Genomic DNA, 221,718 nt, shown 5'->3' on the forward strand with positions numbered 1-221,718 from the left:
CGCCGCGCAAAGCGCGGCGCCGGGCCCAAATTCCTAAAGTGGAATCGGCGCAGCCGATTCCATGTATCGGGTGCGGGAGTGTTCGCTCACCCGCAGTGCTTAGACCTGACGGACGGCCCCTTTTGCGGCACTTGTCGTCAATTTGGCATAGGCTTTTAGCGCGGTGGACACTTTACGCTTACGTGGTGCAACGGGCTGCCAGCCCTTCTCGTCCTGCTCTTCGCGCCGCGCGGCCAGGTCTTCGTCGGAGACCGCCAGATGGATGCTGCGGTTGGGAATGTCGATTTCGATCGTGTCGCCGGTTTTCACCAAACCGATCTCACCACCTTCCGCTGCTTCGGGCGAGACGTGGCCGATTGATAAGCCCGAGGTGCCACCCGAGAAACGACCGTCAGTCAGCAGCGCGCAGGCTTTGCCCAGTCCCTTGGATTTCAGATACGAAGTCGGATACAGCATTTCCTGCATTCCCGGCCCACCACGCGGGCCTTCGTAGCGGATCACCACCACGTCACCTTCCTTGACCTTGCCGGTCAGGATGTCATTGACAGCCTGGTCCTGGCTTTCGCAGACATAAGCTGAGCCTGTGAATTTCAGGATGTTCTCATCCACACCCGCAGTTTTCACGATACAGCCGTCGCGCGCGATATTGCCGAACAATACTGCCAGACCGCCATCCTGGCTGAATGCATGCTCTTTCGAACGGATCACGCCGCCTTCGCGGTCAGTGTCTAGCTCCTTGTAGCGGTTCGACTGGCTGAAGGCTTGTGTAGTACGCACGCCGCCGGGCGCCGCTTTGAACAGGTCCTGAGCCTTCGGGTTGTTGGCGACTTTGATGTCCCAGTTGGCAATCGCTTCGCCCATGGTGCCCGAATGCACTGTATGGCAATCCTCATGCAGCAAGCCTGCGCGGCTGAGTTCACCGAGGATCGAGAAGATGCCACCAGCGCGGTGGACGTCTTCCATGTGCACGTTTTCGATGTTGGGCGCGACTTTGCACAAACAGGGCACTTGGCGGCTCAGGCGGTCCATGTCGGACATGGTGAAATGCACTTCACCTTCGTGCGCGATGGCCAGCAAATGAAGCACCGTATTGGTCGATCCACCCATTGCGATATCCAAGCTCATGGCATTTTCGAACGCGTCGAACGTGGCGATTTCACGCGGCAGGAAGCCTTTCTCGTCCAGATCATAGTGGCGCTTGGTGATCTCGACGATGCGGCGACCAGCTTCCAAGAACAACTCTTTACGGTCGGCATGTGTGGCCAGGGTCGAGCCATTGCCCGGCAGCGCCAGACCCAGTGCTTCGGCCAAACAGTTCATCGAATTCGCGGTAAACATGCCCGAACACGACCCGCAGGTAGGGCAGGCGTTTTCCTCGATGTGTTGAACCTGTTCATCGGTGAACCGGTCGTCGGCCGCAGCAACCATCGCGTCGACAAGGTCGATCTTCTTGGCGTCCAGATCGGCGATGTCGATCTTGCCCGCTTCCATCGGTCCGCCCGAGACAAAGATCGCCGGGATGTTCAGACGCATGGCCGCCATCAACATGCCGGGCGTGATCTTGTCGCAGTTCGAGATACAGACCATAGCGTCCGCGCAGTGGGCGTTAACCATGTATTCAACAGAATCCGCAATCACCTCACGCGAGGGCAGCGAATACAGCATCCCGTCATGGCCCATGGCGATGCCATCATCGACCGCGATGGTGTTGAACTCTTTGGCGACACCGCCAGCGGCCTCAACCTCATGCGCAACCATCTGTCCCAGGTCCTTCAGGTGGACGTGACCGGGTACAAACTGGGTGAACGAGTTGACGATGGCGATGATCGGTTTGCCGAAATCGTCGTCTCCCATACCGGTGGCGCGCCACAGGCCGCGGGCACCGGCCATGTTACGGCCATGGGTGGAGGTTCTGGATCGGTACATTGGCATGATGCTGTATCCCTATTGCCCAAACTGCGATATTGGGTGTGTACGTTATAGCGCACGTATCATATGTACGTTATAACGCACAAGACAAATCGCAGGGCGCGGGTATGGAATCGGACGAACTAACGCTGAAACTAAGGGATGTGCGGGCGGCATCCGGGCTGAGCCTGTCAAAAGTCGCGGAACTCACCGGGGTCAGCAAAGCCATGCTGGGCCAGATCGAGCGTGGCGAATCAAGCCCGACCATCGCGACCCTGTGGAAGATCGCGAAGGGTTTCCAGCTCCCGCTGAGTGCATTGATTGGTACTGCTGCAATGCGTGACACGACAGATGCTGATGTGTTCAGTACCGTGAGATTTCCGGGAAGTATCGAAGTCAAGATTGTCTTTCCTTTTGATCCCGCATTGGGGGCCGAAACATTTCATGTCGAGTTGTCACCCAATCAAAGCCACGAATCTCCGGCCCATGCAGCAGGCGTAACCGAAGAGGTTTTTGTTCTGAGCGGAGCTTTGGACGTGCTGCGAAATGGAAACTGGGTTCCGCTGCAATCCGGTCAAGGATTGCGATTTTCTGCGGATGTGCCGCATGGATACCGCGCTGGTGATCAGGGAGCTGCTTTTCTAAATATGCACCACTATTCGCAACCAGCGGAAGTTTCAGAATAGGAAAGCCCCATACAATGACCGCACTACTGGACAGTTTGACCGTCGTCGATGCCATCGGCTCATTCGGGGCTTTGATCGTTGTTGCGGCATATTTTGCGACCCAGATGCGAGTGATGAACTCGGAGGATCTGGCCTTTCCGCTGGTGAATCTTATCGGTTCGGTGCTGATCGTGTTCTCACTGCTGCAGAACTTCAATCTGGCGTCGATGCTGATCGAAGGCTTCTGGATCATCATCAGCGTTATTGGGATCATCCAGTATTATCGCCTGCGTCGTTTGCGATAAATCCAGTGTGGTTGGGACGCTAGCGCTATCCAGCCTTGAACCTGCATCCTGCCAAGTATAGGGAAAACCCAAGCTCGCTTAGGGGAGGCATAGATGCAGGACGATCCAAAAACCCTCGTTTCTACCGAATGGCTTGCCGCACATCTCAAGGATCCGGATCTAAGGATTCTGGATGGGTCGTGGTACCTGCCGCAGCAAGCGCGAGACGCCAAGGCAGAGTATGACTCTGCCCACATCCCTGGTGCGCGGTTCTTTGATATTGATGAGATATCCGACCATCGTTCCGACTTGCCGCATATGGCACCTCCGGTCGAGAAGTTCATGTCGCGCCTGCGCGCGATGGGCGTTGGCGATGGCCATCAGGTCGTGGTCTATGACGGTGCGGGGCTGATGTCGGCGGCGCGGGTCTGGTGGTTGTTCCGTCTGATGGGACAGGACAATATTGCTGTTCTGGATGGTGGACTGCCAAAATGGCAGTCCGAAGGGCGCGAGATCGAAGACCTGCCCCCCATTATTCGCGACCGTCATATGACGGTGCGGGTTCAGAACCACCTTGTCCGCGATGTGACGCAAGTTTCATCAGCCGCGAAGCTTGCGGATCACGAGATCATCGATGCCCGCTCGGCGGCCCGTTTCTTCGGGACCGAAGCTGAACCGCGCGAGGGGTTGCGCTCGGGTCATATCCCAGGCTCGCGCAACGTGCCTTTTGGAATGATGTTGAACAAGAATGGCACGATGAAGTCGCCCGAAGACTGCCGCGCGGTTTTTGAAGATGCCGGCGTCGACTTATCGAAACCCGCGATCACATCCTGTGGCTCTGGTGTGACTGCCGCAATTCTCAGCCTTGCATTGGAACGCATGGGCAAGAAAGACCACGCGCTATATGACGGCTCCTGGGCTGAATGGGGTGCCTTCCCAACCCTGCCCGTCGCAACCGGAGAGAACTGATGTTCGAGAACCTTAAACCGCAGCCAGCAGACAAGATTCTGGCATTGATGCAGATGTACCGCGACGACCCACGTGATCACAAGATCGATCTGGGCGTTGGCGTCTACAAGAATGCCGAGGGGGTCACTCCGGTGATGCGCGCGGTGAAAGCAGCTGAAAAGCGTATTCTCGAAGAGCAGGAGAGCAAGGCTTATACCGGTCTGGCTGGTGATCCAGCCTTTGCGGACGCGATGATCGACTTGATCCTCGGAAATTCTGTCCCGCGTGGCAACATTGCAGCCGTAGCCACCCCCGGTGGTACCGGAGCCTGTCGTCAGGCGTTTGAGATGATCCGTATGGCCAACCCCACCGCGCGTGTTTTCGTGTCGAACCCCACATGGCCAAACCATTTGTCGATCCTGAACTATCTGGGGATCGAGACAGTCCAATACCGTTATTTCGACGGAGAATCGCGTGGCGTCGATTTCGACGGTATGATCGAGGACCTGAAAACTGCCAATGCAGGCGACGTGGTTCTTCTGCACGGCTGTTGCCACAACCCAACGGGTGCCAACTTAAATATGGTGCAATGGCAAGAGGTCGTGAACCTGATCAACGCGCGTGGCCTCGTCGCAATGATCGACATCGCCTATCAGGGCTTTGGCGACGGTCTGGAAGAAGATGCGCAGGCAACCCGTCTGGTCGCATCGTCAGTGAAGCGCTGCCTGATCGCGGCGTCTTGTTCGAAGAACTTCGGCGTCTACCGTGAACGCACCGGCCTGCTGATGGCGATCAGTGACGATCCGGCACAGACTGCACTGAACCAGTCTACGCTGGCATTTCTGAACCGCCAGAACTACTCATTCCCGCCTGATCACGGCGCGCGGGTGGTGACGACGATCCTGAATGACGATGCTCTGCGGGCAGATTGGGCGACCGAATTGGAAGATGTCCGCCTTTCCATGCTGGGCCTGCGTCAGCAACTGGCTGATGAGCTGCAGAGCCTTAGTGGATCGGATCGATTTGGATTTATCGCCCAGCATCGCGGCATGTTCTCGCGACTGGGGGCCGCGCCAGAACTGGTTGAAAAGCTGCGTGCCGATCACGGCATTTACATGGTCGGTGACAGCCGTCTGAACATCGCTGGTTTGAACGCCAATACTGTGCCCATTTTGGCGCAGGCGATTGTCGATGTCGGCGTCTGAGCGATATCTTTGAATGAAGGAAAACCCGGGCGCGAACGCCCGGGTTTTTTTGTTTTACTTGGTTGGCTATTAGCCCTTGGAGAATTCCGGATACGCTTCCATACCCAGTTCAGCCATGTCGAGGCCGTTGATCTCGTCCTCTTCGCTAACACGGATACCTACGGTGGCCTTCAGGATCGACCAAAGGATAAGAGCAGCACCAAAGGTGAAGACACCATAAGCAATGATCCCGGTCAGCTGAGTGATCAGGCTGGCTTCGCCATAGAAGATCACGGCGATGGTGCCCCAGATGCCAGCGAACAGGTGGACCGGGATGGCGCCGACTACGTCGTCGATCTTGAACTTGTCCAGCATCGGAACCGCGAAGACCACGATGATACCGCCCACAGCACCGATCCACAGAGCGCCGAACAGGGTTGGGGCCAGCGGCTCAGCAGTGATCGACACCAGTCCCGCCAGCGCGCCGTTCAGCACCATGGTCAGGTCGGGCTTTTTGTACAGCAGCTGTGTCATGATAAGGGCGGCAACGGCTCCGGATGCAGCAGCCATGTTAGTGTTGGCAAAGATGCGCGATACGTCCGAGACATCTCCTACAGTGCCCATCGCCAGCTGCGAACCACCGTTGAAGCCGAACCAACCCAGCCACAGGATAAAGGTACCCAGAGTGGCCAGAGCCAGGTTCGAACCAGGCATCGGGTGCACTTTACCGTCCTTGTACTTACCGATGCGCGGCCCAAGGATGAGGGCACCTGCCAGAGCCGCCCAGCCACCGACCGAGTGCACGATGGTCGAACCAGCGAAGTCCGAGAAGCCTGCTTCGGACAGCCAACCACCACCCCACTGCCACGAGCCCGAGATCGGGTACATGATGCCGGTTAGGACAACAACGAAGGCAAGGAAGGGCCACAATTTGATCCGTTCAGCCACCGCACCGGACACGATCGAGGCGGTCGCTGCGACAAAGACAAGTTGGAAGAAGAAATCCGAACCGATTGAGGCGTAGTCAAGCGCCGCAGCATCTGCACCGACACCCACTGGGTCAAGCACGGTGGTCGAGAAGAACGGGCCCAGCCAGCCAGAAATGGTCCAGCCATCACCGGGGTACATCAGGTTGAAGCCGATCAGCCAGTACATGATCGCGGCGATTGAAAACAGCGCGATGTTTTTGGTCATCTGCATCGCGACGTTCTTTGAGCGCACCAGCCCGCCTTCGAGCATGGCAAAGCCTGCAGCCATGAAGAACACCAGGAAACCGCCCATCAGGAACAGCAGCGTGGTGAAGATATATTGGGTGTGTTGCGCGGGCTCTCCGGTAGCGGCCTCTTGCGCAAGACCCATCTGCGGCAGTGCGACGATCGCAGCGGCAGGGATGAGAGATTTCATCAGGTTCATTGTTAGTCCTCGAGTGATTGTGAGTAAGCGCGCTTAAAGCGCCTCTTCGTTGGTTTCCCCGGTCCGCACGCGCAGGGCTTGCTCGACATCGAGGACGAAAATCTTGCCGTCACCGATCTTGCCGGTCTTGGCGGTTGTGGTGATGGTTTCGACGATCTGGTCGGCCATGGTGGCGGGCACCACGATCTCAAGCTTGATCTTGGGAACGAAATTCACGGCGTATTCGGCACCGCGATAAATCTCGGTGTGACCCGATTGCGAGCCAAACCCTTTGATCTCAGTCACCATCATGCCGCGCACGCCTGCATTGGTCAGTGCTTCGCGCACCTCCTCAAGCTTGAACGGTTTGATTGTCGCAATGATCAGTTTCACGTCTTTCCCCTCTACTACTCCGGGCGGCCCGGCATTTTGCACCTGCAGAAAAATGCGCGACAGAGGTTCAGATGGAACGTTTTCGGAGGGTAAATGAGGGTAAAAAATCAGCAATTATGCACAATTTTTGCACAAAACACGCTATTTGGTGAAAATATAGGCAAACTTGTGAGGGGAAATACGGGTATTTCACACCTCTACATGGCCGTTCCGGCGGGGTATGGTGCCCCAAAAGCATAACCGGGCAGAGTTTGAGCATGACTGAGTCCAACCGTCGCAAATCGCGCCTTGTCGCGGATAAAAGGTACCCGTCCAAAGGCCGAAAGCCTGCGGCGACCAAGCGGGCAGCAAAACCTGCTGGTAAGAAGTCGACGGCCCGAAAAGCCGCTCCGCGCAAAACGGCGCGGAAGAAAACGCGGCGCAGTTCTGGTGGGAAGGGCGGTGGCATTTTCCGCCGGCTGTTCCGCTGGCTCTGGCGCATAATTTGGGGGATCACTTGGAGGGTCGGCGCAGTGGCGGGGTTGCTGTTGGCGCTGGCGGTGGGTGTTGTTTACACCTCATTGCCGGATGTCGATGCCCTGCTTGATGGGCGGGCACGTGGTTCGGTGACCTTGCTGGATCGCGACGGCAAGGTCTTTGCCTGGCGCGGCGATCAGTTTGGCGGCGTGATTACGGCGGATACAGTTTCGCCGCATCTCAAGAACGCCGTGATTGCAACCGAGGATAAACGGTTCTACCGCCATTTCGGCGTCAGCCCGCGCGGTGTCGCCAGCGCGGTACGCATCAACCTGAGCGAAGGACGTGGACCGCTGTCTGGTCACGGTGGTTCAACGATCACCCAGCAAACCGCGAAACTTCTATGCCTGGGTGTGCCTTATGAGCCCAGCGAATGGGAGTCTGAGGCTGCATATGAAGCCGATTGCCGTCAGGGTTCGCTATGGCGCAAGGCGAAAGAGGCAGTTTATGCCATTGCGATGGAGGTCAAATACTCCAAGGATGAAATTCTGACGATCTATCTGAACCGCGCCTTCCTCGGTGCGGGAGCCCGCGGCTTCGAGGCCGCCAGCCAGCGGTATTTCGGTATTTCGGCAGCCGAAGTGTCTCCGGCCGAGGCGGCAATGCTGGCAGGTCTATTGGTGGCCCCGACACGCTATGCGCCAACGAACAACCTGCAACGTTCACAAGATCGGGCACGTTTGGTGGTTGGGCTAATGGAGACTCAGGGCTATCTGAGCAGCGCGCAGGCCAGCGAGGCCCGCAGCCGTCCGGCGCAGTTGTCCGAGGCCGCTGCCGCGCGTGCTGGTGGTTACTTTGCCGATTGGGTCATGGCCAGCGGGCCAGAGTTTTTCACACGTAATACAACCGAGGACGTGGTGATCCGAACCACGCTGGATCAGCGCATTCAAACGTCGGCAGAAGAGGCGCTTAAATTCATCTTCCAGGAGAAAGTGCGCGAAGGGTCCAAAGCGCAGGCCGCTATTGTGGTGATGTCAGCGGATGGAGCGGTTCGAGGTATGGTCGGTGGGCGCAAGACTCGTGTTTCGGGGGCGTTCAACCGGGCTACGCAGGCTCTGCGTCAAACGGGTTCGTCGTTCAAACCGTTTGTCTATGCGACGGCCTTGGAGTTGGGATATTCACCGCTGGACACGGTGATGGATGAACCAACGTGCTGGAACATCGCAGGTTCTGGTCAGTGGTGCCCGAAGAACTACACCAATAAGTTCTATGGCCGGGTGACATTAGCAGATGCGTTGAAGAACTCGTTGAATATTCCCGCAGTCAAAGTGGCTGATATCTCGGGGCTGGACAACGTGCGCACGGTTGCCAGTGGTTTCGGCCTTTCAAGTGATCTGGCCGAGGGACTCGCGCTGGCGCTCGGCGCATCGGAAAGCACGCTGATAGAGATGACGGGCGCTTACGCCGGTATCTTGAACGGCGGTTCAGCGGTGGAACCCTATGGTCTGACCGAGTTGAAGCTGCTTGGTGAGACCGATCCAGTTATGATCACGACAACCGGTATCGGTGAACGCGTCATCAACGACAAGGCCGCCAAACAACTGACCTGGATGATGGAGCGTGTGGTCTCTGAAGGTACAGGCGGACGGGCAAAGCTGCCGGGCTGGCAGGTGGCGGGCAAGACCGGCACGACCCAGGCCGCACGTGATGCGTGGTTTATCGGATTTACCGCGGACTACGTTACGGGCGTTTGGATGGGGTATGATGACAATACGCCGTTGTCAGGTGTCACGGGTGGAGGCTTGCCGGCGGAGATATGGAAAGAGACCATGCTGCGCGTGACAGAAGGGATGACGCCCACGCCGTTACCCATGCTGGCGCCGGACCCACCGGTCAGAACCGCGCAGCCGCAGCAACAGCGCCGTAAGAATCAAACCGGTTTGGACCGTGCGATCAACAACCTGCTGAACAACATCTTCGGAAACTGACCAACAAAAAAAGGCGGTGCGCTGGGCACCGCCTTTGATGTCTGAATGATCGTAAGATCAGACGCTTTCGTCTAGCGCTGCCAGAATTGCATCACCCATTTCGCTGGTCGAAACCGGCTCAACCCCTTCTTCAGCCAGCAGGTCAGCCGTGCGAACGCCGTCGGCCAGAACCTTCTCGATCGCGGTTTCCAGACGATCCGCTTCGTCGCCCTGGTCAAAGCTGTAGCGCAGTGCCATGGCGAAGCTGAGGATACACGCAATTGGGTTGGCCTTGCCTTGACCTGTAATGTCCGGGGCCGAGCCATGCACGGGTTCATACATGGCCTTGGGGCGGCCATTCGCCATCGGTGCGCCCAACGAGGCAGACGGCAGCATGCCCAAAGACCCGGTCAGCATCGCTGCGCAATCGGATAGTACATCGCCAAAGAGGTTGTCGGTGACGATCACGTCAAACTGTTTGGGCGCGCGCACAAGCTGCATCGCGCCGTTGTCTGCATACATGTGTGACAGCTCGACCTCGGGGTATTCCTGACCGACACGTGTCACGACCTCACGCCACAGGATGCCCGATTCCATCACATTGGCTTTTTCCATCGAGCACAGTTTCTTGTTCCGGCGCATCGCCAGCTCAAACGCGGAACGTGCTGCGCGTTCGATCTCGGATTCGGTGTACCGCTGGGTGTTGATGCCAACGCGCTCATTGCCTTCTTCAAAGATGCCGCGCGGCTCACCGAAGTAGACACCCGATGTCAGCTCGCGCACAATCATGATGTCGAGGCCAGCGACCACATCCTTCTTCAGCGAAGAGAAATCCGCCAGCGCGTCGAAGCACTGAGCTGGGCGCAGGTTGGAATACAGGTCCATTTCCTTGCGCAAACGCAGCAGTCCGCGTTCGGGTTTCAGGCTGAAATCCAGATCGTCATACTTAGGGCCGCCAACAGCCCCCAGCAGCACAGCGTCGACCTCTTGTGCCTTGGCCATGGTCTCATCCGATAGGGGCTTCCCGTGCGCATCATAGGCAGCGCCGCCGACCAGATCCTCGCTCACGTCAAATTGAAGACCGCGATTGGCGCCGAACCAATCGATGATTTTGCGCACTTCGGCCATAACTTCCGGGCCAATTCCGTCTCCGGGCAGGATGAGGAGCGAGGGTTTGGACATCGACAGTCTCCTTGCGTTTTGTCGCACAGGCCCTAGCGTTTGCGGCGCATCGGGTCAATGAGACGAACCCATCAAATCACGAGGAAACCACATGCTGACACCCGGAAATCCGGCCCCATCGCTAAAAATCGAAACAGTAAGCCATGGCACCTTTGATCTTGAGCGCGACACTGGCGAAAACGGAACGCTGGTGATTCAGTATCGCGGTCTGCATTGCCCGATCTGCGTTCGCCAAATGGGTGAGGTCGAGGCTGCGCTGGATGAATTCGCCGAGCTGGGGATTGAGGTGATCATGATCACCACGGATACCGACGAACGTGCGGCCGAGACGGTTGAGAAGGCCGGAGTGTCGAAGCTGCGCGTAGGATACGGCCTGTCCATGGCCGACGCGCGGGATGTCTGGGGCCTGAACATCTCGGTGGCTCGTGAAGGTAGTGCCGAGCCAGCGTTGTTCGCTGAGCCGGGACATTTCTATATCAAACCTGATCAGACCCTCTATTACGTCTGGCAGCAGACAACGCCTTTTGCGCGACCGCCAATGTCGGACATCGTCGGCGGTTTGAAATTCACCTTGGCCTATAACTATCCTGCGCGCGGCACCTATACCGGCGCGCTGTAGGCGGTTTTAAAGCCGGGCCTTCAACCCGTCGGCCAACAGATCCCAGACTCTGCGAATGCGCGGGGTCTGTCGCATCGCCTGAGGGGCAGCCAACCAGACCGGCAGCACCGGTATCTCGACATCAATATCTAGCACTTCGACCAGAGGATCGGACTGCGCGATGCTGAGTTGGCTGAAGCCCACCCCACACCCTGCGCGGATCAATTCCCAATAGGCAGTCTGGTTGTCGCATCGCGTGGCAAAGCTGTCCCGGCTGGCAGGCCAGCCCTTGTTCCGCATAGCGGTGATAATGTCTTCATTGGTGTCAAATCCCACAAGGTCGTGCTGCATCAGCTCTGTCGGCGTTGTTGGTCGCCCCGCACGATCCAGATAGCTTTGGGCGGCGCAGAAACATAACGGCACCTCGCCGATATGCTTTGCCACGATGTCGACCTGTTCGGGCCGATACATGCGCACGGCAATATCGGCCTCGCGGAACAGCAAGTTTTCGCTGGCATCCGAGGCGACCAGATCAAGCTGAATCGCCGGTTCTGCCTCACGGATTGCGGCAAGTATCGGCGGCAACAGGTGATGCGATACAAATACCGAAGCGGTGATCCTGACCGACCCTTCCAGCTGTTGCGCCTGACCCGCTGCCGTCAGCCCCAGGGCATTGACTGCGCTGTACATCTGCTGCGCCATTGGCAGCACTTGCTGCCCCACCTCGCTGAGCGTCAGTCCACGCGCGTGACGATCAAACAGCGAGACCCCCAATTCTTCTTCCAGCGCATGCACCTGACGACCAAGCGTCGGCTGGCTGCGACCCAGTTGCTTTGCGGCTGCGGACAGTGAGCCGGTTTCGGCAACCACCAGAAAGCTTTGAACTAAGGACCAGTCGGATAGTTGGAGTGTTTTAGCCATTCAAAAACGAATACATAATCTGCGATTTTTCGCAATTTCCAAAACATCGTGATTGAATAGATTGATCCGGAACGGAGGGATCAATGCCACAAACGGTACTTATTCTCGGGGCCACCGGTCGATTTGGACGCAACGCTGCAAGAGCTTTTTCGGATGCGGGATGGATTGTGCAAAAGTTTGATCGACGCAGGGAGGAATTGCGCACGGCGGTACATGGAGTAGACGTCATCGTGAACGCCTGGAACCCGCTTTACCCCGACTGGGCGGAGCAGGTGCCAGAGTTGCATCGTCAGGTAATCGCCGCTGCATCAGAGCGTGACTTGACGGTCATTGTCCCGGGGAACGTTTATGTTTTCGGTGCGGATACGCCCGGCCCCTGGTCGACCAGGACACCGCATCTTGCGCGAAATCCGTTGGGACGCATTCGGATCGAGATGGAAGAGGCTTATCGTGCCTCGTCGGTTCGGACCATCATGTTGCGGGCAGGTGATTTCATAGACACCACGGCCTCTGGCAATTGGTTCGATCAGATTCTCATCAAACACTTGCGGCGCGGGCGCTTTGTGTATCCCGGCAATCCGGATATCGAGCATGCTTGGGCCTATCTGCCCGATTTAACTCGCGCTGCTGTGGAGTTGGCAGAAATGCGCAGCCTGCTACCGCGTTTCTGCGATGTCCCCTATGCTGGATACACCTTGACCGGCAATGAAATGGCATTGGCGCTTTCGCAGGTTGCGGGGCGTGAACTCACCCTTAAACAGATGGCATGGTGGCCTTTGCATCTGGCCCGCCCGTTCTGGCGTATGGCGCCTCATTTGCTTGAGATGAGGTATCTATGGAATACTTCTCACCGGCTGGACACACGCCTCTTTGATGCTCTGCTCCCGGAATTCGCGCAGACCGACCTAAATGACGCGTTGAGGAACGCCGTGTCTGAACCTGTGCAATATGAATCCCGCCAGCGATTCGGCACAGTCATACGGTCATGATCGAAGCCTATTCGTCGAATAGATCGACCCAGACAAGCCGGTGACGGCTTGCGGCGACGGCCGCGTCACGGGATGTGGGTTCCGGCCAGTAAATGCCCGCATCGTGCACACGCCAATCCGCCGAAGGTAGGACATAATCCACTCTCATCTCGCCAACGCCCTTCCACAAAACTGTTGAAGTTGACCCCGCAGGGTCAACAGGCATCGGATCCTGCAGTTGCGGATTGGCCAGAAGATCACGGATTGCCGATTTGCGACCCTCGCCTTTGTAAGGATCCTGGTTCGCATCACCTGCGATGACAAAACGCCCCGTAGGTTTCTCACCCAGATCACCGTTCAGCAAAAGCGACCAGAGCCGAATTTCATCCCTGTTGCGCAGTCCGTTCCGATCTTCAGGTCCATCAAAGACAGGCGGGCTGGCGTGAAACGTCATCAGGTCTAGGCGACCACCCGGGGTGTCGACCGGAACGACCCAATGCGATGTAGAAGACAGCCGCTGAACAGCCTGCGCTTGTGGTGATGGGAAGGGCTCTCCATCCTCGGCTGGCAGCTGGGCATTCGGCAAATCGCGCCACCGCAACTGGGTGAATGACCGCACTTGATCGGTAGCGATAGGATAGCGGGACAGCACTGCCAGCCCATTCTGGCCGGTGAACCGCCCCCAGCCTTGTGCATCGCCCGGACCGCCCGTCTCGCCGTCCCCATCCAGATCCAACGCGGTTTCGATCCCGGAATTGGGTTGCTCGGCGTAACTGTATCGATAATCCAAGCCGTTGCTTTTCAGCGCCTCGACCAGCGCAGCAAGGGCAAGCCCGTCTAAATCCCAATCGATGCCTTGCAGCGCGACGATATCGGGACGGGTTGTCATCAGCACCTCGATCACCGCAGCGACCTGAGGGTCGTTCCGCCGAATATCACGCAGCAACAGGCCGGGACCTTCGCGACTGAGTTCTGTATTGAAACTTGCGATGCGCAATGTCTCTGCCTGTACCGTAAACGGCAACAGCAACAGAACCAGCAGTCGGATCATGCGATCTGAGTTGACTCGGAAGTTGAGTATGCGCGGCGCTTCTCAACGATCAGGCCGGCAATGCGTAGTGTCGCCATGCCTCGCATGATCATGCTGGCAGGCAGGAATGCCCATGCGCAAAGGGTCCAGATCAATGTCTGCGGATTGCTGAGCGCGATCGGCGTGATGAAAGCAGCCATCAGTTTGATCAGGGCGGGAATCAGGAAAGGCAGCAAAGCCCCAATTGCGATGTTGAGCCGCCCGTCACGCTGCAGACGGGTGACCACATCACCACCCTTGGTTGGGTCAAACAGCGGTAGATTGGTCCAGACGTTGAACGCGCCGTTGCCTGTTGGCCATCCCCGAAGCTTCACCGCATAGGCAAAGCTGGCGATGGTAACCAAGGCCGCGACATAAGCGACGCTGGCGGAGATACGCACCAAATCTACGAGGGGCTGGCTGGCATCGGCGGGCAGCATCAAAACCACAAGACGAACGGGGGAGTAGGGGAAATCCACCACATTCGCGACCATCAGGCCAACTGAATAAAACAGGCCAGTAAGTTCCGAGGGGGCATAGGCGTTTTTGCAGATCAGCGTCAGGAAGGTAACCATCGACATCAAACCGACAAAGCGCAGCCTGTTCACAGGTGGTGCGTCACGAAATTCGATAAAGCTTGGAAAGGCCGAGTTGTATTCCGAGAAAGTCAGGATAAACGCAAGGATCGCCAGAAAGACGACAATCTCAGTCCCATTCGACGTCGATGTAGGCAGGTACAACGCAGGGGTAAGCACCATAAGTGCTACCAATAATCCACGTATCGCCGCCCCCGTTGTGCGTGCAATCACAATCCGAACCCTTTTTCAAACCGGCGTAGTCGATTCTGTGCCGACTTATCGTCCAACTTGTGCTCACCGCTCGTTCGTTGGCGGCTACCTCATGGGTGCCAACTTTGCCGATAAGCGGTATTTCGCTCAAGCCAATGAGCAAATAACACGCAATTTCGGGCAAAATGATGGCGCAACTGGTGCGGGATTGCATCAATTTCGACGCAAATCCGACGTGTATCTCAAATTGATACCTACATGTTGTGGTGCACTGGGTTTTTGCCCCAAGAATGCGAACAGGGCCGCGCTTGCGACCCTGTTAGGTTGAGTATCAACAGATTCGTCCCCAGAATCATACCCAGGGGCGGGCCTGACTCGCATGATCTTCGAACTTGTCGATGTGATGGTCTTTTTCCATCGTCAGGCCAATATCGTCCAGACCGTTCAGCAGGCAGTGCTTGCGGTGTGGGTCAATGTCGAACTCGATGACCATGCCATCCGAAGTGGTAATCTGCTGATCTTCCAGATGTACGGTCATGCGGGCGTTTTCACCCTTGTGCGCGTCATCCATAAGAATCGCGTGATGCTCTTCTTCGACTACGATGGGCAGGATGCCGTTCTTGAAGCAGTTGTTGAAAAAGATGTCGGCGAAGCTGGTCGAGATCACCACCTTGATGCCGAAATCTTTGATCGCCCATGGCGCATGTTCCCGCGACGAGCCGCAACCGAAATTGTCGCCAGCCACCAGAATCTCGGTGTTGCGATAAGCGGGTTTGTTCAGAACGAAATCTTCGTTCTCGCCGCCATGATCGTGATAGCGCATCTCATCAAACAGCACGACACCCAGGCCAGAGCGTTTGATGGTTTTCAGGTGCACTTTGGGAATGATCATATCGGTGTCGATATTGATCAGTGGCATTGGGGCGGCCACCCCGTGGACTTTTTCGAACTTTTCCATGTCTACACTCCTGCGGGGTAGGGCCGCGCCCGTGCTCCGCGTTTAAGCTTCTTTCGCTTCTGTTGTTTCGTCCTTGGGTGCGTTCTTGACGAAGAACGCCATGAAGACCAATCCGAACCCGTTGAACAGCATCTCAATGCCCAGGAAGATCCCCAGTATACTCAGCAGAGCAGCCGGTTCCTTGCCCACATAGGTCCAGATGATGCCGGCGAGGATGATCGACAAGATGCCCGAGATCATCGTGGGCCAGAAAAACTGCGTTCCTTTCATCTGGAACGACAGAATGACCCGCGCGATGCCGCCTGCCATAAACAGGATCAGCATCACAGTTGCCAGCGTCAGCGTGCCCTGCAGCGGGTGATCCAGAAAGGACCAGCCCAGAAACAGCATGACCGCACCCATGATGAGTGACAGGATCTTGTTGCCAGTGCCTTCAACCGTGAAGCCACCAACGATCTGCATTCCGCCCGCAATCAATAGCAACACACCGGTTACTACTGTTACGGCAACGGACGCCACGACCGGTGCGCCCAATACGAACACCCCGAATGCTATGGACAAAAGTCCAAGCAGTAGCCATTTGACCCAATCACTCATGTTAGTCTCTCCATCAAATATCTAGATATGAGAGACTCTTACATCAATTCACGGACGTCTGTCAGCCGTCCTGTGATTGCCGCAGCGGCAGCCATTGCAGGGCTCAGCAGATGGGTACGCCCACCGCGACCCTGACGGCCTTCGAAGTTGCGGTTCGAAGTCGCGGCACAGCGCTCGCCCGGTTGCAGCTGGTCGGGGTTCATCGCCAGACACATTGAACAGCCCGCAAGACGCCACTCGAAACCGGCATCTTTGAAGATCTCGGCCAAACCTTCTTCTTCGGCCTGTGCACGCACCAAGCCCGAGCCTGGTACGACCATGGCGCGCATGCCGTCCTTGATCTTCTTGCCTTTCAGGATTTCCGCCGCAGCGCGCAGGTCTTCGATCCGACCGTTGGTGCAAGAGCCGATGAAAACAGTGTCGATTTCAACATCGCTCAGCTTTTGACCGGCTTCCAAGCCCATATACTCGATCGAACGGCGGGCCGCGTCGACTTTACCGCCTTCGAAATCTTCGGGATGCGGTACGGATGCGGTGATCGGCAGCACATCTTCGGGACTGGTGCCCCAAGTGACGACCGGCGCGATATCTTCACCACGCAGCGTGATGACTTTATCGAAATGCGCATCTTCGTCGGTGTAAAGCGTCTTCCACCAGTCCATCGCGGCTTCCCACTGCGCGCCTTTGGGGGCATGCGGGCGGCCTTTGACATATTCAAAGGTGGTCTCATCCGGCGCGATCAGGCCAGCGCGGGCACCGCCTTCGATGGCCATGTTACAGACGGTCATGCGCCCTTCCATCGAAAGATCGCGGATCGCTTCGCCGCAATACTCGATGACATAACCTGTGCCGCCAGCAGTACCGGTCTCGCCGATCACAGCCAGAGTGATATCTTTGGCGGTCACACCCGGCTGCAGTTTGCCGGTGATTTCGACCTTCATGTTCTTGGACTTCTTCTGGATCAGAGTCTGGGTGGCCAGAACGTGTTCAACCTCGGATGTGCCGATGCCGTGCGCCAGAGCGCCGAATGCACCATGAGTCGCCGTGTGGCTGTCGCCGCAAACAACGGTCATGCCGGGCAGGGTCCAGCCCTGTTCGGGGCCGACGATATGCACAATGCCCTGACGGACGTCGTGCACAGGGTAATAGTGAATGCCGAAATCTTTGGCGTTCTTGTCCAGTGCCTCGACCTGAATGCGTGATTCCGGGTTTTCGATACCATTCACACGGTCCGGCGTGGTCGGAACGTTGTGATCCGGCACGGCGATGGTTTTTTCTGGCGCGCGCACCTTGCGGCCCGCCATGCGCAGGCCTTCGAATGCCTGTGGGCTGGTCACTTCGTGCACCAGATGGCGGTCGATATACAGCAGGCAGGTGCCATCATCGGCCTCGTGGGCGACATGGGCATCCCAGATCTTGTCATAGAGTGTTTTGGGGGACATCGGTCCTCTCCCGTATGTAATGAGAAATAGCTGGCGAGTTGGCTTAGGCCGCCGATAGGCGGGCCAAGACCGTGCGGGCAGCCCCAAAGAACCGTTCACGCAGACGCGCGCGATCTTCCAGATTCTGTTCTTGGGCCACATTGAGTCTCATACGCACCAGATATAACGGGCATTCGTGTCAATCAAGGTTCAATCCCAACCGTTTCACTGCGGGCTTGCATCATCCAGCATCGCTGTCCAAGCTGACCTGCAGGAGAGGTGAATGAACCAGGATTTACTACCGGAGACGCTCTCGGAGCTTTACGCCAACATGACGGCGGCGTTTTCCTCGCAAATTGAAGGTCTGGTCGAGTTGATCGTCACCCCGGGATGGCGGCAGTATCAACTCATCATCATCTTGTTTCTCTGGGCAATTTCATTCTTGCTGAAACTGCTGACGCAGGGCCGATGGGAAACCTGGGCGAGGGCCCGGGTGGGATGGCCGAAATGGCGCTTGCGGATATTGATACAACTGATGCGCCGTCTGACGTTGGTCTATTTTGTGTTGCTGTCTGGTGGGCTTTATCTGGTGATGCAACAGGTCACATGGCCGTCGCGGAGCTACATACTTGGTGTCTTCGCAACGCTGGCTGTTGCATGGCTGGCCATCGCGTTGGTTTCGCGATTGGTGAGAAACCGAACGCTGCGACAAATATTTAAATGGTCTATGTGGGTCTATGCCACGTTGATTGCGTTGAACCTGACGGATGATGTAGCCGGTTTCCTTGATGGCGTCGCCATTTCTATCGGTGATCTTCATATCTCGGCGCTGGGCATCATCAAGGCTGTACTGCTGATTGGCGTCCTGCTGACTTTGGCGCGTGTCGGCACACGCGCGGCTGAGCGCGGCCTTACGAACAATCAAGACATAACACCATCGATGCAGGTTCTTCTGGCCAAGGGTATTCAGGTGCTGCTCTACGGGGCGGTGTTCATGGCGGCGATCCGCACCCTCGGGTTTGATCTGACTGGCATAGCGTTGCTGTCCGGGGCCATTGGCGTCGGGATCGGGTTTGGCCTGCAAAAAGTGGTTTCGAACCTGATCTCAGGCATTATCATCCTGATGGACCGGTCGATCAAACCGGGCGACGTGATTTCACTCGGGGACACATTTGGTTGGATTAACGCGCTGGGCGCGCGCTATGTCTCGGTGGTTACGCGGGATGGTCGGGAATATCTGATTCCAAACGAAGATCTGATTACCAATCAGGTTGTAAACTGGTCGCATTCCGACCGTTTCGTGCGGTTGGATCTTGATTTCGGCACCAGCTACGACGACGACCCGCACAAAGTCCGCGCGACAGCGATCCGTGCCGTCAAGACGGTTGGTCGAGTGCTGAGTGGAGGCAAACATGAACCTGTCTGCCATATCACTGGTTTCGGTGACAGCAGCGTGGACTATGTGTTGCGCTTCTGGATCAGTGATCCGAACAAGGGTCTGACAAACATTCGGGGCAATGTTTTCCTGGCGCTGTGGGATGCGTTCAAGGTCGAAGACATCTCGCTTCCGTTCCCGCAGCGTGAAATCCGCGTATTGGGCGGCCCGGAGGCCGACGCCGAGGTGCAACATCTCGCCAAAGAGTGACTGGATGTGGGGCGCAGCGTCGGCCCTTTCATTGAAATGTTGCAATCCCCTTGTTACCCTATTAGTACCCCGGCGCCGGGGTTTCACGGCGCGCAGCAAAGGAGGACTATGTCCTGTCTCTACATACACAGGCGGGTTTGCCCGCCGATGATGGGGCCGGTGTAATGGCCCACTCTCAGTCAATCAGCGACAAGCTGCTTGAACGTATCCTTTCCTCACTTTCCGATGACAAGGCCGAAGACGTCGTGCAGATCAACCTGCAAGGTAAGTCTTCTGTTGCGGATCACATGGTGATTGCCTCGGGTCGGTCGACCCGTCAGGTCTCGGCCATGGCGGAAAAGCTGACGGATCGCATCAAGCAGGAATTCGGTTTCACCTCGAAGGTCGAAGGCAAGGATGCCGGCGACTGGGTGCTGATCGATACGGGCGACGTGGTCGTTCATATCTTCCGCCCCGAAGTGCGTGAATTCTATCAGCTGGAAAAGATGTGGCTGCCTCAGGGCGGCAGCGCCTCGGCGAATTGAGGCGCTATCCCGGCCTGTATTGAGGGGTCGGAGGCGAGAGAGACATGCGTATCAGCATCGTTGCGGTCGGGCGATTGCGCGCCGGACCGGAGAAATCCCTGCTTGACGACTACCTGACCCGATTTGACAGGACCGGCCGCGCGCTGGGCCTTGGTCCTGCGAAGGTGATCGAGGTCGAAGACAAGAAAAACGCAGGCATGGGGGCCGAGGCGGCCCTGCTGCGCAAGGCGCTGCCCAAAGGTGTGGTGATCTGTACCCTAGATGAGCGCGGACGGGTGTTGTCCTCGCCTGATTTTGCAAAAAAGCTGGGTGGATGGCGCGACGCGGGCCGACAGGATCTGGCGCTGATAATCGGCGGAGCGGACGGAATAGACCCTAATCTGCGGGCGGAGGCTGATTTTTCCCTATCCTTTGGGTCAATGGTCTGGCCCCATATGTTGGTCCGTGTGATGCTGGCCGAGCAACTTTACCGGGCCGCGACCATCCTTTCAGGCGGCCCTTATCACCGGGTCTGACATGGCGCAGCTATTGATCGTCTACCACTCGCGCACCGGCGGCACCCGGCAAATGGCTGAAGCCGCAGCCGAAGCAGCGCGGGATGAAGCGAACACCATCCTGAAAACCGCCGATCAGGCCGGTCCGAACGACTTGCTGACCTCTGATGGCTATATCTTCTGCGCGCCCGAGAACCTGGCCGCGATCTCTGGGCTGATGAAAGAGTTCTTTGACCGCTGCTATTATCCGGTGCTGGGTCAGATCGAAGGTCGACCCTATGCGCAGATGGTCTGCGCCGGATCAGATGGCGAAAATGCCGCGCGCCAGATGGCTCGGATCGCAACGGGGTGGCGGTTGAAAGAGGTGCAACCGCCCCTGATCATCTGCACTCATGCGCAAACACCCAAAGCGATCTTGGCCGAAAAGATCATTCCTGAAGAACAACTTGAAAACTGTCGTGAGGTTGGAGCGGCCTTGGCCGCAGGTCTCAGCCTCGGGGTGTTCTGAGGGTCAGTTCAGATCGACCACGGTCGTGTCTTCGCTCCAACCACCGACATTGTCGCGCGCCTGAATTTGCACCTGCGTGGTCCCGTCCGGAATCACCACCCCGCCAAGTGACCGTGTAAAGGGCTGCTCATCGACATGAGGGTGATGCAGCACACGCATCCCCAGCTCGTTCCCCTGCATATCCAGAACACGCCAGCCATCGGCATAGTCATCCCATCCGGTGTCGGAGTGGCGGATCGTGACGTCGAACCGCCAGGTATCCCCATTTGATTGGGCTGAAACCTGTTCGACCGTCGGAGGGTCGGCGAATGCGGGGCTGGCCAGTAAGGCGCTGAGAATCAGATATCGCATGGGGTCAAACTATGCGCTCGCGCATCGCATTGCGATCACGACTCTGTGTTTGGTGGCGCAGTCATGATTACGGTGCGTGAATGCGAGGCGAATTCGCGACGATAGAGCACACCGAATGTGACGATTGAGCTTAGGATCAGGGCTACTGGTCCAAGTATCCATGCGATTGAAGCCAACGCAAAATATGTCGCCCGCAACGCGCGATTGAAACTACGAGCCGCCGTGATGCAGATATCAGCGGATTGTGTGGCGCGTGGATAGGCCTGTGGATCATCGGGATCATTTGGAACAGCGGCCATCAGGATTGCGCAATACCCAAACAGGCGATGCGACCAGACAAATTTCAGAAAAGCGTTCGACAGAAAAAGCAGAATAATCAGTATCTTGATTTCCCAAACCATGGCAGGCGCACGGCCGATGGCAAGATCTTCAGCAACCCCAGCAAGGCGTTCGGTATTGCCAAGCAATGCCAAGCCGCCGCCTATTGCAATCATGATAGTCGAAGCGAAGAACGTGCTGCCCTGACGCATGGCCGAGATCACTTGTGCATCGAACACACGCGGCTGGCGCGTCACCATTTCACGCATCCAGACCTTGCGGAAATCATCCATCATCAATGAAACCGACGGTTTCTGAGAGGACGGATTTTCGATCCTCCACCCAATCCCTAGCCATGTCGCGAACAACAGCAAAACGGCAGCATAGTCCAGCGAGGAAAACAGTAATGTGCGGTCGATCCAGGTCATGCCGCGACACTATTGTTGGATTCGGCAACTTGCCAGTCGATAAAATTGGTAATATAATTTTACCAAATGGAGGATCAGCGATGGAAATGCCCAAGCCAAATCCGGATGTCTTAGCACGCAAGCAGGCATTGGTTGCGCGACTACAGCAAGTGCTGCCGAAGGATGCTGTTATCCATGAAGAGGCCGAGACCAGGGTTTATGAATGTGATGCGCTGACCGCCTATAAATGCCCGCCAATGCTGGCTGTACTGCCTTCGACCACGCAGCAGGTTTCCGATGTCTTGCGTATTTGCCATGAACTGGGTGTGCCGGTTGTACCGCGCGGCGCGGGCACGTCATTGGCGGGTGGTGCCCTGCCGACGGCAGATTGTGTGATTCTAGGCGTTGCACGGATGAACGAAGTTCTGGAAATCGATTACGACAACAGATTTATCAAAGTGCAATCCGGCCGAACCAACCTGAGTGTAACCGGTGCCGTTGAAGAAGAGGATTTCTTTTACGCCCCCGATCCCTCATCTCAGCTTGCCTGCGCCATTGCAGGGAATATCGCGATGAATTCGGGCGGGGCGCATTGCCTGAAATACGGGGTGACGACCAACAATCTGATGGGTGTGACTATGGTCATGATGGATGGCAGCGTGGTCGAAATTGGAGGTGCCTATCTGGACGCTGGCGGGTTGGACCTGTTGGGTGTTATCTGCGGATCCGAAGGGCAATTGGGTGTCGTAACTGAAGCAATGTTGCGCATCCTGCGCAAACCTGAGGGCGCGCGTCCCGTTCTGATGGGCTTTGACGATAATGAAGTAGCCGGTCAATGCGTCTCTGACATAATCAAATCGGGCATATTGCCTGTCGCGATCGAGTTCATGGACCGCCTTTGTATTCGAGCCTGCGAGAATTTCGCCCAAGCGGGTTATCCTGATTGCGAGGCGTTGCTGATTGTCGAAGTTGAAGGATCAGAGGCAGAGATCGATAGCCAGTTGTCGAAGATTATCGAGATCGCCAAGCGGCATAATCCGGTTGAGCTGCGAGAAAGCCAATCGGCTGATGAAAGCGCCCGTATCTGGCTGGGGCGGAAATCGGCCTTCGGCGCGATGGGGCAAATCAACGATTATATGTGTCTGGATGGGACGATCCCGGTCTCATCGCTACCCTTCGTCCTGCGCCGGATCGGGGAGCTGAGCAAAGATTATGGCCTGCCAGTCGGCAATGTGTTCCATGCCGGTGACGGCAACATGCACCCCTTGATCCTGTTTGACGCCAACAAACCCGGCGATCTTGAGAAATGTGAAGCGTTCGGGGCGGACATCCTGAAGCTTTGCGTTGATGCGGGGGGCTGCCTGACTGGTGAGCATGGGGTCGGCATCGAAAAGCGTGATCTGATGACACACCAATATGAACCACAGGATCTTGAGGCGCAGATGGCGGTGAAAGATGTGTTTGACCCGCATTGGCTGTTGAACCCAGCCAAGGTGTTTCCGCTAAAGGCGTCTGCCACGCGCAGGATGGCCGCGGAATAGATGAGCCTTCCCCATCAATACCCAGAGTATTTGCGAAAAGATGAAGTGCCATGACACCTGAAACCGAGGCTGAACTTGCGGACATCGTTGCCGGCCTGGATGGCCCAGTGCGTATTGCCGGAGGCGGCACGCGCGGCCTTGATGGGCCCGAGCCTGTGCTGAACCTGTCGGGACTGCACGGAATTACACAGTATGAGCCGGGCGCATTGACTCTGGTCGCGCATGCCGGGACTCCAGTGACTGAGATCGAAGCGGCTTTGGAGGCCGAGGGTCAGCAACTGGCGTTCGAGCCGATGGATCATCGCGGTTTGCTGGGCACCACGGGGGAACCGACAATCGGCGGTGTTGTCGCGGCCAACATCTCGGGGCCGCGTCGAATTCAGGCGGGCGCGTGCCGGGATTTCCTGTTGGGCGTACGTTATATAGACGGGTTGGGGCAGGTGATCAAGAATGGCGGGCGGGTGATGAAGAACGTCACCGGTTACGATCTGGTCAAGCTCATGGCGGGTTCCTGGGGCACGCTAGGGGTGCTGTCCGAGGTCTCACTGAAAGTGCTGCCTAGACCTGAGGTCGAGACCACTCTGGCAGTCGGGGCCGCTGATGTAGGAACCGCAGTTGATCTCATGTCCACTGCCCTGAAATCCCCCTTCGAGGTGAGCAGCGCAGCCTATGATCCACAGGATGGGCAGGCCTTGTTGCGGATCGAAGGATTTGCCGACTCTGTTGCCTATCGGGTAGGTCGATTGCGCGAAATCCTTGGGGGCGAATGCACCGAGTTAGAGAATTCGAGGAACCGCTGGGTCGATCTGCGTGATCTGCGTGCATTTCAGGATCTGGAAGGTGATGTCTGGCGCTTATCGGTGAAACCCGGCGATGCAGCCAGCCTTGCAGAACGGATCGACGCGGATCGAACCCTATTTGACTGGGGCGGGGGCTTGATCTGGGTATTGGTACCAAAGGGCACCGATCTGCGTGCACGACTGGGTCACTTTGAAGGACATGCAACGCTGGTACGTGCAGAGGCTGACACCATCGTTGAATTTGGGCGGTTCCAACCGGAGAGCACGCAGATTCAGGTTCTAACAAAGGCAATTCGGAAGAGATTTGACCCTCGGAACGTGTTCAATCCGGGTCTGATGGGGTAGGCGATGCAGACGAAATTTACCGAAAAGCAGTTGCAAGACCCAGCGATTCAGCGATCCAACGAGATACTCCGAAATTGTGTTCACTGTGGTTTCTGTACAGCAACCTGCCCGACTTATCAGGTGCTAGGCGATGAGTTGGACAGCCCTCGCGGGCGCATCTATCTGATCAAGGACATGTTGGAGAATGAGCGTGTTCCGGACGAAAAGACTGTCAAGCATATCGATCGCTGCCTATCCTGCCTCGCCTGCATGACCACGTGCCCCTCGGGCGTGCATTACATGCACCTCGTGGACCACGCACGGGAATATATCGAAGACAACTACAAGCGCCCGTTCTCGGATCGGGCTCTGCGCTGGATATTGGCCAGAATCCTGCCTTATCCGACACGCTTTCGCTGGGCTCTAATCGGGGCAAAGCTGGGTCGTCCGTTCCGGTTTCTGATGCCGGATGCCCGGCTAAAGGCGATGCTGGACATGGCGCCGAGATATATTCCACCAGTCAGTCGCAATGATGACCCTCAGAGCTTTGCAGCAAAAGGCGCTAAGAAGAAACGCGTCGCTCTGATGACGGGCTGTGCGCAAAAAGCGCTGAACACCGACATCAACGACGCCACGATTCGCCTGCTGACCCGATTGGGCTGCGAGGTCGTTGTCGCCGAAGGTGCCAGCTGTTGTGGCGCATTAACCCATCACATGGGTAAAACCGGTGAAAGCCATGCGTCTGCTGCAGCCAATATCCGGGCCTGGACACGCGAAATGGATGGTGATGGTCTGGATGCGATCGTGATCAACACCTCGGGGTGTGGGACCACGGTTAAAGATTATGGGCACATGTTCCGCAGTGATCCGCTGGCGGCGGATGCGGGGCGTGTATCCGCCCTGGCGATGGATATCAGTGAGCTTTTGGTGCAGCTGGAGATGCCGGACAGCGACAAGAAAGAACTGGTTGTTGCCTACCACGCGGCGTGTTCATTGCAACATGGGCAAAAGGTTACCTCTTATCCCAAGAATCTGTTGAAATCTGCTGGATTCACAGTGTTAGAGCCTAAAGATAGTCATTTGTGCTGTGGCAGTGCAGGAACCTACAACCTGATGCAGCCTGAGATTTCGGGTCAGTTGAAACAACGAAAAGTGCGCACGCTTGAGGCTAGGAATCCTGATGTTATCGCGGCAGGTAACATCGGATGCATGATGCAAATCGGCTCTGGGACTGACACGCCCGTTGTCCACACAGTCGAGCTGCTGGACTGGGCCACCGGAGGGCCGGAACCGCGCGCATTGCGCGACGGCATGGCTGGGGTACCCCAACTGCGCTGATCGATTGCTGCACTCGCGCATCAGGTCCGGTTGAATTTCATCCAAGGGGCAATTGCCCTATTTTCGCCGCACCAACGGCATACGAATCTTGGTCGGACCTCATGACCGGAGACCCGCGTGCGCAACTGGATCACGGCTATTGTCTTCAGCTTGCTGCCCTTGGCAGGACAGGCGCAGGATACTGGGCTTAGGAGCCTGGAAACCACCGATGCTGGGCGCGAGTGGATGGCAGTTGGTCGGCTGGATATCGACGGCACCGGGTTTTGTACCGGATCGCTGATATCTCCGACTCTGGTACTGACGGCTGCGCATTGTCTGTACGACAAAACCACGAAACAGCGAATTAATCCGGCCCGGATCGAGTTTCTGGCCGGTTGGCGCCTCGGTTCCGCCTCGGCTTATCGCCCGGCGCGTCGAACAGTGGTTCACCCCGACTATGTGTATGAAGGCAGTGTTTCTGCAACGCGGGTGCGTCATGATATTGCGCTGATCGAGCTGTGGCAGCCGATCCGCAACACCTCGGTCATTCCTTTCGAAACCGGACGTCGTCCTGCCCGCGGTCAAGAGGTGGGGGTTGTCTCGTACGCGCATGACCGCGCCGAAGCGCCAGCACTGCAGGAAGTCTGTTCCGTCATTGGGAGACAGGCTGGAATTCTGGTTATGTCCTGCAACGTGGATTTCGGGGCATCCGGCGCGCCGATCTTTTCGTTTGACGGCGAGCGGCCACGCATTGTGTCGGTCGTTGCAGCGAAGGCCGAATTGCAGGGTCAACGCGTTGCGCTGGGCACCGCCTTGGATGAATCGCTGGAATTGTTGCGGGCCGAGCTTTCGCAGGGGCGGGGTATGAACGCCACATTGGACAACAACACCAAAAACCTCGGAGCAAAGTTCATTAAGCCATGATGCGTGTTTTTCTAAGTATCACCTTGCTTGTTTCTATTCTCGTAACTGCCGCACAGGCCCAGACCAGCGGCAAGCGCCGACTGACGGATCGCGATGATCTGTATGGGTGGGAGGCGGTCGGACGTCTGGATATCGGCGAACAGGGCTTTTGCACCGGTACTTTGATCGCAAAGGACATCGTGCTGACAGCGGCGCATTGCGCTGTGAGCAAGGCCACCGGAAAACCCTATGCCCCCGGTGAATTGACCTTTCGCGCCGGTTTGAGCGACGGTCAGGCGCTTGCGGATCGCAAGGTCATCCAGATTGCGACCCATCCCGATTTTGTTGCCAATGCGCCGGTATCGGCGTCACGTGTTCGAATTGATGTGGCTCTAATGCGGCTGGAAGAGCCGATTCCCTATTCGATTGCTGATCCGTTCGCTCTGCACAGCGGCCGCGTCAGCAACAGCGAAATCAGCGTCGCCTCGTATGGTCGCGGTCGGGCCGAGGCGATCACGCGCCAACGCTCTTGCCGCATCCTGCAACGCGGGCAGGGGCTGATCAGCTTTGATTGCGATATTACATTCGGTTCGTCGGGCTCCGCTATTTTAGCAAAAAAAGGCTCGCGTTGGCAGATCCTGTCGGTTGTTTCGGCGGGCGCATCGGATGGTCAACGCAAGATCGGCTACGGGATGGAGCTGTCGGGGATTGTCTCGGAACTCAAGGCGATATTGCGTCGTGACGCGCCCCGACCCACGGCAACAATCCGCAGATTGCAGCCGGGTTCAGCCAAGTCCAGTTCGGGTGCTAAATTCCTCAGCGCGGGCGGGTCTTGAACCCGGTCCTTTTACTTCCCATCTGAGTTTTACCGGATCGCCAAAGCTGGGGTCCGGCATAAATCACCGCCCGTCCATTTCGGAGGGCAATTTCGTGAATCGCTCAAAGATGAGGATACGACATGCGTACATTTGACTTCGCACCACTTCACCGCGCAACCATCGGTTTCGACCAGATTGCAGACATGATGGACCGGGTTTTGACCAATGACGTGGCTCAGCCCAGCTATCCCCCTTACAACATCGAAAAGACCGATGCTGATACCTACCGCATTTCGGTCGCTGTTGCAGGGTTTTCCGAGGCCGATCTGTCGGTTGAGGTAAAGGAAAATTCTCTGGTGGTTTCCGGCAAGAAAGCTTCGGACGAAAAAGAGCGCAGCTACCTGCACCGTGGCATCGCCACCCGCGCGTTCGAGCGCCGCTTTGCTCTGGCCGACCACGTTCGCGTCACCGGCGCGAGCCATGAGAACGGCATGCTGAACATCGATCTGAAGCGCGAAGTGCCAGAAGCCCTGAAGCCGCGCCGGATCGAAATTTCGTCTGGCAAGGCCATTGAAAAGGACGTGGTTGACGCCAAAGCCGTGAACTGAGGCCGTTGATCACTTAGCGACAGTCCCGCCTCTCTGGATTGTCGCACCACACGCCCCGCGTTCCTCCAGGCGCGGGGCGAAGTTGTATCCATCGCAACACGGACATGGTGGGCAACACGTTTTCACGAAAATCTGGCAATAGTTTAGGTCGTCAGGCTAGTCTCTTCTGGAACACTTCAATGAACTGAATTTTGTTCACTGCCTACAGAGGGAGACGAAATAGATGCGAATGAAATCCGTTTTTGCCGCTATAGTCTGTGCCGTTGTTGCATCGACCACACTGACCGCGACACCAACCCGTGCCAACGATACAGGAGCGCTTATCGCTGGGGTCGCGTTGGGTGTGCTGGGAGCGTCGATCGCCAAACACCATCACAAGCACGGATCAAAATACCAGAAGCACCCGCACGTTTCGCCCGAGGAGAATGCGATCGGGCTTTGTATGCATCGGACCCACACCGCCATGAGCAATCAAGGCTACTATGCCGTCGATTTTGAGCGGACGCTTTCCTATACGACGAATTCTGATGGCATCGATCTGATTGATTTGGAGGTCGCGCGCTCAAAGGACAGCAATGATGCGCGGAGCCACATAAAAGCCCATTGCGCTATTCAAGATGATGCTGTGGTTAATTTCCGCTACTCAAACTACTGAGCTTGCCCTTCGGCAACTTCAACTTAAGAAATCCAAGAGCTTCTATTTTCCCTTCTGAAAACCAGTAGGCAATGTGTCTCGGCCTTGTCTCTGCGTCTATCTTTTTAGCGTCGAGTTTGTCACAGTCTTGGTGATTTGGAGACCCAAGGGGATGTAAATTGCCATAACATTCCCTATGTCATTGGATGATAAGAAGAATAGGGATAGCAGATGTCGAACCAGCAATTCGAAGCATTGATTCAAGAGACGCAACAGAAAGTCCGCGAAAGCCAGTCGCAGATTGAAGGCTTGACCTCACGGATCGAAGCGGCGCGTGCCAAGATCGGAACCGCAGAGGCAGATATCGACATTGAAAATGCCACTTTGGAAGATGTGCACGCCCATACCGAGGTGATGAACGCCAACATCGCTGAGTTGATCATGGGGCTCGACGACGTGACCAACGCGTTTTCCAAGGATTTCGACGAAATGCGTTCGAAAACCGGGTGGGAGTCGTTCGTCGGCATCTTCGCCAAGGCCAAATCCGAGTCCATGCGGCAGGAACGCATGCGCACGGCCAATATCGACGACAAGCTTCAGGACCTGATCGCCAAATCCGACGTGATCGTGAAGCTGCTCGAAGGGCAGTTGGCGGTTCTGGAGGAGCAACGCGTGAAGGTTGAGGAAAACCTGACCGTCACGCTTGACGACCGTGAGGCGACCGTGGCCGAACTGGAAGCGCTGCGCGCTGAGATTCAGGGCATGGACCCGACAATCATCACGCTGGAAAACAAAATCTCCGTTGAACAGGACGCGGCCGCGCGCACCCAGCTGGAAACCGAACTTGCCGAGCTGAACAAGCAATACAACGCCAAGGTTCAGGAAGAGCAGGTCAAGCTGGCCAAGTCGCAGACGCTGGAGCGGTACATCGAAAAGGGCAAGACCTGGGTCGATTCATTGCAAAACCAGGCGGCGACGCAGATGGTGCTGATCAACAAGCTGCAGACAGACACCCAGCAGCGCGTGGTGCTGTATGACGCGCTGACCAAATCGCTGAAAACCGCGCAGCAGCAGGACGTGGCCCACCGCATCAACGAGATCGGTGTGCAGACCGACCAAGAGGCGCAGACGGCAATGGCCGCTATCGGCACCGCGACCAACCAGAAAATGGCTGACATGCTTGAGGCACATGAGGACCACATGGTCTTTGCCCGCGACGTGTTGGAGAAAAAGGCCAAGGCCGACGAACGCTTTGCCCGCCGGTTTGCCTCGATTGTCGAGAAGCATGATAAGAATTTGTATGGGGGTTGAGGAAAGGGTCGGGAGTTACCATGAAAACAACGACTCTTTTGCTTGCGACGGTCCTGTTTCTGACGGTGCTAACATGCCTGGTAATAGGTTCCGTGACTTATCAATCTGCAGGTTCCCCCAACTGGCAACTTGTTCAGATAGTTTCGGCTATTGGGTTGGGACTGCCGATATTCGCATGGCTTTGGGTTAGGATGTTCAACGTATTCTTCCCGCTACTTCTTTGGGTATCTTGGAAATACTTCTGCCTGATCGAATGGGCCTTCGGAATTCGAATTGGGGCTTGGTTCGGCAAGCAACTCATTGGCGATCCAATGATCCAAGGTAACGAAAGAGGATTCTGGCCTTTTTTGCATCGAGAAGTAGCGGGACCATTTGAGCCAAAAGAATCGCATGACTGACCCCACCCAAGACCATGTCGGCCTGACCGACACTTTCGCCTCACGCCGTTATTTCCGCAAATTCGAGGTGATCACCGTCCACCTTCTGCGCGTAGCCGCAACGATGGAGGCGGAGGGCGCGATCAGCAAGCAAGAGGTGCGGATCGTGTCGCGCTACCTTTCGGGGCTGCTCTACACCTTCCGCGCGCTATCCATGAAATACCTGCTGGTCGGGCGCGATACGGGGCGGTTCTTTGGCAGCCTCGCCATGGACAAGCGCGACAGCGGATTTCCGGTTGCGGCCGAGCTGTTGACGATGGCCAATGACGCGCAGCAGGCGCAGGTGCATCTGGCGAATATGCCCTCCGAGGATGATCTGAAAACCGACATGGTCCGCACGATCATCGGTGATCAGGAGATCCCGACCAAGCTGCAATTCGCGCTGTCCCAAAGGCTCTATTATGAGGAATTGCTGAATGGTCAGCTGTTCTGGGCCCGCAATGATCCCGAATGTCACTGGATCGGGAATGAGGGCGAACGGCGTAAGTTCATGATCCACTGGGCGGTCTATGACAGCCAGATCAACCTGCCGGTCATTTACCTGATGCAGTTGGAGGACAGCGGCAAGACGGCGTTGCCCAAAGACCAGCGTCGCTGGCCAGAAGTACAGGCGCATCTGATGGCGCAATCACTGGGCGGACTGAAACTGGTCACCATCGCCAAGGGGTTTGATCAGGATTTCGACGACCTGCACCCCAAGCACCTGCGCCGCATCCACGTGGGGCCGATGTATTCCTCGGCCTATACCGAACAATCCGGCCCGCTGCGCCAGGTGCTGGAGGATGCGCAATCTCCGCAAGGTCAGGACTGGGCGCTGGCCTGGACCACCGAGGAACTGGAAAGCGAAGACGTGATCGAACAGCGTGCCGGGTGGTTCTCGACCGTCGAACGCGAGGTTTTTGCCTTGGATCCGTTCGGTGGGCAGGGGGCCGAAACCGGGGCCACGCGCACCCAGCGGTCGATCATCGTGCCGCAACGTCCGTTTCAGGTGCTGGCTGAACGCAAGCCACCGGGCTTTGCCGATGTGCGCAAGTTTGTGGTCAGCAAGGCCGGTCAGGTGCTGAGATATTGAGACCAGAGGCGGGCTGAAACCCGCCCTACGTGATAAGAGTAGGCCGGGCTTCAGCCCGGCATTGCGAGGAAAAACATGAGTTTGACGTCAGATCAGATGGAATTGCGCGAAGACGACATTCGTAAGCACTATCCGGCAGCGACCGCTTTGCTGAGCGGTTTCGAGCACGCTCCGCGTATTGCCAAAGCGGTTGAAACGACTGTCGAACGATCCCCTGGTGTCTCTACCGGGCGGCGGTTTCGGTCGACGACGCCGGGTCTGGTGACACGCCGTACTGCCCGCAGGGACGGGGTGCATCTGGTCGAACGGATCGAAGCGTCAGATGACGGGGATACTCTGGTCTCGCCGCCACAGGCGACTTCGCAACAGGCGATACGACGTGCCATCGCAATCGCTCTGGCCGTGGCCGAGGCTTATGCGGAACAGACTCCGCTGGCGGATCTGAAGCGCGCGAATTTGGCCGGAGATCTAGCTGCCGCCCGCAAGACCGAATTCTCGGAACTGCTGACTGCCGAGGCTCTGATCACCTCGCACACCCTCGGCAATGCGCTGGCGTACTTGATGTCCTCGCATCTGGGAGAGACCACTGTCGATATCGGTGAGATCGAAGAGGTCCTGACCGACAACGGCCAACTCGCCTTGCACGGCGCGCTGTGGGAGTTGGACCAGACCCTTGCCAAACACGCCCCCGATGATGCCCACCTGATCGCGGCCACCAGCGCCTATGCCGAGCAACTGTTGGAAAAGGTCGCTCTACGCGCCCAGTCCGCAGGCCATCTGGCACCGTTCCAGAGTGCCGCCTGGCATATCGAGGCCGATGATCTGACGATCCGGGGGTTCGAGCCCGCCTCAAAAGCCAAATCCACCACTCTGACCATGACGTTCAAGAAGCCGAACGAGGTGGTCGGCAACCATATCGCCAAGTATCAGGCGATGAAGCTGGCCAAGATGGTGATGGCCTATGATTTCGACCGCCGCCTGAACCCGTTCGCGGAACTTGGCGGGTTCATCTTTACCTTCATGGGCGACGGCAAACCGGGCACCGGCAAGACCACTCTGATCCAGATGATGGCCGGGCTGATCAACGATTATTGCCAGAATGCGGGCTATCCGTTCCGCTATCAGAATCTGAGCACCGACAATATCGACAGCTATCAGGGCAAATCCGGCCAGAATGCCAAGGCCTTTATCAACATGATCATCGACCCCTCGGTCATCGGCTTCGGCACCATCGACGATATCGACCAACTGGCAGGCAAACGCGGCGACCGTCAGTCGTCAGCCGGTCAACTTGAAATCACCGCCGTGTTGATGGAGAGCTTTGCCGGCGCCAACACCGTCGTGCGCGGCAACTGCACCTTTGGCATGTTTTCGAACTACCCCGAAAACGTGGACGACGCCCTGCGCCAGCGGGCGGGTGCGCGGTTCCTGGTGGACGGGCCGCAGACGCGCGAGGATTACATCGACATCCTGCACCTGCTGATGGGCCGCAACCACGACATCCCGCTGGGTGAACACGAAGCCTATGCCGCGCAGGAAATCAAAAAGGCTGTCGCTGCCAGTTTCGAAAGCCACTCCCGCCCGCATGAGGACGCTTTGTTGCGGGTCTATGACCGGGTGTCCGGCGAGATTGGCCAGATGGACACGATCGCCAAACTGGGCACCTACCTCAAGGCGATCCAGCAGGCAGACGAGCGGTTCACCGGTCGAGCAATCAAGAACATCACCGATGCGGTCAAGGTCCGTGCGATGGATTTCGAACTGCCCGACGAATGGATGGAAACCCCCGACCTGTTCCTGTTCCGCGACTACGACACCAAAAAGGCGATGATAGAGGACCTGCGCCAGCCGATCACCGTGGAAATGGTGATGCAAGAGATCAACCGTTACGCCGACAGCGAGTTCCGCTATGCCGACAAGAGCGACGAGGTCGCCATTGAAAACGCCGTTCGCGAGATGGGCCGGATGGAAGAGGCCAAGCGGCGGTATCTGGAGGGGAAGGGGAAGTGAACGAAGCGCATTGGGCAACTGGACCTGCCGAAATTCTACGTCATGGCTTTTCACTTTTGGTGAATGATTCGGACACAAACCGTCGACTTGCCATGATCAATATCGACAACGCTGTGGAGCTTATGCTTCAGACTTTCATAACTTTGCCGAAGCGTATCTCTGGAATAGATATATCGAGGAAACAAAGAGACGAGTATTGCCAGAATTTTCCGGGGCTGCTTGATGGTGTTGAGAACCATGCAGCCGAAAAAATTGTTGGAATAGATTTAGGGGTCATCGAGTGGTTTCACAGGCTCCGCAACGAACTATACCATCAAGGAAACGGCCTAACTGTCGAACGCTCAAAGGTAGAGGCTTACGCGGAACTCGCAGAGAAGTTGTTTGAAAGCCTGTTCGACTATTCACCGAAACTGCCCAGCTCCAAATCTACAGAGCGTCTTGGACGGTTTCTACAAGCGTGGATACAGATCGAACGCTCGGTTGTCGGGCAAAATGCGCTTCGTAATGGGAATATCCTCGGACACGCAAGAGATATGCTGGCGCCCGAACCAGATGGGTCTCAGCTATTTTCGGAACTTATAGGTTTCCGTAAGCTAAGAAACATGTTGGTACATGGCGAAGAAGTTCAGGATACAGCATTATCAGAGGAGAACTTGGCTAAAATCGAAGCGATTGCCGCGACATTAGCTAGGTTGCGGGCAAATGATGAATAACCTGCTGCGAAGCATTCGCGACCCTTCAATTGAGGCCCTGGGCAAAGGGAGCCACCAATGATCCGCCTCATCGAAAAAGGCCTGATGTTTGGCAATCTCGTCCACATCTCCAGCCCGGCTCTGGTCGAGCGGTATAACCGCGCGCTGCAGCATCTGGCGGGTAAGACCACGGCTCTGACGGATTTCCATGTGGATATCTCGGGCTATTCGCCCGAGGTGGGGATTGAGCTGGAGGACGAGCTCTACCTCAACCCCAACGGGGTCAACCGACAGTTCATCCTGCTGACGAACGAGCAGAAACGCGCGCCTCTACTGAACGTCAAATTCTCGACCTCGCGCGATATCCTGCGCGACTTCATCGAGATGAACGAGGCGCAGCTGTTTGCCCTGACCGCCACCGATGCTGTGGCCGGAGAGCTGGTGAACTCGGTCATCAAACTCACCACTCCGCGCGACCTGATGAACCTGCGCAAGATCGAGATCGAGGCCGATACCGCAGGCGGCACCCTGCGCAAAGCCCAGCAACTGGCGGGCATGGTCGAACAGTTCAAAACCGAAGAGGACGCTTGGTTCGACGACGTTCTGATCGCCAAGATGATCGAAACTGCCAAGGAAACCGGCGACGTCACCCGCAACCCGGTTCGCCTGCGCCACACGGCCTTTGAGCAGCGCAATTTCTGGACGGCGCATTTCGGCGGGCTCTATTTGTTTCCCGATCTGGATCACCCGGCGGCGATCTGCATGGGCGCAAGGCCGGATGATCTGAAGATCAAATACACGTTTGATCCGTCGCAGCGAAACCAGATTGCCAAGTTCCTCGACTATAACGATCTGGTCGAGCCGATTGTAAAAGCGCGCGGCGTGGATGCCGCCGCGATCCTGCAGCAGAAGATGGATTTCCTAACAATTGACGCCGCTGCCGATGCGGATGTCGATCTGACCGGACTTGACCGCAGCGATATGCGCCGCCTCGCCCGCAATTACTCGGACCGTCTGCCCGAGGCCTATCACGGCCTTGCGCAGCTCTTGCGCTGGGCAACAGATGGCGGGCCGTGGCCACGCATTACCTCGGATCACCCGTCATATTTCTATACCCTACGCGCGGCGGACACGCCGAACCGCGAATTGGTGAACATGCTGCTGGCGGAACTGGCCCCCCTGGACCCGCGCCAGATGTTCATCTGTCATAAGGAGCTGTTCTACAGCACCTACAAAACCTGGCCCGAGAGCAAGAAAGCCTATGTTGCCGACTTCCTCGCGCGCGAGTATCAGGTGGATAAGGCCGGTGCCCGCGCGGCACTGTTCGGTCATGAGCCGGATATGAGCGGTGATGATCGGGTGAGCGAAGCAGTGATCGCTCGGGTTGGCCCTTGGGGCGCGGTCGGGAGGGATTGAGATGTTTGGAGCAATGCGCCTGTTTCTAATCCTGCTGGTTGTCCAAACGATTGCCTATTTTGCGCTGTCCCTATACTCGCGCGGTGTCAGGCGACGGAAGCTTGAGACGTGGTGGGACAGAAAGGGCAAAACCGGCAACAAGGACGCATTTGTCGCGCGCGGTCTGCATGTCTATGACAATTCGTTCCGGCGCAAACTGATTTTGGGTGTCTATATTGTACCTTGGGTGGCGATTGGCGCGCTGATCTACATCGTGAATTACATGTGAGGGTTAAGGCATGGCCTATGTGAAATGGGCGTTCATTATCATCTTCTGGGGCACGATCGCCGTGATCTTGCAGTATTCCCTACCGCAGCACGATGTGGTGCGGATCGTCAACACCTACGAGGAACGTCAGGACCTGACGGACTGGACGCGAATCTTCTGGTCCGAGCCTGAAGATCAATCCACCAGCCTGTCAAACCGCGATGTACAGTTCATTCAGGCCGTACGCGCCAACGGGAAGCCGATTGTCTATCGCAACGAAGACACCGGTTGGGGCTGGCCGCCTTATTTCAAGTTCGACACTGCGAACCTTTACACCGAGGCCAACGATGCCAAGTCGACCAAAGATAACCCCGATTGGGTGGTCGTAACGCACTACGGCTGGCGGAATGAATTCATGTCGATTTTTCCCAACGCAATTTTCATCCGGCATGTCGAGGGGCCGGATGTCCGCATCATCCCGTGGTTCAATATTGTCTTCCTGACTTTGTTTGCTGCGCTGGTTTGGGCCATCTGGGTTCGATGGCGGCGGTTTCGGCAAAAGAAGATCGATCCTGTTTTGGAGAACATGGAAGATGGTCTTTACGCCGCTGGTGATGCGATAGATGAAAAGCGCAAGGGCTTTCGCCGTTGGCTGGACAGTTGGAAATCCAAGTAAAACCGTACACCAAAAGGCGCACGCTGTGGTCTGACTGCTCATCTCACGATGAACTCAGCATGAAGCGCCCCGGCAGCCTTGATGGTTTTCAGGATGTCGATCATATCGCGTGGCGACACGCCCAAGGCGTTCAACCCGGCGACCACTTCGGACAAGGTGGTTGCCTCGGGGATTTCTGCAAGCCCCGTTCCTTCTTCCTCTTCGATCCCAGCGTAGGTGCGCGGAACAACGACTGTTTCGCCTCGCGCAAACGGATTTGGCTGAACAGCAATCGGGGCTTCCTCGACTGTGAGGGTCAAGTTGCCCTGCGATACCGCCACGCGTGAAATCCTGACGTCCCGACCCATGACAATTGTGCCCGATCTTTGATCCACCACGACGCGGGCTTTGCTTTCGGGTTCGACCAGAATGTTTTCAATTCGTCCAATGGCATGCGCGGTTGATACGGCCCGCGTCGCCTCAATGCTCAACTCCACAGTGCCGGAATCGCGCATGAGTGCGACCGCTCGGTTGAATTCCTTATTGATGGCGGCCTCTATGCGGCTTGCAGTCGTGAAATCCGGTTCTCTCAACGCCAGTCTGAACTGAGTCAAATTAGCAAGCTGAAAATCGATCTCGCGCTCCACACGCGCGCCCGAGGGTATGACGCCCGATGTCGGCACCCCGCTTACAACCGACGCTGCTTCGCCTTCAACTGCAGCGCCGCCGGCTAGCACTGTCCCTTGCGCCACGGCATAAATCTGACCATCTGCTGCATTCAGGGGTGTCATGATCAATGTCCCCCCAAGAAGTCCTTTGGAATCTCCAATGGCAGAGACGGTGACGTCAATCTGACCGCCGACGCGCGCGAAGGGTGGTAGGGTGGCGGTGACCAATACGGCGGCGACGTTCTTGGGGCGAAAATCTTCGCCATTCACGTTTACGCCCAGCCGTTCGAGAATGTTGGACATAATCTCTTCGGTGAACGGAGAATTGCGCAAGCCGTCGCCGGTGCCATTCAGGCCAACCACAAGGCCGTAGCCAACCAGATCATTGCCGCGGACACCGTCGAAATCCACCAGATCTTTCAGGCGTATGGCCCCCGCATTGGCAATGCACGGTAAGACTATCAAAAGGAATACGAGTATCTTCATCTTAAGAAATTCACCAGTGACAGGTTGGCGTTGCGAACGGTCACGGAATACAGACTCTCCAGTTGGAACTGCACGGTTTGCAACTGTGCCGCAGTCTCATAGGGATCTGCAGCGATCAACGCATTGCGCGCATGCTCAGCGCTGGTCTTTGCGGCGGCGTTGCGCGTTGCTGCTTGCTCCACACGCGCCTCAGCCGCGCCGACCTGGGCGCGTAAATTGACCGTCGCATCCTGAGTATTGGCCAACTCAACACCAAGCTGCGTGAACAATGCGGTTCGTAGATCAGGTGTCCATCCAAGCGCATCATCTGTGGCCAGAGCCGCAACCGCAACATCGCGCAAAGCGTCCTTGAGCGTGGGGTCTGTCGCAGTGATCGGAAGCGTGATCCGCTCGTTCTCGGAAATCTGCATCGGAGCCAAGGTGTCTGTGCCACCTTGATATATCACCGCATCAAATCCGGCGGGGTCGTTGAACCAATCCTCAGCGGCCTGTTGGATATCTTTTAGGGAGGTCAGCCCTATCAATTCGGCCTGCAGCGCTGTCAATAAGGTTTCAGCGGAGGGCAGAGGTGAGACGTCAGTCGATGTTCCAGAATACAGGCTGCGCCCTCCCGCCCGCGTATTCAGGGCTGAGATCATTGTGTCGAGCTCATTTCGTGCCTGAACCGATGCTTGTTCATGTGTCACGGTCTGGTTCGCCGTGCCAAATGATAGCAGCGACGCTGACATCTCGGCGACCGAGCCGCTTAGCGTTGTCAGGCTCAATTGCATTGCGTCCGTGAATAGCCGCGCCTCGGCGGTGGCGATGGAAAGCGCGTCCAACCGTTCCAGGTTGCGATCTAGATCCAGTAGGTGCGAGTAATCACCACCCAGACGACCCGAGATATCCTGCACCTTGCCGGTGGACATCTCATACGACAGTGTTTCGATTTGTGATTTGATCTCGGCGCTGCGAGTTCTGAGGGTAAGGCCGCGGGCCAGATCCCCGATCGAATTCAGTGTCATGTTCATAACCTCAACAGGGTATCCATCAGTTCATCCACGACAGCGACGATGCGTGCGTTTGCGGCATAGGCTTGCTCGATCTGCATCAAGCGCTGCAGTTCCGCGTCACTGTCAACACCTTGCTCCGCGACGACTTTTTGCATCTCCAGCTGCGCGTTTGCTGCAAAACTGCTGCGCTGGTCAGCTGTGTGTGCGTTTGCCCCGGCTTTGGAAAGCAACGCCTCGGCGATCTCCGCCGCGCGCATCGTGCCTGTCCCAAACCCCACGCTGGGGGCCGGGCGCGAGTCGGTCAGAACGGCCCCAAAAGCTTGCAACTGGCTGGCATCACCCGGCGCACCGGGGGTCAATGCCCCCAGACCCGCGCGTAATCTCCAGCTGTCACCCCCTGCATCCGGGTCGACCACAACATTTAGTGAGATGCGCGACGCAAGACCGGTTTCAGAAACCGGATCAAAGCGGCTGCCGTTATCCGTGAAGACGCCCGGATCGGTCGCGGCAGCGGTCGGGTCCAACCCGGTGGTTTCAAAGCGCTCGATCAGGTCGCGGGCGACGGCGTCCAGATCGGCTTGCGCTTCGACGGTCAGTTCGTCGCGGACCGAGAACTGGGCCATCAATGCGCCGCCTCGGATTTGGGCGAACTCTCCGCTCACGCGAACGGGTCGGCCGTTGATTTCGAGCCCGGACAACAACCCGTTGCCAACGGTCATATGCGGCATGGTATCGCCTGTGGTCGAGAACGAAAACTCGGCCGCGGTTCCTTCCAGCAGGATCAACCCGCCATCGGAATAAAGGGAAATCTGATCATTATCGCGCGCGATCGCGTTGACAGGCACCAACTCGTTGACTTGATCGACCAGAATCTGACGATGATCCAACAGCGCGCCAATATCACCGCCCGAATTGCGGACAGCGGGGATACGAGCATTCAGTTTCTCGATGTCTTTCAGAATCTGATTCAGCGTATCGACCTGTTTGCCTATCGTGCGATCCGCATCGGATCGCATTTGCCGCACCCCTTCGGACGCTGTATTGAGCGCCGTGCTCAATGTACCGCCTGCACGGGCGGCCTGATCCAACCGTTGGGCAGAGCCGGGCAGGCTTGCAGCTGTAATCAGGCTGCTTTCGAATTGGGCCAGTCTGGCCGAGATCGAAGTGGCATCGTCGGCTGCCCCCAACAGTTTCTCGTAACCTGAATGAAATTGCGCCACGGTTTTGGCTGCCATCAGGTCTGCATCGGTCGCACGGCGGTTTGCGATCAGTACCGGATCCTGGTGCCGAGTGATACCAACGACACGAACGCCATTACCGGAAACTGTGCTGGTCGCCAGTTCAAGCGATCTGCGGGCATATCCCGGGGTCAACGCGTTGGCGATGTTTCCTGAAACCACTGCCGCACCACGGCTGGCTGCGCTCAGCCCGCCCAGAGCGTTGTTCAGTGCTGTCGACATATTCATCGGACGCATCCCTTTCGTTGATCAATCATCAGATCAGCGTTTGATATTGGTGGTTTCCTGTAGCATCTCATCCACAGTCTGAATGACCTTGGCGCTTGAGGAGTAGGCCCGCTGGGTCTGGATCATTGAGGTCAACTCGGTGGCGACATCGGTGGTCGATTCCTCGCGTGCAAAAGAAACAAGATCTCCTGTTGGACCTTCACCCGCGTTCCATAAGAAAAAGGTGCCGCTGTCACGCGAGGGGGCATAGGTCTGGCTGTCCAGTGCCGTCAGGCCGTTTGGATTCGGCACATCGGCCAGTGGAATCTGGAACATCCGGCGACTGACCCCAGTATCATAGAAAGCATAGACATAGCCGTTCTCATCAACCTGTACGCTTGTCATCGTGCCAACGGCCGAACCATCGCGTGTGATCGAAACCGGAGCAAAGGTATCGGAAAGCTGTGTAATGCCGTCCGCATCACCGATCTGACCGATGTTGATCTCCATTGGTCCGCCGGCGACGTTGACGACAACGCTGCCGTTTGCCGGGTCATAGGCACCGCCGGTCACGGCGGTGACGCTGGCTAGTGTACCACCGGCTGTACGGCTATCGGTGAAGGTCAGGGTATATTCTCCGATGACAGCGCCGCCCGAGGCTGAATCGCGCAATGTCATGGTCCATTCATTGCTGCTGCCGGTTGCAGGAACGGTGGGGACCAATTCGATATCGACGCTTTCAGACTTGCCCAAATTGTCAAAATACTCGACCGACAAGGGCTGCGTGTCACCCGGAGCACCGGCGTCAGTCGCTGTTGCAGGCAGGTTCATCCGCAGGTTCATGGATGTTGTGGGGGCGCCCGAAAGTTGATTAACGCTTAGCTGAATGGGTTCCAGAGCGGCGGGCGTATCCCTCGGGACGCTGGGGATCGAGCCATCTGGATTGGCACGCCAGCCAAGAAGTACAAGGCCGGATTGTGTGACCAGATACCCCTCCTCATTGGTGCGGAATGAGCCTGTCGTGGTCAGCAGCATCTCATTTGAACCTGACGCGATCTGCGAACTGGGACGGACAGGCAGCATGCCTCTGCCGCGCACGGCCAGATCGGTTGAATTGTTGGTGGTTACCAGCGATCCGCGCTGATCTATCAGGCGTTGGCTGGTGGTTCTGACCCCGCCTGCCGAATAGCTGCCGCCCTGACCAGATGTGACCATGGAGTGAAAGTCGGTCTCGACCCTTTTATAGCCAAATGTCGATGAATTGGCGATGTTGTCAGAGATCGTGGCCAGCCTGTTGGCGTTGGCCTTCAACGCTGCCACACCGGCATTCAGCGAAGAGGATATGGTCATCGATACGCCCTTTTGTTGCGTCATTCGTTGATGCAACACGTACCGCACTGGCCCTTAACAGCCGGCTAACAGCTAAAATGCTGTCTATCCTTTACCCCCTAAGGGTAGCGTAAAAAGATGATCTCAATCCGATTATTGCGTACCGCCATGGGGTTTTTATCCGAAAGCTCTCGGTCCGCGTGCCCAGTCACGCGGTCCAACCGCTGTGGCTGGATGCCTTTGTTCTGCAGCAGTTGGCGGGTGCTTTGCGCCCGCGCGGTCGACAGATCCCAGACCGGGTTATTCGCCAACACGACGGGCGCAGACCGCACATGCCCTTCAACCGCGATTGCGTTTGTCACCAGATCAGAAGACCGCGCTACCAAAAGGGTCAGCGCGCGCATCATTTGGGTTGGCGTGTCTGTCCCCGATTCGAACAACGGTTGATCCTCAGTGGCGAACAGCTCGACCACCAGCCCTTCGTCGGTGACGCGGGTCACGATGTGCTTGCGCATCTTATCGGACACCAGGCTTTCCCCAGCGCGCCCCAGCAACTGCGCCTCGAGCGACGAGAAATCTTCGAACGCACCCTTACCGCCGCCTTTCGCATCCACGCCGGTTGATCCGCGCGCCTGTTTCGCCTCGGTGGGGTTCCGATTGCTGGCACCTGATCCATCCATAACCATGGTTTTTTCCGAAAACATGTTGTCACCGCCGAAGGCACCATCGCCGCCGCCCGAGACCGGATTGACCGGAATCGTGGGCGAAAAATAATCCGCCAGACCCTTGCGTTGCGTCTCGGTCGTTGCATTCAGCAGCCACATCAACATGAAGAACGCCATCATGGCAGTGACAAAGTCCGCATACGCGACCTTCCACGCACCACCGTGGTGAGCATCGCCACCCGATACACGTTTCTTCTTGATGATGATTGGCGCCGCATTGGATTGCGCACCCATCTCCACCACCTTCTATTCACCCGCCTACTGGCCTAGCAGGGCAGGTGTTAAGGTGGGCTTAACACTTAAAACTGTTCTGAATTCTAAGACTGCGACACCGGGTTTACACCAGCGCGCCTTAAAATCAGAGATAATCGATTAAAGCTGTTTTCGATACCATCGGGATCGGCCTTCGCAAAAAAGCTATCTAGCTCTTCGTGGACCCGGACGGCGCGATCCAACAAAGGATCTGTTCCTTCGGCATAGAGACCGGCTTTGATCATCACCTCAGATTGCTCATAACTGCCGACCAGCTTGCGGGTTTCTGTAATCAACTGGTTCTCATCTGCGGTCGCCGCACCTGGTAGGCTGCGTGATACGGATCGGCTGAGGTCAATCGCTGGGAAGCGCCCGCGTTCGGCGATGTCTCGGCTCAGCACGACATGTCCGTCCAAGACGCCGCGCAGAATGTCCGCAATGGGCTCGTCCATGTCAGAACCCGCGACAAGAACACTGAAGACTGCGGTGATGTCACCTTGATCGGCAGTTCCGGGACCCGCCCGTTCGCACAGGTTTGCAATCAGCGGCGTGACCGATGGCGGGTAGCCACGTAGCGATGGGGCCTCACCCATTGCGGCGGCAATCTCGCGATGCGCTTCGGCAAAACGAGTAACTGAATCGGCCAGAAACAGAACGTTTAACCCTTGATCCCGCAGGTATTCCGCCACCGACATGGCCGACCATGCGCACCGTCTGCGTATCAGGGCCGATTGATCCGAGGTTGCGGCCACGACGACGGATCGTTTCAGACCTTCGGCACCCAGGGCGTTCTCGACAAACTCATTCACTTCGCGCCCGCGTTCGCCCACCAATGCAACGACCACAGCATCCGCCTGGACGGAGCGGGCAAGCGTCGCCAGAAGTGTCGATTTGCCAACGCCTGAACCAGCGAACAGGCCGATTCGCTGACCCTGGACAATGGGCAGCATCGTGTTGAGGATGGCCAACCCGGTTTCCATACGACCGCCCAGCGGCTTGCGCGATACCGCAGTTGGCGGGGCCTGCATAAGGTCACGTTTAAGCGTGCCAGGCAGCAGGGGCTTGCCGTCCAGAGGTTTGCCAAACGGATCGATCACCCGCCCAAGCCAATGCATTCCGGGCGCAAAGGCAGGCATCAGGTCGAGAGAGACCTGATCCCCCAGGCTTACGCCATCGGGTGCGGAGGCTGGCAGCATATGGATCGCGCCTGATTCGACATGCAGGACCTCGCCCGGCAGGTCCGGGCCTTTTTGTCGGCGCAGCGTCAGATGATCCCCGATCCGGGCTTGGGCGGTCAGACCATCGATTTCAACCACGCCGCGCGCAACACCGGTCACACGCCCGATATGGTGTACCGCCGACATCCTATCGAATTCGCATTTCAGACGCATCGGATCGAGATCGGCCATCGCAGGTCCTCCAAATAGATTTGTTGAAAACGGTTTCTAAAGGAATCGGGGTTAAGCCTTGATTGAAATTGATCGAGGGAGAAGCCCCGATGTTCAATGACCTGAACGTCTTTAAGACTGCGTACGCAATGGCAACCCATGCCGGACAACGGCAAGCGGTTGTTGCGCGCAACATGGCCAACGCGGATACGCCGGGATACAAGCCCCGCGATATTGAAGCCTTCCAGACAGCGTTTGAAAACACGAGCCGAGAGGTCGCGATGACCGCGACTCGGACGGGTCATCTGAATGGTGATGTGCGCGCTCAGCCTTGGGCTGAATTCACGGTCGCGGCTTCGAGCGATCCGAATGGCAATGGTGTTTCATTGGAAGAAGAGATGCTGAAAGCTGTCGAGGTCAAGCGACAACATGACCGGGCATTAGCGATCTACAAGTCTTCAATCGGTGTGCTGCGCACGAGTCTGGGCCGGGCATAGGGGGTTTCACGATGAGCGATTTTTCCTACTCGTTGGACGCGTCGGCTAGCGCACTGCGTGCACAAGCAGCGCGGTTGCGTCATGTGTCCGAGAACATCTCGAACGCCGATACGCCGGGATACCGGCGTAAGACAGTCCCGTTTGAGACAGTCGAACGGGACGGAAAAGAGATGGTTCAGGCGGGGCGCGTCAAACTCGATCGTCGCGACCTGAGCCGAATTTATGATCCTGGCCACCCTATGGCTGATGAGACTGGCCATTACAGAGGATCAAATGTCGATCTGATGATCGAAATAGCAGACGCCCGAGAGGCGCAGCGCAGCTACGAAGCCAACCTCAAGATGTTCGACCAGACCCGGCAGATGTCATCAAGTCTGATGGATCTACTCCGAAAATAAAGGAATACCAGAATGGATGTTCGCTCACTTACCGCCGCACAGAACTATACGGGTGCGCGCCCTGCAACGCAGGCCGACCCCGAACATCAGGGGACAGCGCAAGGGCTGCGATCCTCGTTTCAGGATTTTGTGGCGACGCTGAAACACAGCGAGCAAGTCACGCAATCTTCGATGGTTGGGCAGGCCGACCCGCACGCTTTGGTTCAGGCGCTGGCGCAGACAGAGCTGGCAGTGGAAACGGCTGTGATTGTTCGGAACAAAGTCGTTGAAGCCTATCAGGAAATCTTGCGGATGCCGGTCTGAACGATGCTGAGCGAAGGTCTGTTCTACGACATCGTGCGCCAGGCGCTTTGGGTTGCAGTCACCACGTCGGTTCCGATCCTGGCGGTGGCGCTGATCTCGGGCCTTACAGTTGGTTTGTTTCAGGCCTTGACCTCGGTTCAGGAGATGACCCTGACCTTCGTGCCTAAGCTGATTGCAATCGTGGTCGTGTTCTGGATGTCGATGGGTTTCATGACCCAGACCCTTGTTACGTTTTTTACCGGGACATTGGTCCCGCTTATTGCCGGAGGTCGCTAATGGACACCGCTTATGTCACCTTGTCCCGTCAATCCGGTCTCATGGATGAGATGCGAATGGTGGCCAACAATATCGCCAATGCCAACACGACCGGGTATCGTCAGCAGGGGCTGGTGTTCTCCGAATTCGTCCGGGATATGCCGGGCAATCCTTCACTATCGCTCAGCCGTGCGCAGGTTCGAAACACTTCTCTGCAACAAGGTGTGCTGACCGAGACAGGCGGGTCCTTCGACTTTGCCATCGAAGGGGACGGTTTCTTTATGATCGAAACGCCCGCTGGGAACCGCATGACGCGTTCCGGCAGTTTCTCACCCAATGCTGAGGGCGATCTGGTGACGATGGACGGGCACCGGGTTCTGGACAGCAATGGCGCGTCGGTCTTTGTCCCGCCCGACGCCGCAATGATCGATGTTGGCAGCGACGGCACGATGAGCGTCGATGGACAACTTCTGAGCCAGATCGGTGTCTACAACGTCGCCGATCCCGAAAACCTGGTGCGCGAAGGAAGCACACATTTCCGTGCAGGCGGGCAGGTGGACCCGGTGGACGAGCCGGTCGTGCTGCATCGGTTTCTCGAAGGATCGAATGTCAATGCCATTGGTCAGGTGACCCGGATGATTGAAATTCAGCGGGCCTACGAGCTCGGGCAGAGTTTTCTTGAGGCCGAAGACGAACGGGTTCGCGGGGCGCTTAAGGCATTGATGCGCTGATTACCGGAAGGAGAATACGACATGCGAGCATTGAAGATCGCGGCTACGGGCATGACCGCACAGCAGATGCGGGTTGAGACAATTTCAAACAACCTCGCGAATATGAATACAACCGGCTACAACACCCGCCGGGCCGAGTTTGCCGATCTGCACTATCAACAGATGGTGCGCGCCGGGGCGGTCAATGCCTCGGATGGAACGGTCCTTCCGACAGGTATTCAGCTGGGGTTGGGCGTGCGCCCTGCCGCCGTCACCGTACAGCTGCAACAGGGTGGGCTCTCGGCAACGGGCAGTGATCTGGATATCGCCATCGAAGGGCGAGGTTACCTTGAAGTCACCATGCCGAATGGCCAATCCGCCTTTACCCGAGACGGAAGCCTGAAACGTTCGGCCGAAGGTCTGATCGTAACTTCTGATGGCTTTGCTGTTGCCCCTGAAATTACCATTCCGGACGATGCCAGATCGATCTCGATCAATGCGGCGGGTGAGGTCTATGCCTATTTCGATGATACGGCCGAGGGGCAGTTGCTGGGCGAGTTTACGCTGGCCAGCTTCTCGAACGCCAAGGGTCTTGAGGCGATTGGTAGCAACCTCTTCAAGGAAACCGAAGCCTCGGGCGCTCCGGTTGTCGGCACCCCGGGCGAAGATGGGCTGGGCACATTGCGGCAGGGCTATCTTGAGGACAGCTCAGTCGATGCGGTGCGCGAGGTCACGGAACTGATCGAAGCGCAGCGTGGCTATGAAATGAACGCCAAAGTTATTTCCGCCGTCGACCAGATGATGGGCGCGACCACGCAGGTGCGGTGATGCGCCTGTTAACCCTCATACTATGCATGATGCCGATGCCAAGCTTGGCCGAGATCGTTGTGCCGACCCGCACGATCCGCGCCAAAGAGGTCATTGTCTCATCCGACCTCGAAATCAAAACCACTGAGGTCAATGGGGCGGTTCGTAGGCCAGAGGATCTTATCGGTCAGGAGGCACGTGTTGCGCTTTATCCAGGTCGGCCAATCCGCCCTGCCGATGTCGGTCCGCCTGCGATCGTGGACCGAAACGATCTGGTGACGCTGGTGTTCGATCACGTCGCGCTATCGATCACTGCCGAAGGCCGCGCGTTGGGCCGGGGCGCAGCAGGCGAGCGTATCCGTGTCATGAATCTGGCGTCTCGCACAACAGTAACGGGCGTAATCCGTCCCGATGGACAAATTGAGGTTAAATGATGCCGAGCCTTTCGAAACCCCTGCTATTTGTCGTTCTGAGTGTTGCGGCGTGTGGACGATTGGACCACCTTGGCAAGCCGCCCAGCCTGACACCAAACACGGAATCGCCTGAGCATGTTGCGATGCTGTGGCCCGGACTACCTTTGCACAGCCAGCCTCAGCGAACCGTTGATCAGTCATCTTTGTGGAGTGGCGGTCAGCATTCCTTGCTTGGTGATCAACGGGCGATGAAAAAAGGGGATATTCTGACAGTCGTGATCGAGCTGGATGAAAAGGCCGAAATATCCAACGACACCAACCGGTCGCGGGCCGGGTCAGAAAGTCTTGCGGTGCCGGAACTCTTCGGCCTGCCGCAGCGTGCAGGTGAACGACTACCTGAAGGGGCCTCACTTGATGATGCCGTTTCAATTGACTCCGCTTCGGTCAGCAAAGGGAAGGGATCGGTCAAACGCAAAGAGAAACTGACCTTGCGCGTGGCGGCAACGGTCGTCGACGTGTTGCCAAACGGTGTGCTTTCGATTTCTGGATCGCAAGAACTGCGGGTGAATTTCGAACTTCGGGAACTGCTGGTCTCGGGCTATGTCCGCCCCGAAGATATCTCGCGCCAGAATGAAATCACCTATGACAAGATCGCGTCAGCGCGGGTGTCTTATGGTGGCCGCGGGCAGATCACGGATGTGCAGCAACCACGCTATGGACAACAGATACTTGATACCTTGCTACCTTTCTGAGGGCCGCGCTTATGGGAAAACTACTACCGATCGTTTTTCTGGTTTTCGGCCTGGCTGCCGGTGCGGGCGCCCGGATCCTATTGTCCCCTTCCGGGGAAGCTGAAGATCTTGCGGAGGCTGGGCAAAAACCCAATGAAGACAAGAAAAACAAAACTAAACCCGGCAAAGATGATCAATCAGAAACACATGAGTATCTGAAACTCACCAAACAGTTCGTGGTCCCCGTGGTTTCCGAGGACGAGATATCGGCGCTCGTCACCATGTCCCTCAGCCTTGAGGTGAGGCCGGGGATTGCCGAAGCGTTTTATGAGATCGAGCCAAAATTAAGGGACCGGTTTCTGCAAGTTCTGTTTGATCACGCCAATATCGGCGGGTTTGACGGCGCATTCACGCGGTCAGACAACCTGACGGCATTGCGCAATGCGTTGCTGGAGGTTGCGAGAAAGGATCTGGGTGAAGATGTCTCGCAAGTTCTGATCATGAGTGTCAGCCGACAGGATACCTGAACGGGTTGGGGTTACGAATCCTGAGCCTTAGATTGTCGCACGCGTCGCTTGTGTTCCTGCAGGCGGCGCGACAGATCTGCAACGGCCAGTTTGCGCCCAAATGCCCCACGCAATTCTTCCATTGCCGCAAGCTTTTGTGATCGCAGGCGCGCCAACTCGGTGTTCAGGTTGCGCCGTGTCAAAGATTCCCAGCCGTGCCACAACAGGTCTGCGCCGGTGACCTGATAGCCATCCGACTGTGAACTCGTCGATTTTACTTCGGCTAATTGAGAATCCAGACGCGTCAATTGCTGAAGCAACTGGGCTTCGCGCTGCAACAAAGGGTGCAATTTTTGGTGTTCCCGTTGATAAACAGCTTCGACGACGGTCAAAAGGTTGTCTATGCGATCTTGCGTCATCCGACCTGACCCTTCGCTCGTTTGCGCATGGCTTCGGCAAACCGAATAGCTGCTGCAACGGGTCGGTAGTATTCTTCGGTAATTTCCTGTCCGATCCCGACGGTCGCGTGCAATGCGCGTGCTGTTGGTGGATCGGAATGAATAGGAATGCCTGCGTCTCCGGCCGTGGCCCTGATTGTTGCCGCGATTTCATCTACCCCTTTGGCGACGCAAACCGGAGCGCTGCCACTTGCTCGCGACCATTTCAGCGCCACCGCATAATGCGTCGGGTTGACGATCACCACATCGGCCTTGGGCACATCCGCCATCATCTGATTGGTTGCTATGTCCTGCGCGCGTTGGCGACGCTGCTGTTTGACGTGCGGATCACCCTCGGAATCCTTGGTTTCATCCTGAATTTCTTTGCGTGACATTCTGTTTTTGCGAAGGTGTTCGGCATGTTGCCACAGATAGTCGATCATGCCGATCGCCAGCGCGATCATTATGACGATAAACAGAAATTGGCTGAGTAAGTTCATCATCAACAGAATTGAGGATCTCGGGGCGGCTGCACTGGCTGTCAGAATCTCGGGCAGGTGGGCGTGCAAAAATAGGGTCAGGCATGTTCCATAGATCAACAATTTAACAAAGCTCTTGGCGAATTCGAACAACCCGCCCCGGCCAAACTTGTTCTTTGCGTTTGAGACGATCGAGATGCGTGAACCGCGTGGTTTCAGCTTCTCCGGCGCGAAGATCAGTGCGCGCTGGGCGATCAGGCTGAGCAACACCGCGACTGCCGGAACGATAAACAACGCGGCGATTGGTGCCAGAGTTGATCTCAGAATCCCAGCGACGGTGGATGTCGCGGGTCCGATGGTCAGCAAGCTTGCGAATTGATCTGATTGGTCGATCAAGACCACGAACAGAGTCCCCAGATGCTCTGCTGTGAATTGCCCCGTGAGCAAAAGTGCGACGAGCAGTCCCATGTATGCAGCCACCACCGACAGATCATTGGACTTCGCCACCTCGCCTTTTTTGCGGGCTTTTTCCAGCTTTTGCGGGGTCGCCTCAAATGACTTATCACTGTCGTCTGATGCGCTCATCTCAGCCCTCCAAGCGGGTTTTGGAGAAAGGCGAACAAAGCGTCAGACCAGGTTGCCAGGATCAATGGTGCCCCGGCGAAAAGCAGGAAAAGGCCTGCGAAAGTGATTGCTGGGGCACCGACAAAAGCGACCATGAGCTGCGGCATGGCGCGGTTAATTACGCCCAGTGCGAGGTTGTAGATCAGCGATGCGATGACAAAGGGCGTCGCCAGCGCAAAGGCCAGTCCAAAGCTGCGGGCGACTTGCGCAACGCCCCATTGCGACAGATCAGGCGCAGTTGGAAGCGCGCCCATCGGAAACAGCATATAGCTGTGGATCATGAACTGCGCTGCACGGATATGAAGGCCAAGCAATACCGCCAGCGCCAAGCCGGCCAGCGTCAGCAGATACCCCATCGCCGGGACAGGTTCTGCGGCCGCTCCGCCCAGGATCTGAGACAAAGATGTCGCTTGCGCCGCGATTGAACCTGCAGTTTGTAATGCAAGGACAAAAAGGCGCAACCCGATGCCGAGCATAAGACCGATCAAGACTTCGATGGTGATTAATCCAATCATTTTGTGAAAGCCCGGCATAACACCCGATGCGGGTATGGCGGGAATGACAATCATTGTGAAAGCAACTGCCACGCCCAGTTTGACCCGCACAGGGACGCTGCGTTCACCAAAGGCCGGTAGCAGCGAAACCAATGCGGACACACGAAGAAATACGGCGAACAGATGCCACAGGTTTTGCCCCAGATGTGGCAAAAGCTCTGACGGGACTGAGATCACGCGGGCACCGTTCCGACCAAGGCGGGGCGCGCCTCAAGCCCGATCTCTTCAAAAGACAGGACGGGGTTGGCGACGCCGCGCGCGTGCATAATGGTCCTGAGCAATCTGCGTCGGCGGGTCGTGGTTACGACCGCCGGGAACAACCCGTGATCTGCTGATTTTGCGACGCTATCGACAACCCCATCGGCCAGCTTATTGAACAGGTTGGGCGGTAGTGCCACGTCGATACCTGCGTTCGCGGCGTCGATCTGGTAGGTGGCAAATGTGTCCTCCCATTCCGGCGCGAGTTGGATCAGAGGGATCGAGCCGTCCTCGCGCTTCATGTCGGCAACCAGTTGAAAGCCCAGCCGCTGGCGGACCAGTTCGCAGATCCCTTCGGGCTGGGTGGTGGTCAATCGTGCTTCAGCCACGCTTTCAAGGATCAGCGCCATGTTCCGGATCGAGACCCGTTCGTCTAGCAACAGCCGCAGAACAGCATGCAGTGTGTCGATCGGCACCTTGTCTGGGATCAATTCGTCCAGCATTTTGCGGTTGGCTTCAGCCCGGGTCGGATCGCTAAGCCGCGTCATCTCGGACAGCAGGCGGCGAAGGGATTTCAGGGTCAAAAGGCGCGAGAAATTCTGTTTGATGATCTCAAGCAGATGGGTCGCCAGAATTTCAGGAGGGGTGACGATGGTGGCCCCATTCAGTGCGGCGACCTCCTGGTCCTTGGGCAATATCCAGCGCGCCGGGGCACCGTAGACGGGTTCGGTCACATCGGTGCCATCAGGTAGAAAGTCGTGCCCGTCCTGTACCAGCGCGAGCACAAGTTCAGAATTCAGAACACCACGGGCCTGTTCGACCCCTTGTACTTTGATCACATAAGTTCCGGTCGGAAGATCGGCGCGGTCAGTCAATCGAATTTCGGGCAGGATAAGCCCAAAGCTTGAGGCGACATAGGTCCGCATGTTGGCGATCCGCGCGTCAAGGCCGGTACCGGGGTTCAGCACCATGCTGACCAGATCGGGGGCGAATTCCAAGTGAACGTCGTCGAGGTCCAGGATATCACCGATGGCCTGTGAAACCGGAGTGTCAGACTCGGCCTCGGGGGTCTGAGCCTCTGCCTCGCTGGCGTTGCGTTTTCTGAGGCCTGAATAAGCCGCATAGCCCAGCACCCCGGCCCCAAGAATGAACGGTAAGAACGGCAAACCGGGCACCAGGGCGAACAGCACCATCAGAACCGCTACGGTGCCCAACGCCGCCGGGTGGCGTCCAAGTTGCGAGAAGATCGCATTGTCGGTTGCACCCTGCGTACCGCCACGCGCCAACAGCAAGGCGGACGCAATCGAGATGATCACTGCTGGTATCTGCGATACCAACCCGTCCCCAACGGTCAGGATTGCATAGGTTTCGAATGCGGACGATACCGGCATCCCATGCACGATGACCCCCATGACCAATCCCATCACAAGGTTGAGAAGTGTGATCAGCAACCCGGCAATCGCATCGCCTTTGACGAATTTCGACGCGCCGTCGAGCGAACCGAAAAAGGTGGTCTCCTGCTGCTCGCTCTCGCGTCGTTCTTTGGCTTGCTGGTGATCGATGGCTCCAGCCGACATGTCACTGTCGATGGCCAACTGTTTGCCTGGCATCCCGTCCAGCGCGAACCGGGCACCCACTTCGGCCATGCGGGCCGCACCCTTTGTGATGACCATGAAGTTCACGATCAGCAGAACGCCAAACACCACAAGGCCCAGAAAGATGCTGCCGCCCATGACAAACTGGGCGAAACCTTCGATCACGTCACCAGCGGCGTTGGTGCCGGTGTGCCCCTGACCGATGATCAGCTTGGTTGAGGACACGTTCAGCGACAAGCGCAACATCAGTGAGGCCAGCAAGATCGTCGGGAAGGATGAGAAATCCAGTGGCCGTTCGATGAACAGCGTCAATGTGAAGATCAGTATCGCCAGCGCAAAGGATGCCGCCAGCCCCACGTCCAGGACCCAGGCTGGCATGGGCAGGATCATCATCACGATGACCGCCATCAGCGCCAGCGCCAGCAATATGGTCGGAGAGAACAAGGTGCGGGGATCGATTCGGGGCACTATCTGCTCCTAATTGAAAGCGATAAAGGCGGTGGCTGTAGCGGTTTCGGGAACCAGTGACCCCAGCGCGTTCTGGCCGACCGGATGAGCGTTCAGCGGGATGAGCGGACTGGCAGATGCTGTGAATGGGTCGCGTTCGTGGGCTGTGCCCGAGCCATCCAGCTGCGCCAGGACGGTCTGAAAACGATCAGAATATGAGGCCGCAAGGTGCTGCGTGCGCGAGTGGTAGGCCCCGGCAGCGGCAGGCCATGATCCAAGTTCCGCATAAAGCTGGGCCAGAAACCGTGCTGCATAGGTTGCGTTTTCATCCGGATCGAACATCGCGTCGATCGAGCGAAAAGCCTTACCATGCCAACGATAATTGATCTGAAAGCAACCGACATCAAAGCTGCGTACACCGGATTTGAAGATGTCGAACACGTAAGACTTTGCCTCAACCTCGGAGGCAAACCAATATCCCTGTCCTTCACGATTGACGGTCCATGGCCAGGGTTCCAGTAATCCGTTCTGCGTGCGGCCTGTTTCTACGCGGGCAATTGCCTTGAGAACATCGAGCGGGACGCCTTCGGCCTGCGCAGCCCGCCGGGCCGCTTGATCACACAGCGCCGATGTTGGCGATGCGTATCCGGCCTGCGCCAGAAGGGCCTGCGCCAAGAGCGCGGAAACTAGTAGGTTTTGAGTTGGCATTCTGCCGGTCCGGAATTCTAATCAGTCCGGGCCAAGCTATCCAATCATCTGTTTACAGAGAGTTAGCGCGCCTTAGTTTCGATCAATCTTTCGGCCAAAAACCACACTGGTGTTGGTACGCAATACGCCGGGGATGCGCGCAAGTTCGTCGACCAGAATATCAAGATCATCGATCCGTGGCGCTTCGGCGGAAAGCAGCAGGTCAAATTCGCCATTGATTGACAAACACAGTTTGACCTCGGGATAAGCTTCAAGCCGCTTGATGATCCGTGTGGTTTCTTTCTGCTGCACTTCAAGCAGAACGATGATCTGAACGCGTGGCGTATCTTCGGTTTCGCGCAGGACGACCGAGTAACCTGCGATGACGCCCCGCTCTTCCATTCGATTGATGCGTTCATGCACCGTTGTTCGGGCGACGCCAAGCTTAGAGGCGATGAGGGTCGTCGAATCGCGTGCATTGTGTTGCAAAGCGGCGATGATGCGTCGGTCAAGCTGGTCCATTGCGGCTCCGGGTTCAGGCAACTTCGCCTCGGTTTAGGGTAGTTTGGTGTTCGGGCTCAAGGCTGGTGCGGATAACGGGGATGCAGTTCATCAATGATGATCGGATGCGCATGAGGTTTTGGCCCAGACAGGTGGGGGTGATCCTGTGGAAGGTCAGGATGGTTATGGACCACCGCATTGTCTTCGCGCCGTGGCCAGGCAATGAGCACAAATACCAGACCCAGAATCGCGGCAGTTACCATTCCGGCCATGGCCACAGTTACGCCAAAGCGGGTCATCAGCCACCCGGCCAAGGGATAAAGCACCAGCCAGCAAGCATGAGACAGAGTGAACTGTGCGGCAAACACGGCGGGTCGATCTTCGGGGTGGGCTGATCGGGTCAGTAGGCGGCCCGAAGGCGTCAGCATGCTGGAATACCCAAAACCAATCAATAGCCATGTCGTTGTCAGCAAACCTAATGTCATCGGCAGAGTGACAGATAGCAGCGCTGCCATCGCCATGGTGCCCGTCGCCAATGATGCACCACCCAGCATGACGCGACGCTCTGGAATGTGATCCAGAAGGCGTGGCAGTGCAAATGCCGCGAGCATCGAACCGCCACCGAACCCGGCCAGTGCGATGGCAACGGCGCTTTCAGAAAGACCAAGATCGCCGCGCACGATCACGACCGTGTTGACGATGACCATCGAACTGAGCGCGGCCGCGCTCCAACTCAGCGCCAGCAGCCCCCGCAGGCGCGGGGTTTTAAGGTAAATTCGAATGCCGCGCGTGGTGCGGTCATAGATGCCACGCGGCTGGGATGGTTTGGGTGAGGGCAAAGTTGCAGACACCACAAGCAAGGCTGAGGCGACAAAACCGACACAGGTGCCCAGAAACAGGCTGTCGAAACTGACGAACAGCAGCAAGGTGGCGGCCAGCATCGGGCTCAGCAGGCTTTCCAGATCGTAAGCCAGCCGCGACAGGGACAGGGCTTTGGTATAGTCCTGTTCGTTGGTCAGCACATCCGGGATGGTGGCCTGAAACGCGGGTGTAAATCCGGCTGAGGCGGATTGCAGCACAAAGATCAGCACGTAGACCTGCCAGATTTCGGACACGAAAGGCAGGCAGAGCGCAACCACAGCGCGCACCAGATCCAGTGCGACCAGCATCCGGCGACGATCCAGCCGCTCGGCAAAGGCAGCAGCAAGCGGGGCAACGGTGACATAGGCGATCATTTTGATCGTAAGAGCGGTACCAAGGACCATCCCGGCGGCCTCTCCGGCCAGATCAAAGGCTAACAGCCCCAAGGCAACCGTCGCCAGCCCGGTTCCGGTCAGCGCCACGATCTGCGCGGCCAGCAGATGTCTGTAAGTGCGGTTTCTCAGGATGCTGAGCATTGTCGGAATTTCTCAATCGCGGTGTCGCCGATCCATAGTTCAAGTGTTGGCCACAAGGTCAAGGGGACGCTTTTCCAAGGACGGCGTTGAGTTTGCGGGCCAAACCGCCTATCTCGGGGCCGAAAGCGCACAAAGGACAATTCCGTGGCGAACCATCTGTATAAAAATGACCTGCCGGACGGGTTGGATTTGGGCCCCATCGTGGCCATCGACTGTGAAACTATGGGGCTGAATCCGCATCGAGATCGCCTGTGCGTGATCCAGATGTCAGGAGGGGATGGCAACAGCCATATCGTTCAGGTCGAGAATGGGCAGACGCAGGCACCGAACCTTTGCGCGATGCTGGAGAACCCGAATGTTTTGAAGCTGTTCCACTTTGGTCGCTTTGACATCGCTGCGATGTATCACACCTTTGGGGCGCTGGCCGCACCGGTTTATTGCACTAAGATCGCCAGCCGCTTGGTGCGCACATATACCGACCGGCATGGTCTGAAGAACCTGTGTCAGGAACTGATCGGCGTCGATATCTCGAAACAACAACAGATGAGCGATTGGGGTGCGGACACACTGACCGATGCTCAGTTGGAATATGCTGCGTCAGATGTTCTGTACCTGCATCAGCTGCGCGAGGCTCTGGACGGGCGGCTGGCCCGCGAAGGTCGAGCCGAAATGGCACAGGCCTGCTTTGACTTCCTGCCGATGCGTGCGAAGCTTGACCTCGCAGGCTGGCCCGAAACCGATATTTTTGCGCATTCATGACTGATACCGAAGCATTCCTCAGAACCGCCCGGCAGGTTGTCACCGACGAAGCCCGTGCGCTGGATGTCCTGGCCGATGGCTTGGACGAGCACTTCGCCGAGGCCGTACAGCTGATCCTGCAAGCCACTGGCCGCATCATCATCAGTGGTATTGGCAAGTCGGGACACATTGGCCACAAGATTGCAGCCACTTTGGCCAGCACCGGAACACCGGCGTATTTCGTCCATCCTGCCGAGGCCAGCCATGGTGATCTTGGCATGGTGTCGAAAGGCGATGTGGTTCTTGCCATCTCGAATTCTGGCGAAGCACCGGAACTGGCCAACCTTCTGGCCTTCACCCGTCGCTTCGGAATTCCGCTGATCGGTTTGTCCAGCAAGCCCGAAAGCACGTTGATGAAACAGGCGGATGTGCATCTGCTGATCCCGTCACTGGGAGAGGCCTGTGGTTTTGGGATGGTGCCCTCAATCTCGACGACGCTGACACTGGCGATGGGCGACGCGCTGGCGATTGCGCTGATGAAGTACCGGGATTTCAAACCCGAAGATTTCCGCGCTTACCACCCCGGTGGAAAGTTGGGGGCGCAACTGTCTACTGTGCGTGATCTGATGCATGAAGATTTGCCCTTGGTGACCGCTGGCACCCCGATGAGCGAGGCGCTGCTGGTCATGAGTCAGAAGAGCTTTGGTGTTGTGGGAGTCACTGATCAGGCAGGTCGTTTGCTGGGTATTGTGACCGATGGCGACCTGCGCAGGAACATGGACGGGCTATTGAGCAAAAACACCGAAGAGGTGATGACCGAAAATCCAATGACCATTGCGCCAAGTGCCATGGCGGAGGAGGCAGTTGCAATCATGAACGATCGCAAGATCACGTCACTCTTTGTGGTTGATCCTAACACAAATGGCCCAGCCTTGGGTCTGCTGCACATACATGACTGTCTGCGTGTAGGATTGGGTTAGGAAGATGGCTGAAGTTGATCGCCATTCCCGATGGGTGCAGTTCCTGAAGGTGCTGCTACCGCTTGTGGCGATTTTGTTGCTGTCTTCTGTCTTTCTTCTTTCTCGCAGCGTCGACACCAATGTCTCGGTGCCGTTCAGTGATCAGGATATTGACGACCGGCTGACAGATCAGGTGGTCACGCGGCCCGACTATAAAGGTGTCACCAGCAAGGGCGAGGAAATCCGAGTCGAAGCCCGAAGGGCCAGTCAGGGTGGCGATGGCGACACGCCGACGGCAGCCGAAGTGCAGGGTCGCTTTGGACTAAGCAATGGGGGCGAGATCACACTCGAGTCCAACACAGGCATCATCAGGCCAGACAAGGGTACTGCAACGTTTGCAGGGGATGTGGTCATCACCACCAGAGACGGCATCCAGGTCACCACCGACCTGTTGAATACGTCGCTGGATGAAATACGTGGTGATAGCCCTGGACAGATTGACGGAACCGGTCCGATTGGCGACTTTACTGCCGGAAGAATGGTGTTTGGGACCGAAAAAAAGGACGGTCCGGTTCATATTCTTTTTACAGGCGGCGTGAAGTTGATATATGAGCCGCAAAAAGCAGAAAGATAACTTGTGTTCGATTTACGTGTCGCCTTTTTGTGTCTAGCCGTGGCTGTCGGAGCCACACCTGTTTCTGCACAAGAGGCTCAGGTGGCGTTCGGCTCGGTCAATGCCGACCCGACGCTGCCGGTCGAAGTGACGTCCGAGACATTGAACGTGAATCAGGAAGATGGATCGGCCGAGTTTATCGGCAACGTCATTGTCATCCAGGGTGAGATGCGCCTGACGGCAGACCGGGTTCTTGTCATCTATAACGAAGAACGCTCGGCCATCGAACGGATGGAGGCCACCGAAAACGTGGTTCTGGTCAGTCCGCCCGACGCAGCCGAGGGCGATTGGGCAGAATACACCATCGACTCCGGCGTGATTGAGATGAAGGGCAACGTGTTGCTGACGCAGGGCCCAAGTATCATCAGCGGCGACGAGATGATTGCAAATCTGACGACGGGAACCGCGACGATGTCAGGGCGTGTCAAAACCATTCTGCAACAAGGTGGCAACTGATGAACCGGCCCGAACTCTCCATCGCTGAAGGTTCTTCCGGTCTGAAGATCGAAAAGCTACGAAAGTCTTATCGCAAGAAGACCGTCATTCGCGATGTGTCCATGGAATTGAACCGCTCCGAGGTCGTGGCGTTGCTAGGCCCGAACGGATCGGGCAAGACCACCACTTTTTATTCTGTCGCGGGTCTGGTTTTCCCCGAAGCAGGCACGGTCACGATTGATGGGCAGAGCGTCACGACCCTGCCGATGTATCGTCGTGCCCGGATGGGGATCGGATATCTGCCGCAGGAGATGTCGATTTTCCGCGGGATGAGCGTTGAAGACAACATCGCTTCGGTTCTAGATATCACGGTTAAACATGCCCATCGCCGCAAGGAGCGGCTGGAAGAGCTGCTATCGGACTTTTCCATCGAACACCTGCGCCGAGCGCCTGCATTGGCATTGTCCGGCGGGGAACGCCGCCGGGTCGAAATTGCGCGCTGTCTGGCCGCCGATCCGAAATATCTGCTGTTGGACGAACCATTCGCGGGTGTCGACCCGATCAGTGTCGGTGATATCCGGCATCTGGTGGCCGATCTGAAAAAGCGTGGCATCGGAGTGCTGATCACGGATCATAACGTCCGGGAAACGCTGGAGATTGTGGATCGGGCCTATATCTTGCATGACGGCCAGGTTTTGATGTCAGGCACGCCCGACGAAGTTGTCGAAAACGAAAATGTTCGCCGGGTCTATCTGGGTGAAAACTTCCGTATTTCATAAGGTTGTGCGGAGATGCGCCTGACGCATGACGGAAATCACGTATATACACACCTGTTTTGATTGACTCTTCCCTCACCTCTTGGCTCAATTGGCATATGGCATTTCTTCGGTTCCAAACTGGATCTCGATCTCCCTTCGTTGAAGGGCCGGGCCAACGGCAACCGCAGAACATGCCGATACCCCCCACCCGATAAAAACAAGTCAGTCGCGTTATGCGACGTCAGAATGGGTGTGAATTGTGAAGGAGATCACATGCGTTACCAAATCAGCGGAAAACAGATCGACATCGGTGCGGCCCTGCAGACCCATGTGCAGACCGAACTGGGCGAGGTCGTGGGCAAATATGCCCAGCGGCCCACAGACGCCAACGTCGTCTTTTCCCGTTCGGCGCATGAATATGTATGCGAAACCACCGTGCATCTGTCGACCGGCCTGACCGCACAGGCCAAGGCGCACGCGACCGAGATTTACGCGGCATTCGAAGGCTGCTGCGACAAGATGGAGACACAACTGCGACGCTATAAGCGCCGCCTTAAAGACCACCATAAGGATCGGTCCGAGCCGGTTGAACTCTTTGGCGCGTCCTCTTATATCCTCGCCTCTGACGAATCGGAGACGGCAGACGAACCCGAATCGCTGCAGCCTATGATCGTGGCTGAGATGGAAACCAAGATCCCATCGCTCAGTGTTGGTGAAGCCGTCATGCAGATGGAACTCGCTGGTGCTCCGGTACTGGTGTTCCGAAATGAGAACAAGGACGGATTGAATGTCGTTTATCGCCGCGAGGACGGCAATATCGGTTGGATCGATCCGTAACAGGCAAGACAAATCGGCCTGCCCCCGAATAGCCGGGGGCACGGCTTAGGAGCAAAATGATGGAGCTTTCGAGCATTCTAAAGCCAGAAGCGGTGCGTGTACTGTCCGCTGCTTCCAGCAAGAAGCGTTTGTTTCAGGAAATTGGCGATGTGGGCGCCGCGACGCTTGGGCTGGATGCTCAGACGATCGTAGACAGCCTGCTTGAGAGGGAGAGCCTTGGCCCAACTGGTGTTGGACATGGTGTTGCACTTCCGCACGCACGGCTTTCCGAACTGGAATCGGTTTCGGGCGTGTTTGTCATGCTGGAAAAGCCCATCGACTTCGGGTCGGTCGACCGTCAGCCGGTCGATTTGGCGTTTTCCCTGTTTGCGCCAGAAGAGGCGGGGGTTGAACACCTTAAGGCGCTGGCGTTGGTCTCGCGCACGCTGCGCGAGCAATCGGTCTGCGCCAAGCTGCGGGCCAACCCTGACCCGGTAAAGCTATATGCCATTCTGACTGAAGCGCAATCGATGCAAGCTGCCTGATTGGCCCACTTATCAACAAAAAAAGCCCCCGATTTGTCGGGGGCATTTTTTTGTTTCTTTAGCTGGCGTGATCAGCCGCCGGATCCCATTTCCAGCGTCCACCAGATCTTGCCACCGCCTTCTTGGTGCCAGGCGAACCCCATCTGGGTGGCGCGCGGGTCCATGATCACAGCACGAGGACCGGGTTCCTGCATCCATGCGGCCAGCGTTTCGGTCTCGGTCTCAAAGGTTTCCGAGATCGCTTCACCCAGGAATGTACCGAAGTAACCGGCGCGCGCCGCGCGATCCAAAGGAGACGAACCGTCCGAACCGAAATGCCATGGCCGATTCTGTCGCGCCATGTCTTTCGCATGAGTGGCGGCAGCTGCATTCAGTTGCGAGTTCAATTGGACCTGTTGCAAGCCAGATGCCTGCCGCAAGGCATTCACCGAATCCAGCATTCTGAACTGTAGCTTTTCAGGGTTGCCACGAATTTTGTACACGGATGGCAGCGGCCTGCCATCGGCGCCAATAGCGGATGTGCCCGAATCGGTACATGCCGCAAGTGCGACAAAACAAATCGCTAGTAGAGAAAGAATACGTGTCATGATCGGCCTAAATATTGTGTCGAGAAGGGAAATAGCCTGCTTGACCGCCCGGAGCAAACCTACAATGCCCCAACCTTGCGTGATTCTGCCGGTTTGATTTGCGACTGAAGCATTCTGGCCATAAAATGCCTTAGATTTTGCATTTGCTGTTAGCAGAGGACCGATCTCCATGGTCAAGAAACATATTCTTACATCGACGCGCCGGGGATTCCTGGCCGGTGCAACCGCCAGCTTGGCCTCGCCTGCGTTGGCTCAGTATATTCCGGGCGACCCGCTACGCCCCGCCCCGGAACCGGAAGCTCCGGTACGCCGCAATGTGTCGGGATTCCGTGCGCTGGACTGGCAGCCCTATTTTTCGAACACAAGAAACGGCGCCATTCTGGTGGATACCGTATCCAGAGCGCTGCATTATTGGTCAGATGATCAATCCGTATACAAACTGTACCCCTCTTCGGTGCCTCTGACCGAGGAATTGACCCGTCGCGGACGCACCAGTGTCATTCGCAAGGTGGAAGGCCCAAGCTGGTCACCGACGCCATCGATGAAGAAGCGCAACCCTGAATGGCCGGATTATATTCCGCCGGGTCCCGATAACCCGCTGGGAACACACGCTTTATATCTGAGCTGGAAGTATTATCGCATCCATGGCACCCACGATACGCGTAAAATTGGACGCCGGTCGTCGAACGGGTGCATTGGCTTGTTCAACGATGACATCGCCGAACTGTTTTCTATGGCCAAGGTCGGCACGCAAGTGTTGCTAATTTGACGACATTTTCGCGCACGAACCCGCTTGCGGGACAAGTTGCAATTGCAATCCGCCTGCATTGCTGATTAGAAAAACTCACGAGGTAAGTCTTAGATGCGTGGTTTCGCTATTGGGAATCGCGCAAATTCTGGAGGTTAATATGAAGAAACTCGTTCTCGCTGCTGCTCTGACCGCTGCTGCTTCGACCGCATATGCTGGCAACCTGGAAGAGCCGGTTGTTGAAGCACCTGTTGTTGTCGAAGAGACCCAAGGTTCGTCGCAGGGCATCATCCTGCCGCTGATCCTGCTGGTTGTTGTTGCCGCAGCTGTTGCAGCAAGCTAAGTCGACGAGACTTTATGCACTTAAAAGGCGGTGGTGCAAACCACCGCCTTTTTTCGTGTCTGGCGAAAGCGCGCGATTAGTCTAACCAACCACGCAGATTGTCTTCGATCACCTTGCTCAGCGCGGCGATATGCGAATCATCGTCGTTAAGGCAAGGGATATAGGTGAACGATTCACCGCCTGCCTCTTCGAAGCTCTCTTTGATCTCTTCGTTGATCTCTTCCAGCGTCTCAATGCAATCGGCAGAGAAGGCAGGTGCGATGACGGCGATGTTCTTCTTACCCTGACGCGCCAGATCAGCCACGTGATCGACGGTGTAGGGCTTCAGCCATTCTTCCGGTCCAAAGCGCGATTGAAAGGTCGAGATCAGCTGATCATCCGTCCATCCCAGACGCTCTTTCAGTAGCCTTGATGTTTTCACGCATTGGCAGTGATAGGGGTCCCCTTGCTGCAAATAGCGCTGGGGCATCCCGTGATACGAGCAGACCAGGACATCCGGTTTTGTCTCCATATCTGCATAGGCGCGCTCGACAGAGCTCGCCAACGCATCGATATAGGCAGGTTCGTCGAAATAGGCCGGAACAGTTCGGCTGGCAGGCTGCCATGTCTCTTTCATCAACGCGCGGAAGAACTGATCATTTGCTGTAGCAGTCGTGGCACCGGCGTATTGCGGGTAGAGCGGGAAGAACAGGATGCGATCACAGCCTTCTTCTACCATCTCTCGGACCTTCGACGGAGTTGAAGGATTGCCGTAGCGCATGCAAAAATCCAGCATCACCCGATCGCCATACCGCTGCTGCATCGCTGCGCGCAGCTTGGCAGTCTGATCTTTGGTGATCGTCATCAACGGGCTTTCGCCCTTATCGTGATTCCAGATTGACTTGTACGCCTCACCCGAACTGAAAGGCCGCTTGGTCAGAATGATGCTTTGCAGAATCGGCTGCCACTTCCACGCCGGGTAGTCGATCACGCGCTTGTCCGACAGGAACTCGTTCAGATACCGCCGCATAGGCCAATAACTGTAGTCATCTGGAGTTCCCAGATTAGCCAGCAGGATGCCGACGCGGCCCATCTTGACCTTGGGATGGTCTGCAGGGGCATGGGTTGGACGAGTGGCATCAAACATTGAAAGCTTCCTGATTTGTGGTGTCTGGCCTGAGATATAGGGAAAAGGCCGGTCGTCAATCGGGCAGTTTGCCCTCATCCGTACCTAGCGCATCAGCCAGCCGCATCTTGGCGGATCCCGGACGCAAAGGTTTGGGTTGGCTGTCATCGGGGGTCCAGCCCGTCAGACAGATCAGTTCAAAGGTTGCCGTCAGGCGGCCCTGTGGCGATTTGTAATGTCCGGCATAGATGTCTTGCGCTTTGTCAAAAACAGCACGTCGGGTCGCGTGTTTCAGGCGATCGGCCAATGCGTTGGTTTCTCCCATTGCACGCAGGTCACGCATCAGATGCAGCAGATCGCGGTATTCCGCAGACAGTGTCGCCTTGTCGGCGACGGGCAAAGCCAGCCCGGCCCGCTGCAGCAGCCCCCCCAGATCACGAAGCTCGGCCATGGGAGCAATACGGGGGCTGAGACCGCCAGTCACCTCGATCTCGGCTTGACCCAAGGCCGCGCGTAATTCCTTTAGGGTGTCGCCCCCTAAACATACCGCTAACAGCAATCCGTCGGATTTTAGGGCGCGATGGCATTGGATCAGTTGGCCGACCGGGTCGTTTGCCCAATGCAGTGCCATCGCATGTATCAAGAGATCATGCTCTCCTGGAGTTAGGTCGAGAACATCTTCATCCCTGATCACCCGGGCCTCGGGCCACAACCCCTCCCAGATATGGGGAAAGGGCGTCACGACGGCGGGTGCCTTAAAGGTTTTGTTAACCATGGACAGACGATCCTGCACTTCGTCTACAGCGGCACGGTGCAGGAAAAGCGCGTCGTCCCGCGCGCGGCTGCGGTGAAGCGCAAGGACGGCGCGGTCAAACAGAGAGGGTGTAGTGTCGGACGGAAGCTTCATAAGCCGCAAGTATCGCATTCGTCAGGGGATTCAAACCGCTGTCGAGATGATCTACCCACCGCGTTGCTTGTCCTGCGGAGCACTGACCGAATCCGATTTTGGCCTCTGCGGTGCATGCTGGCGCGACACGCCGTTCATCGGTGGCACCGTCTGCGAAAGCTGCGGCATGCCACTTCCCGGCGCGCAGGACGGGCACCGGATTGAATGTGATGACTGCCTAAAGGCGCCACGCGCGTGGCAGGATGGTCGGTCAGCATTGCTGTATCAAGGGGGCGCCAAGGCGCTGATACTTGCCCTGAAACACGGGGATCGGTCCGAGTTGGCCCGCCCTGCCGCCCGCTGGATGGCCCAAGCCGGGCACGAGCTGTTGCGCCCGAACATGCTGATCGCACCGGTTCCGCTGCACTGGACCCGGCTGATCAAGCGTCGCTACAATCAATCGGCGCTGCTGGCGGGGCATCTGGGCCGGGAAGCGGAGTTGAGTGTCTGCCCCGATCTTCTGGTACGCACGGTACGCACCCCTGTTCTGGATGGAAAAACTGCGGTTGAGCGATCCCTTGCGTTGTCCAACGCCATATCCCTGCACCGAAAACGTGCTCCCATGATCAGAGGCCGGGATATTCTTCTGGTCGATGATGTTATGACCTCGGGTGCGACGTTGGACGCCTGCGCGCGTGTCTGTCGCGCGTCAGGGGCAAATCATATTTTCGTGTTGGTACTGGCGCGCGTTGCCAAGGATGCCTAATTCGCCCAAGAATGTGCGAAACCCAAAGGGACGGAATATGAAGCCGGTAGAAATCTACACCTCGCCGCTGTGCGGCTTTTGTCATGCGGCCAAGCGGTTGTTGAAACAGAAAGGCGTCGAATTCAAGGAAATCGACGTGCTGATGCATCCGAAACGCAAACCTGAAATGATCCAGCGCGCGGCAGGAAAACGCACTGTGCCGCAGATTTTTGTGGGCACCACCCATGTTGGTGGGTGCGACGATCTTTACGAGCTTGAACGTCAGGGCAAGCTGGACCGCCTGCTGGCGGCTTGATGAAAACCGCTTTGCTGCAGATCACCGCGTCGGATGATCCGACCGAGAATCTGGACATGGTGCGAACCATGATGGCCGATGCGGCTGCGCAAGGTGCGCAGTTCATTCTGACGCCTGAAGTCACGAATTGCGTCTCAACCAGCACCACTCGGCAGCGCGAGGTTTTGCAGCATGAAGAGGACGATATCACTCTGGCGGGCCTTGGTGAACAGGCCGCCAATTTGGGTGTTTGGCTGCTGATCGGGTCACTAGCGATCAAAACGCATGATACCGATGGCCGCTTTGCCAACCGTAGCTTCATGATCGACCCGCAGGGGCAGATCGTGGCGCGGTATGACAAGATTCACATGTTCGACGTGCAGGTCACGGAATCCGAGACCTTCCGCGAATCGAAGAACTACCGCCCCGGCCAGAAAGCAGTGATTGCTGACACCGATTTCGGCAAGGTTGGTTTGACCATCTGCTATGACATCCGCTTTCCGCACCTCTATGCCGCTCTGGCGCAGGCCGGGGCACGGATTCTGACGGTTCCTGCCGCGTTTTCTCCCGTCACCGGCGCGGCCCACTGGGAAGCGCTGCTGCGTGCGCGGGCGATTGAGACCGGCTGCTGGGTGCTGGCTCCGGCGCAGACGGGTGAGCACCCTAAAACTCGAGGAAAGACCCGTTATACCCACGGCCACAGCATGGTTGTCGCCCCGTGGGGCGAGGTGCTGATCGACGCAGGCACCGATCCGGGCATTCACTTTTTTGATTTGGATGATAGGTCTGTTACAGAGGCGCGTCGGCGCGTGCCTTCACTAACACATGTCCGCCCCTTTGACGGACCCTGATCCAGAACCGGACCATGACTGACGAAAAGAATGCCCTGGCGGTCACGCTGTTCAGCGAGATCCTGACCGCAGATCAGCTATTGCGCAATCGGCTGAGCCGGGTGCTGCCCAAAGGTATGGAAATCTCGCATTTCTCGGTGCTGAACCATCTGGTGTTTGTCGGCGACGAGCGCACTCCGGCGCAACTGGCCAGAACATTCCACGTGACGCGTGGGGCGATGACCAACACTTTGGCCAAGCTGGAATGGGCCGGATACATCCACATCCGCCCCGACTGGGACGACGCCCGCCGCAAGATGGTGGCGATCAGCCCTGCTGGCCGGAGGGCGCGCGATCAGGCGATTTCGTCGATTGCCCCGCTGATCAACCGCGTCGTTGGAGAGCTGGGGCTGGAGCGGGTCCGCAGCACGCTGCCCGTGTTGAGGGATTTACGGTTGCAGTTGGAGGGGGAGTAGGGGCTTTGCGCCAACTGCGCCAAAGGATCGCAAAAGATGACGGATGAAATTTGGGTTTCCGACATTACCGTCGGGATGGACCTGCAGAGGCCATTCCGGGCGCTTGTCCCTGATGATTTTCCTGAAGAACCAAGTGAGCGCTTCAAGGCCTTCAGGTGGCAGCCCGGATCAGGTTATCATGCGAACCTGTATCGTTGGCAGCGCCTCGGGGAACCGCTAGAGCAGCAGGATATCTTGCCGGATTTCTTTCAAGAGGTTGCACCTGAAGATCATGATTTTGAGCCTCACTACGGCAAGTATTCTCCTGTAATCGCCTTGTTTGGAATTCTCGCGGTCCGATCAGATGTGGCCGATGTCCTCAAGAACTTCGACTTAGGAAAAGGGGGGCTTTATCCCGTCAACCTATTCGAAAAAGACAAGATCACACCGATTGAGCAGAACTACTCGATCCTGTGGATCGCAAACAAATCAGGCACGCTGAACATTGCTGAGTCAAAGGGCCTTCTGCGTCGCCGACCCGATCGGGATGACCTTTTCCGACTTCCTGAATGGAAGGATGTCAAGCCGAGGGATGTTTTCTGCAATGCGGATGCGGCGTCCGGGATCGACATTTGGCGCGACCAGGGCGTACCACATCGTGTTTTTCTAAATGGGCTTCTTAAACAAGCGTTAGACGAAGCTGGGTTTGCTCCAGCATTCAGTTTTCACCGTTTGGCCGTCAAATAGGCAATTGTAAGATGGGTGCAATCGCCCATCCTACCTCGGCTTCACACTCGCCGTCACGTAATTCACGCTCAGATCCCGGTCCGAGATCGACCAGCTCCACAGGATCGGGTTGAACACGAAACCCTTGCGGTCCACCGGCTCCAGCCCGGCCTGACGCAGCAGGTCGAACAGCTCATCGGGGGTGATGAACTTGTTCCACTCATGCGTGCCGCGCGGCAGCCAGCGCATGACGACCTCGGCCCCGAAGATGGCCATCGCATAAGATTTCGGGTTGCGGTTGATGGTCGAGCAGATCAGCAACCCGCCCGGCCTCAGCAAGTGCTGCGATGCGGTCAGAAAACCCAACGGATCGGCCACATGCTCAACCACTTCCATGTTCAGCACCACATCGAACTGTTCGCCTGCGGCGGCCATGTCCTCGGCGGTGGTGTGGCGATAGTCGATCTGCAGCCCGGATTGCTCGGCATGGATGCGCGCGACGGGCAGGTTGCCCTCGGCGGCGTCGGCTCCGACGACCTCGGCCCCAAGGCGCGCCATGGGCTCGCTCAGCAACCCTCCGCCGCAGCCGATATCCAGAAGGCGTAGGCCCTCGAATGGGCGCGGGGCCGTCAGATCCCGGTCAAACTCGCCCGCGATCTGCTGTGTGATATAATCCAGACGGCACGGATTCAGCATGTGCAAAGGTTTGAATTTCCCATGCGGGTCCCACCATTCTGCGGCCATCGCCTCGAATTTTGCGATCTCGGACGGGTCAACCGTGTTCGGATGCGCTTGCATTCCTGTCTCCGTGTGCTCTTTTACGCTTAAGGACTATATAGGGCCGTAATGGATAAGTACCCGGACCAAAAGCGCGCAGTTCAATATCTTTACCCGCCGATCGATCCGTTCGATCAGCGCGTGGTCGATATGGGCGATGGGCACCGTATTTATGTGGAACAATGCGGTAATCCCAATGGGATACCAGTGGTGATCCTGCACGGCGGGCCGGGCGGCGGCTGCAGCCCGGCGATGCGACGGTATTTCAACCCGGATGCCTATCGGGTGATTCTCTTTGATCAGCGCGGATGTGGTCGGTCGCGGCCAACCGCGTCGGTCGAAAACAACACGACATGGCATCTGGTGGCGGATATCGAGCGTCTGCGCAAATTGTTCGACATCGAAGATTGGATCGTCTTTGGCGGCAGCTGGGGCGCGACACTGGCGTTGATCTATGCCCAAACACATCCAGATCGGGTAAATCGGCTGGTATTGCGCGGCGTGTTTCTGGCCACACAGGCCGAGCTGGACTGGTTTTATGGCGGTGGTGCGGGCAAATTCTGGCCTGAACAATGGGCCAAGTTCACCTCTCTCTTGCCCGAACATGAAGTAAATGACGCAATTGCGGCCTACAACAAGCGCCTGTTTTCGGGCGACCGCGCGACCGAGATCCTCTATGCCCGCGCGTGGTCGCATTGGGAAAACGCCTTGGCTTCGATCCACACCAACGGGTCGGTCGGGGAAAGCCCCGGCGAATACGCGCGAACTTTTGCGCGGCTTGAGAATCACTATTTCACGAACAAGGCGTTTCTTGAGTATGACGGGCAAATTCTGGATCAGATGGATCGGATTGCCCATATTCCCGGTCATATCGTTCAGGGACGCTATGACATGATCTGCCCACCGCAGGCTGCATGGAACCTGTCCGAGCGCTGGCCCAATGCCGAACTGAAGATGGTGCGGCAAGCCGGTCACGCCCTGTCAGAACCGGGCATCAGCGCGGAACTGGTTCGGATCATGGATCGCGTGTCGGAGGAAACGGTATGACTCGCATCGACCGTCGCGCATTATTTGCCTCGGGCGCCGCCGCCGCTTTGCTGGCGGCGACAGGAGCGTCTCTGGCCGATACGCCGAAACAGGGTGGCACCTTGCGGCTGGCGGTGCCACGCGACAACAGTCTGGAACAGGTGGCTCGGGGCGCAGTCTTTGACAGCCTGACCGAGATCGCGCCCGATGGTACCCTGCGCGGAGAGCTGGCTACAAATTGGCAGACCGATGCTGATGCGCGGGTCTGGAACTTTGATCTGCGCGATGATGCTGTGTTCCACGATGGCACCAAGCTGGACGTGAACGATGTTCTAGCTGTTCTGGAAGATATTGGTCAGGCCGAGGCCATTGCACCTGATCGTGTGCAGTTGCAATTGGCTGAGGGCAACCCGGGACTACCATTCTTGCTGGCTGGGTCACGGTTTGTCATTGCGCGAGGGGGCGTGACGCCACTGGCTCAGGCCAACGGCACAGGATGCTACCGGGTTGAGCGGGCCGAGGATGAACGTCATTTCCGCGCACGCATGGTGTCCAATCACTACAAAAGCGGAACGGCAGGATGGGTTGATACGCTTGAGATTATCGTGATCCCGGACGCCGGGGTGCGGGCCGAAGCATTGCGCGATGGATATGTAGATATCGCAGCGCTCCCGGCTGGTGAGGAGCTGACCGCGCAACGCGGGCTGCGATATCATCCGTCTGAGGCCGAGATGGCGTTGGCAATGGCCTCTCATGTCGGTATGCCGCGCCAGATCAGCCGGGCTGCGCTGGATGATGGGCGCATCGCCGAACGGTGGTGGCTGGCGTAAATTTGATCACGATTTGCGCCGGGGGTTGCAGACTCAGGAACTCCTGCGTATATGCAGTTGCAACAGCGGCGCGTCGGACTTCTGGTCCGGGGCTCCACCGGAAAATTCGACGGGCCGCGCGCCCGTTTTTTTGTGCCCGATAGCAGGGTAGAGAACCTGAATGACAAACGACCTGATAGCCAAAGCTGCCATCGACCGGCGACTGGCCGAGATCATCACCCCTGTGATCGAGGATCTGGGGTATGAGCTTGTCCGCATTCGGCTGATGAGCGGCAAGACCACCACGATGCAGATCATGGCAGACAAGCCCGATGGCGGCATCGAAGTGGATGACTGCGCCGAGATTTCCAATGCGGTCAGCGCCACGCTGGACGTCGAAGACCCCATTTTGGACGCCTACACGCTTGAAGTTTCCAGCCCTGGAATTGACCGCCCTCTGACCCGTCTCAAAGATTTTGAGACGTTCGAAGGGTATGAGGCCAAGATCGAAACCGCAGAACTGATCGACGGTCGCCGCCGCTTCAAGGGCGAATTGGCCGGGATCGAAGGGGATGAGGTTCTGATCAACATCCCCGAGGGAGACGAGACCATTACCATCGGTCTGCAATTTGACTGGCTGAGCGACGCCAAGCTGGTTCTGACCGATGACCTGATCAAGGAAATGCTGCGCCAGCGCAAAGACGCTGGTGCCCTGAACGAAAACGCTTTCGACGAGATTGAGACCGAAGGGTCCGAAGAGGAGACGAACTGATGGCAATCACCTCAGCCAACCAGCTGGAGCTGCTGCAGACCGCCGAGGCCGTGGCCCGCGAAAAGATGATCGACCCCGGTCTGGTTGTCGAAGCGATGGAGGAATCGCTCGCACGTGCCGCCAAAAGCCGTTACGGCGCGGAAATGGACATCCGCGTGTCCATCGACCGCAAGACTGGCAAGGCGACCTTTACCCGTGTCCGCACCGTGGTCGAGGATGAAGAGCTTGAGAATTATCAGGCCGAGATGACCGTCGAGCAGGCCAAGCAGTACATGGAGGCGCCCGAGGTTGGTGACGTCTTCGTTGAAGAAGTCCCGCCCGTGGAAATGGGCCGTATCGCTGCTCAGTCCGCCAAGCAGGTCATCTTGCAAAAGGTTCGCGAAGCCGAGCGTGATCGTCAGTACGAAGAATTCAAGGATCGTGCCGGCACCATCATCAACGGTGCGGTCAAGCGTGAAGAGTTTGGCAATGTGATCGTCGATCTGGGCGGTGCCGAGGCTGTTCTGCGCCGCAATGACAAGATCGGTCGCGAAAGCTATCGCCCGAATGACCGTGTGCGCGCCTATATCAAAGAGGTTCGCCGCGAGGTGCGTGGTCACCAGATCTTCCTGTCGCGCACTGCGCCGGAATTCATGGCCGAGCTGTTCAAGATGGAAGTTCCGGAAATCTATGACGGCATCATCGAGGTCAAGGCCGTTGCTCGTGACCCCGGCTCGCGCGCCAAGATTGCCGTGATTTCTTATGACGGCTCGATTGACCCCGTCGGCGCTTGCGTTGGTATGCGCGGTAGCCGCGTGCAGGCCGTGGTAAACGAGCTGCAGGGAGAGAAAATCGACATCATCCCGTGGAACGAAGATCAGCCGACTTTCCTTGTCAACGCTCTGCAGCCCGCCGAAGTTTCAAAGGTGGTTCTGGACGAAGAAGCCGGCAAGATCGAAGTTGTGGTTCCCGAGGAGCAACTGAGCCTTGCCATTGGCCGTCGTGGTCAGAACGTGCGTCTGGCCAGCCAGCTGACCAATCTGGACATCGACATCATGACCGAAGCCGAAGAATCGGCGCGCCGTCAGAAAGAATTCGAGGCCCGTACCCAGTTGTTCATGGAAACGCTGGATCTGGACGAATTCTTCGCTCAGCTGCTGGTTTCTGAAGGCTTCACCAACCTCGAAGAAGTGGCATACGTTGAAATCGACGAACTGCTGGTCATCGACGGTGTGGATGAAGGTACCGCGCAAGAACTTCAGACACGTGCACGCGAATTCCTGGAAGCTCAGGCCAAGGCGGCGCTGGATGCAGCCCGTGCGCTGGGTGCCGAGGACAGTCTTATTGAATTCGAGGGCCTGACACCCCAGATGGTAGAGGCGCTGGCCAAGGATGATGTGAAGACTCTGGAAGATTTCGCAACCTGCGCCGACTGGGAACTGGCCGGTGGCTGGACTACGGTCGATGGCGAACGCATCAAGGATGATGGTGTACTGGAGCCCTTCGGCGTGACGCTGGAAGAGGCGCAGGATCTGGTCATGACCGCGCGCATCATGCTGGGCTGGGTTGATCCGGCCGAGCTGGAGCAGGCCGAAGAAGACGGTGAAGCAACCGATGAGGAGGTCGAGGCCTGATCTCAGGCCTCGGGTGGCTGACATGGGTCGCGGTGGCGTCCATAAGGATCGGTCGGAAGGCCCTGAACGCAAGTGCATCGCCACGGGCGAGGTTCAGCCCAAATATGGCTTGATCCGCTTTGTGACGGGGCCGGATGGTCAGGTCTTTCCCGATGTCGCGGCGAAATTGCCGGGGCGTGGGGTTTACGTGGCGGCGGATCGCGCGGCGCTGGACAAGGCGGTGAACAAGAAACTGTTCTCGCGCGGGTTTAAGGCGCAGGTGAGTGCCGCCAAGGACCTGACCGATGAGGTCGAGAAACAGGTGGCGCGTCGTGTGATCGAACTGATCAGTCTGGCGCGCAAATCCGGAGATGCGGTCGCCGGGTATGAAAAGGTCAAGTCGTGGCTGGACCGGGAAGAGGCCCAGGTGCTGATTCAGGCCTCAGACGGATCGGGGCGCGGCAAGTCGAAACTCAGCACGCCGCACTTCGGGAAATACATCGGCTGGCTGACCGCAGACGAGCTTGGGGCGGCATTTGGGCGCCAAACCGTGATTCATGCGGCCTTGGCCTCTGGCGGACTCGCCAAACGTGTTGTAGAGGAAGCGCAGCGCCTGCGTGGCTTGCGCGAAAAGGATGACGGCGGCAAGGGCCGCTCGGAAGGGTAAGAAGCTTTATGAGCGATAGTGACGGCAAAAAGACATTGGGTCTTCGTGGCGGGGCACGCCCCGGAAATGTGAAACAGAGTTTCAGCCACGGACGCACCAAGAATGTCGTGGTGGAGACCAAACGCAAACGCGTGGTCGTACCCAAGCCGGGCGCGACCAAACCAAGTGGTGGTGCGACACCTTCGGGTGATCCTTCGCGTCGCCCAGCGGGTATTTCCGATGCGGAAATGGCGCGTCGTATGAAGGCGTTGCAAGCCGCCAAAGCGCGCGAGGCTGAAGAGGCCGCCGCCCGCGAGGCGCAGGAAAAGGCGCGCGAAGAAGAACGCGCACGCCGCCGGGCCGAACAAGAGGCCAAGGAACGCGAGCAGCGTGAAGCTGAAGAGCGTGCTCGGGCCAAGGCCGAAGAGGAAGAACGCAAGCGTAAAGAGGCCGAGGAAGCAGCCCAGCGTGCTGCTGCAGCGCCCGCCCCCGCCGAGCCCAAAGCCGCGCGCAGCCCATCCAGCAAGCCTGCACCTGCTGCTGCACCGCGCAAGCAGGATCGCGAGCGTGAGCAGCGTGGCCGTGGCAAGGGCCGTGACGACAACCGCCGCTCGGGCAAGCTGACACTTGGTCAAGCCACTGGCGGCGAAGGCAATCGCCAACGCTCGATGGCTGCGATGAAGCGCAAGCAAGAGCGGGCGCGCCAGAAAGCAATGGGCGGTACGGTAGAGCGGGAAAAGGTGATCCGCGATGTGCAGTTGCCCGAGGCGATCATGGTCTCGGAACTGGCCAACCGAATGGCCGAGCGTGTGGCTGACGTTGTCAAATCGCTGATGCAGATGGGCATGATGGTCACGCAGAACCAGACCATCGATGCTGACACCGCTGAACTGATCATCGAAGAATTTGGCCACAAGGTCACGCGTGTCTCTGATTCGGATGTTGAAGACGTCATCAAAGAGGTCGAAGACAGCGATGACGATCTGCAGCCCCGTCCGCCGGTCATCACCATCATGGGTCACGTTGACCATGGTAAGACCTCGCTGCTGGATGCGATCCGCGACGCGCGTGTTGTTGCCGGCGAAGCCGGTGGAATCACGCAGCATATCGGTGCCTATCAGGTGAAAACCGACGGCGGCACCACGCTGACCTTCCTGGATACGCCTGGCCACGCGGCCTTTACCTCGATGCGCTCTCGCGGTGCTCAGGTCACGGATATCGTGGTTCTGGTTGTTGCCGCCGATGACGCTGTGATGCCGCAGACGATCGAGGCGATCAACCACGCCAAAGCGGCCGAAGTGCCGATGATCGTGGCGATCAACAAGATCGACAAGCCCGACGCGAACCCCGACAAAGTCCGCACTGACTTGCTGCAGCACGAAGTGATCGTCGAGAAGATGTCGGGTGAGGTTCAGGACGTTGAGGTCTCGGCCATGACTGGTCAGGGTCTGGACGAATTGCTGGAAGCCATTGCACTGCAGGCCGAGATTCTGGAACTGAAAGCCAACCCAGATCGCGCCGCCCAAGGTGCCGTGATCGAGGCGCAGCTGGATGTGGGCCGTGGTCCCGTCGCCACCGTTCTGGTTCAGAACGGCACGCTGCGTCAGGGCGATATCTTCGTTGTGGGTGAGCAGTACGGTAAGGTCCGTGCGCTGATCAACGACAAGGGCGACCGCGTCAAAGAAGCTGGCCCCTCGGTTCCGGTCGAGGTTCTGGGTCTCAACGGTACGCCCGAAGCAGGTGACGTGTTGAACGTGACCGAGACCGAAGCGCAGGCCCGTGAGATTGCTGCTTATCGTGAGCAAGCCGCCAAGGACAAACGCGCCGCTGCCGGTGCCGCGACCACCCTTGAGCAGCTGATGCAGAAGGCCAAGGAAGACGAAAACGTCACCGAGCTGCCAATTCTGATGAAAGCGGATGTGCAGGGCTCTGCCGAAGCCATCGTTCAGGCGATGGAGAAGATCGGCAACGACGAAGTACGCGTGCGCGTGCTGCACTCGGGCGTTGGTGCGATCACCGAGACGGATGTCGGTCTGGCCGAAGCCTCCGGTGCACCGATCTTTGGCTTCAACGTGCGTGCGAACGCATCGGCGCGGAACACCGCCAACCAGAAAGGCGTCGAGATTCGCTACTATTCGGTGATCTACGATCTGGTGGATGACGTGAAAGCGGCCGCATCTGGCCTGCTGAGCGCCGAGATTCGCGAAAAGTTCATCGGTTACGCCGAGATCAAAGAGGTCTTCAAGGTCACCGGCGTCGGCAAGGTTGCTGGCTGCCTGGTCACCGAAGGTGTTGCCCGCCGCTCGGCTGGCGTACGCCTGCTGCGCGACAACGTGGTGATCCACGAAGGTACGCTGAAGACCCTCAAGCGCTTCAAGGATGAAGTGGCCGAAGTTCAGTCGGGACAGGAATGCGGTATGGCGTTCGAGAATTACGACGATATTCGCGCCGGCGACGTGATCGAGATTTTCGAACGCGAAGAGGTCACGCGTACGCTGGACTGATCCGGATCTAGAAAAAAACTTGAAACAGCGGCCCCACTAGGCCGCTGTTTTCATTTAGGTTAGTCCGTGCGCGACGACAGAAACGTGCCCGAGGGCATGATGATGTCAAAATGATGCTTGCCCTTCTGCAGATCGAAACTGACCGAATGTCCGGCCTTGCGCAGTAGTTCAGCATAGTCACGGCTTTGGCGGATAAACTCGGGCGTATCCCGCTCGGCGACTGTCACCCTGTAACGGGGTCCTGGCGCGGGCAGGTTGAGGCAGGGTGAGAGATCGTGAACCTCGACCTTGGTTAGTTGCAGCGGATCATTCACCGAGGTCAGGCTGATCGGAACAAGGTCATAGATCCCGCTAATCAGGATTACATTGCGCACCCGCAGGCCAGCCTGCGCAAATGCCTTCGAAGACGTCGCCATCACCATCGCAACCAGATGGGCACCTGCACTGTGACCCGATAGCGTGATGTTTGATGGATCAAAACTCAGTGTTTCGGCCTGTGACGCAAGCCACAACAAGGCGGTACGGCATTCTTCGACCATCTGCCCCAATCTGGCATCGGGGGCGAGCGTATAATTCAGCGTGGCAAAGGCTTGCCCGTTCTCATGCAATACCGGTGCCATAGGGGCCGACTCACGCTGGCTAAGCGCCTGCCAATAGCCACCATGAATAAAGACATGCAAAGGCGCGTTGGCGCCAGGTGCGGGGAAGAAATCCAGAACTTGCGTCGGGCTGTCGCCATAGGAACGGTTTTCCTGCATCCTAATTTCAGACCGTGCCTGTGCGCTGAGGGCTGAATAGCTGGCTAGATATGGCGTCAGATCGCCTCCGATCATTGAGCTTGGGGAATACTCCTGCTCAAGCTCTTCTTGGGTGAATCCGCGATACAGCATGGCCTATTCCCCAGTATACATCAGTTCGGTTCGCACGTCGTAGAGGTCGTGGAAAAACCGCAACTCCAGCGCTTTGCGCAGGAAGGCCACGCCGCTAGATCCACCCGTTCCGGGCTGCATTCCGATCACGCGCTCAACCGCGGTTGCATGATCGAATCGCCACCTCTGGAACAGAGATTCCACATCCATCAGTTTTTCGGCCAGCGCGTAAAGATCCCAGTATTGTTCCGTGTTGCGGAACACTTCGACCCAGATTTTGACGATACGCGGATCGCCGGAATAGGGCTTTGCGTAATCCCGCTCGATCAGATCATGCGGCACGTCAAACCCTTGCCGGGCCAGCATCCGCAGCACTTCGTCATAGAGCGAGGGTTTGGTAAGAGCCGCGTTCAGCATCTCCATCACTTCTGGGTCATGCGCATGCACTTTCAGGGTCGCGGGATCTTTGTTGCCCAGAATGAACTCGATTTGGCGATAGCCATAGCTTTGAAAGCCTGACGAACTGCCTAATGCGTCCCGAAACGTCATGTAGTCCGCGGGAGTCATAGTCAGTAGCGTCTCCCACGCGGCGATCAACTGCCGTTGGATCGCCTTGATCCGGTCGAGGTTCTTCATCGCGGGACCGAAATCGTCCTGCTGCAAGAACCGGCGGACTTCGACAAGTTGATGGTGCATCAGTTTCAGCCACAGTTCGCTGACCTGATGAATGATGATGAACAACATCTCATCAGGTTGGGCCGGGTCCTGAAAGGTCTTTTGCAGGTTCAGCAGAGTCTTAAGTTGCAGAAAATCCCCATAGCTTTTGCGGTGAGTTTCTGTGAAATCGGTGACCAGAGACTCTTCGATTCCCCGTTCTGTATACCTGTCTTTGTCGCCCATGTGCTCCTCCAGACGCGCGGGTTTATCCCTGTTTAGGGACAAAACCCGCACGGTTCCAGAGCGTTAGGTCCAGTCCAGAACCACCTTGCCTGATTGACCGGATTTCATGGCCTTGAATCCCTGGGCAAAGTCATCGACCGCGAACTGGTGGGTGATTACGCGGCTGACATCCAGCCCGTTCTGCAACATGGCGATCATCTTGTACCAGGTTTCGAACATCTCGCGCCCATAGACACCCTTGATGGTGATAGCTTTGAACACGATGCGCGACCAGTCCACCGGAGATTTTCCGGGCGGAATCCCCAACAGTGCGATCTTGCCGCCCATAACCAGCGCTTCGACCATCTGGTCCAGCGCGGCTTGCGAGCCCGACATTTCAAGCCCGACATCAAAGCCCTGAGTCATGCCCAGTTCCGCGATGACATCCTGCAGATCCTCTTTGGACACATCAACGGTGCGTACCGTTGGTACCACGTGTTTGGCCAGTTTCAGGCGGTCGGGGTTGATATCGGTGATCACTACATGCCGGGCACCGGCATGACGGGCAACGGCGGCGGCCATGATGCCGATGGGGCCTGCGCCAGTAATCAATACGTCCTCGCCCAGCAGATCGAAGCTGAGTGCAGTGTGCACGGCATTGCCCAGTGGGTCGAGGATCGCCCCGATCTCATCCGGTACGTCGTCAGGCAGGGGCACCACGTTAAAGGCAGGCAGTTTCAGGTATTGCGCAAAGGCACCCTGTTCATTCACACCGATACCGCGCGTGCCGGGATCAAGGTGGAACTTGCCCGCACGGCTCTGGCGGCTGTCAGGGGTGATCAGATGCCCCTCGCCTGAACAGCGCTGGCCGACCGTCATCCCTGTCACGTTGCGACCCAATTCAACAATTTCACCCGCGAACTCGTGGCCGGTGATCATCGGGATCGGCACGGTGGCCGCAGCCCATTCATCCCAGTTCCAGATATGAATATCCGTGCCGCAAATCCCGGTCTTGTTGATGCGGATCAGAACCTCGTCGGGGCCGATCTCGGGTACCGGGGCCTGCACCATCCACAGGCCTTCCTCGGGCTTGGATTTCTCAAGGGCTTTCATCGTGTTGGGCCGCATCAGATTATCCCCAATTCTTTGCCGACCCTGCCAAATGCCGCGAGCGCCCGGTCTAATTCGTCGCGTGTTAGAGCCGCATTCATCTGCGTTCTGATTCGGGCCTGACCACGCGGCACGACAGGGAAGAAAAAGCCCGAAACATAGACGCCTTCGTCAAACAATCGCGATGCCATATCCTGCGCCAGGGTCGCTTCACCCAGCATGACCGGGATGATCGGGTGTTCGCCCGGAAGTAGGTCGAAGCCCAGATTCTCTAACCCGGCGCGCCAGTACTTGGCATTGCCGAACAATTGGGCGCGCAGCATGTCACCTTCTTCAACCAGACGGATTGCCTCAAGCCCTGCGGCAACGATGGACGGCGGCAGCGAGTTTGAGAACAGATAGGGCCGCGCCCGCTGCCGCAGCAGGTCGATCACTGGCTGCGGCCCGGCGATATAACCGCCGATTGCCCCCCCAAGTGCCTTGCCCAAAGTTCCCGTCAGAATATCCACGTCGACGCCGAAGTGGTCCGGCGTGCCCGCTCCGTTTGGCCCCATAAAGCCGGTGGCGTGGCAGTCATCGACCATCACGATGGCGTCGTATTTGTTGGCCAGCTCGCGAATCTTCGGCAGATTGGCCAGATAGCCATCCATTGAGAACACGCCATCGGTTGCGATCATGATATGCCGCGCCCCGTCCTCGCGCGCTTGTTTCAGCCACGCTTCGAGGTCATTCATGTCGTTGTTCATGTAGCGATAGCGTTTTGCCTTGCACAGCCGTACCCCGTCGATGATCGAGGCATGATTTAGACTGTCAGAGATAATGGCGTCTTCGGGCCCTAACAAAGGCTCAAACAACCCGCCATTGGCGTCGAAGCAGGCAGCGAACAGAATTGAATCGTCCTTGTTCAGGAACTTTGCCAGCTTCTGCTCAAGTTCACGATGAATGTCCTGCGTACCGCAGATGAACCGGACCGAGGCCATGCCGAACCCCTTGGGCTCCATTGCGCCTTTGGCGGCGTTGATCAGCGCAGGGTGATCGGCCAAACCCAGATAGTTGTTGGCGCACAGGTTGATCACCTGCTTGTCGCCCACCGTAATCTCACCGCCCTGAGGCGAGGTGATCATCCGTTCGCGCTTGTAAAGACCCTCTGCCTCAATCTGCGCGAGTGTATCCGAAATATGGGACAGGAATGCTTCAGCCATGGCGACCTCCGTTAATCTGAGTCGCACGTCTAACATAGCGGATGAAATTCCCAAATAGGAGAATTACAGTATTTGGGAAAAATATCCGTGAAGGCGGAATCTTGCCCGTTCAGGCGTTTTTTACGATCAGGAAAACGCGGGCCGGGTTTTCAGCGCTTATCGAATGCGTAATATCGGCGGCATACCGGGCGGTATCCCCTTGTTTCAGATCGCTGGATGCCGTTCCCGAAGTGACACGGACGGCGCCTTCCAGCACAGTCAGTTGCTCTCGTGCGCCGCGCGCATGAGGCTGGCTGTTCAGGCTCCCATTGGCCTGAAACTGAATATCATAGACCTCGTGTCCTCCGGCCTCTTCGGGGGGAGAGAGGATGCGAATCCGGCATTTCTCGCCCATATTGTCGATACTGGGCACTTCTGCTTGACGCAGCAATTCGATCTGGTCGGTCGTTTTGGCGTCTTCCAACAGTCCGGCGAAATCCACCTGCAGAGCGCGCGTCAGGTTCCACAGGGTAGAAATTGTGGGGCTGCTTTCACCACGCTCGATCTGGCTGACCATGGAACGCGAGACGCCGCTGAGGTTGGCGACCGCCTCTAGCGACAGGCCTTTGGCGCGGCGCGCCTCTTTCAATCGGGCGGGCAGGCGCGTCAGAATATCGTCTGTGTTTTCCGTCATGACGGAATCCATGGGTGTTGCGCAACGTAATGTCAATTCCGGCGTGACAGTGAGTCTAATATGAAGATCATGCTGCAGGTGCATAATGGGCGCGAGACTTGGAGGAGAAAACATGACGGACATAGTAATACTGGACGGTGCGCGCACAGCCATCGGGACCTTTGGCGGTGCGTTGGCCTCGACCGCTCCGATCGATCTGGCGACCGTGGCGACCGAGGCGGCAATGGAGCGTTCGGGCGTTGAAGGCGCGCAGATTGATCATGTTGTCTTTGGTCATGTGATCAACACCGAACCGCGCGACATGTATCTGTCGCGAGTCGCCGCAATGCAGGCGGGTATTCCGAACGGGACTCCGGCGATGAACGTGAACCGGCTGTGCGGTTCGGGGGCGCAGGCAGTAGTGTCGGCGGTGCAGGCGCTGATGCTAGGCGATGCCGAGTTTGCAGTGGCGGGCGGTGCCGAAAGCATGTCGCGCAGCCCTTATGTCGTACCGCAGGCCCGTTGGGGGGCGAAGATGGGCGATGTCAAATCGCTCGACATGATGCTGGGCGCGTTAAACTGTCCATTCGGCACCGGGCATATGGGGGTGACCGCCGAGAATGTGGCGGATGAACACCAAATCAGCCGCGAACAGATGGACGCGTTTGCGCTGACCAGCCAGACCCGTGCGGCTGCGGCGATTGAGGCCGGGTATTTCGACAGCCAGATCGCGCCGGTGCAGGTCAAGGTCAAGCGCGACATGGTCGACTTCAAGGTCGATGAACATCCCAAGGCCACCACTGCCGAGGCGCTGGCCGGATTGCGCCCGGTATTCCAGAAAGATGGGCGGGTGACGGCGGGCAACGCCTCGGGCATCAATGACGGCGCGGCGGCGATGGTGTTGGCGACAGCGGATGCTGCAGAAAAGGCGGGCTTGAAACCCAAAGCGCGCGTGATTGGCTATGCCCATGCCGGCGTGCGACCCGAGGTGATGGGCATCGGCCCGGTTCCCGCAGTGCAGAACCTGTTCGCAAAGACGGGTTTGTCTGCGGATGATTTCGACGTGATCGAAAGCAACGAGGCGTTTGCGGCGCAAGCTCTGGCCGTCAATCAGGAATTGGGTCTGGACGCTGCAAAGGTGAATCCGAACGGTGGGGCTATTGCACTGGGCCATCCGGTGGGCGCCACAGGGGCGATTATCACGCTTAAGGCGTTGTATGAGTTGGAGCGTATTGGCGGATCGAAAGGTCTGATCACCATGTGCATCGGCGGAGGGCAGGGGATTGCCCTCGCCATCGAGCGGCTCTGAGTTGGGTCGGGGCAAGGGGGGCTGTCTGCCCCCCATCGCGCCGGGGCGCGATTCCCCCCCGAAGGTATTTTTGGCCAGATGAAGCGGTCGGGTTGGTTTAGCTGAGTGCGAAGATCACCAGCGTCGCGGCTATGCCTGCGGCCGCGCCGATCGCTGCTGGCAGAAGGTTCGCGATGAAACCCGGGGTCTTTGGGTCGTCTTTTTGAGTCTGGGCAATCAGGGCATTTTCCACCAGACCGGGCAAGCGGGGGCCGAAACGGGCAAGCACCAGGGCGGTTTTGCCGAAATCGCGCAGGGCGGCGCGGGGGCCGATGGATTGTTTGATGTAATCCTCGACCACCGGTCGGGCGACCTCCCAGATGTTCATGTGATCATCAAGCGAGCGGGCGACGCCTTCGACCACCACCATGGTGCGTTGCAGCAGGATCAGCTCGGTGCGGGTTTCCATGCCAAAGCGTTCAGTGACTTCGAACAGGTAGCTTAGCAGCCGACCCATCGAGATATGGGTGGCGTCCATGCCGAAGATCGGCTCACCTACCGCGCGCAAGGCGCGGGCGAATTCGTCGACGTCCTGATTGGCAGGCACATAGCCTGCTTCGAAATGGACTTCAGCCACGCGTTTATAGTCGCGGCGGATGAAACCAAAGAGAATCTCGGCATAGACCCGGCGAGTGTATTCATCGATATGGCCCATGATGCCGTAGTCATAGGCGATAATGTCACCGTTCGCAGCGACCTTGAGGTTGCCTTGGTGCATGTCGGCGTGAAAATAGCCGTCGCGTAGCGCGTGCAACAGGAACAGGCGGAGCACGCGCTCAGCCAGATCGCGGCGATTATGTCCGGCAGCGTCCAGCGCGTTGTTATCTCCCAAGGGAATGCCATCAGCCCAGCTGAGCGTCATGACGCGACGAGCGGATAGCGACCAGACCACCGGAGGCAGCCAGAATCCAGCATCATCCTTGGTATTGGCAGCGTATTCCGAGGCGGCGGCGCTTTCCAGACGCAGGTCCAACTCGCCGCGTACTACGCCGTCGAAATGCTCGATCACTTCCATCGGGCGTAGTCGGCGCGCTCCGGGGGCGCAAAGTTGTACCATACGCGCGGCGAAATAGAACGCGTCTACATCCTTGCGGAAGGCGCGCTCGATACCCGGTCTCAGGACTTTGACAGCAACGTCTTCGCCTGTGCTGGTCAGCTTGGCCTTGTGAACCTGAGCAATCGAGGCAGCGGCGATGGGTTCACTGAACTCACTGAATATCTCTGACGTCGGTTGGCCTAACTCTTTCTCGACCTCTGCCATTGCTTCAGCTTTGGAAAAGGGCGGCAGCTTGTCTTGCAGAACACGCAGTTGCTCGGCCAGTTCATTTCCCACCACGTCGGGGCGGGTCGAAAGCACCTGCCCGAATTTGATGTAAGCCGGACCCAATGCGGTCAGGGCACGGGTGGCGGGCGGCATCTCGGGGTCGCCCTTGTAGCCCAGCCATTGGAACGGTTTGCCCAGCGTATGCGCCAGAATACGTACGGCGCGCGGCGCTTCAAACGCGTCCAGCACCACATTCATGGCACCGGTGCGTTCCAGCGTGGCGCCCGTCCGGACCAGGCGAATGATGTTGTGGGGGCCGCGCATCTAGATCTTCCAGCCAGAATGCAGTGCGGCAATGCCCATGCTCAGGTTGCGGTATTTGGCGTTTTCGAACCCGGCGGTGCGGACCATGTTCAGGAATGTCTCCTGATCTGGGAATTTGCGGATCGATTCCACAAGGTATTGATAGCTGTCGTAGTCGTTGGCGATCAGCTTGCCCATACGCGGGATGACATTGAAACTGTAGAGGTCGTAAAGCTTCTGCAGCCCGTCATTGGGTAACTGGCTGAACTCAAGCACCATCAGACGACCACCGGGCTTCAGAACGCGATAGGCCTCGTTCAGCGCCTCTTGCGGGCGGGTGACATTCCGGATGCCGAAGGAGATGGTGTAGACATCGAAGGTGTTATCCTCGAAGGGCAGCGCCATCGCATCGCCCACCACCCAATTCAGGCTGTCGGACATCTGGTCGGCCTCGGCGCGCTGGCAGCCTTCGACCAGCATCGGCTCGGTCAGGTCCAGCACGGTAGCATGGCCGTGGCCTGCGCGCTTCAGAAAGCGGAACGAGATATCGCCGGTGCCGCCCGCCACATCCAGAAGCCGCTGACCGGCGCGCGGGGCAAGCCAGTCCATCATCGCGTCTTTCCAGACCCGGTGGATGCCCATCGACATCACGTCGTTCATCACGTCGTATTTCGAGGCGACCGAGTTGAACACGCCCTGTACGCGGCCGGCTTTTTCAGCCTCGCGCACGGTTTCGAACCCGAAATGGGTGGTCTTGTCGTTGGTGTCGGACATTTGCCTTGCCGTTTGTCGAATTTCGCCTCTGTTATAGGGCGATAAGAGGCGGGCACAATGCGGCCCTTTGGAATAGGAGCCCTGTAATGCCCGAATTGCCCGAGGTCGAGACAGTAAGACGCGGCCTGAGCCCCGCAATGGAGGGCGCAGTGATCGAAAGGGCGGATGTGAATCGCCCCGATTTGCGTTGGCCTTTCCCGGCTCGGATGGCCGAGCGGCTGACGGGGCAACGGGTGGATCGGCTGCGGCGACGGTCGAAGTACATACTGGCGGATCTCAGCAGTGGCGAGACGTTGTTGATCCATCTGGGCATGTCGGGGCGGATGACGGTCTCTGGCGATCCGCTCGGACAGTATGCGCATGAGCATCCGATGGCGCAGAAACATGATCACGTGGTGTTTCATATGGCCAATGGCGCACGCATCACCTTCAACGATCCGCGCCGGTTCGGGGCAATGGATCTGCTGCCGACGGCAACGGCGGAGCAGCACAAGCTGCTATCGGTTCTGGGACCTGAACCGTTGGGTAATGATTTTCACGAACAGCACCTGATAGACGCCTTCAAAGGCAAGAACAGCCCGGTCAAATCGGCGTTGTTGGATCAGGGAATCGTTGCCGGTTTGGGTAATATTTACGTCTGCGAAGCGCTTTATCGCGGCAAGGTGTCGCCACGTCGCAAAGCGGGACAGATTTCTGCGCCACGCGTTGCGGCCCTTGTGCCGATCATCAGAAAAGTGTTGCAGGACGCGATTGAAGCGGGTGGGTCATCGCTGCGTGATTTCCGCCAAGCCGATGGAGAACTTGGATATTTTCAACACAGCTTCGACGTCTACGGCCGCGAAGGAGAGCCTTGTCGAACCGAGGGTTGTGGCGCTGAAATCAAGAGAATCACCCAGTCCGGTCGCTCATCCTTCTATTGCGCGCAATGCCAAAGATAACTTGATCCAGCGAAATCGCGTGATAAGGAATCGTACCTGAACGGAACAACCGGAAGCTTACACCTCATGGCTTTTGAGACGATCATCGTCGAAATCGAAGACCACGTCGCCCTTATCAAGCTCAACCGCCCCGATGCGATGAACGCGCTGAACACCCAGTTGCTGGGTGAGCTGTGCGAGGCGCTGGAAGATGCGGATAGCAATGACAAGGTGCGCTGCATAGTCATCACCGGCTCGGACAAGGCCTTTGCCGCCGGTGCGGACATCAAGGAAATGTCCGAAATGAGCTTTGTCGATGTGTTCGACGTTAATCTGTTTGCGGACGCCAATGATAGGGTTTCCGCGATCCGTAAACCTATCATCGCTGCCGTTGCCGGTTACGCGCTGGGCGGCGGGTGTGAACTGGCGATGCTGTGCGATTTCATCATCGCTGCCGACACCGCCAAGTTCGGCCAGCCTGAGATCAATCTGGGCGTCATCGCGGGGCTTGGTGGCAGTCAGCGTCTGACCCGCTTCGTTGGTAAGTCCAAATCGATGGACATGAACCTGACAGGCCGCTTCATGGACGCTGAAGAGGCCGAGCACGCGGGATTGGTCAGTCGTGTCGTGCCCGCCAAAAAGCTGATCGAAGAGGCAACCGGTGCGGCGCAGAAGATTGCAGAGAAATCGCAGATCACGGCCATCGCGGCCAAAGAGGCTGTGAACCGCAGCTATGAGCTGCCGCTGAGCGAAGGCATGCTGTTTGAGCGTCGGGTGTTCCATTCGATGTTCGCGACAGAGGACCAGAAAGAAGGCATGGCCGCGTTTCTGGAAAAACGTGCGGCTCAGTTCCGCGACAAGTGATCATAATCGTCGCTTAGTGATATTAGGCGGGCAGACCCCGCCTTTTTCCCTCATCACATACTGGAAGAATCAGCTTGGCAAACCTGCCAAACTTGGATAGAGACCGCCGTCATACATGCGCGTGCGGCCCGCTTGGCCCGACTCACACTCGTGATTTCTGATCCGGTGCGGATATGTCCGTGGCGCGCAACCCAAGATAACCGTACCGAACAAAAGGTCAGAGACACATGGCAAATTCGCCCCAGGCAAAGAAACGCGCCCGTCAGAACGAGAAGCGCTTCGCCGTCAACAAAGCGCGTCGTTCGCGCATCCGTACCCACCTGCGCAAAGTTGAAGAAGCGATCGCATCCGGCGACAAGGACGCGGCTACCGCAGCCCTGCGCGCCGCTCAGCCCGAGTTGATGCGTGGCGTCACCAAAGGCGTCTTCCACAAGAACACCGCAGCCCGCAAAATGTCGCGCCTGTCGGCGCGCGTCAAAGCGCTGGGCTGATTCTTTGGGAAAACGCGTCAAGCGTTGATTTGCGAAAAAGGCGTCGCTGATTGCGACGCCTTTTTCATTGTTGCCGGAAAGCCGCGTCTTCACGAAGCCGAGAGATTCTTTCGCCCAGAACCCCGAGTCAATATCAGAGTTTCGTTGCCCGGACCCTTGGGCTCTTGCTACGACTTAGTCAGCGATTCACTCGCTTGGGGGGACAGGCTGTTCCAAGGATCTGACCGACGGGCATCGGAAAGATTTAGGAACGAATGTTCGAAAGCTGGCTTCGGTCAGTTGGACGATCTGCTCTGGGTCTCGGGTTAGCCGAAGATCCTGGCCCTGTCGATAAATTGGAATATCATGCGCATCCCGGATTCCGGGTGTGCCCCCATTTTGGGGCCGTGCTGTATTGGACTGCGATGATATTCGAGCGTACCCGCCAGACCATCAGGTTTGGCGAAACGTTCCCTTGTGTGTGAGCGCCATAAAGGCCCGTAATTCGGGACACATTAAAAAAGGCCTTAAGGCCAATAATGAATGGGATGCGTGAGGCGCCGAATGACACAAGAGAAATGGGGACAACTGCGTAGCAAATTGATGAAGGCGGTTGGGAAGAACAATTTTACCACCTGGATTGAACCCTTGGAGTTTCAGGAGTTGCAGGATGGTGTAGCGGTGTTCTCGGTGCCGACCAACTTCATGGGCAACTATGTCAGTCAGAATTTTGCGGACCTTATTCTCTATGAGCTGAACACATCGGGCGAAAAGGTTCAGCGCTTGGCGTTTCGCACAGCGGCCAATTCGTCAGGCCGTCCCACATTGGTGGAAGAGCCCAAGCCATCTCCCGCGCCAGAAACCCGGCCCGCTGTTACAGATACAGCCAATGATGCGCTTGAAGCACTACAGGCTGCGCCACTGGATGCACGGTTTACCTTTGATAGCTTTGTTGTTGGCAAACCCAACGAACTTGCACATGCCGCAGCTCGCCGCGTATCCGAGGGCGGCCCGGTAACTTTCAATCCGCTCGTGCTCTACGGCGGTGTTGGACTGGGTAAAACCCACCTGATGCACGCGATTGCGTGGGAGTTGAAAACCAAGCACCCCGAGTTGAATGTGCTTTATCTGTCAGCAGAACAGTTCATGTATCGCTTTGTTCAGGCTTTGCGTGAACGCCGCATGATGGATTTCAAGCACTTGTTCCGTTCGGTCGATGTGCTGATGGTCGATGACGTGCAGTTCATCGCTGGCAAGGATTCGACGCAGGAAGAATTTTTCCACACGTTCAACGCGCTGGTGGATCAGAACAAGCAGATCATCATCTCGGCCGACCGCGCTCCGGGCGAAATCAAAGACCTTGAGGATCGCGTGAAATCGCGCTTGCAATGTGGCCTTGTCGTCGATCTTCATCCCACAGACTACGAATTGCGTCTGGGAATCCTGCAGAACAAAGTGCAGCAGTACAGCAGCACCTATCCCGATCTGACCATTGCTGATGGTGTATTGGAATTCCTTGCACACCGTATCTCGACCAATGTGCGCGTGCTGGAAGGGGCGCTGACCCGCTTGTTCGCCTTTGCCTCGCTGGTCGGGCGCGAGATCGATATGGAGCTGACGCAGGATTGTCTGGCCGATGTACTGCGCGCCTCCGAGCGCAAGATCACCGTCGAAGAGATCCAGCGAAAGGTCTCGGATTATTACAACATCCGCCTCAGCGATATCATCGGCCCTAAACGCCTGCGGTCCTATGCGCGTCCGCGTCAGGTGGCGATGTATCTGTGCAAGCAACTGACCAGTCGGTCGCTACCTGAGATTGGCCGTCGATTTGGCGGGCGAGACCACACCACGGTCATGCATGGCGTGAAGCGCATCGAAGAGCTGAAGTTGACCGATGGCCAGATTGCCGAAGATGTTGAGATGCTGCGCCGGGCCTTGGAAGCCTAAACCTCACTGAATCCTTGAAAAACACCCCGGACTATTGCGTTCGGGGTGTTTTCTTGTGCGCTATTGTCCACGGTTGAGAATGATCTGGTGTGTTTCACGCGCGCTGCTCTTGACCACCGAGGCAATCCGACCCAGAAATCCGTAAAAAATCCTTGTGCCTCAGGGCTGAGACGCTAACGTGCCAGTCCCGCCTATTTCGGCACGCAAGTCAAAGGAACAGAGGGTATGAAGATCAGCATCGAACGCGGCACCCTTCTCAAGGCCGTTTCGCAGGCCCAGTCAGTTGTCGAACGTCGCAACACCATTCCCATACTTGCCAACGTGCTGATCGAGGCCGAAGGCGATCAGGCGCTGTTTCGTGCCACCGATCTGGACATCGAAGTGGTCGACAAGGCCCCTGCGCAGGTCGAGAAAGCGGGCGCCACGACTGTTGCGGCCACAACGCTACATGAGATCGTGCGCAAACTGCCCGATGGGGCGCTGGTGACCCTAACCGCAGATAGTGCAGCTGGGCGGTTGACCGTGGAAGCGGGGCGCTCGAATTTTTCTCTGGCCACGCTGCCGAAAGAAGATTTCCCGGTTATGGCGTCTTCAGAATACCAATCGAACTTTACGGCGTCGGCGGCATTGTTGCGCAGGCTGTTCGATAAATCGAAGTTTGCCATTTCCACGGAAGAGACGAGATATTATTTGAACGGCGTTTACATGCACGTTGCGGATGGTTCCGAGGGCGGCAAGGTACTGCGTTGCGTGGCGACTGATGGTCACCGCTTGGCACGGATCGATGCGGATCTGCCGGATGGTGCAGCGGATATGCCGGGCGTGATCGTGCCCCGCAAAACCGTGGGCGAACTGCGCAAGCTGCTGGATGATGACGAGATGGACATCGCCGTCTCGGTCAGTGAAACCAAGGTGCGGTTTGCAACGCCTGACATCACGCTCACCTCGAAAGTGATCGACGGAACGTTCCCGGATTACACACGTGTCATCCCGCAAGGTAACACGCGCAAGTTAGAAGTGGACGCGGCTGAATTCGCGCAGGCCGTGGATCGTGTGGCGACAGTTTCGTCCGAGCGGTCGCGGGCCGTCAAACTGCAGTTGGATGCGGATAAGCTGATTCTGTCAGTGAATGCACCCGACAGTGGTGCGGCTGAGGAAGAGCTGGCAGTTGCTTACGGGGATGAGCGCCTGGAGATCGGGTTCAACGCTAAATACCTGCTCGAAATCGCGTCTCAGGTGGATCGTGAAAATGCGGTGTTTATGTTCAACTCGGCAGGTGATCCGACACTGATGCGCGAAGGCAACGACCAAAGCGCAGTATACGTCGTAATGCCGATGCGCGTCTGATTGCCTCGACTGGGTGATCTCTAATGAAAGAGAGGGGTCATGGGATTGGCCCTGACCGAGCTTACGGTCTCGCATTTTCGGTCTCATAAGCTGGCGCGCTTGTCGTTGGACGGGCGGCCAGTCGCGATCCATGGGCCAAACGGTGCCGGTAAGACCAACATCCTGGAAGCGGTTTCTCTGTTTTCACCCGGGCGCGGGATGCGGCGGGCAAGCGCCGCTGAGATGACACGGCGCCCCGAGGCGCTGGGGTGGAAGCTGATTGGGCTATTGAATGCGCAAGGACAGAATTTCGAGATTGAAACCTGGTCCGAAGGTGGTGCGGCGCGGCAGGTGCGGATTGATGAGAAAGCCTCAAGCCAGATTGAATTGGGAAAGCTGGCGCGGGTAGTTTGGTTAATCCCATCGATGGACCGTCTCTGGATCGAAGGGGCCGAAGGGCGACGGCGGTTCCTCGACCGGATCGCGCTGAGTTTTGATCCGGCACATGCCGAGGCATCTCTGACCTATGAAAAAGCGATGCGCGAGCGGAACCGGTTGCTGAAAGAACAAGTTCGCGATGCCCATTGGTACGCGGCGCTGGAAGGGCAGATGGCCGAGATGGGGCATCGCATCCACGCTGCGCGATTGAGTGCGTTGGAGCATCTGCGCTCAGCACAGGATAAAGCTGAGACGGCCTTTCCGTCAGCGGATCTTGAATTGGTTCAAACCGAAGGTGCAATGCCTGAGACGGCGGAAGACTTGCGAGAAGCTTTGGATGAAAGCCGGTTTCGCGATCTGGCCGCCGGGCGGACTTTGGTCGGCCCGCATCGATCAGACCTGTATGGCGTATATTCCGCCAAGGGCGTTCCAGCCAAAGATTGCTCGACCGGTGAGCAGAAAGCACTGCTGGTGTCGCTGATCCTATCAAACGCGCGAGCGTTGGCGGAGATGGTTGGAGCACCTCCTATTGTATTGCTGGATGAGGTGGCCGCGCATCTGGATGCGGGTCGGCGCGCTGCGTTGTATGATGAGATTTGTGCGCTGGGCGCACAGGCCTGGATGACGGGCACCGGGCCTGAGCTATTTGCGGAATTGGGGGATCGAGCCCAAACGCTGGTCGTTACCGAAGGCGACGAGGGCTCGGTCGTCCGCGTTTAGGCAGGCTCGCCGACTTTGCGTTCCCAAAGGAAGCCGCGCATCACTTCGTCGACCGGGGTTTTGGCCATGTGGTTGACGTAGTTCGACATGGTTTTTTGTGCCAGACCCAGCACGACATCCAAGACCGCACGGTGGGAATAGCCAGCGTCAAAGAAGGCCTGCAACTGTTCTTCAGTCGGGTTTCCACGGGTTTCCATCACTTGCAGGGTAAAGGTGCGTAGCGCTTCCAGCTTGGCCGTGGGCAGCGGCGTTTCGTTGCGCAGCGCCTCGGTGATCTCGTCAGAGACCTTCATCATCTTTGCGATGCCGGTATGCGCAGGCACGCAGTAATGGCATTCGTTTTCGACATTGATGGTTTGCCAGACAACGGTTTTTTCGTCGTTGTTGAAATCGGTCTGCAGAAACAGGCCGTGCAGAACCTGATAGCCTTCCAGATGCTGGGGGCTTTCAGCCATTACTTTATGAAGACCGGGCAGGCGGCCGAATGCAGCCTGAGATTTCTCAAGCAGCGGCTTGGACCCTTCCGGGGCGGTTTCTAGGTCGTGAGACGGGAAATTGGCCATGTCAAAACTCCTGTTTCTGGCGCGATGAGTCGTATTTAGGGTTTCTTGAGCGATCACTCAAGTATATAATTGAGCGAACGTTCAAGAATTGGTGAAACGATGCCCCGCAAACCCTCATATGACCGAGACGCGCTTATCGCGCAGGCGCGAGATATTTTCTGGCGTCACGGCTGGGCGGGGACGTCGCTTAAGGATCTCGAGCGAGAGCTGAAGCTGAAACCGGGCAGCTTCTACGCGGCGTTCGGGTCGAAAGATGCGCTCTACGCCCTGGCGTTAGAGCGGTATACTCGGGAAGGGGTTGCCAATATGAAGGCTTTGGCGCAGGAATTGGGCCCGCTTGCTGCTCTTAAGGTGCAACCTCGTCGTGTGATCGAGGCGTCGGAGCTGCCGACAAAAGCCTGCATGTTGGCGAAGACTTATGCGGAATTGCAAGCCAAAGACCATGATCTGGCTGATCAGGCGCAAACCCATATGGCTGACATGAAAGCTTGTTTTGCGGACCTCTTTCGCAGCGCGCAGAAGGCCGGAGAAATCGCGCCAAGTCATGACCCGGATCGCTTGGCGGCGCGCTATCAATCCGACCTTCTGGGGTTGCGATTGTCAGCCGAACGGGACGATGTGAACGCGGCAGAAATTGCCGAGGATATTGCAGCAGACCTTGATCGGCTTTGATCCGCAAATTAAGCGGATCAGAACCACAAAATATGGGGGGAGCACGTGACAATCCCCACCAGAAAACGTATAAGTTACCAAAATAATATAGGTACTAACGGCATGTCCGAAGACGCACAGGCACCCCAAGAATACGGCGCTGATTCCATCAAAGTTCTCAAAGGCTTAGAGGCAGTTCGCAAACGTCCCGGTATGTATATCGGGGATACGGATGATGGTTCGGGTCTGCACCATATGGTGTACGAGGTTGTCGATAACGGAATTGACGAGGCACTGGCCGGTCATGCCGACCATGTGACTGTAAAAATTCACGCTGATTCCAGCGTTTCGGTCAGCGACAATGGACGTGGAATCCCGGTGGATATCCACCCCGAGGAAGGCGTTTCAGCGGCTGAAGTCATCATGACCCAACTGCACGCTGGCGGTAAGTTCGACAGCAACTCGTACAAGGTGTCAGGCGGTCTGCATGGAGTGGGCGTCTCGGTGGTGAATGCGCTATCCGATTGGCTGGAACTGCGCATTTGGCGGGCCGGCAAGGAACATGTGGCGCGTTTTGAGGGCGGTGAGACGGCGGAACATCTGAAAGTCGTCGGCGAGTGCGGCGATCGCACGGGAACCGAGGTACGATTTCTGGCTTCGACCAACACGTTCTCGAACCTCGAATACTCGTTTGAGACGCTGGAAAAGCGCTTGCGCGAGCTGGCCTTCCTGAACTCGGGCGTGCGGATCATCCTGATCGACGAGCGCCCTGCTGAGCGGCTGGAAACCGAGCTGTTCTACGAGGGCGGCGTCAAAGAGTTTGTCAAATATCTCGACCGGTCCAAGACCCCGGCGATGCCCGAGCCGATTTATATCAAGGGCGAGCGTGACGATATCGGCGTGGAAATCGCCATGTGGTGGAACGACAGTTATCATGAGACCGTGCTGCCCTTCACCAACAACATCCCGCAGCGCGATGGCGGCACCCATGTGGCTGGTTTCCGAGGTGCGCTGACCCGGACGATCAACAACTATGCGCAGTCCAGCGGGATCGCGAAGAAGGAAAAGGTCAGCTTTACCGGTGACGATGCACGCGAAGGACTGACCTGCGTGCTATCGGTGAAAGTGCCCGACCCGAAATTCTCTTCCCAGACCAAGGACAAGCTGGTCAGCTCTGAGGTGCGCCCAGCGGTCGAAGGTCTGATGAACGAGAAGCTGGCTGAATGGTTCGAAGAGAACCCGAATGAGGCTAAGGGGATTGTCGGTAAGATCATCGAGGCGGCTTTAGCGCGCGAGGCCGCCCGTAAAGCTCGCGAATTGACCCGCCGCAAGACTGCGATGGATGTGAACTATCTGGCTGGTAAGCTGAAGGATTGCTCTGAAAAAGATCCGTCCAAGACTGAAGTTTTCCTGGTCGAGGGGGACTCGGCTGGTGGTTCTGCCCAGACCGGTCGGGATCGGCTGACTCAGGCTGTTCTGCCTTTGCGTGGCAAAATCTTGAACGTGGAACGGGCGCGGTTTGACCGGATGTTGTCGAGCCAAGAGATCGGTAACCTCGTGATGGCGCTTGGCACCGGCATTGGCCGCGACGAATTCAACATCGAAAAACTGCGTTACCACAAAATCGTCATTATGACGGACGCAGATGTTGACGGCGCGCATATCCGCACCCTCTTGTTGACCTTCTTCTACCGGCAAATGCCAGAGTTGATCGAGGGCGGGTATCTCTACATCGCTCAACCACCACTATACAAGGTTTCTAGAGGTAAATCAGAGGTTTACTTGAAGGACCAGGCCGCGCTGGATGATTATTTGATCAATCAGGGCGTCGAAGGCGCAGTACTTAAATTAGGCTCGGGCGAGGAAATCATCGGCCAGGACCTGACCCGCATAGTGGATGAAGCGCGCCAGCTGAAGCGAGTGCTGGACGCCTTCCCAACGCATTATCCGCGCCATATTCTGGAGCAGGCTGCTGTAGCCGGTGCCTTCGTGCCCGGCGCTGTTGATGCCGATTTGCAGGGCGTGGCCGACAAGGTCGCGGCGCGCCTTGACCTGATTGCACTGGAATACGAACGCGGCTGGCAAGGCCGCATCACACAGGATCACGGCATCCGCCTCGCGCGCATCCTGCGCGGTGTGGAAGAAGTGCGCACACTGGACGGCCCCATGTTGCGCTCGGGTGAGGCCCGTAAAACCGGCAGTTTCACCCAAAGCCTGCAAGAGGTCTACAACACCCCCGCAACGTTGGTGCGTCGTGATCGGGGTCAAGTCATACACGGCCCGCTCGACCTGCTGCGCGCGATTCTGGAAGAAGGCGAAAAGGGCTTGTCGCTGCAACGCTACAAAGGTTTGGGAGAGATGAACCCCGATCAACTCTGGGAAACAACGCTGGACCCGGACGCGCGGACCCTGTTGCAGGTACGCGTGGATGATATGGTCGAGGCCGATGATCTGTTCACCAAACTCATGGGTGATGTGGTAGAGCCACGCCGTGAATTCATTCAAAAGAATGCTCTGAGCGTGGAGAATTTGGATTTTTGAGCGGTTGTCGTTGTGCCTATTAATTGGCGCTGTTGGCATGGTGTTGAGCAGGGTGCTCTCGATTGACGAAGCCTACGAGTCGATTAGTTGGAGTACAGTTTTTCTACTCGCTTCACTGATCCCGTTGGGCCAGGCAGTCCAGAACACCGGCACTGCGGATTGGATTGCCGCGCATGTGTTGGCCCTTCTGAAGGGGTGGCCGATCTGGTCGTTGCAAGCAGGAATAGCCGTTTTGGCAACGGCATTCACCCTGGTCATGTCCAACGTAGGTGCGACCGTCCTGCTGGTGCCGTTAGCGGTTTCTATTGCGGTATCGGCGGGTGGTAACCCGGCTGTATTTGCCCTCACAGTAGCAATTTCAACGTCCAACTCATTTTTGATCCCAACACACCAGGTGAACGCGTTGATCATGGGCCCAGCAGGCTACCGGGTGGTGGATTTCGTTCGCTCCGGTGGAATTATGACTCTCCTTTTCTTGGTTGTCTCAATGACCGGGCTTGCGGTTTTCTTCTGAGCCGCCTCTCGGCGATCCGTACAGAAGAACTCGCAATATAAGGTTTTTGAGACCAAATTTTTGGGCGCGGATTCAATACGTCTGCAAAAAGGGCCTCCTCCGCGAGGGACCGAAGTAATGTGTCCAACTCAACCAAACCTGAAGTCGGTATACGCTGGAACTGGACCGTTCTTGTTTTATCGATCACTGTTATTGGACCAAGACCGTCGGCATTTTTGGAGAGTTCACGATGAAGTTCCTTCGTACACCGGACCATCGGTTTGACGGGCTGCCAGATTTCAACTTTGGCCCGAACTATCTTGATGTGGATGACACCGAGGGAAGTCTTCTCCGACTGCATTATTTGGACGAGGGACCGGCTCATGCATCACTAGTATTGTTGATGCATGGAGAGCCAACCTGGTGCTTCCTTTACCGGCGCATGATTCCGTTATTCAAGGACGCTGGCCATCGAGTTCTGGCTCCTGATTTGATTGGGTTTGGAAGGTCGGATAAACCAACAGAGCGATCCGACTACACCTACCAACGCCATGTAGACTGGATGTCCGAGTGGTTGCGGAAGGTTGACCTGACGGGCATCACGTTGGTTTGCCAGGACTGGGGTGGACTAATAGGCTTGCGGTTGGTTGCGAGTATGCCCGAGCGGTTCTCGCGCGTAGTTGTGGCAAACACGGCCTTGCCCACCGGTGACGCACCCTTGGGTGATGCATTTCTTTCATGGCGGGAATACTCACAATCCGTACCCGCATTTAATTCGGGACGCATCGTATTCGGCGGCACGACATCTAAAATTTCAGAAGAAGAGGTCGCAGCCTACAACGCACCATTCCCGGATGCGCGCTATCTGGCAGGCGCTCGCGAGTTTCCAGTGTTGGTGCCCGACACACCTGATAATCCAGCTTCTGAAGCCAACCGAGCCGCATGGGAAACCCTCAAGACCCTCAACACCCCGTTTCTGACTGTTTTTGGAGAAGACGACAGGGTTATGGCGGGCGTAGACAAACTCTTCCAAAAGTCGGTCCCTGGGGCAGTTGGTCAAAATCATATCCTTGTGCCTAAAGCGGGGCATTTCATCCAAGAAGATGCTGGCACTGAGCTAGCACATGCGACTTTGAAATTCATTGAGCAGACATAGCAGCTATCAGATTAGTGTCTTCCCCTGCGGCCTCAACTCACACCAAATTTGCGACGCAAATGCTCAGCTAAGGCTGTTATGCGACGTGGTTGGGCCCGGCTCGGTGGAAACATCATTTGCAAAGGTTTCGGCGGTGGGAGGAAGTCGCGCAAGACAGCAACAAGTCTGCCAGATCGAACATCGTCGCCCACATCCAGCTCGGACTTCAATACGACCCCATGGCCTGCAATCGCCCAATCGCGGATGAGTGAACCATCATTGACTATTCGATTTCCCTTTACCGAAACGCGCTGGGCATTTGGTCCTGATCCAAACTCCCAAACGTTGTCGATCATGTCGCCAAACCTCATGACCAAGCAGTTGTGGTTTAATAGATCTTCTGGTTTTTCAGGCGTTCCAAATGAGGCCAAGTAACTTGGGGACGCACATACGAAACGTTGGTAGCTTCCCAGATTTCGCAACCTGAGCGAGCTGTCTGTGATGTTGCCGAAGCGAACGGCGAGGTCAAAACCCTGGCCTACGAGGTCGACATAACCGTCCGAGAGGGACAGTTCGATTGAGACGGCAGGGTTCTTTTCGGTGAATTCGGCAATAACCTCGGAAACAAAGCTCCGTCCCAAGTCAATAGGCGCGCTTATGCGAATTGGACCAGACAGAGTTTCGGCGACGTGCCGAACAAGTGTGTCCAGGTCCGCAACCTCACTGAGAACGTTTCTTGCTCCATCAGCGAGTGTCCGACCTTCTTCGGTCAAGCTGATAGAACGGGTGGTACGGTTGAACAAAACCACACCGTAATGTGCCTCCAGAGCCGCGAGCCGCTCGGACACTGTCGTGCTCGACATCCCTGTCTCGCGCGCCGCGGCCACAAGACTGCCTTTCTCGGCTATGGTCAGAAACAAGCGAAGATTGTCTAAAAGCATTAAACGGAATTTCCGGATTATATGTTCGATCTTGCCCTGTTTATCCCGAAGGAACTGCGGCGTAAATCTTGCGCATCGCTCAATAACACAAGGGATCTGTTCCAATGGCCAAGCTGACAATCGTCGCCAACATCAAAGCCAACGCTGACAAAATTGACCTCGTAAAGGCCGAGCTGATCAAGCTCATCGACATAACCCGAGCCGAAGAGGGTTGCATCGACTATGACCTGCACCAGGACAACGACAACCCGGCTCATTTCGTGTTCTACGAAAATTGGGAAAGCCGAGAGCTTTGGCAAACCCACATGGGTGCTCAGCACCTTGCGGCTTACCTGGAAGCAACAGAAGGCGCCGTTGCAGAATTCACGCTAAATGAGATGACAGTCATCGGTTGATAAAGAACCGGACAAAGGAGCACGTTATGAAAGCCGTGGGATACCTTAAGACAGGATCGATTGATCGGCCGGACGCCTTAATCGACTTCGAGGCCGACAAACCGACGCCAAAGGGACACGACTTGTTGGTCAAGGTGCAGGCCGTGTCAGTAAATCCAGTCGATACGAAAACTCGTCAAAAACGTGCTCCTGCAGGTCCAGCACCCGATATTCTAGGGTGGGACGCAGTAGGGACCGTCGAAGCCGTTGGCGAAAAAGTTACGGCCTTCAATGTTGGAGACACTGTTTGGTATGCCGGGGCGATCAATCGGCCTGGAACCAATGCCGAGTTTCATCTGGTAGATGAACGTATTGTCGGAGCCGCGCCAAAATCCATACCAGCGACAGCGGCTGCGGCGATGCCGCTTACGACGCTAACTGCTTATGAGATGCTGTTCGACCGCTTGCGAGTCCAGGATGCCGTCCCCGGCGGAACCAGTACATTGCTGATTATAGGCGGCGCAGGCGGTGTCGGGTCAATCACCATTCAATTGGCACGGGCCCTCACTGATTTGACAGTGATAGCGACGGCGTCCCGACCCGAGACACAAGACTGGGTTCGAGAGCTTGGGGCACACCATGTCATCAATCATTCGGAACCTTTTGGCTCACAACTCGAGGCGCTAGGGATCGAAAGCGTGGATTTCATCTATTCAACAAACCAGTCCCAGCTTTATGCTTCCCAAGCTGGAGAGGTGATGACACCTCAAGGTCGCTTTGGGTTGATCGATGATCCTGAAACCTTCGACATCGCGCCGTTCAAACCCAAATCGATCTCATTGCATTGGGAGTTCATGTACACTCGGTCGCTTTTTGGGACTGGAGATATGAATCGTCAAAGCGAAATCCTGAGTCGGGTCGCCGCGTTGATAGACGATGGAAAGATAAGATCCACAGCGACCGATACACTTGGTACAATCAATGCCTCAAACTTAATGAAAGCGCATGCTATCCTCGAAAGCGGCAAGGCCAAAGGAAAGCTTGTGCTTGAGGGTTTTTAGATGAGAATTGAGCGGCTGGATCATGTGAATATAGTGACGACTAGGTTGCCTGAGATGGTTACTTGGTATGAAAATGTCCTGGGTTTGAAACCCGGGGCCCGGCCCGATTTTCCGTTTCCCGGAGCATGGTTGTATGCGGGTAATCACGCCGTGGTTCATCTTGTGGGTCACGAAGGAACACCTAACGTTGGCTCTGAAGTGAGGCTCAAGCTCGAGCATTTTGCGCTCTCAGCCACGGGGTTGAGCGCATTCGAAGAAAAACTGATCTCGAGTCAGATCCAGTATCGCAAAACTGAAGTCCCTGGGGCTGGAATGGTGCAAGTCCATGTGGCCGATCCTGATGGAAATCACATTCACATAGACTTTGAAGAAACCGAATAAGTGGCAAACCCGCGAAATAGTCGCAACGCAAAATCAAGCCGGTAACTTCTTGCCGATTAGGGAATGAGGTCCTTGCCGGGTTGCTTCCAAGACTTGCGTGGGACAACATTTTTTGGGCGGTGCAAACGTCGATTTGGAGATCAGTATGCCGGACATCAAAACTAACAAGAAAAACGTCATCGCTTTCTACGAAATGATGTTCAACGAGTGTCGACCTGCCGAGGCCATAGATATCTTTGTTGGGGAAACCTATACGCAGCACAACCCGCATGTTGGCGACGGCAAGCAAGCTTTTGTCGAATATTTCGAGCGCATGGCCGCCGAATACCCGGGAAAGCGTGTGGACATCAAACGTGCGTTTGCTGAAGGCGATCACGTTATTCTGCATTGCCATCAAATCTGGCCTGATGGTTTCGAGTACGCAGGGATCGATATTTTTCGCCTGGATGTCGATGGGAAGGTTGTCGAGCACTGGGACGTTCTTCAGGAGGTTCCGGCAAACAGCGAGAATGAAAACGGCATGTTTTGACTTAATCGTTCTGAATGCGGTGCATGGAACTGCGAAAGGTCCTGTCGGCTGAACCACGGTAGTCAAAAGGCATAAGTCTGATCCAAGAGATCCGCCAAAGCGTATCTTCCAAGAACCCTTTAGCAAGGAGATAAATATGCTCCCGACCAGCATTCTTGCGGCGACCCTTGGATTATTCGTAGCCACTTCGCTTCAAGCCGGAGTTCAAATTCGCTTCATAGAAGGCGCACCCAAAGACCGTTTTGTTCTGACAAATGTAGGAACGTGCGAAGTAGAAACCTCGACCGTTAAAATTGACTTGTCGCAATCTGCTGGACGTCTGATTTTCGACGTTACCGAAAAAGGCGCGGGTGTAGAGGTATTCCAACCGCTCGAATTCGTTGAGGGTGCGGATGTACTGCGTCAATTTCCTTCGGTCGTGGACGGGCAGAATACAATTGAACTTGAGATCGTTTCCCTCGCAGCCGGGGACAAATTAGCCTTTACCATCGATGTGGACGACACGATCGGGCAACGCGAAATCACCGTAACGGAGTCGGAGATCGAAGGCGCCACGGTGTCATATACCGACGCGGATGAGACCAGTACTGCGACCTTCTCTTCCGAAGCGCTTGTCAACGTGACGACCAAGGGCTGCTGAAAGCTATCCCACAATGTCGAATTGGATGGTCCGCATAGCATTTCTTGCGCTCGTGTTGGGAGGCGGCATCCTGATCGGGATATTGACCGCGCCTGGCGATTGGTATGCGCAGCTTTCTAAACCTGCTTTCAATCCACCAAATTGGATATTTGGCCCGGTCTGGACGGTGCTTTATGTCTTGATCGCCATGGCGGGTTGGCGTCAGTTTGAAACAGACCAAAGCTCGACGCCCATGAAGCTGTGGTGGGCGCAGATGGGTCTGAACTTTTTGTGGTCCCCAACCTTTTTCGTAATGCAACTACCGTGGATTGCCTTTGTGATCATTGTCGCGTTGCTGATTGTGATCGTCATGTTCATCGCTCTGGTCAGGAGCTCGGATCAGGTTTCCGCACTAGCCTTCCTGCCGTACTTTGCATGGGTCGCATTTGCCACTGTCTTGAACCTTTCTATTGCAATACTGAACTGAGAAAAAACGATATGCGTGGAAACTTCGCTGGGCTTGCTTCAGGTCTTGTTATCATCGGATCTACAATGGCACAGGCTGATGAAAATCTTGCAGAAGACTTCTCCAAGTCTCCGGAGACGAGTTGGGACTACGTTGCCGACACCGTCATGGGAGGAGTTTCTTCAGGACAGGTGCAGTTTCGTTCGGAACGTGATGTTGCGTTCGCCCGGTTGACCGGAACCGTCAGCACAAAAAACAACGGCGGCTTTATCCAGTTCCGACGCAAGTTGTCTGATCGACCAGATGAGGGTGTATCGGGCGTCAGGCTGTTGGTACGGGGGAATGGCGAGCAATACTTCGTCCACCTCAGGACACGTGGCACGGTGCTTCCATGGCAATACTATCAGGCCGCGTTCGCAACTTCTGACAACTGGACCGAAGTCTGGTTACCTCTCTCAGGCTTCAAGGCTTCAGGTGCCATGTTGCGCGCTATTCCCGTTGCTGACGAAATCACCTCAGTTGGAGTTGTAGCCTACGGGAGAGATCACGAGGCCCGCGTAAATGTCAGCGAGATTGGTTTCTATTGAAGGTTTCCCAAGAGAGGGCTGCAATCTTCAAATAGGTCTGTTTGGAACCGCGCGGGATCTAAATTTACAAACCATCTTCCCGATGGAATACATTCCGTTGATGCCCGAGCATCAATTTGGACAGGTCTGATCAGGCTGCTCAACAACAGCAACCGACATTGCCAATCCAATTGTCTTTGCTCATCGTTTCCAAGCGACTAAATTGGGTCCATGGAAGAAGTCACTCGACTGACCGAATGGATGATTACAGAAGGTCGTCGCTCCGGTGATCCTGTAAGGGTGGTGTCACAGTTTTGTTCCTCCTTGATCGAAGCCGGAGTGCCGCTATGGCGGGCAAACATTGGCCAGCGCTTTGCCAACCCATTGCTTATTGCCTGGGGGGTAGTTTGGACGCCTGAAGGCACCGACAGCTACGACGTCACGCATGAGACGATGTTGACAGATGGTTATGTCGGGAGTTCATTCGAGTATATTCTTGCGAACAGAAAGCCACTTCACAAAAGTCTACGGCGACTGGACTCGGAAACAGAGCATTCATCCTATCTTGAATTTGCAGAGCAGGGTGGCACCGACTACTACGCTACTTTGCTCTATTACGGCGATGGATCGCTGCATGGATGTACGTTCGTTACTCAGGCAAAGGATGGATTCTCGCCCGAACATCTTTGGCTGATTGAAGCGGCCTTACCGGCCCTTTCTTCCGCGTTGGAACCTGTCACGATGCGAAAATCGTCTAAAGGTCTGCTTCGAACTTATTTAGGAGATGGACCTTCCGAGGCCGTCTGGAGCGGCAATATAAAGCGCGGAGAGCGAACAACTTTGGATGCCGTGGTGATGTTCTCTGATCTGCGAGGCTTTACAGCACTTTCCGAGACCTCTCCGGAAGAAGATATCTTCGACACGCTTAGCGACTATTTTGATCTGGTGGTTAAAGCCGTAGAGGACAACGGTGGAGACGTCCTCAAGTTCATGGGCGATGGCATCCTGTCGATCTTTACTATTGAAGCGCAAAAAGACCATGCCGACCGCTGCAGAATGGCGGCTCTTGCAGCGCAGAGTGTGCTGAGTGGTTTGAACGATCTCAACACCAGACGAGACGGGTTTCAAAAACCGCCTTTGGATGTTGGTATTGGAATTAACGTCGGGCAGGTCAGCTATGGTAATATCGGCAGCCCCGGCAGGCTTGATTTCACAGTTCTGGGCGGGGCGGTGAACGTTGCAAGCCGAATTGAAGGTTTAACAAAAGCAATTGGTCGGAGGGTGTTGGCGACGTCAGCCGTTGCAAGTGCTGCTCCGAGCATGTTCGTTAGCTGTGGGGATCACGAAATACGTGGCCTTGCGCAGCCCATTGAATTGTTCTTTCTCACTGAAGATGCACAATAATCAGCTATAGTTATTCAAAACAATCTACCTTCGGCATCTTACGACATTAGATGATCGCTAGAAATGAAACACAAAGCGCAAAAATCCACTAAGGCGCGGCAAGCTGAACCTAACTGTTCGAGTAACCGGAAAACGGGACTTGCCCGTTAACGTTCAGCTTCCCAGGAATGATAAACATGTCCATTGACTTTGGTAGCAGGCATTATCCCGCCAGCAGTTGATAAAATGAATATCTAGTCTGTGTTAAGAACTGGATATTGGGAAATATCTGCGACTGATGACCTATTTCTTTTTTGCTGCCATCTTCGCAGGCGCCGGTGACGGCCAAGCGATCAAGTAGTTTGCAGAAACCTAAAGCTGGGACCCAATTGGTAAAATACTTAATAGCCCGGCAACTATGTGATCCCAGGCCGATCCTGTCGGCTCGAATTGGTACTCAAGAATGGTGCCATCATTGGCTCTTGTCGTCCATTTAAGCTGGCCAGCTTGCTCGAGCGTCACGTTATATGTATATGCGGGTAGTGCGTCGTCCAAGGCTCCCATCGTCTGCGCAGTCAATGCTGGCGAGTCAATCAGAATTCCCATCTCGGTGTTGATGTTGACAGATCGCGGATCCCAGTTGAATGAACCCACGAACAAGTACTGGTCATCAATTGCAAATGCCTTGGAGTGCAGGCCTGACCTGGATTGAGCCCAGTTAATACCGCGGCGTTGGACTTGATAAGCGTCGGGTCGCAGCTCGTAGAGTTCTACTCCACCGCGTAGCAGTGCTCGGCGTTTCTTGGCGTAGTGTGCGTAAACGGGTGCGACGTCGTTAGATGCAAGTGAATTGGTTACAACCTTTACGTCGACCCCACGGTTCTCGAGTTCGGTCAGCCATTTTACACCGTTGTTGCGTGGCACGAAGTAGGCGGACACGATGTTCACTTCACTGCTGGCATTCTCAAAGTACGGAAGCAATTGAGATGCAAGAACGGGACCTGAGTTCTCGAGGCCCGCGGCCTTTGAAGGCGGATCAGCATAAAGTTTCGCTGGCAGCCAATCCAGTAACAGGGCGCCATCCGCGAAGTTCTCTTTTGCCGACTTTCTGAGCGCTGCGCCGTACGGCGTTTGTTTCGCTTCCTCGACGAGTTCATTCAACCTGCTGCGCGCATCGCTCAGGTCAAATTCTTCGGGTTCTCCGACAACCACGCGAGCCGGAACAGCGAATTCGCTGTTCCAGTAAGCGTCAAAGCTACGTGACACTTCGCGTACAACTGGGCCTGCGGCCAGCACATCCAGATCAGCATAGTTCATTTCTTCCCGCGCCAAAAAATACTCGGCACCGATGTTTCTCCCACCCACAATCGTGAACACGTTGTCTGCTGTCATGGACTTGTTGTGCATTCTGCGATTGATGCGTTTGAAATCAGTCAGACCCGCGATCAAAAGGCTCTGATCTCGCCAGAACGGGTTGAATAGCCTTATTTCAATGTTTTTGTGATTGTCCAACGCAGCGGTCATCGCGTCGTAGCCCGACGTATCCATATCATCCAACAACAGCCTGACACGAACACCCCGATCCGCCGCTTGCAATAGGCTGGCAGCGAACAGGTGACCGGTTGGGTCGTCGTGCAGAAGATAGTATTGCGCGTCTATCGTTCGCTCGGCCGCAGTGGCCAACAACAGCCGTGATACGAGCGCTTCTTCTCCATCACTGATCAGCTTGATGCCTGACCGACCGTCTTTAGGATCCCCAAGGCGATTGCCCGCCTGACCCAGAGCCGTGCTGGAATTTGCCGGTAGCGCAGCTGATACCGTCTTTTCATACGTGCGGGTTTTCGGAGCGCAAGCGACAAGAAACAGCGCGCAATAAACACTAATCACGAACTTCCACAGCGCCATTGGCTTTCTCCAACCCTATGCCCTAGGTGACTACGCCCGAGCGCGCGATTGCAAGTTTGTTCTATGAAGCCTGAGGTTGTTTTGTTCGCTAGTGTTGATTTCGTAACTCTCACAAGCGCCATGTTGTTGGTTTGCGATTTCGACACACCCCTAGATCCAACGGACTATGGCAGAACCCAGATGCGTCGAACCACACCGCTCGTAACCAGTTTCCGTGTTATAAGTCTCTGATCAGGTAAAATGATGCTCTCTGATTTTGGAAGTTTAGGTGCTCTTAGCATTGACGTGTTACGATTCCGCCCCACAGTTTTGACGCAGATTTTCGGAGCATGCAGAGTGTTTGTGATGACCACCGCCTTATTGATTTTTGCTGTGTCGACCCCGGCCACGGCATTGCAGCTTCGCGAAACAGGGCGTTATGAACTTAATCAGCCCGCAAGTCTTGACTACGATCCGACCTTTTGTGGGTTGTGGATTGCGAACGAGGGGCCCGAGGCAATTCTCGTTACATTGCAAGGTGATGAATTGCGCCGTATATCCAGCGATCTCTTTCGGATCAAAGCAATTGCTGTTGAAGGGGATCACTTGTTGCTGGGCGATGGTCTCGGCAGTCTTCAACGTGTCACCAAGGACGGATCACGCCTGGGAGCACCCTTCGAATTGGAGGGTGGTTTCGCGGATACGGAAGGAATTGCGATCAACGCCAAGGGACAGATCGTGACCGTAGAGGATGACCCCGAACGGTTGTCGTGGTTCACTTCAGAGGGTGCTTTGACGGCGAGGTTGGATACCATGAAGCTCTCTCCTCCCTTGAGTGAGGCGCAGGGCATCGCGATTGATCCGCGTACCGGCCACATGTTGATTGTTGATGACTGGGAAGGGTCAAACAGCCTGTATGAGTTCACGGCAGATGGCCGACTTCTCGCCCAGCAAAGTTTGTTAGAATTCGGAACCGATCCAGAAGGCATCGCCATTAGGCCGGGATCCAACCAACTGTTCGTGGCATTCGACGGTGGCGCGAAGATTGTGACATTTGACTACATACCCACTTTGCCTGAAGGATCGCCGCCGCTCCCGCCGGGCGCGGATTGCATGATGTTCTGAAAATTTGGTTGCTTGCTTCGGCTGGCGCAGGTTTCGGCTAGTCGCGCTCGCTGTCCAAAGTTTCGCGTATGAGCGTCAGATTAGGCAATGATTCATGGAACGGTTCAGGCCCGAGTTCGGACAAAACTGGAGCCAGGGATTCCGACATCCGCTCCATACAAGCTTTCAAAAACTCAGCGCCTTGCGGTGTAGGCCGAGCAATTTTCGAACGCTTGTCATTGGGGTTGGCTTCAAGAGTAATCAGGTCATGATTTTCAAGACTGGAGAGCATGTGCGTCATCGAAGTTTTAGGCACTTGAAACGCGTTCGAAAGTTGCTGTGGAGTTTCACCCTCGGGACGCCGTACCAGATGGCCCAAAATTCCGAATTGAGTCGCCGTCATTCTACCAGGCAAGAACGCTTCCAGCTTGGTCGAGATCAATTGATTGATGATCCCGACCTCGGTGAAGAATCGGTAAACTTCGTTGGTCTCATCTTCAGGCTTCATTCAGAATTCGTGTCTCCAGCGGCCAGCGGGGTGTGGGAATTGGTTCAGGTCCATACCCCAAACGCAGCAACATTTGCACCGTGTGGCCCGGTGACGCAAGAAGCTCATGCGCCAGAGCGTATTCATCGGCCATCTCAGGATACTCTTGAAGTGCCTGGCTGACCGGATGAACGCCTAGGCCCATTTCGGTTGTCTTCAGGTAGAAACGCATCAACTGACGTCCTGCATCAAGTTGATCGCTTCGCGTATTTGTGGCTGTCGCGAGGACTGCGTATTGCGGCGTCGCGTCTAGCATGGCGAAGTATCCTCGCATGTGTGATTGAGTGCCTGGGTGGTCAACGTTCATCAGGGTCTCGTTGTCCAATAGGCCAGTAAGTCGCAGCGTTTCCAGCATGGGATCACGCAGTTCAATCCCGTCTGGGTTTGCGTTGATTTCTGCTTTGCCGATCCGCATCAGGTCGACGGATTCTCTAAGGGTCTGTGGAGTTCGCATTTCGATTTCAAAAGCGCGTTTTGTGAGGTCTCGAATACGGGCCACTAGATCCTCATCGGAAATCAGAGTGGCATAGTTTTCAAGGACCGATATTTCCGCCTCAGAGAGCCGCTGTTCAGTGTACGGTTCTTTGTTGGAATGCCGTTTGAGGATTTGATCTGAGAGTGGATCGGATGCCGCGCCAGATACAAACATCGCTTCTGCGATAGGTCCGTCATTCCCATCTGGCAGTAACTCAACCTCTGTATCAAACCCGTGAGCACCTGCTGCCAGAACCATCGTCTCAACAAATGCGCCGAGGCCAATATAGAGCTGGCGGTGGTAAGGGTCGGTTTCAGGAAGCTCACGTTCAGGATCACGGTGGATGCGCACTTTGTCTTGCCCAACCAACTCGATCAGCCAAGGTTGCAAATTGTGTGGATTGGGGGCGAGAATTGCGTAGGACAAAGCAGCCTTGCGTGGGTCATCATACGGTTTTGGCGTCCACGGAGCTAAAGCTTCATGGGGTGTACGTGTCGTGAGAAACCCAGCCGCGCCCGTTGCCGCCAGTATTGTGCCTCCGCCTAGAATCTTGAGAAAACGTCTTCGGTTTGGCATCTTGACTCTCCAATAGTACGATATCGAACTAAAATAATACGAAATCGTACTATTTCAACCCCAATCGATGCAGTGATTGTTTGAGCGACTAGAAAAAAGAAAATCAGAGCAGCCGGAGGCAACTGTGGGTTGCCGTTGTCGACAAGTATTCGGAGCGCCTTTAGTACCGGAAATAAGCAGTTACTTTAGTTGACTAACGACCGGATACGAGAAGATCAGAGGCTGTTGAGCCGATGCTTTTCGAGTATCTCGCAAAGCATAGCCTTGGCTTGCAGCCTGTGTTCTCGATGACGTTCACGGGCGACATCCGGACGACCTTCACTAATCGCTTGGAAAACAACCCGATGATCTTCATTGGATTTGACGGGCAGGGGTCTGATGAACAAGGTCGTTGCGCGCGCGCGGCGCACCTGGTCGCTCATCATGGCGACAATCGCTTCGACCCGTTTGTTGCCGCCCAACCGAACGAGCTCTTGATGAAATAACTCATCGGCCTCGGCCCAGGCTTCAAGATCTTCGGCTTCGATGGCTCGGTCCATCTTCGCAATTGATCCAGCAAGTACTGCCAGTTCATCTTCTGAATAACCCGCTTCGGCAGCGCGTTGTGCAGCGAGGCTCTCGAGCTCCGTCAGGATGTCGTAGATTTCACGCATATCGCCTGATGAAACCGGCAGTATCCGCACGCCTTTGCGGGGCCGCATCTCCAACAACCCCTTGCTTTCCAACATCAGCGCAGCTTCCCGTATCGGGGTGCGGGACATACCAAGGGTTTCGGCGAGTTCCGACTCCAGGTGGTCAGTTCCGGCTGCAAGTTCGCCGGACAGGATCATCTGCCGCAAATCCCTAACGGCGCGTTGCGTATTGGAAAGAGTTTTTGCGTCTTGACCCTTCACGGCGTCTCCAGGTTGATCTTTCGTCCCTCCGCAGCCGAAAGATAGATGCTCTCTTCGATGCGGATCACGTCCAAATAGTCTCGGGCCGTGTTTTCCAGCGGCGTGCCCTTTACAAGGCCTGAAACGACGTGACTTTGCAAGGCGTGGACGCAATCGCCGCCAAATCCATTATGATCGCTTGGAGGTAGAATTTGCTGCTGCGCCTGCTTTCCAAAAGCGCGGAGTTCAACTGAACCATCGCCGTTAAGAACCAATGATCCTGTTGTTCCTTCAATGAGAGCTTCACCCATAGTTTGACGCAGGTTTTTGGCGCTGTGGTCAAGACACCTGTTCCCATCGAACAGAGCTTTCAAACCATTGGGATGATCAAACAGGATATAGCCGGCGTCCTCACCCGCGATAATGGGGTTCACTTGGCGCAAGTCCGCATAAACTGCGATGGGCGCATCGAACAAGAATCGGAATGTGTCTACCCAGTGAACTGCTGTTTCATGAACCAGGAAACGCGGCATGTCCTGAAAATACGGCTGCCGGTCAAGATAGGCGCGTGGTCCTTGTCCGTCGCCAGGCCGAAGCCGGAAAGTAGCTTGTAGAGGTGTACCAATTCGACCCTCGGTCATCGCCTCTTTGATCGCGCGATACCAAGGTTGAAAGCGAAAGTTCTCGTGTACAACAATAGTTGCTCCTACCGCTTCGGCCTCTGCAACAATTTTCTCAGCTTCATGCAGCGACATGCAGAAAGGTTTTTGGCAGATCAACCACTTTATTCCAGAGTGCAGCGCCGTTCGGATGGCATCGGCCTGCGCCAAAGGTGGAAGGATGATGTCCACGAGATCTGGTTTTTCCGCCTCCAGCATTTTTGACAGATCATCGTAAGCGGCCAGTCCTGTTTCTTTCGCCTTTTTGATGTCACGGTTGCAGGATGCAATCGGAACCGCTCCGGGCATTCGAGACCAGCTTTCGTAGTGGAACTTGCTGAAATACCCCGCACCTACGCACGCGACCGTGATGGCTTGTTGAGTATTCATGCCAACAATGCTTCCAATACCGATGAGGCTGCGTCCTGCGTTCCGGCGGTGCCACCAAGGTCACGCGTCAGGTTTTGACCGCTTTCAGTCACCTTTTCCACGGCTTCCCGTAAACGTTCGCCATCTTTGGACAGTTCTGGATGATTATGGGTCAACCCTAACCATTCAAGCATCATTGCTGCAGACAGGATCATCGCAAAAGGATTGGCAATGTCTTGTCCCGCAATGTCCGGAGCAGAGCCGTGACAGGGTTGGAACACGGCATGGTTCAACCCGATATCTGCTGAAGGAGCCAATCCAAGACCGCCCATAAGGCCGGCGCCAAGGTCAGAAAGGATGTCGCCGAACATGTTTTCAGTCACCAAAACATCGAATTCCCAAGGCTTCTGCACCATCCAAAGCGCAGTGGCATCAACATAAGCATGGTCTGCCCGCAATTTGGGATGGCGAGCGGCTTCAGCGTCAAACATCGATCTGAAGAATGCAAAGGCGCGGAACACATTGGCCTTGTCGACACAGGTAACCCGCCCCTTGCCACGCCCTGAAGCCTTTCGGTTTTTGGCAAGTTCAAACGCGAACCGGAATAGCTTTTCAGATATCTCGCGCGTGATCAAAAGGGTTTCACGTGCCTCGTCTTCGGTGACTTCCCCCGCGCCTTGAGTGAAGAACAACCCTTCCGTGCTTTCACGAATCAAGACAAAGTCGATCTCTTTTCCGGGAGGCAGCGCCAAGGGGGTCATTTGTCCGCTGCTAACCTTTACCGGACGCACGCCGGCAAAAAGGCCGAGCTGCTTCCGCAGGTCGATCTGTGGTGAAATCTCGGTTCCGTCAGGGTAGCGAACATCCGGCAAACCCATTGCAGATAGCAGAATCGCATCAGCCTTGCGTGCAGTTTCAAGTGAACCAGTCGGAAACGATTCTCCAGTTTTGGCGTAGTGGGCTGCGCCCGCCGGAGCGTCTGTAAACACCAGTTCGTAGGAAGGACTGCCGCGCGAGAGCTGACGCAGAATTTCAAGCGTAGGGGCCATAATTTCCGGGCCGATTCCGTCCCCGTGGAACACCGCGACATCGTAAGTCTTTTTCATCTTGGCCCGCTTCCTTCCAGTTTCGCATTCATAGCGCGATAGCAGCTTTCGCTACAGTCCGTTGACAATGCATTCTTTAATGTATACGCAAATAAATGCAATAATAAACGCAAGGATGTTTGGGAGGACTTGGAAATGAAACTGAAGCTAGGGCAGTTGGCGGCCGCAGCCGTGATTGCAACCGGGATTTCAGGGGCTGCTACCGCGCAGGATTACCCTTACCGTGATATCACCACAGCTGTGGTCTGGGGGGCCGGTGGCGGCACGGACACGATCAACCGAATGATCATGGCCGAAATGGAAAAACACCTTCCAGTCTCGATCAATGTGATCAACCAAACCGGTGGGGTCGCAGGCTCCAACGGCATGGTCTACGTCATGAACCAACCAGACGATGGCTATACACTGGTTGGTCTGTCTGAATCGAACGTCACCGCTGCTGTGCAGGGCGGTTGGGACAAGAAATTTGACTTTTGGTATCCGTTTATTGTTGGCGGATCACCCGATCTGATCTCGGTTCCGGCGGACAGCCCTTACAATACTCTGGAAGAACTGGTCGACGCTGCCAAAGCCGCTCCTGGCACTATTCCCGCTGCCGCGTCCGGCGCGGGTTCGATCCACCACTTGAATCTTCTCGCCATCGAGAAAGGGTCCGGTGCAGAGTTCAAGTTTGTTCCATACAAAGGCTCAGCGCCCGGGCAGGAAGCGGCGATAGCAGGTGAGGTTGCGTTGGTTGTGACTTCGCTGGCTGAACAAGCTCCTTTGATCGAAGGCGGACAGTTGAAGCCACTTGCGATGTTGACACCGGAAGATGCGCAGATTGCCGGAGCTACAGTGCCATCTGCCTTTGGCATCTATGACGGTCTCGACAAGTATCTGCCACTAAAACAAGCCATCGGATTTGCCGTTCACAGCTCGGCTGGAGATGATGTGAAGGCGGCCCTCGGCGAAGCGTTCGAGCAGGCGATTGCATCCGATACCGTCGCTGAATGGGCTGAGGCAAACAATTATGATGTCGGTGGTCAACACGGCGAAGAAGCTCAAGAATTGTTTGCGAACCTTGAGGCTACTTTTGCCTATACCTTGCAAGATTTGGGCGCTGCCACGGTCGATCCAGCCTCGCTGGGTATCGAGAAGCCCTAATCCGATCAACTTTGGAAGGGCGCGTCTGATCGCGCCCTTTCCTCCAGGAGGCAGGCATGGACAAAATCGACGAAACACTGGTCATGCGGACCCGCGATTTCTGGGCTGCGATTGTTCTAATAACAGTGTCCGTCTTTTTCCTTTGGAAGACGTTGGACATCCCACTTTGGGGTGAAAACCGCGCAGGTGTAAGTGGGTCGGACTGGTACAACTCGGCTGCAATTGTACCGTTGTTCATCTTCTGTGGATTGCTTGTGTTGTCCTTCGTCTTGCTGGCTAATTCGATCCGCTCAGGTGGAGCCCAGAACGCACTCACGGCTTTGGGGATTGGATGGGATAAGTCGGAAGCCTATCGAGCAACAACAATAGGCCTGATCCTTCTTGCATACGTCGTCGGGCTGGTTCCCAGAGTGGACTTCATATTGTGCTCGGGGTTACTGATTACAGCTTTGACTTACGGCTACTACGGCGGTCACGCGCGGCGTGCTTTGGTAGCCTGTATCGCAGTTGTTTCTGCCGGGGTTTTTGCGTTCGCCGTGTTTCCCGCGCAGGCGGAATGGAATGCACACGGTGATGATTGGTTTACACTGGCCCTATGGGTCTCGCTATCACTTGTGGTGTTGACCAAAGCGGCTTCCGAACGCGTTTTGCGGTTTGTGCCAGTCGTCGCAATACTGGCCCCGCTGATCCTCGTCTGCGCGATGGCCTTTATTTTCCGACAGAACGTGCCCGCGCGCGGGGGGCTGATCTTCAAGCAAATCGAATACCACTACTACGTGACGCTTCGTCCGTTATGGAAAGACTGACCGGATGGACTTTATCCTTTCGCAACTGGCTGGGTTTGGGACCGCATTCGTTGGTCTGGCAGTGGACCCGCTGACCTATCTGTATTTGATTGCTTCCGTGTTCCTAGGCATCACGTTCGGCGCATTGCCCGGCCTGACCGCAACGCTGGCAGTGACGATCCTGACGGGATTTTTCGGCAACAAGATCCCATTGGACTATTCGCTTATCGCTTTGCTCGGGGCCTATGTCGGCGCGATTTACGGCGGCTCTTACCCGTCTATTCTGCTGAACATACCTGGCACAGCAGCCAGCGCGGCGACGGCCATGGATGGCTACCCTCTGGCCAAAGCAGGTCGAGGGGGCGAAGCACTTGGTCTGACCACAACGGCCAGCTTTATCGGTACGGTTATCGGGACGATCACGCTTTTGATTTTTGTCTGGGCACTGCTTTTGGTTTCGAAGAACATCGCGAGTCCGGAAAAAGCACTCTTGGCTTTGTTTGGCATCCTTCTATCTGGCACACTTATGAGCGAGGATCTGGTGATCAAGGGATGGATCGCCGGTCTGATCGGGCTTGCAATGTCTATGGTGGGGCTCGATCCGCTTCTGTCTGAGCCGCGCTATACTTTCGGCTGGTCTTACTTGTTGAGCGGGTTTCAGGTCGTGCCAGTTTTGATGGGGGCCTTCGCCATCCCCCAAATCATCGACGGCTTGAGGCATGTTGAGGCCGGGAAAGTTCTGGCCCTGAAAGGTCGCATCCTTCCGAACCTACGCTCCATCCGACGCTACCTGCCCACCATTGGCCGGTCAGGAGTGATTGGGACCGGGGTGGGAGCGCTTCCTGGCGTCGGCGAAGATGTCGCCGGTTGGGTCAGCTACGGTGTCGGCAAGACCGTATCTGCCGAGGGCGACAAGTTCGGAAAAGGGTCATTGGAAGGTCTGCTATGCTCTGAAACAGCAAACAACGCCTGCATTGGGGGCGCGCTAATCCCGCTTTTGGTTTTGGGCATTCCCGGTTCACCACCCGCCGCGGCTTTAATGGGGGCTTTCAAGATCAACAACGTGATCCCGGGCCCCACGATAGACCCCGAGATCATTCTGCGCGTAGTCGCAATCCTGGTGTTGGCATCCCTGACTATGTTCTTGATGGGCCTGTTCACTGCTCGGGTCTTTATCAAAATACTCGCCATACCGCAGACCATCTTCTTGCCGGTTGTGATGGTTCTGACAACAATCGGGTCCTTCAGCGTCGGTGGTGGCATCAATGATCTCTACCTGATGCTTGGTGTCGGCGCCGTCGCCTATTTTATGAACCTGATGAAGTACCCAATCGCCCCGCTGGTTATTGGGGTTATACTGGGAAGCCTGTTTGACGAAACTTTCCGCCGATCGCTGTTCTTGTCGGACGGGGATCTTTCGGTCTTCTTTTCACGACCCGGTGCGGCCATTCTACTTGTGCTCAACGTTGGTCTGATCCTCAGCCAACTGCCCGTGGCAAAGCGCGCTTTCTCACGTCTGAAAGGACTTTCCGTCTGATGTTTGTGGTTACCGTCACCTTCACTCTCAAGCCCGGTACGAGAGAAACCTTTTTGCCGCTAATGGTCGAAAACGCTTCAACCTCTTTGCGTGAAGAACCCGGATGCCAGCAGTTTGACGTTTGCCTAGGCGACGATCCCGAGACAGTTTTTCTCTATGAGGTTTATGATGACAGCGTGGCGTTCTCCGCCCACCTGGAAAGCGCGCATTTCCAGTCCTTCGATACGGCTGTGGCTGATATGATCGCCACCAAGACTGTTCACCAGTATTCCGAGGTCATCCGATGAACGATTGGGAAATTCACGCCGTGAAATACGCGGATCGCAATGCCCGCACTCGACGCGACAGCTTCATATTGGATGACAATCACGATGCACCTCACGCGATGGACTATTTCGTTTGGGTGCTCAAGCGTGGCAACAAAGTTATACTGGTCGATACCGGATACGACGGCGACGAGGCAGCCGCCCGTGGACGTCCTATTGTGATGGACCCACGCGAGGCTTTGCGCCCATTGGACATCATGCCTGAAGCGGTGACCGAGGTTATCGTGACCCATCTTCATTATGACCACGCTGGGGGGCTGCATATGTTCCCAAATGCGAAGTTGCACATGCAATCGGCGGAAATGGCCTTCGCCACAGGTCCCTGCATGTGCCACGACCACTTACGCGCGCCTTTCTCGGCGGGCCATATCTGCGAGGTTGTAAAGCGTCTCTATTCAGGCAAGGTCGTGTTCTACGACGGAGAGGCCGAGATAGCAGATGGGGTGACCGTACACTGTATCGGCGGGCATTCGCGGGGGTTGCAATGTGTTCGTGTAAGAACAGCAGCCGGGTGGATGGTACTCGCCTCTGATGCCTCACACTATTACGAGAATTTCATGGCGCGCAAAGCCTTTCCCATCGTCGTCGACCTGCAGGACATGATGGATGGTTTCGAGACACTCGAGAAGTTAGCCTCACATCCTCGACTTATCGTGCCCGGCCATGATCCACTTGTGCGCGAGATTTTTCCCGTCGGAGCAGCACCGCACATCCATAGGCTGGATCCAGGGCCGACGAAGGACATTAAGATATGCTAATCGGCGTCATAGCGGACGATTTCACTGGTGCGAGCGATATTGCGAACACCTTGGCAAAGGGCGTCGAGCCGGAAGGTGGATTAAGAACCGCGCAGTTTCCAGGTATTCCGGATACCCCGGCCGACAAAGAGATTGAAGCGGGTGTCGTCTCACTCAAGATCCGCACTGCACCTGTCGAAGAATCTGTTGCGGACAGCCTGCGAGCCCTGCGATGGCTTAAAGATCAAGGATGCCGCCAGTTCATCTTCAAGTATTGCTCGACCTTTGATTCCACTAGGCAGGGAAATATCGGCCCGGTTGCGGAAGCGTTGGCCAACGAACTGGGCGCGCAAAAGGTGGTTTTCTGTCCAGCCTTTCCGACAACGGGGCGCACAATCTATCACGGCCATCTATTTGTGTTCGGCAAGCTGTTGAACGAGTCCGGGATGGAAAATCACCCTCTTACTCCGATGACGGATGCCGACATCAAGCGTTGGTTGCAGTATCAGACCCAAGAAGCGGTTGGGTTGGTTTCAATTGACGCCGTGACGCAAGGACCAGAGGCGATTGCTACTGCTTTGCGGAACGTCGACGAACGCTTTGTGATCGGTGATGCGATTTCGGACGAGGATTTGCTGGCCTGGGGCGAGGCTCTGAAGGATGCCCAGCTCATTACTGGGGGATCTGGGATAGCGCTGGGGCTGCCCAAGAACTTCGTCAGAAAAGCTTCGTCCAAAAGTGCTGGCAGTGTGTTTACAGGTATCGCTGGGCCTGCCGCTATCCTTGCAGGGTCTTGCTCAGGTGCGACCCGTGGTCAGATCGATGTTCATGCGGAATCCCATCCGACCTTCTCCATTGACGTTCCGGGTGTTATGTCCGGGGATGTGACTAAGCAAACGCTTCTGGATTTCTTTGAAACGCATTTAGGTCAGGCACCGCTCGCGTATTCATCGGGAAGCCCGGAGGATGTGCGGGCGATCCAAGACCAATTCGGTCAGGAAGCGGCTGCAGAAAAACTGGATAGTCTCTTTGAAGATACCGCCCGAGAACTTGTCCAAAAGGGCTACAAGCGATTGGTGGTGGCAGGGGGAGAGACGTCGGGAGCTGTTGCCAAGGCTGTCTCTGAGGCACTGGGGTCACCGGCCATGTCAATTGGGCCAGAGATTGACCCGGGCGTACCAGTCCTGAGCGTTGGAAAAACTAAACCCATTGCGCTGGCTCTAAAGTCTGGAAACTTTGGCGCTCCTGACTTCTTCACTAAGGCCCTCAGAATGATGGAGGTTGGCAAATGAGTTCCGAAGAACAGGCGCTGCGAAAGCAGATGTCGGACCTGTGTGCATCTCTGTTTGCGCGCGGATTTTCCGTCGGCACTGCGGGCAACGTCTCTGCTCGTCTGCACGACGGCATCCTCATGACGCCAACGAATACGACCTTGGGCGATATCGACCCCGAGCGCATCGCCAAGATTGATTTGAATGGCAACCACGTCTCCGGCGACAAGCCGACCAAGGAGATCTTTCTGCACAAAGCCTTTTATGAGACGCGGCCAGAAGCTGGTGCAGTGGTGCATCTGCATTCGACCTGGGCCACTGCACTGTCTTGTCTGGAAGACACCGATCCTGACGACTGTATTCCACCGCTTACGCCATATGTGGTTATGCGTGTCGGCACAGTCAAACTGGTTCCATACGTCAAGCCGGGCGACCCGACGTCCGGTGATTTGATCCGTGAACTGGACGGCAATTATAGTGCTGTTCTGCTGGCCAATCACGGACCCGTCGTATCGGGAAAGGACCTCTTCTCAGCGGTCTGTGCAGCAGAAGAGCTGGAAGAAGCAGCCAAATTGCTCATGGCCTTAAGAGGGATGCCAACCCGCATGTTGGATGCAGTACAAGTGGCAGAACTCAAGGAGACTTTCGGAACGGTTTAGGCCGACACCGAAATGGGGAGTTCGCAAACTTTTGGGCAAACCGTGAAAAACTATGCGTAAGTAGCACGCAAAGTTATGAGCAATCTTCCAAGATTGCCTTTACTGAAATCAATGCCGGAAATGCAACATTATGGGAGCACTTACAGCGGTTTGTAGGTGTACCCATAGCTTTGCATTTCGTTTAAAGATTTGCATCTTTGGCCCATAACCTTAAGCACAGCAACCATACATTGATCTTGGAGTTCAAAGGTAATTGCTTGCCTGGTAAATTCTTGGTTGGTCCCCAGACGCAATCGTAGTTCCTGTAGCCCAATTGCAAACGTCTGCTTCGGGCCCTGAGTTTCGCTTCGGCCCCAAAGGAAAATCCTGCTGCCAAAAAAGGAAGAACTATGGGTGGCGGATCAAAAGTGAGATGGTGGAGCCTAGGGGAAACGCCGCCGAACGCCTAATGTGCTGATAGTAAACACTATTGTAGTGTGGTGGTTTGTACTGTGCCTCACCTTAGTGCCACACCCGAACATAGGCAACTAGTACGTTTGGGCCGATGTCTTGGGCCACGTTCCCACTCTGTTGCTTCCGTGGCCCAAGTGCGCATGTGACTAGTTGGTCGGTGTCATGTCGACGATTGTGGGCTCGCGATTGCCACTTGTTGGGAATACTATCATCTCGTCACCAATCGCTTCGAAGTCGATTTGTTTGAGATCGACCATGTGTACAGTGCGGTCGTACATCGTGTGATAGTAGTAGGTCAGGTCTAGTGAGTTGCTTGCAGTTGTTACCTGTGTCGCGCTGTATAGCAAGTCCTCAGACTGTACATCGTCCTGAGCACCCTCTGCTGCGTCGGCTGGTATGTTGAAGTTATCGAGTATTCGGAACGCCTCGCGCACAGTGTCATATCCGCCTTCTGTCTCACGTGCCGTTTGAGAGAATGCAACCGCGCGGACGAACCGCGAAGGAGGAGTGAAATCACCGGGTAGACCAATCATTCCGCTTCCTGCGCCCAGCGGGGCAAAGGTGACGCCGCTGGCTTCGACTTCGGGAAGGCCGATAGCCGTCAGATTTACATAGTTGTTGAGGTTGGTCATGTGCCAGTCGTAGTTAGGCGAGTTGGTGATGACACCAAGCGGAGCCTCAAAGACGGTCAGTTCACCGTCAATGTACTCTACGACGATCCGTCCACCAAAGCGGTCTGCGACCAACATGTGGAACGGAAACGGGAAACCGAGTGTCTCGTCAACAACTCCTACAACACGTATGCCCTCAAGACCGGCCTGTGCCTCCTCAACTGTCTCGAACATAGACAGGACGTAGGCAGCTAGAAGGTCGCCGGGTATAGTGTTGTCAGCAAGATCGGGTAGATACTCTTGGTATTCTGTAAACCCCGGCAAATAGAACAGTCCGGCGGTCAATCCAGCCTCATTGATACCATCAGCAGGTGCTCCGTGGTCCAGCATACTAATGCCAACCATCCCAAAGCGTCCTGTCCAATCGGCCCCTTCTTGTCCGTCGGGCATCTCCCCTGCGCTGTAAGCAAAGCCCCTTGGTATGACGTTGATCTTGGTCTCAAGATCGAATGGCCCCCATTCCGCTGTTCTTGCGCGAACGATGCTTCCGTCCGTTCCTGTCAGCATGATCCCTGTACAGGCCCAAGCCATTGAAACGGATGCAACCAAGGCGACGCCAGCGCGTGCGCCGAGCTTTATCAATCTGTGCACCATCTTCGTAAGTCTCCTGCTGCTGAATTGGGTAACAATAAGGAAAGCCTACATGCGTGACACTAACATGTCTGCCTGCTACGGCCACCTCTAGCCTAAAGCTTTCGCCATCAATCACTTCCCACATGAAGTCGCTGACGTACGGTGCTGGGTAAGGGTTTCCGGGTTCGGTCATCCAGTGGGTCATGTTGGACCGCACGATCATATCAGACCGCACCCACATGCCGGGTCTGATATCGTCCGGTATGGCGTCAGTGGGGCGGTCTTCACCCCATGGTATCGGATCGCTCCAGCCAAGAGCTTTGTTCAGGTCTGTCATGGATTTCTCCTTTTCATCGATTGATGCGCATCCCGTCAGATCGACTGATCTACCGGCGACCACCCTTGGAGGCGGGTTGGTGGTCAGGCGGGATTGCCTGACGCTCTGGATGCTGGTTTCGTTTGCAGAATACGTATTGATCTTATGGGAATAGCTCCCATAGGACCCCCCTAAATTCGAAGGTCAGTGCTCCTTAGGACGATAGTTTTCGCTGGTACGACAAGCTTAGTGTGCTCGATTTAGCGCGTTGGTGATGCATCACTCTCGACGACCTGTTGCCGCTCAAAGCAAGGCATGGGTGTTCAACTACTAATGAACTGACGCCGAACTACAAGTTCCTGAAACTAGTTCGCATTCGGAAGGAGGTATGGCGTACGACGGTGGTTTTCACTCAGCTATTCGTGGGGACAAAAGTTGGCCTATGAAGACAGCGTAAGCACGGCCTGCAACCATTTCCGAAATTGCCTCGATGTCATGATTAATGATTGCATTGCCAATTCCGAGAAACTCTTCATTGGCTCTTTGGGTCGCATATTCACTCTGTGTGAACGCGGCGATGGTTTGAAACCCGGCGTACTTTCCAATTTGATAAACCACTGATCCAAAGGGTACGGTTCCAGCTAATTCATGAACCCAAATCTCGGTCTCAACAGCAACCCCATAGGCAGTATTGAGGAGTTCAGAATATTCACCGGCATCCAAGAACTCATCCGTTGTTACTGCGCTTGACCATGGGAGAGTTGGCAGTTCCTCATAGGATTGGACCATCGTGGGACTTGAGGACCGTGTTGCATCTGCCCTGTTGAGCGAGTTGCTGGCGGCTAGTGGCGAAACAATATGCGCGTTTGCAAAAGCCAAAGGATATTGGTTCATAGCTTCGTCCACAGTCAGGCTGTCATCACGATGAAGGCTAATTGCTCCCCGTCGCATTCGGCCATCTTCGCTAACTTCATCGATATCAATGAAGCGTGATGGGCTGATCATTTCGCCTTCTACTCTTCCCCAGAAACGATCTTCAAACAGCCAATAGCCAACAAAGTGTTCTTCTGTACCACTTGTTACTTGCATCAACACTGTGCCCGGCGGAAACACTCTCCAAGTAGCAGTGCTTGCTCGTGGGTGTCGGAAAGCCCGAACTCCATCAACTTCCTGTAAATTGATGAGCTCTGATCCAGTGAAGTAGTATTTGAGGTTACCTGCTTTCCAGAAACCGGCAAGTTCGGCGATGTTCGTTGGCCTCGGTATTTCTTCAGCGCTTCTATGTCGTTCCCTTTCGACATCCTGTTCGGTTCTGACAGGTCTGATTACAAACGCAGGACCGCCACGGGCTTCCCGGCTCCTGATCCCGTTTCTTTCGCTCGCAGGGAAGGCACTCAGATCGGCATGAGGCTCGACAGCAATCGTACCGTTACCATCGATATCCAGTAATCCAGAATGAGCGGCGGCCTTACAAGGGTTCGAACCCATCTTGTAGATACCATCGCCATACAATCGCCCATCTGTACTACCTGAGCATTCACAAACGGTTACTCGCCACGGATGGCTATAGTTCCCGCACCAGTCATACGCCCCCGATTGAAGCGCATTTGGACCGTGTTGTGCGTTTGCAAAGCCGGTTGCAGCGTGAGTAATCGCTATTAGAAGTGCCGCTCTTTGGATCAGGTTTTTGTTTGAGAACCGCGTTTTCAGCATCGTTTTAACCAAGACTGGTTATTATGATCCGCAAGGGCGATAGTTTAGAACATTACCCAGTTCTGGTTGCGTCATGATCAAGCGCTTATCTTGCAGCTCAAGTTTAACTTTTAGCGAGTTCTCCGTAGTCGCGGCTTGAGCATGCGACTTCAACTTACAGTGCTGTGTCGTTTCGAACAAATTGCTTCCCTGCGAAATTTGCTGGTCGAATTTGCAATCCCCAGTCGCGCCGCCATAATAGTACTTTAGTCCAGTGGTACTGATTTCCACATAATTGTCGTTGGAAGCGCAAGCTGAGTTGATACCATCTGCGCTTGCAGTTCCGACAGTGTTTTCGTCAACAAAGCGCCCGATAAGTGGGCTTTCAACCCGTTCTTGAGCTGCAGACTTTCCTTGACCTGAAACTGCCGAACCAAGAATTTTGCAGCGTTCGACGCTACGGCTCAGTACTTCCAAAAGTTCCTTGCGGTCCGCTTTATCAGCCGCAGATAAAATTACTTCCCTCACTTCCGCGCTGTTGCTTCCAAGAAAAGCTGTTCCATCCGAAGTAAAAGTTTCCTGCTCTACATAAATCGGATCGGTTCGTTCGGTTGTTATCCTAACTGTGTCATTGAAGCGAAGCCTTGTGTTTACTTCGACGCCATACAATCGAGCCAAATCTATGGTGTATTTGGTATCAATCCTTTTCCCTTTGAAAACATTTACTCCACTGTCGTCGATGGCCAACTCGCAAATGCCGACAGGGTCTGCTTTTAAGACTTTGTACTGGGTCGAAGTTTCTAAAATCTCGGAAAGCGTTTGGATATCTTTCCAAGCGTCCTTTTCGATGTCTTGTTCGTCGGTCACTTCAGATGAGGGGTCGGATTTATTGGCAAACGCGGCATTAAAGCACTCTTGCCTGACCTCTTTGTTTTCAATGGCCGCGCAGTCTTCAACGGTCTGAGCCTCGGCGTTTGTTAGTCCAAGGAGAAATACTGCGAAAGCAACTAATATTCGAACGAAATGCATAACTTCCAACACTCGGCAACCCAATAACTTACCTATCATTAACACAAATCGGAAGACTGTCTTAGAAATTCTTGCCGGGGGACAATCTCAACTATTTCCGACCATCAGTGCTTCTCCAAAAAGCATTTGCCGGTCACGGACAAAGTCCGGGTTGGCCAGCTACCTCACTTCAACTTTTCTTGGTGCCTTGCAAGAAGTGCAATTCAATGCCTATGGTTGACGAAATTGGATGTAGTTTTTTTTGTAGCGAGGTTTTTCTTATGCGTTATTCACCTATTCCGCCGTTGGGTGGCGCGATTTTGTTGGCGTTTACTTCGACTTCCTTCGCAAATGATTGTGCCTCTATCGAAAACGATATTGAACGCTTGAATTGCTATGATAGTGCCAATCAAAGCTACACTTACGATGGAAATACTTCAGGCAGTTTGGCTCAAATTTTCTCGCACAAAGAAGCAAAAATTGAAAACTTGATGGCAGTAAATCCAAGTGGATGCTCCATGGAGTACTATCGACAAAGCATGGATGACGGGTCGCTGACAAAGTGGATGATTGCCTTAAGCAACTTGGACGCAAACTCAATTGAGAAACACAATACGTCTAATCCCTACTACGAAGGTCGGTTGGTCAAGATATCGAGTAAGCGAGGCACGCTGATCGATAAGGTCGCGCTGAATGCTCAGGGGCAAGTTACAAAAAATGAGCCGGAGCGCACAACCATCTTGGTGGTTGCTGAGAAGGAAGATGTTCCTGAAGCAGTAGGTCTCTTGAAAGCGTTTGCACAGCACTGTCAAAGATAGATTTAGTCGGTTTTCCAGTTGGTGTTGCATCAATGTTTGTGAAGGTCGGCAACCTTTGTCACGTAGGTCCAAGCTGGACCGAATGCTTAAACCAATTGGTTGTGTTGGATTACCCGAATGTATGACTGGAGGCGGTTCAACTCGGTACAAATTACCCAATCCGCAGCAGTTGATATCACTCGAATTCAGAACTATGTGGGGGTTTGTGTGGGGTCGAGAGACCCTGACACGTGAAAAGCGCAGTGTTTTCAAGAGAGGTATGGTGGAGCCTAGGGGAGTCGAACCCCTGACCTCTTGCATGCCATGCAAGCGCTCTCCCAACTGAGCTAAGGCCCCATATAGGTACCGTCGTAACGGTGGACGGACGTTTATGAGACGCCGTCGATGAGTGCAAGTCCTAAAATCGGAATCGGCAAAAAATTCAGACCGACTTCGCGGACCGGGTCGAGGCGGCGGGGCCGCCTCGGGATCCATCAGTTTTCGTCTTCTGACGACATGTCCTTAATATCGTCGAGTGAAACGTTATCGCCATCGTCATCGTCGTCCAGCAGATCATCGTCCAGTTCGACATCGACGTTGTCGTCATCATCCAGAACGATATCTTCGTCCGACGACGCTTCGCGCGCCTTGACCGATGCGGCATCTTCAGCATCCGCGGCGATCATCCGGCTTTTTCCGGTGTCCAGCTCCACGACCTCGCCCGTATAGGGGCTGACGATCGGGTCCTTGTTCAGGTCGTAAAAACGTTTGCCGGTTGTCGGGCAGACACGCTTTACGCCCCATTCTTCCTTGGGCATATCAAATCCCCTTGATATCAGGTGAATCTCATCAATGATTCAGGTCACCTGCCACATGCGGCAGACACTGTCAAAGCCTTTGCGCAAAGGAGGCCCACCCATGGGGCGACACGCATTGCCCGGAACACCTCCGGTGCCGCTGACACTGCGCAGATCGGCGCGCGCACGGCGGATCAGTTTGCGAATTTCCCAATTGGATGGACGGGTTACGCTGACCTACCCGACAGGGGTGGCCGAAGCCGAAGCGCTGGATTTCGCACAGCAGAAAGAGGGCTGGATCCGCGGGCACCTGCAGGATCGACCTAGCCTTGAAGCAGTTGGCGTAGGGCAGTTCATTCCGATCGAGGGTACGGCGCGGCGAATCGTTCCTGCATCGGGGCGGAGGGTCTTGCTGAGTGGCGATGCGATCGGGGTTCCGCCCGGTGCCGAAGCACGGCGACTAGCGCGGTTTCTAAAGGAGCTTGCCCGCGATCGTCTGACCGGTGCGTGCGATGATTACGCGGCGATGCTGGGGCGGTCGTACAGTAGCCTTACTTTGCGCGATACGCGTTCGCGCTGGGGGTCGTGCAGTTCTGCGGGCGGGTTGATGTTCTCCTGGCGGTTGATCCTCGCCCCGACAGAGGTTCTCCATTATGTGGCCGCGCATGAAGTGGCGCATCTTGCCGAAATGAACCACTCACCTGCGTTCTGGGCGCAGGTCGAGCGTATTTTTGGCCCTTACAAAGAACCACGCCGCTGGCTGCGAGACAACGGGGCTGAACTGCACAGATATCGCTTCGACTCCGTCGCTTGACCTCAGCGCGATTTGTGATCACATAAACTCATGTTAACCTCACGCCCCGCCGAGTCTCATACGGCAACCCATGATCGCGTTTATCGCGCCCTCAGATCCCGCATCATGCATGGAGAGATTGCCCCGGGGCAGGCGTTGACGCTGCGCGGGATTGGCAAGGAATTCGGTGTGTCGATGACTCCCGCGCGCGAGGCGGTGCGACGTCTGGCGGCAGAAGGTGCTTTGTTCCTGTCCACCTCCGGTCGGGTATCAACGCCGGAACTCACGCGCGATCGGATCGAAGAGCTGGCGGCGCTGCGCGCGCTGCTTGAGGTTGAACTGGCCAGCCGGGCCCTGCCGCGCGCGCATATGGCGCTGATTGACCGGTTGCAAAGCATCAACATGGCAGTAGCCGAGATGGTCACGAAACGCGATGCAGTGGGATATATCCGTGCAAATCTGGAATTTCACCGCACGCTGTATCTACGCGCACAGGCCCCCGCGATGCTTGCCATGGCCGAAACCGTCTGGCTGCAGCTGGGTCCCACGATGCGTGCCCTATACGGTCGGTTGCGGAGGACCGAGCCACCGCACTACCATCGTCTGATCATCGCAGCGCTCAAGGCCGGGGATGAGCCTGGGTTGCGACTAGCAGTGCGTTCGGATGTGACCCAGGGCTTACGGCTGCTTGTGACCTGAGCGGCTTGTTGCCCATCTCTCAACTCAGTTGATTTAGGATGTCGCTTTGCTGGCTTGAGCGACCGGGCTGCGCTATTCTGAACGCAAATCACAACAAGAGCAGATTTAACCATGATTAATCGAAGAGTGTTTTCCTTAGGGCTTGGTTCAACCCTGTTGGCGGCCTGTTCCACAGGCACCGCACCCAACAGTGCTCCGGCTTCGCGGATGCGTGCGGTTCCGAACGCAGGATGGGATGCCTGGGTGGCCAGTTTCAAAAATCGGGCAGCGTCGCAGGGCATTTCACAGACGACCCTTAACCGAGCGTTTCAAGGCGCAGGATATCTACCCGACGTGATCGAACGCGATCGCAATCAGGTCGAATTCAAACGCTCGCTTGAGGATTATCTGGCCATTGCCGCGTCGGACGAGCGGATCAGCACCGGCAAACAAATGCTTGTGCGGCATGCAGGAACCCTGTCGCAGATCGAAGCCCAATACGGTGTCGACAAAGAGGTCGTCGTGGCTGTTTGGGGCCTGGAAAGCCGCTATGGCGCACGGCGGGGCGATGTACCGGTGATCTCGGCAACGTCGACTCTGGCCTATGACGGGCGGCGCGGAGCGTTTTTTGAGAAGCAACTGGTGGCAGCACTGAAGATCATTCAAGAGGGCGATACGACCCCGGCTAACATGACCGGCAGCTGGGCCGGAGCGATGGGCCATACACAGTTCATTCCGACATCTTACCTTGCTTATGCAGTCGATTTCACCGGCGACGGGCGGCGCGATATCTGGTCCGATGACCCAGCAGATTCACTTGCCTCAACGGCGGCTTATCTGGCACGTGCCGGTTGGGTGCGAGGGCAGCCTTGGGGCGGTGAAGTCGGCACGGTTTCGGGCACGCCGGCGGCAGTGCTGCAACCGCAGACGCCTGGCCCACGTATTGCTGTGTTCCGCAATTTTCAGGTGATCAAGCGCTACAACAATTCGGACAGCTACGCGATCGGCGTAGGTCATCTTTCTGATCGCATTGCTGGCGGCGCGCCGTTCCAAGCGTCATTCGGGCCGGATGCGACCGGTTTGACGCTGGAGGATCGTAAAGAACTGCAGCGCCGCCTGACATCCGCGGGCTATGACACACAAGGCGCAGATGGTGTTATCGGCAAGAATACTGAGGCGGCAATTAGCGCCTACCAGCGCGCCAACGGGTTGTCCGTGACTGGCCAGCCTTCGGTGGCTCTGTTGCAGCGGTTGGGTGGCTGACGGGTTAAGCCGCCAGCCCTTTCGAACCGATATCCAGGAACTTCTGACGGCGGTCCTTGATCAGGGCTGCCGCGTCTTTCCCATCAAGCTCTTCCAGCATCGAGGCAATTGCAGACCGCACGGCTTCGACCGCCGCCGGGCGGTTGCGATGTGCACCGCCCTTGGGCTCGGTGATGATGTGGTCACAAACGCCCAGCTTGTGCAGATCCTGAGCGGTAAGGCGCAACGCTTCGGCGGCCTCGCGCATTTTTTCGGCATCTTTCCACAGGATCGACGCGCAGCCTTCGGGCGAAATCACCGAATAGACCGAATGCTCCAACATCGCTACGCGGTTCGCAGTCGCAAAAGCGACCGCGCCACCAGAACCACCTTCGCCGATGATTACGGACACCAAAGGAACGCCAATCTTTAGGCACATCTCGGTTGAGCGCGCGATCGCCTCGGACTGGCCACGTTCTTCCGCCCCCTTGCCGGGATAGGCCCCAGCTGTATCGATCAAGGTGATTACCGGCAGGCCAAAGCGGCCCGCCATTTCCATCAGGCGTACGGCCTTGCGATAGCCCTCGGGGCGGGCCATGCCGAAATTGCGTTCAATCCGCGATTTGGTATCGCTGCCTTTTTCGTGGCCAATCACCATGACGGGTTGATCGTTGAACCGCGCCAGACCGCCAATTACCGCCAGATCGTCGGCAAAGTTCCGGTCACCTGCCAGTGGGGTGAATTCGGTAAACAGCGCATCCACGTAATCGTTGCAGTGTGGACGTTCAGGATGACGCGCCACCTGACATTTCCGCCATGGGGTCAGATCGGCATACAGCTCGTCCAGAAGCTTGGCGGCCTTGGCATCCAGCGCGGCGGCCTCTTCCGTCACATCCATTTCTTCATTGGCACGGGCCAGCGCGCGCAGCTCTTCAGCTTTGCCTTCGATCTCGGCCAGCGGTTTTTCGAAATCCAGATACTGGGTCATGACGCCTCTCAACGCGGAAGTTCCCTGCTATATGACTAATGCTTGTCCGGGATGCAACTCAGCAAGATTTGTGGTTGTGGAATATGCGATCACCGATGGGCAAAGTGAAGGAAGGATACTGATGGCTGCCAGCTATGAAGATCGCGAGCTGCGTGTGTTGACCTACATTCATGACAACCCCGCCAGAGACTTGTCTCTGGACGCCCTGGCCGAGGTTGCGGCCATGTCGCGGTTTCACTGGCATCGCGTGTTTCGCGCCATTACTGGCGAGACCTGCGCGCAGGCCACCCGTCGGATACGCCTGCACCGTGCCGCCTGCTGGCTGGTGCAAACAGACAGACCGGTTACGCGGATCGCGACCGACATTGGCTATCCGAACCAAAAATCCTTTGCGCGGGCCTTTTCCGAGGCCTACGGCAGCAGCCCCACCGCGTTTCAACGTGCGGGGCAAATACTGCCGGCCCATCCAATGTTCAAAACTGGCGGATATCCGATGCATCCCGTAACAACCCGAACCGAACCGTCTCGCCGTGTTATAGCGCTGCCGCACAAAGGGGCTTATGCCGAGATTGGCCGCAGCTTTGAGGCCTTTGGTGCCCTGTGCGAATCCCGCAAACTGTGGCCGCAAGTCGGCCCGATGATCGGGCTGTATCTGGACAGTCCGGACGATGTGCCCGAGCACAGATTGCGCAGTTTTGCAGGTGCTGAATTCTGCGGTGATGATACGCCCGAGGGGCTGGAAGACCTTGAAATTCTGGGTGGCAAAACAGCGGTGCTGACCTTCAAGGGACCTTATTCCGGCCTTCACGGCGCGTATCAGGCATTATTTGGCAATTGGTTGCCCGAGTCTGGCGAAGAACCTGCGGACCATCCGTGTTATGAGATCTATCTCAACGATCCACGAGAAACGGCCCCCGAGGATCTGTTGACCGAAATTTGCCTGCCGCTCAGGTAACCTAATTCGGCCACAGCACCGGATAGAGCGAGGCCACAAGCAGGGCCGCCATCGTCCAGTTGAATGCCAGCAATCGGTGCGGGTTCGTCAGGATTCGCGCCATTTGCTGTCCAAGAACCGTCCAGGTGCTGACCGAGGGCAGGTTGATGGCTCCGAACACCAGCGCGACCAGCAGAATCGCGTTGATCGTTTGGTCGGGCGCATAGGCGGCTGTCGCGGTCAGCGCCATCGCCCAGGCTTTTGGGTTGACCCATTGGAAGGCTGCAGCTTGCAGAAACGTCATCGGGGTGCCCGCAGCATCGGCACCTTTAGCGGGCGCTGCATGCGCGATTTTCCATGCCAGATACAGCAGATACAGAACCGAAAGAACTTTCAACACGGTATGACTAATCGGATACCGGTCAAAGACCTGAACCAGCCCCGCCCCAACCAGAAGCACCATAAAGGTGAAGCCCAAACCGATACCCAGCATATGCGGGATCGTGCGGCGAAAGCCGAAATTCGCACCTGATGCCATCAGCATAAGGTTGTTGGGGCCTGGAGTGATTGACGAGACAAAAGCAAACGCGATCAGGGCCATCAGGATATCGTAGGTCATGGCTGCATTTTCTCGCTGAACCCGGCAAATGAAATTGCGTATTCGTGCGTTCAAAGGTTAATGTTGCAATAAATGGCGAAGATTGATCAGATTAACCAACATATATTGCAAGAGCTTTCGCGGGACGGTCGCATCAGCAACCTCGATCTTGCCGAGCGGGTGGGCCTGTCCCCATCCGCTTGCTTGCGCCGGGTGCAGGAGCTTGAGCGGGCAGGGGTCATTTCCGGCTACCGAGCGGTGCTGAACCCGGCGGCGCTGGGGGTGGGTTTAGTTGCCTATATCGGCGTTGGTTTGGGCGAGCACACAAAAGCGGCGCAGGAAGGGTTCGAAAGGGCCTTGCAACAAGCGCCCGAAGTGGTGGAATGTCACAACATCACCGGCACGATCGAATACCTGTTACGGGTCGAATGTGCCGATCTGCCTTCCTACAAAACCTTCCACACCGAGGTGCTGGGTACACTGCCGCATGTGACCTCGATCACCTCATATGTTGTGATGGGATCGCCCAAGGATATGCGTGCGTGACCATTAAAAAGTGATTTTTAACCATCTTGCGAGGTCAAAGTTCAGCGCCTAGTGTCATCTCAACAGGATCGTCGGCAGGGATTAACCCCGAAGCAGGCGCAAATTCAGGGAGTAGACCATGACATTTTTCCGCACCGGAGCGCTGGTGGCTGCCTTGGCAATGTTTGCCGGCGCTGCGACAGCAGCACCTTTGAAGTTACAGCCAGCTAGCCCTCAGCCCAGCCCAAAAGCCGGCTTGAATGTAAAATACAGTTGGGAAGGTAATCCGCCTCGCAAAATCCAGAACCTCTCGAAGGTCAATCATCTATTGAAGAAGGCAAAGCCGGGTCAGCCCCTCCGAGGTTTGGACTACAGAGACACGAACGAAGGTGATCCTGTCCTGACCTACAATCAGGCGTTCAATGTTGCCGCGGAAATCAGTGGGTATATCCGCTTTGATTCACCCGGTGTTTACGAGCTTGAAACCTGGTCGAACGATGGGATTGACGCCTGGGTCGGCGGTCAGCAGATCGGCTATGTCAATGGCCGTCAGGGCTGCGAAGCCAACCAACGCACCGAGGTCGAGGTGCCGCAGGCGGGTTGGTATCCAATCAAAATCAAGTATTTTCAGAAATACGGTACCTCGTGCCTGATGATGAAATCAGGAAAGAAGGGTGAGCGTTTCACATGGACACCAAACAATGTATTTGGACGCTGATCAGATCGATTGGGGCGCTCAGCTGAGCGCCTTTTTTCTTAGCTACCCGCCGCGATTAATTCTGCCTGCGCCACAATAACCTCGGCTTGCTTAATCGAAGCGATATCGACCAAACGCCCTTTGTAGACCGTCGCGCCTTCACCGTTGGCTTTTGCCTGTTCCATGGCGGCCAGAATCTCGCGCGCTTCGGACACTGCTTCATCCGACGGTGTGAAGACCTGATTGGCCAATGCGATTTGCTTGGGGTGGATGGCCCATTTGCCGACCATCCCCAGCGTGGCAGACCGTTTGGCCTGCGCGATATAGCCCTCATCGTCTGAGAAATCGCCAAACGGACCATCCACCGGCAGCACGCCATGGGTGCGGCAGGCGGCGACAATTGCGGCCTGCGCCCAGTGCCACGGATCGGACCAGTGCTTCTCACCCTCGCGCAGCATATAGTAGTTTTCCTGCGTACCCCCGATGCCGGTTGTCTGCATGCCCATTGAGGCTGCAAAATCTGCGGCGCCAAGGCTCATGGCCTGCAGGCGCGGGGATGAGGCTGCGATTTCTTCGACATGCGCCAGTCCGGCGGCGGATTCGATGATCACTTCGAATGAAATTGGCTTGGTTCGGCCCTTGGCACGCTCGATTGCGGTAACCAGAGCGTCCACGGCGTAGACATCGGCCGCGCAGCCTACCTTGGGGATCATGATCTGATCCAGACGGTCGCCTGCCTGTTCCAGCACATCAACCACGTCACGGTACCAATAGGGTGTATCCAGCCCATTGATCCGAACCGACATGTATTTATTGCCCCAATCGACTGTGTTCAGCGCCTCGATTACGTTAGCGCGAGCGGTATCCTTGTCGGAAGGAGCCACCGAATCTTCTAGATCCAGATTAATGACGTCTGCAGCTGATGCAGCCATCTTGGGAAATAGCTTGGTGTTCGAGCCCGGGCCAAACAGTTGGCAGCGATTGGGCCGGGCCGGAGCGGCAGGTTGGATGCGGAAGCTCATTTGGACCTCATGCGAGTAAGGAAATTGCGTTCAGGGTTGGTCATGGGATATTAAATTGCGCAATGCTGCGCAAGCTTGATTGTGCATATGCGGCAATGCGTATGCAGCAAGATTGAAGATACTGGCAAAATGGGGTGCTTAAAGTTTGATCAGTTTAAAAACTTCGAACAATCTTGTGTAAGAATGCCCAAATGCGCAAAAACTTCCCGCTGTGGGCTGGCAGGCAAGAAGAATTTGAGAAACCCTCGTCAAAACGGTTCTCTAGCTTAAGCCAAAATCAAAGGAGTGCACCGCAATGATCGAGACACCGTACCTGTTGTTTTTGGGCGATGCGCCCGACTTGTTGGCGGCCAAAGTGGCCATTGGTATCCGGGACTGGCGTCCTGAGAATGCAGTGGGTCAAATAAGGCTGGATGGTTGCAAGACTGATTTGGGTCTTACCGAAATGACACTTGCCGAAGGTAAAGCTGCTGGTGCCAAGACTCTTGTCATTGGTGTTGCCAACCGGGGTGGGGTCATCAGTGAGGCCTGGAAAGAGGTCCTGATCGCAGCGTTGGAAATGGGTTATGATCTGGCGTCGGGCCTGCACAACCTGCTGCGCGACGAAGGCGATCTGGTTGCTGCGGCGCAGACTCACGGCTGCACATTGCACGACGTCCGCGTACCGACCGTAGGATATCCCATCGCAAACGGCCGCAAGCGTACCGGTAAGCGGTGCCTGGCCGTTGGAACCGACTGCTCTGCCGGCAAGATGTACACTGCGATGTCCATGGACGCTGAAATGCGCAAACGCGGCATGAAATCCACCTTCCGGGCCACCGGTCAGACCGGAATTCTGGTCACGGGTCAGGGCGTCCCGCTGGATGCGGTTATCGCCGATTTCATGGCGGGATCCGTTGAGTATTTGACACCGGACAATGATCCGGATCACTGGGATCACATCGAAGGGCAGGGCTCGTTGTTCCATGTGTCCTATTCTGGCGTGACCATGGCGCTGATCCATGGCGGTCAGCCCGACGCGCTGATCCTGTGCCACGAGCCGACCCGGACCCATATGCGAGGATTGCCTGAGTATTCGCTGCCGACGCTGGAGCATTTGCGCGACACAGCACTGCCGCTGGCGCGTGTTGCTAACCCGGAATGCCAGGTTGCGGGCGTGTCGATCAACACCCAGCATCTGAGCGAAGACGACGCACACGCATACATCGCCAAGGTTGAGACCGAGATGGGTATCCCAGCAACCGATCCTTACCGGTTTGGTGCCGGTAAACTGGTGGATGCGCTGGCCGCACTGTGATCTAAGCAGGTTGCCGATCGCCCCTTGCTGTCGGCAACAGACATCACTTTCGATGAAAGGTTGAACGCGTGCAGATTGACGTTTCCCGCGATGTATTTCGGCTGGCGCAGGTATTCACTATCTCGCGCGGCTCACGGACCGAGGCAAAGGTCCTGACGGTTCGGATCTCGGATGGTGTGCATCATGGTTGGGGCGAGTGCGTGCCCTATGCGCGCTATGACGAAACGCTGGATTCAGTCGAGGCCGAGATTGCCGGCCTGCCCGACGTATTCTCTCGCTATTCCCTGATGGATCTGCTGCCTGCCGGCGCGGCTCGGAATGCATTGGATTGTGCGCTTTGGGACCTTGAGGCGAAACGCTCCGGCAAACGGGCGTGGGAGCTGGCGGAACTTGCCGCACCGGGGCCTGAAGTTACGGCCTATACTCTTTCCCTGGACACTCCCGAGGCAATGCAGGCACAGGCGGCAGAAAATGCGTTCCGACCCTTGTTGAAGATCAAACTTGGTACACCGGACGACATGCCCCGGCTTGAGGCTGTGCGGGCTGGTGCGCCGGACTCCAAAATCATTATCGACGCCAATGAAGGTTGGTCTGCTGAAGTGTACGCCGATCTTGCGCCGCATCTTGTGCGACTGGGCGTTGCTCTGGTTGAACAACCTCTGCCAGCCGGTGAGGATGATGCACTGATCGGCATGGATCGTCCGGTGCCGGTATGTGCCGACGAATCCTGTCACGATCGGGCCAGCTTGCCTGCGCTAAAAGGCAAATATGATGTGGTGAACATCAAACTCGACAAGACCGGCGGTCTGACCGAGGCGCTGGAGCTGCGCAAGGTCGCGCTGGCCGAGGGCTATGGCATCATGGTCGGATGCATGGTTGGAAGTTCGCTGGCCATGGCACCTGCAACGCTGGTCGCGCAGGGTGCGATGGTGACGGACCTTGACGGACCGCTTTTGTTGGCAGAAGACCGCGACACACCCCTGATTTTTAATGACGCCGGAGTGCATCCGCCCAAAGCGGCACTTTGGGGCTGAGGAGAAGAACATGACCCGCACCGTTTATGTGAATGGCGAATACCTGCCTGAAACCGAGGCAAGCGTCTCGATCTTTGATCGAGGTTTCCTGTTTGCAGACGCCGTCTATGAAGTAACCAGTGTGCTGGATGGTAAGCTGGTCGATTTCGAAGGCCACGCGGTGCGGCTGAAACGCTCGCTGGACGAGTTACAGATGGCTGAACCCTGCAGCAAAGAAGAACTTCTGGAAATCCATCGCAAACTGGTCGAGCTGAACGACATCGAAGAAGGTCTGATCTACCTACAGGTTTCGCGCGGCAGTGACGGCGACCGGGATTTTGTGTTTCCGTCAGTGGATACCAAGCCGACGCTGGTTCTGTTTACGCAGAACAAGCCGGGTCTGGCCGACAGCCCTGCGTCGAAGAAAGGGGCCAAGGTCATTTCGATCGATGACATCCGTTGGGGCCGCCGCGATATCAAAACCGTGCAGCTGCTGTATCCGTCCATGGGCAAGATGATGGCGAAAGCGGCTGGCTGTGACGATGCCTGGCTGGTTGAAGATGGCTATGTCACCGAAGGCACCAGCAACAACGCCTATTTCGTCAAGAACGGCAAGATCGTCACCCGCCCGCTGTCCAACGACATTCTGCACGGCATCACCCGCAAGGCGGTTCTGCGCATGGCAGCCGAGGCGCAGATGGAGATTGAGGAACGCCTGTTCACCATCGACGAGGCGAAAGAGGCGGATGAGGCCTTCACCACTTCGGCCAGCGCCTTTGTCATGCCGGTGGTTGAGATTGATGGCGTGGCACTGGGTGATGGCACGCCGGGCCCGATTGCCAAACGCCTTCGCGAGATCTATCTGGACGAAAGCCGAAAGGCCGCAATCTAAACCAAATGCCCGCAAGTATGGCGGGCATTTTTCGTTTTCGGGGCGTCAGCCTTTTTTCGTGACGTTCTCTTCAAACGCGACCTTGAAGGCGGCTTGTTTCTCGGCGTTCGCTTCGGTCTGGTAGTTGGCCTTCCACTCATCCATGCTCATGCCATAGAAAATCTCGCGCGCTTCGTTTTTGTCCATGTCGATGCCCTTGGCATTGGCGGCTTCCTGATACCAGCGCGACAGGCAATTACGGCAGAACCCGGTCAGATTCATCATATCGATGTTCTGTACGTCGGTGCGATCCTGCATCAGATGCTGCTGCAAACGGCGAAACGCTGCGGCCTGAAGTTCGATTTCAGTTTGCTTGTCCATTGTCGGGCTCCGAATGATTGTCTTGCGATCTGGACCTGACCTAGCAATCCGTGGGCCATGTTACAACGAACAGCGGGGGCCTTAAGGCCCCTTGGAACGTCAGGTTTGGGTGCTTTATGCCAGTTTGAGGGCCAACCACGGCACAAGGCAAAAAATGATTGTCAGGATTTTGTAGTTCGCAAGATACCTGAAATAGGCCCTCTTTACGTCGGCCCGCTCCATTTGGAACATTCTGCCATGTACGCCTGCGATCCAGTCCTGCATGATGATGATCATCAGCGTGCTGAACAACAAAACCGCAATGTTAAGGGCGGTCATCCAGCCGAAGACAGTTGTCAGGAATTCCTGAGTCATGGTCGTCTCCTTTCCCTTAATATATGGGTGTCAGTATATTGGCTCACAATATTTCGAGGATCGGAAGCGGCATGAAGTGACCTTACGTCATAGTCCGCTATCGTTCAGTGCATCCTGCAGAATAACGGCCAATCGTTCGGCCCAGCTGCGTTGCCCGTCATGATCCGCAATCAGATCATTACGCAGCTCGATCAGTGCATTAGGACGGCCGAAACTGCTGCAATGCTTGTCGATCGCATCGCCGGGTAGCACACCTATATAGGGTTCATTTATCCCAACGCACAGATCATCCTCGGCGTTCAACCGGTTGATCAGCGGGCGCGAGAACCGCTCATCCGGTGTGTGCAAGACGCCGATGTGCCACGGCCGAGGATCGCGGCCACGGAGCTGGCGCGTAAAGGAATGCATCGAGATGATGACCGCATGCGGCAGGGCCGCAAGCTGCGCCAGCGCATCGTGATAGGGCCGGTAACACATATTTAGACGACGCTCACGCTCGGTCGCATCTGCGTGGCGGTTACCAGGAATGATCGAACCGTCATAGAGCTTCATCAGCAGCGTTGGATCGTCCTCGCCCCGGTTGGGGTCAATTACGAGGCGCGAGAAGTTGGCTGCGATTACCGGGGCGTTCAGAACCTCACCCAGATGTTTTGAAACCTCGTAGGCGCCGACGTCATATGCGATATGGCGTTCCATATCCTCGCGTGGCAGACCCAGGTCTCCGCCGCTGATTTCGGGCGGCACCATGTTGGTGGCATGGTCACAGGTAATCAGCCAACGCGACGAGCGATCCGCGCCGTGAACAAAAAACGGAGAGTATGTCATGAGCCTGTCATCTTGTTTGTCGCAGGTGTAGGACAGTTGCGTTGGAAAGGGAATTGCGCAATAAGCAGCCTGAGCAATGTTTGCGGTAACATTTACGCGTTTGAGGAGAGCCTGATCAATGCGACGCCTGAGAAATGTGAAAATCGTGGCGACGCTGGGACCGGCGTCCAATGACTATGACACCATCCGTGCGCTGCATGAGGCGGGGGCCGATGTATTCCGGCTGAACATGAGCCATGGCAGCCACGATGAGATTCGCGAGAGGCACCGTATAATCCGGCAGATCGAAAAGGATCTGGAAAGCCCGATCGCGATTCTGGCTGATCTGCAGGGGCCAAAGCTGCGCGTTGGCGTGTTTGCAAATGATGCGGAAGAACTGGAGGAGGGCGCCGCATTCCGTCTGGATCTTGATCCGGCAGCCGGGGATATCACCCGGGTCTGCCTGCCACATCCCGAAATTTTTGCCGCATTGGAGCCAGGTGCGCGCCTGCTGGTCAATGACGGAAAGATTCGTCTGATCGTGCAGGATTGCGGTCAGGATTTTGCACATTGCACGGTCGAAGTCGGTGGCACGATTTCGAACCGCAAGGGTGTGAACGTGCCTGACGTGGTGCTGCCATTGGCAGCGCTGTCGGCCAAGGATCGCGACGATCTGGAATTTGTCTGCCAACTGGGTGTGGACTGGTTGGCGCTGAGCTTCGTTCAGCGTGCCAAGGATGTGTTCGAGGCGCGCGCGTTGGCGGATGGCCGAGCATCGATCTTGTCCAAGATCGAAAAACCTGCTGCTGTCGAAGCTTTTGACGATATCCTTGACGCCTCAGACGGGATCATGGTTGCGCGGGGTGATCTGGGCGTCGAACTGCCTGTTTCGGCAGTCCCCCCGATCCAAAAACGTCTGGTGCGTAAATGCCGTACAGCCGCGAAGCCTGTGATTGTCGCAACCCAGATGCTGGAAAGCATGATCGAAAGCCCAATGCCCACACGGGCCGAGGTTTCAGACGTGGCCACCGCGATCTACGAGGGTACCGATGCAATCATGCTGAGTGCTGAATCGGCTGCTGGTTCTTATCCCATCGAGGCGGTTCAGACGATGAACAAGGTTGCCATCGAAGTTGAAGCTGACCCAACCTACACTCAAATTATTGCCGCGTCGCGTACCGCCAAGGGTACGACCATCGCTGATGGTATCGTGGCTGCGGCACGCGAGATTGCCGAAAAGACTGACATCAAAGCCATCTGCTGCTTCACTCAAAGCGGGACCACCGCCTTGCTCACCGCCCGTGAGCGTCCCGGTGTGCCTATCATCGCGATGACCCCCGCCACCGGCACCGCCCGCAGGCTTTGCCTGAGCTGGGGTTGTCATTGCGTCTTAACCCCTGAACAAGAGCGGTTCAAAGGTGCGGTCGTCAGCGCCGCTCGCGCCGCCCGTTCGGGTGGTTTCGCCGCTGAGACTGATCAGATTGTGGTCACCGCCGGCGTCCCTTTCAATGTTCCTGGCACCACCAACATCTTACGTATCGCCCCTTGTGATGAACGGCTGATCTACAACACTGACCCGGGCTAAGCCCGGATCACCACTACTAATTTCAGTTTGATACCAAGCGTATGCCTAATATTTGGGCATATAATAATATTTATTTACAGTACCTTAGAAGTTTGAGGGTTGTATCCAGCAATAATCTCTCTGTTTTTGCGTGTTTTTTCGGGATACTTGCCCTTAGGGCGGTCTACTCAAGCAAGTTCCAGGTTCCGGCTGCCCTGCCGGGGGCGAGGGCCCCGGCCAAAGCAACAATAACGGAGGAACGGCATGACAACGAAAATTGTCATAGGACTGGACGGGACAGAAACCGGAGAACGCGCGATCGCCTTTGCCAAAGACTTGGCCGGGCGTATCGGTTCATGCGAGCTTCTGGCGGTTTACGTCATCGAATGGTCTCCTTTCACATTCCAGACACCAGAAGAGAACGCCCTGCGCCACAAACGGCGCGAAGAAGAGGTTGCGTTAGCTACGTCACGGATCATCGAGCCAGCGGTCGAAGCGTTGAAGGCTGCAGGATTCGAGGCGCGCGGCATCGTCCGTCACGGAGATGTGGCGGAAACGCTGAATGCAATCACGGTTGAAAACGGTGGCTCTCAGATCGTTGTGGGTCGGGCCTCGGCAGATGGGTTTAAAAAACGCCTGTTTGGCAGTTCGACCCAGAACCTTGTCATGCACGCCGATGTTCCGGTTACGGTCGTGAACTGAGGGGAGAGATTATGATGAATATTCAGAACAAACTGAGTCTGGCAGCACTTGCCGCTCTGGTTGCGAGCCCCACTGCCGCACAGGAGGCGGTCGGGTTGGACGATAAAATCAACCAGGCCTTTGCTGATTTCACCGGGCCTTTCGTCAGCTTTATTTTCGCCCCGTTTCCGGGCACCGGGTTCCCTTGGATCGTGGGTTGGCTGGTCATCGCCGCGACCGTCTTCACGCTTTATTTTGCCTTTGTACAATTGCGTTTCTTCGGTCATGCGATCAGCCTTGTGAAAGGTGACTATTCTGATCCCAATGATGCGGGTGAAGTTAGCCACTTTCAGGCGCTGGCAACGGCGCTGTCCGGTACAGTTGGCCTCGGTAATATTGCCGGTGTTGCGGTCGCCGTCGGTATCGGCGGGCCAGGTGCAACTTTTTGGATGATTGTCGCAGGCCTGTTGGGCATGGCGTCGAAATTCACCGAATGTACGCTGGGTGTAAAGTACCGCAACGAATATGATGACGGCACCGTTTCTGGTGGTCCAATGTATTATATGTCGAAAGGGTTCAACGAACTGGGCCTGCCGGGCGGTAAAATTCTGGCCGTTCTGTTCTCGATCTTCTGCATCCTTGGCGCGCTTGGTGGGGGCAATATGTTCCAGGCCAATCAGGCGCATCAGCAGATCGCAGGCATCGTCGGAGATTACCCGGGCTGGATCACTGGCCTGGTCTTTGCAGGCATCGTCTTTGCAGTGATCGTGGGCGGCCTGAAATCCATCGCGCGCGTGACTGAGAAAGTCGTTCCTTTCATGGGCGTGATGTATGTGGCCGCGGCTCTGGTGATCATTCTGATGAACGCGGATCAGATCGGTTGGGCCTTTGGCCAAATCTTCGCGGGAGCCTTCACCGGTCTTGGTGTTGCTGGCGGTATGGTCGGCGCATTGATCCAGGGCTTCCGGCGTGCGGCGTTCTCGAACGAAGCGGGCGTTGGTTCAGCGGCGATTGCCCACTCGGCGGTTCGCACCAAAGAACCGATCACCGAAGGGTTCGTGTCGCTGCTGGAGCCGTTCATTGATACGGTCGTAATCTGTACCATGACCGCGTTGGTGATCATCATCACCCAGCAGCTGATCGTCGATCCGGAGACCGGAAACTATATGCTGAACGAAGCCGGTAATGCCATCGCAACGGTTGACGGAAACTCGGGTGTCAGCCTGACTTCAGCCGCCTTTGGCAGCGCGTTCAGTTGGTTCCCTTACGTTTTGGCAATCGCAGTAGTTCTGTTCGCCTTCTCGACCATGATCAGCTGGTCCTACTACGGCCTCAAGGCCTGGACCTACCTGTTCGGTGAGGGTCACACCAAGGAACTGGTGTTCAAGGTCATCTTCTGCGTCTTCGTAGTCATCGGTGCAGCGGCTAACCTTGGCCCCGTTATCGACTTCTCGGATGCGGCGATCTTTGCCATGGCGGTTGTGAACGTCTTCGCGCTCTACTTCCTGATGAAAGTGGTACGTCAGGAACTGGCGTCTTACGCCGAACGGCTGAAGAGCGGCGAAATCCGCAAATTCGAACATTAATCCAAACTACCGGGGCGGCGCGCGTCGCCCCGGTGCCTAGCCAGCCTGCAAAAAGCGCAGATTCTGGCCCAAACCCCCTTGCCAGTATGACCGAACTTGCGTAAACGGCGCTTCTGATCGCGTGACCGGCCGAGATGGCATGCCGAGTCGCGTTTGAAACCGAACCCCGAAAGGAGACGGAAATGCCTAAGATGAAGACAAAGTCGAGCGCCAAAAAGCGCTTTAAGGTGACTGCGACCGGTAAGGTCCTTGCTGGCCAGGCCGGCAAACGGCACGGCATGATCAAGCGGACCAAGAAATTCATCCGCGACGCCCGTGGCAACACCACCCTGTCCGCCCCCGACGCCAAGATCGTCAAGGGCTACATGCCCTACGACCGCTAAGAGGAGATTAAGAGATGTCCCGCGTTAAAGGTGGAACCGTAACTCACGCCCGTCACAAGAAGGTCATCAAGGCTGCCAAAGGTTACTATGGCCGCCGCAAGAGCACCTTCAAGGTTGCCCGTCAGGCCGTAGACAAGGCCAACCAGTACGCAACCCGCGACCGCAAGAACCGCAAGCGCAACTTCCGCGCGCTGTGGATCCAGCGTATCAACGCCGCTGTCCGTTCGCATGACGAGGCACTGACATATTCCCGCTTCATTAACGGCCTGAACCTGGCCGGTATCGAAGTGGACCGCAAAGTTCTGGCTGACCTGGCTGTGCACGAACCGGAAGCGTTCGGCGCGATCGTCGCCAAAGCACAGGCCGCGCTGGCTGCCTGAACCTCTTTCGAGAGACAGTGAATGAAAGGCCGTCCCAGTTGGGACGGCCTTTTTTTGAATCCGTAACGGGTGTCGACTGCGCCAGGTTGCCAAATTGAGCTTTCTAGGGCGACGAAGATAGACATCTCACCGCCTCCAACATCCTGGGCTGAATTGTACTGCAGACAACGCACCAAGCTCCGGCATCAGGGTGCAATGGTTGATGCGAGCGATCCAATCCGCCTTGAGAAATGGTAGTGTGCAACGCCCGTGAAATGCCGTGAATTCAGTGGGATGACTTTATGAGATCGTTCAGACCATGGCAGGCATCGCAGGTGATGCCCGGTATGGGTGGCGGAGACGAAGGGATTCGAACCCTCGAGACGGTTTCCCGCCTACTCCCTTAGCAGGGGAGCGCCTTCGACCACTCGGCCACGTCTCCGCTGGCCGGTATATCCTTGCCTGTCATCCAGATACAAGGCGATTTTCTATGTCTGGAAAATTTTTCTGAATACCGATGATCAAACCCACAAGAAGGAGCGCTGGGGCTACCGGAAGCAGGGGTGCGAAACCCCCGAAATGCTGAAAAACATGCAAAACCTTGCCAACTCCACCTGTTCTGGCGCATATTTGTCTAGTTTTAAGGCTCTAATAACTATTCAGATTTAGCTTTCTGAGGCGACAGATATCGGGCGTGGGGTGTTTGGCACCCTGGTAGGTACCTTTTGGGGGAAGGGGACTTGGGTTTGGCCTGGTTGAAATTGTTTTGTGTTTTCTTGGTTCTAGCGACGCTGCCTGCGTCGGCCATCGCATCAATCGGAAAAGTGCTCAGTGCTAAACCGGGCGCGGATATTATCCGGGCCGGTAAAAAGATACGCTTGCGTGAAGGGATGGATGTTGTTTCAGGCGATACTATTTCGACCGACAGATCAGGCGTGGTTCAATTGGTGTTCGTAGATGAAACCAAGATCGCGGTTGGTCCGAACGCGCGAATGGTCCTGGATGTCTCAATGCTGCGAGGCAATCGGAAGGCAAAAAACTTCACCGTGCAGGCGCTGGGCGGCAGTTTCCGTTTCATTTCGGGCAAAAGCAGAAAGCGCGCTTATTCGATCAAAACGCCCGATGCCACCATGGCCGTGCGGGGAACGACATTTGACATGTGGATTACATCCGGCAGCCAAAGCGCGATGCTGGTTATCGAGGGCACCGTTCAGATGTGCGGCCGACGCGGGTCGTGCCGGTCGGCAAGCCGACAGTGCAGTCTCTTTGCGACCGGTTCGGGCGGTCAGGTGGGGCGCCCGATAGATCAGGAGCAGTATGACAAAGCGCTAAAAGGTGGTTTCCCCTTCATACGCTCGCAAACGCAACTGCTGCCACCGTTTCGGGTGAGTGCCGAAGGGTGTTCGGGCAGACAGGCTCAGGCCCCAAAGATTGAATCTGAAAGGCCAGAGCGGCGTGAAGCGCGGCGGCAAACGGAACAAGGTCGTTCTGAGGTGTCGGCGGCCCGCGAAAGCGGGCGATCCGAAGCGCCAGACCGGGCCTCAGCCAGCGCCGAAGGGCGTTCCGGGACATCAGCGCGCGCAGGTGTAAGCGCCTCGGGTGAAACGAGAACATCCGTAAACGCATCCAGTGGAAATATCGGTGGATCGGGTGTCAGGGCAACGGCGACGGCAGGTAACGCTTCAGCGATAGCTGGTTGGTAGCATCAGGTTACATATATTTTCATGTTCCCCTGCGCCTGGAAGGTGAACGTGGTGGGTAAGATAAGAGACAAAATTGGGCATCGATTAGTATTCAGGCTTGTGGGCTTGGCGCTGATCCTGATGGGCTGCTTCATTAGGGTCGCGGATCCGTATCCCGTTCAAATGTCCAGATTGATTTACTTCGATATCCTGCAGCGGATTTCACCACGGGCCTACAACCCGGATCTGCCGGTCCGCGTGGTGGATATTGATGAAAGGTCTCTGGCAGAATGGGGCCAATGGCCTTGGCCTCGTACCCTGTTGGGTCAGATGGTCGAACGATTGGGCGAATACGGTGCCGCTGCGATTGCCTTTGATATGCTGTTTGCCGAGCCCGACCGATACTCTCCGATGCGACTGTTGCAAGACCCGACCTTGTCCGGACTATTGCAGGTGGATCAGGCCGCGATCGATCTGGACAATGACGTCAGATTTGGGGACGAAGTTGCGAAATGGCCAGTGGTTCTGGGTGTGGCAGCCCGGCAAACCGATAGCGGTTCGGCCATTGTACCGAAGGCGGGGTTAGTCGAAATCGGAGAGAACCCCGCAGCTGGCCTTGTCAGCGTTGCCCACTGGACCTCTCTGGCACCGCCATTGGGGGAAGAAGCGGCCGGGATCGGGGGTGTTAATGTTTCGCCCCAAGGAAGTTTGGGTGTGGTGCGACGGGTCCCTGTGCTTTGGTCCGGGCCCAACGGTGTATTACCTGCGCTTGGGGTTGAAGCCCTGCGGGTGGCCATGGGCGAATCCGTTTATTTTGCCGAAGGATCGCAGGACGAGATCGGCATCATGCTTGAGGTTGGTCTGGGTGATTTTGTGCTGCCGACCACCGAGAATGGCGAGATCTGGGTGCGTTACAGGCGGGACAATCCTGGCCTCTATCTGTCGGCCGATGATGTCATGCGCAGCGGTAGTGATCCAACGCTTCAGTCAGAGATAGAAGGACGGATCATTCTGGTCGGCACCTCTGCGGCGGGCTTGTTCGATATACGCGAAACGGCACTGGGTGAATCTGTTCCCGGTGTTTCGATCCACGCCCAGATTATCGAACAGATCATCCTTGGCGATGTGCTGAGCAGATCGGATGTTACCTCTGCACTTGAGCTGCTGGCGTTCGTGATCCTGGGCGTCGTTGTCACAGTGGTCATGTCCAACTATGGGGCGGTCGCTTCTTTTGCTGCAGGCGGTGTGGCCGCATCGGCCGTGATTGCCATCAGTTGGTTGGCGTTCCAGAACCAGTCGGTTCTGTTTGATGCGACCTTCCCTTTGGCCGGAGGTATGGCCAATTTCGGGCTTCTGGCCGGGTACCTCTTTGTTTCGACCGAGCGGGAGAAGCGGGTGATCCGCCAGACTTTCTCGCATTATGTCGCACCGGAAATCCTCGATGAGATGGAGGCCAACGGGCATCAGCTGCAATTGGGAGGTGAATCTCAGGAGATCACGGTGATGTTTTCGGACATTCGGGGCTTCACGCCATTGTCCGAGTCTGTATCAGCCACCGATCTGGTGGCCTTGCTGAATGCGCTGTTCTCAGAGATCGGGGATCAGATTCTGGTCGAGCGTGGAACGATCGACAAGTTCATCGGCGATGCGGTTATGGCTTTTTGGAATGCACCGCTGCCCGTGGATGATCACCCGTGCCGCGCTGCTTTGGCCGCGCTGAAGATGCGCGGCGCGTTAGATAAGTTCAACACTTTGCCCATCATGCGCGGGCGTCCTCCGATCGCTCTGGCGACAGGCTGCGCAACTGGAGTCGCCTGCGTAGGCAATATCGGCTCGCGGCGCCGGTTCAATTATACAGTAATCGGAGATGTGGTGAATGTGGCAGCGCGGATCGAACAAAACTGCCGACATGTGGATTATGATATTCTGGTCTCAGACTCTATTCGCCGTCTCACCAATTCTGATCTTGCGCTGCTAGAGGCGGGCTTCGTGGATTTGAAAGGCAAAAGCGAGCCAGAGCCTGTTTATGTACTGGTCGGAGATCGAGAAGTTGCAGGCAGTGCATCGTTTCAAAAGCTGCAGACCGCACACATAGGTCTACTAGAGGCGATACGCGCACGGGAATCACAGACCGTAGTCGCTGGGTTGTGCAAGGAATGTGCCAAGCATGCGATGGCGGTTGAGCCAGGTTTGGCATCATTCTATCGCGCGCTACCGGGGCGCATGGCGGATTTCCGATCAGAAGTGCTTCATGCGCGGCCGGTGTTTAGTCATCATCATGGTCTGCGCGAAGGTGCAGAGTAAGTACTTCGCCATATGCTTTGGAAAAGAGAACGGGGCGCTGTTGAAAATCAACTGCGCCCCGCCGGAAGTATCAATCTCGCCCCCTCGAATACCATCTAAAACAACACGGGCTAAAACTTTCGATATATTCGAGATCGACCTTCTATCCCCATATTTAACGAATTCGGCAGGGTAGACAGTGAAGAAGTTCACATTACCCTGAAATTGTTTAAATTTTTTCTTAGCGCCAGTCGAAAAACCCTGGTCCGGCCTGTTTCAGCAGAGAGGCGGCCATTGTCTGACCCAGTTTTGCTCCATCTTCGAGCGCCCCGGTGGCTTCTTCGCTGATCGCCTCGGAACCGTCCGGGCGCAGAACTTCTCCTCGCAAAGCAAGTTGGCCATCCTGAACTTGCGCCAAACCGGCGATCGGTGTTTCGCATGAGCCATCCAGCCCGGCCAGCAGGCTGCGTTCAGCCGCAAGGCGTTGGCTTGTTTCGACATGATGAATCGCCGCCAGCATCTCGGCGGTGCGGTTATCGTCGCTGCGCCGTTCAATGCCGATGGTGCCCTGCGCAATGGCAGGTAGCATGTCATCAGGTGATATGGCAGTCGCGGGGACGTCTTTCATATCCAAGCGGCGCAATCCGGCCATGGCCAAAAAGGTACAATCGGCCACGCCATCGGCCAGCTTCTTCAGGCGAGTCTGAACATTGCCGCGAAACTCGACCACTTTCAGATCGGGTCGCCGATTCAGCAACTGCGCCCGGCGTCGCAACGATGAAGTCCCGACAACTGCGCCCTCTGGCAGATCGTGAATCGAACTCAGAGTCGGCGAGATAAACGCGTCGCGCACATCTTCGCGCGGCAGGAATGTATCCAGCACCAGCCCGTCAGGCTGTTCGACGGGCATGTCCTTGGTCGAATGTACGGCGATGTCGATCTCACCTTTCAGCATCGCCTCTTCGATTTCCTTGGTGAACAGACCCTTGTTGCCAATCTCTTTCAACGGCCGGTCCGCGTCGATCATGGCGCGGTTGTCACCGGTGGTCTTGATTACCACGATCTCAAACGCGTCCTCAGGCAGCTCGAAAGCGGCGCCAAGTCTCTGACGGGTTTCATAGGCCTGCGCCAGCGCCAGCGGAGATCCACGGGTGCCGATTTTCAGAGGCGATGCGGGGGTAGGCAATATCAGACTCATGTGCACAGCTTTAGTCGCGTCACATTGCCCTGACAATGGGGGCAGAGCTTGACAAATTGCCACTGAGGGCCGACGCGTTGCACCAAACCGGAACACTGGGGGCACGAATGGCCGAGACAAAGAAATTGCTACGGGCGCTGGCGGGGGAAGTGCAGGATGTGCCGCCGATCTGGATGATGCGACAGGCCGGGAGGTATTTGCCTGAATATCGTGCAACGCGCGCACAGGCCGGAGATTTCCTGTCTCTTTGCTATAACCCTGAGCTTGCCGCCGAAGTCACCCTTCAGCCCATTCGCCGCTACGGCTTTGATGCCGCGATCCTGTTTGCTGATATCCTGCTTGTGCCGCAGGCGCTGGGTGCGGATTTGTGGTTTGTCACCGGCGAAGGTCCTCGCCTTTCGACAATTACACGGCAGTCGGAGTTTGATGCGCTGAAGCCGGTTGATGCAATTCATGAGACGCTCTCTCCGGTGTATGAAACCGTGCGCATCCTTTCTCGCGAGCTTCCTTCTGAGACTACTTTGATTGGCTTTGCTGGCGCGCCCTGGACAGTGGCGACCTACATGATCGCCGGACGGGGCACCCCGGATCAGGGGCCAGCCCATGCGCTGCGCGAAGAAAACACTGCGCTGTTCGAGGCGCTGTTGGATCGGATCACGGCCGCGACAACTGAATACCTGTCTGCCCAAATCGAGGCAGGGGCCGAGGTTGTCAAAATATTTGATAGTTGGGCGGGATCATTGAAGGGCGAAGCGTTTCAGAAATACGCCGTAGAACCCTGTCGCGAGATTACTGCCGCCATAAAAGCCCGCCATCCGGGCATTCCCGTGATAGGTTTCCCACGCGAAGCGGATCAGGGTTACATCGGTTTCGCCAAGGCCACCGGTGTGGATTGTGTCGCGCTGGACAATTCTGTGTCGCCCGAATGGGCTGCTGCGAATGTGCAAGTCGATGGGTGTGTGCAGGGCAATTTGGCTTCATCGCATATGGTGACAGGCGGGCAAGCGCTTGTCGATGAGACGCGGCGGATTGTCGAAGCCTTCTCAAAAGGACCGCATATCTTCAATTTGGGTCATGGTATTACGCCAGATGCGGACCCTGAGAACGTTCAATTGATGATCGATACGGTGCGCGGGCGGTAAGCCTGGCGAGGGGGCCAGCCTCCTCTTGGCCTGCGGCCAATTCACCCCCGAGGTATTTTTAGCCAGATGAAGCGGGAGGAAGTTCGTTCAAAATCTCATTTGTATGCTCTCCGCGTTTGGGGCTGGGCCGCGGTTGCCAGTTGTAGGTTGAGAATCTAGGAGCGGCTGCGGCTTGACGTGTTTCGTCGTGGTCGACCCATGTTTGGCGAGCCGAATTCATGGGGTGATCTCGTGCTTCTTGTGGACTTAGGACCGGCGCAACGCAGGCGTCTGTCCCCTGGAATAGCGCCGCCCATTCGTCGCGCGGTTTTCTGGCAAAGATTTCGCTCAACCGTTCCGTCAGGTTGGGCCAAGCGGTCTGGTCGTATTGCTGAGCGAACTCCGCATCATCGCTGAGCCCGAGGATGTCCAGAAAGTGAGCATAGAATTTTGGCTCTAGACACTGAACTGAGATGAAGCCGCCATCTGCGCAGGCGTAGGTTCGGCTCCAATGCGGTCCGTCAAGCAGGCTTTGACCCCGGGTGTCGGACAGGTTGCCGGTTTGGCGCAGGCTCATCAGCAAATTCATCATGTGTGCCGAGCCATCGTAGATGGCGGCGTCCACCACCGTGCCTTTGCCTGTACTTCGGGCATTCAAAAGCCCGGCGAGCAGACCTGCAACCAGATACATCGCACCACCGCCGATATCCCCGACTAGTGTTGCGGGCGTCAAAGGCGGTTGGCCGGGCGGCGACGCGTAGGATAAAGCCCCTGAAAGGGCAATATAGTTGAGATCATGGCCCGCTGTCTCAGAAAGTGGGCTATGCTGCCCCCAGCCTGTCATTCGGCCATAGACCAGCTTTGGGTTCAGGTGATGACAGTCTTCCGGCCCCAGCCCCAGCTTTTCCATCACGCCGGGGCGAAAACCCTCGATCAGCGCATCAGCCGTTGCGATCAGCCGTTTTGCAACGCTAAGGTTCTGCGGGTCTTTGAGGTCCAGCGCAATTGATCGTTTGCCGCGATCCAGCAGCGAACGTTCAGGCATACCCGGAGTGACGGCGGACCCTTTGCGATGGATGGTAATGATATCGGCGCCCATATCCGCCAGCAGCATGGCCGCGAAGGGGGCTGGGCCCAGCCCTTCGATTTCGATGATGCGTATGCCGTGCAGCATGTCTTCCTCCTGCGGCGCAGGGTTTCTGTTAGGCGGAACGAATGCAAGCGAAGAATCCCGATCCAGTGCCTTGGTTTGAGCAAACTGGTTGCCTGCATCGATGTTTCAGGGCTAGGTCTTTGTGGTCTGCCGTAGGATTAAAAAGAGGTTGAGAGATGCAGTTAAGCGATACCCGTGAAATTCAGGCGCCGCCTGCCGCCGTTTACGCTGCGTTGCTGGACCCTGAAGTATTAAAAGCCTGCATCAGCGGCGCGCAGGAGATTACCGGCGATCCAACCGAGGGGTATAATGCGACCGTGGTGCAAAAGGTTGGCCCTGTGAAGGCGACTTTCAAAGGCACTGTGACCATGTCCGACATGGTTGAGCCTGAACGCCTGACCATCGCTGGTGAGGGCAAGGGGGGCGCCGCAGGCTTTGCCAAGGGAAGCGCAGATGTAACCTTCGCGCCCAGCGAGGCTGGTGGCACCCTTCTGACCTACGAGGTCGAGGCTAAGGTGGGTGGCAAACTGGCTCAGCTGGGCAGCCGCCTGATTGATGGGTTTGCCAAGAAGATGGCCGATCAGTTTTTCGCCAATCTTCAAGAATATTTCGAAGGTCCGCCACCGCAAGAAGACGCTGCCGAAGAAGAGACCAAGTCAGGCTGGCTAGGTCGCCTGACAGGACGAGACTGAACCCTGCGCACACGCGCATGGCACTGTGCGGAATTGGACTGTTCGACGATGGTCCGTCACGATAGGTTGCGGGGTCAGAACGAGGGTACGCATGACGACCATATTGTCGATCCGGGATTTGCGGAAGTCTTATGCCGATGGGTTTGAGGCGCTGAAAGGTGTGTCTCTGGACATTGAAGAAGGTGAGATTCTAGCGCTGTTGGGACCCAATGGGGCGGGTAAAACAACGCTGATCTCGACTGTGTGCGGTATTACAACACCGACTTCGGGCTCGGTCACCGTAGGTGGCCATGACATCCAGACCGAGTATCGCGCAGCCCGCAAGATGATTGGGCTGGTGCCGCAGGAAATCGCGCTGGAACCGTTCGAGAAGGTCTGGAACACTGTCCGCTTTTCGCGCGGGCTGTTCGGTCATAGCGGAGACAACGCTAGGATCGAGGAAATCCTGCGCAAGCTGTCCCTATGGGACAAACGCCGTAACGCAATCAAGGAACTATCCGGAGGCATGAAGCGACGTGTGCTGATCGCGAAAGCCTTGGCGCATGAGCCAAGGGTGCTGTTTCTGGATGAACCCACCGCCGGCGTAGATGTCGAGCTACGTAAGGACATGTGGGAGATCGTGGCCGAATTGAAGCAGGCTGGTGTCACCATCATCCTGACCACTCACTACATCGAGGAAGCCGAGGCAATCGCCGACCGTGTGGGTGTCATCGACAAGGGTGAGCTTTTGCTCGTGCAGGACAAAGACACATTAATGGCGCAGATGGGCAAAAAGCAGATTGAGGTCATGTTGACCGAGCCCATTTTATCCGTTCCCGACGTTCTGTCCGATCATCAACTGACGCTCAACGGTGCAGGCGATGCGCTGATCTATACTTACGACACCAATGCCGAGCGCACGGGCATCACCACTCTTCTCAATGATGTTGCACAGGCCGGTTTAGTGCTGCGTGATGTGCAGACGCGGCAATCGAGCCTTGAAGAGATTTTCGTCAACCTCGTGTCCGGAGAACCCGCATGAACTGGTCCGCTATTACTGCCATCTACCGGTTTGAAATGGCCCGATTCTTTCGCACACTGGCGCAGAGTTTTTTGTCTCCGGTCCTGTCGACCTCGCTTTATTTCGTGGTATTTGGCACTGCCATCGGCAGTCGCATTCAAGAGATCGAAGGCGTGTCCTACGGGGCCTTCATTGTGCCGGGTCTGATCATGTTGTCCGTAGTGATGCTATCAATCTCGAACGCGTCCTTTGGCATCTACTTCCCCAAATTCTTGGGTACGATTTATGAGTTACTTTCAGCCCCCATCAATTTCATCGAGATTGTGATTGGCTATGTGGGCGCGGCCGCAACTAAGGCACTGTTTGTAGGTCTTGTCATTCTGGCCACTGCGACGTTCTTTGTGGACATTCGCATTGAACACCCGTTTGCTATGGCGGCTTTCCTGATCCTGTCCTGCCTCAGCTTTTCCTTGCTGGGTTTCATCGTGGGTATCTGGGCGGGTAATTTTGAACAGATGTCGCTTGTCCCCCAGCTTGTTGTGACGCCCCTGATTTTTCTGGGTGGGACGTTTTACTCGATCTCGATGCTACCTCCGCTTTGGCAGACGATCACTCTGTTCAACCCCGTGGTTTATCTGATTTCCGGGTTCCGCTGGTCATTCTACGGTATCGCAGATGTCCCGATATTTTGGAGCCTTCTGGCCATACTGGCCTTCACCGGAATATGCCTCGCGATCATTGGCTGGATCTTCAAAACCGGTTGGCGCATCCGCAGCTAGGGCGTTGCATTTTTGCCCATCAGGTGTGTGAAATTGGTTCACGTCGCGTTTATGGCGCTTCGGGTCTCTTGTTTACGGCTCCGGCGCGCTCTACATCGGCTTCCATGAAACTCAGCCTGCCCTTCATGAAAAAGCCGCCACTTGTGGCCGTTGTTCGCCTGTCCGGTGCCATTGGAATGGCCGGGCGAGGGTCGATGAACGCGACCGCTCTGGCACCGGTGTTGGAGAAAGCCTTTCGCAAGGGCAAGCCCGCTGCGGTCGCGCTGGAGATCAATTCGCCGGGCGGCTCCCCCGTTCAAAGCTCATTGATCGGTGCGCGTATCCAGCGACTGGCGGAAGAGCTTAAGATCCCTGTTTACGCTTTCGTCGAAGACGTGGCGGCTTCGGGTGGATATTGGTTGGCGGTTTCAGCGGATGAGATTTGGGCCGATGACAGTTCGGTTCTGGGGTCGATCGGCGTGATATCGTCGGGATTTGGCGCGCATGTTTTTCTGGCACGTCAGGGCTTTGAACGGCGCGTACATACTGCGGGTCAGTCGAAATCAATGCTCGACCCGTTTGCTCCGGAAAAGAAAGAAGACATTGCACGGCTCAAAGTGCTGCTGGGCGATATCCACGAGAATTTCATAACCCATGTGAAATCTCGCCGGGACGGCAAGCTGGACAGCAGCGCTGATCTGTTCAACGGCGAGGTCTGGCTGGCCCGTCGCGCGCAACAGCTGGGCCTGATCGATGGTATTGCCCATCTGAAGCCCAAGATGCAGGAGAAGTTTGGCGACAAAGTCAGGTTCCGCCGCTATGGCCTGCGCAAACCGATCTGGTCGCGCTTCGGCGCGACGCTGGCGCAGGATGCCATTGCCGGTATTGAGGAGCGCGCTGCCTACGCGCGTTTCGGGTTGTAGAGTGATCATCAAAGCAGTCACCTTGTTCCTGATCGCCATGGGCGTTCTGGCGATGTTCGGCAAGCTACGCTTTCCTGGACAGAAACGATTGAGTTCTGCGAAATGTCCGCGTTGTGGGCGGTTCAGGATCGGCAAAGGCCCGTGTCCTTGCGAAGAAGGAGGCCGTGGATGACGGCATGGCTGTTCTCCGGCCTCGGGCTGCTGATCCTGTTGTTGGCAGGTGACGCGCTGGTGCGAGGGGCCGTGAACCTCAGCCTGCGGTTGGGGGTTCCCGCCCTGATCGTCAGCCTGACAATAGTTGCATTCGGAACTTCGGCCCCTGAGCTGCTGATTGCAATCAGCGCCATCAAGGAAAACGCGCCGGGCATTGCGTTGGGTAACGTGGTGGGCTCGAATACAGCGAATATCTTGCTGGTTCTGGGATTGCCCGCGCTTCTGGCGACCTTGCACACAAGCGAGTGCGACAGCCGCAAGAACTACATCTTCATGCTTCTGGCGTCGGTGTTATTTATCGGGTTGGCTTTTTGCGGGGTCTTTAATCTGCTCAGCGGGGCAATTTTGCTGGCTGCGTTGGCTCTGATCCTCGGCAACGCGTTTCGCGAAGCACATGCGCACCGTAAAGCCTGTGGTGAAGCTTGTGCCGATGAGGACGAGCTTGAGGGTCTTGAGGAAGCAGATCCTGACATGCCCTATTGGAAGGTGGCGATCTACCTGATCCTCGGCTTGATCGGCCTGCCAATGGGTGCGCATCTGCTGGTCGAAAATGCGACCGTCATTGCCCGGAACTATGGTGTGAGCGAAACAGTGATCGGCCTTACGCTGATCGCGGTGGGTACGTCCCTGCCGGAACTGTCGACAACCGTCATGGCTGCCCTGAGGCGACAAGCGGATGTGGCACTGGGTAACGTCATCGGATCGAACATGTTCAATCTGCTGGCCATTGTCGGCATTACGACCTTGTTTGGGCGTATTCCCGTCGATCCTGAATTCCTGCGTTTCGATCTGTGGGTGATGCTCGGCGCGTCGCTGTTGTTGGTTCCTTTTGTGTTCTTCAAGAAAGATATCACACGCGTCTGGGGCCTGATCTTGACAGCGCTCTATGTGATCTATGTTGCAAGCCTGTTAGCCTGACCTGACGAGGAGAATGAGCCCATGACCCGAGCATTGGTGACCGGTGCCGGTAAACGCCTTGGTCGTGCCATGGCGCTGTATTTGGCGCAGCGCGGCATGGATGTCGCTGTGCACTATTCCAGTTCGGATCAGGCTGCGCGTGAAACGGTTGATGAGGTTCAGGCGCTGGGCCGAAAGTCAGTTGCGCTGCAGGCCGATCTGCTTGATGAGGGGCAAGTCAGCTCATTGCTGCCGCGTGCAGCTGAGGCGCTGGGTGGTCCGATCACCTGTCTGGTCAACAATGCATCGATATTTGAGTATGACAATATCCACACAGCTACCCGCCAAAGCTGGGATCGGCATCTCGACAGCAACCTGCGCGCACCATTCGTACTGACCCAAGCCATGGCCGAGCAGGGGTTGCAGCCGGAGCTTGATGATCAGGGAGAGCCTCTGGCGATTGGGCTGATCGTGAACATGGTGGATATGCGGGTGCGTAAACTGACGCCTGAGTTCATGTCATACACGATTGCCAAGATGGGGTTGTGGGCCTTGACCCGGACTGCAGCGCAGGCTCTGACACCCGCAATCCGTGTGAACGCGATCGGCCCTGGTCCAACGCTGCAGGGTCATCGCCAAAGTGATGCTCATTTTAGCGCTCAGCGGCAGAACACGATTCTGGAGCGCGGCGCGAACCCGTCGGATATTACTGCTGCGCTGGGATACTTTCTGGATGCACATGCCGTTACGGGGCAGCTTCTTTGCGTCGATGGTGGGCAACATTTGGGTTGGCAAACACCCGATGTTCTTGGTGTAGAATAAGTAAATCTGCTGCAAGTTTTGCACTGCTCTCGTTCCTGTTATCTGAACGTTACAAAAATGTCTTAATTTTCATACACTTGTCTCAGATCAACAAATTTATCGTTTAAAAACAACAGCATAATTTCCTGCCTATTTTTTGTGCAGATCAACGAATAGGCAAGGATTCAAGGGAAAATCACGATGCCCCTAAAGTTATCTGCACAGTTATCCACAGAAGTCGTGGATTTGTTTTCTCTTGATCTGAAGCGCACAAGATTGCAGCCATGGTCAGAGAATCATATCTCAGACTCATGACCGCCAGCACCGATCCCGAATCGTCGACCCAAGCCAACGGCTATGCCTGCATTCAGCGTTATGTGAAAACGCTGGACAGCTCGCCGGGTGTGTATCGGATGTTGGATGGGGACAGCCGAGTTCTTTACGTAGGTAAAGCGCGAAACCTGAAGGCGCGGGTATCGAACTACACGCGCCCGGGGCACTCGGGTCGGATCGAGAAAATGATCGCCGCAACTGCCTCGATGATGTTTCTGACCACTCGGACCGAGACCGAGGCGCTGCTGCTGGAACAGAACCTGATCAAGCAGCTCAAGCCCAAATACAACGTATTGTTGCGGGATGACAAAAGCTTCCCGAATATTCTGGTCGCCAAGGATCATGCCTTTCCGCAGATCAAAAAGCACCGAGGGGCGAAGAAAGAAAAGGGGGCTTATTTCGGCCCCTTCGCCAGTGCAGGCGCGGTGAACAGGACGCTGAACCAGCTGCAAAAGGCGTTCCTGCTGCGGAACTGTTCGGATTCCATGTTCGATAGCCGGACCCGGCCGTGTTTGCTCTATCAGATCAAGCGATGTTCTGGACCGTGCGTCGAACTGATCTCGGAAGCCGACTATCGTGAAAGCGTTAAGGATGCCGAAAGGTTCCTGTCAGGCCGATCTACCAAAGTGCAGGAAGATCTCGCCGCGCAGATGATGGCTGCCTCCGAGGCGATGGAGTTCGAACGCGCCGCCGGTTTGCGCGACCGTATCCGGGCGCTGACGCAGGTGCAGACGTCTCAGGGCATCAATCCCCGCGGCGTGGCCGAGGCTGACGTCATTGGCCTCTACATGGACAGCGGTCAAGCCTGCGTTCAGGTGTTTTTCATCCGGGCCAACCAGAACTGGGGTAACCGCGATTTCTATCCGCGCGTCGGCCCGGATGTGTCACAGGCTGAGGCGATGGAAGCGTTTCTGGGCCAATTCTACGACAATAAGGAACCACCCCGGCAGTTGATCCTGTCTGATGCAATCGAGAATGCCGATCTGATGCAGGAGGCATTGTCGGAAAAAGCTGGACGCAAGGTGGAAATCCTGGTGCCCCAGCGCGGTGAAAAGCAGGAACTGATCGCCGGTGCCTTGCGCAACGCTCGTGAATCGTTGGCCCGGCGGATGTCGGAAAGTGCCACGCAGGCCAAATTGCTACGCGGAGTGGCCGAGGCCTTTGATCTGGACGCGCCGCCGAACCGAATCGAAGTTTACGACAACTCTCACATTCAAGGCACCAACGCCGTGGGTGGCATGATCGTCGCGGGCCCAGAGGGGTACATGAAAAACGCCTATCGCAAGTTCAACATCCGCGGCGACGACCTGACCCCCGGCGATGACTTCGGCATGATGAAAGAGGTCCTGACCCGCCGTTTCGCACGCCTGCAAAAGGAAGACCCGGATCGCGACAAGGGGCATTGGCCCGATCTGCTGCTGATCGACGGCGGCGCGGGGCAGGTGAGCGCCGTGCACGAGATCATGGCCCAGCATGGGGTCGAGGACATCCCGATGGTCGGTGTCGCCAAGGGTGTCGATCGAGATCACGGCAAGGAAGAGTTTCACCGCATCGGGCAGCGCCCTTTTGCGCTGAAACGTAACGATCCCGTATTGTACTTCATCCAGCGCTTGCGGGATGAGGCGCACCGCTTTGCTATCGGCACCCATCGCGCGAAACGCGCCAAGGCGGTTGGTGCAACGCCACTGGACGAAATCCCCGGCGTCGGGGCCGCGCGCAAACGCGCCCTGCTGGCTCATTTCGGCAGCGCAAAAGCCGTGAGCCGCGCCAATTTGGCGGATCTGAAAGCGGTCGAGGGGATTTCAGCCGGGCTGGCGCAGAAGGTTTATGACTTCTTCCACGACAAGGGCTAGGTCTTTCGCCCTCGCCAAAGAATATAGAGGCCCGAAGCCACGATGAGGGCGCAACCGATCCACATGGTCTGATCCAATTGCTCGCCAAACATCACCACGCCCAAGCCGATACCGAACAGAAGCCGCGAATAGCGAAACGGCGTCACAGATGAGACCTCGCCGGTGCGCATTGCCTTCATCAGCGCGGCATAGGCCATGACCCCCATCACGATCGCCCCGCCCATGTGCAGGCTGACATGTGGCGTCAGGGTTTGTAGCGGTGTTCCTTCCCAGAATCGATAAGCCAAACCCGCGACAATGATGCAGAGGAAGCCATAGAACCCCAGAACCTCGGTGCCCAGTGTAGCGGGCGCGGCGCGGCTCGCCAAATCGCGCCCCGCAAAGCCCAGCATCCCCAGCACGGCAAGGATTGACAGGGCCGAGAAGCTGTCTCCGGTCGGTTGGATGATGATCACAACGCCAACAAGACCGATCAGAATGGCGCTCCATCGCCGCCAGCCGACGGATTCGCCAAAGAACAACGCCGCCCCTGCGACGACGACCAGCGGCGTAGCCTGCAGGATCACCGTAGCCGAGGACAGAGGCGTTAGCGCGATCGCCAATACATAGAACAACCGTCCAAGGATCTCGAAGACCACACGTACTTTCATCGGGCGCGACAGTACGTCGGGCTGGAACAGACGCGTGCCACGTATCATGGCAACCGCTGCATAGATCACAGCACCACCCGCACCGAAGAGAACAAGCACTTGCCAGATCGGGATCGACGCCGAAGCGGCCTTGAGCAGCGCATCCTCCAGCGCGAACAGCGCCATTGCGGCGACCATCCAGGCGCTGCCGATCAGATTTGACCGGGGGTCGGTTTGAATATGCAGCGTCATGTCAACTCGGGGGTGATTTCTGGTAGGACCGATCGACAATCTGACGCCAAAGCAATCAAGTGCCAAGATGAAACCTGTTGGGTGCCCGACGCTGCGACGCTTTGACTTTTAGGACAGCAAACGCTTGTGCGGGGTCAGTTTTTTAAGACCCTGTCTTTTCTGTCTTGAACCGGCGATGTAGGGTCCAAGCCATGAAATGGAACCTGCCGAATATTCTGACCGTTTTACGCCTCGTGGCGGCACCCGGTCTCGCCGTGATGTTTCTGTATTTCACGCGTCCCTATGCGGATTGGTTTGCGCTGATCCTGTTCCTGACCGCGGCCATCACCGATTGGTTTGACGGCTATCTGGCACGCGCCTGGAAGCAGGAAACCAAGATAGGCGCCATGCTGGACCCGATTGCCGATAAGGCGATGGTCGTTATCGCGCTGATGATTCTGGTCGGGTATTCAGCTGAGCATTGGACGCCCTGGTTGGTGCTACCCGCCACGGTGATCCTGTTTCGCGAAGTCTTTGTCTCGGGCCTGCGTGAGTATCTTGGCGATGTGGCCGGAACCCTTAAGGTCACCAAGCTGGCCAAATGGAAAACCACGGCGCAGATGGTGGCCATCGCGATCCTGTTCTCGCAAGGCATATTCGAGCACCATTTTGTGATGGCCACATTCGGCATGGACGCGACAACCATTGATCAGGTGCTGGCAGGACAGGTCGAGGATCTGAACAACATCCGCTGGCACCTTGAGGCCATGTTCTGGTCAGGCCGGATCGGGCTATGGCTGCTCTGGATTGCCGCGACGCTGACATTGATCACCGGCTATGACTACCTACGTAAAGCCATGCCCCACCTGAAGGAGAGCTAACCGATGAACGTGCTGTATTTCGCCTGGGTGCGCGAACGCATCGGCCTGCCGAAAGAGAAGGTTGAAACCGAGGCTGCAACGGTCAACGATCTGGTCGCGGAACTGAGCGCGCGTGAGGATCGCTATGCTGCCGCTTTTGCCGATCTGTCGGCCCTGCGCGTGGCGCTGGACCAAGAGCTTTCGGATTTTGACGCCCCACTGACCGGTGTGCGCGAGGTTGCGTTCTTTCCGCCCATGACGGGTGGCTGAAATGCGGATCGTCGTGCAGGAGGCCCCGTTCGATCTGGGGGCCGAAGCCAACGCATTTGCCGCCGGGGACGATGCCAACGGGGCCATCGTGACCTTCACGGGCGTTGTGCGTGATCTGGCCTCGGGCGATCTGGATGTGATGGAGATCGAGCACTACCCGGGCATGACCGAACGCGCCCTGACCAAGATCGCGGAAGAGGCGCAAGCGCGATGGTCACTGGGCAACGTTCTGGTAATTCACCGCCACGGAAGACTTGCACCGGGTGATCGGATCATGATGGTCGCAACCGCCGCACCGCACCGCAAAGATGCGTTTGAGGCGGCGGAATATCTGATGGATTACCTCAAATCCCGTGCGCCATTCTGGAAGAAGGAAATCACCACGTCCGGAGCGGAATGGGTGGCCGCCAAGGACGAGGATGAAGACGCGCTGACCCGCTGGTAAGGCGCCTAGTCCGCGTTGTTGATCCGCCCGCGCATCTCTTCGGCTTCCTGCCGCGCTGCGCGCAGCCCTTCCATCGCGGCATTCAGCTCGGCTTCGGTTTGCGTCAGCTGGTTGGTCAACTCTGCCTCACGCTGCTGCAGATATGTGATGGCCTGATCGCGGGTCTCTTCGGCCTCATGCAGTTCCTGACTCATGCGGTCCAGATCGGCTACGTCGCTTTGGCGGACCCGGGACAGCCGATGGGCCAGCCAGTTGGCGAACCAACCCATGCAGAAAGCTGCGAACAGGATGATGGCGGTGGCGATGATGAATTCTGTTCTGTTCAACTTACTGGTCCTCTGAGCCCGCATCCGGTGCGTCGGTTTCAGGTGTCTCGGTTTCGGCCTCAGATTCGGCCTCGGCTTCCATCGCCTCAAGCCCGGTCAGGGTGTTGGCCACGGGTTCGGGACGGATCAGGCGAAACTCGATACGGCGGTTCTCTTCGCGGCCTTCTTCGGTGTCGTTATCGGCGATGGGCTGCGTCTCGCCATATCCGACCGCAGAAAAGCTTGAGGTCGGCACGCGCCGTCCGCGCAGTTCGTTCAGGATCGACTGCGCGCGCGACTGGCTGAGCTGCTGATTCATCTCTTCACGGCCCTGACTGTCGGTATGGCCCTGAATCTCCAACCGGATCGGGCCACATTCGCGCAGGATGTCCGCGATCTGGTTCAGGGCATCGCGCGAGTCGGCGGCGACAGTGGCTGATCCCGGTTCGAACGCAATCTTGCTGGCGGCCTGAACCTCGGCCAGCTGCTCTTCGCAGACCTCAGGGTCGGGCGGCGCGTCGGCGGGTGCGGGCGGCTCCTGATAGGTGATTGACAGGGTGTAATCCTGCGCCTCGCCCAGCTTGTCCGACAGCATGCCGGCGATCCGGGCCTTGGCGTCGGGATCATGGCTGATGCCCGACAGTGCTACATTGTCCGGCGTAACGGTCAGGGCGCCATTGTGCAGTTGCGACAGTGCCTCCAGCCCGGCCAAGACACGTATGGGCCAATCCGCGGGCAGGTCCGGTGCAATCCGGGTGGCTGTGTGCACCTGCAATGATCCAAAGGCGGCACGTGCAAAGCTGTCGGTCATTTCACGCAGCGTTTCGTCACTCAGACGGCCACGCAGTTGAACCAAACCCTCAGGGCTACGTGTTGCGACGAATTCAATAGGCCCAGTCGGGTCATCCGGTTCGGGTTCGGGAAGAATTGCATGCAAGGCGAAAACCTCGGGCAGCGTATTTTCGAGTTCTCCCACGATGCGGTCGAAATCCAAAGGGTTAGTCCCTTGTGTAGCAATTAGAGTGATATCTGCATCCGACAGAGTAACTGAACCCTGACCAAGTTCGGATAGCGCACGAATGCTGAGCTGCGCTGCATTCGCCCAACGCGGAGACGGTACGCCTAGCCCAATGGTGCAGGAATAGGGGCCGGTCAGTCCGGCCTCTTGTGCTGCAGCGACGATGATGTCGCGCGCAACTTCATCCTGGGCCGAGCACGCATCAAACTGCCCGCCATCCTCATCTATCAAATAGCGCAGCGTGAATGGTGTGATTACCGGGCGAGGTGCCGAAATTGAAAGGCCGATTCGCAGACCTGGTGGCGCGGCGCGGCTCAGGTCTTGTTCCAGCTGGTCTTTCTCTTGCTGGCTATCGGCAATGGCCGTGATACGCACCAACCCTGGGCTGGCAGATATCTTGGCCCGTGGCAAATCCGAGAGCGCTTCGATCGCATAGTCGATTGCCTGATCCCATCCGTCTGGCTTGGGATAGTCGGCACTTTCCATCAGGTCCGAGACTGACGCGTCCCGATCAAGGCGTTGCAGCCTGTCTACCAGATCGTCGCGATCCAGAGCCGCAGGTACTAGCCCGATAATCGAAATTCCGCTGTCATTGCGCAGGATCTCGGTAGAAAAGCGGGGCGGTGTCAGATCGGCGGTGGGAGCAACCTCCATCTCGTCAATGACGCGCGAGGTGTCGACCTCGGTGCCCGCAGCGATCAGGGCGTTGAATCGGGTCGCCTCAGTCGGGGCCGTGCCGGTCAGAACGACACGCAGGCCGTCGGATTCGACTTCGGCCCAATCATGCCCCTGCAAGTTCAAGGCCTTTCGCACGGCCAGTTCCGAGGCGTCTTCGATCTTGCTGACCGCAAATCCAGCGACCACCAGCGATAGAACGGCGGACACCGCGAAAATCAACGCAACAGCTAGGGCGTAAGGCAGACGCATGGGCGAAATCGAGACTCCTCGGGCGGTTGGTTCCGGGACTCATACAGAGCGCAGCACAGAGGTGCAATCAGAGGAAAAGGGCGACGCAGAGGAAGATCAGCGGAATCAAGCCGGTGTCACGATTGGCCCTGAAAAGCTGCAGCAATTTGGCGTTGTCCTCCGTGTCCAGCCCCCGCAATTGCCAGGCCAGATGCCACCCCATCGCCCAGGGCCCGCCAAGGGCGACCGCCAAAGCAAGAACCGATGTCCCGGGCAAAGCCGCGTCGATAATTGCAAAGGCCATTAGACTGACGGTTCCAATCAGAAAATACTTGAGCCAACGGGCGGTATCGGTGCCAAACAGCCGTGCGGTTGACTTGATGCCGATCAGCTCGTCATCCTCGGCATCCTGATGGGCGTAGATCGTGTCGTAGAACAAAGTCCAGGCGATTCCTGACAGATAAAGCATGATCGCAGGCCAGCCCACGGTGCCGGTATGTGCAGCCCAGGCCAGCAATGCGCCCCAGTTGAAGGCCAGCCCCAGAAAAATCTGCGGCCACCACGTAAAACGTTTTGCATAGGGATAGATGGTAACAGGCAGCAAAGACAGAACCCCCATCGCAATCGCGGCCCGGTTGAAGGTCAGAAGGATGGCCAGGGCCAACAGACATTGCAGCACCATCCAGAATGCAGCCTGACGGACACTCACTTGGCCTGAGGGAATCGGGCGCGACCTTGTACGCTCGACCTTCCCGTCAAACTCACGATCAGTAATGTCATTCCACGTACAGCCCGCGCCGCGCATCAAAAACGCACCAATGGCACAACCAACTGCGATCCAAAGATCCTCCCATCGTGGTGCGCCGTCGCTCAGGATGGCCAAGGCCAGACCCCACCAGCAGGGAATCAGCAGAAGCCATGTGCCGATGGGTCGGTCTGCGCGGCTGAGCCGCAGGTAAGGGCGGGCAAAGGCGGGGGCGTGGGTGTCGACCCAATTGCCGGTTACGGCATCGGCGACTTGACCGTCTGGTGTTGGGGCATTGCCTTGCATATGTAGGGTCTCATGAATGCGAAGATCAGACTGTATGTAGAGCACCCTTTGGGTCCGGGGCAATCGGTTCCTTTGACGCGTGAACAGGCGCATTATCTGTTCGGTGTCATGCGCCTGTCGGTTGGGGGGCAGGTCGCGCTATTCAATGGCAGCGATGGCGAGTGGCAGGCAGAGGTAGCAGAAGCAAGTAAACGAGGCGGAATTCTGTCGTGCGTGGAGCAATCGAAACCTCTGCAATTACCGCCCGATCTGTGGCTGCTCTTTGCACCGATCAAGAAGGCGCGGACCGATTTCATCGTTGAAAAAGCAGCTGAAATGGGGGCCGCGCGGATCATACCGGTGCAGACCGAATTCACCAACTCCGAGCGCATTCGGCAGGATCGCTTGCAAGCCCACGCAATTGAGGCGGCCGAACAATGTGGCGGCACTTTTGTGCCTGAGGTCGCTGACCTCCAGCGATTGGATCGTATCCTGGGCGCGTGGCCCGATGATCGCCAATTGATGTTCTGTGACGAGGCAGAAGCCGGCTCGGCCCTGCGCTTGGCAGAGAATGAGAAAGGCAAGCCGTGGGCGATCCTGATCGGCCCCGAGGGCGGGTTTTCCGAGCCCGAACGCAAACGGTTGGCAGAGCTGCCATTTACCCATGTGGTCAGCCTCGGCCCACGCATCCTGCGCGCCGATACAGCAGCCGTTGCGGCGATGACAATGTGGCAGCAATCGTTGGGAGATTGGACGTGACGTGGCAATTGGCGCAGGAAACGGACCTGTCCAGGATCGACTCGTTTTTGTCCCAACATATCCAAACATCGATGTTCCCTTTGGCCAATCTACGGGATTTTGGCCTGTGCGGTACGCATCCCCGGTCGTTGAATGCATGGACGCTTGGCAGCCCGTTGCGTGCGGTCTTTGCCATAACAAATGAAGGCATGATCCTGCTGCAATGTCCCGACTGTTCGGATACCGAACTTGCCGCAGCGATTGACCTTATTCGAGGCCGGGCCCTGTTCGGCATCGCGGCTGAGGCAACGCAGGCTCGTCGGATAATGCAGTTGGCAGGTTGGGAGGGGCGACCCGCGACCCTGAACAGCGATGAGCCGGGGTTTTCCCTGGCGTTGGATCGACTTCAAATACCGGATTTCAGTGGGGCAGATCTCATGCCGCTTACTGATGTAGACCGTTCGGTCCTTGAAGACTGGCGAGAAAGCTACCTCATCGAAGCCATGGATTTTGATCCTGTGCGCGCACAGACGCAGGCTGGGAAGGACATCAAGACCTATATCGAGCGGGATTCTCATCGAGTTTTGCTGCAGAATGGCCTACCGGTCAGCATGACCGGCTTCAACGCCCGCCTGCCTGATGTGGTGCAGATCGGCGGTGTCTACACGCCACCAGATTTACGAGGGCGGGGCTATGCGCGTTTGGCTGTTGCCTTGCATCTGGTTGAGGCGCGCGACGCGGGAGTTTCCAGAGCTGTCCTCTTTGCGGCTTCCGATGCGGCAGCGCGTGCCTATATATCCATTGGGTTCCAGCCTGCGGGTCAATACTCGCTGATCCTGTTCAAAAACCCGGAGGACGTGGCATGAGTTTCTTTCGACCCGAAGCCAAACTGGCCCTATGGCGCTGGCGCGAAGTGCTGGTTGCAGGGTTTGTTCTGATCCTCGGCCTCAGCTGGATCAGCGGCCCTGGTGGATTGCTGGCGTGGTTGGGGTGGCTGCTGATCGTCGTCTCGATGGCACTGGCGGTGATCGGAGTGCAACGCGCGCGCTTTCGCAATGGTGCGGGAGGACCGGGTGTGGTGACTATTGATGAAGGCCAGATCACCTATCTGGGCCCGCTCGACGGCGGCATCGTTGCAGCCCGCGAAATCGAGCGGTTGGCGTTGGATCCGACCTCGCAACCTGCGCATTGGGTTTTGGATCAGCCGGGGCAGCCGACCCTTCACATTCCGGTGAACGCCGAAGGGGCCGAGGCACTGTTTGATGTGTTCTCAGCACTTCCGGGGCTTAAAACCGAGCAAATGCTGTCGGAACTCAACGGTCGTGCGGCACATCCGGTGGTGATCTGGGAACGCACGCCGTCACGGCCTGCGCATCTTAGGCTGCATTGACACTGGCGCGGTTTGCGCTCAGGACTGACCGTCAAGACAGACACATCAGGATCGGAGCACGGGTCACATGTCCATCCCCCAGTCCGGCGGCGGACCGATCGAACGCCATGAGCAACTGGCCGAATATCTGGAATCGGGCTGCAAGCCCAAGGAAGATTGGCGCATCGGAACCGAGCACGAAAAGTTCGGCTATTGCAAAGACACTCTGAAACCACTGCCGTTTGAAGGCAAACGGTCGATTGTGGCCGTGCTGGAAGGTCTGCGAGACCGCCATGGCTGGGCTGAAGTGCGTGAAGCTGGACATTTAATCGGGCTTGAGAAGGACGGCGCGAACGTCAGCCTGGAACCAGGCGGTGCGTTGGAACTGTCCGGCGCTCCGCTCGAGACAATTCATGAAACGTGTGATGAGGTGAACACTCACCTGCGTGAAGTGAAGGATATCGCCGATGAGATCGGTGTAGGCTTTATTGGTCTGGGCGCAGCCCCGATCTGGACCCATGAAGAGATGCCGTTGATGCCCAAAGGCCGTTACCGGCTGATGAACGATTATATGGAGAAAGTCGGCACCATGGGCCGTGCCATGATGCGGCGCACCTGCACGGTTCAGGTCAATATCGACTTCGGGTCCGAGGCCGACATGGTGCGGAAGCTGCGCGTCGCGCTGGCCCTTCAGCCGGTCGCGACGGCACTGTTTGCGAACTCTCCGTTTTTCGAGGGCAAGGTGAACGGCCAGAAAAGCTGGCGCAGTTATATCTGGCGGCATCTGGACGATGCACGGACGGGCATGCTGCCCTTTGTGTTCGAAGAAGGCTTCGGGTTCGAACGCTATGTACAATATGCGCTCGATGTACCGATGTATTTCGTCTATCGCGACGGCCAGTATATCAACGCGCTGGGCATGTCGTTCCGCGACTTCCTGCAGGGCAAACTGCCTGCGCTGCCCGGTGAGACGCCGACTCTGTCCGATTGGGCCGATCACCTGACCACGGCATTCCCCGAAGCGCGGATCAAGAAGTTCATGGAGATGCGCGGTGCCGATGGTGGCCCATGGCGTCGCCTATGCGCTCTGCCTGCATTCTGGGTTGGTCTGACCTATGACCAAACTGCGCTGGATGCCGCTTGGGATCTGGTCAAAGGCTGGGATGCCGAGACGCGCGAAGCGCTGCGGGTCGAGGCTGCCAAGGATGGTCTGCAAGCGCAGGTTGGCAACATCAATATGCATGATCTGGCGCGCGAAGTGGTCTCGATCGCCGAGGCTGGTCTGGCGTCCCGCGCACGTCCCGGTGCGGGAGGTCTGGTGCAGGACGAGACGCATTTCCTGAACGCGCTCAAGGACAGCATCGATACGGGTAAGGTTCCCGCAGATGAGTTGCTGGAACACTACAATGGCGACTGGAATGGCGACCTGACCCGGATTTTCCCCGAATACAGCTATTGATCCCCACCGTCCCGCTTGCATTCGCGGGGCGGGGCCGATAGCAGGTTGGCGACCAAATTCAGAGGGCGTCATGGACGATCTTAAGGCAAAATATCTGGGCCAAATCGCCGAAGCAGGCGATGAAAACGCGCTTGAGGCGATCCGCGTCGCTGCCGTGGGTAAAAAGGGCGAGGTCGCGCTGAAGATGCGCGAACTAGGCAAGATGACCCCCGAAGAGCGTCAAGTTGCAGGCCCCGCGCTGAACGCTCTGAAGGATGAGATCAACTCGGCCCTCTCTGCAAAGAAAGCCGCTCTGGCCGACGCTGCGCTGGATGAGCGTCTGCGCACCGAATGGCTAGACGTCACCCTGCCGACCCGCGCGCGCCGTCAGGGTTCGATCCACCCGGTCAGCCAGGCGACCGAGGAATTGACCGCGATCTTTGCCGAACTGGGCTTCTCGGTGGCCGAAGGGCCGCGGATCGAAACCGACTGGCACAATTTCGATGCCCTGAACATCCCGGGCCACCACCCCGCGCGGGCCGAGATGGACACGTTCTACATGCACCGCGCCGAGGGCGATAATCGCCCGCCGCACGTGCTGCGCACCCATACTTCGCCCGTTCAGATCCGCTCGATGGAACTGCAGGGCGCGCCGATCCGCGTGATCTGCCCGGGCGGCGTCTACCGCGCCGACTATGACCAGACCCACACGCCGATGTTCCATCAGGTCGAGGGGCTGGCGATTGATAAAGACATCTCAATGGCGAACCTGAAATGGGTTCTGGAAGAGTTCGTGAAAGCGTTCTTTGAGGTCGACGATGTCGAGCTGCGCTTCCGCGCCTCGCACTTCCCGTTCACCGAGCCGTCGGCCGAGGTCGACATCCGCTGTTCCTGGGACAATGGTCAGCTGAAGATCGGTGAGGGTGACGACTGGATGGAAATTCTGGGTTCCGGCATGGTCCACCCCAAGGTGATCGCCGCCGGTGGCATCGATCCCGAGGTCTTTCAGGGCTTTGCGTTCGGCATCGGCATCGACCGTCTGGCAATGTTGAAATACGGTATTCCTGATTTGCGGGCGTTCTTTGACAGCGACCTGCGCTGGCTGCGGCACTACGGGTTCGCGGCGCTGGATATGCCGAACCTGCATGGTGGTTTGTCGCGGTAACGCACGAGTCGGGTTAAGGGAACCATCATCTATCGGTGATTTCTGTGGAAAAGTGTTCTAACCGCATACTCAAAAGTCTATCGAAATCGGGAGAGATTCCGCTGCATGATGCTGCTCGGCTTTGCAACTCAAATCCCAGCAGTCCTAAGGACCTTTATCCGTTGGCTCTATTACTAGAAGCGGGTTATTTAGGCACCACATTTAACTACAATCCTCCATCTGGTGCTGAAGAAATGAGGGAGTTTGGGCTAGCTCGATATCTCTACATGCAACTACTCCCTAGAGATGATTCAGGCGACGTTAGATATGAAGGCGTGACACTTACCGGGCCAAACTTCATTGAAACTGAAAAAGTCTTTATGAGGTCAAAAGGTTTTTTGTACCTCACGGAGGTAAGGTCTAGACGAAACGAGAGGCTAATCTCGTTCGTGCTGGGCATCGTTTCCGCGTTAATCGCGATTTGGATGCGCGAATACTTCTTTCCCAGCGGTTAGTTAGGGGTAAAGTAAACACCCTGCAATAATAGTACTCTCGCGGTCTGGCGATGGCGCGTCTTTGTGGCTTGATCAGCCCGCCATTTGCGATAGATGGGTGCCGGGCTGAAGCCCGGCCTACGCGTTGTCTACACCAATATGTTATGTGACAGTGCGGCAGACGTCGCTAGGCTCCGACCTATGATCTATCGATTGCTTTTTCTTCTGCTGACCGCGACTCCGGTCCTTGCGATGGGGCCGTGGAAATCTGACTGTCACGGCGATACTGCCTGTGAGATTGGCGACCGTTCTTACCATGTGCTGGAACCTGATGGTTGGGACGGCGAAACACCTCTGCCGGTGCTGTTGCACTTCCACGGATGGGCGCGGCAGGGCGACGTGGTGGTGAACCATGAACGCATCGCCGGGGCGACCAAGCTGCGCGATGTGCTGCTGGTGGCTCCGAACGGGCTGCGCAAAAGCTGGAACTTCTGGACAGCTGATACCGCAGACGTGCCGTTCGCGGATCGGGTGCTTGAGGATGTGGCCAAACACTATCCCATTGATTCTGAACGCATCTATGTCTCAGGCTATTCTTATGGCGGCGCGATGGCGTGGCGCTTTGTTTGCCAGTCGGGCAATGACATCGCGGCACTGTTGGCGGTTGCGGGCTCGATCCGCCAGACCGAGGATTGCCCGGAAGCTCCGCGCGAAGTGCGCCATGTGCATGGGCTGGACGATACGGTGATGGATTTTCCCTTTGGTCCGGACGGGGACACGACCTATCCGGTGGCGCTGTGGAAAGCCAAGTTCGATTGCAACGGCGCCACGCCGCGCGGGGATTGGAGCGTGAAGCCCTTCCTGACGCTCAGCCGCGTGGCATGGACCGATTGCGGGCAGGGGCAGGTCACGCTGGACACCCATCCCGGCGGGCATTTCATCCCTCATGGCTGGATCGGCTGGCAATTGGACGAGCTTTTGGGCCGCACCCCCACCTATCCATGAGCCGCAGCGCTTGCACCTTGGCGCATTCTTTGTCATTGCCTGTGCCGACTGAATGTTTGCCGAAAAAGGCCCGCTGCAATGAAATTCACTCTGTCCTGGCTGAAAGACCACCTTGATACGGATGCGTCGGTTGATGAGATCGCTGAAGCACTGACTGATCTCGGGCTCGAGGTCGAAGAGATCGTCAATCCGGCGGACCGTCTGGCGGGCTTTACGCTGGGCCATGTGAAACATGCTGAAAAGCACCCCGACGCCGATAAATTGCGCGTTTGCACGGTTGAGACCGATGAGGGCGATCTGCAGATCATTTGCGGCGCGCCCAATGCGCGCGAAGGCATCACCGTGGTGGTTTGTAAACCTGGTATGTATATTCCCGGCCTGGATATCACCATCAGCGTCGGCAAGATCCGTGGCGTCGAGAGCTTTGGCATGATGGCATCCGAGCGCGAGCTTGAGCTGTCGGATGAACATGACGGGATTATCGAGCTGCCTTCGGGCGAGGTCGGTGATCGGTTTGTCGATTGGTTGGCTGAGAACGATCCGTCAAAGGTTGATCCGATGATCGAGATCGCGATCACGCCGAACCGCCCGGATGCGCTGGGTGTAGCGGGTATTGCGCGAGATCTGGCTGCACGTGGATTGGGCACGCTGAAGGTGCGTGACTATGTCCCCGTGCCGGGGGACTTTGAAAGCCCGATCAAAGTGTCGATTGATGAAGATACGCTGGATGGCGCGCCGCATTTCACCGGTCGGCTTATCAGGGGCGTCAAAAACGGCCCCAGCCCGCAATGGCTGCAGGACCAGTTGAAGGCGATTGGTCTGCGTCCGATCTCGGCCTTGGTGGATATCACCAACTATATGACCTTCGATCACAACCGCCCGCTGCACGTATTCGATGCCGACAAGGTGCAGGGTAACCTACGCGTTCACCGTGCCAAAGGTGGCGAGAAGCTGGTTGCACTGGATGAAAAAGAATACTCCCTTCAGCCTGGCATGATGGTGATTTCGGACGACAAAGGCCCGGAATCTATCGCGGGTATCATGGGCGGCGAGGAAACCGGTTGTACCGAGGAGACCGTGAACGTTTTCCTTGAAAGTGCGTTCTGGGATCATGTGCAGATTGCCCTCACAGGTCGGGCGCTGAAGATAAACTCGGACGCGCGGTATCGATTCGAGCGCGGCGTCGACCCGGAATACACGCGCGAAGGGTTGGAGCATGCGACGCAGATGATCTTGGATATCTGCGGCGGTGAAGCCTCGAATGTGGTCGAGGCGGGCAAAGCGCCGAACCACGCGCGGGCCTACAAACTGGACGCGGCGCGCGTGCAGTCCCTAGTCGGGATGGAGATTCCGGAAAGCGAGCAGCGGCAGACATTGACCCGTTTGGGCTTTCGTCTGGATGGCGAGATGGCGCATGTGCCCAGCTGGCGACCCGATATCATGGGGGAGGCCGATCTGGTGGAAGAGGTTGCGCGGATCGCTTCTCTGACCAAGTTGCAGGGTATTCCGCTGCCGCGTACGACGGCGGGTATCCCCAAACCGGTCATGACAGCCACGCAGCGTCGCCAGTCGATGGCGCGCCGGACCTGTGCAGCGCTGGGGTACAATGAATGTGTGTCTTATACCTTCATCGATCAGGCCTCGGCAGCCTTGTTCGGGGGCGGTGACGCAGCAACCATGTTGGAAAACCCGATCTCGTCCGAGATGAGCCATATGCGCCCTGATCTGCTGCCTGGTTTGCTGCAAGCGGCGGCGCGCAATCAGGCACGGGGTTATGCCGATCTGGCCTTGTTCGAGGTCGGGCCGGTGTTCCACGATGGTGAGCCGGGGGATCAACAGACACAGATTGCCGGCCTGATGGTTGGGCGTAGCGGTCCCAAGGATGTACACGGCGCGTCTCGTTCGGTTGACTTGTTTGACGCGAAAGCTGACGCCGAGGCGGTGCTTGCCGCAATTGGCGCGCCCGCGAAGGTTCAGATTCTGCGCGACAGCGATGCCTGGTGGCACCCGGGCCGACATGGAAAAATCTGTCTGGGTCCGAAAAAGGTACTGGGCGTCTTTGGCGAATTGCATCCGCGCGTGTTGCAGGCGATGGACATCAAGGGCCCGGCGATGGCGTTCACCATTTGGCCGGATCAGGTGCCGATGCCACGTAAATCCGGTGCGACCCGTTCTGCCTTGGAATTGCGCGACCTGCAGGCGGTCGAGCGCGATTTCGCCTTTGTTGTAAATGCGGATATCGAAGCTCTGACGTTGGTCAATGCGGCTGCGGGTGCTGATAAGGCTCTGATCGAGGACGTGCGCGTCTTTGACGAATTCATTGGCGGTAGCGTCGGCGAGGGCAAGAAGTCTCTGGCCATTACCGTAAGGCTTCAGCCGTCGGACGCGACCCTGAAGGAAAAGGATATCGAGGCGGTCAGCACCAAGATTGTCGAAAAAGTGGTGAAAGCCACTGGCGGCGTCTTGCGGGGATGAGTTGGTTTTCGCCTCCGGCGGGAGTATTTTTGAAATGATAAAGGGGCCATTGCGCCCCTTTTTCACGGGAGGAGAGAAAAATGCTGAAGGTCTATTTGTCCGGTGAGATTCACACGGATTGGCGCGAGCAGATCATTGCGGGCGCCGATGGGTTGGATGTTGAGTTCAGTAGCCCGGTCACCGATCACGGTGCTTCGGACGATTGCGGTGTCACGATCTTGGGGGCCGAGCCGAACAAGTACTGGCATGATCACAAGGGTGCCATGGTCAACGCGATCCGGACCCGCAAGGGCATATCAGACGCGGATGTTGTGGTTGTACGCTTTGGGGACAAATACAAGCAGTGGAACGCGGCATTTGACGCGGGCTATGCGGCAGCACTGGGCAAGTCGATCATTGTTCTGCACGGGGCTGATCATCAGCACGCGCTGAAAGAAGTAGATGCAGCAGCCCTCGCCGTCGCTGAAGAACCCGCGCAAGTTGTTGAGATCTTGCGCTACGTTCTAACAGGCGCGCTGCCTGGGTAACCCGATGGCCCGTGGCGGCGGATTTGGATCCCGCCGCACAGGCCTTGTGTATCAATCCCGTGAGGGGATGTTCAGTCCTCTTTGCACTGCGGGTCGATCCAGGAACCTGTCCAGATAGCGCGTAACGTTGCCATAGCTTTCCCAGCCTATGACATCCTTGACGCCGTAATAATCTAAACCGCGCAGCCAGGGCGCGATTGCGATATCGGCGATCGAGAATTCTCCGGCGATCCAATCTTGGCCGTCCAGTTGCCGGTCGAGAACGTTCAGCAGGCGTTTGGCCTCGGACACGTAGCGTTCGCGCGGGCGGGGGTCTTCGATTTCAGCCCCTGCGAATTTGTGGAAATACCCAAGCTGGCCAAACATTGGTCCGATACCGCCCATCTGAAACATAACCCATTGGGTGACCCGGTGCTTGTCGCCTTTGTTCTGACCCAGCAGCTTACCGCTCTTTTCAGCGAGGTACAGAAGGATTGCACCGCTTTCGAACAAAGCGAACGGAGCATCGTCAGGCCCGTTGGGATCAATGATCGCCGGGATCTTGTTGTTCGGGTTCAGCGAAAGAAATTCCGGGCTTTTGACATCTGCATCGGCCAGTGTGACACGATGTGCCTCATAAGGCAGGCCGGTTTCTTCCAGCATGATCGACGCCTTTACCCCGTTGGGTGTGGGGAAGGAATAAAGCTGAATCCGCTCGGGGAACTGTGGGGACCATTTATTCATGATCGGGAATTGGATTGTGTCCAGCATGATGGGCTCCTTTTATCGCGCCTGTCTCGGTCAATCTGGTAATTTGTGGCGCTTTTGTAAGGTCCAATTCTGTGCGTGATCGGTCAGTCGATGTTTGCTGGGGAACAGCAGGGGGGAAAACTCGGAAATCCCGCACCTAGACCTGCGCGCAAAATTAGCCCAGACTTTTCAGCGATCCCGCGCCAAAAGGCGCGGGTTTGCTGTTGGCGCAAAGGAGAAGCGTGTGGAAGATGTCGTAACACAGGTGGGCGCATTTGGTCCGCTGATCATGAGCGCGATCAAAGCGTTGATCGTTCTGGTATTGGGTTGGATCGTTGCCGGAGCCATTAGCGGTCTGGTGCGGCGGCGGATCAACGCCACGCCACATATCGACCCGACTTTGGGGAATTTCGTTGCGAGCCTCGTGAAATGGGTGCTGCTGGCGATTGTCTTTGTCGCCGTTCTGGGCATTTTCGGAATCGAGGCGACCAGCATCGTGGCCATTCTGGGTGCCGCATCCCTGGCCATCGGTTTGGCGCTGCAGGGAACACTAAGCGATCTGGCCGCGGGCGTGATGCTGGTGGTGTTCCGGCCCTATAAGCTGGGCCAATATGTCGATATTGGTGGCACAGCGGGTACTGTGAAAGACCTGAACCTGTTCACGACCGAGCTGGTGACGCCGGACAACGTGCAGATCATCGTGCCAAACGGTCAGGCTTGGGGTTCGGTGATCACCAACTATTCCGCCCATGACACCCGCCGGGTCGATCTGGTGTTTGGCATCGACTACGGCGATAGCGCGGATGAGGCTATGAACATCATCCTGGATGTGGCCAAAGCTGACGATCGTATCATGGCTGATCCTGAGCCCTGGGTGCGCGTGACAAACCTTGGGGATAGTTCGGTTGATCTGACCGCGCGCCTGTGGTGCGCAGCGGCTGACTATTGGGATGTGAAGTTCGAACTTACCAAAGCGATCAAAGAAGCGTTTGACGCCAAAGGCGTATCCATCCCGTATCCGCATTCTGTGGAGATTCACAAAGAAGCGTAAGCCTCCCGCCCGGCGATCGGGCATTGAAATGCCCACTTCCGGTTGGGCCGGGCACCGCGCTAAGGCGCGGTGCTTTTTTGTGCGACCCTTGGTCCAGAAAACAACAGCGCCGCGCTATTGGCGCGGCGCTGGGCCCAAGTCTGTAAAGCGTCCTTTGGAAAAGGACGCTTTCAGAGGCGGGAGCGCTCTTAGTTCAACAGAGTTGTTGGATCGACAGAGTCGATGTTGAGGGCGGTGCCCACCGCTTCGTAAGTCAGCTTGCCGGCGTGGACGTTCAAACCTGCCAGCAAGTGTGCGTCGTCCTTACAGGCCTGCTTCCAGCCCTTGCTTGCCAGCGACAACATAAACGGCATGGTTGCGTTGCCCAGTGCGATGGTCGAAGTCCGGGCAACCGCACCGGGCATGTTGGCGACGCAGTAGTGCATGATGCCGTCAACTTCGTAAACCGGATCGGCGTGGGTGGTGGCTTTCGAGGTTTCAAAACAGCCGCCCTGATCGATCGCAACGTCTACCAGAGCCGCGCCGGGCTTCATGGTCGACAGCTGTTCGCGCGAGATCAGTTTGGGAGCAGCTGCGCCCGGGATCAGGACCGCACCGATGACCAGGTCGGCATCCTGGATCAGCTCGGCTGTCGCACCAGCGGTTGAATACTGGTTCTTGAAGGTTCCGCCGAACACATCGTCCAGATAGCGGAGACGCGGCAGCGAACGGTCCAGTACGGTCACATCCGCACCCATGCCTGCGGCAATCTTCGCTGCGTGGGTGCCTACGACGCCTCCGCCGATGACGATCACTTTGGCAGGGCCTACACCCGGAACACCACCCATCAGAACGCCGCGGCCACCGTTGGCCTTCTGCAGAGTCCAGGATCCAACTTGCGGAGCCAAGCGACCGGCAACCTCGGACATCGGCGCCAGCAGCGGCAGGCCGCCATTGGAGTCAGTCACGGTCTCATAGGCAATCGCGGTGCAGCCGGATTCCAGCAGATCGTGGGTCTGGTCTGGATCGGGTGCCAGGTGCAGATAGGTGAACAGCAACTGACCTTCGCGCAGCATTTTACGCTCGACCGCCTGAGGTTCCTTGACCTTGACGATCATATCAGCCGTGGCGAACACTTCTTCTGCAGTGTCGACGATGCGGGCACCTGCCGCTACATAAGCGTCGTTATCAAAGCCCGAGCCCATCCCGGCACCGGTTTCGATAATGACTTCGTGACCGCGGGCCACAGCTTCGCCAGCAGCGTTCGGGGTCATCCCGACGCGGAATTCCTGAGGTTTGATTTCCTTGGGGCAGCCGATTTTCATGTGAGACTCCATTCATAAACTGCCTAAATTATGGGCATAAATTGGCGCAATTTTTGTGAAACCCCACTTGCTAAACACACAATATGCGGGAAAATATTCAGCATATAGACAACTTGACGCAATGGATGTGCGCAAATGACGATTGACGCAACAGATAGGAAGATTCTGGCTGCCCTGCAGCGTAAAGGGCGGATGTCAAATTCGGAATTGTCCGAACAGGCGAATCTATCCCCTTCGGCCTGCCACCGGCGCGTGCAGCGACTTGAGGCTGAGGGTTATATCAAGGACTACGTCGCCCTGTTGGATGCACGGAAGTTGAACGTTCCAACCACTGTGTTTGTCGAGATCACGTTGCAGGGTCAGGCGGAAGAAGTGCTGGAGGCGTTTGAAAAAGCCGTAGCACGGATTCCGGATGTGCTGGAATGCCATTTGATGGCGGGCACGGCGGACTACATTCTAAAGGTCGTCGCAGAAAATACCGAGGATTTTGCTCGCATCCATCGGCAATACCTGTCGCGCTTGCCTGGGGTGGCGCAGATGCAAAGCTCATTTGCTTTGCGCACGGTGTTCAAAACCACGGCCTTGCCTGTCTGAAACCAACTATTGGGGTTAGCCTTGCGTCAATTCTGCCGCTTGTATCTGTCGTGCGGTCGGGCCAAAATCCATGTTTCCGACCTTATATACGACCTCGGCACTTTGCGCTGACACTCCGTGGTTACACTGGCCGTGTACGGTCCGAACCCGATGAACGATAAGGAGCAGACCTTGGCTTACGAAAACAACAGCACGCCGAAAGATTGGCTGGAAGCTGAACTGGAAGACACGCTGGACGAAGATTTCGAGATCGAATTCAGCGAACCCATGCTTTCGATGGAAGTGCGCAAGATTTACAAGGACCAGCATCCTGACATGCTGGATCGCAAGGTCTATTTTCGTAACCTTTTGCGGCTGCAGGCTGAACTTATCAAAGTTCAGGATTGGGTGGTCCATACAGGGGCCAAGGTCTGTATTCTATTTGAAGGGCGCGACAGTGCCGGGAAAGGGGGCGTGATCAAGCGGATCACGCAGCGCTTGAACCCTCGTGTAGCGCGTGTGGTCGCCTTGCCTGCACCCAGCCGACGCGAACAAAGCCAGTGGTATTTTCAGCGCTACGTGCCCCATTTGCCTGCGGCCGGTGAGATCGTGTTCTTCGATCGGTCCTGGTACAACCGCGCTGGTGTTGAACGCGTGATGGGATTTGCCAACGAGGATCAGGTCGAACAGTTCTTTCAGGACGTTCCCGAATTCGAACGGATGCTGGTGCGGTCGGGGATTATCCTGCTGAAATACTGGTTCTCGATTACAGACGAAGAACAGCAATTGCGATTCCTGATGCGTATTCACGATCCGATGAAGCAGTGGAAACTGTCACCGATGGATCTGGAATCCCGCATCCGGTGGGAGGCATACACCAAGGCCAAAGAGGATATGTTCTTTCGCACCAACATATCCGAGGCGCCTTGGTATATTGTTGAAGGCAACGACAAGAAACGCGAACGGCTCAATTGTATCGAGCACCTGCTGACCAAGATCCCCTATGAGGATGTGCCGCAGGAAAAGGTCAATCTGCCGGATCGGCGCTATAACCCCGAATACGAACGGCGCATTTTGCCGGATGAGCTACACGTGCCTAAGATATATTGATTTGGCAGGAAAGTGGTGCGGGAAAAGGATCCCCGCACCTGAACGGTTTGATTAACCCCAATCAAATCCGCAGTTCGTTTCGAAAACAAACACGCCGCACATGTCGTCATTCATGTCTTCGACTGTGGCTTCGACGGTTTCGATCATGTCGTCAGCGAGGTCGGTGTCGAACACCAGATCGAAATCATCCATCTCCGGGGTCGTGTCAGCCTGCTGCACCGGAGACCATTCGAACTGGTCAAATTGGGCTTGCAGCGCATTAACAAACGCTTCGATCCCGGCAAGGAAGGCCTGAACGTCAAAGCAGTCCGCGCCCGGTGCACCATTGTCAACGACAACTTCAGGTGTTTCTGGCTCGGGTTCTTCGACCTCGGTGACGTCGGTCTCCGGAGTTTCGGGTTCCTCGACCTCGACAACGTCGGTATCCGGCACATCGGGTTCCGGGTCTTCAACTTCAGTCACATCGGTATCAGGCGTTTCCGGCTCTTCAGTTTCGGTCACGTCTGTTTCCGGAGTCTCCTCAACCGGGTCCTCGGTCTCGGTAACGTCAGTTTCTGGCGTTTCGTCTGCCGGTTGCTCGGTTTCCGTCACATCGGTGTCGGGTGTTTCGTCCGATGGTTCTTCGGTTTCGGTGACGTCTTCCTCCGGGGTCTCCTCTGCCGGTTCTTCGGCATCGGGAACTTCCGCTACCGGTGTTTCGTCAACTGGTTCCTCAGTCTCGGTCACATCGGTTTCCGGCACTTCTGGTTCGGTCGGGGTGGTAACCTCTTCCTCCTCTGGCTCAACAACTTCTTCAACCGGAGGCGTCACCGGCGGGGTGGTGCCGCCGTTATCAAGATCGACATCGCCCTGAGTCGCCGCAAAGTTCTGCGTCACCATGACAGCGTCGTACCCCTGCATGTCGCCTTCTTCGATCCCGATGCCGATATATTTGAAATCGGGGTTCAGAATGTTGGCGCGGTGACCGGGGCTATTCATCAGGTTCTGGTGCAACTGGGCGACATCATCGCTGATACCGGGTGCGCCACGCTCGGATTGCCAGGCGATGTTTTCTCCGGTGCGCCAGCTCCCGGACAGGTCGAACCCTGCGGCTTGCATCCGTTGGGTCGCGGATGAACCACCCTGACCGGTGTGGTTGAACCGGTCGGTGTCCAGCATCCAGCTGCTGTGGTCCTCGGAAGATTCGTTCAGGTTGCGTTCAAGTTCCAGGGGATCAAGACCGCGGGATGTGCGCTCTTGGTTGATCAGCGCGAGCATTTCGCGCTCGACCGTACTTGCTGTCGACATCAGTGCCTCCGTTTTTGGTTATGTCTGAGTGGACGGCCTCACTTACAGACGATCAAAGAACGCTGAATAGGGCGGGTACGGCGATGGGCGTTTTTCGGCGGCAGAATGCAACCGAACGGCGATTCGCTGCGCTGTAAAATGCCGACTGCGGCGATTGCATTAAAACCGGCAGGTTGCCGCTAGGGTAAAGCCGGGAATTGGCGGGATCATCCGCCCTAAAAACGACAAACCCCCGGGCAGGGCCTCGGGGGTCGTCAAATAGTGTCATCCAAAGCTGGACGAGTCGCAGGAAGCTCTTAGAGCAAACCTTCGCGCTGTGCTTTCTTACGTGCCAGTTTACGGGCACGGCGGATCGCTTCAGCTTTCTCGCGCGCTTTTTTCTCGGACGGTTTCTCGAAATGTTGCTTCAGCTTCATTTCACGGAACACGCCTTCGCGCTGCAGCTTTTTCTTCAGGGCACGAAGCGCCTGATCGACGTTATTGTCGCGAACACTAACCTGCATGTGGTTGTCACCACCTTTCTAGATAGAGTTGCAAGGAAATTGCAGGAAGTGGCCGTATAGCAAAGCACGCCTAACTTGTCTAGTACTGGACCCGCAGCCTCGGAGACCCGACATGACAGCAACCTATGAAGACACCAAAGAGCAGCTTCTTGATGCGATTCTGAACCATGTGCCGTTCGACGGCTGGTCGGAAACCAGCTTTCGTGCGGCCATCAGCGATTGCGATCTGGAGCCCGCGCTGGCCCGAGCGATCTGTCCGCGTGGTGCCGTCGATCTGGCACTGTCCTTTCATGCGCGCGGGGATGCCGCGATGTTGGAGCGGTTGAAATCCGAAGACCTGAGCGGGCTGAAATTCCGTGAAAAGATCGCCGCCGCCGTCCGTTTCCGCCTGCAGGCGGTCGAAGACAAAGAAGCAGTGCGCCGAGGTATGACTTTGTTCGCGTTGCCGATCCATGCCGCGGATGGGGCCAAGGCGGTCTGGGGCACCTGTGACCAGATCTGGATAGCGCTTGGCGATACTTCGGACGACGTGAACTGGTACACCAAACGTGCCACTCTGTCGGGCGTCTATTCTTCGACACTGTTGTATTGGCTGGGTGATGACAGCCCGGATTATCAGGCGACATGGGAATTCCTGGATCGGCGGATCGAGGGCGTAATGCAGTTTGAAAAGTTCAAGGCGCAGGTGAATGGCAACCCGCTGCTGAAACCGTTTCTGGCCGTCCCCAACTGGCTTGCGGGTCAGGTGAAGGCTCCGACGAAGTTGCCCAACAACCTGCCCGGTTCGCTGTCATCGGGAAAATAGTCGCAGCGTTTCCACTTGCCGCTGGGCCTCTGCGTTTTCGCCTGCTAGGCATTGGGCAAAGGAGATATGCCCATGACCCAGACAATGCGCGCTGTCGAGATCACTGAAGCTGGTGGCCCGGATGTTCTGCAACTGACGGAACGCCCGATGCCGGAACCGGCAGAGGGTCAAGTGGTTCTGAAAGTCGCGTACGCCGGGGTGAACCGTCCTGATGCGCTGCAGCGGGCAGGGGCGTATGATCCACCTCCCGGTGCAAGCGATTTGCCGGGGCTGGAAGCGTCAGGAGAGGTCGTCGCCATCGGCTCGGGTGTCGAAGGTCTGGTCGTTGGCGATCGGGTTTGCGCTCTGTTGCCCGGCGGCGGTTATGCTGGATATGTCGCAACGCCCGCCGCTCATTGCCTGCCTGTGCCTGCGGGTATGGGTTTGAAAGAAGCTGCCTGCCTGCCCGAAACCTTTTTTACTGTTTGGTCCAATGTCTTCACCCGTGGCGGCTTGAAACCAGGGGAGCGGTTTCTAGTCCATGGCGGTTCCAGCGGGATCGGCACGACGGCCATTCAGTTGGCCAATGCGTTTGGCGCCCGCGTCTTTGCAACCGCCGGGTCGGCTGAGAAATGTGAGGCTTGTATCAAGCTAGGTGCCGAAAAGGCGATCAACTATCGTGACGAAGACTTCGTGGCCGCGATGCGTGCCGAAGGTGGGGCGAACCTGATCCTGGACATGGTCGGAGGTGATTATATCCCGCGCAACATCAAGGCTTTGGCGGAAGACGGGCGGCTGGTTCAGATCGCTTTCCTGCAAGGTCCGGTGGTCGAACTGAACTTTGCGCTGATGATGGTGAAACGCCTCACCCTGACTGGCAGCACCTTGCGCCCACAAAGCGATTTGGCCAAGGCGCGCATCGCGCAAGACTTGCGTGAAGCCGTGTGGCCATTGCTTGAGGCCGGGAAGGTCGCACCGGTGATGGATTCAGAATTCGATCTTTCTGATGCCGCCGCTGCACATGCGCGGATGGAAGCATCGGGCCACATTGGCAAGATCGTTCTGAAGGTCTCTGGTTAAGCTGCTGCCATGTAGTCAGGCGACCGCCCGGCGATACAGGTGCCATGTGGCGTGGCCTAGAACGGGCATGACGACGATCAGCCCCAGCAACATCGGGATCGCGCCCAGTACCAACATCGCGGCCACAATGGCCCCCCAGGTCAAGATCACACCCGGGTTCTGACGCAAGACCCGGACCGAGGTTACGACGGCCACGGGAACGCCCACTTTGCGATCCAGCAACAGCGGAAAGCTGACCACGCTTAGCGCCAATGCGACCAGTGCAAACAGGAAACCGGTGGCGGTGCCGATGATGATCATGCTCCAGCCTGCTCCTGTGGTGAACACTTCTATCACGAATGCCATGGCCGAGGCCGGAGGTTCTGGCCCTAGGGTTTGCGCGTAGATGCCTTGCGCGACCATCAGCCAGATCATCAATAGCATGACCAGATAGAAGCCCAATGCCAGTATGGCTCCGAAGGAAGGCGAACGGAATACGCCGAACGCGTCCAGCCAATGAACGTCTCCGCCCTGTTCCCTCTTGCGACTAATCTCATAAAGCCCGACGGCGGCGACCGGCCCGATCAGGGCAAAGCCCATGACAAGCGGGGCCAGCAGGGGCACCATGTCTTTGTTGAGCCCAATACCGAACATCAGCAGACCTGCGATTGGATAGATCAGAACGACAAAGATCGCATCGGCCCGGGTTTCGAGAAAATCGTTATATCCAGCTTTTAGGCATTCGCGCAGATCCTGCAGGGTCAGCGTATGCACCGTCGGCAGAGCCTGAACATCCGCGCTGCCGATCTCGGTCACGGATTCAGTGACATGATCGCTGGTTGCCCGCAGATTTCGGGCGACCCAGGTGATTGGGTTACCGATTGTCTTGTCCATGTTCATCCCCTTTTCTGGCGTGGGTGCGCCGCGGGATGCATCCGGCGTGGCAATTCGCGTGACCGGATCAGCCGGCAACGTCTGCCCAATTACAACGTCTCGTTGCATTATAGCACATATTGCGAAATTTTGCCCGATCACCCTTGCAGAGCCGGAAGGATTGCTCTGCCGCACAGGCGTGTTAGCTTTGTTTCCACAGGCAAGGGAGGCATTCATGCAGCAGACAGCACGCACAGTCGTCATACACGAATCCGGCGGCCCCGAGGTTCTTCGGATTGAGGATCGCCCGCTTGGCGATCCCGGCCCGGGTGAGGTGCGCATTCGCCATCATGCCTGCGGATTGAATTTCATCGATGTGTACCAGCGTACCGGCCTTTATCCGCTGGAGTTGCCTCATGCGTTGGGAATGGAAGCGGCCGGAGTCGTTGAGGCGGTAGGCGAAGGCGTTACGCATCTTGCCCCCGGCCAACGCGCGGCCTATGCCGCAGGCCCATCGGGAGCATATTCCGAAGCGCGCGTGATGCCTGCAGCACAGGTTTGTCCGCTGCCCGAGAGTATCTCGTTCCGCACCGCAGCGGCCATGATGCTAAAGGGCATGACGGTTGAATACCTGTTTCACCGCACAACGCCGCTGCGGCGCGGAGATACCGTGTTGTTCCACGCGGCTGCCGGAGGCGTGGGACTGATCGCCTGCCAATGGGCGAAATCCGAAGGCATCAAACTGATCGGGACAGCGGGAACGGATGAGAAATGCAGCCTGGCGCAATTCAATGGCGCGTCACATTGCATCAACTACCGGACCGAGAATTTTGTCGAGCGTGTGGCCGAGATCACCGGAGGCAAAGGGGTTGATGTGGTGATGGACTCCATCGGTGCGGACACGTTTGAGGGATCGCTGGATTGCCTGAAACCCTTGGGCATGATGATTTCATTCGGAAACGCTTCGGGGCCAGTGCCGCCTGTCGATCTGGGAATGCTTGCGCAGCGGGGATCTCTGAAGGTGACGCGGCCAACCTTGTTCACGCATATCTCAGATCACGCCACCTGTCAGGCGATGGCGCGACGCTTGTTTGGCAAAGTGGACGGGCGCGAGGTCAAGATCCATGTCGATCAGGAGTTTCCGTTGGATCAAGTTGCTGATGCGCATCGTGCTTTGGAAGCACGACAAACCACCGGCAGCACAGTCTTGGTGCCCTAGCGGCACGGGCCCGGCGCAAATAGCCGGGCCCTACTTTCTCATCAAAACCGATATGCTACACGCAGTTGAACTGTAGTTGCGTCAACATCGACGCCCGATGAGTTGAAGTCGTCGAACTCATGATACAGAATCTCGCCTCCAACGCTGATATTGGGGGCTACGATCTGCTCATAGCCTGCGCCGATGAACCAGCCATCGTCACTGCCCAGATTATCGGTATCCGCATCGGCATAACCGGCGGTGCCATAAAGCAGGCCCTGCGGGTTCACCTTGTAGCCCGCGCGCGCTTTGAGTCGCCAGACATTCTCGACCGTGGCGGCGCCGGAAAGGTCTACGTCGCTCCAGTCATAGTCGAAGCCACCTCCGACGACCCAATCGCCCAGATCGTAATCATATCCAAGGATGATACCGCCGATCGCACCATCGCCGTCGACGCCTGATACGTTTGTGTCGATGTCCGCATAACCAAACTGCGCACCGCCGTAGAATCCAGTCCAGTTGCCTGAGGATTGCGCCATGGCGGATCCCGCAGCCAATACGGCGACCGAGGTGATCAGTGCCAATCTTCCTGTCATCGTCTCATTCCTTTCGCTCGAAACCTGCTGCCAATCAAATCTAATGGCAGCGTTATGATTGAATCTACGTTCCGGCCCTTAGGCCGGATCAGTGATGTTTTGACTGTCCCGAACAACTTTATTCTGGCCGGTGCCCCGGCGTGGGCCCACTCAGGTTGGGCTCTTTTCTCATATGCTAGATAGGGTGAAACATGATGCCTTCAAACGAAGATCGGCGGCAGATACGATCTGCCGCCGATGCACAAAGGTCTTGTCAGCGAATTATTGCTGTAGTTCAGCCGGGTCTTTGTCGGCGATGTCTTCCCAGTTCGCGCTGGCTTTCTCAACAAAGCCCGGAATGTCGCCTTCCCAACGCTCCTGAATGTCTTGTGACAGGTTCAGATACAGCTTGTTGTCGACGATTTTCCAGTAGTTCGGGTCACCATCGAACTTGAAGCCCATTGCGGTGCCAAATGCGCAGTAGCCGCCGTAAGCAGGCAGATAGGCCTCTGGGTTCGCCTCAAAAGCGGCTTTGTTCTCTTCCGATGCAAAACGGTACAGGGCGTCGTTGTGCAGCGTGGTGATTTTGTAATCACCCTTGGTTGCTTCGCCAACGGTGAAATAGGCAACCGGGTCATAGCCCTGCATTGCCAATCCGGTCGAGCTTGCGTTGATTTCGACGCCAGCCGCCATTGCTGAGCTTGCGATCGCAACAGACAGCGCGACTCCGCTGATGATGGATTTGAACGTGTTCATGACTTCACCTTTCGTAAATAGGCTCGCTGAAGAGCACTGTAATTTTGCCCGGGCGAACCGGATTTGATTGTCGCGACGCCTGTAATTGGCCGTCACAAAATCCCAGTTGGGGAATGGCCCGATCACGTTCAAAGCAATCAATTGTGATTGTGCAATCACAAAGACCGGTTGTTCATTCCTGCACGTCAGGCACCAGCGCCAGGACAAAATCGACCACCTTTTCCGCAGGCATTTCGCAGGGGCGAAGCAATGCGCCGCTTTTCTGTGTGAGATAAAGGTTTAGGCTGATGTAATCCGGCCCGCCCAATTGATGAGCCACCAGTTTGTGAGATTTCCCGCAGGCCATGATCTTATGCGATACCAAATATCGATGCGGCCCAACGGAACCGGTGAACGTGCCGACCGGCAGATCATGGAACGCTTTCAGAAACGCGCTGGGCGCTGTCACGATTTCCCGATTTTCGGTTCTGTCCCCGCCTTGATCCGCGCTAGGTTGGCGCTGTGCCGCCAGTAGAGCAGCAAGGTCAGAGCAATTCCAAGAACGAAGGTACTGCCATCTGTCAGCACCATGATCCAGGTGGTGGATAGGGCGGCGGCGGCCAGCGCACCAACGGACGAAATACGCCAGATCAGCGCCGCGACCAGCCATGTCAAACAGCAGGCGACACCCACGCGCCAGTCAAGTGCCAGCCAAAGGCCCAGAAAGGTCGCAACGCCTTTGCCGCCTTTGAAACCCAGCCAGACCGGAAAGCAATGCCCGAGGAACGCGGCCAATGCGGCGATCTGCGCGGCATCTTCACCAGCCAAAGCGCGTGCCAGCAGAACAGCAACGGCACCCTTGGCTGCATCAAACAGCAATGTCAGCGCTGCCGCTGCCTTATTGCCGGTTCGCAGGACGTTGGTTGCGCCGATATTGCCCGATCCGATTTGCCGCAGATTTCCCAGACCCATCACGCGCGCGACGATCATGCCAAAGGGTATGGAGCCAAGCAGGTATCCTAACGCGGCCCACAGGATGAGCTGAGTCATTGTGCTGTCGATCAGGGGCATCAGGCTCTCCGGTACACTTCTTGTCCAGCGACAAAGGTTGCGGTGACCTTACCCTGCATCCGCTGGCCGTCAAACGGTGTGTTCTGCGATTTCGATTTCAGCGTAAAGCGGTCCAGAACAAAGGGAACATCCGGGTCGAACAGTACCAGATCAGCGGGCGCGCCTTGGGACAGGCGACCACTCTCCAAGCTCAGCCGTTTGGCCGGATTGAGGGCCATGGCGCGGAACAGGGTCGGCAAGTCCAGCTGTTCGGAATGATATAGCCGAAGCGCAGCAGGCAGCAGTGTTTCCAGCGCCACCGCGCCCGAGGCCGCCTCTTCAAACGGCAGTCGCTTGCTTTCCTCATCCTGCGGCGTGTGCATGGAGCTGATCGTATCGATCAGACCGGTTCGCACCGCTTCGATCACGGCTTGCCGGTCATCTTCGGATCGCAGCGGGGGCTTGATCTTGAAGAAGGTGCGATAATCGGACACGTCCAATTCGTTCAACGTCAGATGGTGGATTGACGTGCCTGCTGTGATGTCCAGCCCGTTGCGCTTGGCGCGCTCCAGTGCAGGCAGGGCGCGGGCGGTGGTGATCTGATCGGCGTGATAGGCGGCCCCGGTCATTTCAAGCAGGGCGATGTCGCGGTCCAACCCCATACGCTCGGCCATAGGCGATACGGCAGGCAAGCCTCGCAGTGCGGCGAATTTGCCGCTGGTGGCCGCGGCACCGCTGCTCAGGCCCGGCTCCTGCGGGTGGGCAATCACAAGAGCGCTGCAGGATTTGGCGTAGGTCAGCGCGCGTGAGAACACCTTGGTATTGGTGATGACATGATCGCAATCGGTAAAAGCCACGGCCCCTGCGTCTTGCAGGAACCCGATCTCGGTCATCTCACGCCCTTCGCGCCCTTTGGTCAGGGCGGCCATCGGCAAGACGTTTACCGGCGCGTCCGCTTGCGCGCGGCGGGTGGCGAACTCCAGCGTCTCGGGTGTGTCGACGGCAGGCAGAGTATCGGGACGGGTGACGATGGTTGTCACACCCCCTGCAGCCGCAGCCAGACCTGCGGATTTATAGCTTTCTTTGTGCCGCTCACCGGGCTCACAGACCTTGACGCCAATGTCGACAATGCCGGGAGCGAGGCACTGCCCACCGCAATCGACCACCTGCGTGTCAGCGTCTGGGGCCGTGCCTTCATCAAGCGCTGCGATCCGACCATCGGCAATCTGCAGCCAGCCGATGCTATCTGTGCCAGCTTCGGGGTCGATCAGGCGAGCGTTAGTAAAAATCAGATTGCTCATGCCATGGCCCTTTCGATTGCAGCTTTGGTGGCGGCAGGGTCCGCCTGGTATTTGATAAGGTGTTTGTCGCCGCCTTTGGTGACGATCTGGACAAAACTGCCAATCGTGTTCACTGCCTGAATCTGGTTCAGCGCCACCTTGCGCGAACCGGGGCCGGTCAGCGTGGTGTCTGTCATTTCCCACGTGGCGACCAGTTCTTCCGAGGCCAAATACCACGCGCGGATCCCGATTGCAGCCAACCCCGCGGGTGCGCCGGTCCAGACGTAAGGATTGCCGATCAACCATAGCACGACCATTGCGGCCGCCATTGCAAAGGCGGCGAGCCATGCGTTGGTGCGGACATAAGCGCCCTTGTCCGAGGAGAATGTCACAGGATCAGCCACAAGGCACCTCCGACGGCGATCAGAATCAGTATGGCAATGACGGCTGAACCGATGCGGCTTGGTTTATTATCCACTGGTGGGCTTTGCGGGGCCGAGAACGGTTTTGCGCTTTCGGTCTCAATCGTGCCGCCGGACCAGTTGGTAGCCTCTTCGGTTAACAGGCCAATCAGATGCAGGCGGGGATCGAGGGAGAGGGTTGCAGATCGACCACCCAGCGCCGCACTGCGCAGGACCATCACCCAGCCTTCAATGGCGTCCAACTTCGCGCGATCCAACTGGTCTTCCGAGACACCACAGCCTTCGCTGAGATAGCCATAAAGCCCGAGATCTTCGAGGTCGGATACCGGAAAAATGTCGATCTGTTCTGGATCCAGCCCCTCGACACCCAACACCTGATCAACAGCCCCCGGTTCGCGCAGGAATTTCGCCTCTTCCGGGCGCATGTCCAGCGAGAACAGGCGGATCACGCCGCGCTCATGGGGGGCGATGGCCAGATCGTTCATGCGGCTTCTCGTACGTTGCGCGCTAGCAGGTCCATGGCGGCCATGCGGACGGCGACGCCCATCTCGACCTGCTCTTGAATAACGGATCGGTTGATGTCGTCCGCCAGCGTCCCGTCAATCTCGACCCCGCGGTTCATTGGACCGGGGTGCATCACGATGGCGTCTGGCTTGGCCAGCGCCAGCTTTTCAGCGTTCAGACCGTAGCGGTGATAATACTCGCGTTCCGAGGGGATAAAGCCGCCGTCCATCCGTTCCTTCTGAAGGCGCAGCATCATCACAACGTCGACGTCTTTCAGACCCTCATTTATATCATCATAGATCTCGGCCCCGAATTCCGCGAATTGCGACGGCACCAGCGTCGGCGGGCCGATCAGACGGATGCGGTTTTCCATCTTGCCCAGCAGGATCAGGTTCGAACGCGCCACGCGCGAATGCGCCACGTCTCCGCAAATTGCGATGTTCAGCCGGTGTAGGCGGCCTTTGGCACGGCGGATGGTCAGCGCGTCCAGCAGGGCTTGCGTCGGGTGTTCGTGCCGCCCGTCTCCCGCGTTCAGAACGGCGCAGTTCACTTTCTGCGCCAGCAGGTCGACCGCGCCAGAATGAGGATGCCGTACCACCAGCAGATCGGGATGCATCGCGTTCAGCGTCATAGCCGTATCAATCAGCGTCTCGCCTTTTTTGATCGAACTGGCCTGCATCGCCATGTTCATCACATCAGCCCCCAACCGCTTGCCCGCCAGTTCAAAACTGGCCTGCGTGCGGGTCGAGTTTTCAAAGAACATGTTGATTTGAGTCAGGCCCGACAACACGTCCGAATGCTTAGTCGATTGTCGGTTCAGATCGACATAGGTTTCGGCCAGATCAAGGATAGCGGTGATATCGGATTGCGACAGATGCTCAATGCCAAGAAGGTGACGATGGGCGAAACGCATGGGCGGGCTCCTGTCTGACAATCGGACCGCTTATAGGAAGCCATGCAGGCCAAGGCAACCTAAGGTTCCGGCCCTTCGGTTAGTTTCTCACATCCGCCTTCGGGCAGGCATTGTTCCCCTGGTTTGCACCACTTGCCATAGCCACAATCAATGGCCTTGATCGGAACACAGCCCTGATAAGCCGAGCATTTAAAGCCGGGTCGGCATTGCGAACCGGTTTCTTCACACAGAAACCAGCCGGGGCGCGAACATCCGCCGCCCGGCAAGCAGGATGAACCGGCTCTGCAACTCCTACCATCTGCGCAGGTTGTGGGTGGAGCTGGGACCAAATCCGGTCGGCTGCGCTCGCATTCCCCGCGCCCGTTGCAGAAGCTGCCTCCTGGGCAATCCAGACGCGAGGTGCACTTGTTCGCCCCCGCCGGGGCGCAACGGGTTCCTCCTGCCACGCAGCGCTCGAACGGGCCGCAGGTGCGCCCACCTCCACAATAGGTGTGTCCCGGCGGGATACAGCGGCCATCAAAGCTGCAGCGCTGGCCTGCGGGGCAACAACCGCGCCCGCATTGCAGCTGTCCGGCGCGGCATTGTGTAATCCGATCAAACAGCTGCGCACTCGCCGAACCGCCAGAGGTTGCCAGCAATAGAGCAATCAGAAGGAATCGCAGAAATGACAGCATGACCCTGCCATGGTCGGTGCGACCCTGTGCCATGGCAAGGTCTATTCGCTTTCCCTCGGTCAAAAGCTGGTTAGATTGAGGGTTATGGAATCGGGCTTGGACCATCATACCGCGCGGGCGCTGCTGGAATGGCAGATCGAGCTGGGCGCAACCGAGGCGATCGGCGACGCGCCGGTGGATCGCTATGCGTTGCCGGATAAAGCGGCCAAGGCTAAGAAACCAGCTGCGGTTGAACCTGCGAAAAAACCAGAACCGGTCGATGCCGCAGCTGTTGCAAAACAGGCGGCGAAAACCGCTGGATCGCTCGTCGATTTGCGTGCGGCGATGGAGGCGTTTGATCTTTGCGACCTCAAACGCGGCGCGCGGCAGTTGGTGTTTGCCGATGGCACCCCCGGTGCACGGGTAATGATCATCGGCGAAGCGCCCGGCCGTGATGAGGATCGCGAAGGTAAGCCCTTTGTCGGGCGCGCTGGGCAATTGCTGGACCGGATGCTGGCCGCGATTGATCTGGATCGGCGCGAGAATGTCTACATTACCAACGTGTTGCCGTGGCGGCCCCCGCAGAATCGCGATCCCAAGCCGGAAGAGATTGGCATGATGAAGCCGTTTCTGGAGCGGCATGTGGCGTTGGCCAAGCCCGAGGTGCTGGTGGTGATGGGCAATATCAGCTGTCAGGCCTTGCTGGGCAAACGCGGTATCACGCGGCTGCGCGGGAAATGGGATCAGGCGCTGAACCTACCGGTCATCCCGATGTTCCACCCGGCCTACCTGCTGCGTCAACCGCAGATGAAACGTCAGGCCTGGGCCGATTTGCTGGATTTGCAAGCAAGGCTGAGGGGCGCGGGATGAGAGTTCTGGCGTTTTCCGATCTTCATATGGCGCGCAACCGGGCCGCTGATCTGGTGGTCGCTAGCGCCGAGGCTGATCTTGTCATCGGTGCGGGGGACTTTTGCAATGCGCGGCGGGGCCTGAATGAAGCGATGCAGATGCTGTCGGGCATTGCAGCGCCGCTGATCCTGGTGCCGGGCAACGCTGAGAGCGCCGAGGAACTGACAGCCGCTGCGCCCGAAGGCGCGCATGTTCTGCACGGGACGGGCATGACATTGGATGGTCTGCGCCTGTTCGGGCTGGGCTACGGCGTGCCGGTGACGCCTTTTGGAGACTGGTCCTGCGATCTTACTGAAGCTGAAGCATCGGAACTGCTGGACCGGTGCGAGGCTGCGGATGTTCTGATCGCGCACTCTCCGCCAAAAGGATATGGGGATGTGACATCGCAAGATGTGTCGGTCGGCTCGACCGCAGTTCGGGACGCGGTTGAACGCATCCAGCCCGATTTTGTCTTTTGCGGTCATATCCACGACAGTTGGGGATACCGCGGCATGCTCGGGCGGTCTCAGATCGCCAATCTGGGCCCAAAATCACATTGGTTCGAGGTAACAACGTGATCGAGACAGTTACATTGATGGCCTTCGTCCCAGCCGCACTGGTGCTGAATTTCACACCCGGCGCTGACATGATGTTCTGTTTCGGGCAAGGGTTACGGTCCGGGTCACGCCCAGCGATGATGGCCAGCCTCGGTGTTTCGACGGGTCTGATGGTGCAAGTTTTGCTGGCGGGGCTTGGACTTGGGGCGTTGGTATCAGCCGTGCCTTGGCTGTTTGACGTTATCCGGTGGATGGGCGTTGCTTATCTGTTGGTTCTTGCATGGGGCGCAATCCGGAAAGGGGCAGTGTCGGACGATGCAGCAGTCAAGCCTGCTCATTTCGCGTTTCGCGAGGGGTTGCTGGTGAACCTGACCAATCCCAAGGTCATTCTGTTTGTTTTGGCCTTTATCCCTCAGTTCGTGGACCCAGCAAACGGCCCGGTTCTGCTGCAATTCCTAACCTTTGGTGCAATCATTACTTTGGGCAGCATTCTAGTGAATGGGATGGTCGGTATCTTTGCGGGCGGAGCAGGACGCATTTTGATCTCAAACCCACGCGCTTCACGTATCATTGGATTGGTCACGGGCGGGATATTCGCGGCTCTTGCCATCCGGCTTGCCATTATGGAAAGGGCTTGACGACATATGTCGCGCATTGACGAAAGCATTGAGTTCATCCCCGTCCGTATTGCGGTTCTGACCGTGTCGGATACACGCTCGCTGGACGACGACCGCTCGGGCCAGACGCTTGTCGACCGGATCGAAACGGCTGGACATTCAGTGGCGGACCGCAAGATCATTCAGGACGAACGCGCCCAGATTGCCGAGCAATTGCGCAGTTGGATTGCGGATCCTGAAATCGACGTCGTAATCTCGACCGGCGGCACAGGTCTGACGGGTCGCGATGTGACAGTCGAGGCACATCGGGATGTTTATGAAAAAGAGATCGAAGCGTTTGGCACCGTTTTCACCATCGTGTCCATGGAAAAGATAGGTACTTCTGCCGTGCAGTCACGCGCCACAGGCGGAGTTGCAGGCGGAACCTATCTGTTCGCGTTGCCGGGCAGCCCGAGTGCCTGCAAAGACGCTTGGGATGCGATTCTGGAGAAGCAGTTCGATTATCGCCACCGGCCCTGTAATTTCGTTGAAATAATGCCCAGATTGGACGAACACCTGCGACGGAAGTAGACTGGTTCTGCGTTTAACGGATCATAACCGCTTTGTGGCTTGGCATTTTTTGCGACCCGGCTACCTTTGCGGAAGGCAGCATGTGCGACCAAAGGTGAGTGACCGATGCGATTTCTGCGGCAAAGCCTTGTTGGGGTGTTCCTGGCGTTTCTGACGCTGGGCCTGCTGATCGTTGCCGCACAGATGATCTCGGGCGCGGTTCAGGATGTGCTGACGCGGGACAATCAGGCACCTGAGGCGCGGGAACGCATATTCGCCGTTACCGTACGAACCGCCGAGCCGGAAACCGTCACTCCTTATCTGGAAGCGTTTGGCCAGATTCAAAGCCGCCGCCGGTTAGAGCTGCGCGCGGCCTTGGGTGGGCGCGTTGTATCACTGGCCGAAGATTTTGAAGATGGCGGCACCGTAACGGCGGGAGAATTGTTGGTCGAACTGGACCCAGCCGATATGCAATCGGCTCTGGACCGTGCCAAATCCGATCTTCTGGATGCCCAGTTTGAAGAGCGGGACGCCGAACGCTCGCTGCTGTTGGCGCAGGATGAGTTGAAATCAGCCGAGGCACAGGCCGAACTGCGTGACCGGGCTTTGCAGCGTCAGCAGGACCTGCAGACGCGAGGTGTCGGGGCTGCTGCAAGCGTCGAAGAAGCGGAACTGGCCGCAACATCGGCTCATCAGGCAGTTCTCGCGCGCAGGATCGCTTTGGCGCAGGCCGAATCCCGTGTGGATCAGGCAACAACCCTGTTTGCGCGGGCTCGTATCGCGTTGGAAGGGGCCGAGCGTGACCTGGAGGATATGACGATCCATGCCGGGTTTGATGGGACGCTGACCGAGGTTACTTTGGTTGAAGGCCGCTTGGTCGCGGCCAACGAAAAGCTGGCCGAACTCGTCGACCCCAATGCGCTTGAGGTCGCGTTTCGGGTTTCCACCGCGCAATTCGTGCGGTTGCTGGACGCGCAGGGTGATCTGATCTCAGCCCCGGTGACTGTATCGCTTGAGGTCACGGGGACCGATCTCACTGCCACCGGCCGGATCAGTCGCGATAGCGGCGCGGCGGGTGAAGGGCAAACCGGGCGTCTGATCTATGCGCGTCTCGACGACGCGCCGGGATTCAAGCCGGGGGATTTTGTCACCGTTTCGATTGAAGAACAGCCGCTCGATAATGTGGTCCGTCTGCCATCCTCGGTTCTGGACGCCACGGGCAACGTGCTTGTTCTCGGCCCCGATGACCGGCTGGAACCGTTGGCTGTGCAATTGATCCGTCGTCAGGGCGATGAGGTGCTTTTGCGTGGTGAAGGCCTGGAAGGCCGCGAGGTTGTGATTGGCCGGACGCCTCTGCTGGGTTCGGGTGTACGTGTGCGGCCCCTACGGATTGAGGCGAACGCTGAAACTGATCCGGGCATGGTCGAGCTTTCGGACGAAAAGCGCGCTCAGCTTGTGGCTCAGGTCGAGGCCAGTGATGCGATGTCTCAGGAAGACAAAGCCCAAGTATTGGGCCAGTTGAGCGAGGCCAAAGTGCCCGCCACCCTAATACGCCGTCTTGATGACAACCGGGCTGGGGGCTAAGCGCCATGATCCGCGACATTCCCAACGCGGCGGGCGGTATCCTCAGCTATTTCACCCGGCACCGGACTGCGGCCAATCTGTTGCTGCTGATCATGCTGGTGCTGGGGGCCGCCGCGATCCCCAACATGCGGGCGCAGTTCTTTCCTGATGTGATTCTCGAACGCGTCGATGTGAACGTTCAATGGGACGGCGCAGGCCCCGAGGATGTCGACAATGGCATCATCCAATTGCTGGAACCTGCGCTTTTGGCGGTTGAGGGCGTTGCCAGCACGGAATCAACTTCTCGGGAGGGAACGGCGCAGGTCAGGCTGGAGTTTGAGCCGAACTGGGACATGTCTCGCGCGGTTGAGGAGGTCCGGACCGCCGTCGATAGCGTCACCAACCTGCCCGAAGACGCCGAGGAACCAACCATCAGGCGCGGCGCTTGGCGGGATCGTGTCACGGATGTGGTCATCACGGGGCCCATCGAAGCTGAACAACTGGCCAAATTCACCGATGAATTGATAAGCCGCCTGTTTGCGGTTGGTGTCACGCGGACAACGATCCGGGGACTGGCCGCGCCGCGTGTGGTGGTCGAAGTGCCCACCGCACAGTTGATCGCCAATGATATCTCGCTTTCGGATATTGCCGAGGCCATTGCGGCAGAAGTCACCGCGAACCCCGCGGGCGATGTCACAGGTGCCAATGCGCGTATTCGGACAGGTGTTGAGAAACGCACCCCGGAAGAGATCGAAGGCATCGCCCTGCGCAACTTTGCCGATGGCTCAAAGCTGGTTGTGGGCGATGTGGCTGAAATTCGGGTCGAGGGGGTCACGCGCAACCGCAGCTATTTCGTCGGCGACAATCCGGCGATGTCGATCCGCGTCGACCGGTCCAATCTTGGCGATGCCATAGGTATCCAGCGCGATGTCGAGGATGTCGTGGCCAAGATGCAGGCCAGCCTGCCCGAAGGTATCACGGTTGAGCTGATCCGCACCCGCGCACAAGCGATCACTGACCGACTGGATATTCTGGTCGACAATGGGCTGGTCGGGCTTGGGCTGGTGGTTTGTCTACTCTTCTTGTTTCTGAACGCCCGCATCGCTTTCTGGGTGGCTGCCGGTATTCCGGTGGCAATGTCTGCGGCGATTGCGCTGATGTATCTGGGCGGGTTGTCGCTGAACATGGTGTCTCTGTTCGGTTTGATTATTACCTTGGGCATCGTGGTTGATGACGCCATCGTCGTGGGAGAGCACGCCGATTTCCGTGCCCGCCGTTTGGGCGAAGCGCCAATCGTAGCTGCAGAACGCGCTGCCCGCCGTATGGCGATGCCGGTGTTTGCTGCAACAGTGACCACGGTCATCGCCTTCTTTGGTCTCACCGCCATCGGTGGCCGCTTCGGAGAGCTGATCCGAGACATCCCGTTCACCGTTATCGCTGTCCTGATTGCCTCACTGATCGAATGCTTCCTGATCCTGCCGAACCATATGGCCCATGCCATCGCGCACTCGGCTAAGGAGCATTGGTATGACTGGCCCAACCGGGTTGTGAACAAGGGCTTCCGCTGGGTGCGCGACCACCTGTTCCGCCCGTTGGTCGCGTGGGTGGTCTGGGCACGGTATGTGGTTGTTGCACTGATGGTGGTGATTCTGGCCAGCCAGATTGCTCTGTTCATTCGGGGCGACGTGAATTGGCGGTTCTTCAACGCACCGGAACGCGGTTCGGTCACTGGCAATTTCATCATGGTCGAAGGGGCGACGCGCGCTGAGACGCTGGAAATGATGCGCATGGTCCAGAAAGCCACGGAAGAACTGGGTCAGGTTTACGAAGAACGCCATGGCCGCAACCCGATCGAATACGTTCTAGCCGAGGTTGGCGGTTCGGCCGGATGGGGGCTGCGCGCGGCGGACGGCAAGGATGACGATTTGCTGGGTGGCATCTCGATCGAGCTGATCGATGCCGACTTGCGCCCCTATTCCAGCTTTGAATTTGTGGGCGAGCTGCAGGATTTCGTGCCGCGCCACCCGAAGGTTGAGCTGCTTAGCTTCCGTGGTTGGCGTTCAGGGCCCGGTGGCGACGCGATTGACGTGCAGTTCTATGGTGCGGATGTGAACACGTTGAAATCTGCATCCGAGGACCTCCAGGCGGAACTTGCGAAATACCCGGAAGTTTCAGCGCTTGAGGATAACCTCGCCTATGACAAGGAAGAGTTCATTCTGGACCTCACCGCGCAGGGTCAGGCGCTGGGTTTCCGCATCGAAACACTGGGCCGCGTGTTGCGAAACCGGCTGAACGGGATTGAGGCCGCGACCTTCCCGGATGGTCCGCGTAGCACCGAGATTCGGATCGAACTGCCCGAGGGCGAACTGACTGCTGATTTCCTCGAACGCACATTGATGCGGACTCCGGATGGCGTTTATGTCCCGCTCGCCGATATCGTCTCGGTCGAGCGTAAATCGGGTTTTTCGACCGTCCGGCGCGAAAATGGTCTGCGGGTCATCTCGGTGAATGGTGATATTTCCGAGGACGACCCGGCGCAGGCTGCCGAAATCGCCCGCGCCATGCGCGAAGAGATATTGCCAAACATCGCCGCCGAACGGCAGGTCGAATGGCGCATGGCTGGCCTGAGTGAGCAAGAGGATGAATTCCTGTCCGAGGCCCGCACAGGCCTGATCCTGTGTCTGACCGGAATTTATCTGGTATTGGCTTGGGTCTTTGCCAGTTGGACAAGGCCCTTGGTGGTCATGGCGATCATTCCCTTTGGCCTCGTGGGCGCGATCTGGGGGCATTACCTGTGGGGCGTGCCGTTAAGCATGTTCACCGTCGTCGGCCTGTTGGGCATGACCGGGATCATCATCAACGACTCGATTGTTCTGGTGACCACAATCGACGGATACCGGAAAGAGCGCGGGTTGGTGCCGTCAATCGTAGAAGGTACGGCAGATCGTTTGCGGCCTGTGATGCTGACCACGCTGACCACGGTACTGGGGCTGACGCCCTTGATGTACGAAAGTTCGCAGCAGGCACAGTTTTTGAAACCGACCGTGATCACACTGGTCTATGGGCTGGGCTTTGGCATGGCCCTGATCCTACTGCTAGTGCCTGCGTTGCTGGCCATCCTGAACGACATCTCACGCCCGATGACATCGATGAGACGGGCCTTGCGCGCGCCGGACAGGGTGGTACGCAATGCCGTGCGCGCAACGGGTGCAGCGTTGGCGATCTGGCTGGGTGCCTCGATGATCTGGCCCGTAGTGACAGGTGCGCCGTTGGTGCTGCTCTCGGGTCTCTACCCCGCCGCCGAAGGTCCAAGTGTGCTGCAAATGGGCTTTGGCGTTTTCGTAGCGGGTGCGACCGTGATCCTGCTGGTAGGTGTCGTGCTGTCCAGCGTGCTTTATGCACGCTTGTCGGATCGGGTTGAGGCTTAGTCGATCTCTAGAGCACGCCGCAAAAGATCGGGAACGCGGTCGCTCATTGGCAGGTCGCCGCTGGTGATCTGGTCCACCGGAAACCACTGAGCGTCCTGCGCGTCGTCTGCAGCGACAGGCGTGCCGGTTACATAGCGACACGCAACTCCGACCAGCAGGTAGTGCGCCCGGGTCTGCCCGCTATCATCGCGCAGCAAAAGGTCGAGATTGTCGAGATAGACCAAAGGCTCAGCAATCACACCGGTCTCTTCCCGCAGCTCGCGGGTGGCGGCGTCCAGAACCGTTTCACCCCATTCCACATGGCCGCCTGGAAAGCCCCACAACCCCTGATCGGGTTGCTTGCTGCGTTGCACCAAAAGTACCTGGCCATCGTGCAGCACGACAGCCAAGGCACCGATCTTTGGGGTCTGGCTCATCCGGTCAGCCTGCGCTGCATCCTTGGATATCGACAGCGTGGTTTGCCCCCAGAACCGTGATGCGCACTTCGGACCGATCCAGCGCGAATGGCCCGCCGGAGGCACCGATAATCTCCGAGCTTGCGATCAGGGTGTTGCCCTGACGGCGTGTATCGGGCTGCGATGCCCAGAGTGCCGGGTTTCCTGGTTCAATGACGGCGAATTCGGACCCGCCCGCTGAAGGCATGGTGATACGCGCCTCGATCCGCATTCCGTCTGCAGTGGGAGTCAATTGGCACGTCGCATCCGCCACGCCTGCTTCGCGTTCGGAAAACGGGCGCTGGGCGAGGGCTGCGGCGATGGCCGGATTGCGTGCAGCGTCGGCATCCATTGTGTGATCGAATTCCAACCGACCCGGCACGCAGACATCCTTACACACGCCCAAGTCCATCTCGCCGCGCAAACGCACGGGTTTGGCAGGGTTCTTAGGCGTGATTTCAACGGGCAGTACAAGTTGATCCTCATACCCGACCGAGCGCAGCCCGTTCTGATCAAACACATGCGGCGCGGGCCATGTGAAGGCTATGTCTGCAATATTGCGAGAGCCTTTCCAATTAAACTGTGGCGGAATGCCCGCATCGCCGGGTGCGCGCCAATAGGTCTTCCACCCGTCCTTGAGCTTTAGACGCAAGGCCCCCTGATAGGTACCTTCGGCGGTTTTGCCGCCGTCCAACACCTCAAGCTGAACCAGATTATCAACCCCCTGCGCAGTGGCGGGGGCACCAAAACAAAGGCTGACGGCCAGCACGGCTGCAGCAGATTTGCAAAGCGCTTTCATATGCAGAACATGCGCATTCCGGTCGTGATTGCCAAGTCACGTTCCGGTCACTTCTGTGAAATGCACGGAAATCCCGGCTGATCCCTTGCCATTCCCCGGTTCACAGGGTCATTCTAGGGATATCCTATGGCGCAAGAGATATCTGCTGATGGACCTTACGGGAAAACTGTTGATTGCGATGCCCGGAATGGGCGACCCGCGATTCGAGCATTCGGTCGTCTATATCTGCAGCCATGGTGATGACGGCGCGATGGGATTGATCGTGAATAAGCCTTCGGACTTGCGGATCAAGACCTTGCTGGAACAGCTCAACATCCCGTGTCGGATACCCGTAATTGGCGAACGGCTGGTGCAGTTTGGCGGCCCGGTCGAGATGTCGCGTGGCTTTGTCCTGCATAGCGCAGATTACGAGGCGAATCTGCATTCAATGCAGATTTCCGAAGATTTCAGCATGACCGCAACGCTGGATGTGCTCGAGGATCTGGCCTCGGGCAAGGGGCCGCTAAATTCGATGCTGACTTTAGGTTATTCCGGCTGGGGGCCGGGTCAGTTGGAAGATGAGATCGCGATGAATGGTTGGTTAACGACTGATGCGTCGTCGAAACTGGTCTTTGATGTCCCTGATGACGAGAAATGGGAGGCGGCTTTGGCTACGCTTGGTGTTGATCCGCTGACCCTATCAGCCAGTGCAGGCCGCGCCTAATCGCGAGGGGCTGCTGCGCGGCGTAGACGGTCGTTGATGGCCGCACCTAATCCGTGATGGGGAATTGGTGATACGGCGATTGGCCGACCGGTATCGTTAAGTTTGTGAAGGGCGGCAAACAGGTTGGCGGCGGCCTCGGGCAAGTTGCTGGTGCTGGAGAGGTTCAGATCACAATCAACGGGGCCAAAACCCAGCAACACCTCGTCCCCCTGCCGTGACCGGGCGTTTAGCCGCACCGGCGCGTCCGGCGCGTAGTGGGATTGCAACTGCCCCGGCGCGGTATGCAGATCGCCGGGTTGGTGGTGATGCAGTTCTGCCTTTAGAACCTCTTCGATTTGTTCCAATGCGACACCACCTGGACGCAACAAGGCAGGGGTGCCGGCCAGACCCACAATAGTGGACTCAAGCCCGACACCGCACGGCCCATCGTCCAGAACTGCGGCTATGCGTCCCTCCAGCCCCGCTCGGACATGGGCCGCCGTCGTTGGGCTGATCTGACCAGAGGGGTTGGCCGATGGCGCTGCCACAGGACCGTCAAAAGCGGTCAGTAAAGCGTGCGCTGTGGGATGCGCAGGCACGCGAACGGCCAGAGTATCCAAGCCAGCTGTGACCAGCGACGAAATCCCGTGATCGGGGCGCAGAGGAAGAACCAGAGTTAACGGTCCGGGCCAGAAGGCATCAGCCAACAAATCAGCCTGATCGGTCCATTCGACGAAGCGTTTCGCGGTCTCGGTTGAGGCGACATGGGCGATCAGTGGGTTAAAACTGGGTCGCCCCTTGGCCTCATAGATCGCGGCCACAGCCTCGCCGTTCCGTGCATCGCCACCCAGTCCATAGACGGTCTCGGTCGGGAAAGCGACCAGCAGCCCCTGCCGCAACAGGTCAGCGGCCTTGGCGAGCCCGTCGGCGTTTGCTGGTAAGTCTTGAGTACCGAGAAGGGTCATGGATCGTGACGCCGCGTTTTGGTTGCTTGCAGTTCAGGTAACGGTAGGTAATCGTGCCAGCCCAGATGAATACCGGCGTGGGGCCGGGATTCCAACCCCACGCTGACAACTTGCCAGAACCAGAGGGAAACCATGCCCTATCGCGCCCCGATCTCAGACTATGAATTCCTGTTCCGCAACGTGATCGGCTTTGACCAGATCGCCGCGACCGAAAAGTTCTCGGAAGCCAGCGAGGATGTGGTTAGCGCCATTCTGACCGAAGCCGGGAAGATGTGCGAAGAGATCATGGCCCCGCTTCAACGCCCTGGTGATCTGGAGCCCGCGCGGCTGGAGAACGGCGTGCTGCGGACCTCTCCGGGCTATGCCGAGGGCTGGAGGGCGATTGCCGAAGGCGGCTGGATCGGGATGAGCGGCGATCCCGAATATGGCGGTATGGGTCTGCCCATGACCATGACCACTGCCGTGAATGAGATGATGAGTGCTGCTTGCCTGTCGCTGCAACTGGCCCCGCTGATGACCCAAGGTCAGATCGAGGCGCTGGAGCATCACGCAAGCGATGCGTTGAAGGCGCTCTATCTGCCCAAGATGATGGCGGGTGAATGGTCAGGCACCATGAACCTGACCGAACCGCAGGCCGGATCGGATGTGGGCGCGCTGACCTCGAAGGCCGAAGACAATGGCGACGGCACCTATTCGGTGACCGGGCAGAAGATCTATATCTCTTGGGGCGACAACGACTTTGCCGAGAATGTCTGCCATCTTGTTCTGGCCCGCCTGCCAGACGGTGTTCCGGGGACCAAGGGGATTTCGCTGTTTCTGGTGCCGAAATACATCCCCGACGAGAACGGCAACCCCGGCGTGGCCAATGACCTCAAGGTGGTCTCGCTGGAACACAAAATGGGCCTGCACGGCTCGCCAACCTGCGTGATGCAATATGACGGGGCCAAAGGCTGGCTGGTCGGCAAGGAACATGGCGGGATGGCCGCGATGTTCACCATGATGAACAACGCGCGTTTGGGCGTGGGTGGCGAAGGTGTGGGTGTCGCCGAAGGGGCCTACCAGCATGCGCTGGCCTATGCGTTGGAGCGTAAACAGGGCAAGACGCCCTCGGGCGCGATCATCGACCATGCGGATGTGCGGCGGATGCTGATGTCGATGCGCGCAGATGTGTTTGCGGCGCGGGCGATCATGCTGGCCAATGCAGCTGCAATCGACATGGCGCAGGCCACGGGTGAGGCCGATTGGGCGGCACGTGCGGCGCTGCTGACGCCGATCTGCAAGGCTTTTGGCACCGAGACCGGCATGCGCGTTTCCGAGACCGGCGTTCAAGTGCATGGTGGCATGGGCTTCATCGAAGAAACTGGTGCTGCACAATATTATCGCGATGTCCGTGTGACCGCGATCTACGAGGGCACCAATGGTATTCAGGCCATGGACCTCGTAGCGCGCAAGATGATGGATGGGGGTGAGGCGGCCTCGAACCTTCTGGATGAGATCGAGGATCAAGCCGAGAAGGCGCGCGCCACGATGCCTGAACTTGCTGGTCCTGTTTGGGAAGCTTCCGAGTCGCTGCGGGAAGCGACGGAGTGGCTCGTTGCTCAATCGGATATGAACAACCGGTTTGCTGGCGCGGCTTCGTATCTAAAAGCGTTCGCGCGGGTTCTGGGCGGGCATTACCATTTGTCAGCGGCTCTGGCCGATCCCGATGGACCGCGCGCCAAGTTGGCACGCTATTATATCAATGTGCTGCTGCCTGAACATACGGGCTTGCTTGCGCAGGCGCAGAACGGGGCGGATGACCTCTATGCCCTCAACCCAGAGGAACTGGCGGTTTGATGGATGGCGAGGCTCCGCAAGTGATGCGATATCCGTGGGAGGAACCACCCGCTCCTGGCGAATGGGTCGAAGTTGCAGAAGGAGTTCTGTGGATCAGGCTGCCTTTGCCGATGGCGCTGGATCATGTGAATGTCTATGCATTGGATGATGGCGACGGCTGGACCATCGTCGACACAGGGCTTTCTTCAAAGAAAACACGGGGAATCTGGCAGGCCCTGATGGAAGGGCCATTGGCTGGCAAACCCGTCCGTCGCGTTGTCGTGACTCATCACCATCCTGACCATGTCGGCAATGCGGGCTGGTTCCAGTCCGAGCATGGTGCAGAACTGGTCACCAGTCGTACCGCATGGTTGTTCGCGCGTATGCTGACGCTGGATGTGCAAGAGAATTGGCCGAAGGAAACGTTGGATTATTACCGCAGCGCGGGGATGGATCCGGACGTGCTGGCCGGTCGGATGGCCGAGCGTCCGTTCAACTTTGCAGACGCCGTGTACCCTATGCCGCTGGGATTTACCCGTGTCAAACAGGGCGACGTGATCCGCATGGGTGGCCGCGACTGGGATGTTCACATGGGCAACGGCCATGCGCCTGAGCATTGCACCTTCTGGAGCCGCGAGGACAATCTGGTGCTGACCGGCGATCAGATCCTCAGTTCGATCAGTTCCAACTTGGGCGTCTATGCCACCGAGCCGATGGCCGATCCGGTGGCCGACTGGTTGGAGGCGTGTGAACGCCTGCAACCGCTGGCCCGGCCCGATCATTTGGTTTTGGGCGGGCACAAACTGCCGTTCACCGGGTTGCCGATCCGCATGCGGCAGTTGATCGATAACCACCACGGCGCGCTGGAGCGTCTGCTGAACGATCTCGATCAACCCAAAACTGCCGCCGAGTGCTTTGCCCCGCTGTTCAAGCGCCAGATCAGGGGCGGGGAATACGGCCTCGCGCTGGTCGAGGCGGTTGCACATATGAACCATCTCTACCACATTGGAGCTGTCGCCCGGACGCGGCGCGCGGACGGAGCTTGGGAATATCAGCGCAAAGGGTAGAGCAATGGACAAGATCGAAACCTCAGCCGAGGCAGCGGAATCTGCGGCGTTGCCGCGGTGCTATGAGGTGCACGCCAACCCTGAAGCGGCATCGGGGAACAAGGATTTGCCCAAGCCATTGCAAAAGCCGGTCGAAAGCAAAAGCCCTGCTCAATGGGCCTATGAGCGGCTGATCATGTATATTCAGAATTTCGAGAAGACTCTGGATGGCGATCACGAGGTTGCCATGGGATTTACCGGTGGTGATGCCGGTGTAATGCGGATCGAGGGCATGGGCTATTTCGATCCGGATGTGATTACCTTCTATGGCTCGGACGGAGGCGGCGCCAAAACGCAGCTCGTCCAGCATGTCAGCCAGTTGAATGTGATGCTGCGTGCCTTGCCGAAATCGATCGAGGATAAACCAGCCAACCGCATTGGTTTCCGGCTGGCGGCTGATCTGGAAGAAAGCTGACGCCCACTCTTGCAATTCACACTTACGCAGCCTTGAATGGATAGACCATTCAGGAGGCAACCGCGTGACCAATTTCTCAGCCGTTACAACTGCCTACCGGGGCGCATGGGCGCGGCGGCGCGTGTTTGTGCCTGTTTATTTCGCCGTCCGGTTGCTGCTGGTTGCACTGATCGCTCCGGGCGTTGCCATCGCCGTCAATCTTGCTGTCTCATTGTCTGATCAATCGGCGCTGACGGATCAGGACATTGCGATGTTCCTGCTGTCACCAGCGGGCTTCATCGCGGCGGTTGTAGTTCTCAGCCTGTTCTTACTGGCCGAGGTCTTTGTCTTCTCGGTCATGGCCGGATCATTGCGGATGGGTGAGCGTGACCCTTGGCGCGCGGGCAGTGCTTCCATCCGGTTGATCCTGACGCGTTTACCTGCGCTTTTCGGCTTTGCCGCACGGTTCATTTTGCGTGTGCTGGTACTTGCGCTGCCTTTTGTCGCCGTGGCTGGCCTGATCGCCTGGTGGATGCTGACTGAATACGACATCAACTATTACCTCACCTTCCACCCGCCTTCATTCTGGGTGGCGGTAGTGCTGATCGGATTTGTGGTGCTGTGTCTGGCTTGGGTTCTGATCCGCAGGCTCTCGGCCTGGGCGCTGTCGCTGCATCTTGTATTATTTGAGGGCTGCAAACCCGCCGAGGCCTTCTCCGCCAGCACGGATCGAATGGAAGGCAAACGCGGTCGCCTCAAGATCGAGCTTGGCCTTTGGCTTGCGATGCGTCTCGTGATCGCCGCGCTGATTGCCTTTGTGGCCGGACTGTTGTTCGATCTGGTACCGTTGCAGGAAAGCACGAACCTGCGCTTTGCGCTGATCTTCAGTATGATCGTAGCGGGCCTCTGGTCGCTGGCTGGGCTTGTGCTTGCAGCCGTCGCTCTGGGAGCATTGGCGGTTCTGCTGGATGGGTTCTTCGACACACAAGGCCGAGAGGTCCCTCATCCCGAACCAGGCAACCTGCGCGCGCCGCTTTACGCTGTGGTCGGTGGCGCGGCAATCGCCCTGCTGATCGGGCTCTGGTCCGGGCAGGAGTTGCTGGTCCGCATTCAGGCCCCCGATCATGCGGATGTCATTGGTCATAGAGGTGCGGCGGCGATAAGGCCGGAAAATACCATGGCGGCAGTGTTGAAGGCTATCGAAGATGGCGCCGATTGGGTTGAGATCGACGTTCAGGAGACCGCGGATGGTGTGGTCATCATCGCGCATGACAGCGATTTCATGAAACTGGCTGGTGTGCCGCTCAAGGTCTGGGACGCGACCATGGAGGATGTGGCCGAGATCGATATCGGCAGTTGGTTCGGCCCCGAATATGCCTCGGAACGGACGCCCACGCTGCGCGATGTTCTGGAAGCTGCGAAGGGCAAATCCAAGGTCATCATCGAGCTGAAATACTATGGCCATGACGTCGACCTGGAAAACCGAGTCGCCACAATTGTCGAAGAGATGGGGATGCAGGACGACATCGCCACCATGTCGCTGAAATACCCGGCAGTACAGAAGATGAAAGCGCTGCGCCCCAATTGGCGGGCAGGCGTTCTGGCCGCGACCGCCATCGGCAATCTGTCGGGGCTTGAGGGCGATTTTGTGGCCGTAAATGCGGCGACGGTGTCTCCGGGTCTGATCCGCTCGGTCCATGAGGCGGGCAAGGACATCTATGTATGGACGGTGAATGACCCGCTACAGATGTCGGCCATGGCATCGATGGGGGTCGACGGGCTGATCACCGATCGTCCTGCCATGGCTCGCGAAGTACTTCGTGTTCGTGCCGAGATGGGACCGGGCGAGCGTCTGATGCTATGGTTGGCGACGACATTCGGGTTGTCCATTGATACTGCCGAGATGCGTGATGCGGAACCATAAACTGGTCGCCCTTCTGGCCTGTTGCGCGCTGCCTGCAGCCGCGCAGGACCTGATGCGTAGCGTGGAAATGCCCGCTCATCGGGCATTGGCCGACACGATGGAAGGTGCTGAACTGACCCCCTTTGAAACGGATGGCTGTTCGGGCGGGTTGTCGTCGAGCTGGCGCTTGGTGGCCGAGACCTTTCCAAAGTTCAGCCTGCTTTATGAAGAACACCCGCCATGGGAGTACTGCTGCGTTACTCACGATCGCGCCTATCACAACGCAGGTGGCGCGTCGCAGGCTGGGGCCAGTTATAACGCCCGCCTCGCTGCCGATGACACCTTGCGCGCCTGTGTCAAAACCCACGGCGAAAGCCATGCTGATGAATATGCCGAACGCTATGATATGACGCCGGATCAAATCCGCTCGGTCCATTCGATCACGTCTGAAGCGATGTACATGGCGGTACGTTTTGGGGGCGGTCCCTGTAGCGGGCTGCCGTGGCGCTGGGGGTTCGGTTATCCGGGCTGCACCATCTTTGGCCCAACTGCGCGCGAATGACGTCGTGACAGGCCCTGAATTTTGCATTATCCAACATTTCAAACACGCGAATTGGGATTCTAATAAACATGGCTGATCACAAGCACGGCGAGATGGACATCACCGTTCAAACAAAAACCTTTGACGGTTTCATCAAATTCACCACGTGGTGCGTGGTGGCAATTGTACTCCTTTGCCTGTTCCTGGCGGTCTTTGCGGCCTAAACGGTACACGAGGCGCATCTCTTGTTCAGGATTCTGATTGCCTGCCTGCTGGCAGTGACAATTGCGGGTTGCGCGGGATCGCAGCGCCCGCAGGCTGATCCCTCGGAAATCGTGGCCCGGTCCTATCGTGATCCGGGGCCATCGACACTGACGCTCTATACGATGATCAGCACGCGCACCGGATCGGGGGCACACACGTCGCTGATGATCAGCGGCAGCGAGCGGGTCATATTTGATCCTGCCGGATCGTTCCGGGCGGATGTGGTGCCGATCAAGAATGATGTCCTTTATGGCATCACGCCAAATGTCGAACGCGCCTATCGTAGCAGTCATGCGCGCGAGACGCATTATGCCCGTATTCAGACGATCGAAGTGACGCCACAGCAGGCCGAGATCGCGCTGCAACTGGCCAAGCAGATGGGCCCGGTTTCGCAGGCTTTTTGTGCAAATTCAACCTCGCAATTGCTGCAACAGGTCCCGGGGTTCGAGCAATTCAAAACAACATTCTACCCGGTGAAGCTATCCGATCAGTTTGGTCAGATTCCAGGCGTTGTCACCACGGACTATCGTGAGAATGACTCGGCTGATCTTCAGCAGGGGCTGGCGGAAAACAATGCGCGCCTCAATCAGCTTGAAGCGATCTCAACCAACTAGGTACAGCAGACCGTAAAGCGTGGCGGCCCCTGAAAAGATGGCCGCTATGACGTTCTTCGTTACAATTCCCACCGTCAACGCAACTGCCGCAGCCGCCATGCGCGGCATATCCGGTTGTCCTTCGGTGGCCGTGGGCCAGACTACCAAAGGTGCGATCAGGGCAGGCAGAATCGCCACTGCTGTGTACCTCAGGTGCCGCAGAAGCCAGGGCGGCATCGGGCGGTCGCCAACCAGCCCGATAAAGGTAAAGCGCAGAAGGTAGCTGCCTATCGCCAGACCTACGATGATGATCCACATGGTTGTCGGGTCGATCTGCGTCATGACTTTTTCCGCTCTAACATCAATTCAGCCCGTGCACCTGCCATCATCCCGGCTATCCCTGCGATCAACAGTCCAAGATTGAACGGCACTGCCACGCACAGCAGGGCGACAACAATCGCCACCAGCGCGGCTACAACATGCGCCATGGTGCGCATCATCGGTCCGATCATGGACAAGAACGTGATCGGCAGCGCAAAATCCAGAGCCCAGCTTTCCGGAATCTGCGCCCCCAGAACAGCACCCAGATAAGTGGCGAGTATCCAAAGCGGCGTGATCGGCGTGACCGAGCCGACAAAATACGCCATGCGCTGAGGCACGGACATATCCGGTTCTTTCTCGAATCGGACAATCGAACAGGCGTAAGACTGATCAACAATAAGATAGGCTCCAAGGGCCCGTTGCCACAGCGGAGCCGCCCCCAGATAAGGGGTCAGTGAAGCCGAATACATGGCCACCCGCAGGTTCACAGCCAGGGCCGAGATCAGAACGATAACCGTTGGTGTATTGTCCTGCAGCAATTGCAATGCGGTGAACTGAGCAGCGCCGGCAAACACCGTGGCGGAAAAGGCCATCGTCTGGATGATATCCAGCCCTGCTTCTGTGGCAAAAACACCAAACAGAAGGCCAAAGGGCATGGCGACGAAGATAAACGGCGTCCCGTCGCGAAAACCTTTCCAGAAGTATGACTTGGATGTGGCAGAGGCCATGGCTAAATCCTATGGTGACGCGAGCAGCAGTAGCCGTCTTGGGAAGGGGTTGCAATTGGCCACGGAGATCGACCTGTCAGACTACCTCATTGCGCCCGATCCGGGGGCTGCCCGCCTGACGCGCGGTGTCGAGGGTGTGGACCAGAATGGTGAGATAAGTCAGATCTCAGTGGTCGAGGAACGCCCGCTGACCATTTTCCTCAACTCACAGGAAATCGTGACGGCAATGACCATCGGCGACTATCCTGAATACCTTGCGCTCGGGTTTCTGCGTAATCAGGGGATGCTGCTTGCAGATGATGAAATTACTCGGGTCGACTATGACGACGATCTGGAAACCGTGGTCGTGCGTACAGCGCGTGAGACCTCATACGAGGACAAGCTGAAGAAGAAGACCCGCACCAGCGGTTGCGCAGTAGGCACTGTGTTCGGAGACATGATGGAGGGGCTAGAGGACGTGCGCCTGCCACAGGTCTCGGTGCGCACCTCGTGGCTGTATGAGTTGGCATCCAAGATCAACCGCACCCCGTCTCTGTACCTTGAGGCGGGTGCCATCCATGGCACGGTGCTTTGTCATGAAAGCCACCCGTTGGTCTATATGGAAGACGTGGGCCGCCATAACGCGGTCGACAAGATCGCAGGCTGGATGCTCTCCGAGGGTGCGACTGCGTCTGACAAGATCCTCTATACGACCGGTCGTTTGACCTCGGAAATGGTGATCAAAACGGCGATGATGGGCATCCCTGTTCTTGCTTCGCGATCGGGATTCACCGCCTGGGGTGTCGAGATCGCGCGCGAGGTCGGTTTGACTCTGATCGGCCGGATGCGCGGGCAGCGGTTCGTGTGTTTGTCGGGCGAAGACCGATTGGTGCGCGATGTTGATCCGTCGAGCGTGGCGATTGAGGACAAAAAACATCGCAGGAAAAGTGCCGATGGCTGAACAGTCGCAAAAACCGCTGGGGGTTATTCTGGCAGGTGGCCTCGCTACGCGGATGGGGGGCGGTGATAAAGGGCTGTTGCAGATCGGCGGGCAGAGCCTGCTGGATCGGGTGATAGACAGGCTGCGCCCTCAGGTCGGCGGGCTGGCTTTGAACGCCAACGGCGATGCCGAACGGTTTGCCCGCTTGAACTTGCCGGTTGTTTCGGACTCGATCGAGGGCTTTGCAGGACCGCTGGCCGGCGTTTTGGCCGGGCTTGATTGGGCCGCTGAACAGGGCGCTCAATCTATCGTGACGGTTGCGGCGGATACTCCGTTCTTTCCGCATGATCTTGTGGCGCAACTGGTGCACGCATCCGAAGGTCAGAAATACCCCCTTGTTCTGGCAACCACCCCGCGCACGGGTGACGAGGCTTTGAAATCCGGCGGCGGCAAGCGGGTCAATCGGCACCCGACCTTTGGGCTCTGGCCGGTGGCATTGCGCGATGATCTGAGGGAGGCGTTGAACGCTGGATTGCGCAAGGTTGTCCTGTGGACTGACCAGCATGATGGGCGAGAGGCGCTGTTTTCGGCCCTGCCGTTTGATCCGTTCTTCAACGTCAACACTCCCGATGATCTGGCCCGCGCTGAAACCTTGTTGGAGCAGGTATGAGGGTCTACGGCGTCACCGGTTGGAAAAACGCGGGCAAAACCGGCCTAGTGGAACGGCTGGTGGCTGAAATCACCGGACGTGGGTATACCGTTTCCACCGTTAAACATGCGCATCATTCCGTCGACGTCGACCAGCCGGGTACCGACAGCCAGCGGCATCGCGCGGCGGGTGCGTCCGAAGTGCTGTTGGCATCCGGCCAGCGGATCGCACTGATGCAGGAGTTGCGCGGTGCGCCCGAGCCGAAGCTGGACACCTTGCTGTCGCGTTTGTCTCCGGTCGATCTGGTGTTGATCGAAGGCTTCAAGCGCGAGCGTCATCCCAAGATCGAAGCGTTTCGCTCTGAACCCGGAAATCCGCTGATCGCCACGGAGGATGAGACGGTTCGCGCGGTTGCAAGTGATACGCCTTTGGAATTGGATTGCCCGGTGTTTGATCTGGATGATACGGCGGCCATTGCAGATTTCATCCTGGAAGAGGTCGGATTATGAGCACGCCGGATATCTCACCTCCGCCCTTGCGCAATGATTGTTTCGCCTTGCCTGCAGGGGTGAACTGGACACCCGTTGATGAGGCTCTGGCGCTTTTGCGAGACAGATTGTCGGTGGTAGCTGGGGTTGAAAACGTGCCCGTGATGCGGGCGGCGGGCCGAGTTCTGGCGGTGGACGTGTCGGCCAAACGATCAAACCCGCCTCAGCCCAACACCGCTGTCGATGGGTACGGATTTGCCGGTCCGGTGCCGGACGGACCCTGTGTCATGCCTTTGGTAGAGGGCCGGGCGGCTGCGGGTGTACCCTTTGACGGTGAGATCCCAGAGGGCCATGCGATACGCATTCTTACCGGAGCTGCACTGCCAAAGGGTGTTAATACGGTCATATTGGAAGAGGATGTGACCTTTGATCATGGGCACATTGCATTCCGAGGTCCGTTGAAACAGGGCGCGAACACGCGAAAGGCAGGCGAAGACGTGGTTGAAGGCGCGCTGACCTTGCCAGTTGGGCGGCGTTTAACACCAACGGATCTGGCGCTTTTGTCGGCGGTTGGTCTGGCTGAGGTTTCCGTCCGCAAGGTTTTGCGCGTCGGAGTGCTATCGACCGGGGATGAGTTGGTCGAGCCGGGTGACAGCGCCGGACTGGGGCAGATTTATGATGCCAATCGTCCGATGCTGCTGTCGCTGGCCGAGCGGATTGGATTCAAAGCGGTTGATCTTGGGCGCGCCGAGGATGATCGCGCGGCGCTGAAACAGCATTTGGATCGCGCGGTTCAGCAAGTGGATGTAATCCTGACCAGTGGCGGCGCCTCCGCCGGCGATGAAGATCACGTCTCGGCATTGTTGCGAGAGGCCGGGGCGATGCAGGAATGGCGCATCGCATTAAAACCCGGGCGACCATTGGCGCTGGGCATGTGGGGTCAGACGCCGGTGTTTGGCTTGCCGGGCAATCCGGTGGCAGCACTGGTTTGCACGTTGATCTTTGCCTGCCCGGCACTAAACCTGCTGGCCGGTGCAGGCTGGCAAGAGCCGCAAGGCTTCGACGTGCCCGCCGCTTTCGAAAAGCGCAAGAAACCGGGGCGTCGCGAATATCTGCGGGCACGAATCCGTGAAGGACGGGCCGAGGTGTTCCATTCGGAAGGATCTGGCCGGATCAGCGGGCTGAGCTGGGCCGAAGGCTTGGTCGAAATCGAGGACGGTGCCCGCGATATCAAGCCCGGCGATCTGGTGAGGTTCATACCCTACGGGAATTTTGGGCTTTAATCGAACGTCCCTGCGACACGCCCCACCAGCATGAAGGCACGCGCTGTGCGGGTTTCGCTCAGGGCTGTAAGCTCGGCATCGCTGGCATTAGGTTCGAACTCGACGATCATATGGTCAAAGCGGCGCAGGAAATGGTGTGCGGCATCGCGAAAGATCGGATCCTGTTTCATCCGCGCCGCAGTCAGCGCCAGTGACGAACGGTCCCGAATGCCACCCAAGGCAGCCACCGACCGCCCGCGCGCGCCTTGGGCAAATTGCCGCCAGACTTCGGGTCGCGCCATATCGGGGCGCAGGTCATCCATATAGATGCCTTCCTGGCTGAGAAGGGTCAGAACATCTTGTGAGGCCTGCACAAGTTTCGAGGTCTTGCGATCTTTCAATGCAAACCGCAGCGCGTTAAATCCCTCGGCATCGCTTTGCGTCTCGGGGAAGTTCAGGGCGCGGATAAAGATGTCGGTGGGCAACGGGGGCGCCATTTCTTCCGCTGAGGTGCCAAGTTCCAACGAAGTCTGATTGGCCATGTCCGGCGCGGGCCTTTGGGTGCGCCCGGGTTCACCGCGATTGGTCGAGAATGTCGCCAGCGCGCTCTCGGTCTTTTTTGCGCTTTCGGCGATTTCATCCAGTTTCTTGCCGACCGTCGGCTCATACGTGCTGGCCGCGCGTTGTTGCTGTACGACATAGCTGTTGCGGATCGCATCGATGGCTGTCTGCAGGCGGGCGCTTTCTTCGCGCATCACGCGGCTGGCGCGCATCGCGAGGGCTGCGACCCAGATCATTGCGACCGGCATGAACACCGCCAGGAAGGTGACGATGAACCCTCCTTGTTGCCCGCCGGGCAGTACCAGAAACACGACCGACACCACCAGCCAGATCAGGCTGAGAACAACTGCTGCAATCTCGATCTCGGTGACCGAACGGTGCGCCGGACGGTCGTAGATACCCAGCGAGGTGGGTTTCTCGGGTTCTTGCTCGGGTTCAGACCCTGACATGACAAACGCTCCGGTCAGGCGTATTCGATACTCAGAACTTCATAAGAGCGCACGCCTCCGGGGGTGCGGACCTCGACACTGTCGCCTTCTTCTTTGCCAATCAGGGCGCGGGCGATGGGGGATTTGATGTTCAGAAGGCCCGCTTCGATATTGGCCTCATACTCACCCACGATCTGCCAGGTCTTTTCTTCGTCGGTATCTTCATCCACCAACGTGACCTTCGCGCCGAACTTGATGGCCCCTGACAGTTTGGCCGGATCAATGACATCTGCCAGCGACAGGATGCCTTCAAGCTCTTTGATGCGGCCTTCGATAAAGCCCTGCTTTTCGCGCGCCGAGTGGTATTCGGCGTTTTCTTTCAGGTCGCCCAGTTCGCGGGCTGAGGCAATCGCCTCGATGATCGCCGGGCGCTCGACGGATTTCAGATTCTTCAGCTCTGCCTCGAGCGCGGCATTGCCCGAAGGCGTCATGGGGATCTTTTCCATTGTCTTGTCGTCCACGCAGAAATTGTTACGCCCCGCCGCACAATAGCGTCGGGGCGAAGGATGGGTTGGCATTTACCTGACCCAAATGAGGCGTGAATTGCAAGAGGGGCGGTGTGCGTTGTTAGTAAACTCGCAACTTAGCGCCGCCGTTCCGGGGGGCGGGTGCGCCTGTGGCGCTGTCCCAACAATTCTCCACTTCGCCAACGGCTGGCTTCGTGCCCAAGCCACAGCATCTCAATCATACTGAACCACTTCGAATTCGATGCCATTGTCATCTTCGAAATAGAACCGCTTGCCTGGCTCATAGTCTGCGTGGTTGTGCGGTTCAAATCCCGCTTTGCGGACCTTTTCCTCGGTGGCGTCGATATCCTCGACCAGCACACCTACATGGTTCAAGCCGCCCACGTAATCATAGCTGCATTCGCCTGATGGCTTGGGATCGCCGGGGGCGTAGAGTGCCAGATAGGTATGAGGGCTGCCCACATGCACCGTATAGCCACCGGCAATAGCAGGGCCTTCCCAGCGTGTTTTCCAGTCAAAGACTTTCTGCATCCACGCCGCAGATGCCTTTGGGTCGCGGACCGTGAAATTAGTATGTTCCAGCGTCGCCATCATGGGATTCTCCTTCCAATTTGAGGCTTGTCCCGACTCACTGTAATTTCTAAACCTAACTTTAGGTCAAGAGATTTCTTTGGGAGGATGTAATGGTTGTTTCGGAAGGTCTGGCGATTGGAGCATTGGCCCGGCGCACTGGGTTGGCAGTGTCGGCGATCCGATACTACGAGGCGCAAGGTTTGATATCTCCATGGCGTAACGCGGGTGGGCAGCGGCGTTATCAGCGCGCCGATATCCGACGGCTAAGCTTTGTGATGATCGCGCAGCAATTCGGTCTAACTTTGCCCGAGATCCGCGAGGTATTGTCGGGCTTGCCAGGAAACCGCACACCGACGCCTCAGGACTGGAAGAGTATCAGCGAACGGCTGCGCACGCATCTGGATCAGCGAATCGATACGCTGATGCGACTGCGCGACAATCTGGATGGATGTATTGGTTGCGGCTGCCTCAGCCTGCCGAAATGCAAGCTTTACAACCCCGATGACAGGGCCAAATCCCATGGTAGCGGTCCCAGATACCTTATGGGGGACGCACCCGAAGCCTGAAGTGTCGAATAGCGGCGTTGTTACGCCGTGTTTCGATTGACCAAAGTCTTTATGACCATGTAATCAGCCGTGAAACAATATTGCGCCGACCGCATGAAGAAAGCGCCAATTCGGAAAGTTAGCTAAGGAGCCCGCGATGGCCGAGATTGAACGCGAAGCGATGGAATATGACGTGGTGATCGTGGGTGCTGGCCCTGCGGGCCTGTCTGCGGCCATCCGTCTGAAACAGCTGGATGCCGACCTGAACGTCGTGGTTCTAGAGAAGGGTTCGGAAGTGGGTGCGCATATCCTGTCGGGTGCGGTGCTGGACCCTTGTGGTCTGGATGCTCTGATCCCCGATTGGAAGGAAAAGGGTGCCCCGCTGAACGTGCCTGTGCATGAAGACAATTTCTACATGCTGGGCGAGGCTGGCAAGATCCGCATCCCCAATTTCCCGATGCCGCCGCTGATGAACAACCACGGCAACTACATCGTTTCGATGGGCAATGTCTGCCGCTGGATGGCAGAGCAGGCCGAAGAACTAGGCGTCGAAATCTTCCCCGGCATGGCCTGTTCCGAGCTGGTCTACGGTGAGAACGGTGAAGTCAAAGGCGTTGTAGCCGGTGTATTTGGTCTGGAGCCAGACGGATCCTACGGCCCCAACACCGAGCCGGGCATGGAACTGCATGGCAAATATGTCTTCCTGTCGGAAGGCGTGCGCGGCTCACTGTCCAAGGAAGTCATCGCCAAATACGACCTGTCTGCCGGTAAAGAGCCGCAGAAATACGGCGTCGGCATGAAAGAGATCTGGGAGATCGACCCGGCCAAGCACAAAGAAGGCTCGGTCACGCACACCATGGGTTGGCCGCTGGGCAGCAACGCGGGTGGCGGGTCGTTCATCTATCACCTTGAAAACAATCAGGTCTATGTCGGTTTTGTGGTCCACCTTAACTACAAGAACCCGCACCTGTACCCCTACATGGAATTCCAGCGCTTCAAGCATCACCCGATGGTGGCTGACCTGCTTAAGGGCGGCAAGCGTGTGGCTTATGGTGCCCGCGCGATCACCGAGGGTGGCTACCAGTCGATGCCGAAACTGGTCGCACCGGGTGTTGCGCTGTTGGGTTGCTCGGCGGGCATGGTCAACGTGCCGCGCATCAAGGGCAACCACAACGCGATGCTGTCAGGCAAGGCCGCGGCCGAGGCCGCCTATGATGCCATCAAGGCCGAGCGTTCGGGTGATGAGCTGACCGCTTATGAGGCCAACGTTCGCGATGGTGCAATCGGCTCGGATCTGAAGAAGGTGCGCAACGTCAAACCTCTTTGGTCGAAATACGGCCTGACCGCCAGCCTGGTACTGGGCGGTATGGACATGTGGACCAATACGCTGGGCTTCTCGCTGTTGGGCACGCTGGGCCACGGCAAGAACGACGCGGAATCGACCGAAGATGCCAGCAAGCATCAACCCATCGACTACCCGAAACCCGATGGCACACTGTCCTTTGACCGCCTGACGAACGTATCGTTTGCGGCCACCAATCACGAGGAAAGCCAGCCTTGCCATCTGAAACTGGCCGACCCGGACATCCCGGTTAAGGTCAACCTGCCCAAATTCGACGAGCCGGCACAGCGTTACTGCCCCGCAGGCGTCTATGAGATGGTCGAGGATGAAGACGGGCCGCGATTCGTGATCAACTTCCAGAACTGTGTTCACTGCAAGACCTGTGACATCAAGGATCCCAGCCAGAACATCACCTGGACTACACCGCAGGGCGGCGACGGGCCGAACTACCCCAATATGTAGGCAAGAACACGGGCGTTGGCAGGGTCGTGAAGGCTCTGCCATTGCCTCTCGCCCAGCAAAGCCCTAGCTTGTCGGTCAGTCAACGACAGCAAGGCAGATTATCAGTGGTTTCCCTGGTTCGACGCGCGGCTCTGGCCGTGATCCTCAGTTCTTCAATCGCGTTTCCTGCGGTATCGGATACCGGATCGGGGTCGTATCTGGCCGGGCGTCAGGCGATTTATGAGAGCGACTATCCCGCTGCCGAGCGTTACTATGCGCAGGCGCTTCGCGCTGATCCCCAAAATCCGAAACTGCTGGAAAACGTGGTCGTCGCCCGGCTCGCCTTGGGTGAGATTGAGCGGGCCCTGACCGTCGCCGAAGTTATCGAGGAAAATGAACTGCCCAGCCAGGCCGCTCGGATGGTGATCGCCGCCAATCTGGTGGCAGATGGCAAGCTGGATGAATTTCTGGCTCGCGATCCTGAAACGCAAGGGGTTGGACCGCTGGTTGATGGCCTGATGATTGCTTGGGCTCATATGGGGCAAGGCGCCATGACCAAAGCGATGGAACAATTTGACGTTGTTACCACGCAGGAAGGTCTGAAAGAATTTGCACTTTATCACAAGGCCATGGCGTTGGCGTCAGTCGGAGACTTTGAGGGGGCCGAGGCGATCCTTGCCGCAGATGATGGCCTGGTCGCCCGTTTTTCACGCCGGGCTGCGCTGGCGCGTGCCGAAGTGCTGTCGCAGCTGGATCGCAACGACGATGCGCTGGAATTTCTGGATAACGTCTTTGCCGCCGGCAGTGATCCGACCATCGAAGGTTACGTCACCCGGCTGTCTGATGGCGAAACGCTGCCCTTTACCCATGTCCGTTCTGCACAGGATGGCATGGCCGAGGTTTTCTTCACCGTTGGCGCTGCGCTGAGTGCCGAGGCCGCGCAGGATTATGTTCTGCTATATGCCCGCGTCGCGGCCTTTCTGCGGCCTGACCATATTGATGCGCTTTTGCTAAGCGCTGAGTTGTTGGATGGGCTGGAACAATATGATCTGGCGGTTGATGTCTATCGGCAGGTGCCTCCGGACAGCAGCGATTATCATGCCGCCGAGCTGGGGCGCGCCGAGGTCCTAAGTCGCTCTGACAGAAAAGAAGCTGCCGCCGAGGTCCTGCAAAACCTTGCCGCTCAAAGCCCTGATTTGCCCGGTGTGCATGTAGCTTTGGCCGACCTGCGGCGCCAGCAAGAGGATTACGCGGCAGCGGTCACCTCTTACGACAAGGCGATTGGCCTGACGGAAGAGGGTGCAGGTGGAAACTGGTTCCTGCATTATGCCCGGGGGATATCGCATGAACGTCTGAAGAACTGGGACGAGGCCGAGGCCGATTTCCGCCGCGCGCTTGAGTTGAACCCGGACCAACCACAGGTGCTGAACTATCTCGGGTATTCGCTGGTCGAGCGGCGCGAGAAATTGGACGAAGCGTTGAATATGATCGAACGCGCCGTCGCAGCGCGCCCTGACAGCGGCTATATCGTTGACAGCTTGGGCTGGGTGTTGTTCCGCCTGGGCCGGTACGACGAAGCAGTCGACCACATGGAGCGCGCCGTTGAACTGATGCCGGTCGATCCGGTGGTAAATGATCATCTGGGCGATGTTTACTGGGCCGTAGGTCGCGGGCGTGAAGCCGAGTTCCAGTGGAAACGAGCCCTGTCTTTCATTGATCCTGAAGATACCGACGGCGAAGCCGATCCTGAACGCATTCGCCGCAAGATTGAAGTCGGATTGGATGCGGTTCTGGCCGAGGAAGGCGCCGAACCCCTGAAGGTCGCCAATGAAGGCTGAGGCATTTGCCCCCGCCAAGATCAACCTGACCCTGCATGTGACCGGCCAACGCGCGGATGGCTATCATCTGCTTGATTCGTTGGTTGCCTTTGCCGATGTTGGGGATCAGTTGAGCCTCAGTTCCGGCCCCGAGCTGTCTCTGTCGGTCACGGGTGAGTTTTCGGATGGCGTACCGACCGATGATCGTAATCTGGTCTGGCAGGCCGCCGAGGCCGCAGGCTGGAGCGGTCGCATTCATCTGAACAAACAACTGCCGCACGGTGGCGGTGTCGGGGGCGGCTCCTCGGATGCTGCGGCGGTTTTGCGCACCGTGACGAAGGGGGGAGAGTGGCCCGATAGCGTGTCGCTGTCGCTCGGCGCGGATGTCCCGGTATGCGTACACGCCGCGGCAGCGCGTATGCGCGGGATTGGTGAACAGATTGAGCCGATGGCGTTGCCGCCCCTCCCGGCGCTTTTGGTCAATCCGGGTATTGAAGTTTCCACCGGCCCGGTGTTTTCCGCTTTGCACAGCAGAGACAACGCACCGATGCCTGCTGAGATCCCTGCATTCAAAACACTGGAAGACTGCGCCACGTGGTTGCAGGTTCAGCGGAATGATTTAGAGGCACCTGCAATATCTGTAGCGCCGGGCATTGCGGAGGTCATAGCGGCGTTGGAAGACACCCGAGACGCGTTGATGGTTCGTATGTCGGGTTCAGGCTCAACCTGTTTCGCACTTTATCCAACGCTCAAAGCAGCCCATTTTGCCGCCTATGAGATCGGCGCGGCCAAACCCGGCTGGTGGTGCCGCGCAACGACGCTCAGTTAAGGCGCGATACGACGTAATCGGCCAGATCGCCTAACAGGGTGCGGATTTCGTGATCCGGAAGAGGCGCCAGCGCAGCCTTGGCCTTGGCCGCCCAACCAAACGCATCCGTGCGGGTTGCGTCCAGCGTGCTGTATTTGGCCATCAGTGACAAAGCGTGATCCAGATCGCCCTCTTCCTGCCGCCCGCGACCGATCGTCCGTTCCCAAAACGCGTGTTCCTCGGAAGTTGCCTGAGCCACGGCTTTGATCACTGGCAGGGTCAATTTACGTTCACGGAAGTCGTCGCCAACGTTTTTGCCTGTGGCCGCACTATCGCCCTGATAATCCAAAAGATCATCTGCGATCTGGAACGCGATTCCAAGCGCGTCACCATAGTCATACAGCGCCTTGACCTGAGCCTCAGTCGCGCCTGCGATCACACCACCCACTTCGGTTGCAGCAGAAAACAGTGCCGCTGTCTTGCCGCGCACAACCTGCAGGTAGACACTTTCATCCGTGCCCAGATCGGTGGCCGCTGTCATCTGCAGCACCTCGCCTTCGGCGATTGTGGCCGACGCATTTGCAAGGATATCCAGAACCCGCAACGAACCGGTTTCGACCATCAACTGGAAGCTGCGGGAAAACAGGTAATCGCCAACCAGAACACTGGATTTATTGTCCCATAGCAGGTTTGCCGTGGGTCGCCCGCGCCGCTGCCCGCTTTCATCGACGACATCGTCATGCAGCAGGGTTGCGGTATGAATGAACTCGACCGTTGCAGCCAGCTTGACGTGATGGTCGCCTGAATAGCCGAACAGCTGCGCCGCCGCCAGGGTCAGCATCGGGCGCAGACGCTTGCCGCCCGCCTCGACCAGGTGCGCGGTCACTTCGGGAATGCGCGGGGCATGTTCCGACGCCATACGCGTCCGAATCAGCGTATTTACTGCTGCCATTTCGCCCGCAAGCATCTCTGCCAGACGCTCATGCGGTTTCGAGATCGTGCTGACGTTCATCACTCTCCTGATACAAGGCTCGACATCCCTGTCACCTTGCCCTTACATCCATCCCCATGAAAGAACTATTGCGCAGCACCGATCCGACAATCCTAGCCTTTGCAACGGCTCTCCTTGAGGGCGAGGATATAGACTGCTTTCAGATGGACGTAAATATGAGCATCCTAGAAGGCGGCATCGGAATCTTTCCCCGTCGCCTGATGGTGCGGGCAGATGATCTGACCCGCGCCGAACGGGTCATGCGCGATAACGAGATCCCGCTAGGGCGATGAGCAGCTTTTCCGACAGTGATCTGACCTGCAATGATTTTCTGGGCGGGCGTGTGCGTCTGTGGCAGCCGCGCTCAGGATATCGTGCAGGGGTCGATCCGGTCTTACTGGCGGCATCGGTGCCGGCACAAGCTGGCCAGTCGGTGCTGGAATTGGGCTGCGGGGCAGGGGCTGCTATTCAGTGCCTAATGGCGCGAGTGCCGCACCTGAAGGCAACTGGGGTTGAACTGCAGGCTGGCTATGCAGATCTGGCCCGCCGCAATTCGGAACAAAACGCAGCGATCACCGTGGTTGAGGCGGATTTGAACGCACTACCGAATGATCTGCGACAAGAACAGTTCGATCATGTGATCGCCAATCCGCCCTACTACCGGGCAGGCGCGCACAGCCCTGCCACCGATGCGGGACGGCAGATCGCACTGGGTGAAGACACGCCGCTTGAGGACTGGATCAATGTCGCCGCCCGACGTCTGGCGCCGCGCGGTTATCTTCACATGATCCAGAGGGCAGACCGGCTGCCCGATATGCTTGCGGGGTGCGCGGGCCGCTTGGGCTCGATTCAGGTGCTACCTCTGGCCCCCCGTGCGGATCGCGCGTCCGAGCTGGTGATTTTGCGTGCCAGAAAGGGCGGGCGCGCCGCCTTTCGGCTACACGCACCGCTGATTCTGCACCTCGGTGAACAGCACGTAGAAGACGGTGAAAGCTATACTCCTGTGGTTTCGGCGGTGTTGCGCGATGGGGCGGATTTGACCGGGCACTTTGCCTGATCGGCAATGACCAGCCGAATTTGTCGGATTTATTATAGAATTCGTGCGTCTGCAGCGTGACAGGCTGGAAATGATGTGATCAACTTCTTACGTGACACTTACAAACCAGAGAAGGAGGACCGCCATGAGCGTGAGCGCACATCTGACGGAGTTGAAGAAAAAACACGAAATTCTCGGTCTTGAAGTGGAAGAAGCGCAACGCTCACCTGGTATTGACGATCTCCATATCGCACAGCTGAAGAAGCAAAAGCTGAAGCTAAAAGAAGAGATCGAACGCCTGTCGACCTAAGGTTCTAGGCCTTCAGGCTGGCGCGGGCCGCGATGGCAGCGCCACCGGTGACAAACAAAGCCGCGATCGCCAGACCCCAGGACGGGGCGGCGATCCCGGCCAGAACCAACACAAGCGTCGATAGCAAAGGTGCCGCGTATGAGGCGGTGCCCAGTATTTGAATGTCCCCGCGCTTGACGCCGATATCCCAGACATAGAACGCCAGCCCAACCGGTCCCAGGCCAAGTGCAAAGGTCGAGGCCCAGCTAAATGTGCCTTGCGGCCAGGTCGTTTCTTCCACTGTGAAATGCAAGGCCCATGAGGCGATGGCCGTCAAAATGCAGAACACCGCGACCGAACTTGTCGGCACATCACCCAGCCGTCGCGATAGAACCGAGTAGCTGGACCATGTAAGCGCGCACAGCAAGGCCAGCCCGTAGCCGGGTAGATGCTGGACCTGAAACCCTGCGCTGCCACCACCGGTGATGATGACAGCGGCTCCGGCAAAGCCAAGGCAGGCTCCGATAAGGTGACCAGGTTTCAGATGTTCTCCGGGCAGCAGACCTGACAGAAGAACGATCAGCAAAGGCCAGAGATAAGCGATAAGCCCGGCCTCGGCTGCAGGGGCCATGCGAAGGGCTGAAAAGTACAGCGCGTGGTAGCCAAAAAGGCCAATTGATCCAAGCAGGTATGTCGTCCACGCGACCCGGCGCAGTTGACCCAGCCCGCCGCTGGCGAATGTCCAAATCAGACCCAGCGTACCGCCGATGGTAAAACAGATCGCGTTCAACAACAAAGGCGGCGTCGGGGCCGAACCCACAGTGAACAGCGCCAGCAGAGACCACAGCAAAACGGCGACAAAACCAATCGCGGTCGCGCCCATTCTGCTCATTCACCAGCTACCTTCTCAACAGGGATGATTTCAAACTCATCCGATATATGCGCGGTCTTTTCAATCTCGGAAATGAACCAGTCGCGGAACGCTGCGATCTGCGGTCGCTTCTCTGCCCCTTGCAGGCAGAGGAAACGAAATCGCCCGGCGGTCTCCAGTGCCACTTTGAACGGCGCGACCAGTCGCCCTTCGGTCAGGTCTTTCAGGATCATGGCGCGCCGCCCCAGAACCACGCCCACCCCGGCCACGGCAGCGTCGATGGCGTGATCGGCGTTCGAAAAATGCGCCCCATGGGTCGGAGTGAAATCCAATCCAACCGCACGGAACCACGCGGGCCAGTCGCAACGCGGCTTGAGGAAACTGATCGAATCGTCATGGATCAGGGGGGCGTCGCGCAACGACGCAGGCGTGGGGATTTGTTCGGCCAGCTCCGGGGTCATAACCGGTGTCAGCCACTCCTTGCGGACGGGAACCGAATAGAGCCCCTCATCCGGCCCGTAGCCAAAGCGGATCGCCACGTCCACGTCATCCCGTTCAAGGTCCATGTTGCGCAGAGTGGCCGAGAATTTCAGATCAATGCCGGGGTTTGCCCGGGCAAATTCGTACAGACGCGGAGCTAGCCATTTCGCCGTCAGGGCAGGGCCAGCGGTAACCGTTAGGCTGGTTTCATCCTGCAGCCTCCGCGTCGCTTGCCACGCGGCTTGCAGGGCGGCAAAGCCATCTGCGGTTCCGGGTGCCAATGTGCGCCCGGCTTCGGTCAGTTCGACGGCGCGATTGAGCCGGCGAAACACGGGGTGGCCCAGATGCTCTTCTAACGACTTGATTTGAAAGGACAGGGCAGCCGGGGTCACGTTCAGCTCCTCCGCCGCCTTGGCAAACGACATATGTCGTGCGGCGGCATCGAAGGCGCGCAAAGCAGTCAGCGGAGGCAGGCGGTCGGTCATGACAGTTAAGTTTTTCTGAACTGAAGGATCGAAAACTCTCGTTTGTGCAATTTAAAATCAAAGGCCATGTTGATGGCAAGACAAATCCAACTTGATTGAGAAGGGTTCAGCATGATCGAGATGACAACAAACCCAGCCATTCAGAACGCCATTCACCGCGCGCATGAAGAGCGCGGCAAGGCGGTTGTAGGATTCTGGTCCTGGCTATTCGGTTCCCGCTGATCGCAGCGCGCGTGATCTTACGGGATAAAAGAAGGGCCGGTCCTTGATGGACCGGCCCGTTTTCATTCTCAGGTCGCCGGTTTAGACGAAGAACTGTGCTCCGTTTGCGGAAATGGTCGAGCCGTTGATGAACTGCGAATCGTCCGACGCCAGGAAGGCCACGCAACGCGCGATTTCTTCCGGTTCACCCAGACGACCAGCCGGGATTTGGCCGATGATCGATTCGCGTACTTTTTCCGGCACCGCCATGACCATTTCGGTCGCGATATAACCGGGGCAGATCGCGTTGGCCGTGATACCGGCCCGCGCACCTTCCTGCGCCAGAGACTTCACGATGCCCAGATCGCCCGCTTTGGTTGCGGCATAGTTGACCTGCGCAAACTGGCCTTTCTGACCGTTGATCGAGCTGATCACGATGATACGACCAAATTTACGCTCGCGCATACCCGGCCATACCGGATGCACGGTGTTGAAAACACCAGTCAGATTGGTGTCGATGACCTGATGCCACTGTTCAGGTGTCATCTTGTGGAACGGTGCGTCGCGGGTGATGCCTGCGTTGGCGACCACGATGTCGATCGGGCCGACCTCGGCCTCGACTTTTTCGATACCCGCTTTGGATTCGTCGTAATCCGCAACATTCCATTTATAGGTTTTGATACCGGTTTCGTCGGTGAACTTTGCGGCGGCTTCGTCATTGCCTGCATAAGTGGCGGCAACATTGTATCCTTCGGCCTTCAGCGCCTTGGAAATTGCTGCGCCGATGCCGCGGGAACCGCCGGTTACGAGTGCTGTACGTGCCATTTAGGACTCCTCCAAATTTAGTCGTCTTGGTAATTCTGTTACTCTGAGAGTTAAGGATGCGCAATATCGTTTCGTGATCGATCTTGTCTTTCTGTCCGACGATATTGTCGCATCTAAGGGGTATGATCCGATTGTAACAAAAAAGGGCGCCCAGTAGACGCCCTTTTGTAATTAGTTTTCAGCGCACTTAGTCACGCTCCACACACAGGGCGACACCCATGCCGCCGCCGATGCAGAGGGTCGCAAGGCCCTTCTTGGCATCCCGGCGCTTCATTTCGAACAGCAGGGTGTTCAGAACCCGGCAGCCGGACGCGCCGATTGGGTGTCCGATGGCAATTGCACCACCATTGACGTTTACGATCGACGGATCCCAACCCATGTCTTTGTTTACAGCGCAGGCTTGCGCTGCGAAGGCTTCGTTTGCTTCGACCAGATCCAGATCATCGACCGACCATCCAGCTTTCTCCAGAGCCTTGCGCGAAGCGTAGATCGGGCCAACGCCCATGATCGACGGGTCAAGTCCGGCGGTCGCGTAGGATGCAATTCGGGCCAAGGGCTCAATCCCACGCTTTTCGGCATTCTCAGCCGACATCAGCAGGGTGGCTGCGGCACCGTCATTCAGGCCCGAAGCGTTTGCGGCCGTGACAGAACCGTCCTTGGCGAAGGCGGGGCGCAGTTTGCCCATGGCTTCGATTGTCGCGCCATGGCGGATGTATTCGTCCTTGTCCATCACGATATCGCCCTTGCGGGTCTTGATGGTGAAGGGCACGATTTCATCGGCGAACTTGCCAGCGTTCTGGGCCGCTTCGGCTTTGTTTTGCGAGGCGACAGCGAACTCATCCTGCATATCGCGGCTGATCTGCCATTTCTCGGCGACGTTCTCAGCCGTTTGACCCATGTGATAGCCGTTGAAGGCATCCCACAGACCATCGCGGATCATCGTGTCGATGTATTTCATGTCACCCATCTTATGACCCGCGCGCAGGGCGGCGGCATGGGGCGACAGGGTCATGTTTTCTTGTCCACCAGCGGCAACGATGTCGGCATCGCCCAATTGGATATGCTGTGCACCCAGAGCAACAGCACGCAGACCCGAACCGCAGACCTGGTTGATGCCCCAAGCCGCGCTTTCCTGCGGTAGGCCCGCATTTATATGCGCCTGGCGCGCTGGGTTCTGACCTTGGGCGGCAGTCAGGACCTGGCCCATGATGGTTTCGCTTACTTCGCCCTTGTCGATCCCGGCACGTTCGACAACTGCTTCAAGGACGGCAGCGCCCAAATCATGTGCGGGGGTGTTCGCAAACGAACCGCTAAAGCTACCGACGCCCGTACGTGCGGCGGATGCGATTACTACGTTGGTCATAAAGTCAATCCTTTACCGTCATGGTCCTGTGGGAAATCTGACGGCGCGGTTTGAGGAGAAGTCTTCTCCGGGTGCAAGAGCGCCTCGTGATCCCCCGCTCAAGCATCTTCTGCAATAGCGCAATGCTGCATCTGCAGCAACGGACAGCTTGTCTCAGAGTGAGCCTTGGCGGTGTTCCGCGCGACCAGCTGCTATCAACTGCCCGTTTTTGCAGCTTTTTCCGGGCTCCAGGGCGGAGTGACTGAAGGCGCTCCATATAGAAAGCCCTGCAGACAATCGACACCGTTTGCGATCAGGAAATGAGCATCTTCGCCACTTTCGACCGATTCGGCAGTGACAAGAATTTCGAATTCCCGCGCAACTGCAATCAGTGCGCGCACCAGCGATTGATTGTCGGGATTGCTGCTGATGCCCCTGATAAACTGCCCATCGATCTTGGCGGCATCGAACAGAAAGTCACGAAAGTGGCGAAAGCCAAAGTTACTGGCCCCAAAATCATCCAGCGCAAAGGCGATACCACGGGCTTGTTGGCGATCCATGAAATCTACCACCAGTTCGGGCACCTGCATCGCCGAAGATTCTGAGATTTCCAGAATCAACCTTTCGCCCAAGCTTGCGTCTTTTTTCAGAAACCTATCCAGCACACTCGACCAGTTGGAATAACCGATGGACCGCGCGGACATGTTGATCGACAGGCGGATGCCAGGGTTGCGGATCAGAGTGCGCAGTCCCATTTCAAGCGCGACGCAATCAAGGTCCCGGCCAATTGGCGTGTTCTCAACCTGTGGCATGAACTCGCGCGCGGGGATGACGCGGCCGGTTTCATCCAATACACGGATGAACCCTTCGTAGAACGCGATTCCCTGAGGAGGATGTGCTTGAACGACGGGCTGGAACGCCAGCCTGCATTGTCTATGCTTCACGGCTTCGGTCGCCATCTGTACCACCGATCGATCCCGTGAAGTGACGGCGGCGCTCAAAGGGTCGTCCGATCCCTCGGGCAGGTCTGCGCGTTTCCTGTTTCCCATGACGTACCGT

The 221,718-nt window shown here is 57.0% G+C and carries 237 protein-coding genes, 2 tRNA genes and 1 pseudogene; 149 read left to right on the forward strand and 91 right to left on the reverse strand.

The window, feature by feature from the left end; all coding sequences use genetic code 11:
* Positions 1-99: 99 nt before the first annotated feature.
* On the reverse strand, positions 100-1,932 hold the full coding sequence (gene ilvD / locus ACR0JG_RS16275; protein ID WP_480571149.1) for a dihydroxy-acid dehydratase: 1,833 nt from the start codon (positions 1,930-1,932) through the stop codon (positions 100-102).
* A gap of 104 nt (positions 1,933-2,036) precedes the next feature.
* On the opposite strand from ilvD, the gene ACR0JG_RS16280 reads away from it, so the two are divergent.
* From ACR0JG_RS16280 to ACR0JG_RS16295, 4 genes are all read left to right on the forward strand, one after another.
* Positions 2,037-2,594: an XRE family transcriptional regulator gene (locus ACR0JG_RS16280; protein ID WP_170395136.1), complete on the forward strand. Its 558-nt coding sequence runs from the start codon at positions 2,037-2,039 to the stop codon at positions 2,592-2,594.
* Positions 2,595-2,608: 14 nt separating this feature from the next.
* A complete protein-coding gene (locus tag ACR0JG_RS16285; RefSeq protein WP_170395139.1) occupies positions 2,609-2,878 on the forward strand; it encodes a CBU_0592 family membrane protein in 270 nt (89 codons plus the stop codon).
* A gap of 93 nt (positions 2,879-2,971) precedes the next feature.
* Complete coding sequence (gene sseA / locus ACR0JG_RS16290) at positions 2,972-3,826, forward strand: 3-mercaptopyruvate sulfurtransferase (protein ID WP_480571152.1); 855 nt, start codon at positions 2,972-2,974, stop codon at positions 3,824-3,826.
* Positions 3,826-5,010: an amino acid aminotransferase gene (locus tag ACR0JG_RS16295; protein WP_170515810.1), complete on the forward strand. Its 1,185-nt coding sequence runs from the start codon at positions 3,826-3,828 to the stop codon at positions 5,008-5,010. Before sseA ends, ACR0JG_RS16295 begins: the two co-directional genes overlap by 1 nt.
* A 69-nt stretch (positions 5,011-5,079) precedes the next feature.
* Here ACR0JG_RS16295 and ACR0JG_RS16300 read toward each other — a convergent pair whose 3' ends face one another.
* Together ACR0JG_RS16300 and ACR0JG_RS16305 are read right to left on the reverse strand one after the other, a co-directional pair.
* Entirely contained in the window at positions 5,080-6,402 is a 1,323-nt protein-coding gene (locus ACR0JG_RS16300; protein ID WP_170395150.1) for an ammonium transporter, read from the reverse strand.
* 33 nt (positions 6,403-6,435) lie between these two features.
* On the reverse strand, positions 6,436-6,774 hold the full coding sequence (locus ACR0JG_RS16305) for a P-II family nitrogen regulator (RefSeq protein ID WP_039541190.1): 339 nt from the start codon (positions 6,772-6,774) through the stop codon (positions 6,436-6,438).
* A gap of 257 nt (positions 6,775-7,031) precedes the next feature.
* Here ACR0JG_RS16305 and ACR0JG_RS16310 point away from each other — a divergent pair, with 257 nt between their 5' ends.
* Positions 7,032-9,218: a PBP1A family penicillin-binding protein gene (locus tag ACR0JG_RS16310; protein ID WP_170647320.1), complete on the forward strand. Its 2,187-nt coding sequence runs from the start codon at positions 7,032-7,034 to the stop codon at positions 9,216-9,218.
* A gap of 57 nt (positions 9,219-9,275) precedes the next feature.
* On the opposite strand, the gene leuB is transcribed toward ACR0JG_RS16310, so the two are convergent.
* On the reverse strand, positions 9,276-10,379 hold the full coding sequence (gene leuB, locus ACR0JG_RS16315; RefSeq protein ID WP_480571155.1) for a 3-isopropylmalate dehydrogenase: 1,104 nt from the start codon (positions 10,377-10,379) through the stop codon (positions 9,276-9,278).
* Between the two features lie 91 nt (positions 10,380-10,470).
* On the opposite strand from leuB, the gene ACR0JG_RS16320 reads away from it, so the two are divergent.
* Positions 10,471-10,998, forward strand: coding sequence for a redoxin domain-containing protein (locus ACR0JG_RS16320; RefSeq protein WP_480571158.1), 528 nt, complete (start codon positions 10,471-10,473; stop codon positions 10,996-10,998).
* A 6-nt stretch (positions 10,999-11,004) separates the two neighbouring features.
* On the opposite strand, the gene ACR0JG_RS16325 is transcribed toward ACR0JG_RS16320, so the two are convergent.
* Positions 11,005-11,898 (reverse strand): LysR family transcriptional regulator, encoded by an 894-nt coding sequence (locus tag ACR0JG_RS16325; RefSeq protein WP_480571162.1) that lies wholly within the window; start codon positions 11,896-11,898, stop codon positions 11,005-11,007.
* Between the two features lie 83 nt (positions 11,899-11,981).
* Between ACR0JG_RS16325 and ACR0JG_RS16330 the strand changes: the two genes are divergently transcribed.
* The gene (locus tag ACR0JG_RS16330; protein ID WP_480571165.1) at positions 11,982-12,887 is read left to right on the forward strand and encodes a sugar nucleotide-binding protein; all 906 of its coding nucleotides are present in this window, start codon (positions 11,982-11,984) and stop codon (positions 12,885-12,887) included.
* A 7-nt stretch (positions 12,888-12,894) separates the two neighbouring features.
* On the opposite strand, the gene ACR0JG_RS16335 is transcribed toward ACR0JG_RS16330, so the two are convergent.
* The 6 genes from ACR0JG_RS16335 to ACR0JG_RS16360 form a co-directional block, all read right to left on the reverse strand.
* The gene (locus tag ACR0JG_RS16335) at positions 12,895-13,917 is read right to left on the reverse strand and encodes an endonuclease/exonuclease/phosphatase family protein (RefSeq protein ID WP_480571167.1); all 1,023 of its coding nucleotides are present in this window, start codon (positions 13,915-13,917) and stop codon (positions 12,895-12,897) included.
* Positions 13,914-14,744 carry a hypothetical protein gene (locus tag ACR0JG_RS16340; RefSeq protein WP_170395166.1) on the reverse strand — a complete coding sequence of 277 codons (831 nt, stop codon included), beginning with the start codon at positions 14,742-14,744 and terminating at the stop codon, positions 13,914-13,916. Before ACR0JG_RS16340 ends, ACR0JG_RS16335 begins: the two co-directional genes overlap by 4 nt.
* Before the next feature lie 331 nt (positions 14,745-15,075).
* Positions 15,076-15,681 carry a 3-isopropylmalate dehydratase small subunit gene (gene leuD / locus ACR0JG_RS16345; RefSeq protein WP_170395169.1) on the reverse strand — a complete coding sequence of 202 codons (606 nt, stop codon included), beginning with the start codon at positions 15,679-15,681 and terminating at the stop codon, positions 15,076-15,078.
* A gap of 42 nt (positions 15,682-15,723) precedes the next feature.
* Positions 15,724-16,278, reverse strand: a complete 555-nt coding sequence (locus ACR0JG_RS16350; protein WP_170395171.1) for an HdeD family acid-resistance protein — start codon at positions 16,276-16,278, stop codon at positions 15,724-15,726.
* 38 nt (positions 16,279-16,316) lie between these two features.
* Positions 16,317-17,720: a 3-isopropylmalate dehydratase large subunit gene (gene leuC, locus ACR0JG_RS16355; RefSeq protein WP_170395174.1), complete on the reverse strand. Its 1,404-nt coding sequence runs from the start codon at positions 17,718-17,720 to the stop codon at positions 16,317-16,319.
* Positions 17,721-17,763: 43 nt separating this feature from the next.
* Positions 17,764-17,859, reverse strand: coding sequence for an isopropylmalate isomerase (locus ACR0JG_RS16360; RefSeq protein ID WP_260023663.1), 96 nt, complete (start codon positions 17,857-17,859; stop codon positions 17,764-17,766).
* Positions 17,860-17,982: 123 nt separating this feature from the next.
* Between ACR0JG_RS16360 and ACR0JG_RS16365 the strand changes: the two genes are divergently transcribed.
* The 4 genes from ACR0JG_RS16365 to ACR0JG_RS16380 all read left to right on the forward strand — a co-directional run bounded on the left by ACR0JG_RS16365 (position 17,983) and on the right by ACR0JG_RS16380 (position 20,870).
* Positions 17,983-19,344 (forward strand): mechanosensitive ion channel domain-containing protein, encoded by a 1,362-nt coding sequence (locus tag ACR0JG_RS16365; protein ID WP_170408707.1) that lies wholly within the window; start codon positions 17,983-17,985, stop codon positions 19,342-19,344.
* Positions 19,345-19,508: 164 nt separating this feature from the next.
* Positions 19,509-19,868 (forward strand): ribosome silencing factor, encoded by a 360-nt coding sequence (gene rsfS / locus ACR0JG_RS16370; RefSeq protein ID WP_039541351.1) that lies wholly within the window; start codon positions 19,509-19,511, stop codon positions 19,866-19,868.
* 44 nt (positions 19,869-19,912) lie between these two features.
* Entirely contained in the window at positions 19,913-20,383 is a 471-nt protein-coding gene (gene rlmH / locus ACR0JG_RS16375; protein WP_170515483.1) for a 23S rRNA (pseudouridine(1915)-N(3))-methyltransferase RlmH, read from the forward strand.
* A 1-nt stretch (position 20,384) separates the two neighbouring features.
* Complete coding sequence (locus ACR0JG_RS16380; protein ID WP_480571169.1) at positions 20,385-20,870, forward strand: flavodoxin family protein; 486 nt, start codon at positions 20,385-20,387, stop codon at positions 20,868-20,870.
* 3 nt (positions 20,871-20,873) lie between these two features.
* On the opposite strand, the gene ACR0JG_RS16385 is transcribed toward ACR0JG_RS16380, so the two are convergent.
* Positions 20,874-21,221 (reverse strand): hypothetical protein, encoded by a 348-nt coding sequence (locus ACR0JG_RS16385; protein ID WP_170395187.1) that lies wholly within the window; start codon positions 21,219-21,221, stop codon positions 20,874-20,876.
* Positions 21,222-21,256: 35 nt separating this feature from the next.
* Positions 21,257-21,967 carry a DUF599 domain-containing protein gene (locus ACR0JG_RS16390; protein ID WP_170395190.1) on the reverse strand — a complete coding sequence of 237 codons (711 nt, stop codon included), beginning with the start codon at positions 21,965-21,967 and terminating at the stop codon, positions 21,257-21,259.
* 80 nt (positions 21,968-22,047) lie between these two features.
* Here ACR0JG_RS16390 and ACR0JG_RS16395 point away from each other — a divergent pair, with 80 nt between their 5' ends.
* The 15 genes from ACR0JG_RS16395 (at position 22,048) to ACR0JG_RS16465 (ending at position 36,752) form a co-directional block, all read left to right on the forward strand.
* Complete coding sequence (locus ACR0JG_RS16395) at positions 22,048-23,487, forward strand: FAD-linked oxidase C-terminal domain-containing protein (RefSeq protein WP_480571171.1); 1,440 nt, start codon at positions 22,048-22,050, stop codon at positions 23,485-23,487.
* A gap of 50 nt (positions 23,488-23,537) precedes the next feature.
* A complete protein-coding gene (locus tag ACR0JG_RS16400; RefSeq protein WP_480571174.1) occupies positions 23,538-24,632 on the forward strand; it encodes an FAD-binding protein in 1,095 nt (364 codons plus the stop codon).
* 3 nt (positions 24,633-24,635) lie between these two features.
* The gene (gene glcF / locus ACR0JG_RS16405; protein ID WP_480571177.1) at positions 24,636-25,949 is read left to right on the forward strand and encodes a glycolate oxidase subunit GlcF; all 1,314 of its coding nucleotides are present in this window, start codon (positions 24,636-24,638) and stop codon (positions 25,947-25,949) included.
* Between the two features lie 117 nt (positions 25,950-26,066).
* Positions 26,067-26,852: a trypsin-like serine peptidase gene (locus ACR0JG_RS16410; protein WP_480571180.1), complete on the forward strand. Its 786-nt coding sequence runs from the start codon at positions 26,067-26,069 to the stop codon at positions 26,850-26,852.
* Positions 26,852-27,667, forward strand: coding sequence for a trypsin-like serine peptidase (locus ACR0JG_RS16415; RefSeq protein ID WP_480571183.1), 816 nt, complete (start codon positions 26,852-26,854; stop codon positions 27,665-27,667). The genes ACR0JG_RS16410 and ACR0JG_RS16415 overlap by 1 nt, the downstream gene beginning before the upstream one ends.
* A gap of 122 nt (positions 27,668-27,789) precedes the next feature.
* Positions 27,790-28,257, forward strand: a complete 468-nt coding sequence (locus ACR0JG_RS16420; protein WP_170395206.1) for an Hsp20 family protein — start codon at positions 27,790-27,792, stop codon at positions 28,255-28,257.
* A 223-nt stretch (positions 28,258-28,480) separates the two neighbouring features.
* Complete coding sequence (locus ACR0JG_RS16425) at positions 28,481-28,912, forward strand: hypothetical protein (RefSeq protein ID WP_170597142.1); 432 nt, start codon at positions 28,481-28,483, stop codon at positions 28,910-28,912.
* A gap of 210 nt (positions 28,913-29,122) precedes the next feature.
* Positions 29,123-30,202: a hypothetical protein gene (locus ACR0JG_RS16430; protein WP_480571186.1), complete on the forward strand. Its 1,080-nt coding sequence runs from the start codon at positions 29,123-29,125 to the stop codon at positions 30,200-30,202.
* Between the two features lie 20 nt (positions 30,203-30,222).
* On the forward strand, positions 30,223-30,600 hold the full coding sequence (locus tag ACR0JG_RS16435) for a hypothetical protein (RefSeq protein ID WP_480571188.1): 378 nt from the start codon (positions 30,223-30,225) through the stop codon (positions 30,598-30,600).
* Positions 30,593-31,711: a hypothetical protein gene (locus ACR0JG_RS16440; RefSeq protein WP_480571192.1), complete on the forward strand. Its 1,119-nt coding sequence runs from the start codon at positions 30,593-30,595 to the stop codon at positions 31,709-31,711. Before ACR0JG_RS16435 ends, ACR0JG_RS16440 begins: the two co-directional genes overlap by 8 nt.
* A 75-nt stretch (positions 31,712-31,786) precedes the next feature.
* Complete coding sequence (locus ACR0JG_RS16445; protein WP_480571195.1) at positions 31,787-33,721, forward strand: AAA family ATPase; 1,935 nt, start codon at positions 31,787-31,789, stop codon at positions 33,719-33,721.
* The gene (locus tag ACR0JG_RS16450) at positions 33,718-34,434 is read left to right on the forward strand and encodes a hypothetical protein (protein WP_480571198.1); all 717 of its coding nucleotides are present in this window, start codon (positions 33,718-33,720) and stop codon (positions 34,432-34,434) included. Before ACR0JG_RS16445 ends, ACR0JG_RS16450 begins: the two co-directional genes overlap by 4 nt.
* A 57-nt stretch (positions 34,435-34,491) precedes the next feature.
* Positions 34,492-35,829 carry a DUF6638 family protein gene (locus ACR0JG_RS16455; RefSeq protein WP_480571201.1) on the forward strand — a complete coding sequence of 446 codons (1,338 nt, stop codon included), beginning with the start codon at positions 34,492-34,494 and terminating at the stop codon, positions 35,827-35,829.
* Position 35,830: 1 nt separating this feature from the next.
* Complete coding sequence (locus ACR0JG_RS16460) at positions 35,831-36,097, forward strand: hypothetical protein (protein WP_170757523.1); 267 nt, start codon at positions 35,831-35,833, stop codon at positions 36,095-36,097.
* Positions 36,098-36,107: 10 nt separating this feature from the next.
* Positions 36,108-36,752, forward strand: a complete 645-nt coding sequence (locus tag ACR0JG_RS16465) for a DUF1523 family protein (RefSeq protein ID WP_170408694.1) — start codon at positions 36,108-36,110, stop codon at positions 36,750-36,752.
* A gap of 38 nt (positions 36,753-36,790) precedes the next feature.
* On the opposite strand, the gene ACR0JG_RS16470 is transcribed toward ACR0JG_RS16465, so the two are convergent.
* The 6 genes from ACR0JG_RS16470 to ACR0JG_RS16495 all read right to left on the reverse strand — a co-directional run bounded on the left by ACR0JG_RS16470 (position 36,791) and on the right by ACR0JG_RS16495 (position 44,019).
* The gene (locus tag ACR0JG_RS16470) at positions 36,791-37,885 is read right to left on the reverse strand and encodes a flagellar basal body P-ring protein FlgI (protein ID WP_480571205.1); all 1,095 of its coding nucleotides are present in this window, start codon (positions 37,883-37,885) and stop codon (positions 36,791-36,793) included.
* A complete protein-coding gene (locus ACR0JG_RS16475) occupies positions 37,882-38,889 on the reverse strand; it encodes a flagellin (protein ID WP_480571208.1) in 1,008 nt (335 codons plus the stop codon). Before ACR0JG_RS16475 ends, ACR0JG_RS16470 begins: the two co-directional genes overlap by 4 nt.
* 2 nt (positions 38,890-38,891) lie before the next feature.
* Positions 38,892-40,343 (reverse strand): flagellar hook-associated protein FlgK, encoded by a 1,452-nt coding sequence (flgK, locus tag ACR0JG_RS16480; RefSeq protein WP_480571211.1) that lies wholly within the window; start codon positions 40,341-40,343, stop codon positions 38,892-38,894.
* Between the two features lie 33 nt (positions 40,344-40,376).
* Complete coding sequence (locus ACR0JG_RS16485; protein WP_255611994.1) at positions 40,377-41,672, reverse strand: flagellar hook protein FlgE; 1,296 nt, start codon at positions 41,670-41,672, stop codon at positions 40,377-40,379.
* A gap of 98 nt (positions 41,673-41,770) precedes the next feature.
* Positions 41,771-42,610 (reverse strand): flagellar motor protein MotB, encoded by an 840-nt coding sequence (locus ACR0JG_RS16490; RefSeq protein WP_480571214.1) that lies wholly within the window; start codon positions 42,608-42,610, stop codon positions 41,771-41,773.
* An 83-nt stretch (positions 42,611-42,693) separates the two neighbouring features.
* Positions 42,694-44,019, reverse strand: a complete 1,326-nt coding sequence (locus ACR0JG_RS16495; protein WP_480503087.1) for a FliI/YscN family ATPase — start codon at positions 44,017-44,019, stop codon at positions 42,694-42,696.
* Positions 44,020-44,126: 107 nt separating this feature from the next.
* Here ACR0JG_RS16495 and ACR0JG_RS16500 point away from each other — a divergent pair, with 107 nt between their 5' ends.
* From ACR0JG_RS16500 to ACR0JG_RS16540, 9 genes are read left to right on the forward strand one after another with little or no spacing between them, the layout of a single operon-like run.
* Positions 44,127-44,513, forward strand: coding sequence for a FlgB family protein (locus tag ACR0JG_RS16500; RefSeq protein ID WP_170567490.1), 387 nt, complete (start codon positions 44,127-44,129; stop codon positions 44,511-44,513).
* A gap of 11 nt (positions 44,514-44,524) precedes the next feature.
* The gene (gene flgC / locus ACR0JG_RS16505; RefSeq protein ID WP_170395265.1) at positions 44,525-44,911 is read left to right on the forward strand and encodes a flagellar basal body rod protein FlgC; all 387 of its coding nucleotides are present in this window, start codon (positions 44,525-44,527) and stop codon (positions 44,909-44,911) included.
* A 12-nt stretch (positions 44,912-44,923) separates the two neighbouring features.
* Positions 44,924-45,214, forward strand: a complete 291-nt coding sequence (gene fliE, locus ACR0JG_RS16510; protein ID WP_170395268.1) for a flagellar hook-basal body complex protein FliE — start codon at positions 44,924-44,926, stop codon at positions 45,212-45,214.
* Between the two features lie 3 nt (positions 45,215-45,217).
* Positions 45,218-45,490 (forward strand): flagellar biosynthetic protein FliQ, encoded by a 273-nt coding sequence (locus tag ACR0JG_RS16515; RefSeq protein ID WP_480571217.1) that lies wholly within the window; start codon positions 45,218-45,220, stop codon positions 45,488-45,490.
* On the forward strand, positions 45,490-46,200 hold the full coding sequence (locus ACR0JG_RS16520; RefSeq protein ID WP_480571220.1) for a flagellar hook-basal body complex protein: 711 nt from the start codon (positions 45,490-45,492) through the stop codon (positions 46,198-46,200). Before ACR0JG_RS16515 ends, ACR0JG_RS16520 begins: the two co-directional genes overlap by 1 nt.
* A 21-nt stretch (positions 46,201-46,221) precedes the next feature.
* The gene (gene flgG, locus ACR0JG_RS16525; RefSeq protein WP_170626328.1) at positions 46,222-47,007 is read left to right on the forward strand and encodes a flagellar basal-body rod protein FlgG; all 786 of its coding nucleotides are present in this window, start codon (positions 46,222-46,224) and stop codon (positions 47,005-47,007) included.
* Positions 47,007-47,420, forward strand: a complete 414-nt coding sequence (flgA, locus tag ACR0JG_RS16530; RefSeq protein WP_480571223.1) for a flagellar basal body P-ring formation chaperone FlgA — start codon at positions 47,007-47,009, stop codon at positions 47,418-47,420. The genes flgG and flgA overlap by 1 nt, the downstream gene beginning before the upstream one ends.
* Positions 47,420-48,151, forward strand: a complete 732-nt coding sequence (gene flgH / locus ACR0JG_RS16535; protein WP_170395282.1) for a flagellar basal body L-ring protein FlgH — start codon at positions 47,420-47,422, stop codon at positions 48,149-48,151. The genes flgA and flgH overlap by 1 nt, the downstream gene beginning before the upstream one ends.
* An 11-nt stretch (positions 48,152-48,162) precedes the next feature.
* Positions 48,163-48,657 carry a flagellar basal body-associated FliL family protein gene (locus ACR0JG_RS16540; RefSeq protein WP_170408681.1) on the forward strand — a complete coding sequence of 165 codons (495 nt, stop codon included), beginning with the start codon at positions 48,163-48,165 and terminating at the stop codon, positions 48,655-48,657.
* Positions 48,658-48,668: 11 nt separating this feature from the next.
* On the opposite strand, the gene ACR0JG_RS16545 is transcribed toward ACR0JG_RS16540, so the two are convergent.
* The 7 genes from ACR0JG_RS16545 to ACR0JG_RS16575 form a co-directional block, all read right to left on the reverse strand.
* Entirely contained in the window at positions 48,669-49,028 is a 360-nt protein-coding gene (locus tag ACR0JG_RS16545) for a hypothetical protein (protein ID WP_480571226.1), read from the reverse strand.
* A 23-nt stretch (positions 49,029-49,051) separates the two neighbouring features.
* Positions 49,052-50,137: a flagellar type III secretion system protein FlhB gene (gene flhB, locus ACR0JG_RS16550; protein ID WP_480571229.1), complete on the reverse strand. Its 1,086-nt coding sequence runs from the start codon at positions 50,135-50,137 to the stop codon at positions 49,052-49,054.
* Positions 50,134-50,907, reverse strand: a complete 774-nt coding sequence (locus ACR0JG_RS16555) for a flagellar biosynthetic protein FliR (RefSeq protein WP_170395294.1) — start codon at positions 50,905-50,907, stop codon at positions 50,134-50,136. Before ACR0JG_RS16555 ends, flhB begins: the two co-directional genes overlap by 4 nt.
* Positions 50,904-52,991: a flagellar biosynthesis protein FlhA gene (gene flhA / locus ACR0JG_RS16560; RefSeq protein WP_480571232.1), complete on the reverse strand. Its 2,088-nt coding sequence runs from the start codon at positions 52,989-52,991 to the stop codon at positions 50,904-50,906. Before flhA ends, ACR0JG_RS16555 begins: the two co-directional genes overlap by 4 nt.
* A gap of 9 nt (positions 52,992-53,000) precedes the next feature.
* Complete coding sequence (locus tag ACR0JG_RS16565; RefSeq protein ID WP_480571235.1) at positions 53,001-53,678, reverse strand: lytic transglycosylase domain-containing protein; 678 nt, start codon at positions 53,676-53,678, stop codon at positions 53,001-53,003.
* A gap of 72 nt (positions 53,679-53,750) precedes the next feature.
* Positions 53,751-54,179, reverse strand: a complete 429-nt coding sequence (locus ACR0JG_RS16570; protein WP_480571238.1) for an Lrp/AsnC family transcriptional regulator — start codon at positions 54,177-54,179, stop codon at positions 53,751-53,753.
* A gap of 56 nt (positions 54,180-54,235) precedes the next feature.
* Complete coding sequence (locus ACR0JG_RS16575) at positions 54,236-55,555, reverse strand: MFS transporter (protein WP_170734149.1); 1,320 nt, start codon at positions 55,553-55,555, stop codon at positions 54,236-54,238.
* A 144-nt stretch (positions 55,556-55,699) separates the two neighbouring features.
* Between ACR0JG_RS16575 and ACR0JG_RS16580 the strand changes: the two genes are divergently transcribed.
* From ACR0JG_RS16580 to ACR0JG_RS16610, 7 genes are all read left to right on the forward strand, one after another.
* Positions 55,700-56,314: a ribonuclease D gene (locus tag ACR0JG_RS16580; protein ID WP_170734148.1), complete on the forward strand. Its 615-nt coding sequence runs from the start codon at positions 55,700-55,702 to the stop codon at positions 56,312-56,314.
* On the forward strand, positions 56,311-57,273 hold the full coding sequence (locus ACR0JG_RS16585; protein WP_480571242.1) for a KpsF/GutQ family sugar-phosphate isomerase: 963 nt from the start codon (positions 56,311-56,313) through the stop codon (positions 57,271-57,273). The genes ACR0JG_RS16580 and ACR0JG_RS16585 overlap by 4 nt, the downstream gene beginning before the upstream one ends.
* Before the next feature lie 4 nt (positions 57,274-57,277).
* Positions 57,278-57,886 (forward strand): LptA/OstA family protein, encoded by a 609-nt coding sequence (locus ACR0JG_RS16590; protein WP_170734147.1) that lies wholly within the window; start codon positions 57,278-57,280, stop codon positions 57,884-57,886.
* A 3-nt stretch (positions 57,887-57,889) separates the two neighbouring features.
* The gene (locus tag ACR0JG_RS16595) at positions 57,890-58,381 is read left to right on the forward strand and encodes an LptA/OstA family protein (RefSeq protein ID WP_255611996.1); all 492 of its coding nucleotides are present in this window, start codon (positions 57,890-57,892) and stop codon (positions 58,379-58,381) included.
* Entirely contained in the window at positions 58,381-59,139 is a 759-nt protein-coding gene (lptB, locus tag ACR0JG_RS16600; RefSeq protein WP_170395315.1) for an LPS export ABC transporter ATP-binding protein, read from the forward strand. Before ACR0JG_RS16595 ends, lptB begins: the two co-directional genes overlap by 1 nt.
* 252 nt (positions 59,140-59,391) lie before the next feature.
* Complete coding sequence (gene hpf / locus ACR0JG_RS16605; RefSeq protein ID WP_039541074.1) at positions 59,392-59,955, forward strand: ribosome hibernation-promoting factor, HPF/YfiA family; 564 nt, start codon at positions 59,392-59,394, stop codon at positions 59,953-59,955.
* A gap of 59 nt (positions 59,956-60,014) precedes the next feature.
* Positions 60,015-60,479, forward strand: a complete 465-nt coding sequence (locus ACR0JG_RS16610) for a PTS sugar transporter subunit IIA (RefSeq protein ID WP_170395318.1) — start codon at positions 60,015-60,017, stop codon at positions 60,477-60,479.
* 71 nt (positions 60,480-60,550) lie between these two features.
* Here ACR0JG_RS16610 and dalA read toward each other — a convergent pair whose 3' ends face one another.
* Entirely contained in the window at positions 60,551-61,066 is a 516-nt protein-coding gene (gene dalA / locus ACR0JG_RS16615) for a divisome-associated lipoprotein DalA (protein WP_255611997.1), read from the reverse strand.
* Positions 61,067-61,235: 169 nt separating this feature from the next.
* On the opposite strand from dalA, the gene ACR0JG_RS16620 reads away from it, so the two are divergent.
* Positions 61,236-61,835: a L,D-transpeptidase gene (locus ACR0JG_RS16620; RefSeq protein WP_170395325.1), complete on the forward strand. Its 600-nt coding sequence runs from the start codon at positions 61,236-61,238 to the stop codon at positions 61,833-61,835.
* A gap of 139 nt (positions 61,836-61,974) precedes the next feature.
* Positions 61,975-62,157 carry a hypothetical protein gene (locus ACR0JG_RS16625; protein WP_010442520.1) on the forward strand — a complete coding sequence of 61 codons (183 nt, stop codon included), beginning with the start codon at positions 61,975-61,977 and terminating at the stop codon, positions 62,155-62,157.
* Positions 62,158-62,233: 76 nt separating this feature from the next.
* Here ACR0JG_RS16625 and hemH read toward each other — a convergent pair whose 3' ends face one another.
* On the reverse strand, positions 62,234-63,283 hold the full coding sequence (gene hemH, locus ACR0JG_RS16630; protein ID WP_170408671.1) for a ferrochelatase: 1,050 nt from the start codon (positions 63,281-63,283) through the stop codon (positions 62,234-62,236).
* Between the two features lie 55 nt (positions 63,284-63,338).
* The gene (locus tag ACR0JG_RS16635; RefSeq protein WP_480571246.1) at positions 63,339-64,169 is read right to left on the reverse strand and encodes a methyltransferase domain-containing protein; all 831 of its coding nucleotides are present in this window, start codon (positions 64,167-64,169) and stop codon (positions 63,339-63,341) included.
* Here ACR0JG_RS16635 and ACR0JG_RS16640 point away from each other — a divergent pair.
* The 5 genes from ACR0JG_RS16640 to ACR0JG_RS16660 are packed head-to-tail and all read left to right on the forward strand — an operon-like array spanning position 64,150 to position 67,220.
* Complete coding sequence (locus ACR0JG_RS16640; RefSeq protein WP_480454510.1) at positions 64,150-64,914, forward strand: ComF family protein; 765 nt, start codon at positions 64,150-64,152, stop codon at positions 64,912-64,914. The two genes, ACR0JG_RS16635 and ACR0JG_RS16640, sit on opposite strands and share 20 nt — an antisense overlap.
* Before the next feature lie 37 nt (positions 64,915-64,951).
* Complete coding sequence (gene grxC, locus ACR0JG_RS16645; RefSeq protein ID WP_170395334.1) at positions 64,952-65,209, forward strand: glutaredoxin 3; 258 nt, start codon at positions 64,952-64,954, stop codon at positions 65,207-65,209.
* Positions 65,209-66,039: a carbon-nitrogen hydrolase family protein gene (locus ACR0JG_RS16650; RefSeq protein WP_480571250.1), complete on the forward strand. Its 831-nt coding sequence runs from the start codon at positions 65,209-65,211 to the stop codon at positions 66,037-66,039. The genes grxC and ACR0JG_RS16650 overlap by 1 nt, the downstream gene beginning before the upstream one ends.
* A gap of 14 nt (positions 66,040-66,053) precedes the next feature.
* The gene (locus ACR0JG_RS16655; RefSeq protein ID WP_170597164.1) at positions 66,054-66,494 is read left to right on the forward strand and encodes a MarR family transcriptional regulator; all 441 of its coding nucleotides are present in this window, start codon (positions 66,054-66,056) and stop codon (positions 66,492-66,494) included.
* Between the two features lie 36 nt (positions 66,495-66,530).
* Positions 66,531-67,220: a hypothetical protein gene (locus ACR0JG_RS16660; protein ID WP_480571253.1), complete on the forward strand. Its 690-nt coding sequence runs from the start codon at positions 66,531-66,533 to the stop codon at positions 67,218-67,220.
* Between the two features lie 30 nt (positions 67,221-67,250).
* Here the strand turns inward: ACR0JG_RS16660 and ubiG are convergent, their stop codons facing one another.
* A complete protein-coding gene (gene ubiG, locus ACR0JG_RS16665) occupies positions 67,251-67,997 on the reverse strand; it encodes a bifunctional 2-polyprenyl-6-hydroxyphenol methylase/3-demethylubiquinol 3-O-methyltransferase UbiG (RefSeq protein WP_170423349.1) in 747 nt (248 codons plus the stop codon).
* A gap of 48 nt (positions 67,998-68,045) precedes the next feature.
* On the opposite strand from ubiG, the gene pip reads away from it, so the two are divergent.
* The 6 genes from pip (at position 68,046) to infB (ending at position 75,325) form a co-directional block, all read left to right on the forward strand.
* On the forward strand, positions 68,046-69,023 hold the full coding sequence (gene pip, locus ACR0JG_RS16670; RefSeq protein WP_170515365.1) for a prolyl aminopeptidase: 978 nt from the start codon (positions 68,046-68,048) through the stop codon (positions 69,021-69,023).
* Positions 69,020-69,832 (forward strand): ABC transporter substrate-binding protein, encoded by an 813-nt coding sequence (locus ACR0JG_RS16675; protein ID WP_480571256.1) that lies wholly within the window; start codon positions 69,020-69,022, stop codon positions 69,830-69,832. The genes pip and ACR0JG_RS16675 overlap by 4 nt, the downstream gene beginning before the upstream one ends.
* A 160-nt stretch (positions 69,833-69,992) precedes the next feature.
* Positions 69,993-70,583 (forward strand): ribosome maturation factor RimP, encoded by a 591-nt coding sequence (gene rimP, locus ACR0JG_RS16680; RefSeq protein WP_010442531.1) that lies wholly within the window; start codon positions 69,993-69,995, stop codon positions 70,581-70,583.
* A complete protein-coding gene (gene nusA, locus ACR0JG_RS16685; RefSeq protein WP_170423355.1) occupies positions 70,583-72,196 on the forward strand; it encodes a transcription termination factor NusA in 1,614 nt (537 codons plus the stop codon). The genes rimP and nusA overlap by 1 nt, the downstream gene beginning before the upstream one ends.
* A 22-nt stretch (positions 72,197-72,218) precedes the next feature.
* Complete coding sequence (locus ACR0JG_RS16690) at positions 72,219-72,842, forward strand: RNA-binding protein (RefSeq protein WP_170395356.1); 624 nt, start codon at positions 72,219-72,221, stop codon at positions 72,840-72,842.
* A gap of 8 nt (positions 72,843-72,850) precedes the next feature.
* Positions 72,851-75,325 (forward strand): translation initiation factor IF-2, encoded by a 2,475-nt coding sequence (gene infB / locus ACR0JG_RS16695; protein WP_170395359.1) that lies wholly within the window; start codon positions 72,851-72,853, stop codon positions 75,323-75,325.
* A 59-nt stretch (positions 75,326-75,384) separates the two neighbouring features.
* Here the strand turns inward: infB and ACR0JG_RS16700 are convergent, their stop codons facing one another.
* The 5 genes from ACR0JG_RS16700 to ACR0JG_RS16720 form a co-directional block, all read right to left on the reverse strand.
* Positions 75,385-76,215, reverse strand: coding sequence for an alpha/beta hydrolase (locus tag ACR0JG_RS16700; RefSeq protein WP_480571259.1), 831 nt, complete (start codon positions 76,213-76,215; stop codon positions 75,385-75,387).
* A gap of 3 nt (positions 76,216-76,218) precedes the next feature.
* Positions 76,219-77,094 (reverse strand): tryptophan 2,3-dioxygenase, encoded by an 876-nt coding sequence (locus ACR0JG_RS16705; protein ID WP_170515673.1) that lies wholly within the window; start codon positions 77,092-77,094, stop codon positions 76,219-76,221.
* A 63-nt stretch (positions 77,095-77,157) separates the two neighbouring features.
* Complete coding sequence (gene tdh, locus ACR0JG_RS16710) at positions 77,158-78,186, reverse strand: L-threonine 3-dehydrogenase (protein WP_480571584.1); 1,029 nt, start codon at positions 78,184-78,186, stop codon at positions 77,158-77,160.
* Positions 78,187-78,200: 14 nt separating this feature from the next.
* A complete protein-coding gene (locus ACR0JG_RS16715; protein WP_480571262.1) occupies positions 78,201-79,385 on the reverse strand; it encodes a glycine C-acetyltransferase in 1,185 nt (394 codons plus the stop codon).
* A gap of 109 nt (positions 79,386-79,494) precedes the next feature.
* Positions 79,495-80,058 carry a helix-turn-helix domain-containing protein gene (locus tag ACR0JG_RS16720; RefSeq protein WP_480571265.1) on the reverse strand — a complete coding sequence of 188 codons (564 nt, stop codon included), beginning with the start codon at positions 80,056-80,058 and terminating at the stop codon, positions 79,495-79,497.
* Positions 80,059-80,170: 112 nt separating this feature from the next.
* Between ACR0JG_RS16720 and ACR0JG_RS16725 the strand changes: the two genes are divergently transcribed.
* Positions 80,171-81,346 (forward strand): acetyl-CoA C-acyltransferase family protein, encoded by a 1,176-nt coding sequence (locus ACR0JG_RS16725; RefSeq protein WP_170408660.1) that lies wholly within the window; start codon positions 80,171-80,173, stop codon positions 81,344-81,346.
* A gap of 97 nt (positions 81,347-81,443) precedes the next feature.
* Here the strand turns inward: ACR0JG_RS16725 and ubiB are convergent, their stop codons facing one another.
* A complete protein-coding gene (gene ubiB / locus ACR0JG_RS16730; protein WP_170408659.1) occupies positions 81,444-82,973 on the reverse strand; it encodes a 2-polyprenylphenol 6-hydroxylase in 1,530 nt (509 codons plus the stop codon).
* Positions 82,974-83,726, reverse strand: a complete 753-nt coding sequence (gene ubiE / locus ACR0JG_RS16735) for a bifunctional demethylmenaquinone methyltransferase/2-methoxy-6-polyprenyl-1,4-benzoquinol methylase UbiE (protein ID WP_480571268.1) — start codon at positions 83,724-83,726, stop codon at positions 82,974-82,976.
* A gap of 86 nt (positions 83,727-83,812) precedes the next feature.
* Between ubiE and mutM the strand changes: the two genes are divergently transcribed.
* The 6 genes from mutM to recF all read left to right on the forward strand — a co-directional run bounded on the left by mutM (position 83,813) and on the right by recF (position 90,408).
* The gene (mutM, locus tag ACR0JG_RS16740; RefSeq protein ID WP_170626310.1) at positions 83,813-84,664 is read left to right on the forward strand and encodes a bifunctional DNA-formamidopyrimidine glycosylase/DNA-(apurinic or apyrimidinic site) lyase; all 852 of its coding nucleotides are present in this window, start codon (positions 83,813-83,815) and stop codon (positions 84,662-84,664) included.
* 66 nt (positions 84,665-84,730) lie between these two features.
* Entirely contained in the window at positions 84,731-85,507 is a 777-nt protein-coding gene (locus tag ACR0JG_RS16745) for an enoyl-CoA hydratase (protein WP_480571271.1), read from the forward strand.
* 227 nt (positions 85,508-85,734) lie between these two features.
* Complete coding sequence (gene rpsT, locus ACR0JG_RS16750; RefSeq protein ID WP_010442545.1) at positions 85,735-85,998, forward strand: 30S ribosomal protein S20; 264 nt, start codon at positions 85,735-85,737, stop codon at positions 85,996-85,998.
* 543 nt (positions 85,999-86,541) lie between these two features.
* Positions 86,542-87,924 carry a chromosomal replication initiator protein DnaA gene (dnaA, locus tag ACR0JG_RS16755; RefSeq protein WP_480571274.1) on the forward strand — a complete coding sequence of 461 codons (1,383 nt, stop codon included), beginning with the start codon at positions 86,542-86,544 and terminating at the stop codon, positions 87,922-87,924.
* Positions 87,925-88,149: 225 nt separating this feature from the next.
* Complete coding sequence (gene dnaN, locus ACR0JG_RS16760) at positions 88,150-89,271, forward strand: DNA polymerase III subunit beta (RefSeq protein ID WP_170515339.1); 1,122 nt, start codon at positions 88,150-88,152, stop codon at positions 89,269-89,271.
* Positions 89,272-89,310: 39 nt separating this feature from the next.
* The gene (gene recF / locus ACR0JG_RS16765) at positions 89,311-90,408 is read left to right on the forward strand and encodes a DNA replication/repair protein RecF (protein ID WP_170423364.1); all 1,098 of its coding nucleotides are present in this window, start codon (positions 89,311-89,313) and stop codon (positions 90,406-90,408) included.
* On the opposite strand, the gene ACR0JG_RS16770 is transcribed toward recF, so the two are convergent.
* Positions 90,405-90,971 carry a carboxymuconolactone decarboxylase family protein gene (locus tag ACR0JG_RS16770; protein WP_170423365.1) on the reverse strand — a complete coding sequence of 189 codons (567 nt, stop codon included), beginning with the start codon at positions 90,969-90,971 and terminating at the stop codon, positions 90,405-90,407. The two genes, recF and ACR0JG_RS16770, sit on opposite strands and share 4 nt — an antisense overlap.
* 99 nt (positions 90,972-91,070) lie before the next feature.
* Between ACR0JG_RS16770 and ACR0JG_RS16775 the strand changes: the two genes are divergently transcribed.
* The 4 genes and pseudogenes from ACR0JG_RS16775 to ACR0JG_RS16790 all read left to right on the forward strand — a co-directional run bounded on the left by ACR0JG_RS16775 (position 91,071) and on the right by ACR0JG_RS16790 (position 95,812).
* On the forward strand, positions 91,071-91,643 hold the full coding sequence (locus ACR0JG_RS16775) for a TetR/AcrR family transcriptional regulator (RefSeq protein ID WP_480571277.1): 573 nt from the start codon (positions 91,071-91,073) through the stop codon (positions 91,641-91,643).
* A 102-nt stretch (positions 91,644-91,745) separates the two neighbouring features.
* Positions 91,746-94,163, forward strand: coding sequence for a DNA topoisomerase (ATP-hydrolyzing) subunit B (gene gyrB, locus ACR0JG_RS16780; RefSeq protein WP_170567543.1), 2,418 nt, complete (start codon positions 91,746-91,748; stop codon positions 94,161-94,163).
* Position 94,164: 1 nt separating this feature from the next.
* A pseudogene (locus ACR0JG_RS16785) lies at positions 94,165-94,677 on the forward strand (SLC13 family permease); the annotation flags it as partial.
* 229 nt (positions 94,678-94,906) lie between these two features.
* On the forward strand, positions 94,907-95,812 hold the full coding sequence (locus tag ACR0JG_RS16790) for a haloalkane dehalogenase (RefSeq protein ID WP_480571280.1): 906 nt from the start codon (positions 94,907-94,909) through the stop codon (positions 95,810-95,812).
* A 32-nt stretch (positions 95,813-95,844) separates the two neighbouring features.
* Here ACR0JG_RS16790 and ACR0JG_RS16795 read toward each other — a convergent pair whose 3' ends face one another.
* A complete protein-coding gene (locus ACR0JG_RS16795) occupies positions 95,845-96,837 on the reverse strand; it encodes a LysR family transcriptional regulator (RefSeq protein ID WP_480571283.1) in 993 nt (330 codons plus the stop codon).
* On the opposite strand from ACR0JG_RS16795, the gene ACR0JG_RS16800 reads away from it, so the two are divergent.
* The 8 genes from ACR0JG_RS16800 (at position 96,837) to ACR0JG_RS16835 (ending at position 102,132) form a co-directional block, all read left to right on the forward strand.
* Positions 96,837-97,127 (forward strand): putative quinol monooxygenase, encoded by a 291-nt coding sequence (locus tag ACR0JG_RS16800; RefSeq protein ID WP_480571286.1) that lies wholly within the window; start codon positions 96,837-96,839, stop codon positions 97,125-97,127. The genes ACR0JG_RS16795 and ACR0JG_RS16800 overlap by 1 nt on opposite strands.
* 26 nt (positions 97,128-97,153) lie before the next feature.
* The gene (locus tag ACR0JG_RS16805) at positions 97,154-98,167 is read left to right on the forward strand and encodes a zinc-binding alcohol dehydrogenase family protein (RefSeq protein ID WP_480571289.1); all 1,014 of its coding nucleotides are present in this window, start codon (positions 97,154-97,156) and stop codon (positions 98,165-98,167) included.
* Positions 98,168-98,548, forward strand: coding sequence for a VOC family protein (locus ACR0JG_RS16810; protein WP_480571292.1), 381 nt, complete (start codon positions 98,168-98,170; stop codon positions 98,546-98,548).
* A 145-nt stretch (positions 98,549-98,693) separates the two neighbouring features.
* Positions 98,694-99,077, forward strand: a complete 384-nt coding sequence (locus ACR0JG_RS16815; RefSeq protein ID WP_480571587.1) for a nuclear transport factor 2 family protein — start codon at positions 98,694-98,696, stop codon at positions 99,075-99,077.
* Positions 99,078-99,213: 136 nt separating this feature from the next.
* The gene (locus tag ACR0JG_RS16820; protein WP_480571295.1) at positions 99,214-99,717 is read left to right on the forward strand and encodes an aggregation factor core; all 504 of its coding nucleotides are present in this window, start codon (positions 99,214-99,216) and stop codon (positions 99,715-99,717) included.
* A 25-nt stretch (positions 99,718-99,742) separates the two neighbouring features.
* Positions 99,743-100,183 (forward strand): TspO/MBR family protein, encoded by a 441-nt coding sequence (locus tag ACR0JG_RS16825; protein WP_480571298.1) that lies wholly within the window; start codon positions 99,743-99,745, stop codon positions 100,181-100,183.
* A 65-nt stretch (positions 100,184-100,248) separates the two neighbouring features.
* Complete coding sequence (locus ACR0JG_RS16830; protein WP_480571301.1) at positions 100,249-100,749, forward strand: CIA30 family protein; 501 nt, start codon at positions 100,249-100,251, stop codon at positions 100,747-100,749.
* 210 nt (positions 100,750-100,959) lie between these two features.
* Positions 100,960-102,132, forward strand: coding sequence for an adenylate/guanylate cyclase domain-containing protein (locus ACR0JG_RS16835; protein ID WP_480571304.1), 1,173 nt, complete (start codon positions 100,960-100,962; stop codon positions 102,130-102,132).
* 351 nt (positions 102,133-102,483) lie between these two features.
* Here the strand turns inward: ACR0JG_RS16835 and ACR0JG_RS16840 are convergent, their stop codons facing one another.
* A complete protein-coding gene (locus ACR0JG_RS16840; protein ID WP_480571307.1) occupies positions 102,484-104,016 on the reverse strand; it encodes a phospholipase D family protein in 1,533 nt (510 codons plus the stop codon).
* Between the two features lie 345 nt (positions 104,017-104,361).
* Here ACR0JG_RS16840 and ACR0JG_RS16845 point away from each other — a divergent pair, with 345 nt between their 5' ends.
* A complete protein-coding gene (locus ACR0JG_RS16845) occupies positions 104,362-105,120 on the forward strand; it encodes a hypothetical protein (RefSeq protein ID WP_480571310.1) in 759 nt (252 codons plus the stop codon).
* A gap of 37 nt (positions 105,121-105,157) precedes the next feature.
* Here the strand turns inward: ACR0JG_RS16845 and ACR0JG_RS16850 are convergent, their stop codons facing one another.
* From ACR0JG_RS16850 to ACR0JG_RS16870, 5 genes are all read right to left on the reverse strand, one after another.
* Positions 105,158-105,607, reverse strand: coding sequence for a MarR family transcriptional regulator (locus ACR0JG_RS16850; protein ID WP_170647199.1), 450 nt, complete (start codon positions 105,605-105,607; stop codon positions 105,158-105,160).
* On the reverse strand, positions 105,597-106,697 hold the full coding sequence (locus ACR0JG_RS16855) for an Acg family FMN-binding oxidoreductase (protein ID WP_480571313.1): 1,101 nt from the start codon (positions 106,695-106,697) through the stop codon (positions 105,597-105,599). Before ACR0JG_RS16855 ends, ACR0JG_RS16850 begins: the two co-directional genes overlap by 11 nt.
* 215 nt (positions 106,698-106,912) lie before the next feature.
* Positions 106,913-107,590 (reverse strand): GntR family transcriptional regulator, encoded by a 678-nt coding sequence (locus ACR0JG_RS16860; protein WP_480571316.1) that lies wholly within the window; start codon positions 107,588-107,590, stop codon positions 106,913-106,915.
* Positions 107,587-108,618 carry a Gfo/Idh/MocA family protein gene (locus ACR0JG_RS16865; protein ID WP_170733516.1) on the reverse strand — a complete coding sequence of 344 codons (1,032 nt, stop codon included), beginning with the start codon at positions 108,616-108,618 and terminating at the stop codon, positions 107,587-107,589. Before ACR0JG_RS16865 ends, ACR0JG_RS16860 begins: the two co-directional genes overlap by 4 nt.
* Positions 108,615-109,703, reverse strand: a complete 1,089-nt coding sequence (locus ACR0JG_RS16870; protein ID WP_480571319.1) for an isocitrate/isopropylmalate dehydrogenase family protein — start codon at positions 109,701-109,703, stop codon at positions 108,615-108,617. The genes ACR0JG_RS16865 and ACR0JG_RS16870 overlap by 4 nt, the downstream gene beginning before the upstream one ends.
* A gap of 135 nt (positions 109,704-109,838) precedes the next feature.
* Here ACR0JG_RS16870 and ACR0JG_RS16875 point away from each other — a divergent pair, with 135 nt between their 5' ends.
* From ACR0JG_RS16875 to otnC, 7 genes are read left to right on the forward strand one after another with little or no spacing between them, the layout of a single operon-like run.
* On the forward strand, positions 109,839-110,846 hold the full coding sequence (locus ACR0JG_RS16875) for a tripartite tricarboxylate transporter substrate binding protein (RefSeq protein WP_170423468.1): 1,008 nt from the start codon (positions 109,839-109,841) through the stop codon (positions 110,844-110,846).
* Positions 110,847-110,902: 56 nt separating this feature from the next.
* A complete protein-coding gene (locus ACR0JG_RS16880) occupies positions 110,903-111,652 on the forward strand; it encodes a hypothetical protein (RefSeq protein ID WP_223117477.1) in 750 nt (249 codons plus the stop codon).
* Between the two features lie 4 nt (positions 111,653-111,656).
* Entirely contained in the window at positions 111,657-113,168 is a 1,512-nt protein-coding gene (locus ACR0JG_RS16885; RefSeq protein ID WP_170638038.1) for a tripartite tricarboxylate transporter permease, read from the forward strand.
* Positions 113,168-113,455 carry a putative quinol monooxygenase gene (locus ACR0JG_RS16890; RefSeq protein WP_170423472.1) on the forward strand — a complete coding sequence of 96 codons (288 nt, stop codon included), beginning with the start codon at positions 113,168-113,170 and terminating at the stop codon, positions 113,453-113,455. Before ACR0JG_RS16885 ends, ACR0JG_RS16890 begins: the two co-directional genes overlap by 1 nt.
* Positions 113,452-114,252 (forward strand): N-acyl homoserine lactonase family protein, encoded by an 801-nt coding sequence (locus ACR0JG_RS16895; RefSeq protein ID WP_480571322.1) that lies wholly within the window; start codon positions 113,452-113,454, stop codon positions 114,250-114,252. The genes ACR0JG_RS16890 and ACR0JG_RS16895 overlap by 4 nt, the downstream gene beginning before the upstream one ends.
* Positions 114,246-115,523: a 3-oxo-tetronate kinase gene (otnK, locus tag ACR0JG_RS16900; protein ID WP_480571325.1), complete on the forward strand. Its 1,278-nt coding sequence runs from the start codon at positions 114,246-114,248 to the stop codon at positions 115,521-115,523. The genes ACR0JG_RS16895 and otnK overlap by 7 nt, the downstream gene beginning before the upstream one ends.
* Entirely contained in the window at positions 115,520-116,161 is a 642-nt protein-coding gene (gene otnC / locus ACR0JG_RS16905) for a 3-oxo-tetronate 4-phosphate decarboxylase (protein WP_480571328.1), read from the forward strand. Before otnK ends, otnC begins: the two co-directional genes overlap by 4 nt.
* 599 nt (positions 116,162-116,760) lie before the next feature.
* Here otnC and ACR0JG_RS16910 read toward each other — a convergent pair.
* The 4 genes from ACR0JG_RS16910 to ACR0JG_RS16925 all read right to left on the reverse strand — a co-directional run bounded on the left by ACR0JG_RS16910 (position 116,761) and on the right by ACR0JG_RS16925 (position 120,907).
* The gene (locus tag ACR0JG_RS16910) at positions 116,761-117,816 is read right to left on the reverse strand and encodes a linear amide C-N hydrolase (protein WP_480571332.1); all 1,056 of its coding nucleotides are present in this window, start codon (positions 117,814-117,816) and stop codon (positions 116,761-116,763) included.
* Complete coding sequence (locus ACR0JG_RS16915; protein ID WP_480571335.1) at positions 117,725-118,195, reverse strand: hypothetical protein; 471 nt, start codon at positions 118,193-118,195, stop codon at positions 117,725-117,727. The genes ACR0JG_RS16910 and ACR0JG_RS16915 overlap by 92 nt, the downstream gene beginning before the upstream one ends.
* A 387-nt stretch (positions 118,196-118,582) precedes the next feature.
* Complete coding sequence (locus ACR0JG_RS16920) at positions 118,583-119,887, reverse strand: LCCL domain-containing protein (RefSeq protein ID WP_480571338.1); 1,305 nt, start codon at positions 119,885-119,887, stop codon at positions 118,583-118,585.
* Positions 119,888-119,908: 21 nt separating this feature from the next.
* Positions 119,909-120,907, reverse strand: a complete 999-nt coding sequence (locus ACR0JG_RS16925) for a hypothetical protein (protein WP_480571341.1) — start codon at positions 120,905-120,907, stop codon at positions 119,909-119,911.
* Between the two features lie 200 nt (positions 120,908-121,107).
* On the opposite strand from ACR0JG_RS16925, the gene ACR0JG_RS16930 reads away from it, so the two are divergent.
* Positions 121,108-121,692, forward strand: coding sequence for a hypothetical protein (locus ACR0JG_RS16930; RefSeq protein ID WP_480571344.1), 585 nt, complete (start codon positions 121,108-121,110; stop codon positions 121,690-121,692).
* A gap of 260 nt (positions 121,693-121,952) precedes the next feature.
* On the opposite strand, the gene ACR0JG_RS16935 is transcribed toward ACR0JG_RS16930, so the two are convergent.
* Both ACR0JG_RS16935 and ACR0JG_RS16940 read right to left on the reverse strand, forming a co-directional pair.
* Positions 121,953-122,028, reverse strand: a tRNA-Ala gene (locus ACR0JG_RS16935).
* Between the two features lie 137 nt (positions 122,029-122,165).
* A complete protein-coding gene (locus ACR0JG_RS16940; RefSeq protein ID WP_170402007.1) occupies positions 122,166-122,489 on the reverse strand; it encodes a TIGR02300 family protein in 324 nt (107 codons plus the stop codon).
* 100 nt (positions 122,490-122,589) lie between these two features.
* On the opposite strand from ACR0JG_RS16940, the gene ACR0JG_RS16945 reads away from it, so the two are divergent.
* From ACR0JG_RS16945 to ACR0JG_RS16955, 3 genes are all read left to right on the forward strand, one after another.
* Positions 122,590-123,282 (forward strand): M48 family metallopeptidase, encoded by a 693-nt coding sequence (locus ACR0JG_RS16945; protein ID WP_480571347.1) that lies wholly within the window; start codon positions 122,590-122,592, stop codon positions 123,280-123,282.
* Positions 123,283-123,312: 30 nt separating this feature from the next.
* Positions 123,313-123,960 (forward strand): GntR family transcriptional regulator, encoded by a 648-nt coding sequence (locus ACR0JG_RS16950; RefSeq protein WP_170395556.1) that lies wholly within the window; start codon positions 123,313-123,315, stop codon positions 123,958-123,960.
* Between the two features lie 111 nt (positions 123,961-124,071).
* The gene (locus ACR0JG_RS16955; RefSeq protein ID WP_170513731.1) at positions 124,072-125,202 is read left to right on the forward strand and encodes a lytic murein transglycosylase; all 1,131 of its coding nucleotides are present in this window, start codon (positions 124,072-124,074) and stop codon (positions 125,200-125,202) included.
* 4 nt (positions 125,203-125,206) lie between these two features.
* Here ACR0JG_RS16955 and ACR0JG_RS16960 read toward each other — a convergent pair whose 3' ends face one another.
* A complete protein-coding gene (locus ACR0JG_RS16960; protein WP_170395560.1) occupies positions 125,207-126,169 on the reverse strand; it encodes an acetyl-CoA carboxylase carboxyltransferase subunit alpha in 963 nt (320 codons plus the stop codon).
* Positions 126,170-126,290: 121 nt separating this feature from the next.
* On the opposite strand from ACR0JG_RS16960, the gene ACR0JG_RS16965 reads away from it, so the two are divergent.
* A complete protein-coding gene (locus ACR0JG_RS16965) occupies positions 126,291-127,124 on the forward strand; it encodes an AraC family transcriptional regulator (RefSeq protein ID WP_480571350.1) in 834 nt (277 codons plus the stop codon).
* A 1-nt stretch (position 127,125) separates the two neighbouring features.
* On the opposite strand, the gene ACR0JG_RS16970 is transcribed toward ACR0JG_RS16965, so the two are convergent.
* Positions 127,126-127,722 (reverse strand): LysE family translocator, encoded by a 597-nt coding sequence (locus ACR0JG_RS16970; RefSeq protein WP_170401997.1) that lies wholly within the window; start codon positions 127,720-127,722, stop codon positions 127,126-127,128.
* 72 nt (positions 127,723-127,794) lie between these two features.
* Between ACR0JG_RS16970 and ACR0JG_RS16975 the strand changes: the two genes are divergently transcribed.
* Together ACR0JG_RS16975 and ACR0JG_RS16980 are read left to right on the forward strand one after the other, a co-directional pair.
* The gene (locus ACR0JG_RS16975) at positions 127,795-128,247 is read left to right on the forward strand and encodes an Lrp/AsnC family transcriptional regulator (RefSeq protein WP_480571353.1); all 453 of its coding nucleotides are present in this window, start codon (positions 127,795-127,797) and stop codon (positions 128,245-128,247) included.
* A gap of 118 nt (positions 128,248-128,365) precedes the next feature.
* On the forward strand, positions 128,366-128,944 hold the full coding sequence (locus tag ACR0JG_RS16980; RefSeq protein WP_170395568.1) for a PA14 domain-containing protein: 579 nt from the start codon (positions 128,366-128,368) through the stop codon (positions 128,942-128,944).
* Between the two features lie 38 nt (positions 128,945-128,982).
* Here the strand turns inward: ACR0JG_RS16980 and ACR0JG_RS16985 are convergent, their stop codons facing one another.
* The gene (locus ACR0JG_RS16985; RefSeq protein ID WP_170395570.1) at positions 128,983-129,945 is read right to left on the reverse strand and encodes an L-malyl-CoA/beta-methylmalyl-CoA lyase; all 963 of its coding nucleotides are present in this window, start codon (positions 129,943-129,945) and stop codon (positions 128,983-128,985) included.
* Positions 129,946-130,240: 295 nt separating this feature from the next.
* On the opposite strand from ACR0JG_RS16985, the gene dgcN reads away from it, so the two are divergent.
* From dgcN to ACR0JG_RS17000, 3 genes are all read left to right on the forward strand, one after another.
* A complete protein-coding gene (gene dgcN / locus ACR0JG_RS16990) occupies positions 130,241-131,242 on the forward strand; it encodes an N-acetyltransferase DgcN (RefSeq protein ID WP_480571356.1) in 1,002 nt (333 codons plus the stop codon).
* A gap of 68 nt (positions 131,243-131,310) precedes the next feature.
* Positions 131,311-132,276 (forward strand): N-acetyl-D-Glu racemase DgcA, encoded by a 966-nt coding sequence (dgcA, locus tag ACR0JG_RS16995; RefSeq protein WP_480571359.1) that lies wholly within the window; start codon positions 131,311-131,313, stop codon positions 132,274-132,276.
* Between the two features lie 10 nt (positions 132,277-132,286).
* The gene (locus tag ACR0JG_RS17000) at positions 132,287-133,147 is read left to right on the forward strand and encodes a D-amino-acid transaminase (protein WP_480571362.1); all 861 of its coding nucleotides are present in this window, start codon (positions 132,287-132,289) and stop codon (positions 133,145-133,147) included.
* Between the two features lie 45 nt (positions 133,148-133,192).
* Here the strand turns inward: ACR0JG_RS17000 and ACR0JG_RS17005 are convergent, their stop codons facing one another.
* The 3 genes from ACR0JG_RS17005 to ACR0JG_RS17015 form a co-directional block, all read right to left on the reverse strand.
* Positions 133,193-133,507: a DUF1244 domain-containing protein gene (locus ACR0JG_RS17005; protein ID WP_170512703.1), complete on the reverse strand. Its 315-nt coding sequence runs from the start codon at positions 133,505-133,507 to the stop codon at positions 133,193-133,195.
* Between the two features lie 114 nt (positions 133,508-133,621).
* On the reverse strand, positions 133,622-133,861 hold the full coding sequence (locus ACR0JG_RS17010; protein ID WP_170395580.1) for a DUF6868 family protein: 240 nt from the start codon (positions 133,859-133,861) through the stop codon (positions 133,622-133,624).
* 87 nt (positions 133,862-133,948) lie between these two features.
* Entirely contained in the window at positions 133,949-134,686 is a 738-nt protein-coding gene (locus ACR0JG_RS17015) for an N-formylglutamate amidohydrolase (RefSeq protein ID WP_480571365.1), read from the reverse strand.
* A gap of 118 nt (positions 134,687-134,804) precedes the next feature.
* On the opposite strand from ACR0JG_RS17015, the gene pyk reads away from it, so the two are divergent.
* The 5 genes from pyk to rplT all read left to right on the forward strand — a co-directional run bounded on the left by pyk (position 134,805) and on the right by rplT (position 139,259).
* Positions 134,805-136,250, forward strand: coding sequence for a pyruvate kinase (gene pyk / locus ACR0JG_RS17020; protein WP_170395584.1), 1,446 nt, complete (start codon positions 134,805-134,807; stop codon positions 136,248-136,250).
* 243 nt (positions 136,251-136,493) lie between these two features.
* Positions 136,494-136,931: a universal stress protein gene (locus ACR0JG_RS17025; RefSeq protein WP_170395586.1), complete on the forward strand. Its 438-nt coding sequence runs from the start codon at positions 136,494-136,496 to the stop codon at positions 136,929-136,931.
* Between the two features lie 14 nt (positions 136,932-136,945).
* Complete coding sequence (locus ACR0JG_RS17030) at positions 136,946-138,496, forward strand: alanine/glycine:cation symporter family protein (protein WP_170802310.1); 1,551 nt, start codon at positions 136,946-136,948, stop codon at positions 138,494-138,496.
* Positions 138,497-138,678: 182 nt separating this feature from the next.
* Positions 138,679-138,879, forward strand: a complete 201-nt coding sequence (gene rpmI, locus ACR0JG_RS17035) for a 50S ribosomal protein L35 (RefSeq protein WP_010443552.1) — start codon at positions 138,679-138,681, stop codon at positions 138,877-138,879.
* Between the two features lie 14 nt (positions 138,880-138,893).
* Complete coding sequence (gene rplT, locus ACR0JG_RS17040) at positions 138,894-139,259, forward strand: 50S ribosomal protein L20 (RefSeq protein WP_008756009.1); 366 nt, start codon at positions 138,894-138,896, stop codon at positions 139,257-139,259.
* Between the two features lie 331 nt (positions 139,260-139,590).
* On the opposite strand, the gene ACR0JG_RS17045 is transcribed toward rplT, so the two are convergent.
* Positions 139,591-139,680: transfer RNA gene (locus ACR0JG_RS17045), tRNA-Ser, on the reverse strand.
* 334 nt (positions 139,681-140,014) lie between these two features.
* On the opposite strand from ACR0JG_RS17045, the gene ACR0JG_RS17050 reads away from it, so the two are divergent.
* Positions 140,015-140,941 (forward strand): FecR family protein, encoded by a 927-nt coding sequence (locus ACR0JG_RS17050; protein WP_480571368.1) that lies wholly within the window; start codon positions 140,015-140,017, stop codon positions 140,939-140,941.
* 21 nt (positions 140,942-140,962) lie between these two features.
* Positions 140,963-143,224 (forward strand): CHASE2 domain-containing protein, encoded by a 2,262-nt coding sequence (locus ACR0JG_RS17055; RefSeq protein WP_480571371.1) that lies wholly within the window; start codon positions 140,963-140,965, stop codon positions 143,222-143,224.
* A 220-nt stretch (positions 143,225-143,444) separates the two neighbouring features.
* On the opposite strand, the gene hemC is transcribed toward ACR0JG_RS17055, so the two are convergent.
* Entirely contained in the window at positions 143,445-144,401 is a 957-nt protein-coding gene (hemC, locus tag ACR0JG_RS17060; protein ID WP_480571374.1) for a hydroxymethylbilane synthase, read from the reverse strand.
* 107 nt (positions 144,402-144,508) lie between these two features.
* On the opposite strand from hemC, the gene hemE reads away from it, so the two are divergent.
* A complete protein-coding gene (hemE, locus tag ACR0JG_RS17065) occupies positions 144,509-145,543 on the forward strand; it encodes a uroporphyrinogen decarboxylase (RefSeq protein ID WP_480571377.1) in 1,035 nt (344 codons plus the stop codon).
* Between the two features lie 58 nt (positions 145,544-145,601).
* On the opposite strand, the gene ACR0JG_RS17070 is transcribed toward hemE, so the two are convergent.
* A complete protein-coding gene (locus ACR0JG_RS17070) occupies positions 145,602-146,696 on the reverse strand; it encodes a CaiB/BaiF CoA transferase family protein (RefSeq protein WP_480571380.1) in 1,095 nt (364 codons plus the stop codon).
* Between the two features lie 155 nt (positions 146,697-146,851).
* Here ACR0JG_RS17070 and ACR0JG_RS17075 point away from each other — a divergent pair, with 155 nt between their 5' ends.
* From ACR0JG_RS17075 to uvrC, 7 genes are all read left to right on the forward strand, one after another.
* Positions 146,852-147,367, forward strand: coding sequence for an SRPBCC family protein (locus ACR0JG_RS17075; protein ID WP_170423597.1), 516 nt, complete (start codon positions 146,852-146,854; stop codon positions 147,365-147,367).
* Between the two features lie 91 nt (positions 147,368-147,458).
* Positions 147,459-148,388: an ABC transporter ATP-binding protein gene (locus ACR0JG_RS17080; RefSeq protein WP_170395599.1), complete on the forward strand. Its 930-nt coding sequence runs from the start codon at positions 147,459-147,461 to the stop codon at positions 148,386-148,388.
* Positions 148,385-149,146: an ABC transporter permease gene (locus tag ACR0JG_RS17085; protein WP_170395601.1), complete on the forward strand. Its 762-nt coding sequence runs from the start codon at positions 148,385-148,387 to the stop codon at positions 149,144-149,146. Before ACR0JG_RS17080 ends, ACR0JG_RS17085 begins: the two co-directional genes overlap by 4 nt.
* A gap of 104 nt (positions 149,147-149,250) precedes the next feature.
* Positions 149,251-150,048, forward strand: a complete 798-nt coding sequence (locus tag ACR0JG_RS17090) for a S49 family peptidase (protein WP_170423599.1) — start codon at positions 149,251-149,253, stop codon at positions 150,046-150,048.
* A gap of 168 nt (positions 150,049-150,216) precedes the next feature.
* Positions 150,217-151,179: a calcium/sodium antiporter gene (locus ACR0JG_RS17095; protein ID WP_170395605.1), complete on the forward strand. Its 963-nt coding sequence runs from the start codon at positions 150,217-150,219 to the stop codon at positions 151,177-151,179.
* Between the two features lie 21 nt (positions 151,180-151,200).
* On the forward strand, positions 151,201-151,980 hold the full coding sequence (locus ACR0JG_RS17100) for an SDR family oxidoreductase (RefSeq protein WP_170423603.1): 780 nt from the start codon (positions 151,201-151,203) through the stop codon (positions 151,978-151,980).
* A gap of 290 nt (positions 151,981-152,270) precedes the next feature.
* Complete coding sequence (gene uvrC / locus ACR0JG_RS17105) at positions 152,271-154,145, forward strand: excinuclease ABC subunit UvrC (RefSeq protein WP_480571383.1); 1,875 nt, start codon at positions 152,271-152,273, stop codon at positions 154,143-154,145.
* Here the strand turns inward: uvrC and ACR0JG_RS17110 are convergent.
* Complete coding sequence (locus tag ACR0JG_RS17110) at positions 154,142-155,026, reverse strand: DMT family transporter (protein ID WP_480571385.1); 885 nt, start codon at positions 155,024-155,026, stop codon at positions 154,142-154,144. The two genes, uvrC and ACR0JG_RS17110, sit on opposite strands and share 4 nt — an antisense overlap.
* 191 nt (positions 155,027-155,217) lie before the next feature.
* Here ACR0JG_RS17110 and pgsA point away from each other — a divergent pair, with 191 nt between their 5' ends.
* Genes pgsA through ACR0JG_RS17125 form a run of 3 tightly spaced genes read left to right on the forward strand, consistent with a single transcriptional unit; the run spans position 155,218 to position 156,580 of the window.
* Complete coding sequence (pgsA, locus tag ACR0JG_RS17115; protein ID WP_480571388.1) at positions 155,218-155,886, forward strand: CDP-diacylglycerol--glycerol-3-phosphate 3-phosphatidyltransferase; 669 nt, start codon at positions 155,218-155,220, stop codon at positions 155,884-155,886.
* A gap of 3 nt (positions 155,887-155,889) precedes the next feature.
* Positions 155,890-156,135, forward strand: a complete 246-nt coding sequence (gene moaD / locus ACR0JG_RS17120) for a molybdopterin converting factor subunit 1 (protein ID WP_170691391.1) — start codon at positions 155,890-155,892, stop codon at positions 156,133-156,135.
* 1 nt (position 156,136) lies between these two features.
* Positions 156,137-156,580 carry a molybdopterin synthase catalytic subunit gene (locus ACR0JG_RS17125; RefSeq protein ID WP_170408409.1) on the forward strand — a complete coding sequence of 148 codons (444 nt, stop codon included), beginning with the start codon at positions 156,137-156,139 and terminating at the stop codon, positions 156,578-156,580.
* Positions 156,581-156,585: 5 nt separating this feature from the next.
* Here the strand turns inward: ACR0JG_RS17125 and ACR0JG_RS17130 are convergent, their stop codons facing one another.
* The 3 genes from ACR0JG_RS17130 to ubiA form a co-directional block, all read right to left on the reverse strand.
* Positions 156,586-156,906: a hypothetical protein gene (locus ACR0JG_RS17130; RefSeq protein WP_170395619.1), complete on the reverse strand. Its 321-nt coding sequence runs from the start codon at positions 156,904-156,906 to the stop codon at positions 156,586-156,588.
* A gap of 1 nt (position 156,907) precedes the next feature.
* Positions 156,908-158,830, reverse strand: coding sequence for an OmpA family protein (locus ACR0JG_RS17135; protein WP_480571391.1), 1,923 nt, complete (start codon positions 158,828-158,830; stop codon positions 156,908-156,910).
* A gap of 67 nt (positions 158,831-158,897) precedes the next feature.
* Positions 158,898-159,860: a 4-hydroxybenzoate octaprenyltransferase gene (ubiA, locus tag ACR0JG_RS17140; protein WP_170423611.1), complete on the reverse strand. Its 963-nt coding sequence runs from the start codon at positions 159,858-159,860 to the stop codon at positions 158,898-158,900.
* Between the two features lie 12 nt (positions 159,861-159,872).
* On the opposite strand from ubiA, the gene ACR0JG_RS17145 reads away from it, so the two are divergent.
* The 8 genes from ACR0JG_RS17145 (at position 159,873) to ACR0JG_RS17180 (ending at position 169,029) form a co-directional block, all read left to right on the forward strand.
* Entirely contained in the window at positions 159,873-160,598 is a 726-nt protein-coding gene (locus ACR0JG_RS17145; protein WP_170408406.1) for a 16S rRNA (uracil(1498)-N(3))-methyltransferase, read from the forward strand.
* Positions 160,595-161,443, forward strand: coding sequence for a GNAT family N-acetyltransferase (locus ACR0JG_RS17150; RefSeq protein WP_170597230.1), 849 nt, complete (start codon positions 160,595-160,597; stop codon positions 161,441-161,443). Before ACR0JG_RS17145 ends, ACR0JG_RS17150 begins: the two co-directional genes overlap by 4 nt.
* On the forward strand, positions 161,440-161,967 hold the full coding sequence (locus ACR0JG_RS17155) for a hypothetical protein (protein WP_170408404.1): 528 nt from the start codon (positions 161,440-161,442) through the stop codon (positions 161,965-161,967). The genes ACR0JG_RS17150 and ACR0JG_RS17155 overlap by 4 nt, the downstream gene beginning before the upstream one ends.
* Before the next feature lie 67 nt (positions 161,968-162,034).
* Positions 162,035-163,405: a glutamate--cysteine ligase gene (locus tag ACR0JG_RS17160; protein ID WP_480571394.1), complete on the forward strand. Its 1,371-nt coding sequence runs from the start codon at positions 162,035-162,037 to the stop codon at positions 163,403-163,405.
* Between the two features lie 70 nt (positions 163,406-163,475).
* On the forward strand, positions 163,476-164,549 hold the full coding sequence (gene pheS / locus ACR0JG_RS17165; protein ID WP_480571397.1) for a phenylalanine--tRNA ligase subunit alpha: 1,074 nt from the start codon (positions 163,476-163,478) through the stop codon (positions 164,547-164,549).
* Positions 164,550-165,223: 674 nt separating this feature from the next.
* Positions 165,224-166,027, forward strand: coding sequence for a CE1 family esterase (locus tag ACR0JG_RS17170; RefSeq protein ID WP_480571400.1), 804 nt, complete (start codon positions 165,224-165,226; stop codon positions 166,025-166,027).
* 78 nt (positions 166,028-166,105) lie between these two features.
* On the forward strand, positions 166,106-168,502 hold the full coding sequence (pheT, locus tag ACR0JG_RS17175) for a phenylalanine--tRNA ligase subunit beta (RefSeq protein WP_480571403.1): 2,397 nt from the start codon (positions 166,106-166,108) through the stop codon (positions 168,500-168,502).
* Between the two features lie 80 nt (positions 168,503-168,582).
* Positions 168,583-169,029, forward strand: coding sequence for a YtoQ family protein (locus tag ACR0JG_RS17180; protein ID WP_170423625.1), 447 nt, complete (start codon positions 168,583-168,585; stop codon positions 169,027-169,029).
* A 51-nt stretch (positions 169,030-169,080) separates the two neighbouring features.
* On the opposite strand, the gene ACR0JG_RS17185 is transcribed toward ACR0JG_RS17180, so the two are convergent.
* Positions 169,081-169,779 carry a glutathione S-transferase N-terminal domain-containing protein gene (locus tag ACR0JG_RS17185; protein ID WP_170597234.1) on the reverse strand — a complete coding sequence of 233 codons (699 nt, stop codon included), beginning with the start codon at positions 169,777-169,779 and terminating at the stop codon, positions 169,081-169,083.
* 223 nt (positions 169,780-170,002) lie between these two features.
* Between ACR0JG_RS17185 and ACR0JG_RS17190 the strand changes: the two genes are divergently transcribed.
* Positions 170,003-170,809 carry a mechanosensitive ion channel family protein gene (locus ACR0JG_RS17190; protein WP_170423629.1) on the forward strand — a complete coding sequence of 269 codons (807 nt, stop codon included), beginning with the start codon at positions 170,003-170,005 and terminating at the stop codon, positions 170,807-170,809.
* Between the two features lie 188 nt (positions 170,810-170,997).
* On the opposite strand, the gene ald is transcribed toward ACR0JG_RS17190, so the two are convergent.
* Complete coding sequence (gene ald / locus ACR0JG_RS17195) at positions 170,998-172,113, reverse strand: alanine dehydrogenase (RefSeq protein WP_170597235.1); 1,116 nt, start codon at positions 172,111-172,113, stop codon at positions 170,998-171,000.
* A 135-nt stretch (positions 172,114-172,248) separates the two neighbouring features.
* Here ald and ACR0JG_RS17200 point away from each other — a divergent pair, with 135 nt between their 5' ends.
* Both ACR0JG_RS17200 and ppk2 read left to right on the forward strand, forming a co-directional pair.
* Positions 172,249-172,707 (forward strand): Lrp/AsnC family transcriptional regulator, encoded by a 459-nt coding sequence (locus tag ACR0JG_RS17200; protein ID WP_170395646.1) that lies wholly within the window; start codon positions 172,249-172,251, stop codon positions 172,705-172,707.
* 150 nt (positions 172,708-172,857) lie between these two features.
* The gene (gene ppk2 / locus ACR0JG_RS17205; RefSeq protein ID WP_170395648.1) at positions 172,858-173,796 is read left to right on the forward strand and encodes a polyphosphate kinase 2; all 939 of its coding nucleotides are present in this window, start codon (positions 172,858-172,860) and stop codon (positions 173,794-173,796) included.
* A 51-nt stretch (positions 173,797-173,847) separates the two neighbouring features.
* Here the strand turns inward: ppk2 and ACR0JG_RS17210 are convergent, their stop codons facing one another.
* On the reverse strand, positions 173,848-175,083 hold the full coding sequence (locus ACR0JG_RS17210) for a CAP domain-containing protein (RefSeq protein ID WP_480571407.1): 1,236 nt from the start codon (positions 175,081-175,083) through the stop codon (positions 173,848-173,850).
* A gap of 296 nt (positions 175,084-175,379) precedes the next feature.
* Entirely contained in the window at positions 175,380-175,586 is a 207-nt protein-coding gene (gene rpsU, locus ACR0JG_RS17215; RefSeq protein WP_005614280.1) for a 30S ribosomal protein S21, read from the reverse strand.
* 112 nt (positions 175,587-175,698) lie between these two features.
* Here rpsU and ACR0JG_RS17220 point away from each other — a divergent pair, with 112 nt between their 5' ends.
* Positions 175,699-176,391, forward strand: coding sequence for a COQ9 family protein (locus ACR0JG_RS17220; RefSeq protein ID WP_480571410.1), 693 nt, complete (start codon positions 175,699-175,701; stop codon positions 176,389-176,391).
* Positions 176,392-176,463: 72 nt separating this feature from the next.
* The gene (locus tag ACR0JG_RS17225; protein ID WP_480571413.1) at positions 176,464-177,450 is read left to right on the forward strand and encodes an NAD(P)H-quinone oxidoreductase; all 987 of its coding nucleotides are present in this window, start codon (positions 176,464-176,466) and stop codon (positions 177,448-177,450) included.
* A 15-nt stretch (positions 177,451-177,465) separates the two neighbouring features.
* On the opposite strand, the gene ACR0JG_RS17230 is transcribed toward ACR0JG_RS17225, so the two are convergent.
* The gene (locus ACR0JG_RS17230; RefSeq protein WP_170818570.1) at positions 177,466-178,323 is read right to left on the reverse strand and encodes a DUF2189 domain-containing protein; all 858 of its coding nucleotides are present in this window, start codon (positions 178,321-178,323) and stop codon (positions 177,466-177,468) included.
* A 214-nt stretch (positions 178,324-178,537) separates the two neighbouring features.
* On the opposite strand from ACR0JG_RS17230, the gene ACR0JG_RS17235 reads away from it, so the two are divergent.
* Positions 178,538-179,521: a quinone oxidoreductase family protein gene (locus ACR0JG_RS17235; protein ID WP_170423639.1), complete on the forward strand. Its 984-nt coding sequence runs from the start codon at positions 178,538-178,540 to the stop codon at positions 179,519-179,521.
* 41 nt (positions 179,522-179,562) lie between these two features.
* Here ACR0JG_RS17235 and ACR0JG_RS17240 read toward each other — a convergent pair whose 3' ends face one another.
* The 8 genes from ACR0JG_RS17240 to ACR0JG_RS17275 all read right to left on the reverse strand — a co-directional run bounded on the left by ACR0JG_RS17240 (position 179,563) and on the right by ACR0JG_RS17275 (position 184,979).
* The gene (locus ACR0JG_RS17240; protein ID WP_170395659.1) at positions 179,563-180,096 is read right to left on the reverse strand and encodes a porin family protein; all 534 of its coding nucleotides are present in this window, start codon (positions 180,094-180,096) and stop codon (positions 179,563-179,565) included.
* A gap of 261 nt (positions 180,097-180,357) precedes the next feature.
* Entirely contained in the window at positions 180,358-180,831 is a 474-nt protein-coding gene (locus tag ACR0JG_RS17245; protein ID WP_170395661.1) for a YHS domain-containing (seleno)protein, read from the reverse strand.
* A gap of 172 nt (positions 180,832-181,003) precedes the next feature.
* Entirely contained in the window at positions 181,004-181,279 is a 276-nt protein-coding gene (locus tag ACR0JG_RS17250; protein WP_170566204.1) for a hypothetical protein, read from the reverse strand.
* Positions 181,276-181,881 carry a glycerol-3-phosphate 1-O-acyltransferase PlsY gene (gene plsY, locus ACR0JG_RS17255; protein WP_170395665.1) on the reverse strand — a complete coding sequence of 202 codons (606 nt, stop codon included), beginning with the start codon at positions 181,879-181,881 and terminating at the stop codon, positions 181,276-181,278. Before plsY ends, ACR0JG_RS17250 begins: the two co-directional genes overlap by 4 nt.
* Positions 181,881-183,161, reverse strand: coding sequence for a dihydroorotase (gene pyrC, locus ACR0JG_RS17260; RefSeq protein ID WP_170566207.1), 1,281 nt, complete (start codon positions 183,159-183,161; stop codon positions 181,881-181,883). The genes plsY and pyrC overlap by 1 nt, the downstream gene beginning before the upstream one ends.
* Complete coding sequence (locus ACR0JG_RS17265; protein WP_480571418.1) at positions 183,158-183,544, reverse strand: hypothetical protein; 387 nt, start codon at positions 183,542-183,544, stop codon at positions 183,158-183,160. Before ACR0JG_RS17265 ends, pyrC begins: the two co-directional genes overlap by 4 nt.
* On the reverse strand, positions 183,529-184,047 hold the full coding sequence (locus tag ACR0JG_RS17270; RefSeq protein WP_170566210.1) for a hypothetical protein: 519 nt from the start codon (positions 184,045-184,047) through the stop codon (positions 183,529-183,531). Before ACR0JG_RS17270 ends, ACR0JG_RS17265 begins: the two co-directional genes overlap by 16 nt.
* The gene (locus tag ACR0JG_RS17275; protein ID WP_170395673.1) at positions 184,044-184,979 is read right to left on the reverse strand and encodes an aspartate carbamoyltransferase catalytic subunit; all 936 of its coding nucleotides are present in this window, start codon (positions 184,977-184,979) and stop codon (positions 184,044-184,046) included. Before ACR0JG_RS17275 ends, ACR0JG_RS17270 begins: the two co-directional genes overlap by 4 nt.
* A 758-nt stretch (positions 184,980-185,737) precedes the next feature.
* Here ACR0JG_RS17275 and ACR0JG_RS17280 point away from each other — a divergent pair.
* The 6 genes from ACR0JG_RS17280 to ACR0JG_RS17305 all read left to right on the forward strand — a co-directional run bounded on the left by ACR0JG_RS17280 (position 185,738) and on the right by ACR0JG_RS17305 (position 193,234).
* Entirely contained in the window at positions 185,738-186,502 is a 765-nt protein-coding gene (locus ACR0JG_RS17280) for a uracil-DNA glycosylase (protein ID WP_170514155.1), read from the forward strand.
* On the forward strand, positions 186,499-187,098 hold the full coding sequence (locus ACR0JG_RS17285) for a metallophosphoesterase family protein (RefSeq protein WP_480571421.1): 600 nt from the start codon (positions 186,499-186,501) through the stop codon (positions 187,096-187,098). The genes ACR0JG_RS17280 and ACR0JG_RS17285 overlap by 4 nt, the downstream gene beginning before the upstream one ends.
* Positions 187,095-187,715 carry a LysE family translocator gene (locus ACR0JG_RS17290; protein WP_480571424.1) on the forward strand — a complete coding sequence of 207 codons (621 nt, stop codon included), beginning with the start codon at positions 187,095-187,097 and terminating at the stop codon, positions 187,713-187,715. Before ACR0JG_RS17285 ends, ACR0JG_RS17290 begins: the two co-directional genes overlap by 4 nt.
* A 6-nt stretch (positions 187,716-187,721) precedes the next feature.
* Positions 187,722-188,264: a molybdenum cofactor biosynthesis protein B gene (gene moaB / locus ACR0JG_RS17295; protein WP_480571427.1), complete on the forward strand. Its 543-nt coding sequence runs from the start codon at positions 187,722-187,724 to the stop codon at positions 188,262-188,264.
* 105 nt (positions 188,265-188,369) lie between these two features.
* Positions 188,370-189,827 carry an efflux RND transporter periplasmic adaptor subunit gene (locus ACR0JG_RS17300; RefSeq protein ID WP_170513173.1) on the forward strand — a complete coding sequence of 486 codons (1,458 nt, stop codon included), beginning with the start codon at positions 188,370-188,372 and terminating at the stop codon, positions 189,825-189,827.
* A 5-nt stretch (positions 189,828-189,832) separates the two neighbouring features.
* Positions 189,833-193,234, forward strand: a complete 3,402-nt coding sequence (locus ACR0JG_RS17305) for an efflux RND transporter permease subunit (protein WP_480571430.1) — start codon at positions 189,833-189,835, stop codon at positions 193,232-193,234.
* Here the strand turns inward: ACR0JG_RS17305 and ACR0JG_RS17310 are convergent.
* Together ACR0JG_RS17310 and ACR0JG_RS17315 are read right to left on the reverse strand one after the other, a co-directional pair.
* Positions 193,231-193,650, reverse strand: a complete 420-nt coding sequence (locus ACR0JG_RS17310; protein ID WP_480571433.1) for an NUDIX hydrolase — start codon at positions 193,648-193,650, stop codon at positions 193,231-193,233. The genes ACR0JG_RS17305 and ACR0JG_RS17310 overlap by 4 nt on opposite strands.
* Before the next feature lie 4 nt (positions 193,651-193,654).
* Positions 193,655-194,467 (reverse strand): protein-disulfide reductase DsbD domain-containing protein, encoded by an 813-nt coding sequence (locus ACR0JG_RS17315; RefSeq protein ID WP_480571436.1) that lies wholly within the window; start codon positions 194,465-194,467, stop codon positions 193,655-193,657.
* Between the two features lie 148 nt (positions 194,468-194,615).
* Here ACR0JG_RS17315 and ACR0JG_RS17320 point away from each other — a divergent pair, with 148 nt between their 5' ends.
* Positions 194,616-195,170 carry a YqgE/AlgH family protein gene (locus ACR0JG_RS17320; protein WP_170395693.1) on the forward strand — a complete coding sequence of 185 codons (555 nt, stop codon included), beginning with the start codon at positions 194,616-194,618 and terminating at the stop codon, positions 195,168-195,170.
* Here the strand turns inward: ACR0JG_RS17320 and ACR0JG_RS17325 are convergent.
* Positions 195,167-196,114 (reverse strand): L-threonylcarbamoyladenylate synthase, encoded by a 948-nt coding sequence (locus tag ACR0JG_RS17325; protein ID WP_480571439.1) that lies wholly within the window; start codon positions 196,112-196,114, stop codon positions 195,167-195,169. The genes ACR0JG_RS17320 and ACR0JG_RS17325 overlap by 4 nt on opposite strands.
* 132 nt (positions 196,115-196,246) lie before the next feature.
* Here ACR0JG_RS17325 and ACR0JG_RS17330 point away from each other — a divergent pair, with 132 nt between their 5' ends.
* From ACR0JG_RS17330 to ACR0JG_RS17360, 7 genes are all read left to right on the forward strand, one after another.
* Positions 196,247-197,950 (forward strand): acyl-CoA dehydrogenase family protein, encoded by a 1,704-nt coding sequence (locus ACR0JG_RS17330; RefSeq protein WP_480571442.1) that lies wholly within the window; start codon positions 196,247-196,249, stop codon positions 197,948-197,950.
* On the forward strand, positions 197,950-198,996 hold the full coding sequence (locus tag ACR0JG_RS17335) for an MBL fold metallo-hydrolase (RefSeq protein WP_170423666.1): 1,047 nt from the start codon (positions 197,950-197,952) through the stop codon (positions 198,994-198,996). Before ACR0JG_RS17330 ends, ACR0JG_RS17335 begins: the two co-directional genes overlap by 1 nt.
* A gap of 4 nt (positions 198,997-199,000) precedes the next feature.
* Positions 199,001-199,450 (forward strand): DUF6173 family protein, encoded by a 450-nt coding sequence (locus tag ACR0JG_RS17340; RefSeq protein ID WP_170395701.1) that lies wholly within the window; start codon positions 199,001-199,003, stop codon positions 199,448-199,450.
* A 64-nt stretch (positions 199,451-199,514) separates the two neighbouring features.
* On the forward strand, positions 199,515-201,353 hold the full coding sequence (locus ACR0JG_RS17345) for a glycerophosphodiester phosphodiesterase family protein (protein ID WP_480571445.1): 1,839 nt from the start codon (positions 199,515-199,517) through the stop codon (positions 201,351-201,353).
* On the forward strand, positions 201,340-201,894 hold the full coding sequence (locus tag ACR0JG_RS17350) for a hypothetical protein (protein ID WP_170513842.1): 555 nt from the start codon (positions 201,340-201,342) through the stop codon (positions 201,892-201,894). Before ACR0JG_RS17345 ends, ACR0JG_RS17350 begins: the two co-directional genes overlap by 14 nt.
* Before the next feature lie 68 nt (positions 201,895-201,962).
* Entirely contained in the window at positions 201,963-202,097 is a 135-nt protein-coding gene (locus ACR0JG_RS17355) for an aa3-type cytochrome c oxidase subunit IV (RefSeq protein WP_170395707.1), read from the forward strand.
* Between the two features lie 21 nt (positions 202,098-202,118).
* Positions 202,119-202,751 carry a hypothetical protein gene (locus ACR0JG_RS17360; protein WP_480571448.1) on the forward strand — a complete coding sequence of 211 codons (633 nt, stop codon included), beginning with the start codon at positions 202,119-202,121 and terminating at the stop codon, positions 202,749-202,751.
* Here the strand turns inward: ACR0JG_RS17360 and ACR0JG_RS17365 are convergent.
* Positions 202,740-203,072 carry an AzlD domain-containing protein gene (locus ACR0JG_RS17365; RefSeq protein WP_170395711.1) on the reverse strand — a complete coding sequence of 111 codons (333 nt, stop codon included), beginning with the start codon at positions 203,070-203,072 and terminating at the stop codon, positions 202,740-202,742. The two genes, ACR0JG_RS17360 and ACR0JG_RS17365, sit on opposite strands and share 12 nt — an antisense overlap.
* The gene (locus tag ACR0JG_RS17370) at positions 203,069-203,779 is read right to left on the reverse strand and encodes an AzlC family ABC transporter permease (protein WP_170408370.1); all 711 of its coding nucleotides are present in this window, start codon (positions 203,777-203,779) and stop codon (positions 203,069-203,071) included. The genes ACR0JG_RS17365 and ACR0JG_RS17370 overlap by 4 nt, the downstream gene beginning before the upstream one ends.
* A 49-nt stretch (positions 203,780-203,828) precedes the next feature.
* On the opposite strand from ACR0JG_RS17370, the gene ACR0JG_RS17375 reads away from it, so the two are divergent.
* Genes ACR0JG_RS17375 through ACR0JG_RS17390 form a run of 4 tightly spaced genes read left to right on the forward strand, consistent with a single transcriptional unit; the run spans position 203,829 to position 207,118 of the window.
* A complete protein-coding gene (locus ACR0JG_RS17375; RefSeq protein ID WP_170423927.1) occupies positions 203,829-204,719 on the forward strand; it encodes a formate dehydrogenase accessory sulfurtransferase FdhD in 891 nt (296 codons plus the stop codon).
* Complete coding sequence (gene mobA, locus ACR0JG_RS17380) at positions 204,712-205,368, forward strand: molybdenum cofactor guanylyltransferase MobA (RefSeq protein ID WP_170423674.1); 657 nt, start codon at positions 204,712-204,714, stop codon at positions 205,366-205,368. Before ACR0JG_RS17375 ends, mobA begins: the two co-directional genes overlap by 8 nt.
* Positions 205,365-205,856: a molybdopterin-guanine dinucleotide biosynthesis protein B gene (gene mobB, locus ACR0JG_RS17385; protein ID WP_480571452.1), complete on the forward strand. Its 492-nt coding sequence runs from the start codon at positions 205,365-205,367 to the stop codon at positions 205,854-205,856. Before mobA ends, mobB begins: the two co-directional genes overlap by 4 nt.
* A complete protein-coding gene (locus ACR0JG_RS17390; RefSeq protein WP_480571455.1) occupies positions 205,853-207,118 on the forward strand; it encodes a molybdenum cofactor synthesis domain-containing protein in 1,266 nt (421 codons plus the stop codon). Before mobB ends, ACR0JG_RS17390 begins: the two co-directional genes overlap by 4 nt.
* On the opposite strand, the gene ACR0JG_RS17395 is transcribed toward ACR0JG_RS17390, so the two are convergent.
* From ACR0JG_RS17395 to ACR0JG_RS17405, 3 genes are all read right to left on the reverse strand, one after another.
* Positions 207,115-208,107: a hypothetical protein gene (locus tag ACR0JG_RS17395; protein WP_480571458.1), complete on the reverse strand. Its 993-nt coding sequence runs from the start codon at positions 208,105-208,107 to the stop codon at positions 207,115-207,117. The genes ACR0JG_RS17390 and ACR0JG_RS17395 overlap by 4 nt on opposite strands.
* Before the next feature lie 14 nt (positions 208,108-208,121).
* Entirely contained in the window at positions 208,122-208,592 is a 471-nt protein-coding gene (greA, locus tag ACR0JG_RS17400; protein WP_170395722.1) for a transcription elongation factor GreA, read from the reverse strand.
* A gap of 234 nt (positions 208,593-208,826) precedes the next feature.
* Positions 208,827-209,207: a VOC family protein gene (locus ACR0JG_RS17405; protein ID WP_480571461.1), complete on the reverse strand. Its 381-nt coding sequence runs from the start codon at positions 209,205-209,207 to the stop codon at positions 208,827-208,829.
* Positions 209,208-209,296: 89 nt separating this feature from the next.
* Between ACR0JG_RS17405 and soxR the strand changes: the two genes are divergently transcribed.
* From soxR to ACR0JG_RS17425, 4 genes are all read left to right on the forward strand, one after another.
* Positions 209,297-209,752 carry a redox-sensitive transcriptional activator SoxR gene (gene soxR / locus ACR0JG_RS17410; protein ID WP_170395726.1) on the forward strand — a complete coding sequence of 152 codons (456 nt, stop codon included), beginning with the start codon at positions 209,297-209,299 and terminating at the stop codon, positions 209,750-209,752.
* A 136-nt stretch (positions 209,753-209,888) separates the two neighbouring features.
* Positions 209,889-211,535: an electron transfer flavoprotein-ubiquinone oxidoreductase gene (locus ACR0JG_RS17415; RefSeq protein WP_170513865.1), complete on the forward strand. Its 1,647-nt coding sequence runs from the start codon at positions 209,889-209,891 to the stop codon at positions 211,533-211,535.
* Between the two features lie 104 nt (positions 211,536-211,639).
* The gene (locus ACR0JG_RS17420; protein ID WP_170395730.1) at positions 211,640-213,352 is read left to right on the forward strand and encodes a tetratricopeptide repeat protein; all 1,713 of its coding nucleotides are present in this window, start codon (positions 211,640-211,642) and stop codon (positions 213,350-213,352) included.
* Positions 213,342-214,160 carry a 4-(cytidine 5'-diphospho)-2-C-methyl-D-erythritol kinase gene (locus ACR0JG_RS17425; RefSeq protein ID WP_480571464.1) on the forward strand — a complete coding sequence of 273 codons (819 nt, stop codon included), beginning with the start codon at positions 213,342-213,344 and terminating at the stop codon, positions 214,158-214,160. The genes ACR0JG_RS17420 and ACR0JG_RS17425 overlap by 11 nt, the downstream gene beginning before the upstream one ends.
* On the opposite strand, the gene ACR0JG_RS17430 is transcribed toward ACR0JG_RS17425, so the two are convergent.
* Positions 214,153-215,151, reverse strand: a complete 999-nt coding sequence (locus ACR0JG_RS17430; RefSeq protein WP_480571467.1) for a polyprenyl synthetase family protein — start codon at positions 215,149-215,151, stop codon at positions 214,153-214,155. The two genes, ACR0JG_RS17425 and ACR0JG_RS17430, sit on opposite strands and share 8 nt — an antisense overlap.
* A gap of 56 nt (positions 215,152-215,207) precedes the next feature.
* Here ACR0JG_RS17430 and ACR0JG_RS17435 point away from each other — a divergent pair, with 56 nt between their 5' ends.
* From ACR0JG_RS17435 to ACR0JG_RS17445, 3 genes are all read left to right on the forward strand, one after another.
* Positions 215,208-215,423, forward strand: a complete 216-nt coding sequence (locus tag ACR0JG_RS17435; RefSeq protein ID WP_008755664.1) for a putative signal transducing protein — start codon at positions 215,208-215,210, stop codon at positions 215,421-215,423.
* The gene (locus ACR0JG_RS17440) at positions 215,420-216,187 is read left to right on the forward strand and encodes a tRNA1(Val) (adenine(37)-N6)-methyltransferase (protein WP_480571470.1); all 768 of its coding nucleotides are present in this window, start codon (positions 215,420-215,422) and stop codon (positions 216,185-216,187) included. Before ACR0JG_RS17435 ends, ACR0JG_RS17440 begins: the two co-directional genes overlap by 4 nt.
* Before the next feature lie 124 nt (positions 216,188-216,311).
* Positions 216,312-216,476 carry a YdcH family protein gene (locus ACR0JG_RS17445; RefSeq protein WP_170395738.1) on the forward strand — a complete coding sequence of 55 codons (165 nt, stop codon included), beginning with the start codon at positions 216,312-216,314 and terminating at the stop codon, positions 216,474-216,476.
* A 4-nt stretch (positions 216,477-216,480) separates the two neighbouring features.
* Here the strand turns inward: ACR0JG_RS17445 and yddG are convergent, their stop codons facing one another.
* The 5 genes from yddG to ACR0JG_RS17470 all read right to left on the reverse strand — a co-directional run bounded on the left by yddG (position 216,481) and on the right by ACR0JG_RS17470 (position 221,708).
* A complete protein-coding gene (gene yddG / locus ACR0JG_RS17450; RefSeq protein WP_480571473.1) occupies positions 216,481-217,347 on the reverse strand; it encodes an aromatic amino acid exporter YddG in 867 nt (288 codons plus the stop codon).
* On the reverse strand, positions 217,344-218,291 hold the full coding sequence (locus ACR0JG_RS17455) for a transcriptional regulator GcvA (protein WP_480571476.1): 948 nt from the start codon (positions 218,289-218,291) through the stop codon (positions 217,344-217,346). The genes yddG and ACR0JG_RS17455 overlap by 4 nt, the downstream gene beginning before the upstream one ends.
* Positions 218,292-218,594: 303 nt before the next feature.
* Positions 218,595-219,317 (reverse strand): acetoacetyl-CoA reductase, encoded by a 723-nt coding sequence (phbB, locus tag ACR0JG_RS17460; protein ID WP_170395744.1) that lies wholly within the window; start codon positions 219,315-219,317, stop codon positions 218,595-218,597.
* Positions 219,318-219,504: 187 nt separating this feature from the next.
* Entirely contained in the window at positions 219,505-220,680 is a 1,176-nt protein-coding gene (locus tag ACR0JG_RS17465) for an acetyl-CoA C-acetyltransferase (RefSeq protein ID WP_170395746.1), read from the reverse strand.
* A gap of 194 nt (positions 220,681-220,874) precedes the next feature.
* Positions 220,875-221,708: an EAL domain-containing protein gene (locus tag ACR0JG_RS17470; protein ID WP_170636703.1), complete on the reverse strand. Its 834-nt coding sequence runs from the start codon at positions 221,706-221,708 to the stop codon at positions 220,875-220,877.
* Positions 221,709-221,718: the final 10 nt, after the last annotated feature.

The sequence above is a fragment of the Ruegeria sp. AD5 genome, assembly GCF_056542345.1.

Excerpts from the sequence above, each read along its gene's own strand:
- ilvD (WP_480571149.1), bottom strand. The coding sequence starts at position 1,932 with ATGCCAATGTACCGATCCAGAACCTCCACCCATGGCCGTAACATGGCC.
- ACR0JG_RS16280 (WP_170395136.1), top strand. The coding sequence starts at position 2,037 with ATGGAATCGGACGAACTAACGCTGAAACTAAGGGATGTGCGGGCGGCA.
- ACR0JG_RS16285 (WP_170395139.1), top strand. The coding sequence starts at position 2,609 with ATGACCGCACTACTGGACAGTTTGACCGTCGTCGATGCCATCGGCTCA.
- sseA (WP_480571152.1), top strand. The coding sequence starts at position 2,972 with ATGCAGGACGATCCAAAAACCCTCGTTTCTACCGAATGGCTTGCCGCA.
- ACR0JG_RS16295 (WP_170515810.1), top strand. The coding sequence starts at position 3,826 with ATGTTCGAGAACCTTAAACCGCAGCCAGCAGACAAGATTCTGGCATTG.
- ACR0JG_RS16300 (WP_170395150.1), bottom strand. The coding sequence starts at position 6,402 with ATGAACCTGATGAAATCTCTCATCCCTGCCGCTGCGATCGTCGCACTG.
- ACR0JG_RS16310 (WP_170647320.1), top strand. The coding sequence starts at position 7,032 with ATGACTGAGTCCAACCGTCGCAAATCGCGCCTTGTCGCGGATAAAAGG.
- leuB (WP_480571155.1), bottom strand. The coding sequence starts at position 10,379 with ATGTCCAAACCCTCGCTCCTCATCCTGCCCGGAGACGGAATTGGCCCG.
- ACR0JG_RS16320 (WP_480571158.1), top strand. The coding sequence starts at position 10,471 with ATGCTGACACCCGGAAATCCGGCCCCATCGCTAAAAATCGAAACAGTA.
- ACR0JG_RS16325 (WP_480571162.1), bottom strand. The coding sequence starts at position 11,898 with ATGGCTAAAACACTCCAACTATCCGACTGGTCCTTAGTTCAAAGCTTT.
- ACR0JG_RS16330 (WP_480571165.1), top strand. The coding sequence starts at position 11,982 with ATGCCACAAACGGTACTTATTCTCGGGGCCACCGGTCGATTTGGACGC.
- ACR0JG_RS16335 (WP_480571167.1), bottom strand. The coding sequence starts at position 13,917 with ATGATCCGACTGCTGGTTCTGTTGCTGTTGCCGTTTACGGTACAGGCA.
- leuD (WP_170395169.1), bottom strand. The coding sequence starts at position 15,681 with ATGGAAAAGTTCGAAAAAGTCCACGGGGTGGCCGCCCCAATGCCACTG.
- ACR0JG_RS16350 (WP_170395171.1), bottom strand. The coding sequence starts at position 16,278 with ATGAGTGATTGGGTCAAATGGCTACTGCTTGGACTTTTGTCCATAGCA.
- leuC (WP_170395174.1), bottom strand. The coding sequence starts at position 17,720 with ATGTCCCCCAAAACACTCTATGACAAGATCTGGGATGCCCATGTCGCC.
- ACR0JG_RS16365 (WP_170408707.1), top strand. The coding sequence starts at position 17,983 with ATGAACCAGGATTTACTACCGGAGACGCTCTCGGAGCTTTACGCCAAC.
- rsfS (WP_039541351.1), top strand. The coding sequence starts at position 19,509 with ATGGCCCACTCTCAGTCAATCAGCGACAAGCTGCTTGAACGTATCCTT.
- rlmH (WP_170515483.1), top strand. The coding sequence starts at position 19,913 with ATGCGTATCAGCATCGTTGCGGTCGGGCGATTGCGCGCCGGACCGGAG.
- ACR0JG_RS16380 (WP_480571169.1), top strand. The coding sequence starts at position 20,385 with ATGGCGCAGCTATTGATCGTCTACCACTCGCGCACCGGCGGCACCCGG.
- ACR0JG_RS16385 (WP_170395187.1), bottom strand. The coding sequence starts at position 21,221 with ATGCGATATCTGATTCTCAGCGCCTTACTGGCCAGCCCCGCATTCGCC.
- ACR0JG_RS16390 (WP_170395190.1), bottom strand. The coding sequence starts at position 21,967 with ATGACCTGGATCGACCGCACATTACTGTTTTCCTCGCTGGACTATGCT.
- ACR0JG_RS16395 (WP_480571171.1), top strand. The coding sequence starts at position 22,048 with ATGGAAATGCCCAAGCCAAATCCGGATGTCTTAGCACGCAAGCAGGCA.
- ACR0JG_RS16400 (WP_480571174.1), top strand. The coding sequence starts at position 23,538 with ATGACACCTGAAACCGAGGCTGAACTTGCGGACATCGTTGCCGGCCTG.
- glcF (WP_480571177.1), top strand. The coding sequence starts at position 24,636 with ATGCAGACGAAATTTACCGAAAAGCAGTTGCAAGACCCAGCGATTCAG.
- ACR0JG_RS16415 (WP_480571183.1), top strand. The coding sequence starts at position 26,852 with ATGCGTGTTTTTCTAAGTATCACCTTGCTTGTTTCTATTCTCGTAACT.
- ACR0JG_RS16420 (WP_170395206.1), top strand. The coding sequence starts at position 27,790 with ATGCGTACATTTGACTTCGCACCACTTCACCGCGCAACCATCGGTTTC.
- ACR0JG_RS16425 (WP_170597142.1), top strand. The coding sequence starts at position 28,481 with ATGCGAATGAAATCCGTTTTTGCCGCTATAGTCTGTGCCGTTGTTGCA.
- ACR0JG_RS16430 (WP_480571186.1), top strand. The coding sequence starts at position 29,123 with ATGTCGAACCAGCAATTCGAAGCATTGATTCAAGAGACGCAACAGAAA.
- ACR0JG_RS16435 (WP_480571188.1), top strand. The coding sequence starts at position 30,223 with ATGAAAACAACGACTCTTTTGCTTGCGACGGTCCTGTTTCTGACGGTG.
- ACR0JG_RS16440 (WP_480571192.1), top strand. The coding sequence starts at position 30,593 with ATGACTGACCCCACCCAAGACCATGTCGGCCTGACCGACACTTTCGCC.
- ACR0JG_RS16445 (WP_480571195.1), top strand. The coding sequence starts at position 31,787 with ATGAGTTTGACGTCAGATCAGATGGAATTGCGCGAAGACGACATTCGT.
- ACR0JG_RS16455 (WP_480571201.1), top strand. The coding sequence starts at position 34,492 with ATGATCCGCCTCATCGAAAAAGGCCTGATGTTTGGCAATCTCGTCCAC.
- ACR0JG_RS16460 (WP_170757523.1), top strand. The coding sequence starts at position 35,831 with ATGTTTGGAGCAATGCGCCTGTTTCTAATCCTGCTGGTTGTCCAAACG.
- ACR0JG_RS16465 (WP_170408694.1), top strand. The coding sequence starts at position 36,108 with ATGGCCTATGTGAAATGGGCGTTCATTATCATCTTCTGGGGCACGATC.
- ACR0JG_RS16470 (WP_480571205.1), bottom strand. The coding sequence starts at position 37,885 with ATGAAGATACTCGTATTCCTTTTGATAGTCTTACCGTGCATTGCCAAT.
- ACR0JG_RS16475 (WP_480571208.1), bottom strand. The coding sequence starts at position 38,889 with ATGACACTGAATTCGATCGGGGATCTGGCCCGCGGCCTTACCCTCAGA.
- flgK (WP_480571211.1), bottom strand. The coding sequence starts at position 40,343 with ATGAATATGTCGACAGCACTGAACAACGCTCTGGGCGGGCTGAGCGCA.
- ACR0JG_RS16485 (WP_255611994.1), bottom strand. The coding sequence starts at position 41,672 with ATGACCATATCCTCTTCGCTGAATGCCGGTGTGGCAGCGTTGAAGGCC.
- ACR0JG_RS16490 (WP_480571214.1), bottom strand. The coding sequence starts at position 42,610 with ATGGGTGCGCAATCCAATGCGGCGCCAATCATCATCAAGAAGAAACGT.
- ACR0JG_RS16495 (WP_480503087.1), bottom strand. The coding sequence starts at position 44,019 with ATGCGTCTGAAATGCGAATTCGATAGGATGTCGGCGGTACACCATATC.
- ACR0JG_RS16500 (WP_170567490.1), top strand. The coding sequence starts at position 44,127 with ATGTTCAATGACCTGAACGTCTTTAAGACTGCGTACGCAATGGCAACC.
- flgC (WP_170395265.1), top strand. The coding sequence starts at position 44,525 with ATGAGCGATTTTTCCTACTCGTTGGACGCGTCGGCTAGCGCACTGCGT.
- fliE (WP_170395268.1), top strand. The coding sequence starts at position 44,924 with ATGGATGTTCGCTCACTTACCGCCGCACAGAACTATACGGGTGCGCGC.
- ACR0JG_RS16515 (WP_480571217.1), top strand. The coding sequence starts at position 45,218 with ATGCTGAGCGAAGGTCTGTTCTACGACATCGTGCGCCAGGCGCTTTGG.
- ACR0JG_RS16520 (WP_480571220.1), top strand. The coding sequence starts at position 45,490 with ATGGACACCGCTTATGTCACCTTGTCCCGTCAATCCGGTCTCATGGAT.
- flgG (WP_170626328.1), top strand. The coding sequence starts at position 46,222 with ATGCGAGCATTGAAGATCGCGGCTACGGGCATGACCGCACAGCAGATG.
- flgA (WP_480571223.1), top strand. The coding sequence starts at position 47,007 with ATGCGCCTGTTAACCCTCATACTATGCATGATGCCGATGCCAAGCTTG.
- flgH (WP_170395282.1), top strand. The coding sequence starts at position 47,420 with ATGCCGAGCCTTTCGAAACCCCTGCTATTTGTCGTTCTGAGTGTTGCG.
- ACR0JG_RS16540 (WP_170408681.1), top strand. The coding sequence starts at position 48,163 with ATGGGAAAACTACTACCGATCGTTTTTCTGGTTTTCGGCCTGGCTGCC.
- flhB (WP_480571229.1), bottom strand. The coding sequence starts at position 50,137 with ATGAGCGCATCAGACGACAGTGATAAGTCATTTGAGGCGACCCCGCAA.
- ACR0JG_RS16565 (WP_480571235.1), bottom strand. The coding sequence starts at position 53,678 with ATGCCAACTCAAAACCTACTAGTTTCCGCGCTCTTGGCGCAGGCCCTT.
- ACR0JG_RS16570 (WP_480571238.1), bottom strand. The coding sequence starts at position 54,179 with ATGGACCAGCTTGACCGACGCATCATCGCCGCTTTGCAACACAATGCA.
- ACR0JG_RS16575 (WP_170734149.1), bottom strand. The coding sequence starts at position 55,555 with ATGCTCAGCATCCTGAGAAACCGCACTTACAGACATCTGCTGGCCGCG.
- ACR0JG_RS16585 (WP_480571242.1), top strand. The coding sequence starts at position 56,311 with ATGACTGATACCGAAGCATTCCTCAGAACCGCCCGGCAGGTTGTCACC.
- ACR0JG_RS16590 (WP_170734147.1), top strand. The coding sequence starts at position 57,278 with ATGGCTGAAGTTGATCGCCATTCCCGATGGGTGCAGTTCCTGAAGGTG.
- lptB (WP_170395315.1), top strand. The coding sequence starts at position 58,381 with ATGAACCGGCCCGAACTCTCCATCGCTGAAGGTTCTTCCGGTCTGAAG.
- hpf (WP_039541074.1), top strand. The coding sequence starts at position 59,392 with ATGCGTTACCAAATCAGCGGAAAACAGATCGACATCGGTGCGGCCCTG.
- ACR0JG_RS16610 (WP_170395318.1), top strand. The coding sequence starts at position 60,015 with ATGGAGCTTTCGAGCATTCTAAAGCCAGAAGCGGTGCGTGTACTGTCC.
- dalA (WP_255611997.1), bottom strand. The coding sequence starts at position 61,066 with ATGACACGTATTCTTTCTCTACTAGCGATTTGTTTTGTCGCACTTGCG.
- ACR0JG_RS16620 (WP_170395325.1), top strand. The coding sequence starts at position 61,236 with ATGGTCAAGAAACATATTCTTACATCGACGCGCCGGGGATTCCTGGCC.
- ACR0JG_RS16625 (WP_010442520.1), top strand. The coding sequence starts at position 61,975 with ATGAAGAAACTCGTTCTCGCTGCTGCTCTGACCGCTGCTGCTTCGACC.
- hemH (WP_170408671.1), bottom strand. The coding sequence starts at position 63,283 with ATGTTTGATGCCACTCGTCCAACCCATGCCCCTGCAGACCATCCCAAG.
- ACR0JG_RS16635 (WP_480571246.1), bottom strand. The coding sequence starts at position 64,169 with ATGAAGCTTCCGTCCGACACTACACCCTCTCTGTTTGACCGCGCCGTC.
- grxC (WP_170395334.1), top strand. The coding sequence starts at position 64,952 with ATGAAGCCGGTAGAAATCTACACCTCGCCGCTGTGCGGCTTTTGTCAT.
- ACR0JG_RS16650 (WP_480571250.1), top strand. The coding sequence starts at position 65,209 with ATGAAAACCGCTTTGCTGCAGATCACCGCGTCGGATGATCCGACCGAG.
- ACR0JG_RS16655 (WP_170597164.1), top strand. The coding sequence starts at position 66,054 with ATGACTGACGAAAAGAATGCCCTGGCGGTCACGCTGTTCAGCGAGATC.
- ACR0JG_RS16660 (WP_480571253.1), top strand. The coding sequence starts at position 66,531 with ATGACGGATGAAATTTGGGTTTCCGACATTACCGTCGGGATGGACCTG.
- ubiG (WP_170423349.1), bottom strand. The coding sequence starts at position 67,997 with ATGCAAGCGCATCCGAACACGGTTGACCCGTCCGAGATCGCAAAATTC.
- pip (WP_170515365.1), top strand. The coding sequence starts at position 68,046 with ATGGATAAGTACCCGGACCAAAAGCGCGCAGTTCAATATCTTTACCCG.
- ACR0JG_RS16675 (WP_480571256.1), top strand. The coding sequence starts at position 69,020 with ATGACTCGCATCGACCGTCGCGCATTATTTGCCTCGGGCGCCGCCGCC.
- rimP (WP_010442531.1), top strand. The coding sequence starts at position 69,993 with ATGACAAACGACCTGATAGCCAAAGCTGCCATCGACCGGCGACTGGCC.
- nusA (WP_170423355.1), top strand. The coding sequence starts at position 70,583 with ATGGCAATCACCTCAGCCAACCAGCTGGAGCTGCTGCAGACCGCCGAG.
- ACR0JG_RS16690 (WP_170395356.1), top strand. The coding sequence starts at position 72,219 with ATGGGTCGCGGTGGCGTCCATAAGGATCGGTCGGAAGGCCCTGAACGC.
- infB (WP_170395359.1), top strand. The coding sequence starts at position 72,851 with ATGAGCGATAGTGACGGCAAAAAGACATTGGGTCTTCGTGGCGGGGCA.
- ACR0JG_RS16700 (WP_480571259.1), bottom strand. The coding sequence starts at position 76,215 with ATGCTGTATCGCGGATTCACCCAAGAAGAGCTTGAGCAGGAGTATTCC.
- ACR0JG_RS16705 (WP_170515673.1), bottom strand. The coding sequence starts at position 77,094 with ATGGGCGACAAAGACAGGTATACAGAACGGGGAATCGAAGAGTCTCTG.
- tdh (WP_480571584.1), bottom strand. The coding sequence starts at position 78,186 with ATGAAAGCCCTTGAGAAATCCAAGCCCGAGGAAGGCCTGTGGATGGTG.
- ACR0JG_RS16715 (WP_480571262.1), bottom strand. The coding sequence starts at position 79,385 with ATGGCTGAAGCATTCCTGTCCCATATTTCGGATACACTCGCGCAGATT.
- ACR0JG_RS16720 (WP_480571265.1), bottom strand. The coding sequence starts at position 80,058 with ATGACGGAAAACACAGACGATATTCTGACGCGCCTGCCCGCCCGATTG.
- ACR0JG_RS16725 (WP_170408660.1), top strand. The coding sequence starts at position 80,171 with ATGACGGACATAGTAATACTGGACGGTGCGCGCACAGCCATCGGGACC.
- ubiB (WP_170408659.1), bottom strand. The coding sequence starts at position 82,973 with ATGCGCGGCCCCCACAACATCATTCGCCTGGTCCGGACGGGCGCCACG.
- ubiE (WP_480571268.1), bottom strand. The coding sequence starts at position 83,726 with ATGTCCGACACCAACGACAAGACCACCCATTTCGGGTTCGAAACCGTG.
- mutM (WP_170626310.1), top strand. The coding sequence starts at position 83,813 with ATGCCCGAATTGCCCGAGGTCGAGACAGTAAGACGCGGCCTGAGCCCC.
- ACR0JG_RS16745 (WP_480571271.1), top strand. The coding sequence starts at position 84,731 with ATGGCTTTTGAGACGATCATCGTCGAAATCGAAGACCACGTCGCCCTT.
- rpsT (WP_010442545.1), top strand. The coding sequence starts at position 85,735 with ATGGCAAATTCGCCCCAGGCAAAGAAACGCGCCCGTCAGAACGAGAAG.
- dnaA (WP_480571274.1), top strand. The coding sequence starts at position 86,542 with ATGACACAAGAGAAATGGGGACAACTGCGTAGCAAATTGATGAAGGCG.
- dnaN (WP_170515339.1), top strand. The coding sequence starts at position 88,150 with ATGAAGATCAGCATCGAACGCGGCACCCTTCTCAAGGCCGTTTCGCAG.
- recF (WP_170423364.1), top strand. The coding sequence starts at position 89,311 with ATGGGATTGGCCCTGACCGAGCTTACGGTCTCGCATTTTCGGTCTCAT.
- ACR0JG_RS16770 (WP_170423365.1), bottom strand. The coding sequence starts at position 90,971 with ATGGCCAATTTCCCGTCTCACGACCTAGAAACCGCCCCGGAAGGGTCC.
- ACR0JG_RS16775 (WP_480571277.1), top strand. The coding sequence starts at position 91,071 with ATGCCCCGCAAACCCTCATATGACCGAGACGCGCTTATCGCGCAGGCG.
- gyrB (WP_170567543.1), top strand. The coding sequence starts at position 91,746 with ATGTCCGAAGACGCACAGGCACCCCAAGAATACGGCGCTGATTCCATC.
- ACR0JG_RS16790 (WP_480571280.1), top strand. The coding sequence starts at position 94,907 with ATGAAGTTCCTTCGTACACCGGACCATCGGTTTGACGGGCTGCCAGAT.
- ACR0JG_RS16800 (WP_480571286.1), top strand. The coding sequence starts at position 96,837 with ATGGCCAAGCTGACAATCGTCGCCAACATCAAAGCCAACGCTGACAAA.
- ACR0JG_RS16805 (WP_480571289.1), top strand. The coding sequence starts at position 97,154 with ATGAAAGCCGTGGGATACCTTAAGACAGGATCGATTGATCGGCCGGAC.
- ACR0JG_RS16810 (WP_480571292.1), top strand. The coding sequence starts at position 98,168 with ATGAGAATTGAGCGGCTGGATCATGTGAATATAGTGACGACTAGGTTG.
- ACR0JG_RS16815 (WP_480571587.1), top strand. The coding sequence starts at position 98,694 with ATGCCGGACATCAAAACTAACAAGAAAAACGTCATCGCTTTCTACGAA.
- ACR0JG_RS16820 (WP_480571295.1), top strand. The coding sequence starts at position 99,214 with ATGCTCCCGACCAGCATTCTTGCGGCGACCCTTGGATTATTCGTAGCC.
- ACR0JG_RS16825 (WP_480571298.1), top strand. The coding sequence starts at position 99,743 with ATGGTCCGCATAGCATTTCTTGCGCTCGTGTTGGGAGGCGGCATCCTG.
- ACR0JG_RS16830 (WP_480571301.1), top strand. The coding sequence starts at position 100,249 with ATGGCACAGGCTGATGAAAATCTTGCAGAAGACTTCTCCAAGTCTCCG.
- ACR0JG_RS16835 (WP_480571304.1), top strand. The coding sequence starts at position 100,960 with ATGGAAGAAGTCACTCGACTGACCGAATGGATGATTACAGAAGGTCGT.
- ACR0JG_RS16840 (WP_480571307.1), bottom strand. The coding sequence starts at position 104,016 with ATGGCGCTGTGGAAGTTCGTGATTAGTGTTTATTGCGCGCTGTTTCTT.
- ACR0JG_RS16845 (WP_480571310.1), top strand. The coding sequence starts at position 104,362 with ATGACCACCGCCTTATTGATTTTTGCTGTGTCGACCCCGGCCACGGCA.
- ACR0JG_RS16850 (WP_170647199.1), bottom strand. The coding sequence starts at position 105,607 with ATGAAGCCTGAAGATGAGACCAACGAAGTTTACCGATTCTTCACCGAG.
- ACR0JG_RS16855 (WP_480571313.1), bottom strand. The coding sequence starts at position 106,697 with ATGCCAAACCGAAGACGTTTTCTCAAGATTCTAGGCGGAGGCACAATA.
- ACR0JG_RS16865 (WP_170733516.1), bottom strand. The coding sequence starts at position 108,618 with ATGAATACTCAACAAGCCATCACGGTCGCGTGCGTAGGTGCGGGGTAT.
- ACR0JG_RS16870 (WP_480571319.1), bottom strand. The coding sequence starts at position 109,703 with ATGAAAAAGACTTACGATGTCGCGGTGTTCCACGGGGACGGAATCGGC.
- ACR0JG_RS16875 (WP_170423468.1), top strand. The coding sequence starts at position 109,839 with ATGAAACTGAAGCTAGGGCAGTTGGCGGCCGCAGCCGTGATTGCAACC.
- ACR0JG_RS16880 (WP_223117477.1), top strand. The coding sequence starts at position 110,903 with ATGGACAAAATCGACGAAACACTGGTCATGCGGACCCGCGATTTCTGG.
- ACR0JG_RS16885 (WP_170638038.1), top strand. The coding sequence starts at position 111,657 with ATGGACTTTATCCTTTCGCAACTGGCTGGGTTTGGGACCGCATTCGTT.
- ACR0JG_RS16890 (WP_170423472.1), top strand. The coding sequence starts at position 113,168 with ATGTTTGTGGTTACCGTCACCTTCACTCTCAAGCCCGGTACGAGAGAA.
- ACR0JG_RS16895 (WP_480571322.1), top strand. The coding sequence starts at position 113,452 with ATGAACGATTGGGAAATTCACGCCGTGAAATACGCGGATCGCAATGCC.
- otnK (WP_480571325.1), top strand. The coding sequence starts at position 114,246 with ATGCTAATCGGCGTCATAGCGGACGATTTCACTGGTGCGAGCGATATT.
- otnC (WP_480571328.1), top strand. The coding sequence starts at position 115,520 with ATGAGTTCCGAAGAACAGGCGCTGCGAAAGCAGATGTCGGACCTGTGT.
- ACR0JG_RS16910 (WP_480571332.1), bottom strand. The coding sequence starts at position 117,816 with ATGGCTTGGGCCTGTACAGGGATCATGCTGACAGGAACGGACGGAAGC.
- ACR0JG_RS16915 (WP_480571335.1), bottom strand. The coding sequence starts at position 118,195 with ATGACAGACCTGAACAAAGCTCTTGGCTGGAGCGATCCGATACCATGG.
- ACR0JG_RS16920 (WP_480571338.1), bottom strand. The coding sequence starts at position 119,887 with ATGCTGAAAACGCGGTTCTCAAACAAAAACCTGATCCAAAGAGCGGCA.
- ACR0JG_RS16930 (WP_480571344.1), top strand. The coding sequence starts at position 121,108 with ATGGTTGACGAAATTGGATGTAGTTTTTTTTGTAGCGAGGTTTTTCTT.
- ACR0JG_RS16940 (WP_170402007.1), bottom strand. The coding sequence starts at position 122,489 with ATGCCCAAGGAAGAATGGGGCGTAAAGCGTGTCTGCCCGACAACCGGC.
- ACR0JG_RS16945 (WP_480571347.1), top strand. The coding sequence starts at position 122,590 with ATGGGGCGACACGCATTGCCCGGAACACCTCCGGTGCCGCTGACACTG.
- ACR0JG_RS16950 (WP_170395556.1), top strand. The coding sequence starts at position 123,313 with ATGTTAACCTCACGCCCCGCCGAGTCTCATACGGCAACCCATGATCGC.
- ACR0JG_RS16955 (WP_170513731.1), top strand. The coding sequence starts at position 124,072 with ATGATTAATCGAAGAGTGTTTTCCTTAGGGCTTGGTTCAACCCTGTTG.
- ACR0JG_RS16960 (WP_170395560.1), bottom strand. The coding sequence starts at position 126,169 with ATGACCCAGTATCTGGATTTCGAAAAACCGCTGGCCGAGATCGAAGGC.
- ACR0JG_RS16965 (WP_480571350.1), top strand. The coding sequence starts at position 126,291 with ATGGCTGCCAGCTATGAAGATCGCGAGCTGCGTGTGTTGACCTACATT.
- ACR0JG_RS16970 (WP_170401997.1), bottom strand. The coding sequence starts at position 127,722 with ATGACCTACGATATCCTGATGGCCCTGATCGCGTTTGCTTTTGTCTCG.
- ACR0JG_RS16975 (WP_480571353.1), top strand. The coding sequence starts at position 127,795 with ATGGCGAAGATTGATCAGATTAACCAACATATATTGCAAGAGCTTTCG.
- ACR0JG_RS16980 (WP_170395568.1), top strand. The coding sequence starts at position 128,366 with ATGACATTTTTCCGCACCGGAGCGCTGGTGGCTGCCTTGGCAATGTTT.
- ACR0JG_RS16985 (WP_170395570.1), bottom strand. The coding sequence starts at position 129,945 with ATGAGCTTCCGCATCCAACCTGCCGCTCCGGCCCGGCCCAATCGCTGC.
- dgcN (WP_480571356.1), top strand. The coding sequence starts at position 130,241 with ATGATCGAGACACCGTACCTGTTGTTTTTGGGCGATGCGCCCGACTTG.
- ACR0JG_RS17000 (WP_480571362.1), top strand. The coding sequence starts at position 132,287 with ATGACCCGCACCGTTTATGTGAATGGCGAATACCTGCCTGAAACCGAG.
- ACR0JG_RS17005 (WP_170512703.1), bottom strand. The coding sequence starts at position 133,507 with ATGGACAAGCAAACTGAAATCGAACTTCAGGCCGCAGCGTTTCGCCGT.
- ACR0JG_RS17010 (WP_170395580.1), bottom strand. The coding sequence starts at position 133,861 with ATGACTCAGGAATTCCTGACAACTGTCTTCGGCTGGATGACCGCCCTT.
- ACR0JG_RS17015 (WP_480571365.1), bottom strand. The coding sequence starts at position 134,686 with ATGACATACTCTCCGTTTTTTGTTCACGGCGCGGATCGCTCGTCGCGT.
- pyk (WP_170395584.1), top strand. The coding sequence starts at position 134,805 with ATGCGACGCCTGAGAAATGTGAAAATCGTGGCGACGCTGGGACCGGCG.
- ACR0JG_RS17025 (WP_170395586.1), top strand. The coding sequence starts at position 136,494 with ATGACAACGAAAATTGTCATAGGACTGGACGGGACAGAAACCGGAGAA.
- ACR0JG_RS17030 (WP_170802310.1), top strand. The coding sequence starts at position 136,946 with ATGAATATTCAGAACAAACTGAGTCTGGCAGCACTTGCCGCTCTGGTT.
- rpmI (WP_010443552.1), top strand. The coding sequence starts at position 138,679 with ATGCCTAAGATGAAGACAAAGTCGAGCGCCAAAAAGCGCTTTAAGGTG.
- rplT (WP_008756009.1), top strand. The coding sequence starts at position 138,894 with ATGTCCCGCGTTAAAGGTGGAACCGTAACTCACGCCCGTCACAAGAAG.
- ACR0JG_RS17055 (WP_480571371.1), top strand. The coding sequence starts at position 140,963 with ATGTTCCCCTGCGCCTGGAAGGTGAACGTGGTGGGTAAGATAAGAGAC.
- hemC (WP_480571374.1), bottom strand. The coding sequence starts at position 144,401 with ATGAGTCTGATATTGCCTACCCCCGCATCGCCTCTGAAAATCGGCACC.
- hemE (WP_480571377.1), top strand. The coding sequence starts at position 144,509 with ATGGCCGAGACAAAGAAATTGCTACGGGCGCTGGCGGGGGAAGTGCAG.
- ACR0JG_RS17070 (WP_480571380.1), bottom strand. The coding sequence starts at position 146,696 with ATGCTGCACGGCATACGCATCATCGAAATCGAAGGGCTGGGCCCAGCC.
- ACR0JG_RS17075 (WP_170423597.1), top strand. The coding sequence starts at position 146,852 with ATGCAGTTAAGCGATACCCGTGAAATTCAGGCGCCGCCTGCCGCCGTT.
- ACR0JG_RS17080 (WP_170395599.1), top strand. The coding sequence starts at position 147,459 with ATGACGACCATATTGTCGATCCGGGATTTGCGGAAGTCTTATGCCGAT.
- ACR0JG_RS17085 (WP_170395601.1), top strand. The coding sequence starts at position 148,385 with ATGAACTGGTCCGCTATTACTGCCATCTACCGGTTTGAAATGGCCCGA.
- ACR0JG_RS17090 (WP_170423599.1), top strand. The coding sequence starts at position 149,251 with ATGAAACTCAGCCTGCCCTTCATGAAAAAGCCGCCACTTGTGGCCGTT.
- ACR0JG_RS17095 (WP_170395605.1), top strand. The coding sequence starts at position 150,217 with ATGACGGCATGGCTGTTCTCCGGCCTCGGGCTGCTGATCCTGTTGTTG.
- ACR0JG_RS17100 (WP_170423603.1), top strand. The coding sequence starts at position 151,201 with ATGACCCGAGCATTGGTGACCGGTGCCGGTAAACGCCTTGGTCGTGCC.
- uvrC (WP_480571383.1), top strand. The coding sequence starts at position 152,271 with ATGACCGCCAGCACCGATCCCGAATCGTCGACCCAAGCCAACGGCTAT.
- ACR0JG_RS17110 (WP_480571385.1), bottom strand. The coding sequence starts at position 155,026 with ATGACGCTGCATATTCAAACCGACCCCCGGTCAAATCTGATCGGCAGC.
- pgsA (WP_480571388.1), top strand. The coding sequence starts at position 155,218 with ATGAAATGGAACCTGCCGAATATTCTGACCGTTTTACGCCTCGTGGCG.
- moaD (WP_170691391.1), top strand. The coding sequence starts at position 155,890 with ATGAACGTGCTGTATTTCGCCTGGGTGCGCGAACGCATCGGCCTGCCG.
- ACR0JG_RS17125 (WP_170408409.1), top strand. The coding sequence starts at position 156,137 with ATGCGGATCGTCGTGCAGGAGGCCCCGTTCGATCTGGGGGCCGAAGCC.
- ACR0JG_RS17135 (WP_480571391.1), bottom strand. The coding sequence starts at position 158,830 with ATGCGTCTGCCTTACGCCCTAGCTGTTGCGTTGATTTTCGCGGTGTCC.
- ubiA (WP_170423611.1), bottom strand. The coding sequence starts at position 159,860 with ATGCAAGGCAATGCCCCAACACCAGACGGTCAAGTCGCCGATGCCGTA.
- ACR0JG_RS17145 (WP_170408406.1), top strand. The coding sequence starts at position 159,873 with ATGAATGCGAAGATCAGACTGTATGTAGAGCACCCTTTGGGTCCGGGG.
- ACR0JG_RS17155 (WP_170408404.1), top strand. The coding sequence starts at position 161,440 with ATGAGTTTCTTTCGACCCGAAGCCAAACTGGCCCTATGGCGCTGGCGC.
- ACR0JG_RS17160 (WP_480571394.1), top strand. The coding sequence starts at position 162,035 with ATGTCCATCCCCCAGTCCGGCGGCGGACCGATCGAACGCCATGAGCAA.
- pheS (WP_480571397.1), top strand. The coding sequence starts at position 163,476 with ATGGACGATCTTAAGGCAAAATATCTGGGCCAAATCGCCGAAGCAGGC.
- ACR0JG_RS17170 (WP_480571400.1), top strand. The coding sequence starts at position 165,224 with ATGATCTATCGATTGCTTTTTCTTCTGCTGACCGCGACTCCGGTCCTT.
- pheT (WP_480571403.1), top strand. The coding sequence starts at position 166,106 with ATGAAATTCACTCTGTCCTGGCTGAAAGACCACCTTGATACGGATGCG.
- ACR0JG_RS17180 (WP_170423625.1), top strand. The coding sequence starts at position 168,583 with ATGCTGAAGGTCTATTTGTCCGGTGAGATTCACACGGATTGGCGCGAG.
- ACR0JG_RS17185 (WP_170597234.1), bottom strand. The coding sequence starts at position 169,779 with ATGCTGGACACAATCCAATTCCCGATCATGAATAAATGGTCCCCACAG.
- ald (WP_170597235.1), bottom strand. The coding sequence starts at position 172,113 with ATGAAAATCGGCTGCCCCAAGGAAATCAAACCTCAGGAATTCCGCGTC.
- ACR0JG_RS17200 (WP_170395646.1), top strand. The coding sequence starts at position 172,249 with ATGACGATTGACGCAACAGATAGGAAGATTCTGGCTGCCCTGCAGCGT.
- ppk2 (WP_170395648.1), top strand. The coding sequence starts at position 172,858 with ATGAACGATAAGGAGCAGACCTTGGCTTACGAAAACAACAGCACGCCG.
- ACR0JG_RS17210 (WP_480571407.1), bottom strand. The coding sequence starts at position 175,083 with ATGTCGACAGCAAGTACGGTCGAGCGCGAAATGCTCGCGCTGATCAAC.
- rpsU (WP_005614280.1), bottom strand. The coding sequence starts at position 175,586 with ATGCAGGTTAGTGTTCGCGACAATAACGTCGATCAGGCGCTTCGTGCC.
- ACR0JG_RS17220 (WP_480571410.1), top strand. The coding sequence starts at position 175,699 with ATGACAGCAACCTATGAAGACACCAAAGAGCAGCTTCTTGATGCGATT.
- ACR0JG_RS17225 (WP_480571413.1), top strand. The coding sequence starts at position 176,464 with ATGACCCAGACAATGCGCGCTGTCGAGATCACTGAAGCTGGTGGCCCG.
- ACR0JG_RS17230 (WP_170818570.1), bottom strand. The coding sequence starts at position 178,323 with ATGGACAAGACAATCGGTAACCCAATCACCTGGGTCGCCCGAAATCTG.
- ACR0JG_RS17235 (WP_170423639.1), top strand. The coding sequence starts at position 178,538 with ATGCAGCAGACAGCACGCACAGTCGTCATACACGAATCCGGCGGCCCC.
- ACR0JG_RS17240 (WP_170395659.1), bottom strand. The coding sequence starts at position 180,096 with ATGACAGGAAGATTGGCACTGATCACCTCGGTCGCCGTATTGGCTGCG.
- ACR0JG_RS17245 (WP_170395661.1), bottom strand. The coding sequence starts at position 180,831 with ATGAACACGTTCAAATCCATCATCAGCGGAGTCGCGCTGTCTGTTGCG.
- plsY (WP_170395665.1), bottom strand. The coding sequence starts at position 181,881 with ATGCCCCTGATCGACAGCACAATGACTCAGCTCATCCTGTGGGCCGCG.
- pyrC (WP_170566207.1), bottom strand. The coding sequence starts at position 183,161 with ATGAGCAATCTGATTTTTACTAACGCTCGCCTGATCGACCCCGAAGCT.
- ACR0JG_RS17270 (WP_170566210.1), bottom strand. The coding sequence starts at position 184,047 with ATGAACGATCTGGCCATCGCCCCCCATGAGCGCGGCGTGATCCGCCTG.
- ACR0JG_RS17275 (WP_170395673.1), bottom strand. The coding sequence starts at position 184,979 with ATGCGTTTCGCCCATCGTCACCTTCTTGGCATTGAGCATCTGTCGCAA.
- ACR0JG_RS17280 (WP_170514155.1), top strand. The coding sequence starts at position 185,738 with ATGGAATCGGGCTTGGACCATCATACCGCGCGGGCGCTGCTGGAATGG.
- ACR0JG_RS17285 (WP_480571421.1), top strand. The coding sequence starts at position 186,499 with ATGAGAGTTCTGGCGTTTTCCGATCTTCATATGGCGCGCAACCGGGCC.
- moaB (WP_480571427.1), top strand. The coding sequence starts at position 187,722 with ATGTCGCGCATTGACGAAAGCATTGAGTTCATCCCCGTCCGTATTGCG.
- ACR0JG_RS17300 (WP_170513173.1), top strand. The coding sequence starts at position 188,370 with ATGCGATTTCTGCGGCAAAGCCTTGTTGGGGTGTTCCTGGCGTTTCTG.
- ACR0JG_RS17305 (WP_480571430.1), top strand. The coding sequence starts at position 189,833 with ATGATCCGCGACATTCCCAACGCGGCGGGCGGTATCCTCAGCTATTTC.
- ACR0JG_RS17310 (WP_480571433.1), bottom strand. The coding sequence starts at position 193,650 with ATGAGCCAGACCCCAAAGATCGGTGCCTTGGCTGTCGTGCTGCACGAT.
- ACR0JG_RS17315 (WP_480571436.1), bottom strand. The coding sequence starts at position 194,467 with ATGAAAGCGCTTTGCAAATCTGCTGCAGCCGTGCTGGCCGTCAGCCTT.
- ACR0JG_RS17320 (WP_170395693.1), top strand. The coding sequence starts at position 194,616 with ATGGACCTTACGGGAAAACTGTTGATTGCGATGCCCGGAATGGGCGAC.
- ACR0JG_RS17325 (WP_480571439.1), bottom strand. The coding sequence starts at position 196,114 with ATGACCCTTCTCGGTACTCAAGACTTACCAGCAAACGCCGACGGGCTC.
- ACR0JG_RS17330 (WP_480571442.1), top strand. The coding sequence starts at position 196,247 with ATGCCCTATCGCGCCCCGATCTCAGACTATGAATTCCTGTTCCGCAAC.
- ACR0JG_RS17335 (WP_170423666.1), top strand. The coding sequence starts at position 197,950 with ATGGATGGCGAGGCTCCGCAAGTGATGCGATATCCGTGGGAGGAACCA.
- ACR0JG_RS17340 (WP_170395701.1), top strand. The coding sequence starts at position 199,001 with ATGGACAAGATCGAAACCTCAGCCGAGGCAGCGGAATCTGCGGCGTTG.
- ACR0JG_RS17350 (WP_170513842.1), top strand. The coding sequence starts at position 201,340 with ATGCGGAACCATAAACTGGTCGCCCTTCTGGCCTGTTGCGCGCTGCCT.
- ACR0JG_RS17355 (WP_170395707.1), top strand. The coding sequence starts at position 201,963 with ATGGCTGATCACAAGCACGGCGAGATGGACATCACCGTTCAAACAAAA.
- ACR0JG_RS17365 (WP_170395711.1), bottom strand. The coding sequence starts at position 203,072 with ATGACGCAGATCGACCCGACAACCATGTGGATCATCATCGTAGGTCTG.
- ACR0JG_RS17370 (WP_170408370.1), bottom strand. The coding sequence starts at position 203,779 with ATGGCCTCTGCCACATCCAAGTCATACTTCTGGAAAGGTTTTCGCGAC.
- mobA (WP_170423674.1), top strand. The coding sequence starts at position 204,712 with ATGGCTGAACAGTCGCAAAAACCGCTGGGGGTTATTCTGGCAGGTGGC.
- mobB (WP_480571452.1), top strand. The coding sequence starts at position 205,365 with ATGAGGGTCTACGGCGTCACCGGTTGGAAAAACGCGGGCAAAACCGGC.
- ACR0JG_RS17390 (WP_480571455.1), top strand. The coding sequence starts at position 205,853 with ATGAGCACGCCGGATATCTCACCTCCGCCCTTGCGCAATGATTGTTTC.
- ACR0JG_RS17395 (WP_480571458.1), bottom strand. The coding sequence starts at position 208,107 with ATGTCAGGGTCTGAACCCGAGCAAGAACCCGAGAAACCCACCTCGCTG.
- greA (WP_170395722.1), bottom strand. The coding sequence starts at position 208,592 with ATGGAAAAGATCCCCATGACGCCTTCGGGCAATGCCGCGCTCGAGGCA.
- ACR0JG_RS17405 (WP_480571461.1), bottom strand. The coding sequence starts at position 209,207 with ATGATGGCGACGCTGGAACATACTAATTTCACGGTCCGCGACCCAAAG.
- soxR (WP_170395726.1), top strand. The coding sequence starts at position 209,297 with ATGGTTGTTTCGGAAGGTCTGGCGATTGGAGCATTGGCCCGGCGCACT.
- ACR0JG_RS17415 (WP_170513865.1), top strand. The coding sequence starts at position 209,889 with ATGGCCGAGATTGAACGCGAAGCGATGGAATATGACGTGGTGATCGTG.
- ACR0JG_RS17425 (WP_480571464.1), top strand. The coding sequence starts at position 213,342 with ATGAAGGCTGAGGCATTTGCCCCCGCCAAGATCAACCTGACCCTGCAT.
- ACR0JG_RS17430 (WP_480571467.1), bottom strand. The coding sequence starts at position 215,151 with ATGAACGTCAGCACGATCTCGAAACCGCATGAGCGTCTGGCAGAGATG.
- ACR0JG_RS17435 (WP_008755664.1), top strand. The coding sequence starts at position 215,208 with ATGAAAGAACTATTGCGCAGCACCGATCCGACAATCCTAGCCTTTGCA.
- ACR0JG_RS17440 (WP_480571470.1), top strand. The coding sequence starts at position 215,420 with ATGAGCAGCTTTTCCGACAGTGATCTGACCTGCAATGATTTTCTGGGC.
- ACR0JG_RS17445 (WP_170395738.1), top strand. The coding sequence starts at position 216,312 with ATGAGCGTGAGCGCACATCTGACGGAGTTGAAGAAAAAACACGAAATT.
- yddG (WP_480571473.1), bottom strand. The coding sequence starts at position 217,347 with ATGAGCAGAATGGGCGCGACCGCGATTGGTTTTGTCGCCGTTTTGCTG.
- ACR0JG_RS17455 (WP_480571476.1), bottom strand. The coding sequence starts at position 218,291 with ATGACCGACCGCCTGCCTCCGCTGACTGCTTTGCGCGCCTTCGATGCC.
- phbB (WP_170395744.1), bottom strand. The coding sequence starts at position 219,317 with ATGGCACGTACAGCACTCGTAACCGGCGGTTCCCGCGGCATCGGCGCA.
- ACR0JG_RS17465 (WP_170395746.1), bottom strand. The coding sequence starts at position 220,680 with ATGACCAACGTAGTAATCGCATCCGCCGCACGTACGGGCGTCGGTAGC.
- ACR0JG_RS17470 (WP_170636703.1), bottom strand. The coding sequence starts at position 221,708 with ATGGGAAACAGGAAACGCGCAGACCTGCCCGAGGGATCGGACGACCCT.